The organism is Pandoraea sp. 64-18 (assembly GCF_001899225.1).
GTDB lineage: Bacteria > Pseudomonadota > Gammaproteobacteria > Burkholderiales > Burkholderiaceae > Pandoraea > Pandoraea cepalis.
Genome location: NZ_MKVU01000005.1, coordinates 45,798 through 253,266 on the forward strand (window position 1 = coordinate 45,798; position 207,469 = coordinate 253,266).

Consider the following 207,469-nt stretch of genomic DNA (forward strand, 5'->3'; position numbering starts at 1 on the left):
CGCCGTTTTGACGAAGATCGTCCGCGTCGTGCCGCCGAAGGTCGCGCCCGTGGCGAAGGCGCGCCCGGCGGCCGCTTCGCCCGCGACGATCGTGACGCGCGGACCGCACGGCCGGCACGCCCCGCGCGCGTCGCGCGCGATGCCGATGACGACATCAAGGTCCATCACGACGCCGCTGGGTCGCTGCGCCTGTCCAAGCGCATGTCTGAGCTCGGCCTGTGTTCGCGTCGCGAAGCCGACGAGTGGATCGCCAAGGGCTGGGTTCGCGTCGACGGCAAGGTCGTGACCGAACTCGGCACGAAGATCCTGCCGACCCAGGACATCACCGTCGTGCAGGCTGCGCACAAGGAGCAGGCCAACCGCATGACGATTCTGCTGCACAAGCCCGTGGGCTACGTCTCCGCACAGGCAGAAGACGGCTACGAGCCCGCTGTCGTGCTGGTCACGCGCGAGCATCACTGGGCCGAGGACGATGCCGGCGTGCGCTTCTCGCCGTCGCATCTACGCAGTCTCGCGCCCGCCGGACGCCTCGACATCGACTCGACCGGCCTGCTCGTTCTGACGCAAGACGGTCGCATTGCCAAGCAACTGATCGGGGAAGATTCGGATATCGAGAAGGAGTACCTCGTGCGCGTCTCGTATAACGAGCATGTCGAGAACGTTCAGGCGCATTTCCCGACAGACCGTCTGGCCCTGCTGCGTCACGGCCTGGAACTCGACGATCAACCGCTCAAACCCGCACAGGTCGAGTGGCAGAACCCGGAGCAACTGCGCTTCGTGCTCAAGGAAGGCAAGAAACGCCAGATCCGCCGGATGTGCGAACTGGTCGGCCTGCATGTGACCGGCCTCAAGCGCGTTCGCATGGGACGCATCACGCTGGGCAACCTGCCCGTTGGTGAGTGGCGCTATCTGCGCGCCGGCGAAGGCTTCTGAGTCGGCGACATCGCCCATGAAAAAGCCCGCCATCGAGGCGGGCTCAGCGTTCAGACGAACCCCATGTTTTTCGGAGCATGGGGTTTTGTCTTTCAGGCGAGGGCATTATCGGACTGGCCCGCGATCCGGTCCAGACGCTCGGCAAGATCAGCCAATTGCCGCGTATCAGGTTAACGCGGTGCGGCCTCGTCCCCACGTCAGTCGTCGCTATTGGGATCCAGTCCCGGAAAGAGAATCTCGGTAAATCCAAACTTGCTGAAGTCGGTAATGCGCATCGGGTAGAGCTTGCCGATCAGGTGGTCGCACTCGTGTTGAACGACCCGGGCGTGAAAGCCCTCAGCCACGCGGTCGATCGCTCGGCCATACTGGTCGACCCCCTCGTAGCGCAGCATCGAATAACGATTGACCATGCCGCGCAGCCCCGGCACCGACAAGCAGCCTTCCCAGCCCTCTTCCATGTCCTGCGTGAGCGGCGTGATGACGGGATTGATGAGCACGGTTTCAGGCACTTCGGGCGCGTCCGGGTAGCGCTCGTTATGCTCGAAGCCGAAGATCACCACCTGCAGATCAACGCCGATCTGCGGCGCCGCCAGTCCCGCGCCGTTTGCGTGCTTCATGGTGTCGAACATGTCGGCGACCAGCTCCCGCAACTCGGGCGTGTCGAAATGTTCCACGGGTTTGGCGATGCGCAGCAGGCGCGGATCGCCCATCTTCAGGATGTCGCGAATCATCGATTGGATCCTCCCATCAAAGCGCGGCCAACATCGCCCGCATAGCGTCTTCGTCCAGCACGGGCACACCCAGTGCCTCGGCCTTCGCCAACTTGCTGCCGGCTTCTGCGCCCGCGACCACGTAGTCGGTTTTCGCAGAAACCGAGCCGGCAACCTTTGCTCCCCGCTCCTCCAGCATGGCTTTCGCCTCGTCGCGCGAGAGCGTCGGCAGCGTGCCTGTGAGCACGAAGGTCTTGCCGGCCAGCGGCAGCGGTGCCGCAGCCGCCGGCTCAGATTCCACCCAGGTCACGCCCGCCGCCCGCAGTTGCTCAATCACTTCGACATTATGCGGTTCGCCAAAGAAATTGGCGATGGATTGGGCCACAATCGGTCCGACGTCGGGCACGGCCAGCAATTCCTCGGTGCTCGCCGCCATCACATTGTCGAGCTTGCCAAAATGACGCGCGAGATCCTTCGCCGTCGCCTCGCCCACATGGCGAATACCCAACGCGAAGATGAACCGCGCCAGCGTCGTGTGACGGGCCGTCTCCAGCGCCGCCACGAGATTGGACGCCGACTTGTCGGCCATCCGGTCAAGCGCGGCAAGCTTCGCCACGCCCAGTTTGAACAGATCCGCAGGCGTGCGAATGATGTGCTGGTCAACCAGCTGCTCCACGAGCTTGTCGCCAAGCCCCTCGATGTCGAGCGCCCGACGCTGGGCGAAGTGCAGCAACGCCTGCTTGCGCTGCGCCGCGCAAATCAAGCCGCCCGTGCATCGCGCGATCACCTCGTCGGGCAGTTTCTCGATGGCCGATCCGCACACCGGGCACGCCGTCGGCATGACGAACGCTCTTGCATCGTCCGGTCGACGCTCGAGCACCGATCCGACGACTTCCGGAATCACATCGCCCGCCCGGCGCACGATCACCGTATCGCCAATCATTACGTCCTTGCGGCGAATCTCGTCTTCGTTGTGCAGCGTAGCATTCGTGACGGTCGCCCCGCCGACAAAGACGGGCGAGAGCCGCGCCACCGGCGTAATTGCCCCGGTTCGCCCCACCTGCACTTCGATGTCGAGCAACGTCGTCAGCGCCTCCTGCGCCGGAAACTTGTGCGCCAGCGCGAAGCGCGGGGCGCGTGAGACAAATCCAAGCCGATCCTGCTCGTCGCGACGGTTGACCTTGTAGACGACGCCATCGATGTCGTAAGGCAGCGTCTCACGCGCCTCTCCCACCGCGCGGTAGAACGCCAGCAACCCCTGTGCGCCCCGCACGACTTCGCGCCGCCCGTTGACCGGAATTCCGAGCGTGACATACCAGTCGAGCAATGCCGAGTGCGTCTCCGGCATCGGGACACCCACCAGCTCCCCCACCCCGTAAGCAAAGAACGACAACGGGCGCTTCGCCGTAATCCTCGAATCGAGCTGTCGCAGACTGCCCGCCGCCGCGTTGCGCGGATTGACGAACACCTTCTCGTGCGCCGCTTCCTGCGCCCGATTGAGCTTGTCGAAGTCGGCCCGGAACATCAGCACTTCACCCCGCACCTCGAGCACTTCGGGCGGGTTATCGGTCTTCAGGCGCAGCGGAATCGTCTTGATCGTGCGGATGTTCGCGGTGACCTCCTCGCCCGTCGTGCCGTCGCCACGCGTGGCTGCCTGCACGAGCACCCCGCGCTCATAGCGTAAAGCGATCGCGAGCCCGTCAAACTTCAGCTCGGCCGCATATTCGACGGGGGCGCCGAACAGATCGCCGGTGGGTGCGCCACCATCGCGCAGTCCATCCGACACGCGACGATCGAACGCTTCAACATCCTCGTCGGCAAAGCCGTTGTTCAGCGAGAGCATCGGCACGCGATGCACGACCTGCGCGAACCCTTCCACCGGCTTGCCACCCACACGTTGCGTGGGCGAATCGGGACGCTTCAATTCGGGATGATTCGTCTCGAGCGCGACCAGTTCGGCAAACAGGCGGTCGTACTCGGCATCCGGAATCAGCGGCGCATCCTCTTCGTAGTACGCGCGGTTGTGACGCACCAACTCGGCACGCAACTCGGCCGCGCGGCGGGCGGCGGGCGATGCATCGGTAGCGGTAGGGGCGTTCGCGCCCTGACCCGGAACAGAAGTTTGGGACATGCAAGCAGACTCGGGAGACGGGAAGTCAGGACATTATGCCTTCGACGTACGCAACTGCGCGTTGTCGATCGCTTTCATCCATCGATTGGAACAAAAAACGCCGCTCACCCGACGGTGAACGGCGTGCGTCGAACGCGGCATCCGACGGGTCGTCGTCTGCCGCGCTTCGGTTCGAAATTACTGGCTGAACAGGCGGCGCGTGACGGGCGAGCCCGCCGGCAAACCGCGCGCCTCGAGACGTTCGTAGAGCTTGAGCAATTGCTTGTCGACGTTTTGCAGCGCAGCATCGGAGAGCGGTCGACGCTGATCGTCCACCACGCGGCCCCCAATGCGTTGTCCGATCGAACGTGCGTAATCGCACATCAGACGGAACGGCAGCAGGTCCTCGTCGGCCACCGGCACATCGAGCAGCATCGTGATCAGATCGCCGCCCTTGTAGGTCAGGTCGTCACGCAGAAAGTTGGTGTCGCCGAACTGCAGCATGAACACCGGATTCTGGCGTGCATCGAGCTTGACGAACCGCATGCCGTCGCGTGAGAGCAGCAGCCCGTCTTGCGTGGCGACCGCCTGCACGTAGTTGGCCGACCACGGCGCGCCGTCCGAAAGCACGTTCACCGACAGTTGGGCATCGCATTGCGCGGCAAAGCTGTCGAGTTCGCGGCCGCGGGCGACCGTCTCCACCATGTCGGGCAATTCGGGCAACGCGTCAGCCGCATCGGCGAGCGTCTGCACGAGATTCGAAAACTCGGAGAACTCGACCTCATTCAGGGCGCCCGCGCGGTTGGCCAACTGTACAGCCATGCGCAACTGGTGGTAGCGCCCGCCGGAGCGAATCAACTCCCACGGCGAATGCTCGTCGGCACGGCCCTCGATGTTGACGGGTTTGCTGCCCGCGCGGCGCATGCGTACCGTCAGCGGCATCAAACGCTCCGCCGCGATCACATTGGCCAACGGCAGCGCAACGACGCAGTCGATGCGCTCGTCGATGACCGGCGGCGGACCGCTCGGCGCAGCCGGCGGTGCCGCCACGGGCACCACGGTCGCAGCCGCTGCCTCGGGCGTGGCAGTCGCCGTCGCGACTGCCTCGGCGTTTGCAACGGGTTCGTGGGTGTCGACGTTGGCGAGCTCGGGCGCCCCGACCACCGTGGCGACCGAACCGGCTGCCGCAGCGTCCACGGTGTCATCGGCCGCCAGTTCCGCGTCAAAGCGTGCGACCGCGCTCGCGGCCGCCGCTTCCTGCGCGTCGCGGGCCTGCGCTTGCCTGTCGAGAGCGCCGTCGTCGGCCTCCACCGCCGTGTCGGCCGTGGCAGTCACGGGTTCCTCGGGGCGGGCGGCATGGGCGGCGGCGTCCTGCGCGGCGCGCTTGCGCGACGCCGGCGGCGCATCCCAGGCATCCTCGTTGATCGCGAAAGCATCCTGCACCGAACTGCCGGCCGCCACCGCTGGCCCCAGCGTGGGCTCACGGCGCTCGCTCGACTGTGCCGGCACCCGGGGCGGCGAAAGCGTCGGTTCGATGAACGGACGGTCGTCGTCGGCATCCGGCACGCCGGCGGTCGCATCGATGCCGGCACCGTCGACCGGCATGCGACGCGGTATTCGTGCGCGTGCCTTGCTGCCCTGCCAGGCGTTATAGGCCACGACTCCCAGCAGTACCACTACCCCTGCGCCAATCAAGCTGAGCTGCAGTTCATTCATGCGCGGCGTTCCTCTCTCTTCTCCATCGTGGGCGCGGGCTCAGACGATCTCGGCCAGATTGATCGCCGACTCCATGTCCACCGCGACGATCCGCGACACCCCTTGTTCCTGCATGGTGACGCCGATGAGCTGATTGGCCATTTCCATCGCGATTTTGTTATGCGAAATAAATACGAATTGGGTACGGTCCGACATGCGCGCCACCATCTTGGCGTAGCGCTCGGTGTTGGCATCGTCCAGCGGCGCGTCCACCTCGTCGAGCAAACAGAACGGCGCCGGATTGAGCTGGAACATGCCGAACACCAGTGCAATGGCCGTGAGCGCCTTCTCTCCCCCCGACAGCAGATGAATCGTGGAGTTCTTCTTGCCCGGCGGTTGCGCCATGACTTGTACGCCAGCGTCGAGGATTTCGTCACCGGTCATGATGAGCTTGGCTTGTCCGCCGCCGAACAGCAGCGGGAACAGTTCGCCGAAATGCTTGTTCACTTCGTCGAATGTGCCCTGGAGCATCACCCGCGTCTCTTCGTCGATTTTGCGAATCGCGCCTTCGAGGGTGTCGATGGCGTCGTTCAGGTCGGCCGACTGTGCGTCGAGGAAGACCTTGCGCTCACGCGCCGTCTCCAACTCTTCCAGCGCGGCCATGTTGACCGGACCCAACGCGTTGATCGCGTTGTTGATGCGGGTGACTTCGCCTTGCAGGTACGACGGCTTCATATCGGGCGTCAGCTTGACGGCGAGTGCCTCCTCGTCGACCTCGGCCGCCGTCAGTTGCTCGACGAACTGCTCGCGGTTCAGGCGTGCCGCCTGCTCCTTCAACTGGAATTCCGTGATCCGGTCACGCAGCGGTTGCAGCCCGCGCTCCGCCGCCAGCCGCTCTTCGTCGCTCTGACGCAACTTGTGCGTGAGCGCCTCAAGTTCAATGCGTGCGGCCCCGAGAATCTCTTCCTTCTGCGCGCGGAGTTCAAGCGCGTCCTGCAAACCGTTCTCGACCGTCTGTTCGGTGATCTGCGTGAGTTCGGCCTGTGCCTGCTCGATCGACACCACCAAACGTTCGGCCTGCTCGAGCGCCGTCTGGATACTGCGGCGGTGCTCGTCGATCTTGCTTGAAATCCCCTTTTGACCGAACGCCGCTTCCTGCGCCAGACGCTCCAACTCGCGCGCACGGTTGCGGGCATCCGAGAGCCGGCTGTCGAGCGATTCGAATTCGAGCTGCCCGTCTTCGAACGTCGCCTGCAATTCGGCCAGACGCGCGTCGCTCTGCTCGAAGTTCGCCTCCGATTCGGCGCGCAGCGCCAGTTGCTCCTCGATCTGCGCGGCGATTTCACGCAGCTCTTCGTCGATCTGCGTGCTGCGGGCGTTGAAGCGCTCATAGGCTTGCGTGAGCTTGAGCACGTCCATCTGCAGCGCATGCACACGCTGGGTGGCGCGCTCGGCACGCCCGCGCACCTCGCTGAGCGACTGGGCCGCCTGGCTGTAGGCAGCCTCCGCCCGCACGGCGGCGGCCTTGGCTTCGTCCGACAGCAACACCTGCGCGCGCAGTTGCTTGCCCAGGTTCTCGATTTCCTGCTGACGCGCGAGCAAGCCAGCCTGCTCGGAGTCGGCGGCATAAAGCTGCACACCCACGCGCGTGACCTGGTGCCCCGCCTTGACGACGAGCGACGCGCCCTCCGGCAGTTGCGCCCGGGCGACCATCGCCTGCGCGAGATCGTCGGCGACGAACACGTGACCGAGCCATTCCTGCAGCACGGCACGAAGGCCAGGATCGTCGATACGCAGCAACGAAAGCAGCGGGCGCAGCGACGCCGGGGCGTCGAGCGCACGCGCGGCCGGTGGCGGCGAATAGAACGCCAGCTTGGCCGGCGGCGCATCGCTCGCAAACGCCTTCACCCAATCGAGATTGCTGATTTCCAGGGCGGCCAGACGCTCGCGCAGCACCGATTCAAGGGCGTTTTCCCAGCCCGGCTCAATGTGCAGTTTCTTCCATAGACGCGGCAATTGCGCCAACTCGTGCTTGTCGAGCCACGGCTGCACCTTGCCCTCCGTCTGCACACTCTCCTGAAGTTGCTTGAGTGCGGTGAGACGCGCTTCGAGCTGCGCAATGGACGCGGCTTCGGACTGCACCCGCGCCTGCGCCTCGGCACGCTCGGCTTCGAGTCGCGGCAGCCGCTCCTGCGCATCGGCAAGTTCGGCCTGCGCGTCTTCGAGCATCGCCTGATGTTCGGCAAGATCGGCGCGCTGCATCTCCAGTTCGGCTTCGTCGGGCTTGTCGAGCCCGCGCGCCTCGCCTTGCAGACGCTCCTGACGCTGCTGCAACTGCTGCAACGCCTGATCGGCATTGCGCTGGTGCGCCGCTTCGAGTTTCAGACTCTGCTCGACCTGCGAAATCTCGCTGCGTTGCTCGTTGAGCAGCGTCTGCGCGTCGCGCCAGCCGGCTTCCAGCGCCGGCAACGCGTCGTTCTGATCGGCCGCCTGATCCTGCGCCGTGGCCGCGCGCTCTTCGGCGATGATGAGTTCTTCTTCCGCGAGCGCCAGGGCCTCTTCCGACTGCGCCGAGCGCGCCTGCCATTGCTCGCGCTGCGAAGTGAGCGCGGCCAGTTGCGCCTGCACGCGGTTGCGCGACTCGACGACGTAGCGGATCTCGGCTTCCAGCCGGCTGACCTCCGAATTCGCCTCGTACATGGCGCTTTGCGCGGCCTGAACGGCATCGGTGGCCGTGTAATGGGCGGCGCGCAGCGTTTCGAGATCCGATTCGGAGCCGCGCAGACGCGCCATCTGCGCTTCGAGATCGACCTGCGCCGATTCGATCGCGCGCTGTTGACGTTCTTGTTCGTTCTGGGCTTCGTTCTTGCGCAGCAGCCACAGCAACTGCTGCTTTTCTTCGCCGTCGCGATGCAAGTCCTTGTACCGATTGGCCACCACGGCCTGCGATTCCAGCTTTTCGAGATTACTGCCGAGTTCGCGCAGAATGTCTTCGACGCGCGTGAGGTTCTCGCGCGTGTCCTGCAGGCGGTTCTCGGTCTCGCGACGACGCTCCTTGTACTTGGAGACGCCCGCAGCTTCTTCGAGGAACACGCGCAACTCTTCCGGCTTGGCCTCGATGATGCGCGAGATCATCCCCTGTCCGATGATGGCGTAGGCGCGCGGCCCGAGGCCGGTACCGAGGAAGATGTCCTGGATGTCCCGCCGGCGGGCCGGCAGGTTGTTGATGTAGTAGCTGGAGGTGCCGTCGCGCGTGAGCACGCGCTTGACCGCGATGTCGGCGTACTGGCTCCACTGCCCGGCGGCGCGCCCGGCGCTGTTGTCGAACACGAGTTCGACGCTGGCGCGGCTCGCCTGCTTGCGGGCGGTCGATCCGTTGAAAATCACGTCCTGCATCGATTCGCCGCGCAGCTCCGAGGCGCGCGACTCACCGAGCACCCAGCGCACGGCGTCGATGATGTTGGATTTGCCGCACCCGTTGGGGCCAACGATCCCGACCAGTTGGCCAGGCACCGCGAAGTTCGTCGGATCGACGAAGGACTTGAAGCCGGCGAGTTTGATGGAGGTCAGACGCACGGCAGGTTCGCTTTATCGGTCATGGAATGATGGGAAAGACGCAGACGCGCTTAGCTGGTCCTGTCGGGCCTTGCGCGCACTGCTGCGCACTGGCCGCTGACATCGATATGACATCGGTTCGCATCATACCATCGCATCCCTCGCCGTCGCGCATTTACAACGCCCGGAATCCGGCAAAATGCCTGACAGCACGCCGGCGGCCACAATGCACAGTCCACCCGCGATGTCGCGCACGCCCAGCCCTTCGTTCGCCAGCCACCAGGACGACATCGCCGCCACCACGATCTCGAAGAGCATGATGAGCGCCGCCTGATTGGCGGGCACTTGGGCCAACCCGAACTGCACCACGACGTTGGTCAGCGCAATCGCGCAGCCCAAGGCGAGCGCCACGGCAGCGGCGGCCGTACCCGACGTGAGCGCCGAGACAGCAGCGCGCCCCGTGTCGGCCCCGCCATCGAACGGCAACACCAGCAACCCGCCGACCACGCAGCCGAGATACAGCGTCCAACTACGCATTTCGGCACGCACGTCAGGCATCGCCTGACTGACGCGCCGCAGCAGCACGTTGTTGAGCGCAAAGGCCGCCCCGGCAATGGCGCCCGCCCATTCGCCGGGGTTGTTGGGCAGCGGCCAGCCCAGCGCGGGCGACCAAAGCATCAGCCCCGCCCCACCGAGCGCCAGCGCGATCAGCCCCACGCCGCGCACACCGACGCGCTCGCCCAGCAGCCAGTGGGCGAACAGCGCCGTCCAGACCGGCGTCAGGTAAAACAGCAGCAGGACACGCATCACATGTCCGTGCGTCGTGCCCCAGACAAACGCGACGTTGGTCGCGCCGCCAGCGAACGCCACCCCCGCGAGCAGCCACGACCACCGCAGCGTGCCGAGCGAGCCGCGATATAAGAGCGTGAGCAACAGCAGCGCGACGCTTGCGGTGCCGATCTGGGCGGGGACCGCCGCCACGCCCCACTGGGCTAGCATGCGATAGGGAAACCAGGCCAGCCCCCACACCGACGACCCCATAAGAATGGCCAGGGCAGGTGCCGCCCGAGCGCGTCGCGACGCGTTCGCCGTCGACGCCGGGCCGTGCGCGCCGTTACCGGCTACGGTCATGCTGTTGACTCCTGAAAAATCTGAGTTATTCCTTGGGCTTGCCCCATCGGCGCCTCGGAATAGGCTGAATTACGCAGCGGTCGCGCTTTGTGCGCGCCATAACGGTATAATTTTCGCTTTGCCGATCTTGCCATTCTTTAGCGCGTTCGGGAACCGTCCTTGGCGCGTTGTTACGAACGATACCGCCGCCCTGTGTGGCCTGCGTCCCGCCAGTCCGGCCCTGGAAAGCGCTCGTCGTGCCGCGCGGTGGCGCGGCGCAACGCCCGGCCGGCCTGCACGGCACCGGATTGCCCTCGAAAGTTGCCTTGCTCGGCAGCGCGAACCCTAGCCCTGAGTCTGTTTGAATTCTCGTGAACCCATTACTCGACAAGCTCCAGCCCTACCCCTTTGAACGCCTGAAGTCGTTGGTGGCGGACGTCACGCCTGCCAGCGCGTACAAGGCCATCAGCTTCGGCATCGGGGAACCCAAGCACCCGACGCCGCAGTTCATCAAGGAAGCCCTGATCGACGGGCTGGGCGGCCTCTCGAACTATCCGGCCACCGCGGGCGGCGAGCCGCTGCGCGCGGCGATCGCCGAGTGGCTGGAGCGCCGGTACGCACTGCCCAACGTGAATCCGGCCACGGAAGTTCTGCCGGTCACGGGCTCGCGCGAGGCGCTCTTTTCGTTCGCCCAGGCGGTCGTCGACGGTAGCAAGCCCGGCGCGCGCGTGGTGTGTCCGAACCCGTTCTACCAGATCTACGAAGGCGCCACGTTGCTCGCCGGCGCGACGCCCTATTACGTCGACAGCGATCCCGCGCGTAATTTCGCGCCGGACTACGACGCCGTGCCGGCCGACGTCTGGCGCGACGTCCAACTTGTCTATCTCTGCTCGCCGGGCAATCCGACCGGCGCCGTGCTGAGCCTTGCCGACTGGAAACGCCTGTTCGACCTCTCCGACGAATTCGGCTTCGTGATTGCGTCCGACGAGTGTTATTCCGAGATCTACTTCGACGAAGAACATGCGCCACTGGGCGCCCTGGCGGCAGCGCATCGACTGGGTCGGGGCTTCGACCGTCTGGTCGTGTTCTCGAGCCTGTCGAAGCGCTCGAACGTGCCGGGCATGCGCTCGGGGTTCGTGGCGGGCGACGCCGCTGTCCTCAAGAAATTCCTGCTGTACCGCACGTACCACGGCTGCGCGATGAGTCCGGCCGTGCAAGCGGCGAGCGTTGCAGCGTGGAACGATGAAGCCCACGTGCGCCTGAACCGCAGCAAGTACCTGAAGAAGTTCCAGACCGTCACGCCAATGCTCGCCGACGTGCTCGACGTGCGTCTGCCAGACGCGGGCTTCTACCTGTGGGCTCGGGTCGACACGAAAACCGGCCTGTCCGACACGGAATTCACGCGCCAGTTGCTGGCGCAATACAATGTGGCCGTCCTGCCCGGGTCGTACCTGGGCCGCGCGGCGCACGGCACCAACCCGGGCGAGAACTATGTGCGCATCGCCCTTGTGGCCGATGTGGACGAATGCACCGAAGGCGCCCAGCGCATCGTGCAGTTCTGCCAATCCCTTTAATTCTCACTGCAACCGATTCTCGCCATGTCGCAACAACTGCAAACCACCATCGACCAAGCCTGGGACAACCGTGCCGAGATCTCGGCGAAGTCGGCACCTGCCGAGGTGCGTGAGGCCGTCGCCCACGTCATCGCCGAACTGGACAAGGGCGCCTTGCGCGTGGCCCAGAAGCAAGACGGCCATTGGATCGTGAACCAATGGGTCAAGAAGGCCGTGCTGCTGTCGTTCCGCCTCGAAGACAATGTCGTGATGCCGGCTGGCGGCTTCAGCCAGTTCTACGACAAGGTGCCGAGCAAGTTCGCCAACTACACCGCCGACGACTTCGCACGCGGCGGTTTCCGCGTCGTGCCGCCGGCCGTGGCGCGTCGTGGCTCGTTCATCGGCAAGAACGTGGTGCTGATGCCGTCGTACACGAACATCGGCGCCTACGTTGACGAAGGCACGATGGTCGACACGTGGGCCACCGTCGGTTCGTGCGCCCAGATCGGCAAGAACGTTCACCTCTCGGGCGGCGTCGGTATCGGCGGCGTGCTCGAACCGCTGCAGGCCAACCCGGTCATCATCGAAGACAACTGCTTCGTCGGCGCCCGCTCGGAAGTCGTGGAAGGCGTGATCGTCGAAGAGAACTCGGTGATCTCCATGGGCGTGTATCTGGGGCAGTCGACCAAGATCTACGATCGCGAAACCGGTGAAGTGCATTATGGCCGCGTGCCGGCCGGCTCGGTCGTGGTGCCGGGCAACCTGCCCTCGAAGGACGGAAAGTACAGCCTGTACTGCGCCGTGATCGTGAAGAAGGTCGATGCGCAAACGCGCGCCAAGACGGCCATCAACGACCTGCTGCGCGGCGAGTAAGGCAACGCGGTATCCGAGGCTTCGCCGCCAGTTGGGCGGCGAGGGCTTCGGCGCATCTTTGCAATCGCGACACCAGGAGTTTCGGCGATGACGGCAGTGCTGTATGGCATTCCCAACTGCGACACCGTGAAGAAGGCGCGCACCTGGCTCGACGAGCACGGCGTGGCGTACGACTTTCACGACTTCAAGAAAGCGGGCGTGAACGACGCGCTGCTGGACACCTGGCTCGCCCAGGTTCCGCTTGCCACGCTGCTCAATCGCAAGGGCACGACCTGGCGCAAACTCTCGCCGGAACAACAAGCGGCGGCGGCCGATACGTCGGTGGCCCGCACGCTGATGGTCGAAAATCCATCGCTCATCAAGCGCCCGGTGCTGGTGGCCGACGGCCAGGTTTCCGTGGGCTTCGCGCCCGACAGTTACGCCTCACGATTCTGAATTCATGACTTTCTCCCAAGGCGCCACACTGGCGCTCACCGAGCAACTGATCGCCCGTCACTCGGTGACGCCCGAAGACCGCGATTGCCAGGCCATCCTGGCGCGCCGCCTTGAGGCCATCGGCTTCGCGTGCGAGACCATCGCGTCGAACGGCGTGACCAACCTCTGGGCGATCAAGCGCGGCACGCGCGGCCCCGACGGCCGGCTGCTCGTCTTCGCAGGCCACACCGACGTCGTACCGACCGGCCCGCTGGAGCAATGGCATTCGGATCCGTTTGCCCCCACGCATCGTGACGGCATGCTCTACGGTCGTGGCGCCGCCGATATGAAAACGTCGCTGGCGGCGTTCGTGGTCGCCTCCGAGGAGTTCGTCGCCCAACATCCGGATCACACCGGCTCCGTGGGTTTCCTGCTGACCAGCGACGAGGAAGGCCCCGCCACCGACGGTACCGTGAAGGTCGTTGAAGCGCTCACGGCGCGGGGCGAGCGCCTGGACTACTGCGTGGTCGGTGAGCCGACCTCGAGCCAGCGCCTGGGCGACATGGTCAAGAACGGCCGTCGCGGATCGATGTCGGGCAAGCTGGTCATCAAGGGCGTGCAGGGGCACATTGCCTATCCGCACCTCGCCAAGAACCCAACGCACCTGTTCGCGCCGGCACTCGCCGAGCTGACGCAAACCGTGTGGGACAACGGCAACGAGTATTTCCCGCCCACCACGTGGCAAATCTCGAATATCCACGCAGGCACCGGCGCGACCAACGTCATTCCCGGCGAGTTGACGGTGATGTTCAACTTCCGCTTCTCGACCGCCAGCACGTCCGACGGCCTCCAGCAACGGGTGCATGCGTTGCTCGACCGTCACGGCCTGACCTATACGCTCGACTGGTCGATCAGCGGCCAACCGTTCCTCACGCCGCGCGGCGACCTGTCGGCAGCGCTCGCGAGCGCCATCCGCGAGGAAACGGGGCTCGAGACCGAACTCTCGACCACGGGCGGCACGTCCGACGGGCGTTTTATCGCGCGCATCTGCCCGCAGGTCATCGAATTCGGTCCGTGCAACGCCAGCATCCACAAGATCGACGAACACATCGCGGTGGCCGACATCGAACCGCTCAAGAACATCTATCGGGGCGTGTTGACGCGCCTGGTGGCCTGAGGCGCACGAGGCATTCCACCATGACGACACAGACCCATCCCTTCCAGACATTACGCGACCTATTGCGCTACGCCGTTTCGCGCTTCACCGAGGCCGAGCTGGCCTTCGGGCATGGCACGGCCACGGCGTACGACGAGGCCGCCTATCTGCTGCTGCATACGCTGCACCTCCCGATCGACACACTCGACCCGTTTCTCGACGCCCGTTTGCTGCCCGACGAAATCGAGCGCGTACTGTCGGTCGTCAACCGTCGTGCGGGCGAGCGAGTGCCGGCGTCTTACATCACGAATGAAGCGTGGATGCACGGTCACCGGTTCTACGTGGACGAGCGCGTCATCGTGCCGCGCTCGTTCATCGGCGAATTACTGGAAGACGCTTTGCAGCCGTGGGTCGATCACGCCGACGACGTGGCCGAGGTCCTCGAACTGTGCACCGGCTCCGGCTGCCTGGCGATTCTGGCCGCCGAGACCTTCCCGGCCGCGCAGATCGATGCCGTCGACATTTCACCCGACGCGCTCGCCGTGGCCAGGATCAACGTGGCCGACTACGGCCTCGACGACCGTGTCGCGCTGCATCTGGGCGACCTGTATGCACCGCTGCCCACGGGCAAGCGTTACGAAGTCATCCTCACCAATCCGCCGTATGTGAACGAAGGTTCGATGCAGGTGCTGCCGGCCGAGTATCGCCACGAGCCGCGTCTTGCCCTGGCGGGGGGTAACGACGGGATGGACGTGGTTCGACGCATCATTGCCGGTGCACGCGAGCACCTGACGGAGCATGGCGTCCTGGTCGTGGAAATCGGCAACGAACGTCACTTTGTCGAAGCCGCGTTCCCCGATCTGCCGATGACGTGGCTCGCCACGAGCGCCGGCGACGACATGGTGTTCCTGGTACAGGCCGCCGACCTGCCGTAATCGCCTCGGTGCTCGCCCATTGCAGCGAGTGCTCGCCTAAGGTCGTGCAGCCCGGTTACACTCGGGTTCCCGGGTCCGCGCGACTCACGGCATGGAGGAAGATTGTCCGTCATGGTGCTCAATTGGCTCGACGTCGGCTTTGCCGTCGCCTGTATCCATGCACTGGGGGCGATCGCCGCGATCCATGCCGTGCTGACGGTACGGACGTCGCAGGGCGCCGTGGCGTGGGCGGTATCGCTCGTCACGATGCCCTACCTCACGCTCATCCCCTACCTGTTCCTCGGCCGATCGAAGTTCATCGGCTACGTCGAAGCCCGGCGCGCCCGGAATCAAGCGTTGCAAACCCGCATCGGCGAAACACAATGGAGCGGTGAGCCGCCTGTCGCGATGGAAGCCCATCCCGAGTTTGCGGCGCTCACCGCCATGACGGGCATGTCGTTCGTTGCGGGCAATCGCGTGCGTCTACTGGTGAACGGCCACGCCACGTTCGACGCCATCTTTGCCGCGATCGACCGCGCGCGCGACTACATCGTCATTCAGTTCTTCATCGTCAAGGACGATGCCCTTGGACGCGCCCTGTCCGCCCGCCTGCTCGCGCGCGCCGCCACGGGCGTGAAGGTATTCTTTCTCTACGACCGGATCGGCAGCCACGACTTGCCCGGCAGTTACTGCGACACGCTGCGCCAAGGCGGTGTCCTCGTGCACGAGTTCGCCGCCGCCAAGCGCGGTATTTTCGTGAATCGCTTCCAGTTGAACTTTCGCAATCACCGCAAGATTGTCGTGATCGACGGCAACGAAGCGTTCATCGGCGGTCACAACGTCGGCGTGGAGTATCTTGGCGAGAAACCGCCGCTGGCCCCCTGGCGCGACACGCACATTGTCGTGCGCGGCCCGGCAGTGGTCGGCATTCAACGCGCGTTCGCCGAAGACTGGCACTGGAGTACGGGCACGGTACCGGAGCTGAATCGTCAACCGGTCGCCTCCGGCGAAGACATGCACTGCCAGGTGGTGCCCAGCGGCCCCGCCGACCGGCTGGAAACGTCGTCGCTCTTCTTTGTCACCGCCATCAACGCTGCGCAACAGCGGGTCTGGCTCACCACTCCCTACTTCGTGCCCGACGAAGCCGTGTTCTCCGCATTGCGCCTGGCGGTGCTGCGCGGCGTGGACGTGCGCATCCTGATCCCCGACCGGGCCGATCACCGCGTGGTGTTCGAAGCCACCACGTCGTACGCCTTCGAAGCCGCCCGCAGCGGCATCAACGTCTATCGGTATCAACACGGCTTCGTTCACCAGAAGGTCGTACTGATCGACGACAGCGCGGCCGCCGTCGGTAGCGCCAACCTCGACAACCGGTCGTTCCGCCTCAATTTCGAGATCATGCTGCTGACCGTCGACCGCGCCTTTGCCGATGACGTCGCGTTCATGCTCACGCACGACTTCGAGCATGCCACCCTGCTGAACAAGGACGAATTTCGGACGATTCCGAAATGGCGCCAGATTGTGATGCGCGTGGCGCGGCTTTTCGCCCCAATTCTGTAGCCAGTCGACGGCGCGCATCGCATTCGCCTGCGCAGACCGGTAAAATAGCGGTTTTGCCGTCCTCTGCGCGTGGGTTTGCCGGCATGGCACGTTCGGTCCTCATTGGATCGACGGCACATGCCCGCCGCGCAGGCCAAGGACGCACTGACCCGCTTACCCCTCGGCCCTTTTCGTGATCCGATTCGAACACCTTTCCCTCGCGCGCGGCACCAAGCCGCTCTTCGAGGACACCTCCGTCACGCTCAACCCGGGCGAGCGCGTCGGCCTCGTCGGCGCCAACGGCGCCGGCAAGTCCACGCTGTTCGCGCTGTTGCGCGGGCAGTTGCACGCGGATGGGGGCGATGTCTTCGTGCCCAGTAGCTGGCGCCTGGCGCATGTGATGCAGGAGACGCCAGCGGTCGAGCGTACTGCGCTCGACTACGTTCTCGACGGCGACACGCGGCTGCGTGAGATCGAAGCGAATATTGCGGCGGCGGAAGTCGCTCACGACGGCCATGCCCAGGCCGACGCCCACGCGGCCTTCGCCGACGCCGACGGGTACACCGCCCCGGCCCGCGGCGAGGCGCTGCTGCTCGGCCTCGGCTTTACGTTGGCGCAAACGCAGTTGCCGGTCGCCAGCTTCTCGGGCGGGTGGCGCATGCGCCTGAATCTGGCGCAGGCGCTCATGTGCCCGTCCGATCTGTTGCTGCTCGACGAGCCGACCAACCACCTGGATCTGGACGCCATCGTCTGGCTCGAAGACTGGCTCAAGCGTTACCCCGGTACGCTCATCGTGATTTCGCACGATCGCGAATTTCTCGACGAGGTCTGCAACGTCACGCTGCACATCGAGAATCAGCAGATCAAGCGTTACGGTGGCAACTACAGTCAGTTCGAAATCCTGCGCGGCCAGCAACTGACGCTGCAGCAAAGCGCCTTCGAGAAGCAGCAAAAGACGATTGCGCACCTGGAGTCGTTCATCACGCGCTTCAAGGCCAAGGCGACGAAGGCACGCCAGGCGCAGAGTCGCGTGAAGGCGCTCGAAAAGATGGAGCGCATCGCCCCCGCGCATATCGCGTCGCCGTTCACGTTTGAGTTCCGCCCGGCTGACAGCGCGCCGAACCCAATGCTCGTGCTCGAAGCCGTCCGTTGCGGCTACCCGCTCGAGGACGGCAGCGAGAAGGTCATCCTGCCGCACGTCACGATGTCGGTGCAGAACGAGCAACGTATCGGCCTGCTCGGCGCCAACGGTCAGGGCAAATCGACGCTGATCAAAACGCTCGCCGGCACGCTGGCGACCCTCACCGGCTCGGTGAAAACCGGCAAGGGCCTGCAGATCGGCTACTTCGCCCAGCATCAGGTCGAAACGCTGCGTCACGACGATTCGCCGTTGCAGCACTTGCAGCGGCTCGCCCCGGATACGCGCGAGCAGGAGCTACGGGATTTTCTGGGCGGGTTCAATTTCCGTGGTGACATGGCCACGTCGTCGATCGCCCCGTTCTCTGGCGGCGAGAAGGCGCGTCTGGCGCTCGCGCTCATCATCTGGCGCAAGCCGAACCTTCTGCTGCTCGACGAACCGACCAATCACCTGGACCTAGAAACGCGCCACGCGCTCACGATGGCCTTGGCGCAGTTCGACGGCACATTGATTCTCGTCTCGCACGATCGGCATTTGCTGCGCGCGACCACCGATCAGTTTCTGCTCGTGGCCGGCGGCGAAGTAAAGCCGTTCGACGGCGATCTCGACGACTATCGCGACTGGCTGCTGCAACACGCGGCCGACCAACGGGCCGCGGCACGTGATGCCAGCAACGGTAGCGGTGAGAGTGCAGAGGGTGGCGACGGCGTCAATCGCAAGGATCAGAAGCGCGCCGAAGCGCAGGAACGCCAGCGGCTGTCTCAACTGCGCAAACCGCTGCAACGCAAGATCGAGAAGCTGGAGCAATCGATGGCGAAACTCGCGGACGAAAAGGCGCGACTCGACGCCATCCTCGCCGACAGCGGCACCTATGAAGACGCGAAAAAAGCCTTGCTGACCGACAGCCTGAAGCAGCAGGTGGACGTCACGGCCAAACTGTCGGACATTGAAGCCGAATGGCTCGACGCACAGGAAGCGCTCGAGCAGATCGTCTGACAGGCGTCAGACCCTGGCTGCCGGGGCGGTGGCATGGCCTTGAGAAGGCCTGCCCCGGAGCGCCCCCAAGCGCCAGCGCGACTACAACCCCGCCACGACGGAAATCGCGTGCTCCAAACGGTCGACGGCATGCACTTCGAGGCCGTCGATGGGTTGCTTCGGCGCATTCGCCTTCGGGATGATCGCAATCGAAAAGCCCAGTTTGGCGGCTTCCTTGAGACGATCCTGACCGCGCGGGCTCGGCCGGATTTCGCCCGCCAGCCCGACCTCGCCGAATGCCACGATGCCGCGCGGCAACGGCTTGTTGCGCAGCGACGAATGAATTGCCAGCAATACGGCCAGATCGGCCGCCGGCTCCGAGATCTTCACGCCGCCGACGGCGTTCAGGAACACATCCTGATCGAAACAGGCGATGCCCGCATGACGATGCATCACGGCGAGCAACATGGCCAGCCGGTTCTGCTCCAGCCCCACGGCCAAACGCCGCGGATTGGGCACCTGCGCCGTGTCGACCAGCGCCTGCACCTCGACGAGCAGCGGGCGCGTGCCTTCCTGCGTGACGAGCACGCACGAGCCCGGCACGCTTTGCTCATGTTGCGAGAGGAACAAGGCCGACGGATTCGCCACGCCGCGCAGGCCTTTCTCCGTCATCGCAAACACGCCCAACTCGTTGACGGCACCGAAGCGATTTTTGAACGCCCGCACCAACCGGTACGACGAGTGCGTATCGCCCTCGAAATACAGCACCGTGTCGACGATGTGTTCGAGAACGCGCGGCCCGGCGAGACTGCCTTCCTTGGTTACGTGGCCAACCATGATCACCGTTACGCCGCTCTGCTTGGCGCTGCGCGTGAGTTGCGCCGCGCATTCGCGCACCTGCGCGACCGATCCCGGCGCCGAACTGAGCGCTTCTGAGTAGACCGTCTGGATCGAGTCGATCACGACCACGTCGGGCTTCTCCGACTCGATGGCGCCCAGAATCTTCTCGAGCTGGATTTCCGCCAGCAAATCCAATTCCCCGCCGCCCTCGCCCGCGGCGCCGAGGCCCAGGCGCTGCGCACGCAAGGCAATCTGCGCGCCCGATTCTTCGCCGCTCACATACAGCGCACGCCGTTCGCGCGCCAGATGTGCAAGCGACTGAAGCAGCAGCGTCGACTTGCCGATCCCGGGATCTCCCCCGATGAGCACCACGCCGCCGGCAACCAGACCGCCGCCCAGCACGCGGTCGAATTCGCTCACGCCGCTGGAGAAGCGCGGCACATCGGCCGCCTCGATCTGCGCGAGCTTGCGCACGGGCGTACTCTTGGCGAGCGATTGGTATCGATGACCTGTCGGCGCTTCCGCCACCGATTCGACAAGCGAATTCCAGCCGTTGCAGTGAGGACACTGCCCCGCCCACTTGGGCGTCTGCCCGCCGCATTCGGTACAAATATAGACAGTCTTGGCTTTGGCCATGCGTGGCGATCCTGTCCTGATGCTCAGTTCGCGTACACCGGCACGCGGCGCGCCACGGCACACATCAGCTCATAGCCGAGCGTGCCGGCCGACGCTGCGACCTCGTCGATGCAAAGGCCCCGCCCCCACAACGTGACAGGCGCACCCACGCGTGCCTGCGGCACCGGCGTGAGATCGACGGCCAGCATGTCCATCGACACGCGGCCCACGGTGCGCGTGCGCACACCGTCGACCAGTATCGGCGTGCCCGAGGGTGCAACACGCGGATAGCCGTCGGCATAGCCGCAGGCCACTGTGCCCACGCGCATCGGCGTCTCGGCGGTGAATACGCTACCGTAACCGACCGTACCGCCCGCCGGCACCTCCTGAATACCGATCAACTCGGCTTCGAGCGTCATGGTCGGTTGCAGATCAAGCGTGGCCGCCGGGACTTCGAGACCTTTCGGCGAGGAGCCATAGAGCATGATCCCCGGGCGCACCCATGCGCCGTGTGCTTCCGGATGGAACAGCGTGGCGGCCGAGTTGGCCAGGCTGCGCTCGCCCGGCACGTCGCATGCGCCACGCTCGAACGCTTCCATCTGATACGCAATGCCGCGCGGACCGTCGGCATCGGAAAAGTGAGTCATCAGCACGATCTGGCTCACGCCGGGAATCGCGCGAGCACGCTCCCATGCGGCGCGAAATCGCTCGGGGGCAAAGCCGAGACGGTTCATGCCCGAATTCATCTTGAGCTGCACGTTGAGCGGCTTGCTCAGGCGCGTGGTCTCCAGCATGCGCAGTTGTTCGTCGCTGTGCACGGTCGTCGTCAGACCATACTTGTCGACGACGGCCAGATCTTCGGGTTTGAAGAACCCTTCGAGCAGCAGAATCGGACCGGCCCAGCCGAGTTCGCGCAAACGCACGGCCTCGTCGAGATCGAGCAGGCCGAAGCCATCGGCGTCGCGCAATCCGGGATACGCGTTTTCAATGCCATGCCCGTAGGCATTGGCCTTGACCACGGCCCACACCTTGGCGCGGGGCGCACTGCGGCGGGCGACATCGAGATTGTGAGCGAGGGCTGCGGTGTGAATCGAGACTTTGATTGGACGAGGCATAAGCGGACACGGGATCGAAGGAGACGCTCGCCAGGACAGGCTGGCGGCATAACGCATCGGCATATTTTCGTGTTATAAAGCCGTGCGCACAACTTGTTTTGCCAAATTTTTCTCCCGATAACAAGACCGGTCTCAGACCGAGGGCGACCGGGCGCCCGACACGGGGAGCATCAAGGCCGAATATACGGCCGAATAACGACAGTTGATTGGCCGAAGCGCGCCGATACCCCGATGTTTAAGCCCGGTTTCTTCCGTGGGGAAGCCCGTTGCGGGCGCTGCGGATACCGACAACCGAGACACGCAAGTTTTACGCAGCACGGGATCGACTCAAGGAACGATGAAGAAAGGCTTTTATACCATCATGGCCGCGCAGTTTTTTTCGTCGCTGGCCGACAATGCATTGCTCATCGCCGCAATCGCGCTCCTGAAAGATCTGCACTCCCCGCAGTGGATGACGCCGCTGCTCAAGCTCTTCTTCGTGCTCTCCTACGTCATTCTCGCCGCCTACGTCGGGGCCTTCGCCGATTCGATGCCCAAGGGCAAGGTCATGTTCATCAGCAACTCGATCAAGGTCGCGGGCTGCCTGATGATGCTGTTCGGCTCGCATCCACTGATCGCGTATGGTGTAGTCGGCTTCGGCGCGGCGGCCTACTCTCCCGCGAAGTACGGCATTCTCACCGAATTGCTGCCTGCGGAGAAACTGGTCGCGGCCAACGGCTGGATCGAGGGGCTGACGGTCAGTTCGATCATTCTCGGCACCGTTCTCGGCGGCACACTCATCAGTCCACATATTTCCGAATGGGTGCTCCAACGCACGCCAGAGGTCATCAATACGCCGGCGATGGCCTCGATGGTGGTCATCATGGTCATCTACGTGATTGCCGCGCTGTTCAATTTGCGCATCCCCGACACGGGCGCGCGTTACGCGCGTCAGCAACGTAATCCAATCCGACTCGTCTCCGATTTTGCCGACTGCTTCACCACGCTGTGGCGCGACAAGCTGGGCCAGATCTCGCTCGCCGTCACGACCCTGTTCTGGGGCGCGGGAGCAACGCTCCAGTTCATCGTGCTGCGCTGGGCCGAAAAAGCGCTGGGCATGACGCTCTCGGAAGGCGCCATCCTGCAGGCGGTGTCCGCGGTGGGCGTGGCCATCGGCGCCATCGCCGCCGCCTCGCGCATCCCGCTCAAGCGTTCACTCTCAGTACTGCCGGTCGGCATCGCCATGGGCATCGCGGTGATGGCGATGGCCTTCTTCTCGAAGGACCTACTGCCGTGGGGCGCCGATTGGAAAGTGCCGCTGTACCTGATCGTTGCCTACATCTTCCTCATCATCGTCGGTGCGCTCGCGGGTTTCTTCGTGGTGCCGATGAACGCCCTGCTCCAACATCGCGGTCACGTCTTGCTCTCGGCGGGCCATTCCATCGCCGTGCAGAACTTCAACGAGAACCTTTCCGTGCTCATCATGCTGTGCCTCTACGCGCTGCTGATCTGGTTCAACGTGCCGGTGGGGGTCGTCATCATTCTGTTCGGCGTGTTTGTCTCGGGCACGATGTGGCTCGTCATGCGGCGTCACCAGGCCAATCAGCGCGAATTCGATTCGGTCGCGCTCATCGGCGAAATCAAGCATTGATATGTCTTCGCGTCAGTCGTCCGTTCCCATCGTTCTCACCATTGCCGGCTCGGATTCCAGCGGTGGCGCCGGCATCCAAGCCGATCTGAAGACGTTTTCCGCGCTCGGCGCCTACGGCGCCAGCGTGATCACCGCCCTCACCGCGCAGAACACGCAGGGGGTCACCGCCATCCACACGCCGCCGGCGAGTTTCGTCACTGCGCAAATGGATGCCGTTTTCCAGGATCTGACGGTCGATGCCGTCAAGCTGGGCATGCTTGGCAATGCCGAGGTCGTGCGCGCCGTTGCCGCCGGATTGCGGCAGTACAAGCCGCGCTTTGTCGTGCTCGATACCGTGATGATCTCGAAGAGCGGCCACGCGTTGCTGCAACCCGACGCCGTCGCCGCATTGCGCGATGAATTGCTGCCGCTGGCGGATCTGATCACCCCCAACCTGCCGGAAGCCGCGGCGCTGCTCGGCGTCGAGCCCGCGACCGACGAACGCGAGATGGAACAGCAAGCGCAAGCGCTGCGCGCGCTGGGCGCTCGCCATGTGCTGGTCAAGGGGGGCCATCTGGCCAGCGATCTCAGCCCGGACTGGCTCGTGAGCGCGACCGGGGTCGAGCGCTTCACCGCCCCGCGCATCGCCGTGCACAACACCCACGGTACCGGCTGCACGCTCTCCGCCGCGCTGGCCGCGTTGCGACCCCGCCGCCACGACTGGTCGGACACCGTGCGCGACGCCAAGGCGTATCTCAACGGCGCGCTTGCCGCCAGTGACACATTGCACATCGGCCACGGTGTCGGCCCCGTGCATCACTTCCACGCGGTCTGGTCCAAGGGGTGACGCAGTGAGGCGCTAACGGGCTGAATGCGCTGAATGCTCGCAGTACGCGCAATGCGCCGACTCAGATCGACGGCGCGCCGTCGTCGGCACTCTGCGCCAGCGCGCGACGCGCGGCCGCGTCGGCCCGTTCGCTCAATTCCTCGATGCGATGCCGGGCGCGCGGCGCCCAGAAATCAGGCACGATAAATCCGCGCTCTTCCTCGAACCAATCCCCCTCGCCCGCCCGCCGGTTCAGCGACACGACGAGCAACGGCTCGGCGCCGCGTTCTCGCCAGTGCGTCTCGATTCGGGTATGCATCGCCGCCAGCGATAGCGCCGAGGAATCGCTGACGCGCGCGGGGGCCAGCCAACGCGCGCGCGGCAGCAATGCCCACGTGCGTTCGCGTGCGGCGCTCGGCGCACGTTGTGTCGACTGCGCGTGCGCCCACCACTCGTCGAGCGTCGCCCACCAGCCTCGACCGTGCGCCTCGGACGCCACCGCCGGCAACTGCCCACCGTGCGCGAGTGGATGGAAAAGCCAGCCCTTCAGATAGACCTGCGGCAGCCACGGTCCGGCGATAGGCAATGCGCTAAGCGCTGCGTCCAGCGTGGTCAGGCGCAATTGATGATCGAGCAACCGCGCCACCTTGTCGGCCAGGCTGTCGGCCAGATTCGGTCCGAGCCAGTGAAACTGCACGGCACGTTCGTCGAGCCCCGACGACGGCGTCGCTGGCGGCACGAACAGATACAGCTTCACCGCCAGCTCCCAATGCAGCAATTGACGGTCGGCGCGCCGGGCCAACAGGAAATCGCACTCGCCGAGCGTCATATTGCCGCGCCGGGCGTCACGCACCTGCAAACCGGCGGCGAGCAGATCGAAGCGAGGACTGTGCAGCAGTGCGAAGTGCAGCAGTTGCTCCGCATAGCGCCCCAGGCGATGACTTTCGCCGCGCGCAAGAAAGTCGCGCAACGGCTCGACGTCGGCATCGCAGGCCAGTAGCCAGTCGCGCAGGATTCGGGAATGGGGGACGGGATCGGCGATGTCGGGCTGGCGCGCCACATCGTTCACCGCCTGCACGCCGTCGAACTGCGCCAGCGCCGCCGGAAAGCGGGCGGCACTGAGCAGATCGGCGGACAACAGCAGCCACGCGAGGTCGCGCACCGGCGCCTCGCGCAGCGTTTCGATCAGTTCGCCGTAGGCGTCTGGGAGGGAGTCGATTCGCACACAGCCTCGTAGGTAGCCCGTGCCAGGCACCAATCGGTCCAGGCCTTGGCCTTGTCGGGCAAACTGCGCAACAGGTAAGCCGGATGGTACGTCACGATCACCGGCACGCCTTCATATTCATGCACGCGCCCGCGCAGGCTGGCGATGCTCGCCTGCGTGCGCAAAATGCTCTGCGCGGCGAAACGCCCCATCACCACGATCACGCGCGGCTTGAGCAGTGCCACCTGACGCTTCAGGTAAGGCTCGCAGCTCGCCACTTCGGTCGCTTCGGGATCTCGGTTGTTCGGCGGACGGCACTTGAGGACGTTCGCGATATACACGTTCTCGCCGCGCTGCAATGTCACGGCGCGCAGCATGTTGTCGAGCAGCTTGCCCGCCTGCCCCACGAACGGCTCGCCCTGCAAATCCTCCTGCTGGCCCGGGGCTTCCCCCACGAGCAGCCAGTCGGCCTCGCGGTCGCCCACGCCGAAGACCGTCTGCGTACGCGTTTCGCACAGGCCGCACAGGCGGCAATTGGCGACGCGCTCCGTCAGCGCCTCCCAGTCCAGTGTCTCGACGCCCGGCAGCGCAGGACGCGACGGCGCCCCGGCCTCGCCCGCATCGCGCATGATCGACCACAGCGCAGCATCGGCGGCCGCGTCGCCGTCGCCGCTGCCATCGCTGTCGAGCCACATCGGCCTGTCGTCGGGCGGCAGGTCCTCCATGTGACGGCTGGCCCCACGCGGTGCGGATGTCGGTGCGGGCACCGGTGCCGACTCACGGCGGACAGGGGCCGCGGGTACTTCGCCCGATATCGCGGCGCGTCCGGCAGCACGCGCCATCGCCGGCGTGACGCTCGGCGTCACGTCCCACGGCGGCAGGTCGTCGGCATGGGCTTCGCCCCGAGGGGCGGCCGCATCGACGCGTGTCGCAACGTCGCCGCCCTCGTCAATCGCCGTTACCGTTGCCGTCGCCGCCGGGGCCACGGCCTCGTGCGACATCCACACCGGCCACAGCCCGAACTCTTCCAGAATCGCTTTAGGCCACGGCACGATCAGTCTCCCACGTCAGGCGCATCACAATGGCGTCTTCACGACGCCCGCTCGCCGGATAATATCCCTTGCGCCGGCCAATCTGCACGAATCCGAAACGCTCGTACACGCGCAGCGCCCTCACGTTCGACGGACGCACCTCCAGCAATACGCCGCTCATGCCCTGCGCACGCGAGACTCGCACGACCTCGTCAAGCAACTGCACGCCCAGCCCGTTGCCCTGCATTTCCGGCTCGACGCACACGTTGAGCAAATGTGACTCGTCGACGACCGGCATCATCAGAAAATAACCGAGCAGTGTGCCATCGACCGCGCGCAGGCAGACGCCCTGATGCCCGGCGTCGAGCGAATCGGCGAAGTTCTGGCGGGTCCAGGGATACGGATACGCGCGCACTTCGACGGCTACGACCTCGTCGAGATCGGCCAGCGTCATCGGCGAATAATGGTTCGGACCGGTCTGGCGCATCAGGGCACCTCCGGGGCATTTGCCTTCGCGGTCTGGGCCACGGCCTGCTTGATCGCTTCGCGCTCGGCGGTCGTTTGCGCCACCTTGTTGCGGATGTAGACCGGCATGGCCTGATCGGCGGGAATGGCGCCGCCCCGCGCGAAGGCGCGGGCCGCGAGCGCTGCGACGTAACGGGCACGCGGCATGGCGTTGGCCAGGACCGCCTGCGCCTGCACGCTTGCCTGCAATCGATCGCCGAACGCCAGCGCGGCATTGCCCGCGATGACGAAATCCACTTCGGGTGCGCGCACCCGTTCGGCAGCGTCGAGCGACGCAGGCAGAACTTCGCGCCAGTCGTTCGTGGCGCTGTCCCAGGCGTAATCGGCCCAATAGGCCTCATTCATGCGCGCATCGAGTGCGACAAGCACGCGTTGTGTGTCGACGCGCAATGCGCGCGCCGCTTCGGCACACGCGAGCAACGTGCCCACCGGCACCACGGGCAGTGCGGCGCCAAACGCCAACCCCTGCGCGACACCGCAGGCCGTGCGCAACCCGGTAAACGACCCCGGCCCCGCCCCGAAGGCGATCGCGTCGCATTCGGCGAGCGTGACGCCGGCCTCGCGCAGCACGTCGCGCGCGGCGGGCAGAATATGGGTGCTGGAGACCGGGCCGGTATCGAGGTGGCGCTCGACCACAAGGGCCGGGGCACCGCTGGCGGGATCGTGACGGTATACGGCAACCGAACAGAATTCGGTCGAGGTATCGAGGGCGAGAAGCGTAATCGAAGACATGGCGCTATTGTAATCGGGTGGGCGGCGAGCCACCTAGCGGCACCGACGGTCGCCCGCCCCTGGCCGGTGCCAGCTTGCCGCATTCCGCGTAGCCGAGCATCGCAACCGCCCCATCACTCCGTGCAAATCCGAACGTGCACTTCCCCGAAAACACTGCTATAATCCGCGCTTCGCTTCGCGGATCGTCATTGGACTTCCTGCGAGGCGACGAAAAACTGCGTTTTGCCCCAATCCTGTGATAAGCCGCTGTAGTTCTTGCCGGTACTGGCGCTCCTGATAAAGGAACGACCCGCCACCGTCCCTGGCTTACGATACGGATTTCGATCCGCTTTCTGCCCCATCCGCGATTTGCTTCCTGCTTGCGACGAATTGGGTTTGCCGATTGGCGCCAACGCCCCGACATCACCTTTTTGATCCGCAAGAGGCTTCATGGAACAAACTTCCAAGATGTCTGCGCTCGCGCAGACGTATTTCCCTTCGTCCGAAGAAAACGCTAACGCTATTGTTGTCGATGCTGCTCCGGCAGCCAGCGACGACGGCAAGCCCACGTTCGCCGAACTCGGCTTGAACGCGGCGATTCTGTCGACGCTCACCACCGCAGGCTATACCCATCCGACGCCGGTGCAGCAGCGCGCGATTCCCGCCGCGCTCGCCGGTCGCGATCTGCTCGTGTCGAGCCCGACGGGCTCCGGCAAGACGGCCGCCTTCATGCTGCCCGCCATCCACCGCTTCGCGGAAATGCAGGCCAGCGGCGAGCTGAACAGCCGCGCCCCGGCCGCGCATCCGCGCAACGTGCCGGCAGAGCCGGGCGAAAAGCCCCGCAAGGGCCAGCGCGTGCGTCGCGTGGCCGCCCAGCCGCTGCTGCTTGTGCTCACGCCGACGCGCGAACTGGCGCAACAGGTCTCGACCGCGGCCGACACGTACGGCAAGCAACTGCGCCGCCTGCGCACGGTGAGCATTCTCGGCGGTATGCCCTACCCCCGTCAGCTCGAAATGCTGGCGAAGCAGCCCGAGATCATCGTGGCGACGCCGGGCCGTCTGCTCGATCACATCTCCAGCGGCAAAATCGACCTGTCGCAATTGATGATGCTGGTGCTCGACGAAGCCGATCGCATGCTCGACATGGGCTTCATCGACGACATCCAGACCATCGTCGACGCCACGCCGGCATCGCGTCAGACGCTGCTGTTCTCGGCAACGATCGACGGCCGCATGGGCGAAATCACGCGTCGTCTGCTGCGCGATCCGGAAACCATCGAGATCACGCGCGGCTCCGACCAGCGCACCAACGCCAACATCGAGCAAACGCTCCATTACGTGGACGATCGCGCCCATAAGGATCGCCTGCTCGCACACCTGCTCGGCAACGATTCGCTCGACCAGGCCATCGTGTTCACGTCGACCAAGCGCGACGCCGACCTGATCGCCGACCAGCTCGAACAAGCCGGTTTCGATAGCGCTGCGCTGCACGGCGATATGCCGCAAGGCGTGCGTAACCGTACGCTGCGTGCCCTGCGCGAGCGTCGTGTGCGCGTGCTGGTCGCCACCGACGTGGCCGCACGCGGCATCGACGTGCCGGGCATCACGCACGTGTTCAACTACGATCTGCCGAAGTTTGCGGAAGACTACGTTCACCGTATCGGCCGTACAGGCCGTGCCGGTCGTCGTGGCGTGGCCGTGAGCCTGGCCGCACACGCCGAAATCGGCGCGGTGCGTCGCATCGAACGCTACACGCGTGAACTGCTGCCGGTGAATGTCGTGGCCGGTTTCGAACCGCGCCGTGCCGCACCGAAGGCCGGTGCCGGCGGCAAGCGTCCGGGCCCGAGCCGCAATGGTCCGCGTCACGGTCAAGGCAACGGCGGCGGCAGCCGCTGGAGCAACAACGGTCCGCGTCACGCCAGCAGCGCCGGTAACGGCGGCAGCGGTAGCGGCGGTTATCAGGGCGGTCAGCGTTTCGGCGGCAACAAGCCGGCCGGTGCCCCGTTCGAGCGTCGCGAGGGCAATGGCTTCCAAGGGGGTTACCCGCAGAACGGCGCGGGTAACGGCGGTAATGGTGGCAACGGCTTCTCGAACGGCAGCGCGACCGACCGCTTCGAGCGTCGCGCTCCGCGCCCCGCCGAAGGCGGCTATCGTCAGGATCGCGGCACGCGCAGCTTCGACGCCCCGCGTCAAGATCGTGGCTTCAGCAATCGCAACGGTGGCGGCTTCAACAAGCGTCGCGACGACTGAACGGCCTGAGGCCGTCAGGACCGATGCCACATCGGTCCTGCGCAAATACCTGAAAACCCCGGATGTTGACGTCAACGGTCAACGCCGGGGTTTTTTCTTACGCGCGCCGGATCGAAAGAGGCCGACGCGTAGGCGCAAGCACTGCCAATCCGCGCTCGACAAACGACGCCGTCGATCTCACCGCGTCGACACAAACTGATCGGTCGCTTCGATCAACCAGTGCAGAATGGTGGGCTCGTTGAAGGCATGTCCGGCGTCGGACGCCCAATAGAAATCCGCCTCCGGCCACGCCTTGTGCAAGTCCCAAGCCGTGCGGGCAGGGGTCGCTACGTCGTAACGGCCCTGGACGATCACACCCGGAATGTCGCGCAGGCCGCGCGCACCATCAATTAACTGGTTCGGCGCGAGAAAGCCATCGTTGACGAAGTAATGATTCTCGATGCGAGCGAACGCAATTGCGTAGCGCGGATCGCCGAACGCTTCGGCAAGACGGTCGTCAGGCAGCAGCGTGATGGTGCTGCCCTCCCACACACTCCATGCCCGCGCCGCCTCGATTCTCACGGCCTCATCGCGATGAGTCAGCCGCTTCTGGTAAGCACGCATCAGATCGCCTCGCTCTTCAAGCGGGATCGGCGCGAGGAAAGACTCCCAGCGATCCGGAAACAGCCACGATGCGCCCTTCTGGTAATACCACTGCAACTCGTCGCGGCGTACGGTGAAAATGCCGCGCACGATCAATTCGCTGACTCGGTCGACGTGCGCCTGCGCATAGGCCAGTGCCAAGGTGCTCCCCCACGAGCCCCCTAACACCAACCAACGGTCGTATCCGAACTTGACGCGCAAGCGCTCGATGTCATCCACCAGATCCCACGTCGTGTTGTGGTCCAGACTCGCATGCGGTAACGAGCGTCCGCAGCCACGCTGGTCGAACAGCGTGATGCAGTATTTGGCCGGATCGAACAACCGCCGATGCTCCGGCGAGCAACCGCCTCCGGGACCGCCGTGCAGAAACACCGCCGGCTTGCCACGCGGATTTCCGCACCGCTCCCAATACACTTGGTGCCCATTGCCCACATCGAGCACGCCGCACTCGAAAGGCTCGACCGGCGGGTACAGGCCACGCAGCGTCTCCGGGCGAATCTCTACGACCTTGCCAGGCCCCCGCGGTACAAGCGCCTGCGCGCGCGGACCGTTTGGCAGGCTGCGGGCGGCATCATCGGGAAAGTCGAGCGACATCGGCATCCTCACTTGAACACGGGGCTGGGCAGTGTCAACGTCACGCCCCAGCGCAACGCCGACCACGGAAACTCGGGCGAATAGCACGAGAATCCATCCGTCGACGTTCAGTGTAGCGCGGCACCCAAGACAAGACAAAGCGCGCGCTCAAAACGAAATGGAACGATGTTGCCATCGTCCCATTCGTACAGCGATGCGATCACCGAGTCACGATAAGGGCGTGATTTCGACTCAAGCCTAGTCAGACCGTTTCAGCCCCCCATCGGAGCCCTTCATCACGCTTCAAACCACTTCGTACAGCGGCAGCGTAAGGAACTCGACAAAGTCGTCGCTGGTGCTCATCTGTTCGAAGATGACGGCCGCGCGATCATACGTCGGCGCCACTTGCCCCACGAGTGCTTTCACATTGGCAAGCTCTTGCGCAATCAGCTCGCGCACCAGCTCGGCGGTGACCTTGCGGCCGTCGTCGAGCTTGCCCTTCGGCGAGCGGATCCACTGCCACACCTGCGAGCGAGAGATCTCGGCCGTTGCCGCATCTTCCATCAGGTTGTGAATCGGCACGCAGCCATTGCCCGCCAGCCAGGATCCCAGGTAGTGGATGCCGACATTGATGTTGTTGCGCAGCCCCGCCTCGGTAATCGGCGCTTCCGGCTGGAACGTCAGCAGGTCACGGCCCGAAACCGTCACATCGTCGCGTTGCTTGTCGATCTGGTTCGGACGCTCGCCCAGCACCTTCACGAACTCCTCCATCGCCACGGGCACGAGCCCTGGGTGTGCCACCCAGCCGCCGTCGTAACCGTCGGCGGCGTCGCGCGCCTTGTCGCCGCGAATGCCGGCCATCGCCCGCTCGTTCGCTTGCGGATCGTGCTTGATCGGAATCAACGCGCTCATGCCGCCAATGGCAGGCGCATTGCGGCGGTGACACGTCTTGAGCAGCAGCAGCGCGTAGGCCCGCATGAACGGCACCGTCATGGTGATGCGACTGCGATCGGCCAGGCAGAAGTCGGCATCGACCTTGAACTTCTTGATGCACGAGAAGATGTAATCCCAGCGGCCGGCGTTCAGGCCCGCGCTGTGCTCGCGCAGTTCATACAGAATCTCGTCCATTTCGAACGCGGCGAGAATCGTCTCGACGAGCACGGTCGCCTTGATCGTGCCCTGCGCCAGGCCCAGTTCGTTTTGGGCGAGCACGAACACGTCGTTCCACAGACGCGCCTCGAGGTGGCTCTCCAGCTTCGGCAGATAGTAGTAAGGCCCGAAGCCGCGCTCGAGCGACGCCTTCGCGTTATGGAACACATGCAGGCCGAAGTCGAACAGGCTGCCTGACATGCGCACACCGTCCACGCTCACGTGCTTCTCGTCGAGATGCCAGCCGCGCGGACGTACGATCAGCGTGGCGACCTTGTCGTTCAAGGCGTAACGCTTGCCGTTCTGTTCGAGACTGATGGTGCCGCGCACGGCGTCGCGCACGTTGATATGCCCTTGCAACTGGTTATGCCAGTTCGGCGTGTTCGAGTCCTCGAAGTCGGTCATGTAGCTGTCCGCCCCCGAGTTCAGCGCGTTGATGATCATCTTGCGCTCGACCGGCCCCGTGATTTCCACACGACGGCATTGCAACGCCGCCGGCAACGGTGCGATGCGCCAGTCGCCGTCGCGGATCGCTTGCGTCTCGGGCAGGAAATCGGGCACTTCGCCGGCGTCGAGTCGTGCGGCGCGGTCCGCGCGGGCCGCAAGTAGTGCCTGACGGCGCGGTTCAAAGGCGCGGTGCAGCTTGGCGATGAAAGCGAGTGCCTCGGGGGTCAGGATCGCTTCGTACTCAGAACGAATATCGGTGCTGGCATCAACATGCAATTGCATGCCGGGGGGCAGAATCAGGGACATCAGGGATCTCCAACGATCTTCATTTATATAAGGGAGTGCGCCGCAAGGAAGAACTTCAGGGGCTTTGCACCAGGCCTCACACCGCGTTGGGCGTCAGGCGCGCGCTCCCGTCACTACCTCGACGAACCGCTGCAAGTCGCGCATGTCGCGCCCCATCCCTTGCGGCGTGACGCCGAGCTGTTCGACCGGCAGCCCGGCCCGGTTGACCCAAAACGTCGGGTAACCGAACCAGGTGGCACCGGCCGCGTCCCAGCCGTTGCTGGAGACGAAAACGATGGCGTCGGCAGGCAAGCCGAACGCGTCGGGGCCGAGTTGATAGGCCTCCGGGGCGGTCTTGAATTTGCGTACCGCGTCGACCGACAGCACATGCTCGAACAGATCCTTGATCCCAGCGCTCTTCAGGCCGACGTCGAGCATGCGGGGATCGCCATTCGAAAGCACGCCGAGCCTGAGACCCATTGCACGCAACGCGCGCAGCACGGACGGGTTTTCGGGGAAGACCGACAGGCAGGTGTATTCGTCCATCAGGCGCTTCTCGGCGACAGGCGAGAGCGTGAGATTCAGACGCGCCGCAGCGTAGCGCAACGCGTCGACGGTGATGTCCCAGAACGGACGGTAGCGTTCGCCGCGCGGGCCCGAGAGCGAGCGCAGTTGCGTGTATTCGATCTGCTTGGCCCGCCACAGCTCAGCAAGCGCCGCCCCGCGTCCCGGGAACTGCTGCTCGGCGGCCGCCGCGACGGAGTACACGTCGAACAATGTGCCGTAAGCATCAAAAATCACTGCCTGAATACGCGAAGCCATAAGCTGGGTATCACTCAATATCACTTGTCATTGCCTGCCAATTGTATTATTGATAGCAATCGCCATAAAAGCGCACAAAAATCACTTTATCTTTGACTTTTTAGTACATAATCCGCCGCGTGGATCGCTTCAAACAAATCGAAACGTTCGTCGCCGTGGCCGCCAAGGGGAGTCTGTCGGCGGCCGCAGCGCTCGAAGGCGTGGCGCCGGCCGTGATCGGGCGGCGCATCGACGCGCTCGAGTCCCGCTTGGGCGTGAAGCTGCTCGTGCGCACGACGCGGCGGGTCACGCTCACGTTCGAGGGATCGGCGTTTCTCGAGGACTGCCAACGCATTCTCAACGAGATGCACAACGCCGAGGCCGCCGTATCGGCGGGCGGGGTCAAGGCCAGCGGCCATCTGCGGCTCTCGGCACCGGCCGGGTTCGGGCGACGGCACGTCGCCCCGCTGCTGCCGGTGTTCATCGAATCGCATCCAGACGTCACGGTCACGCTCGACCTCTCCGACCGTCTCGTCGATCTGGTCAACGAAGGCTTCGATTGCGCGATCCGGCTGGGCGAGTTGCCCGATTCGAGCCTCGTATCGCTGCGGCTGGGCGAGAACCGGCGCGTGTGCGTGGCGTCGCCGGGGTATCTCGCACGACACGGACGGCCCGAATCGCTCGACGCCCTCGCGCGTCACAATTGCCTCGCCTTCGGATCTACCGCCAACCAGCAGCGCGGCTGGACCTTCTCGCAGGACGGCAAGGTCGTGACCATCCGCGTGAACGGCACCATGGAATGCACCGACGGTGCGGTACTGCACGACTGGTGCCTGGACGGCTACGGCCTCGCATGGCGCTCGTGGTGGGAGGTGGGCGACGATATCCGCGCGGGCCGGCTCATGAGCGTGCTCGACGACTTTGCCGCGCCGCCCATCGGCATTCATGCCGTGTTCCCGCAACGCCGTCACCTGCCGCTGCGCGTACGCCTGTTCATCGACCATCTCAAGCACCACTACAGCAGTTCGGTCTACTGGCGAGATGACGCGGCGCCCATCGCGCCGCACGGCGCGGCCGTCTGAGCGGCGGCGCGTCGCGGTGCGAGGGGGCGTGAGGGGGCGTGAGGGGGCGTGAGGGGGCGTGAGGGGGCGTGAGGGGACCCGAGGGATCACCGCCCTATCGGGACTATCGGGTTTGCCCCCGTTGTTGCGTCGCGCCAAAGCCATAGAATCGAAACGAAGGGTCCGCTGGCAATGCGCAGGCTTGAGGGCGAGACATGGCCCTGACTGGCACCGGATGTCTCGGGACAGCGGACGGGGTGCAAGACCGTGATACCTGCGCGAGCCTGTGAACGCGTGTTCAGCAACGCCAACTGCGGGAGGTCATATGCTGTTTACCCACATCCTCATTCCGACCGACGGCTCGGAGCTTTCCGAAAAGGCGGTCACGGGCGGACTCGAACTGGCGCGCGCGCTCGGCGCGAAGGTGACGGGCTATTGCTGCCTCGCGGAGTATCCGTATTCGCCCTTCAGCGAGTATGTACTGGAAGCGCCGGCCACTTTCAGCGAGCGCATTGCCGAAGAGGCATGCGCACACCTCGACAAGCTGGCCGAAGCCGCCGCGGCGGCGGGCGTGCCGTTCGAGCGCGACAGCTCCACCTTCCCGGCGCCTTATCTCGGCATCATCGACGCGGCGCAACGTCACGGATGCGATGTCATCCTGATGGCCTCCCACGGACGGCGCGGGCTGACCAGCCTGCTGCTTGGCAGCGAGACGCAACGTGTTCTCGTGCACTCCAAGATTCCGGTGCTCGTCTACCGCTGATCCATTCGCGGCAACTCGATCGAACATGAAAAAAGGCCCGTGAGCGGGATACGCTCACGAGCCTCCTCTCGTTCAGGCGTGCATGGCACCCTCACCGCGACGGGACCGCAGTCAGGGCCGCCCCGGCCGGATAGGCCGGACGCGCGGTCATAGCGCGATGTCGCACCGCCGGCTGACGATGTGCCCCCACGCGCATCGTCGCTGGCGGGCGCACCGCGCCCTCCCTCAGCCCGGTCAGGCTGCCTTGACCTTTGCCTTCTTCTCGTCGAAGAACTGTTCGTCCTCCGTCGAACCCTTCAGGGCCGTGGTCGATGCGTCACGCTCAATCGTCTGCGTAACAGCATCGAAGTAGCCCGTACCCACCTCGCGCTGGTGCTTCACCGCGGTGAAGCCCTTGTCCGCCGCCGCGAATTCGGCTTCCTGCAACTCCACGAAGGCGCTCATCTGACGACGGGCATAGCCATGCGCCAGGTTGAACATCGAGTAGTTCAGGCTGTGGAAGCCGGCCAGCGTGATGAACTGGAACTTGTAGCCCATGGCGCCGAGTTCCTTCTGGAACTTGCCGATGGTCGCATCGTCGAGGTTCTTCTTCCAGTTGAACGACGGCGAGCAGTTATACGAAAGCATTTTGCCGGGGAAGTGCTTGTGAATCCCCTCGGCAAATTGCCTGGCGAATTCGAGATCGGGCTTGCCGGTCTCGCACCACACCAGATCGACGTACGGCGCGTAAGCCAGACCACGGGCAATCGCCTGATCGAGGCCATTGCGCGTGCGGTAGAAGCCTTCGACCGTGCGCTCGCCGGTGCAGAACGGCTGATCGATCGGATCGACGTCAGCGGTGATCAGGTCTGCTGCTTCGGCATCGGTCCGGGCGATCAGGACGGTCGGCACGCCGAGCACGTCGGCCGCCAGTCGCGCCGCCACCAGCTTGGCCACGGCTTCGCGCGTCGGCACGAGCACCTTGCCACCCATGTGACCGCACTTCTTGACCGACGCGAGCTGATCTTCGAAGTGCACACCGCCGGCGCCCGCTTCGATCATCGCCTTCATCAGTTCGAAGGCGTTGAGCACGCCGCCGAAGCCGGCTTCGGCGTCCGCCACGATCGGGGCGAAGTAATCGATATAGCCTTCGTCGCCCGGGTTCTTGCCTTCCGACCATTGGATCTGATCGGCCCGCGTGAAGGTGTTGTTGATGCGGCGCACGACTTGCGGCACCGAATTGGCCGGATACAGCGATTGGTCGGGGTACATTTCACCCGCCATGTTCGCGTCGCCGGCGACCTGCCAGCCTGACAGATAAATCGCCTTGAGACCGGCCTTGACCTGTTGCATGGCCTGATTGCCGGTCAGCGCGCCCAGGGCGTTCACAAACGGCTCGTCGTTGATCATTTGCCACAGGCGCTCTGCACCGCGGCGGGCGAGTGTTTGTTCAGGCTGGATCGATCCGCGCAGGCGCACCACGTCTTCGGCCGAGTAGCCACGCTTGATGCCCTGCCAGCGCGGATTGTTCGCCCAATCCTGCTCGAGTTGCTTCACCTGGTCTTGACGTGTCGTCATGATGATCTCTCCTGGTTTCTCGATACAAATAAAGCGGTGACGCCTGACTGCCTGTGCGGCTTGAAACCGGCATGTCTTGTATAAGAGTTTAGGGATTTTTCACGCAACGCAACAGAACGAACCACGGCATGGAGTAAAATTTTTTAACTATAAAAATCAATAGTATATGAACTTTATTTCTTGATGCGAAACGATATTTTCCGTTCTGAAATGGCATCGTTGTGCCGAGCAGCGCAAATTTTTACGCACCGCAAGATCATTCCACATCATGAAAAAAGCCGGTGACGGCGAGTCCCGGCTTTGCAACCTCGCGAACAGGCGCGGGCGCGGTGGTTACGATGCGGCCCGACGGGCTGCCGTCGCCGCCCTGGGCGGCTTGCATACGAACCACACGGCGAGCGCGATGAAACAGCCGCCGACAACGTGCGCCATCGTGACCGCTTCATTCAGGAACAAGGCGCCCCACAGCACACCGAACGGCGGAATGAGAAACGTCACGGTCAGCGAGCGCAACGGGCCCAGATCCGCGATCAGGCGGAAGAACATCATGTAGGCCACCGCGCTGCAAAGGAAGCCGAGTGCGGCCATTGCGGCCCAGACGCCGCCGGTCGCCGGGCCGGGAATGCCGGACGTTGCCGACACGTAGCCGAAGAACGGCAGCAGCACGACGGCCGCCCCCAGTTGGCTGCCGAAGGCGACCAGCTTCGCATCGAGGCCGCCCCGGTCGGAAATCCAGCGTTTGGTCAGATAGCCCGCCAGGCCATAGCAGGACGTGGCGACGAGACACGCCAACGCCCCAATGACCACCGGCCCCGACATCGTGACCGGTCCGGCCCGCGTCAATACGGCCACGCCGACAAGCCCGAGCAACACGCCCAACCCCTTGGCTCCCGTCAGGCGCTCACGGAAGAACAACGTGCCGATGATGACGCCCATCAACGGCGTGGTTGCGTTGAGAATCGCCGAGTAACCGGCCGGGAGCACGCGCGCGGCGAGGCAGTACATCGCGAACGGAATGCCGGAATTGATGACGCCGAGCAGCATCGACGCCCCGAGCCGCCCCTTGAACTCCCAGCGCACGCGCATGACCAGCAGGATGACCGCCAGACCGATGGCGCCCAGGGTCACGCGAAGGAACGCCGTGGGCAGCGGCCCGAGCACAGGGACGATGATGCGCATGAAAAGAAAGCTCGCGCCCCAGATGGCGGAGAGCGTCAGCAAACGGGCAATGTCGGACGAACGCATAGTCGGCATGACGGCACGGTTGGCCGCCGGGAAGAATGGGAACGCGTGAATCGTCCCACATCGACGCCAGGCCTGCTGGTCAAAATCGGACATGGCGGCAACGGCACAGTGGCGTTCATCGTCAACCCGTATCGCCCGCCATGGCGGGTCACGCACGGTCCATTTTCGGAATCGGCGCATTGAGCAAGCAAGTGGTCGCGCGCTATGGTGACTGACCGATCGATCGGAGATTTCATACTCATGACGTATCACGATTCACGCGCCGTCTCTCCTCGCGAGGTCCGCCCTCCGTCCGACGGGCGACCTCTCACTCACCAGACCGTCATTCATCCGATTCTCCGCACCCGCCCTCCCGCCCAGACGACCTCACTGCACGCATCGCCCGCCGTGGTGCCACGCGGTTACGACCTATGGAATCACTATGAGGTCGCTTGGCTCGACATGCATGAGCGCCCCCAGATCGCCGTGGCGGAAATCGTGATTCCGTGCGATTCCCCGTACACGCTGGAGATGTCGGACGCGCAACGCTATTTCCTGACGTTGCGCGAGCGATGCTTCGAATCTCCCGACGCGCTGGAAGCGCACGTGGCGGGCGAATTATCGCGCTGCCTGCAAGCGTATGTCCTGGTGCGCACGACACCGGTCAGGCAAGCCGTTCGCACCACGGCCGCCTGCGGGCCGGGCACGGAGAGTCTCGACCTCGCGCCGGTCAGCGTGATACGCGGTGGCGTGCAGGCTCATGCCCTTTGCCTCGCCAGCGACGCCGATGGCGCGCTGGCCTCGCCGATTCGCGAATGCCTGGTCTCCGACCTGTTGAGCGTGCGATGCCCGCTCACCGGCGGCGTCGACTACGGAACCGTCTGGTTCGACTATACCGGCGCGCCGATCTGTCGCCGCGCACTGCTCGCGTACGTCCTGTCGTTTCGCGATAGCGCGATGCTGATCGAGCACTGCGTAGATACGCTCTTCAGTGACGTGCTCACGCGATGCGCGCCAACGCGACTGGCAGTCGGCGCACGCTTCACGCGGCGTTACGGACTCGATATCAATCCCGTGCGCTCCACACATGCCATCGCCCTCACCAATCTGCGCACCATTCGCCAATGACCTCGACGATCTCCCCTGCCTCGCTGCCCTCAGCGCTCGCCGCACGCCAGGCCACGCGCATGACGCCCGCCGTCATCGTGCTTGCGATCGCCTTCGTGAGCTTCCTGCTGATCTCGAACGCATTGGGCGCTCGCGTATGCGAGGTCGCGCTGCCCTGGTCGGTCGGCGACGAGCCGTTGCGGCTGACATTCTCGGCCGCCCTCATCAGCTTCCCGTTTGCTTACCTCTTTGCGTCGGTGCTCACGGAGGTCTACGGCTATCGCATCAGCCGCATCGTGATCTGGAGCGGACTCGCGGCCAATCTGGTGATGATCGGATTTCTCTGGCTGATGCCCCGGCTGCCCACCGAAGCAGCCTGGGCGGCAGAAACCGGCTTCACGGACGAGGTGCAGCGTCACTGGTACGAGGCCATTGCGCATATGTTCCTGGCATCGGTGTCGTGACGTCGGCACCTCGCTCAATCCATTCCGCTTTCGAGCATCGATGCCGCGGCAATCCGTCGAGACTCAATAGCGCATGTCGCTCGCGCTGTCACAGCCGTGCCGCAGCGACACCACGGCTACACCAGGATTACGCCGCGTTGGCGTCGCGCGCGCGACGATACTTGACCCAGTCTCCATCGGCAATCTGCGGCAATGCGTGGACCGCCGATTCGCTCACCGGATAGACGATGCAAGCGTAGGTCGCGCCGTCACAGGCGACCTCGCGCATGTCTCGAACGAACAACCCCGCCTCGCCCGGATACACGGCTTCGATCTCGTCGAGCACGGGGACCAGTGCCGTTGCGATGCGATAGACGTCGCCAGTGACGCGGCCTGCGCTGTGGCCGTCGCACGCCGTGGCGTCGAGCACCATGCCCGGATAGTCCCCGAAATCGTACAGCCGCCCGCCGAGTGATGTGGTGCCGACATAGACCGGCGCCTCGATGCCGTGTCGCTCGGCGGCATACGACACGTCGTTGATTTCGCCGGCACGCAGCGTGCCATAGACAAAAACGTAGACCCCCTCGTCCTGCGAGTCATGGGCATCGTGGGCGTCGACCCGGTCACGCGTTGCAGTATTCATCACCAGCATCCAAATCGGAAAAAAGTGGGGAAGCAGGCAACGCGTCGGCCCTGAACTGCGCATGCCGTGCCCAACACGTCCTCTGTCCGAGCCAATCGTCGTCCTGATGACCGACGGCGGACACGATCGCGCGTACCCCTGAAGTAAAAAAATCCCCGCGCACATTGCAATACGCGGGGACGGATCATGCGGTCCAAGCGAGTTGCAGGAACCGCGTTCGCGCTTACTCGGCGGCCGGTGGCGTCGCTTCGGCCGCTTCTGTCACCGGCCCGGCGGCGTCGCCCTCGAACGTGAATCGCCCGTTGCGCCAGTCGACCGGGATGGTGTCCTTCGGCCCGAACTTGCCCGCCAGCACCAGCTTGGCGATCGGGTTCTCGATTTCCTGCTGGATCGCCCGCTTGAGCGGCCGCGCACCGAACACCGGGTCGAAGCCTTCCCGCGCCACATGCGTGAGTGCCGCCTTGGTCACGTCGAGCGTCATTTCAAGCTTGGCCAGACGTTGACGCAAGATCTCGATCTGGATCGTGGCAATCGACTCGATGTGCTTCTGGTCGAGACCGTGGAACACCACAACTTCGTCGATGCGGTTCAGGAACTCCGGACGGAAGTGATCCTTGATTTCCCCCCACACGGCATCCTTGATGCGGTCCTGCGGCTCGCCGACCATCGACTGAATCATCGACGATCCGAGATTCGACGTCATCACGATCACCGTGTTCTTGAAGTCCACCGTGCGGCCCTGGCCATCGGTCATGCGCCCGTCGTCGAGCACTTGCAGCAGCACATTGAACACATCCGGGTGCGCCTTTTCGACTTCGTCGAGCAGGATCACGCTGTACGGCTTGCGACGCACGGCTTCCGTCAGGTAGCCGCCCTCTTCATAACCGACATAGCCCGGAGGCGCGCCAATCAGCCGAGCGACGCTGTGCTTCTCCATGAACTCGCTCATGTCGATGCGGATGAGGTGATCGTCGGCATCGAACAGGAACATCGCCAGCGCCTTGCACAGCTCGGTCTTGCCCACACCGGTCGGCCCGAGGAACAGGAACGAACCATACGGACGGTTCGGATCCGACAGCCCGGCACGCGAACGCCGGATGGCGTCGGCCACGGCGGTAATCGCCTCGTCCTGCCCAATCACGCGCTCGTGCAGCTTGTCTTCCATGTGGAGCAGCTTTTCGCGCTCGCCCTGCATCATCTTCGAGACCGGGATGCCGGTCGCCCGCGAGACCACTTCGGCAATCTCTTCGGTGCCCACCTGCGTGCGCAACAGGCGTGGATGCGACTGCTGGCCCGCCGCTTCCGCCGCGTCGGCGTCCTTCAACTGGGCTTCGAGCTGCGGCAGCTTGCCATATTGCAGTTCAGCCACCTTGTCGAGCTTGCCTTCGCGTTGCAGCTTCGTAATGTCGGCACGCACGCGCTCGATCTCTTCCTTGACCTGGGCGCTGCCCTGTACCGCCGCCTTCTCCGCGGTCCACACTTCTTCGAGGTCGGCGTACTCGCGTTCCAGGCGCGAGATCTCTTCCTCGATCAGCGCAAGGCGCTTTTGCGAGGCTTCGTCGGTTTCCTTCTTGACGGCTTCGCGCTCGATCTTCAACTGGATCAGGCGACGGTCGAGCTTGTCCATCACTTCCGGCTTCGAGTCGATTTCCATCTTGATCTTCGACGCGGCCTCGTCGATCAAGTCGATGGCCTTGTCCGGCAGGAACCGGTCGGTGATGTAGCGCTGGCTGAGTTCCGCCGCCGCCACGATGGCCGGGTCGGTGATCTCCACCCCGTGGTGCAGCTCGTATTTCTCCTGCAAGCCACGCAGAATTGCGATCGTTGCCTCGACACTCGGCTCGTCGACGAGCACCTTCTGGAAACGACGCTCCAGCGCGGCGTCCTTCTCGATGTACTTGCGGTATTCGTCGAGTGTGGTCGCGCCGATGCAATGCAATTCGCCGCGCGCGAGCGCCGGCTTGAGCATGTTGCCCGCGTCCATGGCGCCTTCGGCCTTGCCGGCCCCCACCATCGTATGAATTTCGTCGATGAACAGGATCGTGCGCCCTTCATCCTTGGCAATGTCGCTCAGCACGCTCTTCAGCCGCTCTTCGAATTCGCCACGGAATTTCGCGCCGGCGAGCAGCCCCGCCATGTCCAGGGCAAGCACGCGCTTGTTCTTGAGCGACTCCGGCACTTCGCCATTGATGATGCGCTGCGCAAGTCCTTCCACAATGGCGGTCTTGCCCACCCCCGGCTCACCGATGAGCACCGGGTTGTTCTTCGTGCGGCGTTGCAGAATCTGGATCGTGCGACGAATTTCGTCGTCGCGGCCGATCACCGGATCGAGCTTGCCAAGCGACGCGCGCTCGGTCAGATCCAGCGTGTACTTCTTGAGGGCTTCGCGCTGATTCTCGGCATCCTGGCTGTTGACGGATTGTCCGCCGCGCACGCCTTCGATGGCGGCTTCGAGCGACTTGCGCGTCAGGCCACGCGCCCGCGCCAGTTTGCCCGTTTCGCCCTTGTCGTCGGCCAGCGCGAGCAGAAACATTTCGCTGGCGATATAGCTGTCGCCATGCTTCTGCGCTTCCTTGTCGGCCTGATTGAGCAGGCCCGCGAGTTCACGGCCGACCTGGACGTTGCCGTCGGTGCCTTGAACTTGCGGCAGCTTCGCGAGGGCCGTCTCGATGTCGTGCGCGAGCGGCTGCACCTGCACGCCGGCGCGCTGCAGCAACGAGCGCGCGGCGCCCTCGGGTTGAGCAAGCAGCGCTGCGAGAAGATGCAGCGGCTCGATGTATTGCTGGTCGCGACCGACTGCCATGCTTTGGGCATCAGCCAGCGCTTCCAGGAACTGCGTGGTGAATTTGTCTTGTCGCATCTAGGGCTCCGGTAAGAAATCTCTCTGGATCGGATGTGCGGACAAGCCCCTGCGGTTTCAAGGGGCATGGCAGCGCGACGATTGACATTGTCGTGCGAGGCCGGAACGGGTCAGCACCCGCCCCAGCATCGGGCGAGATGACGCCATACGGGGAGCGTGAAACGACCGCGGGACACGCCCGGCATTGAAGCTCATAATAGCGATTTTCAGCCTCCCGCACCACGCGTCGCGCTGACGGTAGAACGTCGAGAAGTGCCGGCGCGCCCGCCCGGGTGCCACTCGAAATGTCAGCACAAACCTCCCGCCAGCCGCCGGATCCGTGGCCCGCAACGCGCCTCGCCGAGATCGACGAAGACGCCGTGCGACTGCTCGTGAACACCTTCTACGGGCGCATCCGCGACGACGAGATGCTCGGCCCGGTGTTCCGGCAGGCGCTCGAAGGCCGCTGGGATATGCATCTGGAAAAAATGGTGGCGTTCTGGTCCAGCATCGTGCTCGGCGCCAAACGCTACCGCGGCAATGTGACGCAGGCGCATCAGCCGTTCGGCCACCTGAGCGGCGAGCATTTCAGCCGCTGGCTCGCCCTCTTCTTCGATACGCTGGACAGGCTCTTCGAACCGCAGGCCGCCTTCGCCTTCGCGGAACCGGCCATCCGGATCGCGGAAAGCCTTCAGTTGAATCTGTTCGGATGGGAATACACGCTGCCCCCGGCGCAACGGGCGCTACTCGACAGCGTGAAGCAGGCGAGGCCTGCACGGCCCCAAAAATGACACGATCGGCGATGATGGGAAATCTTCGCCGATGTTATTTGATAATCAAAGAAGAAATCAGCGGTTACCAGTCGACGCGGGCGCCCCTTCGGTCGCCCAGCGCTCGCGTGCTGCCGTGTCCGTCTCGCGCGCATCGACCCAGCGCTCGCCCTGCGGCGTCGCTTCCTTCTTCCAGAAGGGCGCCTCGGTCTTCAGATAGTCCATGATGAACTCGCAGGCAGCAAACGCATCCCCCCGATGGGCGGACGTGACGGCCACGAGCACAATCTGATCGCCGGGGCCCAGTTCGCCGTAGCGGTGAATCACCAGCGCGTCGAACAAGCGCCAACGCGCGCACGCCTGCTCGACAATCGCCGCGAGCGCCTTCTCCGTCATGCCCGGATAGTGCTCGAGCGTCATGCGCGAAACGTCGTTGCCGTCGTTCAAATCGCGCACCGTGCCCACGAAGCTCGCCACGGCCCCCACGCGCAGATCGCCTGCGCGCAGCCGTCGAATCTCCTCCGACAGGTCGAAATCCTCGGTCTGTACACGAATCGGCATGCTGGCGGTATCTCCTGTCCCGTGAATCGCTACGCTGGCGACGACATGCGGCTCAACCGCCCGTCACGGGCGGGAAGAACGCGACTTCACAGCCGTCGGTCAGCCGCGTGGCCGCCGGCACCATCGTATGGTCGAGCGCCATGCGCAGCGCGCGCTGTGCGCCGAGCGTCTCGGCCCACACCGGTCCACGGCCGCACAGCCACTGGCGCACGTCGCCCACCGTGGCAATCCCGGCGGGAACATCCACACGCTCCTCAGCGACATTGAGCGCCTCGCGGACGCTGGCGAAAAAACGAAGTTCGATCTGCATAGTCTGGCTGGCACGCCGCATCGGCGACGCACCTGTCTCTCAATATAGGAGGTCGGAGAACGGCAGGAACGCCACCGTCTGGCCGGCTTCGATACGATGCCCCGGCGGATTGTCGATGAGGCCGTCGCCCCACACGGTCGACGTCAGCACCGCCGAGCTCTGGTTGGGAAACGCGTCGAGGCCGCCCTGCTCGTTGATACGGGCGCGCACGAATTCATTGCGACGGTCCGCCTTCGTCTGCGTGAAGTCCGCGCGCATGGGAATGCGACGCGGCGTCACCGCCGTCGCGCCCAGCAAACGCAGAATGAACGGGCGCACGAACAGCAGGAACGTCACGAAGCTGGACACCGGATTGCCGGGCAGGCCGATGAAATGCGCCGTCTCGCCGCCGGCCCGATTGACCTCGCCATACGCCAGCGGCTTACCCGGCTTGAGCGCGATCTGCCACAGATTGAGGCGGCCTTCGGCTTGCACGGCGGGTTTGACGTGATCCTCCTCGCCCACCGACACGCCGCCGGACGTGATGATCAGGTCGTTGCCGCGCGCCGCGTCGCGCAGAATCGCGCGCGTGGCGGCCAGATTATCGGGCACGATGCCGTAATCGGTCATCTCGCAGCCCAGATTCTCCAGGAGCCCGCGCAGCACGAAACGGTTCGAGTTGTAAATGCTGCCTGCACGCAGCGCCTCGCCAGGCATGGTCAGCTCGTCACCGGTGAAGAAGACGGCCACACGCAAGCGACGTGCGACTTGCAGCTTCGCCATGCCTACGGACGCCGCGAGCCCCAGCGCCGGGGCCCTCAGCCGGGTTCCGGCGGCAAGCACGACGCTGTCACGGCGAATATCCGACCCTTGCCGATTGATGAACTCCTCGACCGCCGGCCTATGGCGAATCACGATGGTCCCGTCCTCGCGCGCGTCGCACTGCTCCTGCATGACGACGGCGTCGGCACCCGGTGGCACCGGCGCGCCGGTGAAGATGCGCGCCGCCGTGCCGCGGGCGAGCGGTTCAGGGGCGTGCCCCGCCGCAATGCGCTGCGAGACCGGCAGCACGGTCTCGTCCCCGACCAGGTCCGCGACCCGCACGGCGTAGCCGTCCATGGCACTCGTATCCATCGGCGGCACGTCCAGCGTGGCGATCACGTCGGCGGCCAGCACGCGAGCGTTGGCCGCAAGCGTGTCGACCGTCTCCTGCCGATCCAGCGGTCGGGCTGCTGCCAGCACGGCATCCAGGGCGTCTTGTGTACTCAGCATGGTGAAGGCGCGCAAGTCAAGGGAGACATCAGGGGGACAGGGCGAGCGCCGCCTTACAGGCCGGTGTGCTCGGCGATATAGGCCTTCACGCTCGCGACGTCGTTCGGCACCGTCTCGAAGCGCTGCGGCAGCGATTCGAGCTGCTCGAAGCCGGCCGGGCGCGGCGGCTCGCGATGCAACGCCTCGCGAATCGTCTCGGCGAACTTCGCCGGCTGGGCGGTCTCGAGCACCACCATCGGCACGCCGGGTTCGAGCGCTTCGCGCGCGACCTTCACACCGTCGGCCGTGTGGGTGTCGATGACCACGTCGTAACGCTTGGCGACGTCCTGGATCGTCGCCAAGCGATCGGCATGCGTACTTCGCCCCGAGACAAAACCAAACTGTGCCACGCGAGCGAAGGCTTCGGTGCCCGACAGGTCGAAGCCGCCTTCGCGCTCGACTTTCGAGAGCAGCTCGGCGGTCGCGTTCGCGTCGCGGCCGAGCAGGTCAAACAGGAAACGCTCGAAGTTCGACGCCTTCGAGATATCCATGCTCGGGCTGCTGGTGTGGAACGTTTCGGCGGACTTGCGCACGCGGTAGTGACCGGTGCGGAAGAATTCGTCGAGCACGTCGTTCTCGTTCGTGGCCACGACCAGCTTGCGGATCGGCAGGCCCATCATGCGGGCGATATGGCCAGCGCAAACGTTACCGAAGTTGCCCGACGGTACCGTGAACGACACCTCGCCGTCCTGGCCCGACCGACCGCCCGTCGCAGCGAAGTAGCCCTTGAAGTAGTAGACGACCTGCGCCACGACACGGGCCCAGTTGATCGAATTGACCGTGCCGATCTTGTAGCGCGCCTTGTAAGCGTGATCGTTCGACACCGCCTTGACGATGTCCTGTGCGTCGTCGAACACGCCTTCCACCGCGAGGTTGAAGATGTTCGGATCCTGCAGGCTGTACATCTGGGCCGTCTGGAACGCACTCATCTTGCCGGCCGGCGAGAGCATGAAGACGCGAATGCCTTCCTTGCCGCGCATGGCGTACTCGGCCGCGCTGCCGGTGTCGCCGGACGTCGCGCCGAGAATGTTGAGTGCATCGCCGTGCTGCGCCAGCGCATACTCGAACAGGTTGCCCAGCAACTGCATGGCCATGTCCTTGAACGCCAGCGTCGGGCCATTCGAGAGCGCCAGCAGCGAGAGCTGCGTGCCCCCTTCGTCGCCCAGCGGCAGCAGCGGCGTGATGTCGGCCGCGTCTTCGCCCGGACGCACATTGCGGTACACCTCGGCGGTGTACGTGCGCGCCGTCAGGTCGGCCAGGATCTCGGCCGGAATGTCGCCCGCGAATTTGGCCAACACCTTCGCGGCCAGCTCGGCGTACGACAACTGGCGCCAGGCGCGCAGCTCGTCCGCTGTCACCTGCGGGTATTGCGTCGGCAGATACAGACCGCCATCCGGGGCCAGGCCGCCCAGCAGAATGCTGGAGAACGATTGCGGCTCGCCCGAGGTCAGGCCCGCGCCGCGCGTGGAGATGTATTTCATGTGGGTCGTGTCCTGTCGTATCGGTTCGTGTGGCCGGCGCTCAGCTGAGCGCCTCCATACGGATGCGCGTGACCTTCGAGAGCACGGTGTCCATCGACTCGATCTTCGCGATGGCCGTGTTGATGTGCTTCTCCTGGGTCTGGTGCGTCAGGATGATGATGTCGGTCTGATGCTCACCCTCGCGCGATTCCTTCTGCAGCAAGGCGTCGATGGAGATGTCCAGATCGGCGAGGATGCGCGTGAGTTCCGCCATCACGCCCGCGCGATCGACCACGCGCAGACGCAGGTAGTAGCTGGTCGTGACCTCGTCGATGGGCAGCACCGGGGTGTTCGACAGCGCGTCGTGCTGGAACGCCAGGTGCGGCACGCGATGCTCCGGATCGGCCGTTTGCAGACGCGTCACGTCGACGATATCGGCCACCACGGCCGAGGCGGTCGGCTCGGCGCCCGCACCCTTGCCGTAATACAGCGTGGCGCCCACGGCGTCGCCCTGCACCAGCACGGCGTTCATGGCGCCTTCCACGTTGGCGATCAGGCGCTTGGACGGAATCAGCGTCGGATGCACGCGCAATTCGATACCGGCCTCGGTGCGACGCGTGATGCCCAGCAGTTTGATGCGGTAGCCGAACTCCTCCGCATACTTGATGTCCAGCGCCGAGAGCTTGGTGATGCCTTCGACATAGGCACGCTCGAACTGCACCGGCACGCCGAACGCGATGGCGCTCATGAGCGTGAGCTTGTGCGCGGCATCAACGCCTTCGATGTCGAACGTCGGGTCTGCTTCCGCGTAGCCCAGACGTTGGGCATCGGCAAGGGCCACGTCGAAGTCGATGCCCTTGTCGCGCATCTCTGAAAGAATGAAGTTCGTGGTGCCGTTGATGATGCCGGCGATCCACTCGATGCGGTTGGCGGTCAGGCCCTCGCGCAGCGCCTTGATGATGGGAATGCCCCCAGCGACGGCCGCTTCGAAGGCGACCATCACGTTGGCCTTGCGCGCGGCAGCGAAAATCTCGTTGCCGTACAGGGCCAGCAGCGCCTTGTTGGCCGTGACCACGTGCTTGCCGTTCTCGATCGCCTTGAGGACCAGTTCCTTCGTGAGGTCGTAGCCGCCGATGGTCTCGACCACGACATCGATGTCCGGATCGTTGACCACGTCGAACGGATCGCCCGTCACGACAGCGGCGCTGCCCACGAGGCCTCGGGCGCGTTCGACATTGCGCACTGCGACCTTCGTAATCTCGATCCCCCGGCCGGCGCGACGTTGAATTTCTTCCTGGTTGCGAGCCAGTACCTGGAAGGCACCGTAGCCTACCGTGCCAAGGCCGAGCAGGCCCACTTTGATCGGTTTCATGCGGTTTTACTCAAAAGTCGAAATCGGGTGGCGCGCATCACTTGCCGTGGCGACGGCGATAACCGTCAAGGAAGCGGGCAATGCGACTGATGGCGTCTTCCAGGTCGCCCTCGTGAGGCAGGAACACAACGCGGAAATGGTCGGGATGCATCCAGTTGAAGCCGCTGCCCTGCACCAGCAGGACCTTCTCTTCAAGCAGCAACTGGAGAATGAAGTCCTGATCGTTGGCGATGGGATACATCGCCGGATCGAGACGCGGGAACAGGTACAGCGCGGCCTTCGGCTTCACGCAGGTCACGCCGGGAATGTCGGTGAGCATGCGGTGCGCGATCTCGCGCTGCTCGTACAGGCGTCCGCCCGGCACGATCAGGTCCTTGATGCTCTGGTAGCCGCCGAGCGCCGTCTGGATGGCGTACTGGCCCGGCACGTTCGGGCACAGGCGCATCGAGGCCAGGATGTTCAGCCCTTCGATGTAGTCGCTCGCCGGACGCTTGTCGCCCGACACGACCATCCAGCCCGCGCGGTAACCGCACGCGCGATAGCTTTTGGACAGGCCGTTGAACGTGATGGTGAGCACGTCCTCGGACAGCGAACCGATCGAGGTGTGCTCCGCGCCGTCGTAGACGATCTTGTCGTAGATCTCGTCGGCGTAAATGATGAGCTTGTGCTCACGCGCGAGGGCGACGATGTCTTTGAGCAGTTCGTCCGAGTACAGCGCGCCGGTCGGGTTGTTCGGGTTGATGATGACGATCGCGCGCGTATTCGGCGTGATCTTCTTGCGGATGTCGGCGAGATCCGGCTGCCAGTCCGCCTGCTCGTCGCAGACGTAATGCACCGGCGTGCCGCCCGACAGGCTGACGGCGGCCGTCCAGAGCGGGTAGTCGGGCGCGGGCACCAGCACCTCGTCGCCATCGTTGAGCAGCGCCTGCATGGCCATCACGATCAGCTCGGAGGCCCCGTTGCCGAGGTAGATGTCGTCGAGCTGGACGTCCTTGATGCGCTTTTGCTGGCAGTAGTGCATGATCGCCTTGCGCGCCGCAAACACGCCCCGCGAGTCCGAATAACCGGCCGAATTCGGCAGATTTCGGATCATGTCCTGCACGATCTCGTCGGGCGGCTCGAAACCGAACGGCGCCAGATTGCCGATGTTCAGTTTGATGACGCGATGACCCTCGTCTTCCATGCGCTTGGCATGTTCGAGCACGGGTCCACGAATGTCGTAGCAGACATTCTGCAATTTCAGCGATTTGAGGATCGGTTTCACGGCGGTTGTGGTCTTGGCGGGCGGCGCAGGGGTCCGGACGAGCCGGCAGGCAGGCGGGACGCACGACGCACCGGCGATCGGACGGCGATGTGCGCGAAGCGCACAGGGCACCGCATTTCCCCGGTTTAGGCGTGGCAAATGCCGCACTGCAACGGTTTTGCCGTGCTGCGTACGGCAAAAAGCTATAATTTAGCCAATTATGACAGAGTTCGGCAATGCATCATTGACGGTTTGCGCCATGCGAGGCAAGATGCCCGCCCGTTGAACGATCTGCCGACGTGCATCCACCCCCGGGGCAAGCCCTGGGCAGGGAATCTTTCTAAAGTGAAACTGCATCAAGACCCGTCGCAAGCATTGAACACGGTCACCGGCTACGGCCGGGGCTATGTCGAGGTCAACAAGATTCGTCACGAGCACAGCGTGATCATTGCGCCCGAGGGCGAGATCCAGGCCTGGCCGGTGTCGCGCTTCGACGCGCTCGAATCCGCCCATTTCGACCAATTGCATGCCCTCGCCCCCGAAGTCGTGATCTTCGGCAGCGGTGAGCGCCTGCGCTTCGCGCATCCGCGCCTGACCACGTCGCTCACCAGCCGGCGCGTTGGCGTCGACTCCATGGACACCCAGGCCGCCTGCCGCACCTACAACATCCTGATGAGCGAAGGGCGCCGCGTCGTGCTCGCCCTGCTCATCGAGACCGAGGCGACTGCGTGAGCCGCCGCCCGCTCGCCTCCGGCCTGCAGGCTGCCGCCCCCCTCGCGTCCTCTCCCCTGCCCGCCCCCGCCTCGCCGCCCGCGGCCTACCCGCTCTCGCCGACCGCTTTCTGGCTACTGCTCGTGGCGTTCGCGCTCGTGTGGTTCGGCGTGCTCGACTACCGCCACCTGATCGCGAGCGACGAAGGCCGTTACGCGGAAATGGCGCGCGAGATGTGGGTCACGGGCGACTGGATCACGCCGCGCTACAACGGCTACAAGTATTTCGAGAAACCGCCGCTGCAAACGTGGATGAATGCGCTCACGTTCGCGGCATTCGGGCTTGGGGAATGGCAAGCCCGGCTGTGGACCGCGCTCACGGGGTTCGCGGGCGTGCTGATGGTCGGTTTTACCGGCCGGCGCGTGTTCAATGCCCGCGTGGGTCTGTTCGCGGCCGTCGCACTCGCCAGCGCGCCGCTGTGGTCGTTGCTCGGGCACTTCAACGTGCTGGACATGGGCCTGTCGTTTTTCATGGGGCTCTCGCTGTGCGCCCTGCTGCTGGCACAGCGCCCGGGGCTTGCGCGCCCCGCCGTGCGCGCCTGGATGTGGCTGTGCTGGGCGGCCATGGCGCTCGCCGTGCTGAGCAAGGGGCTCGTCGGCATCGTGCTGCCGGGCGCCGTGCTCGTGCTCTATACGCTCATTGCACGGGACTGGGCCTTGTGGCGACGCCTGTACCTGGGCAGCGGCCTGATCGTTTTTTTCGCGCTGGCGGCCCCGTGGTTCGTGCTGGTGCAAATGCGCAACCCCGAATTCTTCGACTTCTTCTTCATCAACGAGCACTTCCGACGCTTCGCGATGGAGGGCCATAACCGCGATGGCGCGCCGTGGTATTTCGTGCCCGTGTTCCTCGTCGGCTTCCTGCCCTGGCTGTCGGTCCTGCCGGGCACCGTACGCGCCACGCTGCGCATGCCCCGCCAGCCCAACGGTTTCGCCCCCGCGCTGATGCTGTGGGTGTGGTCGGCGTTCATCTTCGTGTTTTTCAGCGCCTCGCACTCGAAGCTGATCTCGTATCTGCTGCCCATCGCGCCGGCCATGGCGCTGCTCGTCGGCCTGTATCTGGCGCAATTGCGGCGCGACACCGTGCGCTTGCACCTGGCCGGTTATGCGATCCTGCTGATTGCCGCGCTCGTGATGGTGGCCATCTTCGCGGGACGCCCCGGGAGCGTGCGCAATCCGAACGAGTTGTACAAGGCGTTCCAGATCTGGCTGTATGTCGCGATCGGCCTCGGCCTGGCCGGCACGCTCGTGGCATGGCGACTGGCGCGCCATAGCGCGCGGCGCGCGCTGCTCACCTTTGCCGGCGGCATGCTGTTGCTCGTGAGCGTCGGCGGCATGGGACACGAAGTGTTCGGGCGCCAAAGCTCAGGCGTGTTGCTCGTGCCGGCCATCAAGGCCGAGATGCAGCGTCTCGGGCCGAATGTGCCGTTCTATTCGGTCAATGTGCTCGATCACACCCTGCCGTACTACCTCGGCCGCACGATGATCATGGTGCAGCACCCGGACGAACTGGAATTCGGTGTGAAGCAGGAGCCGCAGAAATGGCTGCCCACGCTCGACGACTTCTACGCCCGCTGGCGCACCGCCCCGAAAGCGCTCGCGCTGGTCGATCCGGACACGTTCGGCAAGCTCGAAACCGAGCACTTGCCCATGCGGATCGTCGCGCGTGACGCGCGCCGTATCGTAATCACCAAACCGCAGGCGGAAGACAACGTAAAATAGCGCATCTGGCCTTCGTTCGATCCGTTTGCCGTCGACGGCTTTGGCCGGAGACAGCGACGACAACAGGCTGATGCGCTTAGGGAAACTAAGCGCCAGCCCATTTGCGGTATCCATAATTATTCACAAACGTTCATCAACGTTCCATGAATCTCGCCACATTTTCACTTATTCTCACGGGCGTGCTGCTCAATGCGTGCGCCCAGTTGTTGCTCAAGGCGGGCGCCAGCTCGATCGGCGCGCTTGAGTTCACGCGTGCCAACATCGTGCCCATCGGCCTCAAGCTGGCCACGCAAGTGCCGATCATGGGCGGGCTCGTCTGTTATGCGATCAGCGTGGTCGTCTGGATTCTGGCACTCTCGCGCGTCGAGGTCTCGATCGCGTACCCGATGCTCTCGCTCGGCTACGTGGTGAATGCCTTTGCCGCGTGGTACCTGTTTGGCGAGGCGCTGTCCATGCAGCGTGTCGTGGCCATCGGCATCATCCTGGTCGGCGTTTATATTCTTGCGCGCAGCTAAGGCTGCTGACGGACCGAAATCACGGACGCGCCGCAACAAGCAAACACCGGCGCGTCTCCCCCTGTTTATCTGAGACTTGGTCTTAATCATGAGCGACTCGGCAACCGCCCAACCGAATCTTCCGTTTCTGCCGTTCACACGGCCGAGCATCGACGATGCCACCATCGCCGGCGTTACCGAGGTGCTGCGTTCTGGCTGGATCACCTCGGGCCCGCAAGTGCAGGCCTTCGAGAAGGCCTTGTCCGACTATTTTGGCGGACGCCCGGTGCGCGTCTTCAACTCGGGCACCGCGACGCTGGAAATCGGCCTGCGCCTCGCCGGCGTGCAAGACGGTGACGAAGTGATCACCACGTCGCTGTCGTGGGTCGCCACGGCCAACGTGATTCTGGAAGTCGGCGCGACGCCCGTATTCGTCGACGTCGACCCGGCGACCCGCAATCTCGATCTCGATCTGCTCGAAAAGGCGATCACGCCCAGGACGCGCGCGATCATCCCGGTCTATCTGGCCGGGCTGCCGCTCGACATGGACCGGCTGTACGACATCGCGCGCCGTCACAACCTGCGCGTGATCGAGGACGCCGCGCAAGCCATGGGCTCGACATGGGGCGGCAAGCGCATCGGTGCCTTCGGCGACCTCGTCTCGTTCAGCTTCCACGCCAACAAGAACCTGACCTCCATCGAAGGCGGTGCGCTCGTCTTCAACAATGAGGACGAAGCCCGCCTGGCCGAGAAGTACCGGCTGCAGGGCGTAACCCGCACCGGCTTCGATGGCATGGACGTTGACGTGCTCGGCGGCAAGTTCAACCTCACGGACGTCGCTGCACGCGTGGGCCTCGGCCAGATGCCGCATCTGGCGGAATTCAACCGCCGTCGCTCGGCGCTGGCGCGGCTGTATTTCGACACGTTCGCGGGCGGCGCGGCCGTGGCGCTTGGCCTCGGCCTGCCGCACGCCGACTTCACGAACTCGAACTGGCACATGTTCCAGGTCGAGCTGCCGCTGGCGCGCCTCACGATCGACCGCGCGGGTTTCATGGAAAAACTCAAGGCGCGCGGCATCGGCAGTGGCGTGCATTACCCGGCCATCCACCTGTTTACGCTCTACCGCGGGCTCGGCTTCCGGGAAGGGCAGTTCCCGCATACGGAGCGTCTGGGCCGTTCGATCCTGACGTTGCCTCTCTTCCCCGCCATGGCGGATGCCGACGTTGCGCGCGTCTGCGAAGCCGTCAACGCCCTCTGCGCCGACCATCAAAAATGACCTGCCCCCAACTCTCCATCGTCATCCCGGTATATAACGAAGAGGCCGGACTCGCCGCCCTCTTCGCCCGGCTGTATCCGGCGCTCGACAAGCTGGGCGTGGCTTATGAAGTGGTGTTCGTCAACGACGGCAGCCGCGACCGCTCGGCCGCCTTGCTTGCCGAGCAGTTCCGTGCGCGCCCGGACACGACGCGCGTGGTGCTGTTCAACGGCAACTACGGACAACACATGGCCATCCTGGCCGGCTTCGAACACACGCGTGGCGAATGGGTCGTCACGCTCGACGCCGACCTGCAGAACCCGCCCGAGGAAATCGGCAAGCTCGTCGAGAAACTGGCGGCCGGGCACGACTACGTGGGCACGGTGCGCATGAACCGTCAGGACACATGGTTCCGCCGCCATGCCTCGCGCGCGATGAACCGCTTGCGTGAGCGCATCACGCGCATTCGCATGACCGACCAGGGCTGCATGCTGCGCGGCTACAGCCGTCATATCGTCGACACGGTCAATCAGTGCCGTGAGATCAACACGTTCATTCCGGCGCTGGCCTACACGTTTGCGCAGAACCCCACCGAAGTCGACGTCGCCCACGAAGAACGCTTCGCCGGCGAGTCGAAGTATTCGCTCTATAGCCTGATTCGTCTGAATTTCGACCTCGTCACCGGCTTCTCGGTGGTGCCGTTGCAGTGGCTCTCGGGCGTCGGCATCACGCTGTCGGCGGCCTCCGGTCTGCTGTTCGTCGTGCTGATGGCCCGCCGCTTCCTCTTCGGCTCGGAAGTTCAGGGCGTGTTCACGCTGTTCGCCGTCACGTTCTGCCTGCTGGGCGTGATTCTGTTCGGCATGGGCCTGCTCGGCGAGTACATCGGCCGCATTTATCAGCAGGTTCGCCAGCGTCCGCGCTATCTGGTACAAGCGGTGCTGGAGGACCCGTCGTCCGGCCAATCAGACAAGGGCACCAGCGTGACGTCGAGCGTGCGTCAGACGACCGGCGCCACGGAACTGGGATCGCACGCCTCATGAGCGCCCCAGTGCCCCAAGCCGCCAAAGCTGTCGTCTTTGCGTATCACAACGTGGGCGTGCGCTGCCTGCAGGTGCTGCTCGCGCGCGGTGTCGACGTCGCACTCGTCGTCACCCATCAGGACAATCCGAACGAGAACATCTGGTTCGGCAGCGTGGCCCGTGTCGCCGCCGAGCACGGTATCCCAGTCGTCACCCCCGACGATCCGGCCGATCCCGCGCTCGCCGCACAACTGCGCGCCATCGCGCCGGATTTCATCTTTTCCTTTTACTATCGCCACATGATTCCCGTGGCGGTGCTCGAAATCGCCTCGCGCGGCGCGTTCAACATGCACGGGTCGCTGCTGCCGAAGTATCGCGGCCGCGTACCGGTGAACTGGGCCGTTTTGAAGGGCGAAACGGAAACGGGCGCGACGCTGCACGAGATGGCCGCCAAGCCGGATGCCGGCGCCATCATCGACCAGACCGCCGTGCCGATCCTGCCGGACGATACGGCGGGCGAGGTCTTCGAGAAAGTCACGGTCGCCGCCGAGCAGACGCTCTGGCGCTGCCTGCCAGGCCTGATCGCCGGCACGGCACCGCGACAGGTGAACGAACTGAGCGCAGGTAGCTACTTCGGCGGACGCAAGCCGGAAGACGGCCGCATCGACTGGTCGAAGCCCGCAAAAGACGTCTACAACCTCATTCGCGCGGTCGCGCCGCCCTATCCGGGGGCGTTTACCGATGTGGCGGACCGTCGCTGGGTTGTCACGCACGCCCGTTTGTCACGCGCGCCGGCGCCCGCCGGTTTGCCCTGCGGACTGCAAGTAGTGGATAATGCGCTCCTTGGCGTTTGTGGCGACGCAAATGCTGTCGTCATTCATGAACTAATGCTGGACGGCAAAGCAGTCACGCCGGCACAGTTTTCCCAGCTCAATCACTGACCGCAATATGAAAAAAGTCCTGATTCTCGGTGTCAACGGGTTCATCGGCCACCATCTGTCGAAGCGCATCCTGGAGACGACCGACTGGGAAGTTTATGGCATGGACATGCTCACCGATCGCCTCGGCGATCTGATCAACCACGAGCGCATGCACTTCTTCGAAGGCGACATCACGATCAACAAAGAGTGGGTCGAGTACCACATTCGCAAGTGCGACGTGATTCTGCCGCTCGTCGCCATCGCCACGCCGGCCACCTACGTGAAGGCTCCGCTGCGTGTGTTCGAACTCGACTTCGAGGCGAACCTGCCGATCGTGCGCTCGGCCGTGAAGTACGGCAAGCACCTGGTGTTCCCGTCGACCTCCGAGGTCTACGGCATGTGCACCGACGGCGAGTTCGATCCGGAAAACTCGCCGCTGATCTATGGCCCGATCAACAAGCCGCGCTGGATCTACGCGTGTTCGAAGCAGCTCATGGATCGTGTGATCTGGGGCTACGGCATGCAGGAAGGCCTGAATTTCTCGCTGTTCCGCCCGTTCAACTGGATCGGCGCCGGCCTCGACTCGATCTACACGCCGAAGGAAGGTTCGTCGCGCGTAGTCACGCAGTTCCTCGGCCACATTGCTCGCGGCGAGAATATCAGCCTGGTCGACGGCGGCAGCCAGAAACGCGCCTTTACCGACATTGACGACGGTATCGACGCCCTGGTGCGCATCATCGATAACAAGAACAACATTGCCAGCGGCAAGATTTACAACATCGGCAACCCGACGAATAACTTCTCGGTGCGCGAGCTGGCCAACATGATGCTCAAGCTGGCCGCCGAATATCCCGAGTACGCCGACACGGCCAAGAAGGTTCAACTCGTCGAGACCTCGTCGGGCGCCTACTACGGCAACGGCTATCAGGACGTGCAGAATCGCGTGCCGAAGATCGAGAACACCATGCAGGAACTCGGCTGGGCACCGACCACGTCGATGGACGACGCGTTGCGCAAGATTTTCGAAGCGTATCGTGGCCATGTCGCCGAAGCGCGCCGTCTGGTCGAGGCCGAGTAAGGAACAGTCAGGGACATCCGCGACACGGTCGGGCGGCCTGCGTCAGGCCTACCGCCTCGGGGTTACGGGCAGCGCATTGCCGCCCATTGCAGCCCTTCGCATTGCACGCCCGGTGCGCCCTCGGCGCATCGGGCGTTTTTGACTCGGTAGTTTGTTTCGCAGTTCAGGATATCGCTCGAGGTCATTGCGATATCTCACTCAAGGGCGGCTATGGCCAACATTGTCCTGAAGATCGACGTCGACACGCTGCGCGGCACACGCGAAGGCGTGCCCAATCTGCTCGCCGCACTGGCCGAGCACGAGGCGCAAGCGACGTTCCTGTTCAGCCTCGGGCCGGACCACACCGGTTGGGCACTCAAGCGTGTCTTCCGTCCTGGCTTTTTGAAGAAAGTTTCACGCACTTCGGTGGTCGAGCACTACGGCTTCAAAACGCTCATGTACGGCACGTTGCTCCCCGGCCCGGACATCGGGCGGCGTGCGGCCGACGTCATGCGCACTGTGCGAGACGCGGGCCACGAGACCGGCATCCACACGTGGGACCACACGTATTGGCAAGACAACGTGCGCACACGCGACGCCGCCTGGACGCAACATCAGATGTCGCAAGCCCATGCGCGCTTCCTCCAGGTTTTCGGTGCGCCGCCGCGCACGCATGGGGCAGCCGGCTGGCAGATGAATCCGCACGCGTTTCGGCAGATCGACGCCTGGGGCATGAAGTATGCGTCTGACGGACGCGGCATCGCCCCGCACTACCCCATCGTCGATGGCGTGCGTCTACAGCATGTGCAGATGCCGACGACCCTGCCGACGGTCGACGAGTTGCTGGGCATCGACGGTCGTGACCTCGACGGCGTGGCCGATCATCTGCTTGCCCTGACCCGCGATCCGGCGCAAGATCACGTGTTCACCCTTCACGCAGAACTCGAAGGGCAGAAACTGGCCCCGCTGTTCCGTCAATTGCTGGCTGGATGGCGCCGCCAGGGACACGCCCTGGTGACGATGGGCCAATACTACGAGACGCTCGATCTTGCCTCGCTACCGGCGCATCCCGTCGTGTGGGGCGAAATTCCGGGCCGCTCGGGCGATCTGATTCTCGAGGGCCAGGCCACTGCCTGAACCCGCTTTCGATCCACTTCCCCGTTCCGGCCTTGCAAGGCCACCCAAGGAGACCATAGTGACGGTAGCCATCGACACCCCCGTGCCCGATTTCACCGCACCGGCCACCGGCGGCGATTTTTCGCTCAAGGCGCATCGCGGCCAGAAGGTGGTGATCTATTTTTACCCGAAGGACAATACCCCCGGCTGCACGACGGAAGGCATGAACTTCCGCGACAACTACGATCAGTTTCAGGCAGCCGGGGCGCAAATCGTTGGCGTGTCGCGCGACAGCCTTCGCTCGCATGAAAACTTCCAGCGAAAACTCGAACTGCCCTTCCCGCTGATCTCGGACGGCGACGAAGCAGTTTGCCAATTGTTCGGTGTCATCAAGCTGAAAAAACTGTATGGCAAGGAACATCTGGGGATCGAACGCAGCACGTTCCTGATCGACGAAAAAGGCGTATTGCGCAACGAATGGCGCGGCGTACGTGTGCCCGATCACGTTACCGAAGTGCTGAGCGTCGTGCAGGCGCTCTGATCCGCTGGAGGGCTTGTCAGTGCCGCGGCGCATCGGGCGCCGGGCATCGTCGCCGGCCCCGCGCAAGCGCGCTTCTGTCGCGTGTTGCACGAGGACCGAAGGCGACCGCCAGTGCGGACATTCGGCGCTATACAAGCACGGCAAGAGACGTTATAGTCAGCCGTAATGATGAAGCGCATTGAACCAGACTATTGCAGGCGTTGCCACGGCGGCGCCTTCAGCCAAGCCGCCTCTCCGGTGCGTCCGGGCAGGCGGCTTTTTTGTTGCCGGGACGTGGGGTACCGCAGTCTGTCCCGGCCGAGTCGTGTTGTGTTTTCTTGAACGGGAAATCTATGCCATTGCCATCGGCGCCGACCAAACCGGGCTCGTTGCTCGCCCCGGAACAATTCCCCACTCGCCTCAAACCTTCGCGCACGGAGGCCAAGAAACCGATCCCCTCGTCTGAGCAACTCGCACTGGGCGAGACGTCCGGTGCCACGGGTGCCGGCGCGGCCGAATTGAAGGTCGTGCCTAAACCCTCGGCGGCACCGCAGACGACAGTACAACCGTCGCCTGTCGCACGCTCGCCCCAGTCGCCGCCGGCGGCCGAGTCGAACGGGGCAACACCGTCCCTCAAGGCCGTCAAGCCTACGTCAACGGGCACGGGTTCGAAACGGGCACGTCTGAAGGACCAGGAACCCGCCAAGCTCTTCGTGCTCGACACGAACGTGCTCATGCACGACCCAAGCAGCCTGTTCCGCTTCGAAGAGCACGACGTCTATCTGCCGATGATGACGTTGGAAGAGTTGGACAATCACAAGAAGGGCATGTCGGAAGTGGCGCGCAATGCGCGTCAGGTGAGCCGCACCCTTGACGGGCTGGTCGCCGAGAGCGGCACGAAGTCGATGGTCGAAGGCATCCTCCTCTCGCGGCTTGGCAACAAGGACGCCACGGGGCGCCTGTACTTCCAGACCGACCTGACCGACGTGCCGCCGCTCGACGGGTTGCCGCAAGGCAAGGCCGACAATCAGATTCTCGGCGTCGTGCGGGCATTGCAGGACAAGTTCCGCGATCGCCAGGTCGTGCTGGTGTCGAAGGACATCAACATGCGCGTCAAGGCGCATGCGCTTGGCCTGCCCGCGGAAGACTACTTCAACGACAAGGTGCTCGAGGACAGCGATCTGCTCTACTCGGGCGTGATGCCCCTGCCGACGGACTTCTGGACCAAGCACGGCAAGGGTATGGAGAGCTGGCAGGACAATCGCACCGGCACCACGTTCTATCGCATTACCGGGCCGCTCTGCGCGAGCTTCCTCATCAACCAGTTCGTCTATCTGGAGACGAACAACGGCGAGGCGCCGTTCTACGCGCAGGTTCGCGAGATCAACGGCAAGACGGCGCTGCTGCAAACGCTGCGCGACTATGGACACCACAAGAACAACGTGTGGGGCATCACGGCGCGCAACCGGGAGCAGAACTTCGCGCTGAACCTGCTGATGAATCCCGAAGTGGACTTCATCACGCTGCTCGGTCAGGCCGGTACCGGCAAGACGCTACTGGCGCTGGCCGCTGGTCTGGCGCAAACGCTTGACGAGAAGCGCTACAACGAAATCATCATCACGCGCGCGACCGTGCCCGTCGGTGAAGATATCGGCTTCCTGCCGGGCACCGAGGAAGAGAAGATGCAACCGTGGATGGGCGCGTTCGACGACAACCTGGAAGTGCTCCAAAAGACCGACGATTCCGCCGGCGAATGGGGCCGCGCGGCCACGCAGGAACTGATTCGCTCGCGACTCAAGGTCAAGAGCATGAACTTCATGCGCGGTCGTACGTTCGTGAACAAGTTCGTCATCATCGACGAGGCGCAGAACCTTACGCCGAAGCAGATGAAGACGCTCGTCACGCGTGCCGGCCCGGGGACCAAGCTGATCTGTCTGGGCAACATCGCGCAGATCGATACGCCGTACCTGACCGAAGGCAGTTCGGGCCTCACCTACGTGGTCGATCGATTCAAGGGATGGGGACACAGCGGGCACGTCACGCTGGCGCGCGGCGAACGTTCGCGTCTGGCCGACTACGCGGCGGAAATCCTCTGACGTCTGCCGACCGCGGACGGCGAGCCTCTTCGCTCTACGCGCTTCGCTCCATGCTCAACACGACGGCGCCTTCGGGCGCCGTTTTTTTTGACCGCCGGCGTCGCCAAGGCGGAGCGCACCGACGACAGCGTCATCCGGGAATCCGCTGATTTGTGACGTCGATGCCACAGAACGCCCGTCTTTCGGCGCTTTTACGGTGCATCGACCCGATAAGCGTCGTAAACTCGGCGCATGCGACTGTTCTCTCGCCTCCTCGCTCGCGACGTGACGCATCCGGCTATCCCGCCGAACGCGTGGGGCCGTTGCGTGGGCACGCTGGCGCTGACGTTGCTGGTCGCGGCTTGTTCGTCGGGCCCATCAATCCGACAAGGCGGCAGTGCGAACTATGGCAACCGAACGATGGGGCCGGAGCGCAGCGCGGGTCAGGAGGAGATTACGCTCGAAGCGATGAGCCTCGTTGGCATTCCTTACCGCTACGGCGGCAACACCCCGGATTCCGGTTTCGATTGCAGCGGCCTCGTGCGCTATGTCGTGGCGCGCGCCGCCGGCGTGAACCTGCCCCGCACGACGGCCGACATGAGTGGTGTGGGCACACCGTTGGCGCGCGACGACCTCGCCTCGGGCGATCTTATCTTCTTCAACACGACGGGACGCGCCCACTCGCACGTAGGCATCTACGTGGGTCAGGGGCAGTTCGTACACGCGCCGAACACCGGCGGCACAGTGCGCCTGGAGAGTCTCTTCATTCCATATTGGGCACGCCGGATCGATGGTGTTCGACGCGTCGCAGCGAACAAGGCACCCGCAGGTAATACGACTTACGTGAATCGGTCGGCGCCGGCCTCGCTCGCTCAGTCGCCCGCCGCGGCAACGCCACCGAGCGAGCCTGTGAACCCATCGAATACCGCACCGAACCACCCGCTTACCGGGGCGACTCCGTCTCCGATGGTAGCGCCGCAGGTCTTGGTGCCGAGTCGCACAGCCAACCTTGCCGCCCCAGCCCCGCAGGACGACGATCCCATCGCTCGCTTCGCCAACAGCTCGATGTAATCACTTCCGGCAGACGAGCATCGGTTGAGCGTGAATTGAAGGATCAGCGCAGGTGGGCAAGCAGCGTCGCCGCGCCGCCGACATTGATCGCGACGCCCACCAGTGTGGTGACCGGACGGCGATGCAAGCAACGATGGATCAATGCAGTCATGTTAGCCTCCCACGGGAATCGATTAAACACTATGACGGAATAGTAATTGATCGCTATTGGCTATAGAAATTGATTCTCTCGATGGCCTCGATGCGGCCTGCCAATGGCGCCATGCCGCCCGCGGGGGGCTAAAGCAGGACACAAAAAAAGCGGCCGAAGCCGCTTTTTTTGTTGCCCTGGCGGGTCACACCGTCATGAGACGGCAGCCCGCCGAACCGACATCACAGAATCTGCTTGCCGACCCACCACGCGATCGCGGCGATGAACGCCGAGGCCGGGATCGTCAGCACCCATGCCCAGACGATGTTGCCTGCCACCCCCCAGCGCACCGCAGAGAGCTTGCGCGTGGCGCCAACGCCCACGATGGCGCCGGTGATGGTGTGCGTGGTCGAGACCGGCACGCCGAGCCACGACGCGAAGAACAGCGTAAACGCCCCGCCGGTTTCGGCACAGAAGCCACCGACCGGCTTGAGCTTGGTGATCTTCTGCCCCATCGTGCGCACGATGCGCCAGCCACCGAACATGGTGCCCAGACCGATCGCCAGATAGCAGCCCACGATCACCCACAGCGGCGGTTCCGCAGCCTCCTGCGGCCACATGCCCGCGGCGATCAGCAACATCCAGATGATACCGATGGTCTTCTGGGCATCGTTACCGCCGTGTCCCAGGCTGTACATACCGGCCGAAATCAGCTGCAGGCGGCGGAACCAGCGGTCGACGCGCGCGGGTGGCGTTCGGAAGAACAACCAGGACACCAGCAGCATGAAGAACGAACCGAGCACGAAACCGAGCAGCGGCGAGATGAAAATGAACGCGACCGTTTGCAGCAGTCCACTCGTGACAAGCGAACCCGTGCCGGCCTTGGCCACCGCAGCGCCGACCAATCCACCGATCAGCGCGTGCGACGAACTCGACGGAATGCCGTAGTACCAAGTAATCACGTTCCACGCGATCGCCCCGACGAGGGCGCCGAAGATCACGTAGTGATCCACGATTTCGGGATGAACCGTCCCCTTGCCCACCGTCGCCGCGACTTTCAGATGAAAGACGAACAGCGCGATCACGTTGAACATGGCGGCAAAAGCCACCGCCTGATGCGGCTTGAGCACGCCCGTCGAGACCACCGTGGCGATCGAGTTGGCGGCGTCGTGGAAGCCATTCATGAAGTCGAACAGGAGCGCAAGTGCGACCAACAGTCCGATCAGCCAAAGGCTGATGTGCAGCGTTGCCATCGAAAGTCTCCGCTCAGGCGTTTTCCAGCACAATGCCTTCGATGATGTTGGCAACGTCCTCGCACTTATCGGTCACCGATTCGAGCAATTCGGACACGGCCTTTTGCTTGATCAGCTCCTTCACGTCGGATTCTTCGCGAAACAGCTTCGAGAGCGACGCACGCAACAGGCGGTCGGCGTCCGATTCGAGCCCGTCGATTTCCTCGCAGAGCTTCAGGATCTCGCGCGCGCGATCCATGTCATTGAGCAGCGCCACGGTGCTTTGCACCCGTTCGCAACACTTCACACAAATCTCACCCAGCGTGCGCGCCTCGGACGGCACGCTCTTGACGTCGTACATCCACACGGCTGTCGCCACGTCCTCCATCAGATCCAGGATGTCGTCCATCGTGCTGATCAACTTGTGGATTTCATCGCGATCGAACGGCGTGATGAACGTCTTGTGCATCAGGTCGATGGTCTCGTGCGTGATGCGATCCGCTTTCTTCTCGTTGTTCTGCACGGCAACGGTGCGTGCCTCGGCATTGGGCAGATCGTTGAGCATGGCAGACAGCTCGCGGCTGCCGGCAACCATACACGCCGCGTGCTGGTTGAACAGCTCAAAGAACTTGCCCTCGGTGGGCATGAAGCGACCGAACATTATTGGAAAACTCCGGATATTAATAGGGGACGGGTCGACACAAAAACGTCACATTCTACCTCGTTGCGGGCGCGCGTTACCGCACGCCCTTACGAATGGGCGGAAATCAATGCGTCAATATTGGGGACCGGCCAGATTGTCGAACTTGGTATACGCACCGATGAACGCCAGACGCACCTGACCGATAGGACCATTACGCTGTTTTGCGATGATGATCTCGGCAGTGCCCTTGTCGGGCGTATCGGGGTTGTACACTTCGTCGCGATAGATGAACAGGATGATGTCGGCATCCTGTTCGATAGCACCCGATTCACGCAAGTCCGACATGACCGGACGCTTGTTCGGGCGTTGTTCAAGACTGCGGTTGAGCTGTGAGAGCGCGATCACCGGCACGTTCAGCTCCTTGGCGAGCCCCTTGAGCGAACGCGAAATCTCGGAGATTTCGGTCGCGCGGTTCTCGCCGTTGCCCGAACCGCTCATGAGCTGGAGGTAATCGATGATGATCAGCCCCAGCTTGCCGCATTGACGTGCCAGACGCCGTGCGCGCGCGCGCAACTCCATCGGATTGAGCGCAGGCGTCTCGTCGACGAAAAGCTGCGTCTCGTTCATCTTCTGCATGGCGTGCGTGAGCTTCGGCCAGTCTTCGTCGACCAGCTTGCCGGTGCGAAGACGATGCTGATCGAGACGCCCCACCGACCCCAGCATACGCATGGCCAGCTGCGTGCCCGGCATTTCCATCGAGAACACGGCGACCGGCAGCCCCTCTTCCACGGCGATATGCTCGCCGATGTTCATCGAGAAGGTTGTCTTACCCATCGAAGGACGGCCCGCCACGATGATCAGATCGCCGCCGTTGAAACCCGACGTCATGCGATCCAGGTCGACGAAGCCCGTCGGAATACCGGTGATGTCGCTCCCGCCTTCGCGGTGGTACAACTCGTCGATGCGCTCGACCACCTGCGTGAGCAGCGGCTGCAGTTCAAGGAAGCCGTTCGTGCTGCGCGAGCCTTCTTCCGCGATGGCAAACACCTTCGCTTCCGCCTCGTCGAGCATCTGACGCACTTCCCTGCCCTGCGGATTGAAAGCATCTGACGCAATTTCGTCGGCGACTGTCACGAGCTTGCGCAACACCGCACGGTCGCGCACGATTTCCGCGTAACGACGAATGTTCGCGGCACTCGGCGTATTCTGCGCCAGGGCGTTCAGGTAGGCGAGCCCGCCCACGTCCTCGGCTTTGCCGGCCGAGGTGAGCGATTCGAAAACGGTGATCACGTCGGCAGGACGGTCGCTGGCGATCAACCGACCGATGTGCTGATAGATCAGCCGGTGGTCATAGCGGTAGAAGTCCGATTCAGCCAGAAAGTCGCCGATTCGATCCCACGCCCCGTTGTCGAGCAGCAGCCCACCGAGCACGGATTGCTCCGCCTCGATAGAGTGCGGCGGCACTTTGAGGGAATCGAGTTGGGGATCGGGAGCGTTCATGCCGGGCATTATACCGCCCCCGCGCTCACGATCCGATCCGGCGAAATCGCGCTTGCGCGGCGATTTTTCCGAACGTGTTTTGTTCAGCAGTTTCCCGGGAGGCAACATAAGGCAGCGCTATCGAACGTGAGGAACGTGGAAGGGAGTGCGCAACCGGGACGCGGTCGGCATAGACCTGCGCATGCGCGGCCATCGGAAAGCCCGGCAACCGACACCACAGAGGGGACAGACATAAAAAAACGGAAGCCGGCGGACCGACTTCCGTTTTTTGTTCGCGTCGGGAAGCTGACGCGGATACGGCTTACGCGTGCTCGCCCAGCACCGACACGTTCACGTCGACGACGACGTCCGTGTGCAGCGACACTTGGACCGGGAAGTCACCCACGGTCTTGAGCGGGCCATTCGGCAGGCGCACTTGCATCTTTTCAACCTTGAAACCTTGGGTGCCCAGGGCTTCGGCGATATCGAAGTTGGTGACCGAACCGAACAGACGACCGTCAACGCCGGCCTTCTGCGAGATTTGCACGGTCAGGCCCGACAGCTTTTCGCCTTCGGCTTGTGCGGCAGCCAGCTTCTCGGTGGCAGCCTTTTCCAGGTCGGCACGGCGAACTTCGAACTCGGCGATCGCGTCCTTGGTGGCGCGACGCGCCTTCTTGGTCGGGATCAGGAAGTTACGTGCGAAACCATCCTTGACCTTCACGATGTCGCCCAGGTTACCCAGGTTGACGACTTTTTCCAGCAGAATCACTTGCATTATCTATTCTCCTTCGTCGACTGGCGATTAAGCACCGTGCAGATCGGTGTACGGCATCAGCGCGAGGAAACGCGCGCGCTTGATAGCCGTGTCGAGCTGGCGCTGGTAGTGCGCCTTGGTGCCCGTCAGGCGAGCCGGGGTGATCTTGCCGTTGTCGCCGATGAAGTCCTTCAGCGTCTCGATATCCTTGTAATCGATCTGGTCAACACCAGCGACGGTGAAGCGGCAGAACTTCTTGCGCTTGAACAGCGGGTTTTGCTGTTGGCGGCGGCGATCAAACTTCTTGTTTTTACCGTTAGGACGCGGCATGTTCAACAATCCTTTTCAAATACTTGCAATGCTGTGATGTGAAACACCAGGGTGCGGCTATTGCGATGCTTCTTGGCCAGAAACCCTGCCCACTGGGCCGGTTTCTCCAGTCCCAACGCCATGACTTTGGCACTGAGGGGACCGATCGCAACGGCTGGCATCGAGAACTCGACTTGCCGGGCCACGCCCGACTCTTCGACGGTTCCCGCATAGGCCAGCGTGACCTCGATCACGGGAAGCCCGGCTGGGGTATAGCGCAGCGTGCCGATTTCGACGATGCTGGCTTCAAGCCGTAAGCGATTCACGCGGTCGACGTTTCCGTGGATTCCCTGATGCGTTCCGGTGCGCTAATTACGATGCGGCAGCTTCGGTCGCGGGCGTCGCGGCAGCCTTCTTGGCTTCTTCGCGGGCCACTTCCTTCATCATCGGCGACGGTGCGGTCTCGGCCTTCTTCATGCGAACCACGAGGTGGCGCAGCACGGCGTCGTTGAACTTGAATGCGTGTTCCAGCTCGTCCAGGGTTTCCTGGTCGCATTCGATGTTCATGCAGACGTAGTGAGCCTTGGCCAGCTTCTCGATCATGTACGCCAGTTGACGACGGCCCCAGTCTTCGATGCGATGGATCTGACCGGCCTTGGCCGTCACCATGCTCTTGTAGCGCTCGATCATCGCAGGCACTTGCTCGCTCTGATCGGGGTGAACGATAAATACGATTTCATAATGACGCATATATAAGCTCCTTATGGACAAAGCCGCCCGGGCGTCAAAACCAGTGCAGCAAGGTTGCAGAACCCGCGATTCTAGCGGATTTCACGTCGATCATCAACTGCCGTCTCATCAGGACCGGTCAAGTGTTTTCCAGCCAATAGTTCGGACGGGCATAGATTTGCCGCAGTTGCTCGATGAACAGGCGCACCCGCGCGGGCTGGAAGCGCTGTTGGGGGTACACGGCGAGGATGTCGTAGTCAGGTAACGCGTACTCGTCGAGCACGGTCTCCAGTTCGCCGGAGAGCAGTTCGCGCTGGATTTCCCACGTCGAGCGCCAGCCCAGCCCGATGCCCTCCAGTGACCAGCGGTGCAGCAACTCGCCGTCGTTGCAGTCCAGACTGCCCGCCACGCGAATCGTCACGAGCTTGCCCTGGCGCTTGAAGTACCAACCGCGCTGCTGGCCGCCTTGCAGGTTGAACGCGAGGCAGTTGTGCCTGGCCAGGTCTTCGAGCGTCTTCGGACGACCGTAGCGGGCGAAATATGCCGGGGTGCCGCACACCACGCGCCGGTTCTGGGCGAGTTTGACAGCCACGAAATTCGGATCGACCGAGCCGCCGATGCGAATGCCCATGTCGTACCCCTCGCGCACGAGGTCGACCACGCGGTCGGTCAGGTTGAACGAAATCTGCACCTCGGGGTGCAGGCGCAGGAACGCCGGCGCATGCGGCGCGACGTGCTTGCGCCCGAACGCCGCCGGCGCCGACACGATCAGGTGCCCCGAAACGGCATGACGCCCCGCGCTGATTTCGTTCTCGGCCATCTCCCAGTCGCCGAGCAACTGTTTGCACCGCTCTAGGAACGCGCCGCCCTCTTCCGACAACGCAAGCCGTCGTGTCGAGCGGTACATCAGCTTGATGCCCAGACGCTTTTCGAGCGCGTCGATGCGCCTTCCGAGGATCACCGGCGAGACCCCTTCCTTTAAGGCCGCGGCGGCCAGACTGCCCGCTTCGGCCACCTGCACGAAGGTTTCGATCTGTTTGAATCGGTCCATGCCCCCTCCATTCGATACTTTTTGTTCTTAAAAAAACGATCTTTTGTGATCTTATCAAACAAATCGTACCGGCTTAAAGTGGCTTCCAACACATTGACTCATTACCCATTGGAGACGTCACATGGCCAAGATGACCGCCGTAGAGGCCGCAATTCGAGTGCTCGAGAAAGAAGGTGTCACCACCGCATTCGGTGTGCCCGGTGCTGCCATCAACCCGTTCTATTCGGCAATGCGCAAGGCCGGCAGCGTGGAGCACGTGCTCGCACGCCACGTCGAGGGCGCGTCCCACATGGCCGAAGGTTACACCCGCGCCGAAGCCGGCAATATCGGCCTGTGCATCGGCACCTCGGGGCCTGCGGGCACCGACATGATTACCGGCCTGTACTCCGCCTGGGCCGATTCGATTCCCATCCTCTGCATCACGGGTCAGGCGCCGCGCGCCCGTCTGTACAAGGAAGATTTCCAGGCTGTCGACATCGAGACGATCGCCAAGCCGGTCACCAAGTGGGCCGTGACGGTGCGCGAGCCCGCGCTCGTGCCGCGCGTGTTCCAGCAGGCATTCCACCTGATGCGCTCGGGCCGTCCGGGTCCGGTGCTCATCGATCTGCCGTTCGACGTGCAGGTTGCCGAGATCGAATTCGATCCGGACACCTACGAACCGCTGCCGGTGTACAAGCCCGCGGCCACGCGCGCCCAGATCGAGAAGGCCATTCAGATGCTGGTCGCATCGGAGCGCCCGCTTATCGTCTCGGGCGGTGGTGTGATCAATGCCGACGCCGCCGACCTGCTCGTCGAGTTCGCCGAGACCGTGAACGTGCCGGTCGTGCCCACGCTCATGGGCTGGGGCACCATTGCCGACGACCATCCGCTCATGGCCGGCATGGTCGGACTGCAGACCTCGCATCGCTTCGGCAATGCGACGATGCTCGCGTCGGACTTCGTGATGGGCATCGGCAACCGCTGGGCCAATCGCCACACGGGCAGCGTCGACGTGTTCACCAAGGGCCGCAAGTTCGTGCACGTCGACATCGAGCCGACGCAAATCGGCCGCGTGTTCGGTCCGGACTACGGCATCGTCTCCGACGCCAAGGCCGCGCTCACGCTGTTCGTGGAAGTTGCCAAGGAACTGAAGGCCGCCGGCCGTCTGCCGGATCGTGCGCAATGGGTGGCCGATTGCCAGAAGCGCAAGCGCACCATGCTGCGCCGCACGGACTTCGATCAGGTGCCGATCAAGCCGCAGCGCGTGTATCAGGAAATGAACGCATTCTTCGGTCGCGATGTGCGCTATGTCTCGACCATCGGTCTGTCGCAGATCGCCGCCGCGCAGTTCCTGCACGTGAACAAGCCACGCCACTGGATCAACTGCGGCCAGGCAGGCCCGCTGGGCTGGACGGTGCCGGCCGCCATCGGGGCGAAGGTTGCCTCGCCGTCGTCGGACGTGGTGGCGATCTCGGGCGACTATGACTTCCAGTTCATGATCGAAGAACTGGCCGTGGCCGCGCAGTTCAAGGTGCCGTACATCCACGTGGTCGTGAACAACTCGTACCTGGGCCTGATCCGTCAGGCGCAGCGCAACTTCGACATGGACTACTGCGTGCAGCTCGCGTTCGAGAACGTGAACTCGCCGGAAGTCAACGGTTACGGCGTCGATCACGTGAAGGTGGCCGAAGGCCTCGGCGTGAAGGCGATCCGTGTGTTCCAGCCGAACGACATCCAGCCGGCGTTCGCCCAGGCCCGCAAGCTGATGGCCGAGTTCTCCGTGCCGGTGATCGTGGAAGTGATTCTCGAGCGTGTGACCAACATTGCGATGGGCACCGAGATCAACAACGTCAACGAGTTCGAAGACATCATCGACGTGGTGGAAGAAGACAACGCAGTGTCGGCGTAAGTCAACGCTGTAAAACGGTTTGCGGGGCGCGTGCGTCCCCTGCGCTCTCGGCTAGACCCCTTGAACGAAAAAAGCAGGCGCCCCGCAACCTTGCAACACCCTGGCATCGAAATCGTCGAAACCACCCCCTAAAAGAGAGAAAGAGGAGTCAGCGCAATGCCGAAATTTGCCGCCAATCTGACCATGCTGTTCAACGAGGTGCCGTTCCTCGACCGCTTCAAGGCGGCCGCCGCAGCGGGCTTTCGCGGCGTGGAGTTCCTGTTCCCGTACGCGTTTCATCGCGACCAGATCGCTGACAAGCTGAACCAGTACCAGCTCGATCTCGTGCTGCACAACCTGCCCGCCGGCAACTGGGATGCGGGCGAGCGCGGCATCGCGATCTTCCCCGAGCGCGTGGCCGAATTCCGCGACGGCGTGGGCGAAGCCATCACCTACGCCAAGGCGCTGGGTGTGAAGCAACTGAACTGCCTCGTGGGCAAGCAAGGCGCGGACCTGTCGACGCAAGTCGCGCAAGACACGCTCGTGGGTAACCTGCGCTTCGCCGCCGATGCCCTCAAGGCCGAAGGCATCCGACTGCTGGTCGAGCCGATCAACACGTACGACATTCCCGGCTTCTTCGTGAACCGCACGAAGCAGGCGTTGGAGATCTTCGACGCCGTGGGTTCGGACAACCTGTTCCTGCAGTACGACATCTATCACATGCAGCGCATGGAAGGCGAACTCGCCAAGACCATCGAGACGAATCTGGCGCGCATCGCTCACGTGCAACTGGCGGACAACCCGGGCCGCAACGAGCCGGGCACGGGCGAGATCAACTACGCCTACCTGTTCGCGTTCCTCGACCGCATTGGCTACCAAGGATGGATCGGTTGCGAGTACAAACCGGCCACCACCACGACCGAGGGCCTCGGCTGGTTCAAGGCAGCGGGGCTGCGCGAAGCGGCGTAATTCCTACGCGCCCCCATACCCACCGCGCGACACCTCCCCCGGTGGCACGCGGAAGAAACGAAGGCGTATCCGCCCGAGGCGGTGCGCCGGCTGACCGGGTTTCGACGAGGAAGGGCCCCGCCGGCCGCATGCAGGGGGCATGCGGCCGGAGCACGGGGGCGCCGCGATAAGGCGTCACCGCCCCGCTCGTCTGAGCGTCAGCGACACCACATCACACTTTGGCAACAAGGAGTTACGAAATGGCACAACTCGGTTTCATTGGTCTGGGCATCATGGGCGCGCCGATGGCGAAGCATCTGCAAAATGCCGGTCACAAGCTGTTCCTGTATGAGCGCCGCACGCCCCCGCAAGACCTGATCGACGGTCAGGCCACGGTTTGCACGTCGGCCAAGGAAGTCGCCAAACGCGCCGACATCGTCTTCGTGATGGTGCCGGATACCCCTGATGTGGGTGCCGTCCTGTTCGGTCAGGACGGTCTGGCCGAAGGCCTGTCGGCAGGCAAGATCGTCGTGGACATGAGCTCCATCTCGCCGATCGAAACGAAGGAATACGCCAAGAAGGTCAAGGCGCTGGGCTGCGAATACCTCGACGCCCCGGTCTCGGGCGGTGAAGTCGGCGCAAAAGGCGCCACGCTGTCGATCATGGTCGGCGGCTCGCAAGCGGCGTTCGACGATGTGAAGCCGTTCTTCGAACTGATGGGCAAGAACATCACGCTCGTGGGCGAGAGCGGTGCCGGCCAGACCTGCAAGGTCGCCAACCAGATCGTGGTCGCGCTGACGATCGAAGCCGTAGGTGAGGCTTTGCTGTTCGCGTCGAAGGCCGGTGCCGATCCCGCGAAGGTGCGTGAGGCGCTGATGGGCGGCTTCGCATCGTCGCGCATTCTCGAAGTGCACGGCGAGCGCATGGTCAAGCGCAACTTCGAACCGGGCTTCCGCATTGCCCTGCACCAGAAGGATCTGAATCTGGCGCTGCAGAGCGCCAAGGCCCTCGGCGTGTCGCTGCCGAACACGGCCACGTGCCAGGAGCTGTTCAACGCGTGTGCCGCAAACGGCGGCGCCGCGTGGGATCACTCGGGCATGGTGCGCGCGCTGGAAATGCTGGCTAACCATACCGTGGCGTAAAGCATTGACCGCGTAGGGAGCGTCAGGCCATCAGGGAGATGCGGTGGATGACGACGGGCGCCGGGCCGCAAGGTTCGGCGCCTTTTCGTTGAGGGTCGCTTTTTTATGCGCTGGCGCTTGGCTGGTTCAATACTCGTCAAACAAGCTCTGCATGCGCTCGCGCGGCACGCCCGCCTGCAACGCGAGCATCAGCAAGACACGCGCCTTGAACGGATGCAGGTTGCCTGCGCTCACGAAGCCATACTGATCGTCGGGTGCCGCGCCGTTGTGCATGACATGTCCGCTGCCCACCCGCGCGGCGCGCACGACCGTCACACCGCGCTGCACCGCTTCGGCCAGCGCCTGTTGCAGCAATGAATGCAGCGAGCCGTTGCCCGTGCCCGCCACCACGATGCCCTGCACGCCGGCTTCCACCAGGGCGTCGACGGCGATCCGCGACACCCCCGCATAACTCGAGACCACCTCGACAGCCGGCAACTCGCCCGACAGCCCGACGAACTCGCTTTCGACGGTGTGGTACTGCAACGCCGCACGTTGATACGCCACGCGCTCGTCCTGCACCCAGCCAAGCACGCCGATCTCCGGCGAGTGAAACGCATCGACCTTGTAGGTACTCGTCTTGATGACGTCGCGCGCGCAATGAATCTGGTTGTTGATGGCGACCATCACGCCGCGCCCGGCCGAAATCGGGTCGGTGGCCACGCGCACGGCGTTGAGCAGGTTGAGCGGGCCGTCAGCCGAGAGCGCCGTCGCGGGCCGCATCGCCGCGGTCAGCACCACCGGCTTGCGACTGTTGACCGTCAGATGCAGGTAGTACGCCGTTTCTTCGAGCGTATCGGTGCCATGGGTAATCACCGCACCGGCCACATCGGGCTGCGAGAGCAACGCATTCACGCGCGCGGCCAGCTTCTGCCAAAGCGCCACGCTCATGTCCTTGCTATCGATCTGCGCGACCTGCTCCGCGTGGATATGCGCAACGCTGCCCAGCGCCGGAACCGCCGCGAGCAAGTCCTGGACACCGAGCGCCCCGGCTTGATAAGCGGCGGTACGCGTGGCGTCGGACGCGCTGCCCGCGATCGTGCCACCCGTGGCGAGCAACGCAATGCGCGGCAGATCGCCCGATGACACCGTGTAGTGGGGAATCGGGTTGAATGAGGTCGAAGTCATGGCAGTAATTGTATCCAATACTGCCCGGCTTCCCAATCGCTGAAAATATGGAACCCGCCGCGTTGAACGGGATCGCGGCCGGGTCACGGCCGACGGGCAGCGGCGCGCCCGACAACGCGGGACGACATCAGGCAACGCCCGGCGCCGCTTGAGCAGGCCGCCCATGCGGCCCGGCGCGACGACGCATCAGGCCGCAAATTCAAGCGCTTCGCGCAGTTGCGTCGAGATGTCCTGCTCCTTGAGCGCCGGGGCGAGCATTTCGATGAAGCGGTAAGCATACGAGCGCAGAAACGCCCCGCGGCGAACGCCGATGCGCGTCGTGCTCGGCTCGAACGCGTTGTCGAGTTCCAGCACCACCAGATCCTGGTCCTTGCGCGGATCGACAGCCATCGCCGCCACGATCCCCACCCCCAATCCCAGCTCGACGTATGTCTTGATCACGTCCGTATCGAGCGCGGTGAGCACGATGTCCGGCACCAGACCCTGGTCCGAGAACGCCTTGTCCACGTGCGAGCGCCCCGTGAAGTCGCCGTCATAGGTGATGATTGGATAGTCGGCGATCTCCGCCAGCGTGACGCCCGCTCGCCCGACGAGCGGATGATCCTTCGGCACGACGGCGACGTGATGCCACGAGTAGCACGGGAACGTGACGATATCGGGAAAGCGATCGAGCGCCTCGGTCGTGATGCCGATGTCGGCCTCGCCGTCGATCACCATCTGTGCAATCTGACGCGGGCTGCCCTGCCTCAACGCCAGTTGCACCTTTGGGAACACGCTCGTGAATTGCTTGATGACCTGCGGCAGCGCATAGCGCGCCTGCGTGTGGGTCGTCGCCAGCACGAGATGGCCGCTGTCCTGATCCGCGAACTGACGCGCCACACGGCGCAAGTTCTCGGCGTCGAGCAACATGCGCTCGATCAGTTGCAGCACGGCCTTGCCTGGCTCGGTCAGCCCCGTGAGCCGCTTGCCGCGACGCACGAAAACATCCACGCCCAGTTCGTCTTCGAGATCCTTGATCTGCTTGCTCACGCCCGACTGCGACGTGTACAGCGCACTGGCGGCTTCCGTCAGGTTGAGATTCTGCCGAACGGCTTCGCGCACGTAGCGCAATTGCTGAAAATTCATGAGGGGACTCCACCCTGTGGCTTGCCGGTTCATGACGTCTTGTTCATGACGTCTTGTTCGTAAGGTCCTGTACGTGACGTCGTGTTTGCTACGTCGTGTTTGCTACGTCGTGTTTGCTACGTCGTATTTGCTACGTCGTATTTGCTAGGCCTTGTTCGCTACGTCTTGTCCGGTCGTTGGTTAGATCGTCTGTCAGGTCGTTAGGCGTGGCGCCCCCAGGTCGCGTGGACTAGCGCCGTCGTTTTGTCGTGCGGCTCACGCCGGCGCGGCAAACACCCGCAACTGACGCGGCACCGCCCGCATCGGCGCACCACTTTGCGCGCCGAGCGCCTGCCAGCCAGCGCGAGTCAGTTCCGCTTCCCACACCGCCCCTCCCGGCGCGGCAAGTTCCACGCGCACGGTGCCGCCCAGCGGAATGGCGCGGCGCACGGCCACGTCGATCCCCGGCCCACCGTCGTGCGCCGGCAGCAGCGCAAGATCGTGCGGACGCACATACGCCATCACGCGACCGTCCGGCGGCGCAGCGGGCAAATCGTCCTTGTGCACCGTCACGCGAAACGCGCCGGCACCGGCACCGACATCGGCAATGAAGTCGTGCGTGCGCAACTCGCCCGGCAGCCGGTTCACGGCGCCGAGAAACTCATAGACGAACGGGCTGTGCGGCGTGTCGTACACGTCCTGTGGCGCGCCGATCTGTTCGACGCTGCCGCGATTCATCAGCACTATACGGTCGGCCACTTCGAGCGCCTCTTCCTGGTCGTGCGTGACGAAGATCGTGGTGATGTGCAGCTCGTCGTGCAGACGGCGAAGCCAGCTACGCAATTCCTTGCGCACCTTGGCATCAAGCGCCCCGAACGGTTCGTCGAGCAGCAGCACCTTCGGCTCGACGGCCAGTGCACGCGCCAACGCAATGCGCTGACGCTGACCGCCCGAGAGTTCCGCCGGATAGTGATCGGCCAGCCAGTCGAGCTGCACCAGGCCAAGCAGTTCATGCACCTTGGCGCGGATCTGCGCGTCCGTGAGCCGCTCGCGGCGCGACTTCACGCGCAGCCCGAACGCCACATTCTCGAACACGGTCATGTGACGGAAGAGCGCATAGTGCTGAAACACGAAGCCGACCTGACGCTCGCGCGTGCCGACCGTCGCCACGTCCTCGCCGTTGAGCACGACGCGACCGGCGTCGGCGAACTCCAGGCCCGCGACGATACGCAGCAGTGTGGTCTTGCCGCAGCCGGACGGCCCCAGCAGCGCGACCAGTTCGCCTGTCGGGAATTCCAGCGTGACATCATCGAGCGCCGCAAAATCGCCGAAGCGTTTTGACACCCGTTGTACCTGAATGCTCATGGTCTTGCTCCTCGAATCAATATCGGCTCAGGCCGGCACGACGTCTTCGCGACGCGCTGCCTTGTCCTGCGCCAGCTTGCGCTCAGCCCACAGCTTCAGCGCCAGCGTGGCGAGCGCGAGCATCGCGAGAATCGACGCCGCCGCGAACGCGCCCACCGTGTGGTAGTCGTTGTATTCAATTTCCACGTGCAGCGGCAGCGTGTTCGTCTCGCCGCGAATATGGCCGGAGACGACCGACACGGCACCGAACTCACCCATCGCCCGGGCATTGCAAAGGATCACGCCATACAGCAGGCCCCATTTGATTTTCGGCAGCGTCACGCGCGTGAATATCTGCCACCCGCTGGCCCCCAGCACGCGCGCCGCCTCCTCCTCTTCGCTGCCCTGCGCCTGCATGAGCGGGATCAATTCGCGCGCGACGAATGGGAACGTGACGAACACCGTCGCGAGTATCAGTCCAGGCAGCGCGAACACGACCTTCAGGTTGTGCGCGTCGAGAAAGTCCCACAGCGGCCCCTGACGACCGAAGATCAGCAGGAACGTGATGCCCGCGATCACCGGCGAGACCGAGAACGGCAAGTCGATGAGCGTCGTCAACACGCTCTTGCCCTTGAAGTCGAAACGCGCAATCGCCCACGACGCCGCCACACCGAACACCAGGTTCAGCGGCACGGCAATGACGGCGACCAGCAGCGTGAGACGAAGCGCTGACAGCGCGTCGTCGTTCGTCAACCCGTCCCAATACGCGGGGAAGCCTTTGCCCAGCGCGGTGACGAAGACCGACGCGAGCGGCAAGAGCAGAAACAAAGCGAAGAACAACAGCGCCACGGCAATGAGTGCGCCCTTGACGAACGCCGGCTCGTCGGTCGGATTGACCTGGCGGGCCTGGATCGGTTGCAGCAAGGCGCGCGACAGCGCAAGTGAATCGGACATGAGCGAGACGTTCTCTTGAATCAAGCGCCACTGGCGCGTCGGCCCGCATGGCGGCGTTGCAGCCACCATTGCAGGGCATTGATCAGCAGCAGCAACACGAACGAGATCACCAGCATCACCACAGCCAGTGCCGCGGCGCCCGCATAGTCGTACTGCTCGAGCTTGGTGACGATCAGCAGTGACGTGATTTCCGAGACCATCGGAATGTTGCCGGCAATGAAGATGACCGAGCCGTACTCCCCCACCGCGCGCGCAAACGCCAGCGCAAAACCGGTCAGTAGCGCAGGCAGCACCGCGGGGAGAATGACGTGACGCAGTGTCTGCCAACGTGTTGCGCCCAGACACGCGGCGGCCTCTTCCTGTTCGCGTTCAAATTCCTCGAGCACCGGCTGGAGCGTGCGCACAACGAACGGCAATCCGATAAATGTCAGCGCCACGAAGATGCCCAACGGCGTAAACGCGATCTTGAGATCGAGCAGCGCGAACCAGCGTCCGATCCAGCCGTTCGGCGCGTAGATCGAGGCCAGCACGATCCCCGCGACCGACGTCGGCAAGGCAAATGGCAGGTCGATCAGCGCATCGACGAAACGCTTGCCGGGGAATGAGTAGCGCACGAGCACCCACGCCAGCACGACACCGAACACGGCGTTGAGCATGGCCGCCGCGAGCGACAGGCCGAACGTGAGGCGGTATGAGGCCAACACGCGCGGCGAACTCACGGCGGCGATAAAGCTCGCCCAATCGAGCGAGCTGGCCTTGATGAAAACCATCAGCAGCGGCACCAACACCACGAGGCTCAGATAGCCGACCGTGTAGCCCATCGTCAGGCCAAATCCTGGCAAAGCACTCGGCTTGCGCCAGAGCGGAAACAGTACGGTACTCACGCTTGCATCCCTTTGTCTTCTCGGGCCCTGGGGGTCACTTCTTCGTGTAGATCTGGTCGAAGATGCCACCGTCGGCAAAATGCTTGGCCTGCGTTTTCGTCCACCCGCCCAGATCGGCGTCGACCGTGTAGAGCTTGAGCTTCGGATACTGCGAGGCATACTTCCTGGCGATGTCCGGCGAGCGTGGACGATAGAAGTGCTTCGCGGCGATCTCCTGCCCTTGCGGCGAATACAGCCATTGCAGATAGGCTTCAGCGGCTTTGCGAGTTCCGTGCCTGTCGACGTTCTTGTCGACCACGGCGACCGGCGGCTCCGTGAGAATCGACGACGACGGCACGACGATGTCGAACTTGTCCGGACCGAGATCCTTCACCGAGAGCAGCGCCTCGTTTTCCCAGGCGATCAGCACGTCGCCGATGCCGCGCTCGACGAAGGTCGTGGTGGCGCCTCGCGCGCCGGAATCGAGTACCCCCACGTTGCGGTAGAGCGCCGCGACAAAGGCCTGGGCGGTCTGCTCGTTGCCGCCTGGCTGCTTTAGCGCGTAAAGCCATGCAGCGAGGTAATTCCAGCGGGCGCCGGCCGACGTCTTCGGGTTCGGCGTGACCACGCTGATGCCCGGCCTGGTGAGGTCGTTCCAGTCCTTGATGTGTTTGGGGTTGCCCTTGCGCACGAGCAACACGATGGTCGACGTGTATGGCGTGGCGTTATCGGGCAGACGCTTCTGCCAATCTTTGTTCACGAGTCCGGCCTGCGCCAGTTCGTCGATGTCGGCGGAGATGCCGAGCGTCACGACGTCGGCCGGTGCGCCGTCGAGTACCGTACGGGCCTGCTTGCCCGAGCCGCCATGCGAGGCCTTGAGCGTCACCGTGTCGCCCGTGGTCTGCCTGTAGTGCGCCTCGAATGCCTTGTTGTAGTCGGCATATAGCTCACGCGTCGGGTCATACGACACGTTGAGCAGGGAAAAACTCGCGGCGCGCGCCTGAAGCGACAGCCCGGCAGTCAGTGCCAGCCCTCCCAGTGCGATCGCCAGCGCCCTGGCTTTTCCCCCCCGTATCACTTGACCCATGACTTGCGCTCCCTCGTGTTCTTTCGTGTGTAGGAGGCCAGTCTATGGGGACAGCTAAATACTTAAAAATAATATTTATACGATTGTTTATATCAAATCATGGATTAGCCCGCTCATACCGACGCCGGTTTGATCCCGCGGGGGTCCCACGACGCGGGCGTGGGACAGACACATCCTGCAGGCGACGAAGTTTTCCCTTGCGTTTTTACAAACACTGTACAAAAATACAGCCACCTGTGCTTCCATACAGTGATGCCATGATCAAACTTACTGCTCGTCAACAGCAGGTCTACGAACTGGTCCGACAAGCGATCGAGCGCACCGGCTTTCCGCCGACGCGCGCCGAGATCGCCGCCGAACTCGGCTTCTCTTCCGCCAACGCCGCGGAGGAGCACCTGCGGGCGCTGGCGCGCAAAGGGGTGATCGAACTGGCCGCAGGCCAATCGCGCGGCATCCGCCTCAAGCGGCTCGACGAAGCGGGCGGCATGCATCAGTTCACCTTGCCGCATATGGGCCTGATGCAACTGTCGCTGCCGCTCGTCGGGCGCGTTGCCGCAGGTAGCCCGATCCTGGCGCAGGAACATATCGAACGCAACTTTCAGTGCGACCCGAACATGTTCGCGCGCCAGCCCGATTACCTGTTGAAGGTGCGCGGTATGTCCATGCGAGACGCGGGCATTCTCGACGGCGATCTGTTGGCGGTACAGAAAGCCGCCGACGCGCGAGAGGGCCAGATTGTCGTGGCACGCATTGGCGACGATGTGACCGTCAAACGTTTTCACCGTGTGCCCGGCGGCGTCGAGTTGATCGCCGAAAACCCCGACTTCGAGAACATCGATGTCAATGAAGGCAGCGGTGACTTTGCGCTGGAAGGGATTGCGGTCGGCCTGATCCGCAACAACGACCTCTAGACGCAGACCTGGGTACTGCGCCGCGTCTCGATCACGCAGCAGCCCACTCACTGAAGTTTCGCATTTCCGACTGCGCCGGGCTGGGTCCGGCGCCCGTGCCCTGCTGCGCCCGCGATTTGTGAAGGTCGTGGCAGGACGCGCCCCTCAGACCCACATTGGAGGAAGGATCGCATCATGGCTCGACTCTTTGGTTTGCTGCGTACGTCTTTTGGTCAACCGCGCGTCCGCGTGCCGTCGCAGGCGCGTCTGTCTGCGGTGTACGGGCTGTCGGCCCTGTCCGGCCCGTTTGCCGCCGCCCCGGCCATCGCACGCTCGTACACCGTGCCTGCGCGCTCGCGCTCCACGGCCCTGCCCCGTACACTCGCCGCTGCCATGGCGTCGGCCTCGCGTCGCGCGTGCCCGACCGGAAAAGCGGTCAAGGCGTCGCGCAGCGTGCGAGACGTTCAGCAACGCGACACGCAAGGTGGGCACGAGGTGCGCGTGTATCGCGACATGTCGCACATCGTGATGGTCGGCAGCATCGCCGACATCTGCCGCAAACTCGATCTGGCCGTTGGCGATCAGTTCTGTCAGGCTGCGGTATAAGCCCTCGGGCCACCGCGACCCTCCATGGCGCGACGGACTTATCGCCCGAGTTCGCGCAGTGGATGGTCCGCGCCATGCCGATCGCCATCGAAGAATCGCGCGATGTCGGCGGGCGTGACCGCTTCGATGCTGCCGTGCTGCCAGCGCGGCGCATGATCCTTGTCGACGACCATTGCGCGAATGCCTTCAACACCCTCCGCCCCGGTACGGCCGTCGAGATTGAAGACACAGCGCATCATCAGCCACTCGTCGCGCAACTCGTCCGCGAGTGACAGCTTGCGTGCGCGGCGCACCTGTTCCAGCGTGACGCAAACCATCAGCGGCGAGCGCTTGGCACGCAACAGATCTTCCGTCTCTTGCGCCCAGCCGGAGAACTCGCAGCGGGCTTCCCGCTTGAGCGACGCCAGGATGGCCGGCAGATCCGGCAGGCCGAAGTGATGGTCGATCACGTCGCGCAGCGGCGCAAGCTTGCCCGGGGCCAGTCCGGCAGGCGGCACGCTTTGCCGGGCGAACGCGCGCGCCGCGTCGAGTACCGCATCACTGTCCGGCCAATCGCCGCTCGCCAGCCGTTCACAGAGCACCGGTAATTCGGTACGCGGCACCACGGCGTCGGCCAGACCGATTTCGCATGCGTCAACGGCACCGAACACCACGCCCGTCGTGCCAAGGTACTCGCCAAGATGACCGGCAAGATTCGCGAGAAAGTGCCCGCCGCCCACATCGGGAAACAGTCCGATGGCCGTCTCGGGCATTGCCATGCGCGTGGCTTCCGTGACCAGGCGCAACGCCGCCCCCTGCGAGACGCCCATGCCGCCGCCCATCACCACGCCGTCCATCAGCGCGATATAGGGCTTCGGGTAGGTGGCGATCGTGTAGTTCAGCGTGTACTCGTCCGTGAAGAAATCCATGATGTCGGTGCGCCTCGCGCTCACCGCCTCGTGGAAATAGCGAATGTCGCCGCCCGCGCACAAACCCTTCTCCCCCTCGCCCCGCAGGACGACGGCGAGCACGCGCGGATCGTCGCGCCATGCATCGAGGGTCGAGGCCATCGCACGAATCATGTCGTGCGAGAGCGCATTGAGCGCCTTCGGGCGGGTCAGGGTGATAAAGCCGATGCGGCCGCGGATGTCGGTACTCACAAAGTCGGTCATGTCTGGCAATGGCTTCAGTGATGTCAACGAAAGGGATAACAAAAAAGCCGGTGCGAGGCACCGGCTTTCTTTCCAACAGACTGGCATCGGCGCGTAGCAGAAGTTTCTCCGCTACGCCACGACACCCTCGCCGGCTTTACTTCTCTTCACGCGATGCGCGCTTGCGCTCGTGTTCCTTGAGGTAGCGCTTGCGCAGGCGAATCGTCTGCGGCGTGACTTCGACCAGTTCGTCGTCGTCGATGAATTCCACGGCGTACTCGAGGCTCATCGAGATCGGCGGCACCAGGCGCACGGCTTCGTCGGTGCCCGACGCGCGCACGTTCGTGAGCTGCTTCCCCTTGATCGGGTTGACCACGAGGTCGTTGTCACGGCTATGGATACCGATGATCATGCCTTCGTACAGGGCGTCACCCGGCGACACGAACATGCGGCCGCGATCTTGCAGCTTCCACAGCGCGTAGGCCACGGCAGCGCCGTCGTCCTGCGAGATCAGAACGCCATTGCGACGCTCGCCCAGCGTGCCATCCTTGAGCGGTGCGTAAGCATCGAAAATGTGGCTCATCAGGCCCGTGCCGCGGGTCATCGACAGGAAGTCGCCCTGGAAGCCGATCAAGCCACGCGCCGGAATGCGGTATTCAAGACGCGTACGGCCGCGACCGTCCGACACCATGTCCAGCATTTCGCCCTTGCGGCGGCCGATTTCTTCCATGACCGCGCCCTGGTGATCGTCTTCCAGGTCGATGGTCAGCATTTCGTACGGCTCATGCTTCACGCCGTCGATTTCCTTGAGCACCACGCGCGGACGCGACACGGCCAGTTCGTAGCCTTCGCGACGCATGTTCTCGATGAGAATCGTCAGGTGCAGTTCGCCACGGCCGGACACTTCGAAGACGGAATCTTCGGCGGTGTCTTTCACGCGCAGCGCTACGTTGTGATTGAGTTCCTTGTGCAGACGGTCGCGAATTTGACGGCTCGTCACGAACTTGCCTTCACGGCCGGCCAGCGGCGACGTGTTCACGCAGAAGTTCATGGTCAGCGTCGGCTCGTCTACCGTCAGCAGCGGCAAGGCTTCCGGCGTGTCGACGTCGCAAATCGTTGCGCCGATACCCACGTCTTCAATCCCGTTGATCAGCACGATGTCGCCGGCTTCCGCGCCGTCCGACATCACACGCTCCAGACCGCGGAACGTCAGCACCTGATTGATCTTGCGCTTGAGCACTTCGCCTTCCGGACCAAAGCGCATCACCACTTGCTGACCCGGCTTGATGCGACCGCGCGTAATACGGCCAATACCGATACGGCCAACGAACGTCGAGTAGTCGAGCGAGCTGATCTGCAGTTGCAGCGGGGCGTCGACATCGGCTTCGCGGACCGGCACGTGTTCGAGAATCGCGTCGAACAGCGGGCGCATCGTGCCTTCGCGCACATCGGAGTCGAGGCTCGCGAAACCGTTCAGGGCCGACGCGTAGACGACCGGGAAGTCGAGCTGCTCGTCGGTGGCACCCAGCTTGTCCATCAGGTCGAACGTCTGGTTGATCACCCAATCCGGACGCGCGCCCGGACGGTCGATCTTGTTGACCACGACGATCGGCTTCAGACCGAGGCCGAGGGCCTTGCGGGTCACGAAGCGCGTTTGCGGCATCGGGCCTTCGACGGCGTCGACGAGCAACAGCACACTGTCGACCATCGAAAGCACACGCTCCACTTCACCGCCGAAGTCCGCGTGTCCCGGCGTGTCGACGATGTTGATGTGCGTGCCTTCGTATTCGACGGCGCAGTTTTTGGCGAGGATCGTGATGCCGCGCTCTTTTTCAATGTCGTTCGAGTCCATCACGCGTTCAGCAACTTGCTGGTTTTCGCGGAAGGTGCCCGACTGGCGCAGCAGTTGGTCGACGAGCGTGGTTTTGCCGTGGTCGACGTGCGCGATGATGGCGATATTACGGAGAGCGCGGGTCATGAAGAGGTGCTCGAAAAAAGCCTTTGGAGAATCCGCGATTCTACCACTTGCGCGTGTCTTACGTCATGGTCTTTCTGCAATGCAGCAACGGCCCCTGCGCGGGAACGTCGACGGCGTCGCATTCATCGAGATGCCACTCCCCTGCCATACCCCCTCGCCCCCCGCCACACATCCATTTAGAACGTTAGCTCCAATTTTGGTCGAAATATTTGCCTAGTCAACTATTGCATGGCCTTGAAATTTATTAAGTAACCGCTATAATCGTGACAAGTCAACTATTGCAGCAGCACGAAAATGATCGATCCGTCCGCTTCCTCTTCCGATGCCGCGCCGACGTCGCCGCCGGATGCCCCCCAGAGCGATCCTCCGCGCTGCGCCTACGACATCGACAACTCGCTGGGGTATCTTGTCTCCCGCGTGCGCCAGTTGATCCTGGCAGAGCTGACCAACGAAACGTCGCAATACGGCTTGACGAGCACCCAGGCGACCATGCTTTACAAGGTGGCCACGGGCAAGAGCAAGACGGCGGCCGATCTGGCTCGCGACTACTGTATCGACGCGAGTGCGGTGACGCGTCTTCTCGACCGGCTTGAAGCGCAAGGCTTGCTCGTGCGCGAGCGCAGCAAGATGGATCGCCGCACGGTGAACCTGAGTGCGACCGAAGCCGGATACGCCATGGCCGACCGGATGCCGGACATCTTCGTGCGTGCCGCCGATCATCTGATGCGCGGGTTCTCCGTAGAGGAAGTGGGTTTCCTGAAGAGCCTGCTGCGCCGCGTGATCGCCAACGGCGAAACCGGATGACAACGACGGCCCCCAGATTCCCCCAAAAAAGCATGTCGAGTCCACTACTCCTGGTACTCGCCATCACCCGGTTTCCGATTATTGTCGGTGCCTAACGTCACTCGTAAAGGCTTTGCGATGAAAGTGGCCTCACCGTTCCTCCCGCATCTGCGGGCCCGCTCCATCATTTCCGCCGTCTGTCTGGCGGCGATGACACTGGGGTTTGCCGGTTGCGCGAATTTTGCCGGCATCCACAGCGACAAGCAGATCAGTACCCCCGATCAGTATCAGACCCAGCGCAGCCTGCCCGCCGAGGGCGGCCAGTGGCCCGGCACGGATTGGGCACAGCGGTTCGGCGATCCGCAACTCGTCTCGCTGATCGACGAAGCGCTCGCCGGCAACCCCGATCTGGCCATGGCGGTCGCTCGTCTGAAGGGTGCGCAGGCGCAGACCGAAGGCGCCGCGGCCGCGCTGCTTCCGGCAGTCAATGCCTCGGGCAGCATCTATCGCGAGAAATTCACCGAAAACACGATCTACCCGCCGGGCTATGGTGGCACGTGGTTCACGCAGGGCGACTTGACGGCCTCGTTGTCGTGGGAACTCGACCTGTGGGGCAAGAACCGCTCGGCACGGGCACAAGCCACGTCGGCCGAACGCGCCGAAGAAGCCGAAGACCAGGAAGTGCGACTGGCGCTGGCCACCGCCGTGGCGCGTTCGTATAACCAGCTCGCCCAGCAATATGCACAGCATGACGTGCTCGATCGCATCGGCAAGCAACGCCAGCGCCTCGGGCAACTGACGTCAGACCGTGTGCGGGCCGGTCTCGACACGCAAGTCGAGCAGAAGCAGGCCGAGAGCAACACCGCCGACATTCAGACGCAAATCGCCCAACTCGACGGCCAGATCCTGCTCACCCGCCATCAACTTGGCGTGTTGCTCGGCAAGGGGCCGGATCGCGGTCTGGCCATTGCGCGTCCGACGCTCGCGCAACTGGCGACACCCGCCCTGCCCGACAACCTGCCGCTCACGCTGCTCGGCCGTCGCCCCGATATCGTCTCGGCCCGCTGGGGCGTGGAAGCGCAGCTCAAGGGGATCGACGTCGCGAAGGCTCGCTTCTATCCGGACGTGAACCTGAACGCCGCCTTTGGCTTTTCCACCTTCGGACTGGGCAAGCTGATCGATCCGACCAGCCAGAACATCCAGTACGGTCCGGTCATTTCGCTGCCGATCTTCGATGGCGGGCGCCTGCGCGCCAACTTGAAGGGGCAGTACGCGGCCTATGAAAGCGCGGTGGCGAACTACGACTCGACGCTGAACAAGGCGCTCGGCGACATCGCGGATCGAATGTCGTCGATCCGCTCGGCGGACAAGCAAATGGTCTCGCAACGTGTGGCGCAAGACGCCGCGCAACGCGCCTACGACCTGGCCATCGACCGTTACAAGGCCGGTCTCACGCCGCAGTTGACCGTGCTCGCCGCCGAGTCGTCGCTGCTGGCGCAGGAACAGGCGCGCGTGAATATCGAAAGTGCGCGCCGCGACCAGCAGATCGGCTTGATCAAGGCGCTCGGCGGTGGCTTCGACGCCCAGGCGGCGGGTCTCGTCGTGGGGCAGGAACGCCCCGCCAAGGCCGAAGGCGACGCGGTGCAGACGCACTGAGCGGGCGCCGCACATCACACAGAACAGACAAGACAACGTCAAAGCACATTAAGAGATTAGTACGGAGCGAATGATGAGCGAGAACCAACAACAAACGCCTGCCCAGCCGGCTCAGGCCAATGGCAAGCGCCGCCGCATGATGCTGACGCTAACGGCCGTGATCGCGATCGCGGCCATCGCCTACGGCGCCTATTACGGGCTGTATGCGCGCTTCTATGAAGACACCGACGACGCTTATGTCGCGGGCAATGTGGTGCAAATCACCCCGCAGGTGCCGGGGACCGTGACCGGCGTGAAGGTCGACGACACGCAAATGGTCAAGGCAGGCCAGCCGCTGGTCACGCTCGACCCGACCGATGCCCGCGTCGCCCTGCTGCAAGCCGAGGCCAATCTGGCGCAAACCGTGCGTCAGGTGCGCACGTACTTCGTGAACAACGACGCCTATGCCGCCACCGTGGCCATGCGCGAATCCGAATTGGCCAAGACGCAGGCCGACGTGAAGCGCCGTGAAATGGCGATTGCGACGGGTGCCGTGTCGCGCGAAGAACTCGCCCACGCCCAGGACGCCGTGAAGACCGCACAGGCGTCACTCGAGCAAGCCCGCGCGCAGTGGGTGTCGAACCGGGCGCTGACGGACAAGACGTCGGTGACCACCCATCCGAACGTGCAGCAAGCCGCCGCCAAGGTACGCGCCGCGTATCTCGACTACGCCCGCACGTCGATCCCGGCGCCGGTCGACGGCTACGTGGCCAAGCGTTCCGTGCAAGTGGGTCAGCGCGTGGCGACGGGCGCGCCGCTCATGGCGCTGGTGCCGCTCAATCAAGTCTGGGTCGATGCCAACTTCAAGGAAGTGCAGATCGCGCATATGCGCGTCGGCCAACCGGTGACGCTCACGGCGGACGTGTACGGCTCGTCGGTGGAATACAAGGGCACCGTGGCGGGCTTCTCGGCAGGCACGGGCAGCGCGTTCTCGCTGCTGCCGGCACAAAACGCGACAGGCAACTGGATCAAGGTCGTGCAGCGTTTGCCGGTGCGTATCGCACTCGACCCGAAGCAGTTGCAGCAACATCCGCTGCGTGTCGGCCTGTCGATGCAGGTCAAGGTGGACGTGCGCAATACGGACGGCAAGGAACTGGGTGAAGCGCCGGCGCTGCCGGTGTACGCCACCGATGTGTACGACAAGGTGGGTCATGACGCCGACGACATCGTCGCCAAGATCATCACCGAAAACGCCGGTGCCGCGGCTGCCTCAGGCGCAAACGGCGCCAGCGACACGCGCAACCAGCCGGCTCGCGCACGCCCCCTGTAAAGCGGAGGGGGGTGGCCCCCACCCCCTTTGACATCTCATGGCAACTCAAAACGCTCCTGGCCCCCTGACGGGGAGCCAGTTGGTATTCGGCACCATCGCGTTGTCGCTCGCCACGTTCATGAACGTGCTCGACACCTCGATTGCCAACGTATCGATTCCCGCCATCTCCGGCGACCTTGGCGTCTCGTCGAGTCAGGGGACGTGGGTGATTACGTCGTTCGCCGTGGCCAACGCCATCTCGGTGCCACTCACAGGCTGGCTGACCGAGCGCTTCGGCGCGGTGCGGCTGTTCATTTCGTCGATCCTGCTGTTCGTGCTGGCATCGTGGCTGTGCGGCATGGCGCCCACGCTCGAATTCCTGCTGGCGGCCCGTGTGTTGCAAGGTGCGGTGGCCGGTCCGATGATCCCGCTCTCGCAATCGCTGCTGCTCTCCAGCTATCCGAGCGCGAAGAGTTCGATGGCGCTCGCGCTATGGGGCATGACGACGCTGGTCGCCCCCGTGATGGGCCCGATTCTCGGCGGCTGGATCTCGGACAACTACCATTGGCCCTGGATCTTCTATATCAACATCCCGGTCGGCATTGGCGCCGCTTACGCCACTTGGCTGATCTATGCCAAGCGTGAAACGCCCACGCAACGCAAGCCGATCGATACCGTCGGGCTGGCCTTGCTCGTGTTGTGGGTCGGGTCGCTGCAAGTGATGCTGGACAAAGGCAAGGAACTCGACTGGTTCAATTCGTCGACGATTGTCGTGCTGGCGCTGGTGGCGTTGGTGTCGTTCTGTTTCTTCGTCATCTGGGAAATTACCGAGGAACATCCGGTGGTCGATCTGACACTCTTCAAGCGGATCAACTTTACGGGTGGCGTGGTGGCGATCTCGGTGGGTTACGGCCTGTTCTTCGGGAACCTGGTGATTCTGCCGCAGTGGCTGCAGATCCATCTCGGCTATACCGCGACGGAGGCCGGCCTGGTGCTGGCACCGGTGGGCCTGTTCGCCATCCTGCTCTCGCCAGTGATCGGTAAAACGCTGCCCAAGCTCGATGCCCGTTGGGTCGTGACCGTCTCGTTCCTGCTGTTCGCGCTGGTGTTCCTCATGCGTTCGCACTTCAATACGCTCGTCGATACGCGCACGCTGATGATTCCGACGTTCCTGCAGGGCGTGCCGATGTCGATGTTCTTCATCCCGCTCACTGCGATCATCCTGTCAGGGTTGCCGCCGAGTCGCATTCCGGCGGCGGCGGGGCTGTCCAACTTCGTGCGGATCACGTGCGGTGCGGTGGGCACATCGATTGCGACGACCATGTGGGAGAACCGGATCACGCTGCACCATGCGCAGTTGACGGAGCATTTGACGCCCTACAACCCGACGTACAACGCCTCCGTGCAGACCCTGAATCAACTCGGCATGAGCACACCCCAGGCCAACGGTTACATCGACCGGCTAGTCACGCAGCAATCGGCGATGCTCGGCGCGAACGATATTTTCTGGATCTCGGCGCTGCTGTTCGTGCTGATGATCTCGATGGTCTGGATCACGCGGCCGATGAAGGGGGGCGGCGGTGCCGACGCTGCGGCCGGCGCGCATTGAAGCGAAGTCTTCCCCAGTGTCTGGCCCTGCCCTGTGCAGCCGGACACCTCTCGAACCCCGCTGACGTTAGCGGGGTTTTTTTTGGCCACGCCGACGATGCGCGCAACGCATAACAGTGAGGTTGATTCGCGACCCGCGTCGGCAACGACCACGCAATCGAAGTATGATGGCGCACTGCCCGACGCGATACCGGAATACCGCACGACGCTCGGGAATGTCACGTCCCCCAGCCAAAACCAACATCATGACGACCCCGCAGAACCCGAACGAACGCTCAGAAGTCACTTTCCGCTTTCTGGCCGAGCCGGCCGCCGTCAATTTCGGCGGCAAGGTGCATGGGGGCTCGCTGATGAAATGGATCGACGAAGTGGCGTATGCCTGCGCAGCCACCTGGTCGGGTCGCTATTGCGTGACGGTCAGTGTCGGCAACATCCGCTTCCGCCGTCCGATTCTGGTGGGCAATCTGGTGGAACTGCGTGCGCGTATCGTGGCCACCGGGCGCACCAGCATGCACATCCATGTCTCGGTGCACGCAGGCGACCCCAAGTGGGGCGAGCTGCGTCAGACGACCGATTGCCTGATGGTGTTCGTCGCCGTCGATGAGAGCAATCACCCGGTCGGCATTCCGTCGTTCGAACCGAAAACGGACGAGCAGAAAGCGTTGGCCAAGTACGCGATGGACGTCAAGGCAGCGCTCGACGCCATCGTGGAACTCAAGCCGGAGAACGTCGCCCACTGATGTCGACGGCGGTCGCCCGACCGCTGAATGGCGCGAGGGGCGCCCCTCGGGAACCGACGAGGCGCGCGAGCATGCGCCTCATCGCAACATCGGCTGGCCGCGACTGAACGGCGCCGACTGCGCTTGCTGCGATGACGTCGCTTACTGGGTCTTCAACAGCCGTTGCGGTGTGAGCAGCGCCTCGCCATCGAGTCGCGCAACGCCGAGCAACCGCACGGCGGCGTCGCCATCGGCTTCGGCATACACCTTCACCTCGATCGCCTCGGACGCCCCGGCGCACGCGCGCAGCGCCTGAGGACAGCGCGCCTCGTCCAGACGCAGACGTTGTCCGTGGCTGAAGCGCCTGGCGAGCGTTTCGTCGAGCCAGATCGTCGGCAGCGTCTCGAGCAACGCATCGACCGGTGCCAGCCTCTGCACACGTTGCGCGTGATCGAGCGCCCCCAAATCTTCCAGCGTCACGGCGCCGTCAAGCGTGAGCGGACCGACGGCCGTGCGGCGCAGCGCGCGCAAATGCGCGCCGCAGCCCAGCGCCTCACCGATATCTTCGGCCAACGTCCGCACGTAGGTGCCTTTGCTACAAGTCACGCGAAACGAGAACTCGGCGACGGCCGGCAACGCGCACGCTGTCATCTCCAACGCGTGAATCGTGACCGCACGCGCTTCGCGCTCGAGGGTCTGCCCCGCGCGCGCATATTCGTACAACGGCTTGCCGTCTCGCTTGAGTGCCGAATACATCGGCGGCACCTGCGAGATCGGGCCCGTGAAGCGTGGCAGCACCGCGCGAATCGCCGCTTCGTCCACCGTCACAGGGCGCGTTTGCAACACCTCGCCCTCGGCGTCGCCGGTGGTCGTCGTCTCGCCCAGACGCACCAGCGCTTCATAGGTCTTGTCGGCTTCGAGCAAGTCCTGCGAGAACTTCGTCGCCTCGCCGAAACAAAGCGGCAACAGACCGGTCGCCAACGGATCGAGCGTGCCGGTATGCCCCGCCTTCAACGCCTGTAACAATCGCTTGGCCCGGATCAGCGCGTCGTTGGACGACAGGCCCAGCGGCTTGTCCAGGAGCAACACGCCATCGAGCGCGAAACGGGGAAGTTTTTGGCGGGGTGCCTGCGAACGCGGGTCCGTCATGATGCGCAGAGTGCTTGAGAGAGTCTTGTGGGATACAACCCCTGGCACTCATCGCAAGTGCAAAGGTCGTGCCATACCGCCGGGCCGGCCCATCGGGCAGCCCGGCAGGGGGCATCGTCAATCGACGGACTTGCCGTCGTCTTCCTTGTCGCTGTGCGCGTCGTCTTCGACGACGCCGTCGTTCGCTTCGTCTCTCGCTCGCGTCGCGTTAGCCGTATCGATCAGTCGCGACATTTCGATCGCACGTTCGATCGACTGGTCGAAGTGGAAATGCAACGTCGGCACCGTGTGGATGTGCAGCCGCTTGAACAGCAGATTGCGCAGGTAGCCCGCTGCCTCGTTGAGCGCCTCGCCGGTCGCCTTCGGCTCACCGGTCAGCGTCGTGAAAAATACCTTTGCATGCGCATAGTCGGGTGTCACTTCCACGCTTTGCAGCGTCACCAGACCAATACGCGGGTCCTTCACTTCGCGCTGTATCAACTCCGACAGATCGCGCTGGATCTGATCGTTGATGCGAAGGTTTCGACCCGGAACGCCACGTTTCTTTGCCATAACATACTCGCTAGTAATGCAATGGCCCACGCCACCGGTTTCCCGGCCTGGTGGGCCATTCCACATTCATTGTGCAAATCGCGTTACAGCGAGCGCGCAACTTCCGTGATTTCGAACGCTTCCAGTTGGTCGCCTTCCGTGATGTCGTTGAAATTCTTCACCGACAGACCGCACTCGAAGCCGGACTTGACTTCCTTTACGTCATCCTTGAAGCGCTTGAGCGAATCCAGCTCGCCCGTGAAGATGACAACATTGTCGCGCAACACACGCACATGCGACGAACGCTTGACGAAGCCGTCCAGGACCATACAGCCGGCCACCGTGCCGATCTTCGGCACACGGAACGTCTGACGCACTTCGACCGTACCGGTGATCTCTTCCTTCTTTTCCGGCGACAGCATGCCCGACATCGCCGCCTTCACTTCATCCACAGCATCATAGATGATGTTGTAGTAGCGAATATCGATACCGTTCGACTCGGCCAGCTTGCGTGCCAGCGCATCGGCGCGCGTGTTGAAGCCGATGATGACTGCCTTCGACGCCGTCGCCAGGTTGACGTCGCTTTCGCTGATGCCACCCACGGCAGCGTGCACGATCTGCACACGCACTTCCGGCGTCGAGAGCTTGTTGAGCGACTGCGCCAACGCTTCCTGCGAACCCTGCACGTCGGCCTTGATGATGAGCGGCAGCGACTTGACTTCGCCTTCGGCCATCTGCTCGAAAATGTTCTCGAGCTTCGCGGCCTGCTGCTTGGCCAACTTCACGTCGCGGAACTTGCCCTGACGGAACAGCGCGATTTCACGCGCCTTGCGTTCGTCCTGGACCACGAGCACTTCTTCACCCGCGCCCGGCACTTCCGACAGACCCTGAATTTCCACCGGGATCGACGGACCCGCTTCCTTCGCGTTCTTGCCGGTTTCGTCCAGCATCGCACGCACACGGCCATAGGCCTGACCGGCCAGCACCATGTCGCCACGACGCAGCGTGCCCGACTGCACCAGAATCGTCGCCACCGGACCCTTACCCTTGTCCAGCTTCGCTTCGATCACGATACCCTTGGCCGCGGCTTCCGCCGGCGCCTTCAGCTCCAGGACTTCGGCCTGCAGCAGCACGTTCTCGAGCAGATCGTCGATGCCCGCACCCGTCTTCGCCGACACCGGCACGAACGGCGATTCGCCGCCGTATTCTTCCGGCACCACGCCCTCGGCCACGAGTTCCTGCTTCACGCGGTCCAGGTTCGCATCCGGCTTGTCGATCTTGTTGATCGCGACCACGATCGGCACGCCGGCGGCCTTGGCGTGCGCAATGGCTTCCTTCGTCTGCGGCATCACGCCATCGTCCGCCGCGACCACGAGAATCACGATGTCCGTGGCCTGCGCACCGCGAGCCCGCATGGCCGTAAAGGCTTCGTGACCCGGCGTGTCGAGGAACGTCACCGTACCGCGCGGCGTATCGACGTGATAAGCACCGATGTGTTGCGTAATACCGCCGGCTTCGCCCGCCGCCACCTTGGCGCGACGGATGTAGTCCAGCAGCGAGGTCTTGCCGTGGTCGACGTGACCCATCACCGTCACCACCGGCGGACGCGGCAGCGCTTCGCCTTCCGTCGCATCGTTGCCCAGTGCCAGCAGCGTTTCCGGATCGTCCAGCTTTGCGGCGATCGCGCGGTGGCCAAGCTCCTCCACCACGATCATGGCCGTTTCCTGATCGAGCACCTGGTTGATGGTCACCATCTGGCCCATCTTCATCATCAGCTTGATGACTTCCGAGGCCTTCACCGACATCCGGTGCGCCAGATCGCCCACGCTGATCGTTTCCGGTACGTGAACATCACGCACGACCGGCTCGGTCGGGGCCTGGAACGACGAACGATCATCCTGCGAATGACGGTCGCCACGACGGCCGCCACGGCCACCGCCACGCCAACCATCCGAACCACCGCTCGTGTCGCCGCGCGTCTTCATGCCGCCGCGCTTGTTGCGGTTATCGGCATCCTTCTGCCAGGCGCCCGGCTTCTTGTCCTTCTTGTCGGCGGCACCCGCGGTCGTCGAGGCCGGGGCGGCTGCCGCCGGCTTCTTGTCCGCCGGCTTGGCCGACGCGGCACCTTCCGGCTTGGCCGGCTTGTGCAGGGTACCCTTCGCTTCCGGCTTGGCTGCAGCCGCCGGCGCGGCAGGTGCCGGCTCCGGCGCCTTGAGCACGCGACGCGGCGCGTTCAGCATTTCGCGAATGGCACGCGCTTCGGCTTCTGCCGCCGCACGGCGCTTGCGAATCGCTTCCTCTTCGGCACGAGCCTTGTCGGCCGCCGCGCTCGCCTTCTCGGCGGCCGCGCGCGCTTCCTCGCTGGCCTTGCGGGCCTGCTCGCGTTCGGCTTCGGCCTTGGCCGCTGCCGCCTTCTCGGCTTGCTCGGCCTTTTCGGCGTCGGCCTTGGACACCTTCTCGGCTTCGACGTCGACCTGGGCCTCCGCCTTCGCTTCGGCCTTCGCCTTCTGTTCGTCGGCCGCCTTGGCCGCCGCGGCGCGCTCCGCTTCCTCGCGCGCACGGCGCTCGGCGGCTTCCTTCTCTTCGCGCTCGCGACGCTCGGCTTCCTCGCGCTCCAGTTGTTCCTGGCGCAGCTTGAGCTCAGCCGCTTCCGCCGCCAGACGCTCCGCTTCGCGACGCGCGTCTTCTTCACGCTGGCGCAGGGCTTCGTCTTCGGCGGCAGCCGCCGCGCTCTCCGCGCCTTCCGCGACGTCGTCACGCTTGACGAAGGTGCGCTTCTTGCGCACTTCCACCTGAATCGTGCGCGCCTTACCGGTCGCGTCGGCTTGCTTGATTTCCGAGGTCTGGCGACGCGTCAGAGTAATCTTCTTTTTGTCGCCGTCGCCGGCGCCGTGCGAACGGCGCAGGTGCTCCAGCAGACGGGCCTTGTCGGCTTCCGTCAGGGAATCGTCGGCGCTGAGTTTTTCCACGCCGGCGGCTTTGAGTTGCTCCAGCAACACGCCGGCCGGCATTTTGAGTTCTGCAGCAAATTGGGCTACGTTGATGCTCGCCATTCAAACCTCTTCAAGCAAGGCCAGGCGCCTTGCGGTTAACTTCAAAGTTCACTGTTCCATATACATGCCAGGGCAGGTCATCATTGGAACCAGTGCTCTCGCGCTTTCATGATCAGGGCTTTCGCGGCTTCCTCGTCGACGCCGGTCATCTCGGTCAGTTCGTCGACGGCCAGCTCGGCCAGATCATCGCGCGTCTGAATTTCGTGCTCGGCCAGTTGGGCCAGCAACTCAGGCGACATACCGTCGAGGCTCTTGAGATCGAGCGCAACGCCCTCGACTTTCTCCTCGGTGGCAATCGCCTGTGTCAGCAGGGCGTCGCGCGCACGATTGCGCAGTTCATGCACCGTGTCCTCGTCGAACGCTTCGATCTCGAGCATTTCGTTCAAAGGCACGTAGGCGATCTCTTCCAGGCTCGAGAAACCTTCCTCGATCAGAATGTCCGCCATTTCTTCGTCCACATCGAGACGCTGCATGAACAGCGAGCGCAACGTGCCACGCTCCTCGTTCTGCTTCTCGGCCGACTCGTCCGGCGTCATGATGTTGATCTGCCAACCGGTCAGATCCGATGCGAGTCGCACGTTCTGACCGCTGCGACCGATCGCCACCGCCAGTTCGTTCTCGTCGACGACGACGTCCATGCTGTGCTTTTCTTCGTCCACGACGATCGACTGCACCGACGCCGGCGCAAGCGCGCCGATCACGAATTGCGCGGGGTCTTCCGACCACAGCACGATGTCGACGTTCTCGCCGCCAAGCTCGTTACGCACCGCCTGCACGCGCGTGCCGCGAATGCCCACGCAGGTGCCGATCGGATCGATACGCTTGTCATACGCCACCACGGCGATCTTGGCGCGCACACCCGGATCGCGAGCGGCCGACTTGATCTCCAGCAGACCTTGCTCGATTTCCGGCACTTCCATGCCGAACAGTTCGATCAGGAATTCCGGCGCCGTGCGCGAGAGCTCGATCTGCGGGCCGCGCGCCGTGCGGTCGACCTTCGCGATGTACGCGCGGACACGGTCGCCGATACGCAGATTTTCCTTCGGGATCAGTTGATCGCGACGCAGCAGCGCTTCGACACGGCCCGACTCGACGACCAGGTTGCCCTTGTCGAGACGCTTGACCGCACCGGTCATGATCTTCTCGCCGCGATCCAGGAAGTCCGTGAGGATCTGTTCGCGCTCGGCATCGCGGATGCGCTGCAGAATCACCTGCTTGGCCGCCTGCGCACCGATACGACCGAATTCGACCGACTCCACGGGTTCTTCCACGAACTCGCCGATCTCGATGGACGGGTCGTCTTCCTTGGCTTCGAACTCCAGAACCTGCTTGTCCGGCTCTTGCAGGCCCGCCTCGTCCGGCACCACGACCCAGCGACGGAAGCTCTCGTGCTCCCCCGACTCGCGGTCGATATGTACGCGAATGTCGACGTCCTCGGCATAGCGCTTCTTGGTGGCCGAGGCCAATGCTGCTTCAAGCGCGGCGAACACGACGTCCTTGTCGACGTTCTTTTCGCGCGCGAGCGCATCGACCAACAGCAATACTTCGCGACTCATCGTTTGCGACTCCTAAAATCAATCTGCGGCACTAGGCGCGCACGGTCAATATCCGCGAGGGTGAAGTCGAGCAGCGCCGGGCCGCCCTTGCCTTCGAACTCCAGGCTCAAGTTCTCACCTTGCGGCGCCTGCAGGATGCCGCGAAACTGCTTGCGACCTTCCAGCGGCACACGCAACGTAAGACTCACTTCCGCACCGGCAAAACGCTCGAAGTCACGCAGCTTGCGCAGCGGACGATCCAGCCCCGGTGACGACACTTCGAGTCGGTCGTAATTGACGTTCTCGACCATCAGGACATGCGAGAGCTGACGGCTCACCGTCTCGCAGTCATCGATCGCGATGCCTTCCGGCTTGTCGATGTACACGCGCAGCAAACCGCCGCCGGCGCGTTCAATATCGACCAGCTCGTAACCCAGGCCTTCGACCGTGGTCTCGATCAGTTCTGGCAATTGCAACTTTGCTCACCCTAGAAAAACTCGCGCGCATTAGCGGCGCCCGACAGGTCTGCGCGCCCCGCATGGGGCGCCGCACGATACCGGCCCTCGATCGTCCGGGCCGGCGTACCCGTGTCGGCACACCCACTCCCGAACGCGGCGGCATCGGCCGCGCGCAAAACGCTCGCGGCAAAAAAAAATGGGCGAAACGCCCATTTCTTACAGCCTCATTGCGCATGAGGTGCGTGCCGCAACAGGAGTTGCTGCACGCGGACCAGCTTATTGATTGATTTTATATGATTTTGGGCCGATTTGCAACGCTTGGCACCCCCAAAACCCGTCGGACAGGCGCCCTTGCCGCGTTGCCGCATGCAGGATGGACCCAACGAACGAATGTCCCCGTTATTTCGGACGCCAGGCCAGGGGCAACACACTGGCGCCCCTGCCTGCCGTCGTCCGCCCTGGGGGCGTTCCAACGAAATCAACGTGAACGGTTGCCGCCGCGATTGCCACGGTTGCCTTGATTGCCACCACCTGTATTGCCGCCGCCACTTCCACCCGCACGGTTGCCGCCACGACTGCGATTACCATTGACGTTACCGTTGCCGCCACCGTTACCGCCGCGCGACTGACCGCCAAAACCACCGCCGCCCGCCGACGAATTCCCACCGCCGAAACGTCGTCCCTCGCCTCGCGGCGAAGGCGTTTGCCCCGGGTAGCCGCCGCTCGGGCCAACGAAGGCCGTCAGCGGATTGGGCCGGGGACGACGCGACTGGCCCGGCTCGCGGCTGAACACGCCCAAGGCCGTCTGCATCGGGTCCGGTTGACGGCGCGGCTCTTTCGGCGCGCCGGCTTTGCCGCCACGACCACCCACACTGCCCTTGTCGTCCGAGCCGGTGCCCGGCATCTTCATGCCGACCGTCGCGAACAGGGAGCGCACCTGCGCCTCGTCCAGCTCTTCGTAACGGCCGCGCTTGAGACCGCGTGGCAGCGTCAGCGGGCCGTAACGCGTACGGATCAGACGACTCACCATCAGGCCCGCCGCATCGAACATGCGACGCACTTCGCGGTTGCGGCCTTCGGTCAACGCGACGTGATACCAGTGATTCGACCCTTCGCCACCGCCGTCCTGCAACCGCAGGAAATTGGCTTTGCCGTCGTCCAGCTCGATGCCGCGCAGCAGCTGCTGACGCGACGCCTCGCTCAATTGCCCCACGGTACGCACGGCATATTCACGCTCGATGCCATAACGCGGATGCATGAATCGGTTCGCCAGATCGCCCGACGTCGTGAGGATCAGCAAGCCTTCCGTGTTGAAGTCCAGGCGCCCAACGGCGAGCCACTTGGCCGTCTTCATCGGCGGCAAGCGATCGAATACCGACGCACGGCCTTCCGGATCGGAATGGCTGACGATCTCGCCCGACGGCTTGTGATAGAGCAGCACGCGCGGCGGTTTGCTCGTGATGCGACGCTTGACGAGCTTGCCGTTGATGCGGACCTGATCGGTCGGCAGAATGCGCTGACCGATGTGCGCGGGCTCGGCGTTGACCGACACGCGTCCGGCGAGAATCAGCTCTTCCATCTCGCGACGCGATCCCATGCCGGCCTCGGCCAGCACTTTGTGCAGCTTGGGCGCCTCATCGTCCGGCGACAGGACACGACGGTCGGCCGGGCGGCGGCCGCGCTTGGCAGCCGCCTTGGCATCGCCTTCGGACTCGTCGCTATCGAAGCCACCCGACGTCACGAACGCGAACAGATCGTCGTCACCGCCCTTAGGCGCCTTGCCACCCTTGCCGCCCTTGCCGCCACCGACGCCTGCGCCGCCCCGGGCACCGCCCGTCGACTCCTTGCGGCCACGGCCCTTGGCACCCTGCGGCGCCCTGCCTGTCGGCGTCGCACCATGACCGCTGGCTGCGCTGCCATCGCCTTGCGCCGACTGCGCCGGCGGCGAGGACTGTGCGGCACCGTCACGCTTGCCGCTACGCGGCTTACGGGGTGCGGCATTGCGGCCTCGCGCCTGAGCGGCCAACGGTGCACCGTCGGCGCCCAATGCTTGAGCTTGCGGCGCATCGCCGTGCGGTTCCCCGCGTGGGGCGTCCGACGCGGCAGATTCACCTGCGCCGCCGTCCTCGCCTTCACGCTTGGATTGCTGAGCCGCCCGACGGCGGGCAATCAGACTGCGCGGACCACGGCGCAAGCCGCGGCGCGATGCTTTTTCGTCGCCGCCCTCGCCTTCCGGCGCACGGGCTTCGGCACCAGCATCGCGTGCGTGCAGGTCCTGGGATTCTTCGATTTGTTTCAACACAACCTCATTGGAAAACGGGATCGTCGCGGGCAGGCGTAAATGGCTGCCCCGATCCGTGTTCGCACCATGAATGCGCGGCAAATGCTTGCCGCGACTTCGTTCTTATCGCTAACGGCCCTGCTGGTGCGCGCGACGCGATGCGCCGACGCCTCAGGTGCCCGTGACGAGACTCTTGTCGTCCCCGTCGCTCTCGTCGTCATCTCCCTCACCGGACAGGGGCTGCCCGGTGGCGGGTTCGTTCGCTGCCGAGTCGGCAGCGTGCGGGGAAACCTCTTGTGTTACCGACGCCGCGGGATCTGCCGCCGACGTCGCTACATCCTGCGCATCTTGCGGCGGATCGTCGCCGACCGACACCGCAGACTCCGATTCTTCGGAAAATTCCTTGTCCTGCGCGACCTCCACCGACATTGCGGCACTGGAGGACACCGGCCCTTGATCTGCCTCGCCGTCGCCAGACTTCGCTTGCGTCGCATCGTCATGCACCGCGTCGACCTGCTCACTGACGTGCGCCGCGCCCGCGAGTTCCGCGAGCGATGCCCGTTCAGCGTCTACCGGCTCAATCTCCGCCGGCGCCTCGACCGGGACTGTCACCCCATCGTCGCCTTCGCCTTCCGCCATCACGGCGTCGAGCAACGCGTCTTCCGTCGGCCCGTCGCCCTCGCCCGGCGGCGGGCGCTGATCTTCGGGCAGCCCTTGTGCAAGCGGCAGGTCATCGGCACGCGCTTGCGCCAGACGTGCCAGCGCTTGCGCATCGGCGACAGGCACGTCATCGGACATCGCGTCATCCCCCGCGCCGGCCTCGGCACGTTCGCCGAATTCGATGTTCTGCTGCGCGAGCAAGTCGATCTGCGCCTGTGCGGCCGGATCTTCGAGCGGCGGCAACGCATCGAGCGCCCGCAGCCCCAGATCGTCGAGAAAGTCCTTGGTCGTGGCGTACAGACCCGGGCGTCCCGGCACATCTCGATGCCCGATCACCTCGATCCAGCCTCGATCCTCGAGTTGCTTGATGATCTGTGTGTTGACCGTCACGCCGCGAATCTCCTCGATATCGCCGCGCGTGACCGGTTGACGGTACGCGATGATCGCCAGCGTCTCCATCACCGCTCGCGAATACTTCGGCGGCTTCTCTGGATTCAGGCGATCAAGGTATTCACGCATGCGCGGACGGCTCTGGAAACGCCAGCCGGTGGCCAACGCCACCAATTCCACACCTCGGCCATCCCATTGCACGCGGATTTCCTCGAGCAGCGCGCGCACCGTGTCGCCAGACACGGCGTCATTGAAAAGCTTGCGCAGATCGCCGACCTTGAGCGGCTCCTGCGCGCAAATCAACGCGGTCTCGAGGACGAGTTTCGCCTCTTGGGTATTCATGTGCGACTAAGCAGACCGGGGGCTTGGCGACCCGGTATCAGGAATAAATGGATGCTTGGAACACGAGAAACGGTCGTAACCGCTTCGCATAAGCGCGCGCCCGATTGTGTTCGGTCGTAGTGACGGCGGCGCGACCTGAATGCTTCGAAACGACCTGCCGGGAAAACGCCCAGGCCGATTGTGCGGCGAGACGGACGTCCGGTATGTGCGCAATTATTACTGAAACACCGACGCCCGTAAAGCCTCGTCGACATTCCGACGTGCGGAAAGGGAAAACGATAGGTCAACGCACCATGATAGACTCTCCAAAAAACTTCAGGGGCCCTCATGACCACAGAAAACGGTCGCACTCCCATCGCTCAGCCCCGCTGTTCCACATGTTCGCTCGGGCAATTCTGCTTGCCGGTCGGCATTCCGGAACCCGAGCTGGAACGACTCGACGCACTGGTAAGCGAGCGCCGCCGCCTCAAGAAAGGCGACGTGCTGTACCACGCGAACGACGATCTGCACGCTGTCTACGGCATTCGCTTCGGTTCGCTCAAAAGTTGCGTCACGGCCCCCGACGGCCGCGAGCAAGTCGTCGGCTTCCACCTCCAGGGCGAACTCATCGGCCTTGACGCCGTGGCCGACCACCATCACCCGAGCACCGCCATCGCGCTCGAAGACAGCGAGCTGTGCATCGCCCGCTTCGGCGAACTGGAGACGTTGTCGCGTCAAGTGCCATCGCTCCAACGCCAGTTGCACCGCCTGATGAGTCAGGAAATCCGCAACGAGCACCAGCAACTGCTCGCGCTCGGCACCATGCGTGCCGAGGAACGTCTGGCCGTCTTCCTGCTCAACCTGTCCGAGCGGCTGTCCGCGCGCGGTTACTCCGCCCATGAATTCGTGCTGCGCATGAGCCGCGAAGAAATCGGAAGTTTCCTCGGCCTCAAGCTTGAAACCGTCAGCCGCCTGTTTTCACGCTTTGCACAAAACGGCATGATCGAAATCCGGCAGCGCCACGTCAAGATCATCGACGCCGCCGCGCTGCACGAACTCGCCGGCGTTCCCTGCTGACACCCGCCAACGGGGACGCACGAGCGTCCCCGCAGCCGAAGCTCCCGCCAGTGCGCCGTCACCCGCCATCCCTGCCTCGGATGTTACCGATACGCTAACGGCCCCGCCCCCGCGTCGTGTTGCGCCAGATCAAGCGTCGCGCGCGATGGCGCGATTTTGCCCTCCCGACGTTCGACAAGCCCCGGCAAACGCTCCATAATCGGCGCGTTCTCCAGGCGCCCCCATTGCCTGGCGCTCCACCCCGTCGGAGGCTGCCGTTATGCCCGCTGCCATTTTTCTAAGTCCGGAAGACGCCGAGCACGCCTACTACGAAGCGCTGCGCGCCGGCGATACCGATACGCTGATGGACGTCTGGTCGGAAGACGAGGAAATCGTCTGCATTCACCCGGCAGGGCCCCGCCACGTCGGCCCGGCGGCGGTTCGCGAGAGTTGGCAGCAGATCCTTGCCAAGGACGGATTGCACGTCACGGCCAGTCATCTCCAGGTAGCGCGCAATCCGCTGTGCGCGGTCCATAACGTGCTGGAACAGGTACAGGTCGAGACCCGTCCCGAAGCCCGTTACGCCTTCGTGCTCGCCACGAACGTTTACATGAAGGAAGCCGATGGCTGGCGCCTTGTGCTTCACCACGCCAGCCCGGCGATCGGTCACGAGGACGCCGGCGCACAACTCACGCGGCCCCATCACCTTCACTGACGCTTCGTCGCGTTACGGCCTCGATAGGCCAGCCGATGGGTCGTCGCCGTCATCCCAATACGGCGCCGGCCCAAAGCGCGCCTGCAGGAATTCGATCAGCGCATGGGTTTTCGGCGGCACGAACGCCCGGCTCGGGTACACGGCCCAGATCGCCACCTCCTCCGCGAGCGGATAGGCGGGCAACACCGGCACCAGCGCCCCGCTGCGCAGATGCGCGCCGACGTCCCACGTGGACTTGAGCGCAATGCCCAGGCCCGCCAAAACCGCGTCGCGCAGCACTTCCCCGTTATCCGACGCCAGACGCCCGCCGACACGCACGCTCAGCGGACCACCGGGCGTCACGAACCGCCAATCGCGCTGCTCCCCCAGGATCAGGCAGTCGTGCGCGGCAAGCTCGCCTGGGTGCTTCGGCGCGCCGCGCGCCGCGAGGTACGCGGGCGACGCACACAATGTCCGGCGATTCGGGGCGAGCTTGCGAGCAACGAGCGTCGAGTCACGCAACGCCCCGACGCGAATCGCGAGATCCATGCCGGCCTCGATCAGGTCGACAACCCGATCCGTGAGCCGGAAGTCCAGCGAAATCCCCGGATAGCGCGCCAGGAAGGCCGACAAGGCGGGGGAAACATGCTGACGCCCGAACGACGAGGAGCATGACACCCGCAAACGCCCCTGAGGCGCTGCGTGCCCCTGCCCAACGCTTGCCATCGCTTGCGCCTCGGCCGCGAGCAAGGTCTGCGCGTCTCGCAGAAAGGCTTCCCCCTCTTGCGTGAGCGCCACCCTGCGTGTCGTCCGATGCAGCAACCGTGCCCCGAGCACACCTTCGAGTTGTGTCAGGCGCGTACTGGCCGTGGCCGGAGACAGCCCTTGCTCGCGCCCCGCGGCCGACACATTCCCGAGCGCCGCCACGCGCACGAACAACGCCACGGTATCGAGATCCAATGCCATTTGATGGAATCTCCAAAAGATCTTTTCCGCATTATGCGAATTATCAAAGCAATCGACTAGCCTTAGTCTCTCGTTATCGCATCGGGGGTGTCGCCGGCGCACTGCCGGCTGCGCCCCGCCTATTCAGGAGAAAACAGATGAAAGCCGTCGGATTGACCCATTACCTGCCGATTGACGACCCGAAGTCGCTCGAAGACATCGAGCTGCCGACGCCAACACCCGCGGGGCGCGACCTGCTGGTCAAGGTCGAAGCGATTTCCGTGAACCCGGTCGACACCAAGGTTCGCGCCCCGAAAGATAAGGTCGAAGCCACGCCGCGCGTATTGGGGTGGGATGCGGCGGGCACCGTCGCAGCCGTCGGCCCGGACGTCACCCTCTTCAAGGTTGGCGACCCGGTGTACTACGCGGGCAGCATCACGCGCCCAGGCGCGAACAGCGAGTTCCATCTTGTCGACGAACGCATCGTCGGCCACATGCCCACGTCGCTCGACTTCGCGGGCGCCGCTGCTTTGCCACTCACGACGATCACGGCGTGGGAAGCCCTTTTCGACCGCCTTGGCATCGCTCCCGACGGCGGCGATGAGGGCAAGTCGATCCTCATCGTCGGCGGTGCCGGCGGCGTCGGCTCGATTGCCATTCAGCTCGCGCGACGCCTTGCCCATCTGCACATCGTCGCTACCGCGTCGCGCCCGGCATCGGCCGACTGGTGTCGTCAACTCGGTGCGCAACACGTGATCGACCATACCCAGGACATTCCGGCGCAGCTGCAGTCGATCGGCATGCCACAGGTGGATTTCGTACTGTGCCTGAACGACACCGACGCGCATTTCCCCGCCATGGCGCAGGTCGTCGCCCCACAAGGCAAGATCTGCTCCATCGTGGAGAATGCGGGTCCGCTCGACATCGGTCTGCTCAAAAACAAGAGCGCCACGTTCGTCTGGGAGTTCATGTTCACGCGCGCCATGTTCGCAACGCCGGACATGATCGCGCAGCACACGCTGCTGACCGAAGTGGCACGCCGGGTCGATGCGGGTACGCTGCGCACGACGGTGGGCGAGGTCCTGGGCCCGATCAACGCGGTGAACCTGCGCCGCGCCCACGCGCAGCTCGAAGGCGGACGCACCATCGGCAAACTCGTGCTCGCCGGATTCTGACCGGCGCGCAGGGCGCGCATGGTTCCCGCCGTGCGCGCCGGCAACGAAAAACGGCGCTTGCCCTTCACAGGCAAGCGCCGTTTTTATGCGCTCTCGCGGCAGTACCGCCCGCCCGTCAATTGCCCGACGGCAGCGTGCCCTCGGGCAGCGCGAGCGCCTCGGTCGGATGCACGATCTCGCCGCCCAGCGCATTCACCCCGGCAATCAGTCGCTCGAACGCCGCGCCAACCAGTGCGGGGTCGCCCTTCACGCCCAGGTCGATATGTCGGCGCGCGTAGATCGCGCCACGTTGCGCGTCGCCCACGCTGGGCAGACTGAACACTTTCACGCCGCCATATTCGGCTTCGATGGCCTCCATGAGCGGCGTCAATGTCGACTCGGCCAACCCGAACACCAGCACCGATCGCTCGGCGTGCTTCGTCAGGTGATGCAACTCGGCGTAGTCCGTGTCGAGCACCCACGCCATCATCGGCCACGCCATGACCGGGAATCCCGGCATGAAGTGATGCCGCTCGACCGAGAACCCCGGAATCTTGTTGTAGGGATTCGGCAGCACGCGCGCGCCGACCGGAAACTCGCCCATCTTCAGACGATGCCGGTTATCGGGCTGGCTCATGTCCGCACGTCCGTCGGGACTGGTGTCGGCGATGCGCTCCATGATGAGCGCCTCGGCTTCCGGCGTGAGCACGAGCGGGACATTGAGTGCCGCCGCGGCGCACTGACGCGTGTGATCGTCGGGCGTCGCCCCGATGCCGCCGGTGACGAAAACGATATCCTCGCTCGCAAACGTGCGTCGCAGCGTGGCCGTGATGCGCTCAGGGTCGTCACCCACATATTCGGCCCAGCCGAGTTGCATGCCGCGCTCGGTGAGCAGTTCGACGATCTTGGGGAGATGTTTGTCTTGACGGCGCCCGGAGAGAATCTCGTCGCCGATGATGATGATGCCGACCGCCATGATGCTTCCTTTATCTTGTCGTCAGGGCCTGGGGGGAGCGCGCGGCGCCGCCCGGCGGCAGCGCGCAGTCACACGATTGTGCCACTTTCACGGCGAACCGTTCGACGACCCTCGTCCCGGCGGCAACGCAGGCGGCAGGTCCTCGCTCTCTCGCGACGGCGGGCTCGCCACAGGCAACAGCGTTGCCCCGAGCATCGGCTCGTGACGCGCCGCCTCGGCCGCGCGCAATCGCGACAATGCCCGCAGGCAATAGTGCGCGAACCACAACGCTGAAAATATGAAGATCACCACGTACAGCCAAATTGCCAGCAGCGCGATGACCGGGAACATCACGATCATGATGACCGACGACACCCACAGCAGCGTCGGCAATGAGCCGAGCAGCCCGGTTGCCACGCCGATCACCAGCAGTGGCAGACGCCGCTCGCGCACGATCCGGCGACGCTCCTCGGCGCTCGCGTGATACGCCAACGCGTCGTACGTCATTACGCGATACGTCAGCCAGCCCCATAACAACGGCGGCACGATGGCGAAGAACGGCGGCACGAGCCACAGCGGCAGCGTGAGCAGCGCGGCGACTAGAAAGACCACGGTGGCGCCCAGCGACTGACCGAGACTGCCCCAGAACGAGCCGCCCTGCCGCGCTTCCAGATGAATGTAGTGGCGACGCGAGAGGTGACGCAACACCGCGGGCATCGACCACCCCGCGATGAGCAGCAGCGCCGTGACCACGATCAGCGGGATGAGCAGCGCGACGAGAATGAACGGCGCGAGCGCCATGCGCACGCTATCGATGCCGAAATAGCCGAAGAAGCGGTAGATCCATTGCGTGAACTGCCACTGTTCGAGCCAGACGCGCAGAAAATCGGTGAACGGCACCCAGCCGAACCAGATCACGGCGCCCCAGATCAGGCCGGAGACCACAAAGGGCATGGCGGTGAGCCACAGCATGCGCGGATGCAACAGGCTCACGAGCGCGCGGCCCAGCGCGCGAAGAATGTCATTCATGCAGTATCAATACGGTCGGTGCCGTCAGGACGAGAATCGGAATCCATCGCGTTGAGGACCGTGCGCCCCGAGCGGGGACGCTCGGTCGGTGTGGCGCCCTCGTCGCGATGTCCCGATGTTACAGCACCGGGGCGCGGTCGAAGAAATAGATCCCGTGAGGGGATCGTCCGACCGGAATGGTGTTGATCAGCTTGCGCTGCGTCATATCGATGATGCCGACCTTGCGGGCCCAACGGAACGTCACCCACAGCGTCTTCCGGTCGGCCGAGAGTTCCATGTCGTCCGGTCCCGGCAGCAGGCCGGTGATGTTGCCGACGTTCGTGAGCGCCTCCTGATCGACGATGCTGATCGTGCTCGACACGCGATTCGAAATCAGTACGTGCCTGCCATCGGCGAGCGATCGGAAGTTGTGCGCCCCCTTGCCCGTCGGGATCGTCTTGATCACCTTCTGATTGCGCCAGTCGACCACGGCGGCATAGTCCGCGCCGGTCATTCCCACGAGCAGGTATTTGTCCCCCGGCGTGAGCCACACCCCTGCCGGACTGTCGCCCACCTTCATCGTCCAGAGCACTTTCTGAGTGGCCAGATCGATGGCGGCGATCTCGTTGGACTGCTGCAACGAGATAAAGACAAGTTTGCTGTCCTGCGTGAAGACCAGGTGGCTCGGCATCTTCTTGAGGGGAATGCGCTGCGCCACGCTCAGGTTCTTGCCGTCATAGCGATACACGTCCACGCGATCCAGTCGCAGGGCGTTGGCGACGAACCACTTCTTGTCCGGCGAGAAGCCAATCTGGTAGGGGTCCTCGACGTTCTCGATCTTGCGCTGGACCTGTCCCGTCTTCGGGTCGAGGAAGATGAGGTTGTTGCCGACCGAATTCGCCACGATGAGCGACTGATTGTCGGGCGTGGCCATGAGATGATGCGGCTCCTTGCCAACCGGGAACGTCTGGATGACCTTCTGCGTCGCCTTGTCGATCAGGCTGACGCTGGCGTCGGCCGAGTTGAGCACGACCACGACACTGTCGGGCGCCGGCGCCGCAGCCGTGGCCGGCGCAGCGAGCGCCGCCAGACCGAAGGAAGCCACCAGACCGGCAGCGATCAGCAGTTTGCGCATTGCAGCGTCTCTCGGGAGAAAATTAGGCAGGAAAAGTGGCGAAAACGGCGCGTGGACCGCCCGTTCTCGATACGTCGTAGCGACTCGCCATTGTAGGCCGGGAACACCCCGTCAACGCGCGTCCGGCGCACCTTTTTTTACGTATCGAAACATAATTTCGACACTTTCTGACGTAGCGCAAACCGGCAAGCGGATGTCCCATCGAAATGGTGTCGGGGGTTGGCGTCGGGGCCGAACGCCGTCATTGCACGCGTGGGTTGGCATCCCCCGAATCAGCTTGGTCGCCAAGTCCGCGACGCTCGCCGGGATCAACGAGATCGCAGCGCTCGCAGCCATCGTTGCGCACGACGGCCGCGCCCCCTGCACGTCAGCGCTGCAACGCCTCCCAAACCTTGTGCAAACGCTTGACCGACACCGGCATGGGCGTGCGCAACTCCTGCGCGAATAGCGAGACGCGCAACTCCTCGAGCAGCCAGCGGAACTCCTCGAGTCGCGCGTCGCCCTGATCGCGGCGTTGCGACGTCGCCCGCTGCCAGTTCTGCAGCAACGGCCCCAGTTCGCTCATGGCGCGGGCGTCGCGGGTCGGATCCGCCTTGAGCTTGTCGATACGTCCGGCCATCGCCTTCAGATAGCGCGGGAAATGCGCCAGTTGCGCGTACGGCGTGTCGATCAGGAACCGCTTGCCGATCAGCCGTTGCAACTGTGCCGTCAGATCCGCATACGCCTGCGCGAACGGCTTGGCCTGGGCCAGCTTCTTCTGCAAGGTCGCGTACTCGGTGAGAATCTGTCCGGCCAGCCGCGCGATCTCCTGCGCGAGCAGCGTGAGGCGTCCCCGCCCCTCGTCCTTGCGCGCGACGAACGACGCGTTATCGCTCGGCCAAGGCAACTGAAGGCACGCACGCTCCAGCGCCAGATCGACGATCTGCTCCCGCAGTGCTTCTTGCGTCCCCAGGTTCATGTACTGCATCGCCATCTGCTGCAGGCCCGGGATGTTCTTCTCCAGATACTTCACCTGCTCGCGCAGTTGAATCGCGAAGAGCCGACGCAGACCCGCGCGATGCTGCCGTTGCGCTTCGTGCGGATCGTCGAACACTTCGAGATCGCAGTGATCGCCGCGCTCGACCAAGGCCGGGTAGCCGAACAACGTCTGACCGCCGCGACGGATTTCCAGCATCTCGGGCAGTTCGCCGAAGCTCCACGTCGTGAGGTTGTCGTAGCGGCCGGGCTCGACAGCGGCCGCTGAAGGCGCTGCCTGCGTGCCCGCCCGTCCCGCACCACGCGCCTCGCCGCGCGCCGCCGGCGACGTCGTCGCCGATGCACCATGTGCGTCGGGCTCGACGGCGGAACCACGGGTCGGCGTCGCGCCACTCTTCGCCGCCAACTGCTGAAATGTGCGCTGCGCCTGCTGACCGAGTTCGGCACGCAGTTGCGGGAGATTGCGTCCCATGCCGAGTTGACGCCCGTGTTCGTCGATCACCTTGAAGTTCATCGACAGGTGCGCCGGAAGCATTTCGAACTTGAAGTCACTGGACTTGAGCATGACGCCGGTCTGTTCGCGCGCGTCGGCGATGAGGGCATCGAGCAGCGCGCCCTGTCCGAACGTCGCCCGGTCGACGAAGCCGGCCGCAAACTCGGGCAACGGTACGAAGTGACGCCGCAGCTTCTGCGGCAGCGACTTCATCAGCAGGTGTGCCTTCTCTTTGAGCATGCCCGGCACCAGCCATTCGCAGCGGCGCGCGTCGACCTGATTGAGCGCGTAGAGCGGCACGGCGAGCGTTACGCCATCGCGCGGCGAGCCCGGTTCGAAGTGATAGCTGAGCACCATGTCGATGCCCGCAATGGCCGTCTTCTTCGGGAACAAGTCGGTCGTGACGCCCGCTGCCTCGTGACGCATCAGATCGTCGCGCACGAGGTAGAGCAGCTTCGGCGAGCCCTTGGCCGTTTCGCGATACCAGTGCTCGAAGCTCGCGCCGTCGTAGAGATCGGCGGGGACATGGGCATCGTAATACGCGTAGATCAGTTCGTCGTCGACAAGCACGTCCTGGCGGCGCGACTTGTGTTCGAGCTGCTCGATGTCGGCGATCAGCTTGCGATTGTGGGCGTAGAACGGGAGCTTGGTCTCCCATTCGCCTTCCACGAGCGCACTGCGCAGGAAGATTTCTCGGGCGCGACGCGGATCGCGCGGGCCGAAGTTCATCCGACGGCGCGCATAGATCGTCAGGCCATAGAGCATGCCGCGTTCGTACGCCACGACTTGCGCGGCCTTCTTCTCCCAATGCGCGTCGGAGAGCGACGTCTTCACCAAGTGCTTGCCGACGCGTTCGATCCACTCCGGCTCGATCCGGGCGATGCATCGTGCGTAGAGCCGGCTCGTCTCGACGAGTTCGCCGGCCATCACCCAGCGCCCGGCCTTCTTCACGAGCGACGATCCCGGCCAGATGTGGAACTTGATGCCGTGCGCGCCGAGGAAATGCGGATCGTCGTCGGCCTTGCAGCCGATGTTGCCGAGCAGGCCCGCGAGCAAGGCAAGATGCACCTGCTCGTAAGTCGCCTCCGACGCGTTGATGCGCCATCCCTGTTCGCGCACGACGGTGAGCAACTGGCTATGCACGTCGCGCCATTCGCGCAGGCGCAATTGCGACAGGAAGTTGTCGCGGCAGGCTTGTCCGAGCAGCCGGTTCGACTTCTTGTGCGCGATCGCCTCTTCGAACCACTGCCAGATCTTGAGCCACGAGAGGAATTCGGAGCGTTCGTCGGCAAACTTGCGATGGGCGTTGTCGGCGGCGTCCTGCGCTTCGAGGGGGCGGTCACGCGGATCCTGCACGGCCAGCGCACTCGCGATGATGAGGACTTCGCGCAGCGACTGCTGGTCGCGCGCCGCCAGAATCATGCGGCCCACGCGGGGATCGAGCGGCAGACGCGCCAGTTCGCGCCCAAGCGGGGTGAGCTGGTTGGTGTCGTCGACCGCACCGAGTTCGCCCAACAGTTGATAGCCGTCGGCAACGGCCCGGCCGGGCGGCGGTTCGATGAACGGGAATTCCTCGACCTTGGCGAGCCGCAGCGACTGCATGCGCAGAATGACGGCGGCAAGCGACGAGCGCAGGATTTCCGGATCGGTGAAGCGCGCGCGCGCCTGGAAGTCGGCTTCGTCGTACAGACGAATACACACGCCGTCGGCCACGCGGCCGCAGCGCCCGGCGCGCTGGTTGGCGGCGGCCTGCGAGATCGGCTCGATCTGTAGTTGTTCGACCTTGTTGCGGTACGAGTATCGCTTGACGCGCGCGGTACCGGCATCGACCACGTAGCGAACACCCGGCACCGTGAGCGAGGTTTCCGCCACGTTGGTGGCCAGCACGATACGGCGCGCGTTGGACGGTTTGAACACGCGCTCCTGCTCGGGACCCGAGAGGCGCGCGAAGAGCGGCAGAATTTCGGTGTGCGGCGGATGATGCTTGCGCAACGACTCGGCCGCCTCGCGGATTTCGCGCTCGCCGGGCAGGAAGACGAGCACGTCGCCGGCGCCTTCGCGGCACAGTTCGTCGACGGCGTCGACGATCCCGTCCATCAGGTCCCGTTCGCGATCGCGCGCGCTGGCGCGGCTGCCTTCGCGCCCCAGCGCGTTCGCGATGCGCGCATCGTCCTGGATCGGGCGGTAGCGCACTTCCACGGGGTACAGGCGCCCGCTCACTTCGATGACCGGCGCTGGACGCAGGTGGTCGCCCTCGCCCGTGCCGAAATGGCGGGCGAAGCGATCGGCGTCGATGGTGGCCGACGTGATGATGACTTTCAGGTCGGGCCGACGCGGCAGCAACTGCTTGAGGTAGCCGAGCAGAAAGTCGATGTTCAGGCTGCGCTCGTGCGCCTCGTCAATGATGAGGGTGTCGTACGCGCGCAACAGCGGATCGGTCTGCGTCTCGGCAAGCAGAATGCCGTCGGTCATCAGTTTGACGGACGCGCCGTGGGACAAGGTGTCGTTGAAGCGCACCTTGAAGCCGACGATGTCGCCAAGCGGGGTGTTGAGTTCGTCGGCGATGCGGCGCGCGGTGGCCGACGCGGCGATCCGACGTGGTTGGGTGTGGCCGATCAGGCCGGTGCCGCCCGCGCCAAGCCCGCGGCCGAGCGCGAGGCAGATTTTGGGAAGCTGAGTGGTCTTGCCCGAGCCGGTCTCGCCGCTCACGATGACGACCTGATGGCCGGCGATGGCGCGCGCAATCTCGTCGCGCCGGCCGGAGACGGGCAGCGCCTCGGGAAAGACGATGTCGGGAAGCGGATTGGCGGCGGCCTGGCGCGCCGCGAGGCGTTCGGCGTCGCGCGCGGCGCGCTCGGCCGGCGTCGTGCGTCGCCCCGCTGCCGGGTTCGGGCCGCCGGCCTGCCCCGTGTTCGCGGGTTTGGGCAGCCTGGCGGGCTTTGGAGTCGACGCGGTGACCGTGGGTTGGGCGCGCGTATGCCCCGGAGCCATCACTTTCGGCTTCGGGGGCGGAGATTGTCGATTTCGTTCATCACTTGCCATGGGCGCGCATTATATAATCTGCGGATGTTTGCGCACGTACACTCATGCTGACCGAACCCGACCCCGCCCTACAAGACGAAGAGACCGCCCACCAAGCCCAGTTCGTGGACTGGCTGCGATCGGTCGCCCCTTATATCCATGCGTTCCGCGACAAGACCTTCGTGGTCGCCTTCGGTGGCGAACTCGTCGCGGCGGGCGGACTCGACACCCTGATTCAGGATGTCGCGCTGCTGTGCGCGATGGGCATGCATATCGTGCTGGTGCACGGTTCGCGACCGCAGGTCGAGGAGCAGATGCGCCTGCGACATATCGAGTCGCACTTCGCCCAGCAGTTGCGCATTACCGACGCGGCCGCGCTCGAAGCGGTGAAGGAAGCGGCCGGGGAACTGCGGCTGGACATCGAAGCGTCGATCAGCCAGGGGCTGCCGAACACGCCCATGGGCAATGCGCGCATCAGCGTCGTGTCGGGCAACTTCGTGACGGGGCGCCCGGTGGGCATCGTGGACGGCGTGGATTTCCAGCACACCGGCGTGGTTCGCAAGGTCGATGCCGAGTCGATTCGCCTGTCGCTGGCGAGCGGCAAGATCGTGCTGCTCTCCCCGCTGGGCTTCTCGCCGACCGGTCAGTCGTTCAATCTGACGATGGAAGATGTGGCGTCGTCGGCGGCCATCGCGCTGCGTGCCGACAAGTTGATTTTCATCACGGAAACGCCCGGCGTCATGAACGAGTACAACGAGTTGCAGCACGAACTCACCCTCGAAGACGCCCAGCGCCTGCAGTCGCAAGGTACGCTCGACCGCGATTCGGCGTTCTATCTTAAGTACGCGACGCGCGCCTGCCGGGCGGGTGTCGGCCGTGCCCACATCGTGCCCTTCGCGCTCGACGGCAGCATGCTGCTCGAACTGTTCTCGCACGACGGCGTGGGCACCATGATCTCGTACGAGAACCTGGAGAGCCTGCGCGAAGCGACGATCGACGACGTCGGCGGCATTCTGCAGCTCATCGAACCGCTGGAGGCAGACGGCACGCTGGTGCGACGCGGTCGCAACCAGCTGGAGCGCGACATCGATCACTTCTCGGTCATCGAGCACGATGGTCGCCTGTTCGGCTGCGCGGCACTCTATTCGTATCCGATGGAACGCATCGGGGAGATGGCCTGCCTGACCGTCGACCCGGAAGCGCAAGGCTCCGGGGACGGCGAACGCCTGCTCAAACACATCGAGCAACGCGCCCGTGCCCGCGGTCTGGATCGCCTGTTCGTTCTCACCACGCGCACCGAGCACTGGTTCCTCAAGCGCGGCTTCGTCAAGGCAGGCGTCGACGATCTGCCGGCCGACCGCCGACGCCTGTATAACTGGCAACGCCGCTCGCTGGTGCTCATCAAGAAGCTGTAACGAAGGGCAGGCAGGCGGCGCACGCCCAAGGCTCCCCCTTGTGTCTCGCGCCGTTGTCCCCATCTACCGCTCTCGGCCGCAGCGCGCTTTTTCGTCGCATGTCGATTCCCCTCTCCGGGACCGACTCATGCGCCCAACATTCATTCACGCCCCAACCAGATCACGAAGGAGTTCCCCATGGCTCGCATGATTCAATGCGTCAAACTCGGCAAAGAAGCCGAAGGTCTCGATTTCCCCCCCATGCCCGGCGAACTTGGCAAACGCCTCTGGGAAAGCGTCTCGAAAGAAGCCTGGGCCGGCTGGCTCAAGCAACAAACCATGCTGATCAACGAGAACCGCCTGAATATGGCCGATCCGCGCGCCCGCCAATATCTCGTCAAGCAAACCGAAAAGTATTTCTTCGGAGACGGCGCCGATGTCGCTCAAGGCTATGTGCCGCCGCCCTCTGAGTAAACACCTCCCCCCCGACGGATCGGGGCCCCTTTCCGCCGCTCAGACATAAACCCAACTCGCTGCAGAAAGGGGCCCCGATCCGTCCCCGCATACGCCCTATGGCACCATGCCACCGGCGTCGGGAAACAGGCAGGCGAATCGGCTCGTATGCTTTTTTTCTCGATTGAGATCTGCTGGATGTGCTGGTCAGGCGGGCGTCGTGCCACCCACGGCTGCCTTGCCAGCCGAAGCCGCTCCGCAGTGGTGGCAGAAATGCGCGAACGCGTTTTTGCGCGCATCGCACACACCGCAATGGTCAAACAGGCAAATGCCACAGTGCACGCAGTAATCGCGATTCGGATCGTCCAATTTCACCGGACGCTCACACCCCGGACACACCGACTTCGCCAACCGCGCCTGCGCCAAATCGTACGACAACGTCTTGCGACGCTCTTCGTCCGGTAACTGCTCCTCCGCCCTCTGCCTCGCCAGGTATCGCTGCAACGACACGATGGCGTAGCGTCCGATCATCACCGTGAGCACAATGCCCACGAGGTACCGCACATATCCACCGTAGTCCGGCAAGTACGGCACCAGCTCTACGAAGAACGCAAACAGCGCGAAGAAGATGAAGCCCCACACGAATGGCCACCACGTGCTTTTGCGCTGGCGCACAAAGAGCCATCCCGCCACCACCAGCAATGGCAGCGTAAGCGCAAGCCGAATGCCGAATACTTTCAAATCCTGCGCACGCTGGATCGCCGCAAGCTTTTCTCCCGCCGCCGTGTTCAGCGCATAGCGCGCCATGCGCGCCGACTGCACCGCGCGCTGGGCATCCAGCTGTTTTGCCTCGAGGGCATCGACTTGCGTCTGGACGTCGCGCTGCGCCGCCTTCAAGGCATCGAGCGCCTGCGTGCGCGCAACAAGCTCCGTATCCTGACTGGCCTGCGCCGTCGCCGTACGCGTGGCCACCCAATCGTTGAACGACTCTCGCGCACTGCGATACGCCGTACTCCGCGCCTTGAGCTGCAAACGCGCCGTCTCCAACCGGCTCTCGACATCTTCGAGCTGTGTCTGCGCCTGCTTGATGGCGGCGTCGGCACCGGCCGCCTGCCCGCGATCGACGAACGAGTCGAGCGTCGGCGCAGGCGCTACGCCCGGCAATTTGTCGACGACGAGCCCGCCCAGGCCAATGAGGAACGCCGCAAACAACACGGCGATCAGCCACAGGCCTCGGCGGAACCAGGTTTCGGGAAGACGACGCGATCCAGCCATCCTGCCCTCCCGGGATCAGTTGTGGTAGTCGAGCGTGCGCACGCCTTGCGGCGTACCCATGAGCGTGATGTCCGCGCCGCGCTGTGCGAAGAGCCCTACGGTCACGACGCCCGGGATCTGGTTGACCTGCGCCTCGAACGCCACCGGATCGAGGATCTGCAGCCCGTGGACGTCAAGAATCGCACACCCATTGTCGGTCATGTACGGGCTGCCGTCGGCACGCACCCGCGCCTGCGGCTTGCCACCCAGCGCCGTCAGCGCACGGGCGACGCTCGCCTGCGCCATCGGGATCACTTCGACCGGCAGCGGAAAGACGCCAAGCACGGCAACTTCCTTGGACGCGTCGACGACGCACACGAATTCCTTCGCCACCGAGGCGACGATCTTCTCGCGCGTGAGCGCCCCGCCGCCGCCCTTGATCATGTGGCCAAGCGCGTTGATCTCGTCGGCACCGTCGACGTAGACCGGCAGGCTGTCGATCTGGTTGAGGTCGAAGACTTCGATGCCATGTTTGCGCAGACGCTCGGTGCTGGCCTCGGAACTGGAGACGGCACCGCGATAGCGGCCCTTGTGGGCGGCGAGCGCGTCGATAAAGCAGTTCGCGGTGGACCCGGTGCCCACGCCGATCACGCTGCCCTCGGGCACGTGCTGGTTCACATAGTCGGCGGCGGCCTCGCCGACCAAGCGCTTGAGTTCGTCCTGGGTCATGGGGATTTCCGGCAAAGTTTGGTAAAGTCGGAAGTTTACCGGAGTCAGGCGGGCCGCGCCGTTTTTCATCGCCCGGTCGCATCCCGGACTTCATGTCACGCAGTGCATTTCTCGCAAGGCCGCTCTCATGAATCAGCTCGACCAGCTCAAACGCCACACGATCGTTGTTGCCGACACCGGCGACTTCCAGGCGATGGACGCCTACAAGCCGCAAGACGCCACGACCAACCCGTCGCTGATTCTCGGTGCCGTCCAGAAGGACGCCTACCGCCCGATGCTCACCCGCATCGTCAGTGAACACCGCGCGGAATCCACCGCGGAGATCATCGACCGTCTGCTGATTGCCTTCGGGCGGGAGATTCTGGACATCGTGCCGGGTCGCGTGTCGACGGAAGTGGACGCGCGACTGTCGTTCGATACGGCCGGCACGGTGGTCCGTGCGCGCAAGCTCATCGCCATGTATGAGGCGCAAGGCATCGAGCGCGACCGCGTGCTCATCAAGATTGCTTCGACGTGGGAAGGCATTCGCGCGGCCGAGATTCTCGAGCGCGACGGGATTCGCTGCAACATGACGCTGCTGTTTTCGCTGGTGCAAGCGGCGGCCTGCGCCGAGGCAGGCGCCCGGCTGATTTCACCGTTTGTCGGTCGAATCTACGATTGGTACAAGAAGTCGGCGGGTGCGAACTGGGTCGAGGCGGACAACGCGGGAGAGAACGATCCCGGCGTGCGCTCGGTGGCCGCCATCTATCGCTATTACAAGCACTTCGGCCATGACACGGAAGTCATGGGTGCGAGCTTCCGCTCGACCGGGCAGATCCTGGCATTGGCAGGCTGCGATCTGCTGACGATCAGCCCCGCCCTGCTCGAACAACTCCGCACGACACAGAGCGAAGTGCCTCGACGGCTCGACGCGAAGGACGCCCGCGCCGCGAGCATCGATCGCGTGAAAACGGATGAGCCGTCGTTCCGCTTTGCGCTCAACGACGATGCCATGGCGACCGAAAAACTCGCGGAAGGGATCCGCGCGTTTGCCGCCGATGCGATCAAGCTGGAAGCGCTGATCGACGCGGCACGCTAAACGCCCCCTGCGACGTGCCCGGCAATCTTGCGCCGGGCGTCGCTGGCTTGGCTTCGCACCGCTGACCTCACGTCCTTGACGTCATCCCCTCGGCGTGAAGTCGCTCACTTCACGTTTGTCACTTGGCGCCTTTGGCCGCCACTGCGCGCTGGCGTACCGCTTCGTACAGGCAGACGGCGCTCGCTACCGAAACGTTCAGGCTTTCGCAGCCGCCCGCCATCGGAATACTCATCAGCTCGTCGCAGTGCTCGCGCACCAGTCGGCGCATGCCCTCGCCTTCCGCCCCCATGACAATCGCCATCGGCCCGGTGAGCTTGGTGCGGTAGATGTCGGCAGGGGCGTCGTCGGAGGTGCCGACCACCCAGATACCACGCTCCTGCAATTCCCGAAGCGTGCGCGAGAGGTTCGTCACCATGATGTAAGGCACGGTTTCCGCCGCGCCGCTGGCCACCTTGGCGGCGGTCGCATTCAGACCGACGGCGCGGTCTTTCGGTGCGATGACCGCGTGCGCCCCGGCCCCGTCGGCCACACGCAGGCACGCACCGAGGTTGTGCGGATCGGTCACGCCGTCGAGCACGAGCAGCAGCGGCGGCCCGGAGATGCCATCGAGCAATTCGTCGAGGTTCAGCGCCAGCGACACTTCCTGAGCACGCGCAACCACGCCTTGATGGCGCGACGAACCGGCCATGCCGTCCAGGCGCTTGCCGTCGGCCTGAATGACCTTGACCTTTACGCCCGGGGCGCCCTTGAGCGACTCAACGTGCTTCAGGAAGTCCGTCATGCGGCGATCGCGCCGGCTCGGATCGTAGTAAATCTCTTCGACGCTACCGGCATCGTGGCGCAGACGCGCCGTCACGGCATGAAAGCCGAACAGCAGTTTCAATTGACTCATTTCACATCCTCAAATAGCGTGTGCCGGCACGGCCGCCGACAACGGGCGCCGCACAAAGCACGACGGCGGCGGAGCCCGCATGGGCCACCGCCGCCGCAATCCATCGCGGACCCCTGTTGCCGGTCACCGCCGGCACAAGGCGCCCATCTTACTGCAAACCCTCCGCCGCGCTGCGCGAATCAACGACGCGGCTTCTTCGCCGGACCTCCTGGACGCTTCACCGGCGCCTTGCCGCCTCCCGACTTCGCTGGCGAGGTGGCGCCTCGCTCAGCCCGCTCAGCCCGCGCGGCATTCACTTTTACGGACTTCGGCTTGGCGGCGTGCTTGCCCGCCGGGGCCAGTTGCACGCCGTTGAGCAGCGCACCGCCCTTGGGCATCTGGCGAATGCCCGGCCGGGCTGCGGCGGAACCCGCCGAACCGGCCAGTCCTGGCGCACCGGCGGCGGGGGCCGGCACCGGTGCGCCGCCGCGCTCGGTGCGACCCGACGTTTTCGCCAGCGTGCGCGCGTTGACTTCGCGCACAAGACGGAAGTCGATCTTGCGCGCGTCCAGGTCTACACGGCTCACCTGCACGCGCACGCGGTCGGTCAGTCGATAGCGGATGCCGGTGCGCTCGCCGCGCAGTTCGTGGCGGACTTCGTCGAACTGGAAGTAATCGCTGCCGAGCTCCGTGACGTGCACGAGGCCTTCGATAAAGAGATCGTCGAGCTGCACGAAGATGCCGAACGAGGTGACGGCGCTGACGGTGCCGCCGTACTCCTCGCCGAGCTTGTCGCGCATGAAGTAGCACTTGAGCCACGCTTCGACGTCGCGCGAGGCTTCGTCGGCACGACGCTCATTCGCCGAGCAATGCAGGCCCAGCTCGTCCCAGATGGCATCGTGCTTCTTGGTGCCTGCGGCCTTCTTGGCTTTCCCGGCGGCGGAGTCATCGGCCTTCTGGAGCTTGCGCGCGTGCGGCGAGAGGCCGGTCGTCATTTCCACACCCGCCGGGACTTCGGGCTCGTACTTCTTGCCCGCCAGAATCGCCTTGATGGCACGGTGCGTGAGCAGGTCCGGGTAGCGGCGAATCGGGCTGGTGAAGTGCGCGTAGGCGGGATACGCCAGCCCGAAGTGGCCGATGTTGTCCGGACTGTAGACGGCTTGCTGCATCGAGCGCAGGAGCATCGTCTGGAGCATGGGTGCGTCGGGGCGCGACTCGATCTGCGTCATCAGGTCCGCGTAATCGGACGTTGCAGGCTCGTCGCCACCGCCGAGCGACAGCCCGAGCGTCTTGAGGAACGTGCGCAGCACCTGGAGTCGTTCGCCCGACGGACCGGCGTGAATCCGGTACAGGCCCGCCTGCTTGTGACGCTTGAGGAGGTCGGCGGCGCACACGTTGGCCGTGAGCATGCATTCCTCGATGAGACGGTGAGCATCGTTGCGCGTGCGCGGCAGGATCTGTTCGATCTTGCCTTGCGCGTTGCAGACGATATACGTCTCGGTCGAATCGAATTCAATGGCCCCACGCGTCTTGCGCGCTTTCGCGAGCACTTTGTACAGCTCGTACAGGTTCTGCAGATGCGGCAGCAGCGCGGCGCGGCGTTGGGCTTCGGGGCCTTTGGTGTTGCCGAGAACGGCGGCCACTTCGGTGTAGGTCAGGCGCGCGGCCGAGTGGATCACGGCCGGATAGAACTGATAGGCCTTGACTTCGCCGTTCGGGGCGACGAGGGCGTCGCACACGAGGACACAGCGATCCACGTCGGGATTGAGCGAGCACAAGCCGTTCGAGAGCTTTTCCGGCAGCATCGGAATGACGCGTCGCGGGAAGTAGACCGATGTGCTGCGCGTCAGGGCGTCCGCGTCGAGGGGGCCGCCGGAAGTCACATAATGCGAGACGTCGGCGATGGCGACGATCAGGCGGAAGCCATCGCTGCGGCCGACCTTGGCCGGCTCGCAGTACACGGCATCGTCGAAGTCGCGCGCATCTTCTCCGTCGATGGTGACGAGCGGCACGTCGCGCAAATCGATGCGGTGACGCAGATCAGGCGCACGCACTTCATCGGGCAGCGCCCCGGCAGCGGCGAGCGCTTCGGCGGAGAACTGGTGGGGCACGCCGTACTTGCGCACGGCGATTTCGATTTCCATGCCGGGGTCGTCGATGTCGCCAAGGACTTCCGAGACGCGGCCGATGGGCTGGCTATAGCGGCTGGGGTAATCGGTAAGTTCGACGGACACGACCTGACCGACCTTGGCCTTGCCCTGGGCGCGCGGCGGGATCAGGATGTCATGGCCGATGCGCTTGTCTTCCGGGGCGACGACCATCACGCCGTTTTCGTTGAGCAGGCGACCGATGACGTGCGTGTTGGCACGGCTCACCACTTCAACGATATGCCCTTCCGGACGGCCTCGGCGATCGTAGCCGGCAACGCGCAGAAGGACGCGGTCGTTGTGCATGACCTTCTTCATCTCTTCGCTGGGAAGGAAGAGGTCGTCGCCGCCCTCGTCGCGCACGGCGAAACCGTAGCCGTCGCGGTGACCGATGACACGGCCGGCGATGAAGTTCGAGGGGTGGGTCAGTTGATAATAGCCGTGGCGGTCGAGGCGAATCTGGTCATCGCGCTCCATGGCGGCGAGGCGCTTGAAGAAGCCTTCGCGCTCCTGCTTTTTGATCGCCAGGGCTTCGGCGATATCGTTGGCGGACAGCGCGGCATCGGCGGTGCGCAGGACACCGAGGATTTCTTCGCGGCTCGGAATCGGATAGGGATATTTGCTCAAAGGTCGGTAGCGTTGCTGTGCCGGTTGAGTCCGGCCGAGGGGCACATCTGGCGCCCGACGGTCCGTGGTGTTGTGCGTCGCGCGAAAACGCGGGGTCGCACAGTCAGGGACAATCATACGGCAAACCTCGCGAAAACTGCCACCTATGCGGAATTTGAGCGTGGGCTTGCAGGCGGGTGAGAAAAAAGAAAAATTATTCCACCCAAGTGTTGACAGTGCCGCACGGCGTACGCATAATCTCACTTCTTCGCGGCGAGCAAGCAGTCAGCAAGTCGACGAGGCCCAGATGGCGGAATTGGTAGACGCACTAGTTTCAGGTACTAGCGGGTAACACCGTGGAGGTTCGAGTCCTCTTCTGGGCACCAAAAATTCAAGAAAGCCGATGATCGAAAGATCATCGGCTTTTTTCATGCGCGCTCGCCCACCGTCCGCCCCTCCCTTCCCGAGCGCCGACGCCGGTACAGCGCACTGCCAACCATCGATGCCGATCGATCGGAGACCGAGCACGATGTGCGTCACCGCGCGAGCGATTCGCAAAACATGTCGCGCGCGCGTCACGCCACACGCGCCCTCCGTCCAGACGTCGAGCGAAATCGGTAGAATTTGCCTCATAAAAAATTGAATATTGCTCAACGGCCATCCAAGGGGTTGGGCGTGCCGCGCGTGTAGCGCGTATTCGATTTCGGTTGCTTGATACTTGTTGGGAATGACATGCCTGCCTTCACTCGCGGTGAGCTTGCCGATTTGAACGTCTTTGTCACGATCTGCCGCCGGCAGAGTTTTCGGGAGGCCGCCACCGAACTGGGGGTAACGACCTCGGCCCTGAGTCACGCGATGCGCAATCTGGAAGCGCGCCTGGGCGTGAAGTTGCTGAACCGCACAAGTCGCTCCGTGTCGCCAACGGCCGCGGGCGCCGCACTGGCGAAGGAGCTGGAACAGGGCCTCGAGCAGATTGCCTCGGCCATTGGCGCATTGGACCGCTACCGTGCGTCGCCGGCCGGGCGTTTGCGACTGAATGTGCCGCGCGATGCGGCGCGTTTGCTGCTGGATCCGATTCTGCCGCGATTCGTGGCGTCGTATCCGGACATCGAATTGGATGTCACGGTGGACGATCGGATGCTCGACATCGTGGCGGAAGGTTTCGACGCCGGGATGCGGTATGGCGACACGGTGCCGGGCGACATGATCGCAACGCCGCTCACGCGCGCGCTGAAGTGGATCGTGGTCGGGTCGCCCGCGTACCTCGCGCGGCATGGCCGACCGAAGGTGCCGCAGGATCTGATGTCGCACAATTGCATCCGGATGCGCCTGGGCGACAACACGCTCTACAAGTGGGAGCTGGGCAATGGGCCAACGGCGATCGAACTGGATGTGCCGGGGGCGCTTAGCATCAACGAGAGCGACGGCGTGATTGCGGCGGCAACGGGCGGCCTGGGGTTGGCCTACGTGTTGGAGCGAAACGTGTCGCAGGCACTGTCCAGCGGCACGCTCGAAGCCGTGTTGACGGACTGGGCCGTCGACGGGCCGCCCCTGTCGATGTATTACCCGAGCCGACGTCAAACGCTTCCGGGATTGCGCCATTTGATCGACATGATTCGCTCGGAGCATATGGGCCACGCCGCCTAACGTGGCGGCGCCCCCGATCAGGTAGGTCGTCCCCCGATTTATCATTTTTTGCCGCAAATCGCTTGACAGTATGTAAGCCCCTCGGCATAATCTTGCTTCTTCGTAGCGAGCAAGCAGCAAGCGAGCTGACGAAGCCCAGATGGCGGAATTGGTAGACGCACTAGTTTCAGGTACTAGCGGGTAACACCGTGGAGGTTCGAGTCCTCTTCTGGGCACCAAAAATTTAAGAAAGCCGATGATCGAAAGATCATCGGCTTTTTTCATGCATGCCCGGACGGAGATCGCATCATCGAGCTAGATCGTTTACTGCAATCGCAGGGCTTCGGCAGTCGCAAGATGTGCCGCAAACTCATTGTCACCGGTGCCTTTGCCATCGACGGCGTGGTGCACGACAATCCGCGCGAGTCGTTGGACCCGCAAGGTCTGCAATTCACGCTCGACGGCGAGCCGTGGGAATATCGCGAACACGTCTACGTGCTGCTCAACAAGCCGCAAGGCTACGAGTGCTCCACGAGCCCGACGCATCACGAAGGCGTGCATTCGCTACTCCCGTTGCCGATGGCCGTGCGCGGCGTGCAGCCGGCCGGTCGCCTCGACCAGGATACAACCGGCATGCTGCTGCTCTCCGACGACGGTGCGTTCCTGCATGCCATGATGTCACCGCGTCGCCACGTGCCCAAGCGGTACGTGGCCACGACCAAGCATCCGGTCACCGACGACATGTTGCAGGCCTTGCGCGACGGCGTATTGCTGCGCGACGAGACGGAGCCGCTCGCCGCGACGGATGTCATGCGTGCCTCGTCTCACGAGATTGCCATGACGATCACGCAGGGCAAATACCATCAGGTCAAACGGATGGTCGCCGCCGCAGGCAATCGAGTGGAAGGGCTGGTCAGAATCGCGATCGGCGGTCTGCCGATGGGCAATCTCGCGTTGGGCGAATGGCGCTACCTGGCGCCGGACGAACTGTTGTCGCTACCGTACGAAGTGCCCGCCGCCGGCAAATGAGCGCCGCGGGTTGGCGTTGACGTTGAAGGCGACGTTGATGTTGACGTTGACGTTGAAGGCGACAATAGCGGTGATCCGACCCGCGCGGGTCGGATGTGTCAGCTCTGGCGGCCTTCGAGCGTGAATTGCGCGCCCTTGTCCTGGCCGAGCGTCTTGACGAGATACGGCAGCGTTGTCTTGAGGGTGTCCTGCAACATATACGGCGGGTTCACAATGAACATGCCGCTACCGTGCAGGCCCATACCGCCCGGCACCGGATTGCACACCGTCAGCGACGCATTCACCCAGTTCTTGATCGGCTGCCCGTTGATCGTGAGCCGCTTCATGCGCTCCGGCAACTGCGCCGCCTCACGACGCTGCACCAGCGGATACCACACGGCATACATCCCCGTCGGAAAGCGGTCGAGTCCCTCCTGCACGGTCTGCGTAGCACGCGTGTAATCGCGCTTGTCTTCGTACGACGGATCGATCAGCGTGAACGCCCGGCGCGATGCCGGCGGCAGAATCGTCTTGAGCCCCGCAAACCCGTCGGCACCAAAAATCATCGTACGACGCGCCACTTCCCGCCCTTGCGCCTCGAAGTTTTCGCGCAGCACGTCCTGTTCGGTCGGATGCATCTCGAACAACCGCAACCGATCGCGATCCCCAAGCAGTTGCAGCGCAAAGAACGGCGAGCCCGGGTAATAGCGCAGCTTGCCGTCCGGATTGAATTCGCGCACCAACGTCACGTAGTCTGCGAGCGGCGGCGGCAGATCGTCGCGCGTCCAGAGACGGCCGATACCGGTCTCGAACTCACCGGTCTTGTCGGCCCATTTGCCGTCGAGCGCGTAACCGCCTGCGCCCGCATGCGTGTCGATGTACCAGAACGCTACGTCCTTCTGGCGCATGTAATCGATGCATTCAACGGCGATAAAGTGTTTCAGCACGTCGGCGTGGTTGCCGGCGTGAAAGGCGTGGCGGTAGCTGAACATTAGGCAGATCCTGATTCGTCAGGCGCGATTGTAGCCGACGACGCGCCCACACGGCGTTTCCGGGCTTGCACGCTGCCGCTTTGACTCGCCGCCAACGCCTTCGCTTTCACCGCCTTGTGACGCGGACAGGCGACCAGATGATCGTTCACCAGACCCGCCGCCTGCATGAATGAATAGCAGATCGTCGAGCCCACGAAGGTAAAGCCCGCTTTCTTCAGCGCCTTGCTCATCGCATCGGAGACGGCGGTGCTCGCCGGCACCTCGCCAAGCGCTGTCCAGCGGTTCTGCAACGGTTCGCCGCCCACAAACTGCCAGACAAAGTCGCTGAATCGCGTGCCCGCGGCCTCCATCGCCAGGTAGGCCCTCGCCCCCTTGATCACGCCGGCGATCTTGAGACGGTTGCGCACGATCCCGGCATCCGCCAGCAAGCGAGCCTCGTCCTCCGGCCCGAACGCCGCAATGCGCACCGGATCGAAGTGATCGAACGCCAGCCGGTAGTTATCGCGCTTTTTAAGGATGGTGGACCATGAGAGCCCCGCCTGCGCGCCTTCGAGCATCAACAGCTCGAACAACGCGCGCGAATCGCGCAGCGGCACCCCCCACTCTTCGTCGTGATACTGACGATACTGCTCGAAGCCATCGCTCCACGGACATCGTTCCATTGGTCTCTCGATAGTTGCGTCCGCGCGCTAGTGGCGCGGACAGGTGCAGACGAATGGGACAAGTGTGCCAGCAAACGCACGCGAAGCGAACCGCGCAGCCCGTGCCACGCGTGACTTTGCGCCGACGGACTATGCCGAGACGGAATTTTCCGGGCCGAACGCCGGACATCCGTCGCCCTGAGCGATGGACAGGAAAGCCATCCGCTACACGCTCAGTCGAGCCAGCGCGTGTCGTAGGCGTGCACTTCCTGCGTCTGCTCGCCCAGGCCGTCGATACCCAGGTGCATCACGTCCCCCGGTTTGAGGAACACCGGCGGCTTCTGCCCCAGGCCGACGCCCGGCGGCGTGCCGGTGGTCACGAGATCACCCGGCTTGAGCGTGGCGAACTGGCTCATGTAATGCACGAGATACGCCACGCTGAAGATCATCTTCGACGTGTGGCCCGTCTGACGGCGTACACCGTTCACGTCGAGCCACAGGCCCAGTTGTTGCGGATCGCGAATCTCGTCGGTCGTCACGAGCCACGGGCCGACCGGACCGAACGTGTCGAAGCCCTTGCCCTTGTCCCACGTGCCGCCGCGCTCGATCTGGAACTCGCGCTCGGAGACGTCATTCACGAGGCAGTAGCCCGCCACGTAGTCGAGCGCGCTCTCGAGCGGTACATACCGTGCCGTCTTGCCGATCACGAAGCCCAGCTCGACCTCCCAATCGCCCTTGACGGCGTTCTTGGGCAGCACCACGGGGTCGTTCGGGCCGTTCAGGCAGTTCTCCCACTTGGTGAAGAGCACCGGCTCGGACGGCGCGTCCAAACCCGCTTCCGCCGCGTGGTCGCTGTAGTTCAGACCGACGGCCAGGAACTTGCCCACCCCCGAGAACGGCACGCCCAGACGCCCCGGCGACTTCACCACGGGCAACGTCGCTGGATCCAGCGCGCGCAATGTCGCCAGCCCCTGAGGACTCAACGTCTCGGGCGTAATGTCGGCCAGCACTCCGGAGAGGTCTCGCACATTGCCGTCGCCATCGAGCAGGCCCGGCTTTTCCTGCCCCTTCGGGCCGAAACGCAGCAGTTTCAAAACAGTTCTCCGTGTGCCGCGACAGAAGTGAGCAACAGCGTTACCCGTCGACAGCTTGGTGGTAAAAGGAATGCACGAGACACTACGCCGGTCGCCCCCAACGCGTCAATGGCGGCGCGGCGATCAAAGCGACGAAGCTCGGATGCGTTGTTCACGACCTCGACTTCCTCGACGGACTCGAACGCAGTATCAACGGCGTGGTCGAGGAAGATCGTTTGTCCGTGGGCCTCTCGACAGACCGGCATGGCCTGGCTCGCAACGTGGCGTGTCAATGGCGTCTGTTGTCGGGGTGTCACTTTTCTGAGACTATGGCTCGCCGCCTCGACATTCTCACCGAGGCAAGGTTCTCGCCGTTGCTGGATCTGCTGTCCCTCGCGCCCTGCCCGTTCCCCGAATTCTGGAGTCTCCGACGATGTCCTCCTCAAAGACCGCCATGCTGGGCCACTGGACCATGTACACGCCGATCGTGGCCCTTGTCGTGCTCGGCCTCGCCGGTTGGCTGCCCTATGGCGCCTCGCTGGCGGTGTGTGCCGCCGCTTTGGCCGGCGCCGTATTCTCCGCCGTGCATCACGCCGAAACGGTCGCCCATAAGGTTGGCGAGCCGTTCGGCACCTTGGTGCTGGCCGTGGCCGTGACCATCATCGAAGTGGCGCTGATCGTTTCGGTGATGCTCTCGGGAGGACCGGACAAGGCGGGATTGGCCCGCGACACGGTGTTCGCGGCCATCATGATCGTCTCGACCGGGATCGTCGGGCTGTGCCTGCTCTTCGGCGGGGTGCGTCATCACACGCAGGGCTTTCATGTCGAAGGCGCGAGTGCCGCGCTCGCGGTGCTGTGCGCCCTGTCGGTGCTCACACTGGTGCTGCCGAACTACACCAGCTCAGTACTCGGCCCGGGACTCACGGCGTCGCAACTGGCCTTCGAGGGCATGATTTCGCTCGTGCTGTATATGGTGTTCGTGTTCGTGCAGACAGTGCGTCATCGCGATTACTTCCTGTCCAAAGCGCCGAGTGAGGAAGTGCATGTGGCACCGCCGTCGGGCCGCACGGCCGTGCTGAGCCTGGGGCTGCTGGTCGTGGCGTTGCTGGCCGTGGTCGGCCTGGCGAAAAAGCTCTCTCCCGCCGTCGAACAAGCGGTCGCCGAGGCCGGCGCGCCGAAAGCGGTCGTCGGTATCGTGATTGCCGCGCTGGTATTGTTGCCGGAAGGGCTGGCCGCCTTGCGCGCCGCACGTGCGAACAAGCTGCAGACGAGCCTGAATCTGGCGCTCGGCTCAGCGCTGGCGAGTATCGGGCTGACGATTCCAACCGTGGCGGCCGTCTCGCTCGTGCTCGATCAGCACATCGAATTGGGGCTTGCGCCGAAGGAGACCGTGCTGCTTGCCGTGACGCTGCTCGTTGGCGTAATCACGCTCGGTACCGGACGCACAACCGTGCTGCACGGTGCCGTCCATCTGGTGCTGTTCGCCGCCTTCCTGTTTCTGGCGATCGTTCCCTGACCCGCGGGGTGAGCAGACGCGCTCAGGCCTTGTCGGCGCCCTGCTTTGTCGCGTCGTTGCCGGTCGTGCCGGCAGCGTCGACGGCCGTCGCGTCTTCCGAAGCGGTGCCGAGCAACGCGCCCAGCAGCTTGCTGCCGGCGGCATTGCGCTTGTTTTGCGAGCCGACCTGTTTGCCGCCTTGCGGGCCGCGGCGCACGCCGGCGCCGATCTTCAAGCCCTTGCGCTTCTGAATTTCAAATTTCGTCTGTGTCATGATGCTGTCCGTGGTGGGCTTGCCCTCAGGCAGGCCGTGTGAAATTCTGGGGGTTCAGAGATCGATGCCGAGGCTGCCGTCTTCGGCCAACGTCTTCGCCAGCGCGTGAGCGGCTTCGAGCGCGTCGTTCGCCCAGCGATAGGCCTCAGGCGTGGTGTGGGTCAGCGGCGGGTCCAGCGTTTCGATGACGTCGTCCACGTCGCGCCAGCCGGTGAAATGCACCACGCCGTGGTATTGCCCGTCCGGCGCGGGCGACGTCTCCGCCCAATAGTAAAAGTCCTCCGCCAGCAGGCAACCTTCGAAACTCATGTCGATCCCGTGAAAAGGCGGCATCGTAGCACGTCGCACGGCGTGCGGCATACCGGCGCTAGGCAGTAGAATACTGCGGCACGGCACCCCACGACTCTAGTTACCGACATCACGATGTTTACCGGAATTGTTCAAGGCACGGCCACGCTCTCGTCCATCGACGATCGCGACGGCATGCGCACCCTCGAGCTGGCGTTCCCCGAAGGCTTTTGCGAAGACCTGACGCTCGGGGCCAGCGTCTCGGTCGACGGCGTTTGCCTGACGGTCACGCAATTGCTCTCGCCCACCAGCGCGTCGTTCGACGTGATTCTGCAGAGCCTGAACGTCACGACGCTCGGCGGCTTCGGCGCGGGCGCACAGGTCAACGTCGAACGCGCCGCCAAGGACGGCGCCGAAATCGGTGGCCATCCGCTCTCGGGCCATATCGACTTCTCGACGGACATCCTCAGCGTGCGCACGTCGGACACCAACCGCGTGCTGCGCATCGCGATTCCCGAAGCGTTCCGCAAGTATGTCTTCGCGAAGGGATATATCGCGATCAACGGCGCGAGCCTGACGGTCTCGGAGGTCAATCGGCAGGAAGGCTGGTTCGAAGTGTGGCTGATTCCCGAGACACGCCGCATGACGACGTTCGAAGACAAGCTCGCCGGCACACGCGTCAACATCGAGATCGAGCGGAGCACGCAGGTGGTGGTCGACACGGTGCGCGAAGCCGTTCAGGAAAGTCTCGGCCGTCTGCAACCGGTGCTTGAGGCGCTGCTCAAGGAAAAGGGCCTCTCGCTCGACGATTTCGTGTCGGTGCCGCAGTTGCCCGCCGGCAATGCCAGCGACAAACCGGCTCCCAAAGACTGAGCCTGCCGAACATCACTGAAGGACATTCATGCAACTCGCCACCTGGAACGTCAATTCGCTCAAGGTTCGTCTCGGTCATGTGCAGGACTGGCTGCGCAGCAACCCGGTCGACGTTCTGTGTCTTCAGGAACTGAAGCTGACCGATGAGAACTTCCCGATTACCGAGATCGCCGCGCTCGGTTACACATCGCACTTCACCGGCCAGAAGACGTATAACGGCGTCGCAATGCTCGTCAACCACGCGAAAGTGGGAGAGGCGACCGATCTGGTCAAGAACCTGCCGAATTTTGCCGACGAGCAGCAGCGTCTGATTACCGCAACGATCGGCGGCGTACGCGTGGTCTGCGGTTACTTCCCGAATGGACAAGCCGTCGATTCGGACAAGTTCGTCTACAAGCTGAACTGGCTCGACGCACTCACGCACTGGCTCTCCGACGAATTGGAGCGTCATCCGCGACTCGCACTGCTCGGTGACTACAACATCGCCCCCGAAGACCGCGACGTACACGATCCCGCGAAATGGGAAGGTCAGAATTTGGTGTCGCCGCAGGAGCGCCAGGCGTTCGCACGTCTGCAAGGACTCGGGCTGCGCGATACGTTCCGCATGTTCGATCAGCCAGAGAAGACGTTCAGTTGGTGGGACTATCGCATGGGCGCGTTCCGACGCAACGCGGGGCTACGCATCGACCACATTCTCGTCTCATCCGCATTGGCCGAGCGCTGCACCGGATGTGAGATCGATCGCGTACCCCGAACGTGGGAACAGCCGTCGGATCACACGCCTGTCATTGCCACCTTCAAGGACTGACGCGCGTCCCGACACGTCCTGGGCACTGCGCTCCGCGCGCTACGCGCACGCCATGCGAACGGCACCCGATTCAGGTGCCGTTTTTTCTATCGAAGGCTTTTCGGATCATTGGCCGCTGCGCGGATCCGTCAGGCGCGACTCATAGACAAAACAGCGAATCGCCGCCTTGTTTCGCGTGTCCATCTGCGTGAACTCCAAACCATAGGCCCACGTCCCATCAACCCGCGGACCTTCCACGCTGCGAACCGCTGCCATACCGAGAATCGCCACCACATCGGCACCGATCGGCACACGGAACTGCAACGCGACGAGATGACAACCTTCCGGCAGCGGCGCCTTCACTACGATTCCCGCGCCATCCGCGCTGATATCGCGCACGAGTACGAGCCACTCAGGTGTGTCCTGCGGGTCGGCAAGCATGCGGGTGAACGAGACACGCGACGTCTCGTCCAGTGGCGACAGTCGCGCCACCAGCCGCGTATCGACGCGAGGTGTACGGCGCACGGGCGTCTCGCGCACCTGCGAAGGACGCGAAAGCACCACATAGTCAAACGGCCCCTGATGCACGCTGTGTACATCGCAATTGAATTCGTACAGGTTGTCGCCCGGGAATGTCCATAGCGCAAGCCGGTCACCCGCCGTCACCGGTCGACGCGTGTCGCCCGAAGCGGGCGGCGTGATGATCAGCATACCGTTGGGCGCACGACCGATCAGGCGAGCGCGTACGCGCGGGCGCTCGGCGTCCGGAGAGACACGCACCTGTATCCACGCGCCGACCGGCAACGGCACCGGCAACCCCTGCAGGTACACGGCCGACGCGCCCGTCCCCAGCGGCGATACGGAATTTGCGGCCTCCGGGCGCCCCGCCGCCTCGCCCGTTGTCGCCCCCTCGGGAAGCGGCCGGTGCGGCGCGAACGTGGTGAATAGCCAGTCGAGATCGGCCTCGGACGGCAAACGCTCGCCCGCCGCCAGCAGCGGTGTGCCATCGGCGTCGAACAATGGCCAGGAGAGCGGAACGTGGGCGTCAAGCTCGCGACGATTCACAGCCACGAACCCCGGATAGCCTGACGCGATACCAGTCGAGTCCATGATGCCTGGGAGAGTATGAAACCCTTGATTGCCTGAGAACAGGGCGTTGACCTTCCCGTATCCCAGCGCACAGGGCCGCCGCTTGGGCAGTCCCGCTTCGCAATGGCATCCGCAGCCAACACCCAACAAAAGTCGCCAACGGCCGGCGCATGACGCGTCCGGCCGTCCGAAAAGCGTCACCGCGAAGGGCGACGCTTGGCGTGCAAACACGTTTTACCACGAAAGACGACATGCCCTGACGGTGAAACATCGGGCAAAAACCGGCTCATTCCTGATTAATCCCCTTCGATTCCGACGGGCGCACCGACATTGCCCTCCCCCGAAAGCATCCACCGACGAATCGCCGCCGCCGGGAGCGGTAGACGGATCGCCCAGAACCAAGGCAGCGTTTGACGGCACGCCTGCGCCAGCCCCGGAAGCTGTGCGATCTCCGGGCATGTCAGCCAGTCGGCCAGCCGCTCTGCCAGTCGTTCCACCGAACTCGTTTCGCCGGCCAGACATTCGCGCAGCGCCAGCGCTTGCGGCAAGTTACGCGACGCGACGTCTCCTCGCAGGGTTTCGTTAAGGGCCGCGAGCGCGTAATCGCGATAGGCCCTCATCTCATCCGCCGGCACCCCCTCACTTGACGGCGCCACCGAGGCGCCTTTCGCGATCGACCACGGCCGGCGCCATTCCGGTTGGGTCGCCAGCCAACCCAGTCCGGCCACGACAGACACCCATCGAACGTGCCGCGCCATGACGACGCTCAACGGCGGCTCGCCAGCGGGCATGACGACGGGAATCTCGCGAAAAACATCGTCGATATCGGCATGTCCTGCCCGCCGCAACCGCACATGATTCGATGAGCGCGACGAACTGACCACGGCGTCGAGTCGGTCGGACGTACGCAATGGCGTCGGCACGGCCGGCCTTGTCGCCGTGCTGACGGCCGAGTGCCACGGATCCCACGCCCCGTGACATGCCGCCTCGGCGCGGCTCGCTCCGCCCGTGCCCAACCAACGCCCGACGAGCCGGACGAAGGGCTCGAGCGGATGCTCCACTGGCCAAAGCCCGGCAAGAAAGCCGAACTCCCTGAGCAGCCCCTGAAGTTGCGCCATGCTGCCCGGGACAAAATCGTCGGGCGACGCCGCATCGCGCACGACAACCCGCGTACCGAGCCATCGCCAGCCCGGCAGCGTCTCAAAAGCGAGGGACACGTCGCCATCCGTCGCCGGAAGACCCGCCCTCACCTCCAGCACACTCGCCAGAAGGTCCCTGGGCAGACGCGCGGCAACCCCGCCGTTTGCCCCGATCAGCACGACGTAAGCGGCATCAAATGCGTCGACCCCATCGGCTGAAAGCGCCACATGCACCTGCGGCGGCAACGCGTCGAACCACGCGGACCGCAGCGCCTGCGCACGGGCATCGCCAACCCCATCCACGCTGCCCCCGGCCCAGTAAAGGGTTTGGCACATCGCCCCGGCGAGCGGCCATACGGCCTGCGGAGATGCCGTGCCACAGTGCCGGTGCAACGCGATCATGAGCGACGCGGTACCCCATTGCGCACGCGCGCGTGACCAGCGCGTGTCTGTCAGATCGTGAAGGGTCCGCTCAAGCCATTGCGCACGCACTTCGGCAAAGCCCTCATGCTCCCCAATGCCGCCCGCCTCAATGCGCGACACGAGCAAACGGCCGAGCCAGTCGCTGCGCTGCACCGACTCGGGCAGGCGCTCGAGCCGCGGGGCCATCTCGCGCCCCTTGTCCATGAGGCCCGGCGGGCGCGCAAGTGCGACCAGCAGTTGCATGAAAACGCTTGCGCGCGCCGCGGGCTGATCGAGCGGGAACGTCATCAACGATTGCACGACACCTTCGAGTTCGGACGGCGTCAGGCGACGCAGCCACGCGGCGTCCAGACGAACCCGGGCGCCCTGCCACTGCGTGCCGGCCAGATGGCAGCCGGCCCCGATGCGCACGCCCTTCAGGCTTGCGCCGCAGAACCGGGCATGGCCCAAATCGCAGGCCTCGAACGACGCACCATTGAGCTTTGCCCCGCGCGCGTCCCACCCAAGGAGTTCGCATTGGCGGAATTCGGCGCTCCGCAGATCGGCGCCGATGGCTTGCCCGTTGCGCATGGCCACCGACGTCCATTGCGAGCGTTTGGCCTTGGCGCCAATCCATTTCGCGCCATGTGCGGTGCCCCCGGTAAAGCACGCGTGCTGCAGTTTGGCTCGATGGAACGAGGCGCCGTTCAGACGCCCCTGCGCAAAGTGCAACCCCTGGCACCGCGCTTCGCTCAGGTCGCTGCCGCACATCACCGTGTGCCGAAGGTCGGCGCAACGAAGATCGGCCGCCACGAACCGCGCGCCGCTCACATCCGCCGCATGAAAACAGGCACCGCGCAAATCGGCCCCGTCGAAGTCGGCATTGACCTGGTTCGAATACGCAAACCCCGCGTTCGCCAACGATGCCCCGGTCCACCATGTCCCACTGAACTGTCCGCCGCCAAACTGAGCGCCCGGCGCGATCACGCCGCGCAAGTCGCCGTTCGGCATCGACAGATCAGGCAGCACGGCATTGCGCAGATTCGACAGCGTTAGCGCGACATTCAGTACGGCAACCGGCCATTCATGCATGGGCAAACGCGCGCAGGCCTGCACATCGGAAGTCGCGTCATCGGTCGACGACAGCCAGTGCCATCGGGGGACGACCGCGGTCTGGCCATCGGGCGCCGCGCACCACTTCACCAGATCGCGCGCCACCGCGCCGACCCGCGCGCCGTCAAGCAGATGCGAGAAGCGGGTGCGCCATGCCTGCCGCAGCGCACTCTTGTCGAATAGCAAGTCGGCGCTCTCGGCGGACGACACGCCAAGCGGGGTCGTATCGCTCGCGAATCGAACCGCGGCATCGGCGCTCCCTGCGCTCCCGTCGAGCCTGTGCGCCAGCCAGGCCACTTGCAGTGAAATCACGCGACGCTCGTCCGCGTTCGCGCGCAGCACCGCGTGGCGCAGCCCGTCGGGCGGCGGCGCACTGCGTGCCGCCAGTTCGGACGACGTCAATGCGCGGTCGCTTGCAATACCGCCCTCGATCGGGCGGGCAGCGACGGATGTTTGGGCCCCACCCGATATCCCGCTCTGAACCGGCATCATGCGTCACTCCTTGGCGCGCGCTCATGGGCGCGCGCAAAAAGCCACCATGTTGCCGAAGGAATGCGGCCCTGCGCGCCGGGGAATTTCCGATTCGGTGCTCGAGCCCGTCAGGCGGGACGGTCGTGTCAGCCCAGGCAGAGTGCCAGCGCGGCCCGCCAGTCGGGCGCGCGAACGCCGAAAGTCCGTGCGAGCTTGTCGTTGTCGAGGACCGAATACGCCGGGCGCTTGGCCGGCAATGGATAGGCAGAAGTCGGAATCGCCACAACGTTCGGACGCTTCTGCGCTGCGCTCAGGTCGAGAATCGCTTCGGTGAACCCGTGCCAGGTCGTCTGCCCTGCGGCCGTCAGGTGGTACAAACCGCCATGTTCGCGCCAGAAGTCGGCGTCACCTCCGTTCCGTCCGAACCCCTGCACCAACACCTGCGACGTCAGTTCGGCGATCGTGCGGCACCACGTCGGCGCCCCGTGCTGGTCGGCCACGATCCGCAATTCGTCGCGCTCGCGGGCAAGTCGTTGAACGGTGAGCAGGAAGTTCGCGCCGCGCGCTCCATACACCCAGCTCGTGCGCAGCACCAGATGATTCGCACCGCTCGCCGCGATGGCCGCTTCGCCTGCCAGCTTGGTGCGGCCGTACGCGTTCTGTGGGTTCGTGGGTTCGTCCTCGCGATAGGGCGTGGACGACGTACCGTCGAAGACGTAGTCAGTGGAAAAGTGAACGACGAGTGCGCCGGTGCGCTTGGCCGCTTCGGCCATGATGCCGGGCACGACCGCGTTCACCTGATACGCGGCGGCCTCGTCCGTCTCGGCACGATCGACCGCCGTGTAGGCCGCCGGATTGACGATCAGATCCGGTGAGAAGTCGCGCAGGGTGCGCACCACGCTGTCGGTGTCGAGCAGGTCCATCTCGTCGCGCCCGGGAGCGTGAACGTCGCCCAAACCCTGCAGGCTGCGTGCCAGCTCCCAGCCCACCTGCCCGGTGGCACCCGTCAACAGGATGCGTCTTGCCATGGTAATGCTCCCTTGTGGCCGAATCGTCAAACCTGGGAGCCTACCGTGATTGGCGTTAGGTTTCCAGCCCGAGTTCCTGAATCTTGCGCGTGATGGTGTTCCGGCCGATGCCAAGGCGGCTTGCCGCCTCGACCTTGCGTCCGCGCGTGAAGTCGAGCGCCTCGTTGATCAACGCCGTCTCGAACCGGCGCGTCAATTGATCCATCACGTCGGGCGACGCAGAACGAAGCAGGCGCGCCACTTCGCGGCGCAAGAGCGGCTCCCAGCTGTCCGCTCCGGTGCCGTCTCCCGTCGCGCCGACATTGCCCGCGACCGCAGCGGCACCGCCAGCCCCCGCGATCCCGCCGACAGCCGACAGCCCCGCGTCTACGCCGCCATAACCCGCGATGGCCGGCACCGGGGCGGTGGTCCCGGTTGCCGCCTGGGGCGTCGCGGCGGGGTAGGCAGGCAAGCTAGCCGACGCCCCCACCCCGGTCCCTGGCGCCGCTGCCAGCGTCTGGAACTCCGGCGGCAGATCCTTGATCTCCACCGTCTGCGCCGGGGCCATGACCGTCAGCCAGTTGCTCAGGTTTTCCAGTTGACGCACGTTTCCCGGAAACGGGAAGCGCGTCAGATGCGCCAGCGCGGCCTCGCTGATGCGTTTCGTCTCGACGCCCAGATCGCGCGCACTCTTCTGCAGGAAGTGACGCACCAGCAGCGGGATATCCTCATTGCGCTCGCGCAGTGACGGCAAACGCAAGCGAATCACATTCAGTCGGTGATACAGATCTTCGCGAAACAGACCCTGCCGCACACGATCTTCCAGATTCTGGTGCGTGGCCGCGATCACGCGGACATTCGCCTTGATCGGACTATGGCCGCCGACGCGGTAGTAATTACCGTCCGACAGCACGCGCAGCAAACGCGTTTGCAGATCGAGTGGCATGTCGCCGATTTCGTCGAGGAACAGCGTGCCGCTCTCGGCCTGCTCGAAGCGCCCGCGCCGCGTGGCCTGCGCACCGGTGAACGCCCCGCGCTCATGGCCAAACAGTTCGGATTCCAGCAGATCCTTCGGAATTGCCGCCGTGTTGAGCGCGATGAATGGCCCGCCGGCGCGCGGCGAGTGGCGGTGCAGTGCCCGCGCGACCAGTTCCTTGCCGGAGCCCGATTCGCCGGTGATAAGCACCGTGGCGCTCGAATGCGAGAGACGACCGATCGCTCGGAACACGTCTTGCATGGCGCTCGCCTGCCCGAGAATTTCCGGCTCTTCGGTGATGCGTTCGTCGTCCGTCGCCTCGCGCAGGCTTTCCTCGACCGCGCGCAGAATCAGCTCGACCGCGCGATCAACGTCGAACGGCTTGGCGAGATATTCGAACGCACCGCCCTGAAAGGCCGCGACGGCGCTGTCCAGATCCGAGAACGCCGTCATGATGATGACCGGCAGTCCGGGATGTCGTTGTTTGACCGTCTGCAGCAGTTCGAGCCCGGAGCCGCCCGCCATGCGGATGTCCGAGACCAGCACCTGCGGCGAGTCGTGTTCGAGTGCCGCGCTGGCTTCGCGCGGACCGGTAAAGCTGCGCACCGGCAGATTGGCTCGCGAGAGCGCCTTTTCGAGCACCCATCGAATCGATTGGTCGTCGTCTACTATCCAGATCGGCTTCATTGTTCACCGTTTAACGTCTATGCCCGGCCGCAGGTGCTACGGCCGACGGCGTGAGGGCCGCTTCAGCCCAGGGGCAGCAGGATTCGGAAATCCGTCCGTCCGGGCCGGCTTTCGCATTCGATCAAACCCTCGTGGCGCTGCACGAACGACTGCGCCAGTGTGAGTCCCAGACCGCTCCCCCCTTCGCGCCCGGAGACGAGCGGATAGAAAATGCGGTCACGAATGTCGGCGGGAATGCCTGGCCCGTTGTCGATCACATGCAATTCCAATGCCAGCTTGTGCAAACGTTTGGCAATCGTGATCTTTCGCGCCACTCGCGTGCGCAGGACGATGCGCGCATCGCCGCGTGCAATCTGCCCGCGCAGCGCTTCGGCACCATTGCGCACGATGTTGAGCAGGGCTTGAATGAGTTGTTCCTTGTCGCCACGAAAGTCGGGCAGGCTCACATCGTAGTCGCGCTCGATCGACAGCCCCTGCGGAAACTCGGCGAGCACCACCGACCGCACGCGCTCGCACACCTCATGGATGTTGACGTCGGTGGCAATGAACGGATGACGGTGCGGCTCGAGCAGGCGGTCGACCAGCGTCTGAAGTCTGTCGGACTCCTTGATGATGACCTGCGTGTACTCGCGCAGCTCACGCTGATCCAGCTCGAATTCCAGCAACTGCGCCGCGCCGCGAATCCCGCCCAGCGGGTTCTTGATTTCGTGCGCCAGGTTGCGGATAAGCTGTTTGTTCATCAGCGCCTGATCGATGATGCGCTCTTCACGCTCGTTCTTGATCTTCTGTTCGTTCTCGATCAGCTCGACGATCACGAAATCGGGGGCGGCCTCGGGGGCGGCAACAATCGCATGCGTGTGCAGAGGCTCCTGCGCGGTGCGCTCGAGCACCAAATCGAGGCGCGTCGTCTGAAAGCGGTTGGCGATGAGATCGGCCATCGTCGACGCGAGCACCTCGCCGTTCGTGAAGACGTCGTTCCACGTCATTTGCGACAGCGAACGGCGCGAAAGCGCGAGCAGCGCCTCGGCGGCCGGGTTGGCAAACACGACACGCAGTGATTGCTTCTCAAGCACCAGCAAGACGGTCGGCAACGCTTCGAGACCGGGCAACACGCCCGTCGCCGCGAGCCTGGCTTCCCACGGATCGACGCCCGGCGGCAACGCAGTCGTATGGCCGGCGGCGTCGGGGGTCATCTCGGCGGCATGGGGATCTTCCGCGGCAGCGGCGTGCTCGGCGCGCTTCGTCTGCCCTTTCCCACCGGCACGGACACTGTTCATTAAGGATCGAGGCGAGAGGTTCATGGCTGGCTACGTGGCGAATGCGCGCTGCGGATAAAAAAGGGGGACGGCCGCGGCCATCCCCCTTGCCTGTCGAGCATGACGGTCGGCCGCTGGCGTTCCGTCATGCCGGCGCATTCCCTGCGCAGCGATTCAATTACAGCGAGTAGTACAGTTCGAACTCGAGCGGGTGCGTGGTCATGGCGATACGACGCGCTTCGTCCGTCTTCAACGCGATGTACGAATCGAGCATGCCATCCGTGAACACGCCACCACGGGTCAGGAACTCGCGGTCTTCGTTCAGGTATTCCAGCGCCTGTTCGAGGCTCGAGCACACGGTCGGGATCTTTGCGTCTTCTTCCGGCGGCAGGTCGTACAGGTTCTTGTCGGCAGCTTCGCCCGGGTGGATCTTGTTCTGCACGCCATCCAGACCCGCCATCAGCATGGCCGAGAAGGCCAGGTACGGGTTGGCCATCGGATCCGGGAAGCGCGCTTCGATGCGGCGACCCTTCGGGTTGGCAACGTACGGAATGCGGATCGAGGCCGAACGGTTACGGGCCGAGTAGGCCAGCTTCACCGGTGCTTCGAAGTGCGGCACCAGACGCTTGTACGAGTTGGTCGACGGGTTCGTGATCGCGTTCAGGGCACGTGCGTGCTTGATAATGCCGCCGATGTAATACAGCGCGAACTCCGACAGACCACCGTAGCCGTTACCGGCGAACAGGTTCTGACCATCCTTCCAGACCGACTGGTGGATGTGCATGCCCGAGCCGTTGTCGCCCACGATCGGCTTCGGCATGAACGTTGCCGTCTTGCCGTAGCTGTGTGCCACGTTGTGCACCACGTACTTCAGAATCTGCGTCCAGTCGGCGCGCTCGACCAGCGTCGAGAACTTCGTGCCGATTTCGTTCTGGCCCTGACCCGCCACTTCGTGGTGGTGCACTTCGACCGGCACGCCCAGTTGCTCGAGCAACAGGCACATTTCCGAGCGCATGTCCTGGAACGAATCGACCGGTGCGACCGGGAAGTAACCGCCCTTCACGCCCGGACGGTGGCCGGTGTTGCCGCCTTCGAAGTCCTTCGCCGACGACCACGGGGCTTCTTCAGAATTCACGCGGACGAACGAGCCGGACATGTCCGTGCTCCACTGCACCGAGTCGAAAATGAAGAATTCCGGCTCCGGACCGAAGAAGGCGGTGTCGCCCAGGCCCGTGCTCTTCAGGTAGGCTTCAGCGCGCTTGGCGATGGAACGCGGATCGCGGTCGTAGCCCTTGCCATCGGCCGGCTCGATCACGTCGCAGGTCAGCACCAGCGTGTTTTCTTCGTAGAACGGGTCGATATAGGCAGTGTTCGCGTCCGGCACGAGCAGCATGTCCGAGGCTTCGATGCCCTTCCAGCCAGCAATCGACGAACCGTCGAAAGCGTGGCCGCTCTCGAACTTGTCAGCGTCGAAGTGCGACACCGGCACCGAGACGTGTTGTTCCTTGCCGCGCGTATCGGTAAAGCGGAAGTCGACGAACTTGACGTCTTCTTCCTTAACCAGATTCATCACATCTGCCACAGATTTGCTCATGCTATCTCCCGAAAGATTCAATCTGGCGCTGCTGGCGCTTATCGCCCGCGTCGCCGTACCGTCTTAACGAACTCCGTGTTCGGATTCGCCAGTGATAAGCAGGAAGCGTGCCAACAACCCATCACCCTGCCCTCCCTGACCCTCGCCCTCTGATTTCTAAGCGAATATTCCATTCTGGTGCGTCCAGCCTGGAATCCCCGCTCACGGGCCACAATTCCCCGATTCGGTGCAACGCGCACCGAAACATCACTGCATTGGTGCATTTTGCGATTATGCACTTTTTTGGTGCCCGCCACCGATCGGCGCGAACCGAAATTGTGCGTCGGCCTGCACCGCCATCACGCGCGGCCAAACACTGGCTGCGCGCCGGCCAATCCCGATGCCACGCAACACGTAACGCGCCTCGCGCACGAAGGGCACGCTAGAATAAAGCACAATCATCGTTCAACGAGATCACAGCCCCATGACAAGCGCCAAAGCCATTCTCGAGCAAGCCTCCCAACGCCGCGCGAGCGCTCAGCTCGCCTACGCAGGCGCCGTGACGCCGGACGAAGCCCTGGCACTGCTTGGCGCCGATGCCAACGTTCGCCTGATCGACGTGCGCACGCGCGCTGAACTCGACTGGGTCGGCCGCCCGCAGGTACCCGATGGTCAATACGCCAACGTCGAATGGGTTCGATACCCAGGAGGCGTGCCCAACGAACACTTCCTCGAGCAACTCGCTTCCCAGACGCCGGACAAGACCACGCCGCTGTTGTTCCTGTGTCGCAGCGCCGCCCGCTCGAAGGCCGCGGCCAAGGTCGCCTATGAAGCCGGTTACACGCAGTCGTTCGACATTCTCGAAGGCTTCGAGGGCGACAAGGACAAGGCCGGCCATCGAAAGACGGTGAGCGGCTGGTGCTTTCGTGGACTGCCTTGGCTCGGCGCCTGAGTGGGCATTTCTGTGTGCAAATGAGCGCACAGGAGCCCCCGTCGAGGCGCGCGCGTCGGCACGTTTCCAGACAACGCTGAACGTCTCAATCGCGAGGAAACACTGAGATGGAGTGGACCCCTTTACTTACGTTCGCCCTCGCCCTGTTCGTCGGCGCCGGCACGCCCGGGCCGGGCATCGCGGCCATTGTGGCACGCGTGCTCGGACGCGGTACGCAGGGCGCCATCGCGTTCACAACAGGCGTGGCGATCGGCGATGTCGTGTGGCTAACGCTTGCCGTGCTGGGCGTCGCCGCACTGGCCCATACCTTCGCGGGCGTGTTTCTCGCGATCAAATACGCCGGCGCCGCCTACTTGCTCTACCTGGCCTGGAAGATGTGGCACGCACCGGTCACCGCGCCCGCGGAACCGATGGCCGCCGCGCCGCGCGAGCAATCGTGGCGTCTGTTTCTCGGAGGACTGTCGGTCACGATGGGCAACCCGAAGGTCGTCGTGTTCTACTTCGCCCTGCTGCCCAATCTGCTCGATCTGCAACGGGTGACAGCGCTCGGCTACCTCGAAATCGTGGGCGTTACGCTGAGCGTTCTCGCGCTCGTGTTCGGCAGCTACATCGCGCTCGCTGCCCGCGCGCGCCGACTGCTCAGTTCGGCGCGCGCCGTGCGACGTCTGAATCGCGCGACCGGCACGGTGATGGCCGGCGCCGCCGTCGTCATCGCGACGCGCTGAACGCAACACCCGCAGCCATCGCCGCTACGTCGTGATCGCCACCTGCGGGTGGCGTTTTTTTTGGGCGCACGTCGCGCATTGTTGCGATTCCCGGAAGTATTTATTCCCTCAATTGCCATTTTTCCGTGATAGCCAGACGCCTAGACTGTCTTCAACGGTCGCACACAACGCATACCGAAGCCTACGAAAGCGAACGCCGGTACCGATGCATTGCGCGCCCCCGCAACTGAGAAAGACAGGAGTCAACGTCATGAATCGCAAGCACATCGCCTCAGCCCTGATGTCGGTCTTGATGGTCACCGCCGCCGGAGCCGCCTTCGCACAGGCGGGTCGGAGCAGCGATGCCTATCCCGAGGGTTCACAATTCGCGTGGGTGTCGCAAACCTCGCAGGTCTCGCGCGAGCAGGTTCGCCAGGAATTGGTCGATGCCCGCGCGCAGGGCCTGATTCCGCAGAACGATTACGAGTATCCCGTGCTCGCCACGATGCAGCCCAATCAAGCGCCGGGCAAGACGCGCGCCCAGGTGTATGACGATCTCGTGCGCGCACGCCAGAACGGCGAAATGAAGTACTCGAATCCGTAAGCCTTGAGCCCTCGCTGAGCATCGCGGCACGCCGCAGCGCTCAATCGACAGCGTCGGTCGCCGCTCTCAGCCTCCCTCCGAGCCGCGCCGCACGCGCCGTCCCTCGTCGTGCTGCCGTACCCCGGCAGCACGACGTGACGCACACAGGCAGGACGGCATCGCCAGCCTGTGTTGCGTCACCTCGTATTGTCCCGCCGACAGGCACGCGCCTGAGCCTGACCGGGCAACCGGCACGCCCGCTCGTCCAGAACACTTCCCCTCTGGTTGGGCGGGCACCGACGGTTTCCCCACGGGCGCCTCTCCTGTCGCCATGCGCTCCCGCGAGCGCATGGGACCTTCGCCCGCGCCCAGCCCAAGGCGCGGGCTTTTTTCTTGAGTCGCGCAAGCTGCGTGCTACCATGCAGCCGTTTCATTTTGCATAGACAGGATCATCCGGTGAGTCAGATCGAATTCGATATCGAGTGGACCGAACGCGCAGCGAAGAAGGCCGAAAAACTCGTCCCCAAGGGCACCCCTCTCGCGCTGCCGCCGATCGAATGCATGCCAGCCGAAGGCGACGTGCTGTTCCTCGGCCAAGGCGACAAGAAGCAACCGTTTATCGTGGTGGAGCGTCAGTACCACCACGAGGGCGACGACGCATGGACGATCGTGCTGATTCTCGATCTGCCCGAATAACGTTGAGGATCGTTTGCTGCGCCTGGATCGAGTGAATCGAACGTTTCGGACAGATCGCATCGCAACAACGCGCGGCGCGGCCACTGGGGAAATCCCGGTTGCCGCGCCGCTTTGCTTGGACGGGGCCGTTTTCTATACTTGAAACATGATTTGACTCGCGCAATAGCGGCAGGGAGACCGGCGATGATCGTGCCCCACCTTTCCAACGCGGAACTCATGAGCATGTTTGCGATCGCCGCATTCGGCGCGATCGCTGTCGGCGCCATGCCCTGCAAAGGCGCCGTTCGAATGTGCTGGCGCTCGCTACTCGTTGTCGTCGGCGCGGTGCTTGCCGTGCTGGCGTTCGAGCTGGTACCCCTCCTGACATAAGTCGTTTTTGCGGATTTTCACCATTAAGGGTTGACCCCTTACGGAAGAGCCGATATTATCTCGGTCTCGTTGGGGCGTTAGCTCAGTTGGTAGAGCAGCGGACTCTTAATCCGTAGGTCGAGTGTTCGAGTCACTCACGCCCCACCAAACGAATTCTGAAAAAGGCTGCTTCGCCGTGCAGCCTTTTTTATTCCCGGTAGCATCGGGGCGTTAGCTCAGTTGGTAGAGCAGCGGACTCTTAATCCGTAGGTCGAGTGTTCGAGTCACTCACGCCCCACCAAAGTACGACAGCGAAGGCTGCGCCGCGTGCAGCCTTTTTTGTTCCCGGCAGCACCGGGGCGTTAGCTCAGTTGGTAGAGCAGCGGACTCTTAATCCGTAGGTCGAGTGTTCGAGTCACTCACGCCCCACCAGATGCATGACGAAGGCCGCACGCTGTGCGGCCTTCGTCGTTTCTGCCCGCCCATGCTCCGCATCCTGCCAGTCATCCCCTGTCGTCCGATTCCTACAGTCGATTCAGCCGCGACCGATAGTCTGCGAAACGCGTGCCATCTAAGCTGGATTCACGTCGTTGCGGGTCGCACGGCCACCTCATGCTTCAGGAGACGCATCATGAATACGACGAAGTCGATTCTCGTTGTCATCACGGCACTCGCGATGGGCTCGTCCCTCGTCGGCTGCACGCTGGGCGGCGCCGCCGCGGGCGGGGTCATCGGGCACGAAGCCACCGGCGGCAGCACCGCCGGCACCATCGGCGGCGCGGTCGTCGGCGGGGTCATCGGCCACGAGTTGGGCAAGTAACGTTGCCGCTCGGCCCGGCGCACGCCGTCATCGCCCCACGGCATAGAGTGGGGAGTTGGCGGCGTAGCCGTACATGATCAGCACCGCGCCCACCAAGGCATCTGCCGCCGCCCGGGCCTCCGCCACATTCGCATAGCGCTTGGCCTGCGCCGTGCAGGTCGCGTAATGACGCGCGCCATGCTTTAACGCGCCGTCGTGCCGACCGATAAACGCCGCCTGACGGCCGCTCCATACGAAGTAGCCTTCACACCTCGCCATCTCCGGCGGCCGCCTGACCGTCAAGTCCTCCTTCTGCGATGCCTCGCCCGCCTTGTGCAAGCGCCACTGACGCTTGATCGCCGCATCGGACCAGCGTCCCATGCCAATGTCTTTTCCTCGGTTCTTTGCCATTGCTCCCTCCTGGAGTTTGCCTGCGGCACTGCGCTCGCGGGCACTCCGATAATGGTGAACAATAACGCGGTGAAGTGGGATGGGGAGTGTCCGATATGCGATGCCACACCCTACGACGACGCCCCACGAGACTCGATACTCGCTGCTCGTCATGCAAAGGAAACCAAACCGCGCCCTCTCGCCTCATGATTGGCCGCAAGGGACGATGAGCCCGCTATCTTCCGGCAAACATAGCGCGGCGAACGCACAACAGTGCTGCACTGCACACCATGCAAGCGATCCGCATTGTCTACACTGAAGGTCTCGTTCTCTTCGGAAGATGGATCCGTTGGCCGCAACGGCATCCGCGAAACCAGGACATGGCGACCGTCACCTTCGCACCCGCAATTCAGCGCCACGTCTGCGTTGACGATCAATGCATCGATGGACCGACCGTCCATGCCGTGCTCGCGCAATGCGTGACGCTCACGCCCGAGTTGCGCGGCTACCTGTTCAACGATCAGGGACGATTGCGTGCGCACGTCGCGGTCTTTGTCGATGGCCGGCTGATCCGCGACCGACACACGCTGGGCGACACACTGAACGACGCCAGCCGCGTGTATGTCGCCCAGGCGCTCTCGGGCGGATAAGGGAGCACGGCGGGAGCGGCGGATGAATGCGCGAGCATCGAACAAGACTCGCGCGAGCCAAGGAGGCAGATCGTGAAACACGTCACCGGAGCCACGTTGCTGGTTGCCACCCGCAAGGGATTGTTCACATGGCAGCGTGAGGACGCCGTCTGGCGCCTGAAGTCGAGCGCGCCCGACTTTCCCGGCGAGCCCGTGAGCATGGTGCTGCGCGACCCGCGCGACGGCACCGATTACGCCGCGCTCAATCTGGGTCACTTCGGCGTGAAGCTCTGGTGCCGCGAACGCGACGCGAGCGAGTGGACCGAACTCTCACCGCCGGCCTTCGCCCCAGAAATAGAGCAGTCCGAAGCATCGGCGAACGATGCGCAGGCGTTGTCGGCACCGTCGGCACCATCGGTCTCCCTGCTCTGGTCGCTTGAAGCCGCGGGGCCCGACGCCCCCGGCGTTCTGTGGGCAGGCACGATTCCCGGTGGCCTCTTCCGCTCCCACGACCGAGGCCGCACCTGGACACTGGTGCAAAGCTTGTGGGATCGCCCCGAGCGCGCCGAATGGATGGGGGGCGGCTACGATCACCCCGGCATTCATTCGATCTGTATCGATCCGCGCGACAGCCGACAGGTGAGCGTCGCCATCTCGACCGGCGGCGTCTGGCGCACACGTGACGACGGACACACCTGGGCTTTGGCGGCCAGCGGCATGGAAGCCGATTACATGCCGCCCGAACGACGCCTCGATCCGAATGCGCAGGACGTCCACCGTCTCGTGCAATGCCGCGACGCCCCCAACGCCCTGTGGGCACAGCATCACAACGGCATCTTCCGCAGCCTCGACTACGGCGCCTCGTGGCGGCGGATTCAAGCGTCACCGTCGAGTTTTGGTTTTGCTGTCGCCGTCGATCCGCACGACCCCGATGTCGCGTGGTTCGTACCCGCCCAGCGCGATGCCTGTCGCATGCCGGTCGACGCCCGTCTCGTCGTCATTCGCACGCGCGATGGCGGCGAGTCGTTTACATCGCTCTCGCACGGACTGCCGGAGGTGCCGTCCTACGATCTGATCTATCGCCACGGCCTGGATATCGACGCCACCGGCCACTCGCTCGCCATGGGCTCGACCACCGGCGCGCTGTGGGTCAGCGACAACGCAGGCGAGCAGTGGCAATGCCTGTCCACGCACTTGCCCCCTATCTACGCCGTGCGCTTCGTGTAGCGGGCGTCTTGTCGTTCGACATGCCGAGCGTCTCGTCGGTACGCCCTCGCCCGTTTTGCTGAAGGAAACCTTCAGTTAGCGCGTTTCGCGTCGTAGATAGAGATAGGCGAACTGGCTTCATTGATCCCCCCCGTCACGCGTTGCTTGGCGTGTCGCGCGCGCCGATGTCGGTGCGTGTGACAAGGTCGCGTCGTGCTTCCTGCTGAACGTCGGCACGCACCGCGCAGCGATCGGCAACCCGGCCTCGCAACGCAAGTGGGCCACAACGTCACCCTTGTCGTCCAGGCATCCCATCCCTAAACGGAGTCACCCGAATGCGAATCGCCGACCTGAAAATCCGAACCCGACTGGCCATCGGTTTCGGCACGTTGCTAGCCCTGTTGTTGACCATGCTTGTCATCACCCTGATGCGCTTCGTCGCCATCGAGCGCGATAACGAAGAACTGCTCACCAGCGCGTGGGCCAAGGCCGATGCGGCACACAGCATCGATGCCATGGTGCGTGGCAACGGCCGCCGCATGCTGGAGATCTTCACGATCACCGACGCCGCGCAACGCAACACCATCAACCAGCGTATCGACGCCAATCTCAGCCGGATCGCCGAGGCGCAGGCCGTGCTCGACAAATACGTGGTGTCGGCGCAAGGCAAACAATTGATGACCTCGATCCGGCAACACAACGACGCGTTTGTGACGGCACGTCGTGCGATGCTCGCCGCATTGACCTCGGGCGAGCGAGACTTGGCGCTGGACCTCACCCATCGCGACGCCCTCCCCGCGCTCGACGCCATGCAGGCCGAAGCCGCCGAACTGGTCACGCTCCAGAAAAAGATCGTCGACGACACCGGCGCCACAACGCGCGCCGGCATCGTCTTCGCCAAATGGCTGCTCATCGCCATCGGTGCAGCGGCAACCCTCCTGGGCATCGGCGCCGCCTGGTCGGTCACGCGCAGCATCACGCGTCCGCTCGCGCGCGCCGTGGCCGTGGCCGAGCGCGTGGCACAGGGCGATCTCACGAGCCGCATCGATGTGACCAGCCGCGACGAGACGGGCCAATTGATGGGCGCGCTCAAACACATGAATGAAAGTCTGGAACACATTGTGCGACGCGTACGACACGGCACAACCGCCATCGCCTCGGCATCGGGGCAATTGCTTGCCGGCAACACCGATCTGTCGTCCCGCACCGAAGAGCAGGCCGCATCCCTGGAAGAGACCGCCTCGTCGATGGAAGAGTTGACGGCCACCGTGCGCCAGAACGCCGATAACGCGCGGCAAGCCAGCCAATTGGCCGCGAACGCGTCGGAAATCGCCGGTGAAGGCGGCCGGGTGGTCGAACGTGCGGTCGCCTCGATGCAGGGGATTGCGGCCAGCTCGACGAAGATCAACGACATCATTGGCGTGATCGACGGCATTGCCTTCCAGACCAATATCCTCGCCCTGAACGCCGCCGTCGAAGCGGCGCGTGCCGGCGAGCAGGGTCGCGGTTTCGCCGTCGTGGCGGGCGAAGTGCGCACGCTAGCCCAACGCAGCGCCGCCGCGGCCAAGGAGATCAAGACGCTCATCGAGACGTCCGTCGACAAGGTCGAAGACGGCTCGGCACAAGTGCGCGACGCCGGTCGCACGATGGCGGAAATCGTGCAGGCCGTGCAGCGCGTGACCGACATCATGGGCGAAATCTCGGCGGCATCGAGCGAGCAATCGGGCGGCATCGAGCAGGTCAACACCGCCGTCATGCAGATGGACCAGGTCACGCAGCAAAATGCCGCGCTCGTCGAGCAGGCCACGGCGGCCGCCGGGTCGTTGGAAGATCAGGCGCGCTATCTGCGCGACGCCGTCGCCGTGTTCCGGCTGACCGATGGCGACCTCGTCACGTCCATGCTCGACGCCCCCGCCCAGACGGCCGCCAACGGCCCGCGGGGCGACGTGCTGGCGTTCGCCCGGGCGCGCCATACCGCGTAATCGGCATCATCGGCATCATCGGCGCCTTCGCCGTTCCGGCCGTGCCGCTGGGGCGTGCCGGCGAGGCGCCGCGCCCGCCCGCAGGCGGTGCCGCCGGCCGGCGCAAACCCCCATGCCTGCTGGGCTTCCAGCCGATGTCACGCTCAGCGCGGCATGGAGACATTGGAGTATGATGGCTGCTGCTATGCTTTTTCCCACCGTCTGGAAAAGAGGTGTACCGTGGCCCGAAAGACCCCCATCGAGCGCTACCGAAACATCGGCATCAGTGCTCACATCGACGCTGGCAAGACAACGACGACCGAGCGCATCCTGTTCTACACAGGCGTCAACCACAAGCTGGGCGAAGTCCACGAAGGCGCTGCCACGATGGACTGGATGGAGCAGGAACAAGAGCGCGGCATCACGATCACGTCTGCCGCGACGACCTGCTTCTGGCGCGGCATGGCCGGCAACTATCCCGAACACCGCATCAACATCATCGACACGCCGGGCCACGTCGACTTCACGATTGAAGTCGAGCGCTCGATGCGCGTGCTCGACGGCGCCTGCATGGTCTACGATTCGGTCGGCGGTGTGCAACCGCAGTCCGAGACCGTCTGGCGGCAAGCCAACAAGTACAAGGTGCCGCGCATCGCGTTCGTCAACAAGATGGACCGCGTGGGTGCCGACTTCTTCCGCGTGCACAAGCAGATTCACGAGCGTCTGCGCGGCAATGCCGTGCCCATCCAGATTCCGATCGGCGCCGAGGACAATTTCCAGGGCGTGGTCGATCTCGTGAAGATGAAAGGCATCGTCTGGGATGAGGAATCGAAGGGCGTGAAGTTCGAATACGTCGACATTCCGGCCAATCTCAAGGACACGGCGCAGGAATGGCACGACAAGATGATCGAAGCCGCCGCCGAGGCCGATGAGGCGCTGCTCGAAAAGTATCTTGGCGGCGATACGCTGACCGAGGCCGAGATCCGGCAGGGGCTGCGCAAGCGTACCGTCGCGGGTGAAATCGTGCCGATGTTGTGCGGCACCGCGTTCAAGAACAAGGGCGTGCAGGCCATGCTCGACGCTGTGATCGATTACCTGCCGTCGCCCGTCGACGTGCCCGCCATCGCCGGTCACGACGAAGACGACAAGGAGATCGAACGCCACCCGTCGGACGACGAGCCCTTCTCCGCCCTCGCCTTCAAGATCATGACGGACCCGTTCGTCGGCCAGTTGATCTTCTTCCGCGTGTACTCGGGCGTGATCGACTCGGGCGCCACCGTCTTCAATCCGACCAAGGACAAGAAGGAACGCTTGGGGCGTATCTTGCAGATGCACGCCAATCAACGCATCGAGATCAAGGAAGTGCGGGCGGGAGATATCGCCGCGGCGGTCGGTCTGAAGGAAGCGACGACTGGCGACACGCTGTGCGATCCGAACGCCGTGATCATTCTGGAGAAGATGGAATTCCCCGAGCCCGTGATTTCGCAGGCGGTCGAGCCCAAGACCAAGGCAGACCAGGAGAAGATGGGCCTCGCCCTGAATCGGCTGGCGCAGGAAGACCCCTCGTTCCGCGTGAAGACCGACGAAGAATCGGGCCAGACGATCATCTCGGGCATGGGCGAGCTGCACCTCGAAATTCTGGTCGATCGCATGCGCCGCGAGTTCGGCGTGGAAGCGACCGTCGGCAAGCCGCAGGTCGCCTATCGCGAAACCGTGCGCAAGAAAATCGAAGACGTGCAGGGCAAGTTCGTCAAGCAGTCGGGCGGACGCGGCCAGTATGGCGACGTGGTCATCACGCTGGAGCCGGACAAGGAAAAGCCGTATGAATTCGTCGATGCGATCAAGGGCGGCGTGGTGCCACGCGAGTTTATCCCGGCCGTGGACAAGGGCATTCGCGAGACGCTGAACAACGGCGTGGTGGCCGGCTATCCGGTCGTCAACGTGAAGGTTACGCTCACGTTCGGGTCATACCATGACGTGGACTCGAACGAAAACGCGTTCCGCATGGCGGGCTCGATGGCGTTCAAGGAGGCGATGCGCCGCGCCGACCCGGTGCTGCTCGAGCCGATGATGGCGGTCGAAGTCGAGACGCCCGAAGAGTTCATGGGCAACGTGATGGGCGACCTGTCCGGTCGTCGCGGCATGTTGCAGGGTATGGATGACATCGTGGGCGGCGGCAAGATCGTACGCGCCGAGGTGCCGCTGTCAGAAATGTTCGGTTACTCGACCTCGTTGCGCTCGCTCACGCAAGGGCGCGCCACGTACACAATGGAATTCAAACACTACGCCGAAGCGCCGAGGAACGTGGCCGACGCGATTATTTCGACCAAGAAGTAATGCGTTATCGGATGTCGAGCGCGGCGGGTCAGGATTGACCGCCGCGCCCGATGTCGTTATCCGGCTGTCGCGCTCGCTAACGCGCTGACTGCCGCTCCGTCATAAGGCGTGATCGGCCCGAGAGAATCGGGCGTCGCGGGCACGGGCGCGGTCAGTAAGTGCGCAGATGCTCGGCGTGATGCGACAGATGATCCGCCATGAAGGTCTGAATGAAGTAGTAGCCGTGGTCGTAGCCGGGGTGGCGCCGCAGGTTCAGCGGCTGACCGGCATCCTGGCAGGCGCGCTCGAAGAGGTGCGGATGCAGTTGTGATTCGAGGAATTGATCGTTCAAGCCCTGATCGATCAGGATGCCGCCGGGAAACACCACCTGCCCGGCCTTCGCCAACAGTTCGCTGGCGTCATACTGACGCCATGTCTCGCGATCCGCGCCCAGATATCCCGCGAATGCCTTCTCGCCCCATGGGCAACGCGTTGGCGCCGCGATCGGCGCGAATGCCGACACCGAGCGGAATTTGTCAGGGTTGCGCAGTGCTAGCGTCAGGGCACCATGCCCGCCCATGGAGTGGCCGAAGATGCCGATCCGTCCCGCATCGATCGGCAGCGATTGCGTCACCACGCCGTAGAGTTCGTCGACGATATAGCTGTACATGCGATAGTGCGCCGACCAAGGTGCCTGTGTCGCATCGAGATAGAAGCCGGCGCCGACGCCGAAATCCCAGGCATCGGTCTCGCCCGGCACGCCAGCACCACGCGGGCTGGTGTCGGGCGCAATCAGCGCCACGCCGTGTTCTGCGGCGAGCCATTGCGCGCCGCCCTTGATCATGAACGTTTCTTCCGTGCAGGTAAGCCCCGCGAGATAGAACAGCGCCGGCACCGCCCGGCCGTCACGCGCCTGAGGCGGGATGAACACCGAGAAACGCATCGGCAGGCCGATGACAGTCGACGTGTGGCGATAGAAGCGTTGCGCACCACCGAAACAACGGTGTTCGGAAATGAGTTCGAGCATGACGAAATCCGGGAGGGTTCGGGAAGTCGGCCATGGCGCCGCGCCGCCGGGAGCGGGGCAACCATTGCGATGATGGCCGCTATCTTACCTCGCGAGGCGACAGGTGACATCGGCGAGGTGCGTGGGGTGCGCGATGTTCATTCTAGCGGGTTGCATGACGGTCGCAATGTCGCGCAGACGTTCGTTCAGGCGACCTGATGATACCGAAGCCAAAGTCCGTGTTAAGTTGCTGTGCCACCACGTTGCCAACGATTGTGGAACTGGGCTGAAGCTCAGGCGAAAATGCTGCCACCGTGGTACGTCGAATGTCGACGCTCCGGCCTGCTCCGGCCTGGCGACATCGATTGATCGGGCCAGCGAATTCGTCTCCAGCGGTAGAACAACTACTTCCACCGCCCCCGGGCCAATCACCGCCGCATGCAGGTGGCAGGTAGCTCCGGAGGCGCTTCGCTCCGCCGGCATCGCCATCGATCACGGCGCCTCGCCTGCCATTGCTTCCGCGCCTTCACGCCCCGCATGCCTGGCCGCCCGTTGCTCAGCCACGGCTCGCCTCGCCAGCGTGCCCAAAGTGTGTATCTCCTTTTCAACGTCCCGGGTCCACGGACGTCCATAGTTAATCCGGATGTGACGGCGAAATTCGCTATCGCATGAAAAAATTGCACCGGGTGCTATCGCGATTTCGTGCGCTTCGGCCATTTCGAACAACTGCACTGCCCCTACGCCTTCTGGAAGTTGCACCCAAAGGAAGAATCCGCCCGGCGGCCGGACCACCAGTGTCCCTTTGGGGAAGTACTTTACGACAGCGGCCACCATCCGTGTCTGAAGGGACGCCAGTTCGCGGCGCAGCTTACGCAGCAGCCGGTCGTAATCCCCATGTTCAAGGAGGCCCGCAATTGCGCATTGCACGGGCACAGACGCCGGGTCCATTGTCAGCCAACGCGCGTGCTCAATTCTCCTGGCGTAGCGCCCCGCGGCTACCCAACCGAGGTGCAGGCCCGGCGCAAGGCTCGTCGAGAACGACCCGCAGTGCAGCACGAGACCTTTGGCATCGAAGCGCTTCGCCGGATACGCCGGCGTCAAACCGAAATGCAGTTCGCGGAATACGTCGTCCTCGATCAGCGGCACGCCATATATGGCCAGTAGCCTCACAAGTGCCTGCTTCCGTTCATCGGAGAGCGTCGCGCCTGTTGGCTGATGCAGTGTCGTCATAAACCAGCAAGCCCGTACCGGACGCTGCCGCAACGCCTCCTCTAATACGCCGAGGTCGAGTCCATGGTGTGGATCGACAGGGATTTCCACGGCCTTAAGACGGAGGCGCTTAACCACATCTCGCACGGCGTGGAAAGCAGGCCGTTCAATTGCGATGGTGTCGCCAGGCCGAGTCAGAACCTGCAGACAAAGCATCGTTGCGTCGAGCGCGCCACTCGTCACAACAACCTCTTCGATTGGGACCGCAACACCTGTGACAACGTAGCGCAGGGCGATCTGGCGACGCAGATCCGCTTCTACCTCTCCCGCCGACAAGGCGTTCCGGGAACTCGCCATCCTCCGAATTGCTGCAGCCAAAGCGCGCGCAATCCGGCTAAACGGGAACAGCTTGGCACATGGCTCGGAAGAGCCAAGCCACGGATGCGCGCATCGACGTTGAGCCCTCATGAAGCGGATAGTCAGGCTGTCACCACCCGCGTCCTCAACACTGTGCTTCGAAACGAGGGTTAAGGCTTTCGTTGACGCGGGCCCGCTTGCGACGAAATAGCCCGAGCGAGGTCTTGCGACGATCAGGCCTCGTCGTTCGAGGGTGTAGTAAGCATGGAAAACGGTTGAAGGACTCACGCGATACGAACTGCTCGCCCGGCGCACCGACGGGAGTCGCACACCGGGTTCAAGCGTACCGTTCAGCATCAGACTTTCGAACTCCGCCGCCAATTGGAGATAGCGCTTCATTATTGTGTTATGCCAACCAAATGGAGCTATTCCGCTCTGCCCCGGTTGAGGGTGGAACGCGTCGTTCAGAAATTCCGACCCCGCCAACTGAGCGCGGTTGCGGCGCCAGCCGGCTTTTTGGACGCGGCGCTGGCGGTCTCGAAAAGTACCTTCAGCCGGCTGGCGCCGAGCGCACGGCTGTAGAAAAACCCTTGACCATACTCGACACGGTTCGCGCGTGCGACGTTGTGATGCGCCGAGTTCTCAATGCCTTCGACCACGACCACGGCGCCCATCTCATGGCCCATGCGCGTCAAAGTACCGATGTGTCGGGATCGCTCATCGGGATTCATTCCCAGCACGCGCCTGTCAATCTTTACCATCTCAAAGGTCATCGCTGCCGGCAGTTCAGGTTCAACGTCAGCAGGCCGCGCGACCGACAGGGCAAAACGCACGCCTATTTCACGCGCCCGCGCCATCATCGGGATGAGTCGGTTTTTGAACTTCCTCGCGCTGCCCGCCCCGATCTTTAGCATCAACGGGGGAAGACCGAGGGAACCAACGTCGCCAAGGTGCGCGAGGAACGCAGAACTTACCAAGTAAGACGCGGGCGCTGTAACGCCGAGGTAGAGCGATTTTGGAGCACCGATTTCCCGCAACTCCTGGGCGGCGCGCGACAGGACAAAACGTGTCACCGGTCCGATCAAACTACTCTTCTCGATGACGTCCATATAGTGAGCCGGGCCCAGCGCGCCGTACTTCTGGTTGTCCCAACGCAACAGGGCGTCGACGCCCACGCACCTGGCCCGCCTCACGCCAACGACCGGTTGGTACTCAAGGTGGAATTCGCCGCGACGTAGCCCTGCACGCGCAGCACGCAGGAGCGACTTGTCGTAGCGAAACCACCGCTTGAGGGCCCAGCCGACAACGACGACCAGCACCGCCACCAGGATCGGCCACAATACAAAGCCCGATAGGGTCCATGCTGAGGCGCGCTGTGTCGCTGCGCTTGCCGACGGCCGCGCCGGGGCGAGCGTGTCGGCCTCGATCCAAGGCGAGTTCGCCCGGGTTTCACAATCCGCACCCAATGAGCAGTCCGAGACCGGCATTGTCGGCGGTTCCGGCGATTGCTTCGCCAGGTCGGCCCGCGACGTGCTACCCACCAGCGCGTCAGAGGCTAGAAGGCCATTTCGTTCTGCCGCTGCCTGGCCGCTGATTTGCCACCGCACGTCGCTGAGCAGCGTCGCAAGGTTCGCCTCTGCATGGGCCCTTACAGCAGTAGTTCCAATGACAACTTCACGCGCATCCTTCAGCGAATCGCAGGTATTCGTTAGCACAGGCACCGGGCCGGCGACCGGGCCGACAAGGGCTGCGGGAACAACGGGCAACCGTACAATGGACGCGCAGGGTGCGCCAAAGCGAATCGGGGGCGCGGGTGGGTCGGCGAGCCTGTCCGTCAATGGTTGCCAGTCGTTATGTTCAAGCGTATGAATGCGACTAGAGCGGGTGTCGGCCGGATCTGCAAGAGCAAGTGTGGTGCCTGCGCAGATGACCAGGATGACTGTCAACCCTTGTTCCGAGGCACGACCGAGCGCGACGAACGCGCTGCGCCTGATTTTTGATACAGGGAACCCAAATGCCATTGGTCTATCACTAAAAGAATTCGGCTTGAAAAATCGTTATGGATCGGACCGCTTCGCGTCGGCGAAACTTCGAAGGCAGTGGAGCCTGTCTGGGCCGCACTTTGCCAGCGTGTGTGCGTCCGCAATAGAAGCAGATTGCGAAAGAATGGCCGTATCAGATTGAGAAGTGGCTATCTTCCGAGGTTAGGCGTGTGTGCTGGCGGGGCCGGTCCGATGCCCGAAATCGTGTTTTCCGTAAGGAGCACCCGTTGAAACGGTACGAGCGGTTAGCCGAACAAATCAGTGAGCTCATCAAGCGCGGTGATCTGCCACCCGGCGCGCGTATTCCTTCGGTTCGCTCGGCTTGCAAGGCATGGGACGTGAGCCCCGCGACGGTATTTCGCGCCTACTACCTGCTCGAAGACAGGGGCGTGATCAAGGCGCGCCCGCGCTCAGGCTATTTCGTGTCGCCGACTACCGGAGCATTACCGCGGCAAAGGCCCCGGACCTCGCCGGGTGCCGATCCGAAGACCGTCAATATCAGCGACCTTGTCTTTGAGGTACTCGAGACGATCAGGCAGCCCGAGACTGTCCCATTGGGTTCAGCGTTTCTGAGCCCTACGTTGCTTCCAATGGCACGTGTCGGAAAGTCATGCGCGACTGTCAATCGCTCAACGCACCTGGCCAGCATGGTTGACGGCCTGCCGCCGGGGTTTGAAGGATTGCGCCAGCAGATTTCGTTGCGTTACCTGATGTCGGGGATGACGGTGCCTGTCGATGAGATCGTCATTACGAGCGGTGCACTCGAAGCCCTGACGCTCAGCGCCCAGTTGCTGGCCGCGCCAGGCGATGTGATCGTGATCGAAAAGCCGACGTTTTACGCAGCGCTGCAGGCTATCGAGCGTTTGAGGCTGAACGTAGTGGAGATTCCCGTCGACCCGGTGAAGGGTCATGATCTGGATGCGCTAGCGCGGGCGCTGCAGCAGCATCCGGTTCGGGCCTGCTGGTTCATGACCTCGTTCCACAATCCGACCGGAGTGACGCTGGTCGATTCCAGAAAGCAGGCGCTGGTTGATCTGCTCGCCAAACACGACGTGCCGCTCATTGAGGATGACGTCTACCACGAACTGCATTTTGGCCCGGACCCGGTGCGTCCGGCCAAATTCTTTGACCGGAAAGGTCTTGTCATCCATTGTGGATCGTTTTCGAAGTGCCTTGCCCCCGGATATCGTATCGGCTGGGCGGCAGCCGGAAGGTTCGCGGGCAGGCTGGAACGTGCGAAATGGATGACCACGCTATCGGCCAGCATGCCGGCCCAGCGCGCAATCGCCGACTATCTGGAGCACGGCGGCTACGAACGATTTCTTAAAAAACTACGTCGCGAGTTGGCCCATCAGCAATCGCAGATGCTTGACGCGATCAGCCGGTACTTCCCGGCCGATACCCTAGCCACCAAGTCCGACGGCGGTTATTTCACCTGGGTAACGCTTCCGGACCACGTAGACTCGATACAGTTCTTCCAGGCTGCGCTCAGCAGTGGCATCAGCGTCGCGCCCGGACCTATCTTCTCAGCGGACGGCGCCTTCCGGCACCGTGTACGACTGAACTATGGATACCCATGGTCAGCGCGGCTCGAGAATGCGGTTGCGACACTAGGTGCCCTGTGCGCTGATGAATCGCGTTGCGGCGCCAGGCTTGCCGGTCCGGTTCGGCCGGCATGATACGGACGTCGATCTCAACCCGGCACGCCGGCCGGTGAATCGTGAATCTCATGCACGACAATACGCGCCTTGCCTGCGACTTTCGCACGATACATCGCGGCATCCGCCGCACGTAACAGGGCTTCGCCACTTAACGACGCTGCCTGGCCGCGCAGTAGCATGCCGATACTGGCTGATAACCTGACGACCTTCGCCCCAAACGTTATGGGCTGGCTCAGTGTCAGCAGGATCGCCCGTGCAATTCTCTCCAGTGCAGCGTGATCGATGGCAGGGCCGGCCAGCAGCACGGTGAACTCATCCCCGGCGTGCCGCGCAACCAGATCCCCGCCACGCACGCAGCGGCTTATCCGGCGCGCGGTTTCAACCAGGACTTCGTCGCCGCACTGATGCCCGTAGGTATCGTTGACAGCCTTGAAGCCGTCCAGGTCGATAAACATGATGGCCGCCACACCGTCGCTGCCTGCTGCGCACGCCTCATCGAGCCTCTCGAAGAACGAGCGTCTGTTCGGCAGGCCGGTCAGCGCGTCGTGGAATGCCTGGTGCCGCAGGCGATCGAGCAACGCCCTTCGCTCAGTCACATCCTGCACCAGCAGGCAGTACCCATCATCCGCCTGATCATGGACACGACGCGGCACCATCACACCACGCAGGACACGTTGGCTCCCGTTAAGCGTCGCTCCAACCTCGTACTCGACCCTTTCGCCGCTGAGCACGCGCTGGACGTACGGCTCGATGGCAGCAAAAAAATCAGCGTCGAGAACCTCGTGGGTGAGCCGTCCCACGATCTCCTCGGGGTCCAACCCCAGCCACTCGCGATAGGTTGAGTTGGCGAACCGATAACGTCGCTCACCGTCGACGTACGCGACCAGCGCCGGCAGATTGTCAGCGATAGCGCGCAAATCCACGCGCGTGGCTCCCAATTGTCGCTCGGCGCTCGTCAGTTGCTCATGCGCCTTGCGCAGACCTTCCGAGGCCTCATGGGCTCCCCGATGCAACGCAGCCTCCCGCGCATCGCGCGCGGCTTTTTCCTGTTGCTCCGCCTGGGTATCATGAATGACAAACAGCCAGCCGCCGTCGCGGGCCGACGTCGTCTGCCTCCGTGCCACCTGCACTCGCGCTGGCTTTCTTTGCTTGTTGCGCAACCTGAACGTTACGTCGAGTGTCAGGACCTCGCCCCCCCGGCTACGAATATCCAGGGACTGCACGGCCTGCTCAAACCTGGTCCGGTCGCTCGCATCCAGCAGATCGCGTATGTTCGTTTTCGTCAGCGGAGCGCGCGAGTGCGCGAAGAATTTCACGCAGGCATCATTCATGTGTCGCCACTCCCAGTCCCTTCCGATATGTGCGATAGCGACTGGAGTCCGATGGAACGTCTCGACGTAAAGCGTGTGCTGGGTCTGAAGCCGGTCGATCGCCCGAAGCACCTGCAAGCGATCAGCGCTGTCCAGCTTGCGCAGGCCAATTTCGTGCTCGAGCATTTGCCCCAGGTCTGCCAGCATCTGACGCTGTTGGCGCGTGAAACGCCGCGGCATCGAGTGCATCACACATAGCATACCGATGGGTTTACCGCACGGTAGACGCAGCGCAATGCCTGCGAAAAAACGGATTCCAAAGTGGTGGGTTGCCAGTGGCCCCTGCGCAAGCTCCGCATCGGACAATGTATCCCTGACGACAAACGGTTCCTCGCATTGGAGCGTCCGGCCATAGTAAGTCGCCACATGGAATACGACGTTCCGTTGCAGCGACCGACTTCAGAAACTGGATGCGCGCATCGCCACGCATGGCTAGAAAACGCCGGTCTACTTTCACGTAATCGAACCGGAAGTCCGCGAGCAAGTCAAAATTGGTGACGCCTGTACCGAAATCGTCGAGTGACAGGTGTACGGCGCGTTGCCTTAAGTGGCCAAGGGCCGTGACAACCCGCGGCGTACGCTCGACGCAACTGCGCTCGGTGAGTTCCAAAATGAGGCGCTCCAGCATCGGACCGGCGGACTCGCAGACATCCTCGACAAAGCCGTCCTTCATCAGATGCCGCGCGCAGACGTTGACCGATATATGCCAGTGCTGGGGGAACGGCGGCTGGCTCAGTGCGTTAGTCGCCTCGCGCAGCACGAAACGGGTCAACGCGCCGAGCAGCCGCGAGCCTTCGAGCTTCCCAATGAACTGCCCCGGCCCCGCGGCGCCGAACTTTGGATGGCCCCACCGGAGCAGCGCTTCCACGCCCACGCAATGTCGCATGCACATGTCCACAATGGGCTGATAAACGACATGGAACTCACCACGGCGAAGACCGATGCGCACCGCGCGCCGCAATCTCGCTTTTGGGTGAACGCAATAGCCAACGTACACAATCGCGTCGCAAGCAGATAGTGCGAAAAGCAGAACGACGGCGGCGTGAGCGGCGAACAGGCTGGCCGCGAGGAAGCCCGCCAGGCTCGACGCAACGACGACAGTCACCGCCGCGTTGGGATGCTCGTCGAATATATAGGTCGCAGCCAGCGTATTCGTGCTGTGTAGCGTTGCAAAAATCGCATGGCGTTCTTTTCGCACGGTTATCGTAGTTGCGAACTATGACCTGGCTGCGATCCCAAAACGAGTAGCAGTCACGTATCAAAACATGCGTATCAGATCCGATGTCGTACCCGGGCAAGCTGGCCGGCAACTCACCGGAGCAGGCTTGTCTGCTTACACGATGCCGCCCGGAAATCCCACCTGACCGGCCTTGGCCATCAGTTCGCTGGCGTCATACTGACGCCACGTCTCGCGATCCGCGCCCAGATATCCCGCGAACGCCTTCTCGCCCCACGGACAACGCGTTGGTGCGGCGATCGGCGCGAATGCCGACACCGGGCGGAATTCATCAGGTTTGCGCAGAGCGGGCGTCAGGGCACCATGCCGGCCCATCGAGTGGCCGAAGATGCCGATGCGTCCCGCGTCGATCGGCAACGATTGCGTCACCACGCCGTAGAGTTCGTCGACGATGTAGCTGTCGATGCGATAGTGCGACGATTGGCAATTTCGCGCATGTTGGCTTCGCCCGGGATTGATCCAAGTCATCACGCCTGGCTCGGTCTTTTATATCCTATTGAGATATATCCAAAGCGCGCATGGTATGTCGCGACGCGATGCGCTCATGCCGCTGCCAGGCCCATGCGCGCAGCAGTGCCGATGCATCAGCGATGCTGACGCAGAAAATGACGGGGGAGCCTCCATGACCGAGTTCAGAACATTCGACATCTTCCGCTACGATCCGGACGGCGATTCTGCGCCACGCATGCAGACGTTCACGATCGACATCGCGCCAACCGACCGGATGCTGCTCGATGTGTTGATGCGACTGAAGGCTCTTGACGAAACGTTGAGTTTCAGGCGCTCGTGCCGAGAGGGCGTATGCGGGTCGGACGCGATGAACATCAACGGCAAGAACGGTCTTGCCTGTACGACGAATCTTCACGATTTGCCACGTCATACGGTGTTGCGCCCGCTCCCCGGCTTGCCGGTCGTGCGCGACCTGATCGTGGACATGACGGCATTCTTCGAGCAATACCATTCGATCATGCCGTACCTGATCAACGATACGCCTCCCCCCGAACGCGAGCGCCTCCAGTCACCGGACGAACGCGATGCGCTCGACGGACTCTACGAATGCATCCTGTGCGCCTGTTGCTCGAGCGCCTGTCCGTCGTTCTGGTGGAATCCCGACAAATATGTTGGCCCCGCGGGGCTGCTGCAGGCCTACCGGTTCCTCGTTGATTCACGCGATGAAGGCACGAACGCACGGCTCGACAATCTCGAAGATCCGTATCGGCTATTTCGCTGCCGATCGATATTGAACTGCACCGACGTTTGCCCTAAGGGATTGAACCCAGCGAAGGCCATCGGCGAGATCAAATCCATGCTGGTGCGCCGGACCCTTTAAACCGAACGCCACGCGAACCCTCGGAAAACTGATCCACGCGCGACCGGCCAGCCGGCCCAAGCGTGAACGGTGCCAAGTCGGTGACGCTCATGCAATCCGACCCGCTTGAGGTCGTGCAGCCTTCGACTAGAAACACCCCCCGTCTCAAAAAATTTGTCACAATTTCTAAACTTTGCGCCGCACACGTCGCTATACGGTAAAGGACGTGGGAGACGTGCGGTGATCTGTTGCACCGCGATCGACGCGAGATGTTCCCCGCTGGGAGATTTGTCACATTTGCCGGTTATGATGCGTCGCGCCATGTAAGACGCGAATGGCGATCAGGCCGCGTCAGGCACACCGAGCCCCGTCCCGCCAGGCAGTCGCAGCAACGTAGTCCATCAGCAGTGCACAAAGCAGCATCGCGCCACCACCGCCGGCACGGTCCCCCTTCAAGGACTGGTCAGGACAAGGACGACGATGCATGACACCGACCAGATCATCAGAGATTTACCGGGGCCCCAATGAAGCTGATCCTGCTGGCGCTTGCCGCCTCGCTGTTTACGCTCGTCATGATGGTACAGGCGCGCAGCGAAGCCGACGACGTAGGTATCTCCGCTGCCCGCGCGCAACCGCCGGGCGTCATCGTCAGTGACCGCGTACGTACGCGCAAGGACATGGCGATGTGGAATGCTCGCCGCAAGATGCACGCGGTGCGTCAGGAAGACTGACGCGGCCAGGGCATCGTTTCCCGTGCAGCAACATGCTGCAACGCACCAAACTTGGGCATCCTCCGCAACCGTCCTATAGTGGAAGGGAAATTCAGGCGAGGAGACAAGAACGATGCCCGCACTTCACTTCAACCTTTACGACCTGACCCTGTTCCTGCCGATGGCCGTGGCCGGTGCATTGCTCGTTGGCGGCATTCCCGTCACCACACGGGCCACGCGCTACAGTCTGCGCGCGGTCGGTGCCGTGGTCGGCGCCCTCGTCGCGTTGCTGGTCATGGAGGCGTTGCCCGTATTGGTGTAGCCACCGGGCGCCCCGAGCAGGCAAGTCGCGATCCGGCTTCGGATAGCGACTTGCGGAGCTATCCCTGTCGGCCCCGTCGCCCGCAGCCCGTTGGCACGTTGGCCCTGCCGTGCTAGTCGCGACGTCGGTCACGTCGCTGTCATCACGGCCACCTATGCTGGTTTCCGGCAACTTCGGTTGCGCTGTCACCCTCTCTGTTGCGCCGCCGACCCGCTCGGCGGCTTTTTTTATGTCGAGGCCGATGCCCGCATCCCCGCGTTTGCACCGGCATCGTTTTCTCCCGACGCGCACACCGCCATGGCCTACAATCACCGGAAGTGCAACGCTTCGCGCCAAGTCTCCAGCGCTCGACATCCGGGACACCGCGCTACGCCGACAGAGGAGGTTTCCGTATGTCCGACGCGTTCTCCCGCGCCTTCGCCGTGGTCATCAATCAGTACCGCTCGCCCCGTCAGTACACCGTTTCGGTCGAACGCACGAGTGAGATGATCGCCAAAAATATCGGGCTGTTCTCCGACGGCTTCGCCGCGGAACCGCATCTGATCGTCGGCTTGTTCGAACGCGAAGCCGACGCCTGGGCCCTCGCCCGACGTCTGCAGCGCACCCGCACCACCATGCAGGCCCTGCTCCAGACGCCCGCCCGCGCCACCTCCGTCTCGCCCCCCGAACTCGATCCGAGCGACTGATACCCCTCACGTCTTTCGCCGCCCCCCTCGGCATCGCCGCTTGACTGCGTCACCGGATCCTCGCTCGCCCCTTCCCGTCCCGCGTCCGCCGCATGCCACGTCCTCTTCCTCTTATTCCTCGCGCCAGCACACGTTAACCGGTGATCGAAAAAACGTCCCCCGGCGTTCGCTTGCAAGCGTAGAATTCTGAATTCCATATATCACCGATACCGGCAAGCACCGGAATCCCATGTCGAACCCCGCTGCCAGCGCCGACTTTCCGGCGTCCTATCCGACGTCCGCGCCCCAAGCGGCGCTTGCGCCGCTTGGCCCACTGACCAGCACGCCGGTACTGATCGATCTGGTGTATTCGCGTCTGCGCGACGCCATCGCCGATCTCACATTGCCGCCGGGCGAGCGCATCCGGCAGGCCGAGTTGGCCGATGCCTTGGGCGTGTCGCGTCAGCCTGTCAGCCATGCGTTGCAGTTGCTCAAGCGAGACGGTCTGGTCTGCGACAGTGGGCGCCAAGGGCTCGAGGTCGCGCCGATCGACGCCGACCATCTTCGCCAGCTCTATCAGGTGCGCACCGCGCTGGACGGGCTCGCCGCCCGGTTGGCGGCCACGCGCATGGCACAGGGCACGCTGACCGACGCCGAATTGCGCCGCCTGCAGGACGCCGTCGCCGCCGGCATGGCGATGACACGAGGCACGCCGGTGGCGCGTCAAGTCCGCGTGGAGGTTGCCTTCCACACGGCGCTGCACGACGCGTCGGGCAACCCATTGATCGCGCAAACGGTGGCGCCGCAATGGCCGCACATCATGCGGGCGATGGCGGCAACGCTCGGCGCGATGCCGATGCAGGAAGTCGTCTGGCATGAGCACGGGGAGATCGCCGCGCGCATCGCCGCGGGCGACGCCATCGGCGCCGAAGCCGCCGCCCGCGAACACACCGAAGCCGACGGCGGCCAGTCGCGACGCGAGTGGCTTGCCCGACTGGCGGGGACCCACTGACGATGCAAGCCGTTATCTCTGCTGCCCTGCCCGTCTTCGGGCTGATCTTCGTGGGCTATCTCTGCGCCCGCCGGGCCTGGCTCGGCGAGGGCGCCCTCGACGCCCTCAACCGTTTCGTCGTCTATCTCGCCCTGCCCGCCGTGCTGTTCCAGTCGATGGCGCAGATTACGTGGGCGGAGCTGGTCAATCCGGGGTTTCTGGGGGCGTTCGGCGGCGGCATGGCGGCGACCTTCGCGCTGTCGTTCCTGCTCGATCGCACGGTACGAGGACGGCTGACCGACGCGAGCATCGAAGGCATGGGCGCCGCCTATCCGAACGCCGGGTTCATGGGACTGCCGCTGTGCCTCGTGGTCTTCGGTCCGGCCAGCGTGCCGGCGGTCGTCGTCGCGATGCTGCTTACCGCCACCGTGCTCTTCGCAATCTCCATCGCGATCATCGAGACGGATTTGCAAGTCACGCCGAACTGGCGTCGCACGGCAGGCTTCGTAGTCCGCGCGCTGGTGCGCAATCCGCTTGTCGTCTCACCGTTCGCCGGCATGGCATTTGCGGGCGCCGGTATCGCGTTGCCCGCCCCCGTGCTGCACCTCACGACATTGCTCGGCGGTGCCGCGAGTCCCTGCGCATTGGTCGCGATCGGCCTGTTTCTCGCGCAGCGATCGGGCGCGGCGCGAGCGCCGCGCATGGCGCGGGCGGTCGGGCGTCTCGTCGGACTCAAGCTGGTGTTTCAACCGGCCATCACGGCGTTCCTGGCGTTCCGCGTCTTCGATCTTCCCGCGATCTGGGCACACAGTGCCCTGCTGCTCTCGGCGCTGCCCATCGGCACCGGCCCGTTCATGCTCGCGCAACTGTACGGACGCGAAGCCACCGTCGCTTCGCGCGCGATTCTGATGTCGACGGTGCTCTCCGTGGTAACGGTGTCGCTGCTGATTGGGTGGTTCAGCGTGCGTTAAGCGCGCGGAAAGCAACGCCCCGAGACGGCAGGCGCGAACGGCGATCCCTTCAGCCCAGGCTCGCCGCGGGTGCCACGACCACGCGGTCGCGTCCCCCGCGCTTGGCCGCGTAGAGCGCCGCATCGGCGGCGCCGAGCAGGCGCATCGGCAGCGTGTCCCGGTCGGAGACATCGCGCGGATCCACGCTGGCAAGCCCGATGGAAATCGTGAGCGGTACGCGCGCGCCATCGTCGTCGGGCACGTCCAGCCCTGCCACGGCCCGACGCACTCGCTCGGCGACCGTGCCCGCCCAGTTCTGCTCGGTCTGCACGAGCAACGCGGCAAACTCTTCCCCGCCATAACGCGCGAGCGTGTCCGTCACCCGAAGTTGCGCACGCATGCACGCGCTGGCCGCCCGCAAGGCCCGGTCGCCTGTGGCATGACCATGACTGTCGTTGACGCGCTTGAAATGGTCGATGTCGATGAGCAGGCACGCGAGCGGCGCGCCATAACGCGCCCCCCGGATCACTTCTTCCCGCAAGCGCTGATCGAAGTAGCGTCGGTTCGACAAGCCCGTGAGCGGATCGGTCAGGCCGATACGCTTCAAACGCTCGCGATTCCACATGTTCTCGAGACACACCGCGACGACCGCGCCGAAACGTTCGATGAAATCGGTGGCCATCTCCGGCGCGAAGCGGCGCGCGTCGCGGCTACCCAGCGCGATCACGCCGAAATACCGGCCGTTGCGCGCCAGGGGCATCACCACGGCGCTGGCCGGCGGACGTGCCCCGAAGAGCGGCGCGTGGCGCTCGCGCGGCGCACCGATCCAAAGCTGCCCGTCGCCACAGACGGCCGCGAACGTGCCGGCATCCTGCGCAATGCACAGACCGGCGTCGAGTGCGCGAATGCCCTCGGCCGTATCGATGAGATCGCGCAGGGTGTCGTCGACCTCGGCGAGCATCAGCCGTACGCCCGACAGGTCGAAATCGTGACGCAGGCGATTGAGCACCACTTCCAGAAACTCGCCGAAGTCCGGGGCGCCCATGAGCGCCAACTCGATATCCTGGAATCGCTTTAGCGAACGCTCATTGCGCTGGACCGTCGCCAGCAGCGATTGCAAGGAGTCGAGCGTCGGTGCCTGGTTGGTTGCCACGTAAGGTCTCGAAAGACACGCGGCACTTCGCGGCCGCCTAGCGTGATCGCCCGGCATCGTGCCGTAGCGCCCCGGTATCGCGCTCGCACTGCGCGCCGAGAAACAAGGTCCGGGCAGAGACGCACACGTTGAACGCATTCGCCGAACCCGATGGTGAGGCCATGACGACGCCGGTTATCCGACTGTCATTAATTAGCCGTTAACGGCACGCCCCCCACCGGAGTGAAGGGTAGCAGAATCGAATCTTGCCAGACGTGAAATCGAGCCGTCACGCGGCCCTCCCACACCCTAGGGAAAATACTTAGTTCACCCCAACGTCATGCGGCAGCGCATCAAAACACTCGCTGCGGCTCAGGACGTCGTCCGGGCGATCGGCCGGCCATCGCGCCAAGTCGCAGTCGACGGCAACCCATCGCCTTCATGGTGCATCAGCAAAATCGTTGACAGTCGGTGTCGCGAGCCCGCAACGCGCCCGCCACCGCTCGCGTTGCGCCCGCGCCACATGACATTGGCCCGCATTCGGCTTGTGCGCGTGTCTTTGCGTCGTCGACGCGTGGCTGCCGACGGGGCCGATACGCCGGACGCACTGTCCGGATATGAGATTCCGATATTGGGAAACCGGTCGTCCGGAACGCATGCATACCTATCGCAACGCAGCGAAAAATCTTCGAAAACTGGCGTAGATCAACAATCCCAATGTTTCCCTGCTTGACACCTTCCCACCTTTCCCGTAAAAAAACGAATGCATGAACGTTGTATGGCGAGTCTTGTGTTCATCTAATGTCGCCCTAGCGTCGCCTCGGTTGTACCTGATCAGCTTTAATGTCATGCGCTCACTGAGCTTCTGGCTCGCTCATTTGAAAACTTTAAGGATTTAAGAAATGGCAACTGGTACCGTCAAGTGGTTCAACGACGCCAAGGGTTTTGGTTTTATTACGCCGGACGAAGGTGGTGAAGATCTCTTCGCTCACTTCTCGGAAATCCAGTCGAAGGGCTTCAAGTCGTTGCAAGAAAACCAGAAGGTCACCTTCGAAGTGAAGATGGGACCGAAGGGCCGTCAAGCCAGCAACATCCAGCCGGTCTAAGCGACGGATGTTTCGCTGCTGATCGCTTAACGCGATCGACGCGTCTCGGGCAGGGTTAAACTAGCCCGCCCGAACTGAAAACCCCGCTCTCGCGGGGTTTTTTCGTTTCGCTCGACCGGCGCGTCAGCGCCGCGTAATCACGCCGCGCGTGGCTTCACCCGACTCGCGGCTTCGAGCGCGTGACGACGGGCCACCTCCAGATCGTTGTCGTACGCCAGCGCCACCCCCATACGACGCTTCACGAAGCTCTCCGGCTTGCCGAACAGACGAATATCGGTGTGCGGCACCTGGAGCGCCTGATCGACGCCGTCGAACACAATGCCCGCCGCATCCACGCCACCATAGATGACCGCGCTCGCCCCTGGCGTCTTCAGCGTGGTGTCGACCGGCAAGCCGAGAATCGCCCGCGCATGCAGTTCGAACTCGTTCTGCCATTGGGTAATCATCGTGACCATGCCCGTATCGTGCGGACGCGGACTGACTTCGCTGAACCACACCTCATCCCCTTTGACGAACAGTTCGACACCGAAGATGCCCTGCCCCCCAAGGTTGTTCGTCACCTCGCGCGCCACCACGCGCGCACGCTCGAGCGCCACCGACGACATCGGATGCGGCTGCCAGCTCTCGACATAATCGCCGCTCACCTGCTTGTGGCCGATCGGCGCGCAGAAGTGCGTTTCGACCTGGCCGTCGGCGCCACGTGCGCGCACGGTCAACAGCGTTATTTCGTAGTCGAAATCGATGAAGCCTTCGACGATGATGCGGCCGTGACTCACGCGGCCACCGGCCATGGCGTAGTCCCACGCCGCCTTCACGTCGTCGGGGCCGTCGATCTTGCTCTGTCCCTTGCCCGAACTGCTCATCACCGGCTTGACAATGCAGGGGTAGCCGATCCCGCTATCGATGGCCGCTTGCAGTTGTGCCAGCGAATCGCAGAATTGATACGGGCTCGTCGGCAAACCAAGCGTCTCGGCCGCCAGACGGCGAATGCCTTCGCGATCCATCGTCAGACGCGCGGCACGGGCCGTGGGAATGACGCGAACGACACCGTCGGCCTCCAGCGCTTCGAGCATCGGCGTGGCGATGGCTTCGATTTCGGGCACGACGAGATCCGGCTTCTCGGCTTCGATCAGCGCCTTGAGCTGCTCGGGATCGGTCATCGCAATGGTGCGCGCGTGATGCGCCACCTGCTGCCCCGGCGCATTTTCATAACGATCGACGGCAATCGTCTCGACGCCAAGACGCTGCAGTGCGATCAGCACTTCACGGCCGAGTTCGCCGGCGCCCAACAGCATGACCTTCGTCGCGCTCGGCGACAGCGGTGTTCCGATAGTGGTCATGGGTGACCTTTGGAGAGTGAGAAATCTGGCGCGTCGACGCCCTTTGGCGTCATACGCGAAAGTCGTATTGTAGCGAGCATGAACGGCAACGCGGCATCAAACCAGCGCGCCACGCAGCACGCGACGGCAGCTTGCGACCATGCACGCATCGGTCTCCTGGTAGCCCATGAGCACCCAGGCGGTGCCGGCGTGGGTCATGGCGCCCACTAGCGCCAGGCCCACGATTCTTGCTTGGGCTTGCGCGTCCTCACCGAGGGGCGGCGGCGCGTCGGCCATTCCCAGGATCAGCCTCGCGAATTCGAAGATGTAGCGCTGATAGATCTGGTCCGTCTCCGGACTCACGCCCATCACTTCGAGCAGCAAGACGCGCGCCGCTGGCGGATGGCGCAAGAACGCGAAAAAGGTATGCAGACCTGCATCGAGCCGGGCATCGAGGGTCGGTGCGCTCGCGGCAATGGCGGCCTGCAACCGGTCGACCAGCGTTTGCGCGTGATGGGCATACGTCGCGCGCAACAATTGCTCCAGGTTCTCGAACGCCGCGTAAAAGTACCGGTCGTTGAGCTTGGCCAGACGGCAGACCGAGCGCACCGTGGCGCGGCGAAAACCCACCGTGCCGAAGACTTCCGTGGCGGCGTCGAGCAGCGCCGCACGGCGCGCCTGCTCTCGCTGCGCCTGCCCCACGCCACCGTAGCGCCGTCCGGGCGTCGCCCCGGGCGGTGTCGCGTCCGTGCCGACCGGTGCCGATGCCGATGCTGTCGACGCGGTATCCCTCGATTCGAGTCCTTGTTCCATTTCGCTATTTGACATCACTCGGACGCAAAACTAAAGTGGTGACACGTATCACCACATTATAGGCAGCGCGATGCCCGTAGCCAAACGGCCTATCGACGCGGCGCCGATGGGAGACAGCACCATGAAGACATTCACGGACAAGGTGGCGGCCATCACCGGCGCAGGCTCCGGCATGGGCCGTTCGTTGGCGCTTGAGTTGGCGCGGCGAGGGGCGCATCTCGCGTTGTCCGATATCGACGAAGCGGGCGTGACGGACACTGCCATCGCCTGCCGCGCCTTCGGCGTGCGCGTCACATCGCAACGGCTCGATGTGGCCGACCGAGAGGCCGTCTTCGACTGGGCCCGCGAGGCCGCCGCCGCGCACGGCAAGGTCAATCTCATCTTCAACAATGCCGGTGTCTCTCTATCGGTGCCGGTCGCGACCGCACGCCACGAAGATTTCACATGGCTGATGGACATCAACTTCTGGGGCGTCGTGCACGGCACGCAGGCATTCCTGCCCTACCTGAGCGCGTCCGGCGACGGCCACGTCGTCAATACGTCCAGCCTGTTCGGCCTCATTGCGATGCCAACGCAATCCGCCTATAACGCGAGCAAGTTCGCGGTACGCGGGTTCACCGAAGCGCTGCGCATGGAGCTCGATCTGGCGAATGCCCCAGTGTCCTGTACCTGCGTGCATCCGGGCGGCGTGGCGACGAAAATCGTGCAGGCCTCGCGCATCGATGACAGCATTGCCGCGCTCACCGGCGTCGATGCACTCACACACCGGCAACGTGCGAACCAACTCATCGACGTGACGAGTGCCGACGACGCCGCGCGGCAAATGCTCGCAGGCGTCGAGCGCAATGCGCGGCGCGTGCTCGTGGGCCCCGATGCGCGCCGCGTCGACAAGCTGGCCCGCCTGCTGGGTGCGCGCTATCAAGGCATGGTCGTGTGGTTCTACCGGCGCACGGCCATGTCGCGCAGACCTTCGTCGAACAAAGGCCGCGCGACAACGCGCCCCACCACGCCCCAATAACGGACGACGGCCGAAGGACATCGCGATGAACACCCACACCACAGCCACCGATATCGCCAGCGCCGCCACGGATCTCGACGTCATCGTGGTTGGCGCCGGGCTCTCCGGCATTGCCGCCGCGCATTACCTGAGCGAGCGCTGCCCGGGCACGCACTTTGCCATGCTCGAAGCGCGCCAGTCGCTGGGCGGCACATGGGACCTCTTCCGTTACCCTGGCGTACGCTCGGACTCCGACATGTTCACGCTGGGCTTCAGCTTTCGCCCCTGGCCAAGCGACCAGGCGATTGCCGAGGGCGGCAAGATCCTCGACTACCTCAACGACACCGCCCGCGCAGAGGGCCTGGACGCTCGGATCCGCTACGGCCACAAGGTGCTTGAAGCCCGCTGGGATTCGAGCATCGCCCGCTGGACGCTGCACATCGAACGCACGCACGCCGACGGCGCTCAGGATACGCAATCGCTCACGTGTCGCTTTCTCTTCATGTGCAGCGGGTACTACGCCTACGACGCCGGACACACGCCGACGTGGCCGGGCACGGACACCTTCACCGGCACCGTCGTCCATCCGCAGCATTGGCCGGCCGATCTCGACTATCGCGACAAGCGCATCGTCGTCGTCGGCAGCGGCGCCACCGCCGTGACACTGCTGCCGAGCCTGGCGGCAACGGCGGCACACGTCACGATGCTGCAACGCTCGCCAAGCTATATCCTGTCGATGCCGCAGCGCGACGGCGTTGCCGAACGGCTGCGCGCGTGGCTGCCGGCGCGCGTTGCACATCGCATCGTCCGCATGAAGAACGTGCTCATTGCGCTCGGCTTCTATCAGGCGGCGCGACGCTGGCCGCATGCCATCCGCCGCGTGCTGATCCGGCGCGCGGCGCAACAGGTGCAGGGTCATGCCGACGTCGCACGCGATCTCACGCCGCGCTATCAGCCTTGGGATCAACGGCTTTGTCTCGCGCCGGGCGGCGATATCTTCAAAGCACTGCGCGGTGGACGAGCGGCCATCGTGACCGACGAGATCGCGTCGTTCACACCACGCGGGCTGGCACTCAAGAGCGGCAAGACGCTCGACGCCGACATCGTCGTGACGGCCACCGGCCTGCGCGTACAACTGATGGGGGGCGCGCGCCTGCGGGTCGACGGCAAACCGGTGGATCTCTGCGACGCGGTCGCCTACAAGGGCATGATGTACAGCGACGTGCCCAATCTCGCGTCGATCTTCGGTTACACCAACGCATCGTGGACGCTCAAGGCCGAGCTGATTGCGCAATACGTCTGCCGCCTCATCAATCATATGAACGCACACGATGTCGACACCTGTGTGCCGCGCCTGCGCGAAGGCGAGCATGGCGAGTTGCCGGCCATTGGCCTGACGTCGGGCTATATTCAGCGCGCCGCGGGCGTGCTACCGAAGCAAGGGCGGCGCAAGCCGTGGGTGTTCTATCAGAGCTACCTGCGCGATCTTCGACTGATGCGCTGGGGCAGCGTCGACGACGGCGCCATGCGCTTCGAGCGTCGCGCCACGCGCTCGGTCGCCCAGGCCACAACGACGCGCGCTTCCGATACGTCGAGTGCAGTGGCCACCGCAGCGCGTTAGTGCGCGTCCTTCGACGACGTCTCCCAAGACATGCGGCGCCCGATAGCCACCCCATGCCGCGCGTTGCTACGATGCGGCCTAACTTAACTTGCCTGCGGATCCACTCGACACTATGCTCATCGTCTACTTGCTGGGTTGCCTGGCCATTGCGATTGCCGCCGTGGTGTTCGTGCTGAGACGCTTCACGTGCCGCGTCGAGCGTCGCGCCGAGGCGGCCGTGCCACCGGACGGCCAATATCTCGACATCGATGGCGACCGCCTGCACTACGTCGACATCGGGCGTGGACCGGCCATCGTGTTCATCCACGGCCTTTGCGGCCAGTTGCGCAACTTTGCCTATCTGCCGCTGGAGACGCTGGCCCGAACCCATCGCATCGTACTGATCGACCGTCCAGGGTCTGGCTACTCGACGCGCAACGCGCTGCGCGACGGCGGCCTCACGTCACAGGCGAACGCGGTCGCGCGCTTGATCGACGCGCTCGCGCTCGACCGGCCGCTGGTCGTGGGGCACTCACTGGGCGGCGCAATAGCGCTCACGCTGGCGCTCGACCATCCGCAGCGAGTGGGGGCGCTCGCGTTGATCGCCCCGTTGACGCAACCGGTGTCCGACGTGCCGGCACCGTTTCGGTCGCTTGCGATTCGCAGTGCCGGGTGGCGTCGCTGGATCGCGCGCACGCTCGCAGTGCCTGTCGGCATGATGACGGGCCGCACGACGCTCGCCTATGTCTTCGGCCCGGAAGACGCGCCAAAGGACTTCCTCATTCGCGGTGGTGGCGTGCTCGGCTTTCGTCCCGGCAACTTCGAGGCCGGCTGCGCCGACGTGCTCGCCGCCGAACGCGACATGCCGGGCCTCGCCGCACGTTACGCCGCGTTGACCGTGCCCGTCGACATTCTCTACGGGCGCCGCGACCGCATCCTCGACGTCCGCGTGCATGGCGAAGCGATGCCGCCGCTCAGCGAACGCGTTCGCCTGACGCTCGTCGATGGCGGGCACATGTTGCCCGTGACACAACCGGAAGCGACTCTGCAATGGTTACACGACGTCGTTGCACGAATGCCCGCGCAGCAAGCACCGCAATACGGCGTCGCCCAACCGATGGCACACTAGGGACTTTCCGATTTCGCGCGGCGGGTGCGCGCACGTCTCATGTCCGATCGTCCTGAAGTCCCCCGCGGACCGTCCAGCTTGCGCATGGCCGCCAGTCTCGTCACGCTGCGCGAGCGCGCAAGCGGCATGGAAGTCTTGTTGCTCCGCCGCGCCGTTCGGGCGAACGACCATAGCTCCGATGCGTACGTCTTCCCGGGCGGCGTCGTCGATGCGGCCGATGCGTTCGGCCACGCCGCCTGCGACGGACTCGACGACGCCACTGCCAGCCAACGCCTGTCCCTCACGCACGGCGGCCTCAATTACTACGTGGCCGCCATACGTGAATGCTTCGAGGAAACCGGCGTGTTGTTTGCCGACGATGTCTCGGGCATGCCGGTCGACGCAGCTCGCCTCGTCGCCATGCGCGCGCAACGCGATGCGCTGCATGAGGGGCGGATCGATCTCGTGTCGCTGTGCCGATCGTTCGGCGTCAGGCTCACACCGGAACGTCTGCACTATCTGAGCCACTGGGTCACGCCTTTGGGTCTACCGAAGCGCTTCGATACGCGATTCTTTCTGGCGATGCTGCCCGCGGGTCAGCAGGTGGAAGTCGACCAGGTCGAGACGGCGGCGCACCGCTGGATGCGCCCCCAATATGCGCTCAAGCATGCCGATCAACTTCGGCTGTTGCCTCCCACACGCAAGCTGCTGCAATGGCTGGACGGTCTCGGCACGGCGGATGCTGCCATGGCGGCCGCCGGGGCGCTGGCGGCGGTGCCACGCATTCAACTGCGACTGGCCACCGGCAAGCGCGGCCGCTGGCCGGTCACGCCCGACGAGCCCGCGTGGGCCGAACTGACACTGACCGATCCCCATGAACTTGGCACCGGCAGCTACGACATCGTGCCTGGGCGTAGCGTGACGCTGATGCCGGGCGTGCTGCGTCTCACCGCCCCGAATCCCGGCATGATGACTGGCCCCGGCACGAACACGTACCTCCTGGGCGGTGGGCCCGACAATGCGTGGGCCGTCATCGATCCGGGCCCGGATGATCCGGCGCACGTCGACGCGATTCTGGCCGCGGCGCCCGGCACCATCCGGCAGATCTTCGTGACGCACACTCACCGCGATCATTCGCCGGGGGCGCGCCGACTAAAGGCGACGACGGGCGCAACGACCTACGGCATGCGCGCGCGTCACGACGAGGGGCAGGACGCGGCGTTCATCCCTGACGTGGCGCTCGCCGATGGCGATGGGGTGCCCTTGCCGGATGGCCGAATCTTGCGGGTCATTCATACGCCGGGGCATGCGGCCAATCATCTGTGCTTCGGACTGGACGACGCGTCGCTTGTCTTCACTGGCGATCACGTCATGCAGGGTTCGACGGTCGTCATCAACCCGCCTGACGGGCATATGGCGACCTATCTGGCGTCGCTCGAGAAGCTTGCGGCACTTGCGCCTGCGTGGCTCGCGCCGGGACACGGCTTCGTGATGGATCGGCCGGCGCAGCGGATTGCGCGGCTCATGGCGCATCGACTCGCGCGCGAATCGCGCACGCTCGAGGCGCTTGCGCAAATCGGCCCGGCCACGCTCGACATGCTCATTCCGGTGGTCTACGCCGACGTGCCCCTGGCACGTCACGCAGTGGCGCGACGCTCGCTGCAGGCGCATCTGGAGAAGCTGGCGGAGGATGGCCTCGCGGCGGTGTCGCCAGACGCGCGGTGGCGGCGTGTCGGAACGATGGCGGCAGGGTGACGCCTACTGGCGTGGGTCGACGTCAGTCCTAGGCGTCGCCGAGCAACTCGTCTACGATGCGTTCCCCCGCCTTGCGCCCGGCCATTTCGGCGTCGAGGCGATTGTCGCGATGCCCGTCGGGGGATCGCACCTCCGGCCCCTCCGGTTTGCCGTGCCGGATGACCTGGACCAGGGAGTCCCACGGTCCCGCGTACTCATTCTGAAAGGCCCGCACGCGAATCTGATAACCCGCGCGATAGTCGTAGACCTGCTCGTGCGATGCATAGCTCATGACGGACTCCGCTTGTCTTGAAAACGCCCTGCTCTGCTAAAAAGCGTAGCATCTTCACGATTCGTCGGCCACATAGAGGTTTGGCTCCAAACGAGAGAACAATGCCGTGAACCGGCGAAAAAAAACCCACCTGAGCGAGGTGGGTTTCGAAGCCGGGACGCATGGGGCACCATGACACGCCCGGGAAGACAGGGTCATGCGAACATGACGAGCCCATTATGGACGGACGTGCTCCCTCAGAGTGCGTGTGCCGTGAGTGGAATTAGACATAGATCAAATGTTGCGATATTGAGAGCGTCGTGAGGGATGCGTCGGCGGATTGCGCAGGCAAAATGCGGGCTGCGCTGACGGCAGACATCGTCGATCGACCGGCGCCCGCTGTGCGCGACATTCGCCCAGGGGACGCAACTTCCGCCGGGCGGCGCATCGGCCACGGATCAATGAGATCGTGGCGCCTTCATCGAATTCGGCTATGCTGACGACAAAACACGCCGAGACGCTGGCAAAACGACACGACATGGGGATGTCGCCCGAGGGAACGGGGTCGTATTGTCGGGCAACTGCGTCAGTAGGCGAAACATCATAATCAGTCACGCGGCCATGCCCATTTCGGCAGTTTTTATCAGCATTGCGGTTCTGTCTTGCGTCATGAGCGTAGCCGTTCTGGGTTCGTTGTTCGGAACGAAAGTCCCGGGGGTGCGCCTGTGGTGCTTGGCGAGCGCACTTCTGGCGATCGTGGCGGCGCTGCTCCTGACGGGAACCTCGGACATTGTCGTCGCGGTATCGAGCAGCGGGCTGCTCATCGCCTCGCTTATCGGCTTGCACGGCTTCCGGCAATTCCTCAACGCCCGAGCCTCGTACGCCTGGGAGTATGTCGCGCTTGGCGTCATCCTCGTCATGCTGATCTATTGGACCTATATTTCGCCCCACGTCGACGCTCGCAGCACCATGATCTCGGGGTGTATTGCGTACGTCCGCTTCAGTATCGGCGGGGCGGTGCTGAAATACCGACCGCGGGAACGCCCTAAATACGCGTATTACTTTGTGGCCATTGCTGCGATTCTCGGTGCCGTTGTGCATGCCGTTCGTGCCATTGCGTATGGACTGGGTCTGGCGCATGAATCCACGTTCCTTCAACCGACGCCGTTGAACGTCATGTTCCTGGGCATGGCGACGCTGACGCTGCCGTGTCTGTCGGTCGGCATGGTGCTGTTGGCGCACGACCGGCTGGCCGACCGCATGGAACGCCTGGCGACGTTCGACGACCTGACCGGCCTGCTCGCGCGGCGAGCGTTCATCTCGCGTGCGGAGGCCATCGCCAGGGAGTGCGCCCACAAGCAGTCGACCTTTTCGATCGCGATTCTGGACATCGATAACTTCAAGAGCATCAATGACCGTTATGGGCACGCCGCGGGAGACCTTGCGCTTGCGCATGTGGCGTCGTTGATCGCCGGGGCGGTGCGCGCCACCGACATTGTCGGACGCATTGGCGGCGAAGAGTTTGCGTTGTTGCTGCCGGGCGAAACCCGGGAGCACGCGGGACATCTCATCAATCGGTTGCGCGACATCGTGGCCTCCTCGGGCTCCTGTGTCCCCGGCAGGGACGTGATGTCCACGCTTAGCGCGGGCGTCGATGCGTTTCGCGAGGGCGACACGTTGGCCTCCGTGATGGCGAGAGCCGACGCGGCGCTTTATGCCGCAAAGGCCAAGGGCAGGAATTGTGTCGTGGTCGCGCCCGCGATGGAGCCGCTGCCTATCGTTGTCGAGCACGGGAATGGCGCCGGCTTCGGCGGCAAGACCGCGAATGGCTGATGCTGGAGTAAAACTTTTGGAGAATTCCCGAATCGGGAGAGAAATGACGCGCGAAACGCTTTGAACTACAAGGGAATTTTGGGGTGACCGATGGGACTCGAACCCACGACGACTGGAATCACAATCCAGGACTCTACCAACTGAGCTACGGCCACCGCCGTGATCAGCAACATCACTTGCTTGCTGAACAGAAGCAAGATTATAGCGACGTTTTTATCGCGCTGCCAAGCACTATTTTCACTCAATCGAAATATTACTTCGCTGGCATGCACGATCGATGCGCGAGATCGTCATCTCACGCGGCGAGCGCTCTCAACGCAACGCCGCGATTCGATGCCGGACGTCACGCCGTCGCGAGAGCCGCTACGCCATCGCGCTCCGAAAACGCCCCCGCACGCAACTGAGCACGCGCCTCTTCGAACGCGCCAATCCCCGCTTTGAGGCGCTTCGGATCCGACAACACCCGACGCCATCCCCGCGCGCCCGGTACACCGCGATACAGACCCAGCGCATGACGCGTGATCGCGCCGAGGTATTGGCCCTTCTCCACCTGCGCCGCCGCGTATTCGATCAACGCGTCTTCCACCGCCTCGCGCGATTTGACCGCAGATGTGTCGCCGTAGAACCGCGCATCCACCTCCGCAAGCACATAAGGATTGTGATACGCCTCGCGACCCAGCATCACGCCATCGACGTGCCGCAAATGCAGCTCGACTTCATCGAGCGTCTTCACGCCGCCGTTAATCAGAATCTCGAGTTGCGGGAAGCTTTGCTTCAGACGATACGCATAGTCGTACTTGAGCGGCGGAATCTCGCGATTCTCTTTCGGGCTCAGCCCCTTGAGGATGGCATTACGCGCATGCACGATGAAGGTCGTGCAACCGGCTTGCGCAATGCTGCCAACGAAGTCCTCGACGAAGGAGAACGATTCGACGTCGTCGATCCCGATGCGATGCTTGACCGTCACCGGCACCTGCACCACGTCGCGCATCGCCTTGACGCAATCGGCCACCAGCGCCGGCTCCGCCATCAGACATGCACCGAACGCGCCACGCTGTACACGCTCCGACGGGCAACCGCAGTTCAGGTTGATCTCGTCATACCCCCATTGCTCGCCGAGCTTCGCGGCCCGCGCAAGGTCCTGCGGCTCGCTTCCGCCCAATTGCAGCGCGACGGGATGCTCGACGGCATCGAAATCGAGATGGCGCGCAACGTCGCCATGCAACAGCGCACCGGTCGTGACCATCTCGGTATAGAGCCACGTGTGACGCGACAACTGACGATGAAAAACCCGGCAGTTCGAATCCGTCCAATCCATCATCGGCGCCACGCTGACGCGGCGGGCAGGCAAGTTCATGCAAATTCCTCGGCTACGGCAAACGTCGTCTCACTCCAGCAAGACGACGTCTCTTGATACGCAAAACACGAAGTATACGTCATGCCCCCATCGAGCACCGGCGCGAGCGCGCCCCCTCGGCCCCGCGCCACATCAGTCCACGAGGGCATTCGCGCGAGGACTTCCCCACCACACGTCGACGCCCCAGGAGTACACTTTCGCCTTCCCGAACGTCACACCAATGCCGCACAAGGAGACGCCAGCATGGCACCGAAGGACTTGTTACGGGCACTCATCGTCGTACTCGCCTGGGGCGTGAACTTCGTCGTCATCAAGGTCGGGTTGCACGGCGTGCCGCCCATGCTGCTGGGTGCGCTGCGATTCCTGCTCGCGGCCTTCCCCGCGATCTTCTTTGTCAAACGCCCGCAAGTGGCATTGCGCTGGCTAATCGTCTACGGTGCGACGATCTCGTTCGGGCAATTCGCGCTCTTGTTCACTGCGATGTACGTTGGCATGCCCGCCGGCCTTGCCTCGCTCGTCCTTCAGGCACAGGCGTTCTTCACCTTGGGGCTCGCCGTGGCGTGTCTGGGCGAACGCTTCCGCGCGCAAAATGTGGCCGGTCTGCTGATCGCGGCGGCAGGCCTCGCCGTCATCGGCATGCAAGGCGGCGGCGCCATGACGCTGCTCGGCTTCGCGCTCACCCTCTGTGCCTCGCTTGCCTGGGCAACGGGCAACATCGTCACCAAAAAGATCGGCAATGTCGATCTCGTCGGCCTTGTGGTCTGGGCAAGCCTGATCCCGCCGATTCCGTTCGCGCTGCTGTCGTATTGGTTCGAAGGCCCGCAGCAAATCGCGAACTCACTCGCACATCTCTCGGCGGCGTCGATCTTCGCGGTCGCCTACCTGTCTTTCGTCGCGACGCTTGTCGGCTATTCGCTGTGGGGTCGTTTGATGACGCGCTATCCGGCCAGTCAGGTCGCGCCGTTCTCGCTGCTTGTGCCGATCATCGGGCTCGCATCGGCGGCACTGCTGCTCGACGAGCAACTCACTGCGCCGCAAATCGCGGGCGCGGCGCTGGTCATGGCGGGCCTCGTGGTGAATGTATTCGGCGCAAAGCTCAAACAACGCCTGCTGCCGACGTCGCAATAGCGCTCTTCGGTGCGGAAGCGGGCGCGCCCGCTTCCGACCGGGACACGACGCGCGCACGACACCGGCGGACACAGGCGCGATGCCGCCGACACCCGCCGAGCCGAAACGCAAAAAGCCTGATTTCGTGAAGAAATCAGGCTTTCGAATTTGGTTGCGGGGACAGGATTTGAACCTGTGACCTTCGGGTTATGAGCCCGACGAGCTGCCAGACTGCTCCACCCCGCGTCTGAAGAATTGAAGTATATGACAATTGCCACTGCAGTGCAACATAACTCGTCGATTATTTTCCTCGTGACCACGCGGCCGCTAACGCCGGTTCGCCGCACGCGGCGGCAACCCGGGATATCCCGGCCCACCACGTGCGCCACCGCACAGCGTGCGTTGCCGATGATACACTCGCAGCAACCATGAACCGACGCCCTCCCATCCAATTCTGTTCCGCCTGCGGCCACTCGGTCGAGTCGCGCATTCCGCCCGGTGATAATCGCGAGCGGCACGTGTGCACCCATTGCGGCACCATTCACTACGAGAACCCGCGCAACGTGCTTGGCACGGTGCCCGTGTGGGGCGATCAGGTGCTGCTGTGCAAGCGCGCAATCGAGCCGCGCCTGGGCTACTGGACACTGCCCGCCGGCTTCATGGAAATCGGAGAGACAACGGCACAGGCCGCCGCACGCGAAACGCTGGAAGAAGCCGGCGCAAATGTCGAGGTCGGCGCCCTGTTCTCGCTGCTCAACGTGCCGCATGTGAATCAGGTCCATATTTTCTATCTGGCGCAGATGCGCGAGCCGCAGTTCGCCGCCGGAGAAGAGAGCCTCGAAGTCGCCTTGTTCTCGGAGCACGAAATTCCCTGGGATGACATCGCCTTCCCGACGGTAGCGAAGACGCTGCGCTTCTTCTTCGAAGACCGTCGCGCAGGGGCCTTCGGCGTGCACCTCGAGGCCTCCCGCAACGGCGCTGCGGCGCCCGGCGTGCCGGTGCCGTCGCTGCCCGTCAATACGGCGCACACCGAGGATATCCTCACGCCGATGCTGCGTGTCTGAGCCGGCCTGCGCGGCCCATCGCACCACGCCACCCGACACGCCGGAACGCTGACATCGACATGGTCGTCTGGCTCGAAGCAAACGATTCCTTTCCCCCGGTGAACGAAGCGCTCGACGCATCGAGCGAGGCGCCGGGTTTGCTGGCGGCCGGTCTCGACCTCTCGCCGCAACGTCTGCTTGCCGCCTACCGGCAAGGCATCTTCCCGTGGTACTCGCAGGGTCAACCCGTGCTCTGGTGGAGCCCGGACCCGCGCATGGTGCTGCGTCCCGAGAATTTCGTCGTCAGCCACAACTTCCGCAAACTGTTGCGTCGCGTGCTGCGCGACGACGCCTGGGAAATCCGTCTCGACGCCGACTTTGCCACCGTCATGCAAGCCTGCGCACAGGCCCCCCGGCGCGCGCAGGACGGCACATGGATCACACCTGCGATCATTGCCGCCTATCGCGCACTGCATGACGCCGGGCTCGCCCACAGCGTGGAAACCTTCTACGAGGGTGAGCGCGTCGGCGGTCTTTACGGCGTGGCGCTCGGACGCATGTTCTATGGCGAATCGATGTTCGCCCGCCGCACCGATGCGTCGAAAATCGCCCTCGCCGCGCTCGTCGCGTTTGCACGCGCACACGCAATAGAGGTGATAGACTGCCAGCAAAGTACCGCTCATCTGGCGTCGCTCGGTGGCAGCGAAATTCCCCGTCAGGCATTTCTGACGCATGTGCAGAAGGCGGTCGTGGCGCCCGCCCCGGTCTGGCGTCTGGATAAGCAAATGCTCAGCACGCTGGCCTACGGTAACGCAGCAGACAAGGCTCACGAGGTTTCCCAGTGACCCATCCGAACGAACTGCCGCTCTCCCCGCTGTCTGCCCTTCAGTTCTACGCAACGGCGCCCTACCCCTGCAGCTACCTCGATAATCACACGGCACGCTCGCAGGTCGCCACGCCCAGCCATCTGATCAACTCGGACGTCTACAGCGAACTCGTTCGCGCCGGGTTTCGCCGCAGCGGCGTGTTCACGTACCGCCCGTATTGCGACGGCTGCCGCGCGTGTGTGCCCGTGCGCGTACCGATCGCGCGCTTCGCGCCGAACCGCACACAACGTCGCATCTGGCGCCGCCACGCCGGCCTCGCGGTCAACGTCTCCGGGTTGCATTACACGGAAGAGCATTACCAGCTCTACATGCGCTACCAGTCGCAACGTCATGCAGGCGGCGGCATGGACCACGACAGCCGCGAGCAGTACGAGCAGTTTCTGCTGCAAAGCCGCGTGAACTCCCGACTGGTGGAATTTCGCGAGCCGCCCGGCCATCAGGGCGCAGGCACGTTGCGCATGATCAGCATGGTCGACATCCTGAGCGACGGCCTGTCGTCGGTCTACACGTTCTTCGATCCCGACATTGAAGGCGCGTCGTACGGCACGTACAACATTCTTTGGCAGATCGAGCAGGCGCGCGCGCTCGGACTGCCGCACGTGTATCTCGGCTACTGGATTCAGGCAAGCCGCAAGATGGTCTACAAGGCGAACTTCCGCCCCCTGCAAGGCCTGCTCGACGGCCAATGGCAAGACATGCCGGAAGCCATGCTCGACGCCGCCGGCGAGTAACGTCGACACTGTGCTCCGTGTTGCTGTCAGGCGTGCAATTCGCGGGGCGGCCACCCGTGCGCACCGCGCTCATTCCCTTGCCACCGCGCCGCCATTCAGGAGTACGCAGAGCGTAGAAAATTGACGCGCTCGGCGACCGGGATACCGGTAAAATGGCGACTTTCCGATTCTGCCGAACCCGACATCGTGCTTGCGCCCCTCTACCCTCTGGCCCGTCGCGCCCTGTTCTGTCTTGATGCCGAACAAGCCCACCATTTGACGCTGGCCACGCTGCGCAGTGCTGCCTCGCTCGGCCTGGCCGGTCTCATCGGTCAGACGCTGCCCGAAGATCCACGCACGGTCATGGGCATCCGCTTCCCGAATCCCGTGGGCCTCGCCGCAGGCCTCGACAAGGACGGGAGCTGCATCGACGGCCTCGCCGCACTGGGCTTCGGCTTCGTGGAAGTCGGCACGGTCACGCCGCGTCCGCAGCCGGGTAATCCGAAGCCGCGCATCTTCCGCCTGCCGCAAGCCGAAGCGATCATCAACCGCATGGGCTTCAACAACGGCGGTGTCGAGCAGTTTCTTCAGAACGTGCAGTCGGCGCGCTACAAGGGGCCGCTGGGCCTGAACATCGGCAAGAACGCCGACACGCCGATCGAGCGCGCAGTCGACGACTACCTCATCTGCCTCGAGAAGGTGTACCCGTACGCCACCTATGTGACGGTCAACATCTCGTCGCCCAATACGAAAAACCTGCGCCAGCTGCAAGGCGGCGACGAACTCGACGCCCTGCTCGGCAAGCTCAAGGACAAGCAACGCGCGCTGTCCGACCGCCACGGCAAATACGTGCCGATCGCCCTCAAGATTGCGCCGGATCTCGACGACGAGCAGATCAAGGTCATCGCGGGCACACTCACGCGTCATGGTTTCGACGGCGTGATCGCCACCAATACAACGCTCTCGCGCGAGGCGGTAGCGGGCCTGCCCTACGCCAACGAAACCGGCGGCCTGTCGGGGCGGCCCGTGTTCGAAGCCTCGAATCGCGTGATCCGCGCACTGGCCGCCGAGCTGGGCGGCGCCCTGCCGATCATCGGCGTGGGCGGCATCCTGTCAGGCGCCGACGCGCAGGCCAAGCTCGATGCCGGGGCCAGTCTGGTACAAATCTACAGCGGGCTGATTTACCGCGGCCCCGAGCTGGTGCGAGAATGCGTGCAAGCGCTGCGTACGGCCTGATCGGCCGCACGTCGCGCCCCCTTTATTTGACACAGGGAGACCTCAACATCATGAAAAACTGGCTCAAGTCGCTGTGCCTCGTACCGCTGACCGCCGTTGCGCTGCTGGGCACCGCGCCCGCGCGCGCCGCCGATCTGCTCGACACCGTGAAATCGGCGGGCGTACTGAAAATCGGGATCGAAGGGACTTATCCGCCGTTCAACTATCGCGCGGCCGATGGCCAGCTCGAAGGCTTCGATGTCGACGTCGCCAAGGCCGTTGCCGAACGTCTCGGCGTAAAGCCGGTGTTCGTGACGACGGAATGGAGCGGCATTATCGGCGGTCTCGTGGCCGGTAAATTCGACGTCATCGTCAATCAAGTGGCCATCACCGACGAACGCAAGCGCTCGCTCGACTTCAGCCAGCCGTACACCTTCTCGGCCGCGCAGCTCATTCAGCGCAAGGACGACAAACGCGAGTTCAATTCGCTCGACGCCCTCAAGGGCCACAAGCTCGGCGTGAGTCTCGGCAGCAACTACGACAAGCTCGCGAAGGCGGTGCCGGGCATCGACGTGCGCACCTATCCGGGCGCGCCGGAGTACCTGCGCGATCTCGCCGCCGGGCGCATCGACGCGGCGCTCAACGATCGCCTGATGCTCGCCTATTTGATCAAGACGTCGAACCTGCCGCTGCGTGCGGGGGCCGTGTTGCAAGGCGCCAGCGAGTCGGTGGGCATTCCGTTCCGCAAGGGCAACCCCAAGTTCGCGAAGGCCATCGACGATGCCCTCACGGCCATGAAGCAGGACGGCTCGCTCGGCAAGCTCGCGCTGAAGTGGTTCGGCGAGGACACGTCCAAGCCGGCGAAGTAACCCGCAAGCCGCGCGCGACACACTTCGGTCGCATCACGGCCGGCACCACGCAAACCACGCGGGTGCCGGCCGTCGTCGTTCCGGCCCACGTTCCCCCCAGACACCCCCCTCATGAATCCATTCGAACTCGCCGCCCAATCCATGCCAGTGCTGCTGCAAGGCACGGTGCTCACGATCAAGTTCGCCTTGATGTCGATGGTGTTCGGCCTGGCGATCGGCGTGATCGTGGCGATCATGGGTATCGGCAACGTCCGCGTGCTGCGCGGCATCGCCCGCACCTATGTCAGCATCATGCGCGGCACGCCGCTGCTGGTGCAGATCTTCGTGATCTACTACGGCCTGCCGGGCGTTGGCATCGCGCTCGATCCGACGCCCGCCGGCGTGCTCACGCTCAGCCTGAACGTCGGCGCCTATCTGTCGGAGAGCATGCGCGGCGCCCTCGAAGGCATGCCGCGCGGACAATGGCTCGCGGCCTACAGCCTCGGCCTGTCCTATTGGCAGACGCTGCGTTACGTCATCGCCCCGCAAGCCCTGCGCATCGCTGTGCCGAGCCTCGGCAACAGCCTCATCAGCCTGATCAAGGACACATCGCTGGTCTCGGTCATTACCGTGACCGAGTTGCTGCGCTCCGCGCAGGAGGTCATTGCAACGACCTACCAGCCGCTGCCGCTCTATCTCGCCTGCGCCGCCATTTACTGGGTGCTGTCGACCGGGTTGTCGGCACTGCAGCGACGCATCGAGAAACGTCTGGCGTTGCCCGCCAGAACCTGACGGGGCGCCAACAAAAAAGCCGGGCCCCGGATGCCAATGGCAGACATTCGGGGCCCGGCTTTTGCTTTGAACGCCGGTACGTCAAGGCCACCGGTCGTTCCACATCGCTGAACGCTTAACCGCTTACCGCGGCGCGCGACGCTCGCGATACATCGTGCGGAACGTCTTGCCACTCGGGGCAGGCATTTCCCGCGTGTCGCTCCATCCTGCGGCGAGCGGCAGCTTCGAGAGGCTGCCACGCTCGCGCCCCATCCAATGGAGTACACGCGCACCCAGGCCGGCAAGCGCCGCATACAGACGAGGGCGACGCGCCGCAAACGCCCACGCGGCGAGCGCCGTGCGCTCCTGCCACGGCCGCAGGCCGCGATCGACCTGGCGCTCGCGCAGCTTGCGAAGCAGATCGGAGATCGGAATGCCCACGGGGCAGACGCGATTGCACTCCCCGCACAGCGTGGCGGCCTGCGGCAGATCGAGCGTCTTCTCCAGGCCGACATAGCTCGGCGTGAGCACCGACCCCATCGGCCCCGGATACACCCAACCGTAGGCGTGCCCGCCGATCTTCTGATAGACGGGACAATGATTCATGCAAGCGCCGCAACGGATGCAACGCAGCATGTCCTGAAACGCGCCGCCGATCAATCCCGAGCGGCCACCGTCGACCAGCACGAAGTACATATGGTCGGGGCCATCGAGCTCACCCTCGACGCGCGTACCGGTCAGCAGCGAGAAGTAGTTCGACGTGCCCTGCCCGGTCGCGGAGCGCGGCAACAGACGCATGGCCGTCGCCAGATCCTCGAGCGTGGGCAACACCTTCTCGATACCGGTCACGGCCACATGCACGCGCGGCATGATCGTGCACATGCCCTCGTTGCCTTCGTTCGTCACCACGGCCACGGAGCCGGTTTCGGCGACGAGAAAATTGCCGCCGGTCACGCCCATGTCCGCCGAGAGAAACTGCGGACGCAGCATCTCGCGCGCTTCGCGTGTCATCGCCGGAATGTCGGTCAGACGCGGCTTATGGTGAACGCGAGCGAACAGGTCGGCAACCTCGTCCTTGTCCTTGTGCACGACCGGCGCAATGATGTGCGACGGCGGTTCGTTGTCGTTGATCTGCAGGATGTATTCGCCCAGATCGGTCTCGACCGATTGCACACCCATGTCGGCGAGCACCTTGTTGAGCTGCAATTCCTCCGTGACCATCGATTTCGACTTGATCACCTTCTTGACGTCGTGCTTGCGGGCGATTTCGGCAATCAGGCGGGCAGCGTCCTGCGTCGATTCGGCGAACAACACCGTGGCGCCACGTCGCGTGGCCTCGCGCTCGAAAATCTCCAGCCAGACATCGAGCGTCTCGAGCCCGCGATTACGACGTGCCTTGAGCGCCTCGCGCGTGGCCTCGAAGTCGATTTCCTCGATGGCCGTGGCGCGCGCCGTCACGAACTTGGTCGAGAGTTTCCGGAGGTTGGCCTGCAGACGCTGGTCCGCGAGCTTTTGCCCGGCGCGCGCCTTGAATTGCATCGATTGAACTTGCATCGCGACTCACTGGAGGTGATGGCCGCCGGTGTGCGTCATCGCACACACGGGCGTGAAGGTCGGGAGGGTCGGGAGGACAGCGGCGAGCTCACACATCGCCCGCGAGCACCTGGGCAATGTGGAGCACGCGCGTCTTCGTGTCGCCGGTGCGGCGCAGACGTCCTTCGATGTTGAGCATGCATCCGAGGTCGCCCAGCACGACCGCTGGCGCCCCGCTCGCGGCGATGTTCGCGCACTTCTCGTCGACGATGGCCGTCGAGATGTTGCCGTACTTGAGCGCGAAGGTGCCTCCGAAACCGCAACAAGCCTGGCAGTCCTTCATTTCCGTCATCTTGACGCCCGGCATTTTCGCGAGCAATGCGCGCGGCTGCGTCTTGACGCCCAGCTCACGCAACCCCGAGCATGAATCGTGATAGGTCACTTCGCCGTTGTAATCGCCGGGCACGGTATCGATGTGCAGCACATTGACGAGGAAATCGGTCAGCTCGAACACGCGCGGGCGCAGTCGCTCGTAGCGGCCCATGAGTTCGGGGTCGTCGGCGAAGAGGTCGCCGTAGTGCGCCTTGACCATGCCACCGCACGATCCCGACGGCACGACGACGTAGTCGAACGATTCGAACTCCTCGAGGAACTTCTGAGCGAGATCGCGGGCAATGGCCCGTTCGCCCGAGTTATAGCCGGGCTGACCACAGCAGGTCTGGGAATCGGGAATCACGACCTCGCAGCCCGCCGTCTCCAGCAGCTTGAGCGTCGAGAAGCCGATCTCCGGACGCATCAGGTCGATCAGACACGTGACAAAGAGTCCGACGCGCATTGGGGGAATCCTCTTTCCGGGAATAATGCGCCATTATAAGTCGCTGGGCCGGTCTGGCCCAGCGTGGATTCCCGCATATCGCGCAGACGATTACGCCATTCGGGGCGTGATGTCGCTCAACGCGTTCAACGAGTTCGTCCGCGTAAGTCCCCGCCGCTCGGCGGGTGGCGCCGCCGGAGGATAGGGCATGAGTGCCAGGCGCGCCGCCATCATCTCCTGCACCCGCGACAACCGCTGCAAATCGCGCCTGAAGCTTTCAAATTTGGCGTCAGTGTTCGCGAACCCTGCCGCGACTTCCGACGCCAGGGAGTCCACTCGATTCGTGAGGGTGCCGAATTGATCGGTGAGGCTGGCGACTTGATCGGTGAAACCGTCGAACCGATTGGTGAGGGTGTCCACTTGATCGGAGACCGCATACATTTGATCATCCAGTCGGTTCGCCACGGTTTCCATTTGATTCGAAAGGGTCCCAGCCCGAGTATCCAGCGACTCCACCTGATGATTGACTTGGCCAAGCCCACTCTTGATGCCATTCAACAGATTCCACACCATATCTTCACGCTCGAGCGCGGCACGCCGATCGGCCACGTCCAAGTACGTTCTCATCATAGTCCCCTCCGTTTCAATGAATTGCCCGGTGCTTGCCAACAGACTTTCGACAGACTTCCATCCTCGCTCACGATCGAACCCACGAATGCTTCCCAGGCTGACCCCGCGGATCACCAGCGTCATCACCGTCGCCACAATGGCGAGAATGCCGCCCGACACAAACAGTCCTGCCACCGCAACGGCCGCCGCCGCGGCGTAAAGGGAAGTCGTAATGCCAACGCGCTTGCCATAGTGCTTCCGTTCCGGCCACACCTCCTTTGAGGCCAGTGCGATCGACTCGCGCACGCCCGTCAGGCATCGCTCGATCTCGGCGATGCCATCGGCACGCTCGACCGACAGGCGCTGGCTCGCCGTCTTTTGGATATCGGGTTCGCCAAAGGTCGCCCCGCCAAACCCCACCGAGCGCTGCGCCATTGCGAAACATTTCGTCAGGATTTCCTGCTCCTTGCGCAGTGCTTCCGTCAGATGTCCCAGAATCGCCGAGAACCGCCTGGCCGACGGCGTGAGACTGTCGACGTCGTGATCGTTCAACTGCTCGCCAACCCGGCAGTACGGACCCGATCGGCTCGCGTTACCGGCATATCGATAAACCCCGTCCCAGAGTCCGCCCCCCCAGTACCCTGATGTCGCTTTCCTGTAAGTCGAGTAGAACGTGTTTTCCAATCGGGAAAGCGAGCCGCAGTCCAATCCCAGTTGCGCCTTCGCGTTGGCGATCTGCCGAAACTGACCGACGATGTCCGCATGCTTGTCGGCAATCGACTTTTCGTAAGTGACTGCCCCCCGACTACGCGTGCACCTTGGCGGCGACCAACTCCCTGCCGCCGGCGAAAACCCATACCTGTACATTCCCCGAACCTCCTTGAGCGTGCCGATCTCGTCTTTCAACCCAGCCGGACACTGAATGAAATGACAAGGCCATGGTAGTCGTCTGGACGAGAGACCACTTTCGGTTTCAGTCAGCCGAGACTGCGGCAACGACGCTCTCCTGTGGCACGCCCACTTTTCGCAGAAGTCCTCTACAGGAAGGGTGCGAATTTTTCACAATATGATATAGAATCACCCCTATACGAAACTCGGCCCTCCCCCATGAAAGACGAAGGTAGTCAAAGTACGGAGTCGCGCACGTCCATCCAGGTCATCGAGCGCATGATGCGTCTGCTCGATGCCCTTGCCGCCCATGCCGACCCCGTCAGCCTCAAGGAATTGGCGCAGTCGACGGAACTGCATCCGTCCACGGCGCACCGTATCCTGAACGACATGGTCGCCTGCCGCTTTGTCGACCGCTGTGATCCGGGCACGTACCGTCTGGGCATGCGCCTGCTCGAACTCGGCAATCTGGTCAAGGCACGGTTGTCGGTGCGCGATGCCGCCCTCGCGCCCATGCGCGGCCTGCACCGGATGACCGGCCAGACTGTCAACCTGTCGGTGCGCCAGGGCGATGAAATCGTCTATATCGAGCGGGCCTACAGCGAGCGTTCGGGGATGCAGGTGGTGCGCGCCATCGGTGGTCATGCGCCCTTGCACCTGACATCGGTCGGCAAGCTCTTCCTCGCGGCGGACGAAGCCGCGCGCGTGCGCGCGTATGCCACGCGCACCGGCCTGTCGGGACACACCCGCAACAGCATCACCGATCTGCAAAAACTCGAGCGCGAGCTGAGCCACGTGCGCCAGTCCGGCTATGCCCGCGACAACGAGGAACTCGAACTGGGGGTTCGCTGCATTGCGGCGGGCATCTACGACGACAGCGGAAAGCTCGTGGCCGGACTCTCGCTGTCGGCACCCGCCGACCGTTTGCAGGACGCGTGGCTCGCAAATCTGAACGAGACGGCGCTGCAGATTTCCGCGTCGCTCGGCTTTCACGCGCCGCCCCCCGCCGTCGGCAGCAACGTGTCGCATGTGGCGACAGCCGAATAGCCCGAACCGACATCGCGCTTCGCGAATCCGGTCGCGGAATGCAAAAGGCGCTCCCGAGGGAGCGCCTTTTGTTTGGCAACGGTTTGGGCGACTTACAGCGCGTGTTCGCTGTTGGTCGCGACTTGTGCCGTCGGTGCCGTACCCGCCGTGCGTTGCGGCGTAGCGCCGCCCCCTTCGAGCAGCCACTTGCGAACGCGCGTGGCGTCGGCGAAGCGCGAGTACTTGCCGGTCGAATCGAGCAGAATCATGATCACCGGACGGCCATCGACGTTGGCTTGCATCACGAGGCATTGCCCCGCTTCGTTGATGTAGCCCGTCTTCTGCAGACCGATTTCCCAGCCCGGGTGTCCGATCAGGTGATTCGTGCTGACATAGTGCAACTCGCGACGGCCGGTATTGACGTCGTAATTGCTGTCCGTCGAGAAACGGCGAATCATCGGGTACTGATAAGCGGCCTTGACCATCTTCACCAGATCACGTGCGCTCGACACATTCTGGCTCGACAGGCCCGTTGGATCGTTGAAGTGCGTGTCGTTCATACCGAGCTGCTTCGCCTTGCGGTTCATCGCCGCGAGGAACGCCGGACGACCGCCCGGGAAGTAACGCGACAGCGCAGCGGCCGCGCGATTCTCCGACGACATCAGCGCAATGTGCAGCATGTCTTCACGCGACAGACGCGACCCCACCGACAGACGCGAGCCCGTACCCTTCTCGTAATCGCGATCTTCGTCCGTCACTTCCATCATGTCCGTCATCGGCACGCCCGCGTCGAGCGACACCATCGCGGTCATCAGCTTCGAGATCGACGCGATGGGCAACACGGCTTGCGAGTTCTTGTCGAACAGCGATTCGCCGGTGCGCTCATCGACAACATAGGCCACCGAGGAACGCAGCGCCAGCGCGTCAGGGGATTCATGCAGACCGAATGCGCGCCCGGCGGACAGTCGATCCTGCGCCTGCGGCGTAAAGTTGACCGTGCGATACGACGTCACGACACGACGTTTGCCGTGCTTGTAGACGACGTGTTTGATGGCAACACGCTTGGTGGCCGCGTCTTCTTCGACGGTAGCCAGTTTGCGCGCCTTGGCGCCCGCCTTCTCGCGCGAGGCGGTCTTGGCAACGGCACGTTTGGCACCGGAATGGGAGGTGGCGACAGATTTCGTCGCCTTGGAATTGGCACACGCGCGCTTCTGGGCGGCCGTCTTGGCTGCCTTGGACGAGCATACGCTCGTCTTACCGGCAGCTTGAACGACGGCTGGGGCACCGGCGGCGAGCGAGATCGCCACGACGGCAGCACCCCAGAGGCGGGAGCGGCACAGACGCGCAAGGGTGGTGATCGCGTACATAGATTGGGGGTAGCGTAAGGTTGACAGGCAACGAGTTTGGAAGAAGTTTAGTAACTTCCCAAAAAATAAGCAATATGAATGACTTAGCTGAAATACTTAAACCGGCATCTGGCAGTTTTGTGCGGCGCAATCCGCCAAACTGCACATTCGCAACAAATTGCCAAATAACGCAAACATCCAGAGATGATTCAGCTAAGGAAATGCGCCCACTCAGCCAGCGGCGCACGGTCGGTGACAAGCTGGTTTTCGATGGCATCCGGATCCGCATACCCCAATGCCATGCCGCACACCACCATTCGGGTCTCGGGCAGGCGCAGTTCCGCCGCAATTACCTGGTGAAACGTGGCGAACGCGGCCTGCGGGCAAGTGTCGAGGCCTCGCGCCCGCGCCGCGACCATCACGCTCTGCAGGAACATGCCGTAGTCCAGCCAACTTCCCTGCTCCAGGTGTCGATCGATCGTGAAGATCAGTCCGACCGGCGCATCGAAGAAACAGAAGTTGCGCGCGTGCTGCCCCTGCATGCGGTCTTTGTCGGCGCGGCCAATACCCAGCAGTCCATACAAATCCCAACCGACCTTGCGCCGCCGCGCCTGGTAAGGTTCCGTCCACTCGCGCGGGTAGTAGGCGTATTCCTCCTGATGCATCAGGCGCTGCGCCGGGTCGTTGAACGCCTCCAGAAGGCGCGACGTCAACGATGTCAGCGCCTGGCCGGTCAATACATACGTTTGCCAAGGCTGAATGTTGCTGCCCGACGGCGCACGCGAGGCCACGCCAAGAATGTCCGCCACCGTTGCCTGCGGCACCGGCGTGGGCAAGTACGCCCGAATCGATCGCCGGCTGCGAATGGCCTCGTCGACATAGGCCACACGCTGCTCGGCGTCATTGCCGATCGTCGGGCGACGCGCCCCCTCCCCCGTGCCCGGCTGCGCATGCAAGTCGGCTGCCTCGGCGGCGTTCTGCGCCGAGGACTGTGTGGCGTCCTGGTGCGGGTGTTGGTGTAGGTGTTTCATAAGTCAGGCTCACGGCAAACGAAGGGAGAAATGCGTCGCCCGGCTGCTCATGGCGACGACGCGGCCGGCACCGCCCGCCGCTCGATGACAAGCGCAACGCCAAGCGCCGCGACGACCATCCCGGCGGCACTCAGCGGGGACAACGTCTCGCCGAATAGCAACCAGGCCATGACCGCGGTCGTCGGAGGCGTCAGATACATCAGGCTGGATACCTTGGTCGCGGCACCCTGTCGAATCAGCAGAAACAGCAAGGAGATGGCACCGATCGACAACGCCAGCACCGACCATACCAGCGCGCCGATCATTGGCGCGTTCCAGCGCACTTGCATCGTCTCGAGCATCCACGCGGCGGGCAGCGTTACCGCAAACGCCGCACCGAACTGCACGAGCGTGCCGACACGCAAATCGAAATGGGCGCAAAACCGTTTTTGATAGAGCGTGCCCGCCGTGATCGCGAGCAGGCTCAACACGCACAAGGCCACCGGACCCGCACCGATGCCGCGAACGCCAACCTTGTTGGCCACCACCAGCCCGACGCCGGCGAATCCGCACAACAGCCCCAACCATTGCCGGCGCGAGACCGGCTCACCGACCACACGTGCGAAGAGCGCCGTCAACAACGGCTGGATGCCGACGACCAGCGCGGCCAGCCCGGCGGGCGCACCGTGCTTGATCGCTGCCCAGACGCCGCCGAGGTACACCGCCTGGATCAGCGTGCCGGACACGGCAAGATGCGCAATGAGCGGCCAGTCGATGGGCCCGATCGTGCCGGCCGGTACCGTCCGGCCCTCCACCGCGCGCCGCCTCGGCCATGACATGCCCGTCAACCAGGCGATGGGAAGCATGACCAGCAGCGTGCCGCCGAAGCGCAGCGCTAGAAAGGTCAGCGGCTCGGCATTCGGCATGCCGTATTTGGCGACAATAAAACCGGTGCTCCAGATCAACACGAACCACCACGGCATGGCCGCGCGCCAGATCGCCGCACGTTCGGTGCCGGCCATCTCGCGACCATGTGGTGCATTCGCGGGCGAAGGTGACACGGTGCGATGCTCGCTCATACGAGAGCACCTTCTGCCGGCGCAGGGTGCCGACGGCGGACCGCCAGTTGGAACTGATCGGCGAGGCGGATCGTCGCAAAATGCGCGGCGACCGTCTGTTCGATGTCGCGGCCGTAGCCGCCTGCCATTGCGATAGCCACCGGCAGCCCGCGCTCTGCGCAGGCCGTCAGCACCCGACGGTCGCGCGCGAGCAATCCGTCATGCGTCAATGCCAGCCGGCCAAGCCGGTCATTCGCCAGCGGATCGGCGCCCGCGAGATAAATCGCAAGGGTCGGGGTGAATTGCGCGAAGAGATCGGTCAGTGCGTGGCCGAGCGCGACCAGGTAATCGTCGTCGCCGCAGCCGTCGGGCAATGCCACGTCGAGGTCACCGCGCGCCTTGTGAAACGGGTAGTTGTGCTCACCGTGCAGCGACAGCGTGAACACGCTCGGGTCGTGCTCGAAAATGGCCGCTGTGCCGTTGCCCTGATGCACGTCGAGATCGATGATCGCCACACGCGTGCCCGGACCGAGTTCGGCCTGCATCGTGCGCGCCGCGACCGCTGCGTCGTTGAACACGCAGAAGCCTTCGCCGCGGTCGGCATACGCGTGATGTGTTCCCCCAGCGAGATTAGCAGCCACGCCATCGGTCAGCGCGGCCCGACAGGCGGCCACCGTCGCCCCCGCCGACCGGCGCGAGCGCTCGACCATTTGCGGTGACCATGGGAATCCGATCGTACGCTGCTCTTTGGGATCCAACTGACCGGCGCTCACTCGCGCCACGTACGCCGGCGAGTGGACGCGACCGAGCATCACGTCGTCCGCGGACAATGCCTCGGCAAGCGCAACGTGCGGCAACTCCCCCGCCACGCGCTCGCGCAGACGGGCATACTTTTCCATCGGAAACCGATGCCCGGGTGGCAACGGCAGCACGAAATGATCGCTGTAGAACGCTTGCATCGACGCGAATGGCCGGCAGTGGCGGCACGCAAAAAGGCGTTGAACGACATCGGCACAGGCGCATCGACCACGCTCGGTAAGGCAGCGAGCCGTTGACCGCGAAGATGTTTCGCCAGTGCCGGAACTCGACGATAGTAACATCGGCGCACGGGGTGCGCCGGGTGCCAAAACGGTGCGGAGCCGCACCAATGAAGCGTTTCCGGACGGTGCCCGCCATTCGCCGCAACGCGGTGTCATACGTTAGTCACGGGATCCCAACCGGTTGATTTTGTAAGCTTTTATTGAATTGTTGCAGCGCACAAAAAAAACTTGACAGCGACAAAAATATCTCTACACTTGCAATTGTGCGATGCACAAAAGAAATCGCACCCCCATTTAGAGGCCCCAACCGTGTTTTCACCAGGATAAGGTGAGAACTCATTTGCGAACACGGAGTGGGTCGATACGTTGTGTATGACACCATCATAGGAGAACGCCATGTCGTTTCTGACCCCCGAGCAATTCGCCGCCGCCCACAAAGCCAATCTCGAAACCCTTTTTGGCCTGACCAACAAGGCGTTCGAAGGCATGGAAAAGCTCGTCGAGCTGAACCTGCAAGCCGTCAAGGCATCGCTGGCCGAGTCCGCCTCGACCGCGCAGAAGGCCTTCGCAGTGAAAGACGCGCAAGAGTTGCTCGCCCTGCAAGCCAACCTCGTCCAGCCCGCCGCCGAAAAGGCGATTGCGTATGGCCGTCACCTGTACGAAATCGCTTCGTCGACGCAAGCCGAAGTGACGAAGGTGGCCGAAGCCCAACTGGCGGAAAGCTCGCAGAACATGCAAGCCCTGTTCGACAATCTGGCCAAGAACGCCCCGGCCGGTTCGGAGTCTGCCGTTGCACTGGCCAAGTCGGCCATGTCGGCAGCCAACAGCGCGTTCGACAGCGTGCAGAAGGCCACCAAGCAAGCCGTTGAAATCGCCGAGACGAACTTCGCTGCCGCGACCAGCGTCGCGACGAAGGCTGCTGCTCAGGCTTCGCGTGCTGCCTCCAGCGCCAAGAAGTAATCGATAGCGTTTCGCGACGCTAGCGTTCGAACCCGGCCTCGTGCCGGGTTTTTCTTTTTTGGGGCGAACGGCGACGTCGCCGCCATAAAAAAACCGCCATCTCGGAGCGAAATGGCGGTTTTTTTGGCATCCGACCTCGCCCCGAATGCGGCGCGGCGGACATCGGTCACGTCATGCATGCCCGGCGCGCGCCCCCCCCCCCGGAATCATCCGAGGCGCGCACCAGACACCGACGCGCTTTACTTCTTGCGGGCCGGCGGAACGTCGGTGCAAACACCTTCGTAAATCTCCGCCGCCATACCGACCGATTCGGCCAGCGTCGGGTGCGGGTGAATCGTCTTCCCGATATCGACGGCATCCGCGCCCATCTCGACGGCCAGGCAAAGTTCGCCGATCAGATCGCCGGCGTGCGTGCCGACGATGGCACCGCCAACGATGCGATGCGTTTCTTCATCGAACAGCACCTTGGTGAAGCCTTCGTCACGGCCGTTCGCGATCGCGCGACCCGATGCCGCCCACGGGAACACGGCCTTGCCGTACTTCACCCCTTCGGCCTTCAACTGGTCTTCCGTCTTGCCGGCCCAAGCCACTTCCGGATCGGTGTAGGCGACCGACGGAATCTGGATGGCGTCGAAATAAGCCTTCTCGCCTGCCGCCGCTTCCGCCGCGACGTGGGCTTCATGCACGGCCTTGTGGGCCAGCATCGGCTGACCGACGATATCGCCAATCGCGAAGATGTGCGGCACGTTGGTCCGCATCTGCCTGTCGACATCGATGAACCCGCGATCGCCCACGGCGACGCCCGCGTTCTCGGCGCCGATCTTCTTGCCGTTCGGGCTGCGGCCTACGGCGACCAGCACGAGGTCGTAACGCTGGGGCTCCGCCGGTGCCGCCTCGCCCTCGAACTGCACGTAGATGCCATCGGCCTTGGCCTCGGCACCCACGGTCTTGGTCTTGAGCATGACGCGGCCGAAGCGCTTCGCGTTCATCTTCTCCCAGACCTTGACCAGATCGCGGTCGGCGCCTTGCATCAGGCCGTCGAGCATTTCCACGACATCGATCTCGGTGCCCAGGGCGCTATACACCGTCGCCATTTCCAGACCGATGATGCCGCCACCGATCACGAGCATCTTCTTCGGCAGTTGACGCAACTCGAGGGCGCCGGTCGAATCGACGATGCGCGGGTCCTCCGGCAGGAACGGCAACTTCACCGCCTGCGAACCCGCGGCGACGATGGCCTGCGCGAACTTCACGGTGCGCTTGCTGCCGTCTTCAGCGACGACTTCGATGTGATTCGGGTCGAGGAACGTGCCGACGCCGCGCACGACTTCCACCTTGCGCATCTTGGCCATGCCGGCCAGACCGCCCGTGAGCTTGCCGACCACGCTTTCCTTGTAGGCGCGCAGTTTGTCGAGATCGATCTCGGGTTTCGCGAACGAAATGCCGTGATGACCGAGCGTCTGGGCCTCTTCGAGAACGGCCGCCGTATGGAGCAGCGCCTTCGACGGGATGCAACCGACGTTCAGGCACACGCCGCCGAGGGTCGCATAGCGCTCGACGAGCACAGTCTTGCGGCCCAGGTCGGCACTGCGGAACGCCGCCGAGTATCCGCCCGGACCGGCGCCCAACACGAGCACGTCGCACTCGGTGTCGGCACCGCCGCTGTGCTTGGCCGCAGCCGGGGCCGGGGCGCTCGGCTTTGCCGCAGGCACGGCGGCGGCAGGCGCTGCCGGCGCGGAGGCGGCCACCGGGGCTTCGGCCTTGGCGGCACCGGCACCGTCCACTTCGACAAGCGCGATCAGCGTGCCTTGACTGGCCTTGTCGCCCACCTTGATCTTCACTTCCTTGACCGTGCCCGACACTTCCGACGGCACTTCCATGGACGCCTTGTCAGACTCAAGCGTAATGAGCGATGCATCCTTGGCGATCTTGTCGCCCGGCTTGATCATCACTTCGATGACATCCACGCCCTCTGCGCCGATGTCCGGTACTTTGACTTCGATGAGACTCATGCGGGGTCTCCCTGTCGCATTTATGACTTGATGGTGGTATCGATCGGAAACGTGTGCACCTGAAACGGGGCGGCGGAACTCTTGTCGAACTCCGCCCCCGCCTTCACGCCCGCTTCGGCGATGGCGCTGGCACTCAGATCCTGGTCATAGAGGGCGTACATGGCGCCGAGCGCGAAATTGCGCCCTGAGCCAATCCCCCAGAACCGATCGAAAACAAACACTTCCCGGTAGGAATAAATCCCGTAGATGCCGGTCGGATTCGCGATCACGCAGGTGATCTGCGACGACTCGTACGGATCGTCTTCCTCTTCCTTGGTGTTGAGGAAATACTCTTCCTTGAGCTTCTGGTGGACGCGGCAGAACGTGCGGAACACCTCGTCACGCGAGTGCAGACGGCATTCGTCCGCCATACCGGAGAGAATGGCGCGCATGACCGGAAAGTGTGCGGTCGTGCCCGCCAGGCCAACATAGGAATCGCCTACGAGAAAAACCTTGCGATTTTCCTCGTACGATTGCGAGAGCCGCGTATCGCCGAACGTCACAAGCGAATCGGCGGCAATCGCGATCTCACCGGCCTTCTTGACGACTACCACGGTGGTCATGATGCCCTCCCCGTCCAGATCCTGAAGCGTTCGCGCGAGCGCCGCCGGACTTGCGCTTGCGCGCAACCGGCGGCGCCTGCCATTACAGCATCGCGCGACGGAAATCCTGCAACAGTTGCCCCAGGTAGGCGTTGAAGCGTGCCGCCTCGGCACCGTCGATCACACGGTGATCGTAAGACAGCGACAGCGGCAGCGTCAGTTGCGGCAGGAATTGCTGCTTGCGCTCATCCCACACCGGCTTCTGATACGAACGCGACAGGCCCAGAATGGCCACTTCCGGTGCGTTGATGATCGGCGTGAAGGTTGTGCCGCCGATACCGCCGAGCGACGAGATCGAGAAACACCCGCCTTGCATCTGGTCAGGCTTGAGCTTGCCTTCGCGGGCGAGCTTCGCCAGTTCCGAGGTCTCGCGAGCGATTTCGAACACGCCCTTCTTGTCGGCGTCGCGAACAACTGGCACCACCAGACCGTTCGGCGTGTCGGCGGCGAAACCGATGTGGAAGTACTGCTTGAAGACGAGGTTGTCGCCGTCCAGACTTGCGTTGAACGTGGGGAACTTCTTCAGAGCCATCACACAGGCCTTGACGACGAAGGCGAGCATCGTGACCTTGACGCCAGCCTTCTCGTTTTCCTTGTTCAACTGCACGCGGAACGCTTCGAGTTCGCCAATATCCGCTTCGTCGTTGTTCGTGACGTGCGGAATCATGACCCAGTTGCGGTGCAGGTTTGCACCCGAGATCTTCTTGATGCGCGAGAGCGCCTTGGGCTCGATCGGACCGAACTTCGAGAAGTCGATCTTCGGCCACGGCAACAGGTTCAGCTCACCACCACCGGCAGGCGCGGCGCCCGACACAGCAGGGCGATTGCCCGCAAGCGCGCTCTTGATGAAGTTACGCACATCGTCAACGACCACGCGGCCCTTCGGACCGGTCCCCTTCACTTGCGTCACATCCACCCCCAGTTCGCGGGCGAACTTGCGCACCGACGGACTGGCGTGGCTGATCGGCGGATGGTCCGACGCGGCAGCGGGGGTCGCTGGCGCGGCGGTCGGGGCCGGCGCCGGAGCCGGGGCTGCGGGGGCAGCGCTCGGTGCCGCCGGGGCCGGCGCGCTCGCTGCGGCAGCGGCAGCGGCCTTCGCCGGTGCGGCGGCAACAGCGCCTTCGAGCACAACGATCAACGTGCCTTCCGACACCTTGTCGCCCACTTTGATCTTCAATTCCTTGACCACACCCGCAGCCGGGCTCGGCACATCCATCGACGCCTTGTCGGACTCCAGCGTGACGAGCGATTGCTCGGCCGTCACGGTATCGCCCACCTTGACCAGCACATCGATCACGGGCACGTCGTCATACCCACCAATGTCCGGCACCTTGACGTCGATCTTGCTCGTACCGCCGCTGGCGGCCGGGGTTGCCGATGCGGCCGGTGCAGCGGGTGCCGCGGCTGGCGCAGCCGCAGGCGTCGGCGCGGGGGCTGCCGCCGCACTGGCTTGCGCGCCCGAACCGTTGGCGGTCTCGAGCGTCAGAATAAGAGAACCCTCAGATACTTCATCGCCGACTTTCAGGCTCAGCGCCTTGATGATGCCAGCGGCCGGGCTCGGCACATCCATCGTCGCCTTGTCCGATTCCAGCGTGATCAGGGCCTGCTCGGCATCGATCTTGTCGCCCGCCTTGACCAGCACGTCGATGACGGGCAAGTCCTTGAAGTCACCGATATCGGGGACTTTCACTTCGATCACTTGACTCATTTTCCACAGTCTCCTCGAGGCTGCGCTTGACGCGCGGCGCGCCCCGCCTGCCGCTTGAGGCGGCTGGCGGTCGCACGCGCCGCGCGAAGCGGCCTTTAGACGGTCATCGGGTTGGGTTTGTTCGGATCCAGGTTGTACTTGGCAATCGCTTCGGCAACCTTGGTCGCCGGCAGCGTGCCTTCGTCGGCCAATGCCTTGAGGGCAGCGACCGTGACCCAGTTACGATCCACCTCGAAGAAGTGACGCAGCTTCTCGCGCGTATCCGAACGGCCGTAGCCGTCGGTGCCGAGCGCCACATAACGACCCCGCACGAAGGGGCGAATCTGATCGGCGTACGTGCGGATGTAGTCGGTCGATGCGATGACCGGACCACGGGTGTCGTTCAGGCACGACTCGACATGCGACAAACGCGCCGGCTCGGTCGGGTGCAGCAGATTGTGGCGCGCCGCGTCGTTACCTTCGCGGGCCAGCTCCGTGAAGCTCGGGCAGCTCCACAGATCCGATTCGACGCCCCAATCGTTCTTGAGCATTTCGGCGGCGGCGATCACTTCGTTGAAGATCGTACCCGAACCCAGCAGTTGCACGCGCGGTGCCTTGCTGTCGTCCGCCCCGCGACGGAACGCGTACATCCCCTTCAGGATGTCCTGCTCAACGCCTTCCGGCATGGCCGGATGCGGGTAGTTCTCGTTCATCACGGTCAGGTAGTAATAGACATCTTCCTGATCCTGCACCATGCGACGCAGGCCGTCCTGAACGATCACGGCGAGTTCGTAAGCGAACGTCGGATCGTACGGCAAACAGTTCGGAATCGACGACGCCCACAGCAGCGAGTGACCGTCTTCGTGCTGGAGACCTTCGCCGTTCAGGGTCGTACGACCGGCCGTGCCGCCCACGAGGAAACCGCGAGCGCGCATGTCGCCGGCCGCCCAGGCCAGGTCGCCCACGCGCTGGAAGCCGAACATCGAGTAGAAGATGTAGAAGGGGATCATCGTCTCGCCGTGCGTCGAGTACGACGTGGCGGCCGCGATCCAGTCGCACATGCCACCGGCTTCATTGATGCCTTCCTGCAGAATCTGACCGCTCTCCGATTCCTTGTAGAACATCAATTGATCCTGATCCTGCGGGATGTAGCGCTGGCCGACCTGGCTCCAGATACCAATCTGGCGGAACAGACCTTCCATACCGAAGGTGCGGGATTCGTCCGGCACGATCGGCACGATACGCTGGCCCAGCGCCTTGTCCTTGAGCAGCACGTTGAGAATCCGCACGAACGCCATCGTCGTCGAGATCTCGCGGCCTTCGGCGGTCGCCTTGAGCAGGGCATCGAATGCGGACAGCGCAGGCACCGGCAACGATGCGGCCTTGGTGCGACGCTGCGGCAGATAGCCGCCCAGCTCCATGCGGCGCGCGCGCATGTATTCGAGTTCCTTCGAGCCTTCCTCGAACTTCAGGTACGGCACGTCGGCGATCTGGTCATCCGCGATCGGCAGCTTGAACTGGTCGCGGAATTTCTTGAGCGACTCCACCGGCATCTTCTTCTGCTGGTGGGTGATGTTCATGGCCTGACCGGCCTCACCCATGCCGTAGCCCTTGATGGTCTTGGCCAGAATGACCGTCGGCTGCCCCTTGTGCTGGGTGGCCGCCTGGTATGCGGCGAAAATCTTGTGCGGATCGTGGCCGCCGCGGTTAAGCGCCCAAATGTCTTCGTCTGACCAGTCGGCGACCATCGCCTTGAGTTCCGGCGTATTGAAGAAGTTCTCGCGCACGTACGCGCCGTCCTTCGACTTGTAGGTCTGATACTCGCCGTCAACACACTCCATCATGCGCGTCATCAGCAGACCCTTCTTGTCGCGGGCGAGCAAGGTGTCCCAGCGGCTGCCCCAGATCACCTTGATGACGTTCCAGCCGGCACCGCGGAACTCCGATTCGAGTTCCTGGATGATCTTGCCGTTACCGCGCACCGGGCCGTCCAGGCGCTGCAGGTTGCAGTTGATCACGAACACGAGGTTGTCGAGATGCTCGCGACCGGCCATGCCGATGGCGCCGAGCGATTCCGGCTCGTCCGTCTCGCCGTCGCCGAGGAAGGCCCAGACCTTGCGGCCCTCGGTCTTCACGATGTTGCGCGACTCGATGTACTTCATGAAGCGCGCCTGGTAGATCGCCATGATCGGGCCCAGGCCCATCGACACCGTCGGGAACTGCCAGAAGTCAGGCATCAGCCACGGGTGCGGATACGACGACAGACCGCCGCCGTCCACTTCCTGGCGGAAGTTCTCGAGCTGGGGCATTTCCAGACGGCCCAACAGGAAGGCGCGGCTGTACACACCCGGCGACGAGTGGCCCTGCACAAAGACCAGGTCGCCACCGTGCTTGTCGGACGGCGCATGCCAGAAATGGTTGAAACCAACGTCATAGAGCGTTGCGGCCGAGGCGAACGACGCGATGTGACCGCCGACGTTCGTGTCCTTGCCGGCGCGCAGCACCATCGCGATCGCATTCCAGCGCGTGTACGAGCGAATCTTGTGCTCGACATCCTGATCGCCGGGGATACGGGCCTGCTGGTCGAGCGGGATGGTGTTGATGTACGGGGTATTCGCCGAGAACGGGTGATGTTCGCCGTTGATGCGGGCGAACTCGATCAGCTTCTCGAGCAGGTAGTGGGCACGCTCTGGGCCCTCGGCCGCCAGCACGCCTTCGAGCGAGGCCAGCCATTCTTGCGTTTCTTGGGGATCGGCGTCCGCGGGGGACACGATCTTGAGGGCTTCTTCAGGTACGGCGGACATGGTGTCTCCTTGTCTGTCGTTAGCGGGTTGGCGTGACGGTCGAATCCCGCTTTATGGACGGGCCCACCGGCTTTTTTACCGGGGCATTGTACGAAGGTTACTCCCGCCTTCGCAAGCGAAATTTCAGATTACGATAGTAAATTTTATAATGCGGAATTCTGCTGCGGTGCACATAAAATCAATAGGTTGCTGGTGCCATCACACCACGATTTTCCAGCGTACCGATCGGTCTCAAGAGCAAATTGCGCGGCCGTCTTACGCAAAAGCTCGGAGGCTTCCGAAAAGCAAGCGGTCGCCGTTGATGGCAGCGGGAAACCGCCCGGCCTGCGCTACAATCTCGCCATGCTTTCGCCCCGCCTTGCCAATTCCGCTCCGCCGTCCCGGTCCGCCGCTACGTCTGCCCGCTCCAACCGTTGGTTGCAGGGGTTCGCGGAGTCGCATTACTACTTGCTGGTCCCGCTCGTCTCCATTGTGATCTTTCTCGTGGTGATGAGTCTGATCCTGTGGAGCCTGAACCGCCGGGAGACGGAGCAACAGCAGGACACGCTGTATCGGAATGTGGCATGGGCGCAGCAACAGATTCGCCTCAACATGCTGGCCATTCAAGATCAGATCAGCTCGCTTGCGCGCGACACGGCAGCCAAGCCGCAGGACGTTGCGCACTTCCAGAATACGGCGAACGAAGTGATGCAAAATCATGCGGACATCGTCTTCATGAATTGGCTGGACGCGTCGCAGCGTCCGAAGTGGGCGGCGCCGGCGGATTCCCCGTTCGCGTCGCGGTTGCAGGGCTCGGCGCAGCATCCAATGGAAGACGAATTATTGGTCGCGTTCCGCGCCGCCCGCGATTCGCGCCGCTCGGCCTATTCCACCCTGATTTATGACGCCTCGGGCGCAAGCTACATCGTTGTACAGGTGCCCGTGCTGCGCGAGCGCGAGTTCCTCGGCACGATCAGTGCGGTGTATTCGGTGGAAGGCTTGCTGATCCACGAGTTGCCGCAGGAGCTTGGCGACAAGTTCAAGGTGTCGTTCATCGACACTCACAACAACGAGCTGGCAACGACATCGACACGCCCGCCGTTACCGCGCGATGTCTCCTACGAGTTGCTCCTCGATCCCCCCGGGCACAGTCTCGCGGTGCGCATCTACTCGTATCCTGCCGTCGGCAATTTCGTCAACAACACGCTGGTGTGGCTGATCGCCGGCTTGTCGTGCTTCGTGCTCTGGAGCCTCTGGAGCCTGTGGCGGCATACGCGCCAGCGCTTCGAGGCACAGCAGGCGTTGTTCAACGAGACGTCGTTCCGGCGGGCCATGGAGAACTCCATCGTCATCGGCATGCGTGTGCTCGACCTGCAGGGCCACATTACTTACGTGAACCCCGCGTTCTGCCGGATGACAGGCTGGGACGAGCAGGACCTCATGTACCGGGCGCCGCCCTACCCTTACTGGCCCAAAGACGACATCCACGAAATGCAGCGTCGCATCGACATGACGCTGCGCGGCAAGGCGCCCTCGCACGGCTTCGAAATTCGCGTGCAGCGCAAAGACGGCACGATTTTCTACGCGCGCATGTTCGTCTCGCCGCTCGTGGACGCGCATGGCCGTCAGACCGGCTGGATGTCGTCGCTGACCGATATCAGCGAACCCAAGCGGGCGCGCGAGGAACTCGCCGCCGCCCATGAGCGGTTCACGACCGTGCTGGAGAGCCTCGACGCGTCGGTATCGGTACTCGCCGTCGACAAGGCGGAATTGCTGTTCGCGAATCGCTATTACCGTCAGTTGTTCGGTACGCGCCCGGAAGGCCACCTGGAGTTGTCCGGTGGCGGCGAACTCTCCCCTACGTCGCTCGATCACATCGATCTGGTCGATGCCTTTGCCGGACTGCCTGCCGCGTCGCTCACCGACACGGCTGCGCAGACACAGGAAATTTATCTGCCGGCGCACCAGAAATGGTTCGAAGTCCGGCGTCAATATATTCAGTGGGTGGACGGCCACTTGGCACAGTTGCAGGTGGCAACGGACATTACGGCCCGCCGTCATGCGGAGGAGCTGGCCCGTCAGGAAGAAGAACGCCTACAGTTCACGGGGCGTCTGACGACCATGGGCGAGATGGCTTCGTCGCTGGCCCACGAACTGAACCAGCCGCTCGCGGCCATCAACAACTACTGCATGGGCACGGCGGCCCTAGTGCGCGCCGGGCGCACCTCGCCGGAAACGTTGCTGCCCGCGCTGGAAAAAACGTCACAGCAGGCGGTGCGTGCGGGCATGATCATCAAGCGGATTCGCGCGTTCGTGAAACGTAGCGAACCGAAGCGTCAACCCTCGTCGATCTATGAGATCGTCGCGGATGCCGTGGGGCTCGCCGAGATTGAAGCGCGCAAGCGCCGCATTCGCATTGTGACCGAGCTGCCGGCAGGACTGCCACAGATCAACGTCGACCCGGTGCTGATCGAACAGGTGCTCGTGAATCTGCTCAAGAACGCCGCCGAGGCCATGCACGGCTATACGCCGCCGCCCGGCCAGCGTCGCGACCTGAGCGTGCGTCTGCACGTGGAACGGCGAGATAAATCGGTCGAATTCCAAGTCTCGGATCATGGACCTGGGGTGGACGAGGCCACCATCGAACGATTGTTTGAACCTTTCTTTAGCACTAAATCGGACGGCATGGGCATGGGCCTGAATATCTGCCGTTCGATCATCGAATCACACCACGGCCGTCTGTGGGTAGAAAACAATGACGTCGACGGCGTGCGGAATGGTTGTACTTTTTGTATTCTGTTACCGTTAGAAGGCGATACGACATCCGGATCCGGGGGAGGACTATGACGACACCCAACACCACTATCGAACAAGAAACCGTCTTCGTCGTTGATGACGACGAGGCGGTCCGCGACTCGCTTCGCTGGCTACTCGAGGCCAATGGCTACCACGTACGAGGCTTTGCCAGTGCCGAAGAATTCCTTTCGCACTACAACGGGCATCAGCTTGGCTGCCTGATTCTGGATGTCCGCATGCCGGGCATGAGCGGCCTGGAACTTCAGGAAAAGCTGGTCGAGAACCGGTTCAACATTCCCATCATCTTCGTGACGGGCCATGGCGACGTGCCGATGGCCGTCGACACGATGAAGAAGGGCGCGATGGACTTCATCGAAAAGCCGTTCGACGAAGCGGAATTGCGTGCTCAAGTCGAGCGGATGCTCGCAAAAGCACGGCAAGACGCCAGCAGCCAACGCGAGTTGCAAGCCGCCGAGGATCTGCTGTCCAAGCTTACAAGTCGTGAACATCAGGTGCTCGAGCGCATCATTGCCGGCCGCCTGAACAAGCAGATCGCAGACGATCTTGGCATCAGCATCAAGACGGTCGAGGCGCACCGCGCCAACATCATGGAGAAGCTCAACGTCAACACCGTTGCCGACCTGCTCCGCCTGGCACTCTCGAAACGTTCCGGCGGATCGCCTCGCCCCTGAACCCGGTCGCCGCCCGCCGTCCGCTCGCCATCGCGCCGGCTGACTGACGGGCGGCCGAAGTGCCGGACCCATGACCGGTAGCATCTCGACCGGTTGCGGTGGCATGATGCTGCTCGCCAAGGAGACGCGGCGAGCAGCGTCAGCCGTGCAGCGCCGTAGCTCGCTCGAAGCCGCCGCCGCGCCCCCTCCCGCGCGTTGCGGCGCGCCGCTATAATACGGTCTTTGCGCCTGTCACCTGCCTGACCGGCGCGGCCGTATCCGGCCCCTCGGGCCAGCCCCCATCCTTCCTACGATATCCACGCATCATGACCGCCACCCTCATCGACGGCAACGCCCTCGCCAAACGTATTCGCGCCGAAGTTGCCACCCGTGCCGCCGTTCTGACCGCCCGCGGCCACCAACCCGGGCTTGCCGTGGTGCTGGTCGGCGAGGATTCGGCCAGTCAGGTCTACGTGCGCAACAAGGTCAAGGCCTGCGAAGACAACGGCCTGTATTCCTCGCTCGACCGCTATCCGGCCGATCTGACGGAAAGCGCCCTGCTTGCCCGCATCGATGAACTCAACCGCGATCCTAAGATCAACGGCATCCTCGTTCAACTGCCCCTGCCTAAGCACATCGACAGCCACAAGGTGCTCGAAGCCATTGCGCCGGAAAAGGACGTCGACGGTTTTCACGTGTCGAATGCGGGCGCCCTGATGACGGGGGCACCGCTGTTCCGCCCGTGCACGCCCTATGGCTGCATGAAGATGCTCGAGTCCGTCGATTTCCCGCTGCGCGGGGCGGTGGCCGTGGTAATCGGCGCGTCGAACATCGTTGGCAAGCCGATGGCGATGATGCTGCTCCAGGCAGGCGCCACCGTCACGATCTGCAACAGCAAGACGCGAGATCTGGCCGCGCACACCCGCAACGCTGACGTCATTGTCGCGGCCGTGGGCAAGCGCAATATCGTCACGGCCGATATGGTCAAACCGGGTGCGGCAGTCATCGACGTCGGCATGAACCGTGACGACGCGGGCAAGTTGTGCGGCGACGTCGATTTCAACGGCGTCAAGGATGTGGCCGGCTATATCACGCCGGTACCGGGCGGCGTGGGACCGATGACGATCACCATGCTCCTCGTCAACACGCTTGAGGCCGCCGAGCGCGCCCTCGACGCCTGATCGTCAGCACCGCGCGTCACGCCGGGCGTGCTCGACCTCTCGGTCGCGCGCGCCCTTGTTGCTTTTGGGCCCGTGGTCGAATCGCCGGCGTAAGCCGTTGAATGCCGGCCGGGCGTCGCACTCCAGGGATTCCGCCGCCAACACGCCCAATCGGACCGGTTGAAAAAAACGACTGGAAAATTGCCCGGGATGCCCCCACACTCTTCGTAAGCCCCTCCCCGTGGACAACGAACGCATGAATACGCCACAAACCAACCCTCTGCTCGATATCCAGGGACTTCCCCGTTTTGCCGAGATCCGCCCCGAACACGTAACGCCCGCCGTCGACGTGCTCCTGGCACAAGCGCGTGCGGCTGTGGACAAGGCTGCAGATCCCTCCACGCCGCCGACGTGGGCCAACATTCTCGACGCCGTAGAAGACGGCACCGAAGGTTTGGGCCGGGCCTGGGAAATCGTTGGACACCTGAACGCCGTCGCCGACACCCCGGCGCTTCGCGCGGCATACGGCGATAACCTGCCGCGCGTCACCGAATTCTCCGCCAGCGTCGGCCAGAATCTGGCGCTGTTCGAAAAGTACAAGGCCATTGCAGCCGGCCAGGAATTCGCAGACCTCTCTCCGGCTCGCAAGAAAATTCTCGACAACGAGATGCGCGGCTTCCGATTGGGCGGCGCCGAACTTCCTGAAGACCAGAAACCGCGATTCGCCGACATTCAGGAAGCACAGGCGGACCTCGCCAAGCGCTTCTCGGATCACGTGCTCGACGCGACCAACAAATTCTCGCTTGTCGTGACCGACGAGCAGGACCTCGCCGGCCTGCCCGACGACGACAAGGCCGCGGCACGTGCCGCCGCACAGCGAGACGGCCTGGACGGCTGGAAATTCACGCTACATTTCCCCTCGTACTTCCCGGTGCTGCAATACGCCGACAATCGCGCGCTTCGCGAAACGCTGTACCGGGCCAATGTGACCCGGGCTTCCGAACTCGGCCCGCAATTCGGCAACGGCGAGGCGGACTGGGACAACACCGAGATCGTTGTCGAGCAACTCGCGCTGCGCCGCGAGGAAGCACACATGCTCGGCTTCAAGAACTACGCCGAGGTATCTCTCGAGCCCAAAATGGCGGAATCGCCCGCGCAAGTCCTCGAGTTCCTCGAAGACCTCGCCCGCCGCGCGCGTCCGTACGCCGAGCAAGACTGGGCCGAACTGCAAGCGTTTGCCGCCGAGTCGCTGGGCATCGAGAAGCTGCAACCCTGGGACACGACCTACGCATCGGAGAAGCTGCGCCAGCAACGCTACGATTTCTCGGAGTCGGAAGTCCGTCAGTATTTTCCGTTGCCCAAGGTGCTCGACGGTCTGTTTCGCGTGGCCGGCACGTTGTTCGGCGTGACGATTCGCCCGCAGGATGCCGAAACGTGGCATCCGGATGTTCGCTTCTTCCGCATCGAGCGCGATGGCGAACTCGTGGCGCAGTTCTACATCGATCTGTTCGCCCGCGAAGGCAAGCGCGGCGGTGCCTGGATGGACAGTGCCCGCACACGCAAGCGCCTGCGCAACGGCACGCTGCAAACGCCGGTGGCGTACCTCGTGTGCAACTTCCCTGCCCCCGTCGGCGACAAGCCGGCGTTGCTGCCGCATGACGACGTCATCACGCTGTTCCACGAGTTCGGGCACGGCCTGCATCACATGCTCACGCAAGTGGAAGATGCCGGCGTGGCGGGCATCAATGGCGTCGAGTGGGATGCTGTCGAGTTGCCGTCCCAGTTCATGGAGAACTTCTGTTGGGAGTGGGATGTGCTTGAGCACATGACCGCTCATGTGGAGACGGGTGCCCCGCTGCCGCGAGCCCTGTTCGACAAGATGCTGGCCGCCCGCAACTTCCAAAGCGGTTTGATGATGCTGCGTCAGTTGGTCTTCTCCGACTTCGACATGCACCTGCATTACGATTTCGATCCGCACGGCAACGAGTCGGTGCTGTCGCTTTCGCAACGCATCAACGATCGATTGCACGTTACGCCTCAGGCGGATTTTTCGCGTTGGCCGAATACTTTCAGCCACATCTTTGCAGGCGGCTACGCGGCCGGATATTACAGCTACAAGTGGGCGGAGGTGCTGTCGGCGGATGTGTATGCGGCGTTTGAAGAGGCGGCGAAGGTCAGCGGCTCAGTCCTCGATACCGCCACCGGCGCCCGCTACCGCGATGAAATTCTCGCGGTGGGCGGCAGTCGCGAAGCAATGGCGTCGTTCATTGCGTTCCGGGGTCGCGCACCGGAAGTCGATGCCTTGCTGCGCCACAGTGGCATGTCGGCAAGCTGACGCACCGCATCAAGTCAGCGAGGAATGAACAACGGGCGCCTCTGTGCGCCCGTTGTTTATCGTGATACAGGATGCACACCATCATTCATCTTCGTCACAGCCGTTCGGTCGCCAAACATATTGGCTCGTTCCCTTATCGAGACAGTGAGCCGCCTGGAAGCGAATGATGCATCCGTTTTCATACGTTCGCACGCATGCACCTTCGACGCATCGCGTCTGCATGCGAACCACTGACCTGTCCGGGAAATTTCGTACCAAAGGAATCTAGAGATAATGGCTCCTCAGCTCAGACGAGGAGTTGG

Annotated in this window: 175 protein-coding genes, 7 tRNA genes and 1 pseudogene; 90 read left to right on the plus strand and 93 right to left on the minus strand. The window is 63.8% G+C overall.

Going from position 1 to position 207,469, the window contains the following annotated elements; genetic code table 11:
- A partial coding sequence (locus BGP02_RS01795) for a pseudouridine synthase (RefSeq protein WP_286797485.1) occupies positions 1–933 on the plus strand: 933 nt, incomplete at its 5' end.
- Between the two features lie 197 nt (positions 934–1,130).
- Here BGP02_RS01795 and def read toward each other — a convergent pair.
- The 5 genes from def to BGP02_RS01820 form a co-directional block, all read right to left on the minus strand.
- Positions 1,131–1,664 carry a peptide deformylase gene (gene def / locus BGP02_RS01800; RefSeq protein ID WP_286797487.1) on the minus strand — a complete coding sequence of 178 codons (534 nt, stop codon included), beginning with the start codon at positions 1,662–1,664 and terminating at the stop codon, positions 1,131–1,133.
- A gap of 16 nt (positions 1,665–1,680) precedes the next feature.
- Positions 1,681–3,774, minus strand: a complete 2,094-nt coding sequence (gene ligA, locus BGP02_RS01805; RefSeq protein ID WP_261938687.1) for an NAD-dependent DNA ligase LigA — start codon at positions 3,772–3,774, stop codon at positions 1,681–1,683.
- Positions 3,775–3,951: 177 nt separating this feature from the next.
- Positions 3,952–5,469, minus strand: a complete 1,518-nt coding sequence (locus tag BGP02_RS01810; protein ID WP_286797491.1) for a cell division protein ZipA C-terminal FtsZ-binding domain-containing protein — start codon at positions 5,467–5,469, stop codon at positions 3,952–3,954.
- 39 nt (positions 5,470–5,508) lie between these two features.
- Positions 5,509–9,024, minus strand: a complete 3,516-nt coding sequence (smc, locus tag BGP02_RS01815) for a chromosome segregation protein SMC (RefSeq protein WP_286797493.1) — start codon at positions 9,022–9,024, stop codon at positions 5,509–5,511.
- 123 nt (positions 9,025–9,147) lie between these two features.
- On the minus strand, positions 9,148–10,134 hold the full coding sequence (locus BGP02_RS01820; protein WP_286797494.1) for a DMT family transporter: 987 nt from the start codon (positions 10,132–10,134) through the stop codon (positions 9,148–9,150).
- Between the two features lie 350 nt (positions 10,135–10,484).
- Between BGP02_RS01820 and dapC the strand changes: the two genes are divergently transcribed.
- From dapC to BGP02_RS01855, 7 genes are all read left to right on the plus strand, one after another.
- Entirely contained in the window at positions 10,485–11,687 is a 1,203-nt protein-coding gene (gene dapC, locus BGP02_RS01825) for a succinyldiaminopimelate transaminase (RefSeq protein WP_286797497.1), read from the plus strand.
- Positions 11,688–11,711: 24 nt separating this feature from the next.
- A complete protein-coding gene (gene dapD, locus BGP02_RS01830; RefSeq protein ID WP_017234110.1) occupies positions 11,712–12,539 on the plus strand; it encodes a 2,3,4,5-tetrahydropyridine-2,6-dicarboxylate N-succinyltransferase in 828 nt (275 codons plus the stop codon).
- Positions 12,540–12,626: 87 nt separating this feature from the next.
- A complete protein-coding gene (locus BGP02_RS01835) occupies positions 12,627–12,974 on the plus strand; it encodes an ArsC family reductase (protein WP_017234109.1) in 348 nt (115 codons plus the stop codon).
- A gap of 4 nt (positions 12,975–12,978) precedes the next feature.
- Complete coding sequence (gene dapE / locus BGP02_RS01840; RefSeq protein ID WP_017234108.1) at positions 12,979–14,130, plus strand: succinyl-diaminopimelate desuccinylase; 1,152 nt, start codon at positions 12,979–12,981, stop codon at positions 14,128–14,130.
- 20 nt (positions 14,131–14,150) lie between these two features.
- Positions 14,151–15,044 (plus strand): 50S ribosomal protein L3 N(5)-glutamine methyltransferase, encoded by an 894-nt coding sequence (gene prmB, locus BGP02_RS01845; protein ID WP_017234107.1) that lies wholly within the window; start codon positions 14,151–14,153, stop codon positions 15,042–15,044.
- Between the two features lie 111 nt (positions 15,045–15,155).
- Positions 15,156–16,583 (plus strand): cardiolipin synthase, encoded by a 1,428-nt coding sequence (gene cls, locus BGP02_RS01850; RefSeq protein WP_286797502.1) that lies wholly within the window; start codon positions 15,156–15,158, stop codon positions 16,581–16,583.
- Positions 16,584–16,755: 172 nt separating this feature from the next.
- Complete coding sequence (locus BGP02_RS01855) at positions 16,756–18,696, plus strand: ATP-binding cassette domain-containing protein (RefSeq protein WP_130025793.1); 1,941 nt, start codon at positions 16,756–16,758, stop codon at positions 18,694–18,696.
- Between the two features lie 81 nt (positions 18,697–18,777).
- Here BGP02_RS01855 and radA read toward each other — a convergent pair whose 3' ends face one another.
- Positions 18,778–20,151, minus strand: coding sequence for a DNA repair protein RadA (radA, locus tag BGP02_RS01860; protein WP_017234104.1), 1,374 nt, complete (start codon positions 20,149–20,151; stop codon positions 18,778–18,780).
- Positions 20,152–20,174: 23 nt separating this feature from the next.
- Positions 20,175–21,245: an alanine racemase gene (alr, locus tag BGP02_RS01865; RefSeq protein ID WP_286797504.1), complete on the minus strand. Its 1,071-nt coding sequence runs from the start codon at positions 21,243–21,245 to the stop codon at positions 20,175–20,177.
- Between the two features lie 337 nt (positions 21,246–21,582).
- Here alr and lplT point away from each other — a divergent pair, with 337 nt between their 5' ends.
- Both lplT and thiD read left to right on the plus strand, forming a co-directional pair.
- Positions 21,583–22,875 (plus strand): lysophospholipid transporter LplT, encoded by a 1,293-nt coding sequence (gene lplT / locus BGP02_RS01870; protein ID WP_017234102.1) that lies wholly within the window; start codon positions 21,583–21,585, stop codon positions 22,873–22,875.
- Position 22,876: 1 nt separating this feature from the next.
- Positions 22,877–23,701 carry a bifunctional hydroxymethylpyrimidine kinase/phosphomethylpyrimidine kinase gene (thiD, locus tag BGP02_RS01875; protein ID WP_261938693.1) on the plus strand — a complete coding sequence of 275 codons (825 nt, stop codon included), beginning with the start codon at positions 22,877–22,879 and terminating at the stop codon, positions 23,699–23,701.
- 61 nt (positions 23,702–23,762) lie between these two features.
- On the opposite strand, the gene BGP02_RS01880 is transcribed toward thiD, so the two are convergent.
- The 5 genes from BGP02_RS01880 to BGP02_RS01900 form a co-directional block, all read right to left on the minus strand.
- The gene (locus BGP02_RS01880; RefSeq protein ID WP_286797507.1) at positions 23,763–24,905 is read right to left on the minus strand and encodes a DUF1853 family protein; all 1,143 of its coding nucleotides are present in this window, start codon (positions 24,903–24,905) and stop codon (positions 23,763–23,765) included.
- Positions 24,866–25,936 (minus strand): uracil-DNA glycosylase, encoded by a 1,071-nt coding sequence (locus tag BGP02_RS01885; protein WP_268567652.1) that lies wholly within the window; start codon positions 25,934–25,936, stop codon positions 24,866–24,868. Before BGP02_RS01885 ends, BGP02_RS01880 begins: the two co-directional genes overlap by 40 nt.
- Positions 25,923–26,402, minus strand: coding sequence for a ribosomal protein S18-alanine N-acetyltransferase (rimI, locus tag BGP02_RS01890; protein ID WP_017232251.1), 480 nt, complete (start codon positions 26,400–26,402; stop codon positions 25,923–25,925). Before rimI ends, BGP02_RS01885 begins: the two co-directional genes overlap by 14 nt.
- Positions 26,402–27,172 (minus strand): tRNA (adenosine(37)-N6)-threonylcarbamoyltransferase complex dimerization subunit type 1 TsaB, encoded by a 771-nt coding sequence (tsaB, locus tag BGP02_RS01895; protein ID WP_017232252.1) that lies wholly within the window; start codon positions 27,170–27,172, stop codon positions 26,402–26,404. The genes rimI and tsaB overlap by 1 nt, the downstream gene beginning before the upstream one ends.
- A gap of 185 nt (positions 27,173–27,357) precedes the next feature.
- Positions 27,358–27,603 carry a hypothetical protein gene (locus BGP02_RS01900; RefSeq protein WP_150563536.1) on the minus strand — a complete coding sequence of 82 codons (246 nt, stop codon included), beginning with the start codon at positions 27,601–27,603 and terminating at the stop codon, positions 27,358–27,360.
- Here BGP02_RS01900 and BGP02_RS01905 point away from each other — a divergent pair.
- A complete protein-coding gene (locus BGP02_RS01905; protein ID WP_261938696.1) occupies positions 27,602–29,401 on the plus strand; it encodes a DEAD/DEAH box helicase in 1,800 nt (599 codons plus the stop codon). The two genes, BGP02_RS01900 and BGP02_RS01905, sit on opposite strands and share 2 nt — an antisense overlap.
- A 177-nt stretch (positions 29,402–29,578) precedes the next feature.
- On the opposite strand, the gene pip is transcribed toward BGP02_RS01905, so the two are convergent.
- From pip to BGP02_RS01920, 3 genes are all read right to left on the minus strand, one after another.
- Positions 29,579–30,517 (minus strand): prolyl aminopeptidase, encoded by a 939-nt coding sequence (pip, locus tag BGP02_RS01910; protein ID WP_261939879.1) that lies wholly within the window; start codon positions 30,515–30,517, stop codon positions 29,579–29,581.
- A 402-nt stretch (positions 30,518–30,919) separates the two neighbouring features.
- Complete coding sequence (gene aceB / locus BGP02_RS01915; RefSeq protein ID WP_268567650.1) at positions 30,920–32,518, minus strand: malate synthase A; 1,599 nt, start codon at positions 32,516–32,518, stop codon at positions 30,920–30,922.
- 93 nt (positions 32,519–32,611) lie between these two features.
- Complete coding sequence (locus tag BGP02_RS01920) at positions 32,612–33,319, minus strand: haloacid dehalogenase type II (RefSeq protein ID WP_017232256.1); 708 nt, start codon at positions 33,317–33,319, stop codon at positions 32,612–32,614.
- A gap of 119 nt (positions 33,320–33,438) precedes the next feature.
- Between BGP02_RS01920 and BGP02_RS01925 the strand changes: the two genes are divergently transcribed.
- Entirely contained in the window at positions 33,439–34,380 is a 942-nt protein-coding gene (locus BGP02_RS01925) for a LysR family transcriptional regulator (protein ID WP_150563538.1), read from the plus strand.
- A gap of 307 nt (positions 34,381–34,687) precedes the next feature.
- Complete coding sequence (locus BGP02_RS01930) at positions 34,688–35,122, plus strand: universal stress protein (protein WP_026131659.1); 435 nt, start codon at positions 34,688–34,690, stop codon at positions 35,120–35,122.
- Positions 35,123–35,356: 234 nt separating this feature from the next.
- On the opposite strand, the gene aceA is transcribed toward BGP02_RS01930, so the two are convergent.
- Both aceA and BGP02_RS01940 read right to left on the minus strand, forming a co-directional pair.
- On the minus strand, positions 35,357–36,679 hold the full coding sequence (aceA, locus tag BGP02_RS01935) for an isocitrate lyase (protein WP_017232259.1): 1,323 nt from the start codon (positions 36,677–36,679) through the stop codon (positions 35,357–35,359).
- Between the two features lie 333 nt (positions 36,680–37,012).
- The gene (locus tag BGP02_RS01940) at positions 37,013–37,924 is read right to left on the minus strand and encodes a DMT family transporter (protein WP_039829890.1); all 912 of its coding nucleotides are present in this window, start codon (positions 37,922–37,924) and stop codon (positions 37,013–37,015) included.
- Positions 37,925–38,164: 240 nt separating this feature from the next.
- On the opposite strand from BGP02_RS01940, the gene BGP02_RS01945 reads away from it, so the two are divergent.
- The gene (locus BGP02_RS01945; protein ID WP_261938699.1) at positions 38,165–39,031 is read left to right on the plus strand and encodes an NADPH-dependent 7-cyano-7-deazaguanine reductase QueF; all 867 of its coding nucleotides are present in this window, start codon (positions 38,165–38,167) and stop codon (positions 39,029–39,031) included.
- Complete coding sequence (locus BGP02_RS01950) at positions 39,028–39,474, plus strand: VUT family protein (protein WP_286797517.1); 447 nt, start codon at positions 39,028–39,030, stop codon at positions 39,472–39,474. Before BGP02_RS01945 ends, BGP02_RS01950 begins: the two co-directional genes overlap by 4 nt.
- Positions 39,475–39,601: 127 nt before the next feature.
- Here BGP02_RS01950 and BGP02_RS01955 read toward each other — a convergent pair whose 3' ends face one another.
- Together BGP02_RS01955 and clpB are read right to left on the minus strand one after the other, a co-directional pair.
- Positions 39,602–40,096: a gamma-glutamylcyclotransferase family protein gene (locus tag BGP02_RS01955; RefSeq protein ID WP_083902197.1), complete on the minus strand. Its 495-nt coding sequence runs from the start codon at positions 40,094–40,096 to the stop codon at positions 39,602–39,604.
- A gap of 223 nt (positions 40,097–40,319) precedes the next feature.
- On the minus strand, positions 40,320–42,956 hold the full coding sequence (gene clpB / locus BGP02_RS01960) for an ATP-dependent chaperone ClpB (protein ID WP_017232264.1): 2,637 nt from the start codon (positions 42,954–42,956) through the stop codon (positions 40,320–40,322).
- Positions 42,957–43,327: 371 nt separating this feature from the next.
- Here clpB and BGP02_RS01965 point away from each other — a divergent pair, with 371 nt between their 5' ends.
- The gene (locus BGP02_RS01965) at positions 43,328–43,726 is read left to right on the plus strand and encodes a group III truncated hemoglobin (RefSeq protein WP_286797520.1); all 399 of its coding nucleotides are present in this window, start codon (positions 43,328–43,330) and stop codon (positions 43,724–43,726) included.
- 57 nt (positions 43,727–43,783) lie between these two features.
- Here BGP02_RS01965 and moaE read toward each other — a convergent pair whose 3' ends face one another.
- The 6 genes from moaE to BGP02_RS01995 are packed head-to-tail and all read right to left on the minus strand — an operon-like array spanning position 43,784 to position 49,962.
- Positions 43,784–44,266: a molybdopterin synthase catalytic subunit MoaE gene (gene moaE, locus BGP02_RS01970; protein ID WP_286797522.1), complete on the minus strand. Its 483-nt coding sequence runs from the start codon at positions 44,264–44,266 to the stop codon at positions 43,784–43,786.
- Between the two features lie 52 nt (positions 44,267–44,318).
- The gene (gene moaD, locus BGP02_RS01975; RefSeq protein WP_017232267.1) at positions 44,319–44,576 is read right to left on the minus strand and encodes a molybdopterin converting factor subunit 1; all 258 of its coding nucleotides are present in this window, start codon (positions 44,574–44,576) and stop codon (positions 44,319–44,321) included.
- Between the two features lie 39 nt (positions 44,577–44,615).
- On the minus strand, positions 44,616–45,827 hold the full coding sequence (locus tag BGP02_RS01980) for a molybdopterin molybdotransferase MoeA (RefSeq protein ID WP_286797524.1): 1,212 nt from the start codon (positions 45,825–45,827) through the stop codon (positions 44,616–44,618).
- Positions 45,828–45,880: 53 nt separating this feature from the next.
- Positions 45,881–47,347: a threonine synthase gene (gene thrC, locus BGP02_RS01985; RefSeq protein ID WP_286797526.1), complete on the minus strand. Its 1,467-nt coding sequence runs from the start codon at positions 47,345–47,347 to the stop codon at positions 45,881–45,883.
- Positions 47,348–47,387: 40 nt separating this feature from the next.
- On the minus strand, positions 47,388–48,698 hold the full coding sequence (locus BGP02_RS01990) for a homoserine dehydrogenase (RefSeq protein WP_017232270.1): 1,311 nt from the start codon (positions 48,696–48,698) through the stop codon (positions 47,388–47,390).
- Positions 48,699–48,735: 37 nt separating this feature from the next.
- The gene (locus tag BGP02_RS01995; RefSeq protein WP_017232271.1) at positions 48,736–49,962 is read right to left on the minus strand and encodes a pyridoxal phosphate-dependent aminotransferase; all 1,227 of its coding nucleotides are present in this window, start codon (positions 49,960–49,962) and stop codon (positions 48,736–48,738) included.
- 324 nt (positions 49,963–50,286) lie between these two features.
- On the opposite strand from BGP02_RS01995, the gene BGP02_RS02000 reads away from it, so the two are divergent.
- The 11 genes from BGP02_RS02000 to BGP02_RS02050 all read left to right on the plus strand — a co-directional run bounded on the left by BGP02_RS02000 (position 50,287) and on the right by BGP02_RS02050 (position 61,957).
- A complete protein-coding gene (locus tag BGP02_RS02000; protein WP_017232272.1) occupies positions 50,287–50,673 on the plus strand; it encodes an Mth938-like domain-containing protein in 387 nt (128 codons plus the stop codon).
- Positions 50,670–52,430, plus strand: a complete 1,761-nt coding sequence (locus tag BGP02_RS02005) for a glycosyltransferase family 39 protein (protein WP_502688459.1) — start codon at positions 50,670–50,672, stop codon at positions 52,428–52,430. Before BGP02_RS02000 ends, BGP02_RS02005 begins: the two co-directional genes overlap by 4 nt.
- 143 nt (positions 52,431–52,573) lie before the next feature.
- Positions 52,574–52,945 carry an SMR family transporter gene (locus tag BGP02_RS02010; RefSeq protein WP_017232274.1) on the plus strand — a complete coding sequence of 124 codons (372 nt, stop codon included), beginning with the start codon at positions 52,574–52,576 and terminating at the stop codon, positions 52,943–52,945.
- 88 nt (positions 52,946–53,033) lie between these two features.
- Positions 53,034–54,200: a DegT/DnrJ/EryC1/StrS family aminotransferase gene (locus BGP02_RS02015; RefSeq protein ID WP_261938703.1), complete on the plus strand. Its 1,167-nt coding sequence runs from the start codon at positions 53,034–53,036 to the stop codon at positions 54,198–54,200.
- Positions 54,197–55,219, plus strand: a complete 1,023-nt coding sequence (locus tag BGP02_RS02020) for a glycosyltransferase (RefSeq protein WP_017232276.1) — start codon at positions 54,197–54,199, stop codon at positions 55,217–55,219. The genes BGP02_RS02015 and BGP02_RS02020 overlap by 4 nt, the downstream gene beginning before the upstream one ends.
- Positions 55,216–56,139 carry a formyltransferase gene (locus BGP02_RS02025; RefSeq protein WP_039829885.1) on the plus strand — a complete coding sequence of 308 codons (924 nt, stop codon included), beginning with the start codon at positions 55,216–55,218 and terminating at the stop codon, positions 56,137–56,139. The genes BGP02_RS02020 and BGP02_RS02025 overlap by 4 nt, the downstream gene beginning before the upstream one ends.
- 7 nt (positions 56,140–56,146) lie before the next feature.
- Positions 56,147–57,196 (plus strand): bifunctional UDP-4-keto-pentose/UDP-xylose synthase, encoded by a 1,050-nt coding sequence (locus BGP02_RS02030; protein WP_017232278.1) that lies wholly within the window; start codon positions 56,147–56,149, stop codon positions 57,194–57,196.
- A gap of 210 nt (positions 57,197–57,406) precedes the next feature.
- Positions 57,407–58,312, plus strand: a complete 906-nt coding sequence (locus BGP02_RS02035) for a polysaccharide deacetylase family protein (RefSeq protein ID WP_286797532.1) — start codon at positions 57,407–57,409, stop codon at positions 58,310–58,312.
- Positions 58,313–58,370: 58 nt separating this feature from the next.
- Positions 58,371–58,832, plus strand: a complete 462-nt coding sequence (locus BGP02_RS02040) for a peroxiredoxin (protein ID WP_150563550.1) — start codon at positions 58,371–58,373, stop codon at positions 58,830–58,832.
- Between the two features lie 332 nt (positions 58,833–59,164).
- A complete protein-coding gene (locus BGP02_RS02045) occupies positions 59,165–60,907 on the plus strand; it encodes a PhoH family protein (protein WP_017232281.1) in 1,743 nt (580 codons plus the stop codon).
- 231 nt (positions 60,908–61,138) lie between these two features.
- A complete protein-coding gene (locus BGP02_RS02050) occupies positions 61,139–61,957 on the plus strand; it encodes a C40 family peptidase (RefSeq protein WP_150563552.1) in 819 nt (272 codons plus the stop codon).
- A gap of 372 nt (positions 61,958–62,329) precedes the next feature.
- Here the strand turns inward: BGP02_RS02050 and BGP02_RS02055 are convergent, their stop codons facing one another.
- From BGP02_RS02055 to BGP02_RS02090, 8 genes are all read right to left on the minus strand, one after another.
- Entirely contained in the window at positions 62,330–63,340 is a 1,011-nt protein-coding gene (locus BGP02_RS02055; RefSeq protein ID WP_017232284.1) for an inorganic phosphate transporter, read from the minus strand.
- Between the two features lie 13 nt (positions 63,341–63,353).
- Positions 63,354–63,980 carry a DUF47 domain-containing protein gene (locus tag BGP02_RS02060; protein WP_017232285.1) on the minus strand — a complete coding sequence of 209 codons (627 nt, stop codon included), beginning with the start codon at positions 63,978–63,980 and terminating at the stop codon, positions 63,354–63,356.
- Positions 63,981–64,094: 114 nt separating this feature from the next.
- Positions 64,095–65,462 (minus strand): replicative DNA helicase, encoded by a 1,368-nt coding sequence (locus BGP02_RS02065; RefSeq protein WP_026131664.1) that lies wholly within the window; start codon positions 65,460–65,462, stop codon positions 64,095–64,097.
- A gap of 301 nt (positions 65,463–65,763) precedes the next feature.
- A complete protein-coding gene (rplI, locus tag BGP02_RS02070; protein ID WP_017232287.1) occupies positions 65,764–66,216 on the minus strand; it encodes a 50S ribosomal protein L9 in 453 nt (150 codons plus the stop codon).
- A 27-nt stretch (positions 66,217–66,243) separates the two neighbouring features.
- Positions 66,244–66,525, minus strand: coding sequence for a 30S ribosomal protein S18 (rpsR, locus tag BGP02_RS02075; protein ID WP_017232288.1), 282 nt, complete (start codon positions 66,523–66,525; stop codon positions 66,244–66,246).
- Positions 66,526–66,527: 2 nt separating this feature from the next.
- Complete coding sequence (gene priB, locus BGP02_RS02080; protein WP_017232289.1) at positions 66,528–66,830, minus strand: primosomal replication protein N; 303 nt, start codon at positions 66,828–66,830, stop codon at positions 66,528–66,530.
- Between the two features lie 46 nt (positions 66,831–66,876).
- Positions 66,877–67,254 carry a 30S ribosomal protein S6 gene (gene rpsF / locus BGP02_RS02085; protein WP_017232290.1) on the minus strand — a complete coding sequence of 126 codons (378 nt, stop codon included), beginning with the start codon at positions 67,252–67,254 and terminating at the stop codon, positions 66,877–66,879.
- 118 nt (positions 67,255–67,372) lie between these two features.
- On the minus strand, positions 67,373–68,284 hold the full coding sequence (locus tag BGP02_RS02090) for a LysR family transcriptional regulator (protein WP_017232291.1): 912 nt from the start codon (positions 68,282–68,284) through the stop codon (positions 67,373–67,375).
- Positions 68,285–68,405: 121 nt separating this feature from the next.
- Between BGP02_RS02090 and gcl the strand changes: the two genes are divergently transcribed.
- From gcl to glxR, 3 genes are all read left to right on the plus strand, one after another.
- Positions 68,406–70,172 (plus strand): glyoxylate carboligase, encoded by a 1,767-nt coding sequence (gene gcl / locus BGP02_RS02095; RefSeq protein WP_017232292.1) that lies wholly within the window; start codon positions 68,406–68,408, stop codon positions 70,170–70,172.
- Positions 70,173–70,328: 156 nt separating this feature from the next.
- Positions 70,329–71,120: a hydroxypyruvate isomerase gene (hyi, locus tag BGP02_RS02100; protein WP_017232293.1), complete on the plus strand. Its 792-nt coding sequence runs from the start codon at positions 70,329–70,331 to the stop codon at positions 71,118–71,120.
- Positions 71,121–71,338: 218 nt separating this feature from the next.
- Positions 71,339–72,241, plus strand: coding sequence for a 2-hydroxy-3-oxopropionate reductase (glxR, locus tag BGP02_RS02105; RefSeq protein ID WP_255349092.1), 903 nt, complete (start codon positions 71,339–71,341; stop codon positions 72,239–72,241).
- A gap of 126 nt (positions 72,242–72,367) precedes the next feature.
- On the opposite strand, the gene BGP02_RS02110 is transcribed toward glxR, so the two are convergent.
- The 6 genes from BGP02_RS02110 to BGP02_RS02135 form a co-directional block, all read right to left on the minus strand.
- The gene (locus BGP02_RS02110) at positions 72,368–73,408 is read right to left on the minus strand and encodes an asparaginase (protein ID WP_017232295.1); all 1,041 of its coding nucleotides are present in this window, start codon (positions 73,406–73,408) and stop codon (positions 72,368–72,370) included.
- Positions 73,409–73,594: 186 nt separating this feature from the next.
- Positions 73,595–74,533, minus strand: coding sequence for a CysB family HTH-type transcriptional regulator (locus BGP02_RS02115; RefSeq protein WP_017232296.1), 939 nt, complete (start codon positions 74,531–74,533; stop codon positions 73,595–73,597).
- A gap of 255 nt (positions 74,534–74,788) precedes the next feature.
- A complete protein-coding gene (locus BGP02_RS02120; protein ID WP_286797543.1) occupies positions 74,789–75,877 on the minus strand; it encodes a sulfate/molybdate ABC transporter ATP-binding protein in 1,089 nt (362 codons plus the stop codon).
- Between the two features lie 27 nt (positions 75,878–75,904).
- A complete protein-coding gene (gene cysW / locus BGP02_RS02125) occupies positions 75,905–76,810 on the minus strand; it encodes a sulfate ABC transporter permease subunit CysW (protein ID WP_261938706.1) in 906 nt (301 codons plus the stop codon).
- 20 nt (positions 76,811–76,830) lie between these two features.
- Complete coding sequence (gene cysT, locus BGP02_RS02130; protein ID WP_502688460.1) at positions 76,831–77,631, minus strand: sulfate ABC transporter permease subunit CysT; 801 nt, start codon at positions 77,629–77,631, stop codon at positions 76,831–76,833.
- Between the two features lie 97 nt (positions 77,632–77,728).
- Positions 77,729–78,760: a sulfate ABC transporter substrate-binding protein gene (locus tag BGP02_RS02135; protein WP_268567640.1), complete on the minus strand. Its 1,032-nt coding sequence runs from the start codon at positions 78,758–78,760 to the stop codon at positions 77,729–77,731.
- A 257-nt stretch (positions 78,761–79,017) separates the two neighbouring features.
- Between BGP02_RS02135 and lexA the strand changes: the two genes are divergently transcribed.
- Together lexA and BGP02_RS02145 are read left to right on the plus strand one after the other, a co-directional pair.
- Positions 79,018–79,671 (plus strand): transcriptional repressor LexA, encoded by a 654-nt coding sequence (gene lexA / locus BGP02_RS02140; protein ID WP_017232301.1) that lies wholly within the window; start codon positions 79,018–79,020, stop codon positions 79,669–79,671.
- Positions 79,672–79,845: 174 nt separating this feature from the next.
- Positions 79,846–80,256 carry a hypothetical protein gene (locus tag BGP02_RS02145; protein ID WP_017232302.1) on the plus strand — a complete coding sequence of 137 codons (411 nt, stop codon included), beginning with the start codon at positions 79,846–79,848 and terminating at the stop codon, positions 80,254–80,256.
- Positions 80,257–80,294: 38 nt separating this feature from the next.
- Here BGP02_RS02145 and BGP02_RS02150 read toward each other — a convergent pair whose 3' ends face one another.
- Both BGP02_RS02150 and typA read right to left on the minus strand, forming a co-directional pair.
- Positions 80,295–81,407 carry an enoyl-CoA hydratase/isomerase family protein gene (locus tag BGP02_RS02150; RefSeq protein ID WP_017232303.1) on the minus strand — a complete coding sequence of 371 codons (1,113 nt, stop codon included), beginning with the start codon at positions 81,405–81,407 and terminating at the stop codon, positions 80,295–80,297.
- 136 nt (positions 81,408–81,543) lie between these two features.
- The gene (typA, locus tag BGP02_RS02155; RefSeq protein ID WP_017232304.1) at positions 81,544–83,364 is read right to left on the minus strand and encodes a translational GTPase TypA; all 1,821 of its coding nucleotides are present in this window, start codon (positions 83,362–83,364) and stop codon (positions 81,544–81,546) included.
- Between the two features lie 294 nt (positions 83,365–83,658).
- Here typA and BGP02_RS02160 point away from each other — a divergent pair, with 294 nt between their 5' ends.
- From BGP02_RS02160 to BGP02_RS02180, 5 genes are all read left to right on the plus strand, one after another.
- Positions 83,659–84,168 (plus strand): MarR family winged helix-turn-helix transcriptional regulator, encoded by a 510-nt coding sequence (locus BGP02_RS02160; protein WP_261938710.1) that lies wholly within the window; start codon positions 83,659–83,661, stop codon positions 84,166–84,168.
- A gap of 117 nt (positions 84,169–84,285) precedes the next feature.
- Positions 84,286–85,803: an efflux transporter outer membrane subunit gene (locus BGP02_RS02165; protein ID WP_017232306.1), complete on the plus strand. Its 1,518-nt coding sequence runs from the start codon at positions 84,286–84,288 to the stop codon at positions 85,801–85,803.
- Between the two features lie 73 nt (positions 85,804–85,876).
- Positions 85,877–87,112 (plus strand): HlyD family secretion protein, encoded by a 1,236-nt coding sequence (locus tag BGP02_RS02170; RefSeq protein WP_130025737.1) that lies wholly within the window; start codon positions 85,877–85,879, stop codon positions 87,110–87,112.
- Positions 87,113–87,149: 37 nt separating this feature from the next.
- Positions 87,150–88,700 (plus strand): DHA2 family efflux MFS transporter permease subunit, encoded by a 1,551-nt coding sequence (locus BGP02_RS02175; protein ID WP_026131667.1) that lies wholly within the window; start codon positions 87,150–87,152, stop codon positions 88,698–88,700.
- A 244-nt stretch (positions 88,701–88,944) separates the two neighbouring features.
- The gene (locus BGP02_RS02180; protein ID WP_130025735.1) at positions 88,945–89,439 is read left to right on the plus strand and encodes an acyl-CoA thioesterase; all 495 of its coding nucleotides are present in this window, start codon (positions 88,945–88,947) and stop codon (positions 89,437–89,439) included.
- A gap of 141 nt (positions 89,440–89,580) precedes the next feature.
- Here BGP02_RS02180 and truB read toward each other — a convergent pair whose 3' ends face one another.
- From truB to scpB, 7 genes are all read right to left on the minus strand, one after another.
- Positions 89,581–90,567: a tRNA pseudouridine(55) synthase TruB gene (gene truB / locus BGP02_RS02185; RefSeq protein WP_286797552.1), complete on the minus strand. Its 987-nt coding sequence runs from the start codon at positions 90,565–90,567 to the stop codon at positions 89,581–89,583.
- Positions 90,568–90,684: 117 nt separating this feature from the next.
- Positions 90,685–91,119: a 30S ribosome-binding factor RbfA gene (gene rbfA / locus BGP02_RS02190; protein ID WP_261938712.1), complete on the minus strand. Its 435-nt coding sequence runs from the start codon at positions 91,117–91,119 to the stop codon at positions 90,685–90,687.
- Positions 91,120–91,202: 83 nt separating this feature from the next.
- Entirely contained in the window at positions 91,203–94,151 is a 2,949-nt protein-coding gene (gene infB, locus BGP02_RS02195; protein ID WP_150563587.1) for a translation initiation factor IF-2, read from the minus strand.
- Between the two features lie 80 nt (positions 94,152–94,231).
- Positions 94,232–95,707: a transcription termination factor NusA gene (nusA, locus tag BGP02_RS02200; RefSeq protein WP_017231556.1), complete on the minus strand. Its 1,476-nt coding sequence runs from the start codon at positions 95,705–95,707 to the stop codon at positions 94,232–94,234.
- Positions 95,704–96,162 carry a ribosome maturation factor RimP gene (gene rimP / locus BGP02_RS02205; protein ID WP_017231557.1) on the minus strand — a complete coding sequence of 153 codons (459 nt, stop codon included), beginning with the start codon at positions 96,160–96,162 and terminating at the stop codon, positions 95,704–95,706. Before rimP ends, nusA begins: the two co-directional genes overlap by 4 nt.
- Positions 96,163–96,622: 460 nt before the next feature.
- Complete coding sequence (locus tag BGP02_RS02210; protein WP_442796468.1) at positions 96,623–98,443, minus strand: pseudouridine synthase; 1,821 nt, start codon at positions 98,441–98,443, stop codon at positions 96,623–96,625.
- 153 nt (positions 98,444–98,596) lie between these two features.
- Positions 98,597–99,817, minus strand: a complete 1,221-nt coding sequence (gene scpB, locus BGP02_RS02215; protein ID WP_286797553.1) for an SMC-Scp complex subunit ScpB — start codon at positions 99,815–99,817, stop codon at positions 98,597–98,599.
- A gap of 327 nt (positions 99,818–100,144) precedes the next feature.
- Here scpB and fnr point away from each other — a divergent pair, with 327 nt between their 5' ends.
- Both fnr and BGP02_RS02225 read left to right on the plus strand, forming a co-directional pair.
- Positions 100,145–100,873 carry a fumarate/nitrate reduction transcriptional regulator Fnr gene (gene fnr / locus BGP02_RS02220; protein WP_150563590.1) on the plus strand — a complete coding sequence of 243 codons (729 nt, stop codon included), beginning with the start codon at positions 100,145–100,147 and terminating at the stop codon, positions 100,871–100,873.
- Positions 100,874–101,144: 271 nt separating this feature from the next.
- A complete protein-coding gene (locus tag BGP02_RS02225) occupies positions 101,145–101,567 on the plus strand; it encodes a YybH family protein (protein ID WP_051060029.1) in 423 nt (140 codons plus the stop codon).
- 12 nt (positions 101,568–101,579) lie between these two features.
- Here BGP02_RS02225 and BGP02_RS02230 read toward each other — a convergent pair whose 3' ends face one another.
- Positions 101,580–102,512 (minus strand): LysR family transcriptional regulator, encoded by a 933-nt coding sequence (locus BGP02_RS02230; protein WP_150563591.1) that lies wholly within the window; start codon positions 102,510–102,512, stop codon positions 101,580–101,582.
- A 137-nt stretch (positions 102,513–102,649) separates the two neighbouring features.
- On the opposite strand from BGP02_RS02230, the gene BGP02_RS02235 reads away from it, so the two are divergent.
- On the plus strand, positions 102,650–103,666 hold the full coding sequence (locus tag BGP02_RS02235) for a zinc-binding alcohol dehydrogenase family protein (RefSeq protein WP_017231388.1): 1,017 nt from the start codon (positions 102,650–102,652) through the stop codon (positions 103,664–103,666).
- Between the two features lie 115 nt (positions 103,667–103,781).
- Here the strand turns inward: BGP02_RS02235 and BGP02_RS02240 are convergent, their stop codons facing one another.
- The 4 genes from BGP02_RS02240 to hrpA all read right to left on the minus strand — a co-directional run bounded on the left by BGP02_RS02240 (position 103,782) and on the right by hrpA (position 111,202).
- A complete protein-coding gene (locus BGP02_RS02240; RefSeq protein ID WP_017231389.1) occupies positions 103,782–104,621 on the minus strand; it encodes a competence/damage-inducible protein A in 840 nt (279 codons plus the stop codon).
- An 87-nt stretch (positions 104,622–104,708) separates the two neighbouring features.
- Positions 104,709–105,629, minus strand: coding sequence for an EI24 domain-containing protein (locus BGP02_RS02245; RefSeq protein WP_017231390.1), 921 nt, complete (start codon positions 105,627–105,629; stop codon positions 104,709–104,711).
- 118 nt (positions 105,630–105,747) lie between these two features.
- Positions 105,748–106,743 carry a YVTN family beta-propeller repeat protein gene (locus BGP02_RS02250; RefSeq protein WP_017231391.1) on the minus strand — a complete coding sequence of 332 codons (996 nt, stop codon included), beginning with the start codon at positions 106,741–106,743 and terminating at the stop codon, positions 105,748–105,750.
- A gap of 367 nt (positions 106,744–107,110) precedes the next feature.
- Positions 107,111–111,202 carry an ATP-dependent RNA helicase HrpA gene (gene hrpA / locus BGP02_RS02255; protein WP_286797558.1) on the minus strand — a complete coding sequence of 1,364 codons (4,092 nt, stop codon included), beginning with the start codon at positions 111,200–111,202 and terminating at the stop codon, positions 107,111–107,113.
- A gap of 95 nt (positions 111,203–111,297) precedes the next feature.
- Between hrpA and argA the strand changes: the two genes are divergently transcribed.
- Together argA and BGP02_RS02265 are read left to right on the plus strand one after the other, a co-directional pair.
- Positions 111,298–112,647, plus strand: a complete 1,350-nt coding sequence (gene argA, locus BGP02_RS02260; RefSeq protein WP_130025723.1) for an amino-acid N-acetyltransferase — start codon at positions 111,298–111,300, stop codon at positions 112,645–112,647.
- 177 nt (positions 112,648–112,824) lie between these two features.
- On the plus strand, positions 112,825–113,100 hold the full coding sequence (locus BGP02_RS02265) for an oxidative damage protection protein (protein WP_017235753.1): 276 nt from the start codon (positions 112,825–112,827) through the stop codon (positions 113,098–113,100).
- A gap of 186 nt (positions 113,101–113,286) precedes the next feature.
- On the opposite strand, the gene BGP02_RS02270 is transcribed toward BGP02_RS02265, so the two are convergent.
- Together BGP02_RS02270 and rpiA are read right to left on the minus strand one after the other, a co-directional pair.
- Positions 113,287–114,354: a hypothetical protein gene (locus BGP02_RS02270; RefSeq protein ID WP_017235752.1), complete on the minus strand. Its 1,068-nt coding sequence runs from the start codon at positions 114,352–114,354 to the stop codon at positions 113,287–113,289.
- 15 nt (positions 114,355–114,369) lie between these two features.
- Positions 114,370–115,062: a ribose-5-phosphate isomerase RpiA gene (rpiA, locus tag BGP02_RS02275; RefSeq protein ID WP_017235751.1), complete on the minus strand. Its 693-nt coding sequence runs from the start codon at positions 115,060–115,062 to the stop codon at positions 114,370–114,372.
- Positions 115,063–115,189: 127 nt separating this feature from the next.
- Between rpiA and tal the strand changes: the two genes are divergently transcribed.
- Complete coding sequence (tal, locus tag BGP02_RS02280) at positions 115,190–116,140, plus strand: transaldolase (protein ID WP_017235750.1); 951 nt, start codon at positions 115,190–115,192, stop codon at positions 116,138–116,140.
- 118 nt (positions 116,141–116,258) lie between these two features.
- Here the strand turns inward: tal and rlmB are convergent, their stop codons facing one another.
- Complete coding sequence (gene rlmB, locus BGP02_RS02285) at positions 116,259–117,032, minus strand: 23S rRNA (guanosine(2251)-2'-O)-methyltransferase RlmB (protein WP_017235749.1); 774 nt, start codon at positions 117,030–117,032, stop codon at positions 116,259–116,261.
- 179 nt (positions 117,033–117,211) lie between these two features.
- On the minus strand, positions 117,212–119,785 hold the full coding sequence (gene rnr, locus BGP02_RS02290) for a ribonuclease R (protein ID WP_261938715.1): 2,574 nt from the start codon (positions 119,783–119,785) through the stop codon (positions 117,212–117,214).
- Positions 119,786–120,065: 280 nt separating this feature from the next.
- Between rnr and BGP02_RS02295 the strand changes: the two genes are divergently transcribed.
- The 4 genes from BGP02_RS02295 (at position 120,066) to BGP02_RS02310 (ending at position 122,419) form a co-directional block, all read left to right on the plus strand.
- Positions 120,066–120,150, plus strand: a tRNA-Leu gene (locus tag BGP02_RS02295).
- 346 nt (positions 120,151–120,496) lie between these two features.
- On the plus strand, positions 120,497–121,411 hold the full coding sequence (locus BGP02_RS02300; protein WP_017232019.1) for a LysR family transcriptional regulator: 915 nt from the start codon (positions 120,497–120,499) through the stop codon (positions 121,409–121,411).
- 133 nt (positions 121,412–121,544) lie between these two features.
- Positions 121,545–121,629: transfer RNA gene (locus tag BGP02_RS02305), tRNA-Leu, on the plus strand.
- Positions 121,630–121,699: 70 nt separating this feature from the next.
- Positions 121,700–122,419 carry a pseudouridine synthase gene (locus BGP02_RS02310; protein WP_026131869.1) on the plus strand — a complete coding sequence of 240 codons (720 nt, stop codon included), beginning with the start codon at positions 121,700–121,702 and terminating at the stop codon, positions 122,417–122,419.
- A 98-nt stretch (positions 122,420–122,517) separates the two neighbouring features.
- On the opposite strand, the gene BGP02_RS02315 is transcribed toward BGP02_RS02310, so the two are convergent.
- The 3 genes from BGP02_RS02315 to BGP02_RS02325 form a co-directional block, all read right to left on the minus strand.
- Positions 122,518–123,390, minus strand: coding sequence for a 23S rRNA (adenine(2030)-N(6))-methyltransferase RlmJ (locus BGP02_RS02315; protein WP_017233530.1), 873 nt, complete (start codon positions 123,388–123,390; stop codon positions 122,518–122,520).
- Positions 123,390–124,052 (minus strand): DNA-3-methyladenine glycosylase I, encoded by a 663-nt coding sequence (locus tag BGP02_RS02320; protein ID WP_017233529.1) that lies wholly within the window; start codon positions 124,050–124,052, stop codon positions 123,390–123,392. The genes BGP02_RS02315 and BGP02_RS02320 overlap by 1 nt, the downstream gene beginning before the upstream one ends.
- 212 nt (positions 124,053–124,264) lie before the next feature.
- Positions 124,265–125,125 (minus strand): fumarylacetoacetate hydrolase family protein, encoded by an 861-nt coding sequence (locus BGP02_RS02325; RefSeq protein WP_150563601.1) that lies wholly within the window; start codon positions 125,123–125,125, stop codon positions 124,265–124,267.
- 412 nt (positions 125,126–125,537) lie between these two features.
- Here BGP02_RS02325 and BGP02_RS02330 point away from each other — a divergent pair, with 412 nt between their 5' ends.
- Positions 125,538–126,620, plus strand: a complete 1,083-nt coding sequence (locus tag BGP02_RS02330) for a calcium:cation antiporter (protein ID WP_026131867.1) — start codon at positions 125,538–125,540, stop codon at positions 126,618–126,620.
- A 22-nt stretch (positions 126,621–126,642) separates the two neighbouring features.
- Here the strand turns inward: BGP02_RS02330 and BGP02_RS02335 are convergent, their stop codons facing one another.
- Both BGP02_RS02335 and BGP02_RS02340 read right to left on the minus strand, forming a co-directional pair.
- A complete protein-coding gene (locus BGP02_RS02335) occupies positions 126,643–126,873 on the minus strand; it encodes a hypothetical protein (protein WP_017233526.1) in 231 nt (76 codons plus the stop codon).
- Between the two features lie 54 nt (positions 126,874–126,927).
- On the minus strand, positions 126,928–127,182 hold the full coding sequence (locus tag BGP02_RS02340) for a hypothetical protein (protein WP_150563603.1): 255 nt from the start codon (positions 127,180–127,182) through the stop codon (positions 126,928–126,930).
- A gap of 114 nt (positions 127,183–127,296) precedes the next feature.
- On the opposite strand from BGP02_RS02340, the gene BGP02_RS02345 reads away from it, so the two are divergent.
- Positions 127,297–128,034: a riboflavin synthase subunit alpha gene (locus BGP02_RS02345; RefSeq protein ID WP_261938716.1), complete on the plus strand. Its 738-nt coding sequence runs from the start codon at positions 127,297–127,299 to the stop codon at positions 128,032–128,034.
- A gap of 28 nt (positions 128,035–128,062) precedes the next feature.
- Positions 128,063–128,842, plus strand: a complete 780-nt coding sequence (xth, locus tag BGP02_RS02350; protein ID WP_017233523.1) for an exodeoxyribonuclease III — start codon at positions 128,063–128,065, stop codon at positions 128,840–128,842.
- Between the two features lie 105 nt (positions 128,843–128,947).
- Here xth and BGP02_RS02355 read toward each other — a convergent pair whose 3' ends face one another.
- From BGP02_RS02355 to glnA, 6 genes are all read right to left on the minus strand, one after another.
- Positions 128,948–129,931 (minus strand): flagellar brake protein, encoded by a 984-nt coding sequence (locus BGP02_RS02355; RefSeq protein ID WP_261938717.1) that lies wholly within the window; start codon positions 129,929–129,931, stop codon positions 128,948–128,950.
- 275 nt (positions 129,932–130,206) lie between these two features.
- Positions 130,207–133,056 carry a pentapeptide repeat-containing protein gene (locus BGP02_RS02360; protein WP_017233521.1) on the minus strand — a complete coding sequence of 950 codons (2,850 nt, stop codon included), beginning with the start codon at positions 133,054–133,056 and terminating at the stop codon, positions 130,207–130,209.
- Positions 133,057–133,181: 125 nt separating this feature from the next.
- Positions 133,182–134,063: a dTDP-4-dehydrorhamnose reductase gene (gene rfbD, locus BGP02_RS02365; RefSeq protein ID WP_017233520.1), complete on the minus strand. Its 882-nt coding sequence runs from the start codon at positions 134,061–134,063 to the stop codon at positions 133,182–133,184.
- Between the two features lie 55 nt (positions 134,064–134,118).
- Positions 134,119–135,705, minus strand: a complete 1,587-nt coding sequence (gene ntrC / locus BGP02_RS02370) for a nitrogen regulation protein NR(I) (protein WP_261938719.1) — start codon at positions 135,703–135,705, stop codon at positions 134,119–134,121.
- Between the two features lie 62 nt (positions 135,706–135,767).
- Entirely contained in the window at positions 135,768–136,898 is a 1,131-nt protein-coding gene (glnL, locus tag BGP02_RS02375) for a nitrogen regulation protein NR(II) (protein WP_157211433.1), read from the minus strand.
- A gap of 241 nt (positions 136,899–137,139) precedes the next feature.
- Positions 137,140–138,555, minus strand: a complete 1,416-nt coding sequence (glnA, locus tag BGP02_RS02380; RefSeq protein WP_017233517.1) for a type I glutamate--ammonia ligase — start codon at positions 138,553–138,555, stop codon at positions 137,140–137,142.
- A gap of 463 nt (positions 138,556–139,018) precedes the next feature.
- Here glnA and BGP02_RS02385 point away from each other — a divergent pair, with 463 nt between their 5' ends.
- The 9 genes from BGP02_RS02385 (at position 139,019) to BGP02_RS02425 (ending at position 142,637) form a co-directional block, all read left to right on the plus strand.
- Positions 139,019–139,486: a rhodanese-like domain-containing protein gene (locus BGP02_RS02385; protein ID WP_150563608.1), complete on the plus strand. Its 468-nt coding sequence runs from the start codon at positions 139,019–139,021 to the stop codon at positions 139,484–139,486.
- A 107-nt stretch (positions 139,487–139,593) separates the two neighbouring features.
- On the plus strand, positions 139,594–140,211 hold the full coding sequence (locus BGP02_RS02390) for a LysE family translocator (RefSeq protein ID WP_017233514.1): 618 nt from the start codon (positions 139,594–139,596) through the stop codon (positions 140,209–140,211).
- Between the two features lie 250 nt (positions 140,212–140,461).
- Positions 140,462–140,794 carry a DUF4148 domain-containing protein gene (locus BGP02_RS02395; RefSeq protein WP_017233513.1) on the plus strand — a complete coding sequence of 111 codons (333 nt, stop codon included), beginning with the start codon at positions 140,462–140,464 and terminating at the stop codon, positions 140,792–140,794.
- Positions 140,795–141,229: 435 nt separating this feature from the next.
- Complete coding sequence (locus BGP02_RS02400; protein ID WP_017233512.1) at positions 141,230–141,469, plus strand: hypothetical protein; 240 nt, start codon at positions 141,230–141,232, stop codon at positions 141,467–141,469.
- Between the two features lie 183 nt (positions 141,470–141,652).
- Positions 141,653–141,838: a hypothetical protein gene (locus tag BGP02_RS02405; RefSeq protein ID WP_017233511.1), complete on the plus strand. Its 186-nt coding sequence runs from the start codon at positions 141,653–141,655 to the stop codon at positions 141,836–141,838.
- Between the two features lie 71 nt (positions 141,839–141,909).
- Positions 141,910–141,985: transfer RNA gene (locus tag BGP02_RS02410), tRNA-Lys, on the plus strand.
- 57 nt (positions 141,986–142,042) lie between these two features.
- Positions 142,043–142,118, plus strand: a tRNA-Lys gene (locus tag BGP02_RS02415).
- Between the two features lie 55 nt (positions 142,119–142,173).
- Positions 142,174–142,249 (plus strand) — tRNA-Lys (locus tag BGP02_RS02420).
- 199 nt (positions 142,250–142,448) lie between these two features.
- A complete protein-coding gene (locus BGP02_RS02425; RefSeq protein ID WP_150564494.1) occupies positions 142,449–142,637 on the plus strand; it encodes a glycine zipper 2TM domain-containing protein in 189 nt (62 codons plus the stop codon).
- Between the two features lie 27 nt (positions 142,638–142,664).
- Here BGP02_RS02425 and BGP02_RS02430 read toward each other — a convergent pair whose 3' ends face one another.
- The gene (locus BGP02_RS02430) at positions 142,665–143,027 is read right to left on the minus strand and encodes a hypothetical protein (protein ID WP_150564495.1); all 363 of its coding nucleotides are present in this window, start codon (positions 143,025–143,027) and stop codon (positions 142,665–142,667) included.
- A 359-nt stretch (positions 143,028–143,386) separates the two neighbouring features.
- Between BGP02_RS02430 and BGP02_RS02435 the strand changes: the two genes are divergently transcribed.
- The 4 genes from BGP02_RS02435 to fusA all read left to right on the plus strand — a co-directional run bounded on the left by BGP02_RS02435 (position 143,387) and on the right by fusA (position 149,139).
- On the plus strand, positions 143,387–143,656 hold the full coding sequence (locus tag BGP02_RS02435; RefSeq protein WP_026131863.1) for a MoaD/ThiS family protein: 270 nt from the start codon (positions 143,387–143,389) through the stop codon (positions 143,654–143,656).
- 72 nt (positions 143,657–143,728) lie between these two features.
- Positions 143,729–144,862, plus strand: a complete 1,134-nt coding sequence (locus BGP02_RS02440) for a beta propeller repeat protein (protein WP_286797580.1) — start codon at positions 143,729–143,731, stop codon at positions 144,860–144,862.
- Positions 144,863–145,176: 314 nt separating this feature from the next.
- Positions 145,177–146,823 (plus strand): methyl-accepting chemotaxis protein, encoded by a 1,647-nt coding sequence (locus BGP02_RS02445; RefSeq protein ID WP_286797582.1) that lies wholly within the window; start codon positions 145,177–145,179, stop codon positions 146,821–146,823.
- Positions 146,824–147,042: 219 nt separating this feature from the next.
- Positions 147,043–149,139 (plus strand): elongation factor G, encoded by a 2,097-nt coding sequence (fusA, locus tag BGP02_RS02450; protein WP_017232355.1) that lies wholly within the window; start codon positions 147,043–147,045, stop codon positions 149,137–149,139.
- A gap of 151 nt (positions 149,140–149,290) precedes the next feature.
- Here fusA and fghA read toward each other — a convergent pair whose 3' ends face one another.
- The 3 genes from fghA to BGP02_RS02465 form a co-directional block, all read right to left on the minus strand.
- The gene (gene fghA, locus BGP02_RS02455) at positions 149,291–150,145 is read right to left on the minus strand and encodes an S-formylglutathione hydrolase (RefSeq protein ID WP_286797584.1); all 855 of its coding nucleotides are present in this window, start codon (positions 150,143–150,145) and stop codon (positions 149,291–149,293) included.
- A gap of 471 nt (positions 150,146–150,616) precedes the next feature.
- Positions 150,617–152,089: an aminotransferase-like domain-containing protein gene (locus tag BGP02_RS02460; RefSeq protein ID WP_039829903.1), complete on the minus strand. Its 1,473-nt coding sequence runs from the start codon at positions 152,087–152,089 to the stop codon at positions 150,617–150,619.
- A gap of 65 nt (positions 152,090–152,154) precedes the next feature.
- Positions 152,155–153,711, minus strand: a complete 1,557-nt coding sequence (locus BGP02_RS02465; protein WP_261938724.1) for an EAL domain-containing protein — start codon at positions 153,709–153,711, stop codon at positions 152,155–152,157.
- Positions 153,712–153,959: 248 nt separating this feature from the next.
- Between BGP02_RS02465 and BGP02_RS02470 the strand changes: the two genes are divergently transcribed.
- Positions 153,960–155,411, plus strand: a complete 1,452-nt coding sequence (locus BGP02_RS02470; RefSeq protein WP_017232351.1) for an aminotransferase-like domain-containing protein — start codon at positions 153,960–153,962, stop codon at positions 155,409–155,411.
- A gap of 14 nt (positions 155,412–155,425) precedes the next feature.
- On the opposite strand, the gene BGP02_RS02475 is transcribed toward BGP02_RS02470, so the two are convergent.
- The 3 genes and pseudogenes from BGP02_RS02475 to BGP02_RS02485 all read right to left on the minus strand — a co-directional run.
- On the minus strand, positions 155,426–157,069 hold the full coding sequence (locus tag BGP02_RS02475; RefSeq protein ID WP_261938726.1) for a diguanylate cyclase domain-containing protein: 1,644 nt from the start codon (positions 157,067–157,069) through the stop codon (positions 155,426–155,428).
- Positions 156,975–157,961, minus strand: coding sequence for an EAL domain-containing protein (locus tag BGP02_RS02480; protein WP_286797589.1), 987 nt, complete (start codon positions 157,959–157,961; stop codon positions 156,975–156,977). The genes BGP02_RS02475 and BGP02_RS02480 overlap by 95 nt, the downstream gene beginning before the upstream one ends.
- Before the next feature lie 138 nt (positions 157,962–158,099).
- A pseudogene (locus BGP02_RS02485) lies at positions 158,100–158,468 on the minus strand (alpha/beta hydrolase-fold protein); the annotation flags it as partial.
- Positions 158,469–158,622: 154 nt separating this feature from the next.
- Here BGP02_RS02485 and BGP02_RS02490 point away from each other — a divergent pair.
- The 6 genes from BGP02_RS02490 (at position 158,623) to BGP02_RS02515 (ending at position 162,968) form a co-directional block, all read left to right on the plus strand.
- Positions 158,623–159,330: a succinate dehydrogenase iron-sulfur subunit gene (locus tag BGP02_RS02490; protein WP_268567870.1), complete on the plus strand. Its 708-nt coding sequence runs from the start codon at positions 158,623–158,625 to the stop codon at positions 159,328–159,330.
- 503 nt (positions 159,331–159,833) lie between these two features.
- Positions 159,834–160,040: a hypothetical protein gene (locus tag BGP02_RS02495; protein WP_017232346.1), complete on the plus strand. Its 207-nt coding sequence runs from the start codon at positions 159,834–159,836 to the stop codon at positions 160,038–160,040.
- 112 nt (positions 160,041–160,152) lie between these two features.
- Positions 160,153–160,341, plus strand: coding sequence for a hypothetical protein (locus tag BGP02_RS02500; protein WP_017232345.1), 189 nt, complete (start codon positions 160,153–160,155; stop codon positions 160,339–160,341).
- Between the two features lie 392 nt (positions 160,342–160,733).
- Complete coding sequence (locus tag BGP02_RS02505) at positions 160,734–161,027, plus strand: hypothetical protein (protein ID WP_017232344.1); 294 nt, start codon at positions 160,734–160,736, stop codon at positions 161,025–161,027.
- Between the two features lie 229 nt (positions 161,028–161,256).
- Entirely contained in the window at positions 161,257–162,018 is a 762-nt protein-coding gene (locus BGP02_RS02510) for a GntR family transcriptional regulator (RefSeq protein WP_286797593.1), read from the plus strand.
- A gap of 2 nt (positions 162,019–162,020) precedes the next feature.
- Positions 162,021–162,968 carry an AEC family transporter gene (locus BGP02_RS02515; protein WP_017232342.1) on the plus strand — a complete coding sequence of 316 codons (948 nt, stop codon included), beginning with the start codon at positions 162,021–162,023 and terminating at the stop codon, positions 162,966–162,968.
- A 49-nt stretch (positions 162,969–163,017) separates the two neighbouring features.
- Here the strand turns inward: BGP02_RS02515 and BGP02_RS02520 are convergent, their stop codons facing one another.
- Entirely contained in the window at positions 163,018–164,100 is a 1,083-nt protein-coding gene (locus BGP02_RS02520; protein ID WP_261938730.1) for a DUF484 family protein, read from the minus strand.
- 881 nt (positions 164,101–164,981) lie between these two features.
- Here BGP02_RS02520 and BGP02_RS02525 point away from each other — a divergent pair.
- Positions 164,982–165,185: a cold-shock protein gene (locus BGP02_RS02525; protein WP_017232339.1), complete on the plus strand. Its 204-nt coding sequence runs from the start codon at positions 164,982–164,984 to the stop codon at positions 165,183–165,185.
- Between the two features lie 137 nt (positions 165,186–165,322).
- On the opposite strand, the gene purT is transcribed toward BGP02_RS02525, so the two are convergent.
- Both purT and BGP02_RS02535 read right to left on the minus strand, forming a co-directional pair.
- Positions 165,323–166,525 (minus strand): formate-dependent phosphoribosylglycinamide formyltransferase, encoded by a 1,203-nt coding sequence (gene purT, locus BGP02_RS02530; protein ID WP_017232338.1) that lies wholly within the window; start codon positions 166,523–166,525, stop codon positions 165,323–165,325.
- A gap of 96 nt (positions 166,526–166,621) precedes the next feature.
- On the minus strand, positions 166,622–167,332 hold the full coding sequence (locus tag BGP02_RS02535) for a TetR/AcrR family transcriptional regulator (protein ID WP_083902198.1): 711 nt from the start codon (positions 167,330–167,332) through the stop codon (positions 166,622–166,624).
- Between the two features lie 106 nt (positions 167,333–167,438).
- On the opposite strand from BGP02_RS02535, the gene BGP02_RS02540 reads away from it, so the two are divergent.
- From BGP02_RS02540 to BGP02_RS02555, 4 genes are all read left to right on the plus strand, one after another.
- The gene (locus tag BGP02_RS02540) at positions 167,439–168,335 is read left to right on the plus strand and encodes an SDR family NAD(P)-dependent oxidoreductase (RefSeq protein ID WP_017232336.1); all 897 of its coding nucleotides are present in this window, start codon (positions 167,439–167,441) and stop codon (positions 168,333–168,335) included.
- Between the two features lie 25 nt (positions 168,336–168,360).
- Positions 168,361–169,935 (plus strand): flavin-containing monooxygenase, encoded by a 1,575-nt coding sequence (locus BGP02_RS02545; RefSeq protein WP_261938731.1) that lies wholly within the window; start codon positions 168,361–168,363, stop codon positions 169,933–169,935.
- A 112-nt stretch (positions 169,936–170,047) separates the two neighbouring features.
- The gene (locus BGP02_RS02550; protein WP_017232334.1) at positions 170,048–171,043 is read left to right on the plus strand and encodes an alpha/beta fold hydrolase; all 996 of its coding nucleotides are present in this window, start codon (positions 170,048–170,050) and stop codon (positions 171,041–171,043) included.
- Between the two features lie 39 nt (positions 171,044–171,082).
- Positions 171,083–172,777 carry an MBL fold metallo-hydrolase gene (locus tag BGP02_RS02555; RefSeq protein WP_026131671.1) on the plus strand — a complete coding sequence of 565 codons (1,695 nt, stop codon included), beginning with the start codon at positions 171,083–171,085 and terminating at the stop codon, positions 172,775–172,777.
- Positions 172,778–172,805: 28 nt separating this feature from the next.
- Here the strand turns inward: BGP02_RS02555 and BGP02_RS02560 are convergent, their stop codons facing one another.
- Positions 172,806–173,048, minus strand: coding sequence for a hypothetical protein (locus BGP02_RS02560; RefSeq protein WP_286797602.1), 243 nt, complete (start codon positions 173,046–173,048; stop codon positions 172,806–172,808).
- 648 nt (positions 173,049–173,696) lie between these two features.
- On the opposite strand from BGP02_RS02560, the gene BGP02_RS02565 reads away from it, so the two are divergent.
- Positions 173,697–174,860 (plus strand): GGDEF domain-containing protein, encoded by a 1,164-nt coding sequence (locus tag BGP02_RS02565; RefSeq protein WP_232424524.1) that lies wholly within the window; start codon positions 173,697–173,699, stop codon positions 174,858–174,860.
- Positions 174,861–174,939: 79 nt separating this feature from the next.
- Here the strand turns inward: BGP02_RS02565 and BGP02_RS02570 are convergent.
- Positions 174,940–175,015, minus strand: a tRNA-His gene (locus BGP02_RS02570).
- Positions 175,016–175,203: 188 nt separating this feature from the next.
- Positions 175,204–176,217 carry a tRNA dihydrouridine(20/20a) synthase DusA gene (gene dusA / locus BGP02_RS02575; RefSeq protein ID WP_286797603.1) on the minus strand — a complete coding sequence of 338 codons (1,014 nt, stop codon included), beginning with the start codon at positions 176,215–176,217 and terminating at the stop codon, positions 175,204–175,206.
- A gap of 243 nt (positions 176,218–176,460) precedes the next feature.
- Here dusA and BGP02_RS02580 point away from each other — a divergent pair, with 243 nt between their 5' ends.
- Complete coding sequence (locus tag BGP02_RS02580; RefSeq protein ID WP_286797604.1) at positions 176,461–177,345, plus strand: EamA family transporter; 885 nt, start codon at positions 176,461–176,463, stop codon at positions 177,343–177,345.
- A gap of 148 nt (positions 177,346–177,493) precedes the next feature.
- Here the strand turns inward: BGP02_RS02580 and BGP02_RS02585 are convergent.
- A tRNA-Met gene (locus tag BGP02_RS02585) sits at positions 177,494–177,570 on the minus strand.
- Between the two features lie 200 nt (positions 177,571–177,770).
- Between BGP02_RS02585 and BGP02_RS02590 the strand changes: the two genes are divergently transcribed.
- The 6 genes from BGP02_RS02590 (at position 177,771) to BGP02_RS02615 (ending at position 182,819) form a co-directional block, all read left to right on the plus strand.
- Positions 177,771–178,388: an NUDIX hydrolase gene (locus BGP02_RS02590; RefSeq protein WP_083902200.1), complete on the plus strand. Its 618-nt coding sequence runs from the start codon at positions 177,771–177,773 to the stop codon at positions 178,386–178,388.
- Positions 178,389–178,447: 59 nt separating this feature from the next.
- A complete protein-coding gene (gene aat / locus BGP02_RS02595) occupies positions 178,448–179,212 on the plus strand; it encodes a leucyl/phenylalanyl-tRNA--protein transferase (protein WP_017232327.1) in 765 nt (254 codons plus the stop codon).
- The gene (locus BGP02_RS02600) at positions 179,209–179,985 is read left to right on the plus strand and encodes an arginyltransferase (protein ID WP_017232326.1); all 777 of its coding nucleotides are present in this window, start codon (positions 179,209–179,211) and stop codon (positions 179,983–179,985) included. Before aat ends, BGP02_RS02600 begins: the two co-directional genes overlap by 4 nt.
- A 186-nt stretch (positions 179,986–180,171) precedes the next feature.
- Positions 180,172–181,200, plus strand: a complete 1,029-nt coding sequence (locus tag BGP02_RS02605; protein WP_026131670.1) for a quinone-dependent dihydroorotate dehydrogenase — start codon at positions 180,172–180,174, stop codon at positions 181,198–181,200.
- Between the two features lie 50 nt (positions 181,201–181,250).
- Positions 181,251–182,048: a transporter substrate-binding domain-containing protein gene (locus BGP02_RS02610; RefSeq protein WP_026131669.1), complete on the plus strand. Its 798-nt coding sequence runs from the start codon at positions 181,251–181,253 to the stop codon at positions 182,046–182,048.
- A gap of 111 nt (positions 182,049–182,159) precedes the next feature.
- On the plus strand, positions 182,160–182,819 hold the full coding sequence (locus BGP02_RS02615; protein WP_017232323.1) for an amino acid ABC transporter permease: 660 nt from the start codon (positions 182,160–182,162) through the stop codon (positions 182,817–182,819).
- Positions 182,820–182,942: 123 nt separating this feature from the next.
- On the opposite strand, the gene BGP02_RS02620 is transcribed toward BGP02_RS02615, so the two are convergent.
- The 3 genes from BGP02_RS02620 to BGP02_RS02630 form a co-directional block, all read right to left on the minus strand.
- The gene (locus BGP02_RS02620) at positions 182,943–184,352 is read right to left on the minus strand and encodes a lactate utilization protein B (RefSeq protein WP_017232322.1); all 1,410 of its coding nucleotides are present in this window, start codon (positions 184,350–184,352) and stop codon (positions 182,943–182,945) included.
- A gap of 88 nt (positions 184,353–184,440) precedes the next feature.
- On the minus strand, positions 184,441–185,166 hold the full coding sequence (locus BGP02_RS02625) for a (Fe-S)-binding protein (protein WP_017232321.1): 726 nt from the start codon (positions 185,164–185,166) through the stop codon (positions 184,441–184,443).
- Positions 185,167–185,256: 90 nt separating this feature from the next.
- Complete coding sequence (locus BGP02_RS02630) at positions 185,257–186,306, minus strand: hypothetical protein (protein ID WP_261938735.1); 1,050 nt, start codon at positions 186,304–186,306, stop codon at positions 185,257–185,259.
- A gap of 555 nt (positions 186,307–186,861) precedes the next feature.
- Between BGP02_RS02630 and BGP02_RS02635 the strand changes: the two genes are divergently transcribed.
- On the plus strand, positions 186,862–187,689 hold the full coding sequence (locus BGP02_RS02635) for an IclR family transcriptional regulator (protein WP_017232319.1): 828 nt from the start codon (positions 186,862–186,864) through the stop codon (positions 187,687–187,689).
- Between the two features lie 92 nt (positions 187,690–187,781).
- Here BGP02_RS02635 and pbpG read toward each other — a convergent pair whose 3' ends face one another.
- From pbpG to BGP02_RS02655, 4 genes are all read right to left on the minus strand, one after another.
- Positions 187,782–189,035 carry a D-alanyl-D-alanine endopeptidase gene (gene pbpG / locus BGP02_RS02640; protein WP_017232318.1) on the minus strand — a complete coding sequence of 418 codons (1,254 nt, stop codon included), beginning with the start codon at positions 189,033–189,035 and terminating at the stop codon, positions 187,782–187,784.
- Positions 189,036–189,223: 188 nt separating this feature from the next.
- On the minus strand, positions 189,224–190,045 hold the full coding sequence (locus BGP02_RS02645) for a nitroreductase (RefSeq protein WP_017232317.1): 822 nt from the start codon (positions 190,043–190,045) through the stop codon (positions 189,224–189,226).
- A gap of 47 nt (positions 190,046–190,092) precedes the next feature.
- Positions 190,093–191,046, minus strand: a complete 954-nt coding sequence (locus tag BGP02_RS02650; protein ID WP_286797630.1) for a DMT family transporter — start codon at positions 191,044–191,046, stop codon at positions 190,093–190,095.
- A 53-nt stretch (positions 191,047–191,099) separates the two neighbouring features.
- The gene (locus BGP02_RS02655) at positions 191,100–192,041 is read right to left on the minus strand and encodes a histone deacetylase family protein (RefSeq protein WP_261938736.1); all 942 of its coding nucleotides are present in this window, start codon (positions 192,039–192,041) and stop codon (positions 191,100–191,102) included.
- A 477-nt stretch (positions 192,042–192,518) separates the two neighbouring features.
- On the opposite strand from BGP02_RS02655, the gene BGP02_RS02660 reads away from it, so the two are divergent.
- The gene (locus BGP02_RS02660; protein WP_017232314.1) at positions 192,519–193,082 is read left to right on the plus strand and encodes a phasin family protein; all 564 of its coding nucleotides are present in this window, start codon (positions 192,519–192,521) and stop codon (positions 193,080–193,082) included.
- A gap of 239 nt (positions 193,083–193,321) precedes the next feature.
- Here BGP02_RS02660 and lpdA read toward each other — a convergent pair whose 3' ends face one another.
- From lpdA to aceE, 4 genes are all read right to left on the minus strand, one after another.
- Positions 193,322–195,094, minus strand: a complete 1,773-nt coding sequence (lpdA, locus tag BGP02_RS02665; RefSeq protein ID WP_268567616.1) for a dihydrolipoyl dehydrogenase — start codon at positions 195,092–195,094, stop codon at positions 193,322–193,324.
- 20 nt (positions 195,095–195,114) lie between these two features.
- The gene (locus BGP02_RS02670) at positions 195,115–195,696 is read right to left on the minus strand and encodes an Ntn hydrolase family protein (protein WP_026131554.1); all 582 of its coding nucleotides are present in this window, start codon (positions 195,694–195,696) and stop codon (positions 195,115–195,117) included.
- 82 nt (positions 195,697–195,778) lie between these two features.
- A complete protein-coding gene (aceF, locus tag BGP02_RS02675; RefSeq protein ID WP_286797612.1) occupies positions 195,779–197,443 on the minus strand; it encodes a dihydrolipoyllysine-residue acetyltransferase in 1,665 nt (554 codons plus the stop codon).
- A gap of 95 nt (positions 197,444–197,538) precedes the next feature.
- Positions 197,539–200,226 (minus strand): pyruvate dehydrogenase (acetyl-transferring), homodimeric type, encoded by a 2,688-nt coding sequence (aceE, locus tag BGP02_RS02680; RefSeq protein WP_017231577.1) that lies wholly within the window; start codon positions 200,224–200,226, stop codon positions 197,539–197,541.
- Between the two features lie 342 nt (positions 200,227–200,568).
- Between aceE and BGP02_RS02685 the strand changes: the two genes are divergently transcribed.
- From BGP02_RS02685 to BGP02_RS02705, 5 genes are all read left to right on the plus strand, one after another.
- Complete coding sequence (locus BGP02_RS02685) at positions 200,569–203,052, plus strand: PAS domain-containing sensor histidine kinase (protein WP_039829656.1); 2,484 nt, start codon at positions 200,569–200,571, stop codon at positions 203,050–203,052.
- Positions 203,049–203,693 carry a response regulator transcription factor gene (locus tag BGP02_RS02690; protein ID WP_017231575.1) on the plus strand — a complete coding sequence of 215 codons (645 nt, stop codon included), beginning with the start codon at positions 203,049–203,051 and terminating at the stop codon, positions 203,691–203,693. The genes BGP02_RS02685 and BGP02_RS02690 overlap by 4 nt, the downstream gene beginning before the upstream one ends.
- 70 nt (positions 203,694–203,763) lie before the next feature.
- On the plus strand, positions 203,764–203,907 hold the full coding sequence (locus BGP02_RS02695; protein WP_157211311.1) for a hypothetical protein: 144 nt from the start codon (positions 203,764–203,766) through the stop codon (positions 203,905–203,907).
- Between the two features lie 91 nt (positions 203,908–203,998).
- Positions 203,999–204,853 carry a bifunctional methylenetetrahydrofolate dehydrogenase/methenyltetrahydrofolate cyclohydrolase FolD gene (folD, locus tag BGP02_RS02700; protein ID WP_017231574.1) on the plus strand — a complete coding sequence of 285 codons (855 nt, stop codon included), beginning with the start codon at positions 203,999–204,001 and terminating at the stop codon, positions 204,851–204,853.
- A gap of 235 nt (positions 204,854–205,088) precedes the next feature.
- Positions 205,089–207,167, plus strand: a complete 2,079-nt coding sequence (locus BGP02_RS02705; protein WP_268567614.1) for a M3 family metallopeptidase — start codon at positions 205,089–205,091, stop codon at positions 207,165–207,167.
- The last annotated feature ends 302 nt before the right edge of the window (positions 207,168–207,469 follow it).

Excerpts from the sequence above, each read along its gene's own strand:
- fnr (WP_150563590.1), top strand. The coding sequence starts at position 100,145 with ATGACCACAGAAAACGGTCGCACTCCCATCGCTCAGCCCCGCTGTTCC.
- ligA (WP_261938687.1), bottom strand. The coding sequence starts at position 3,774 with ATGTCCCAAACTTCTGTTCCGGGTCAGGGCGCGAACGCCCCTACCGCT.
- hyi (WP_017232293.1), top strand. The coding sequence starts at position 70,329 with ATGCCGAAATTTGCCGCCAATCTGACCATGCTGTTCAACGAGGTGCCG.
- BGP02_RS02360 (WP_017233521.1), bottom strand. The coding sequence starts at position 133,056 with ATGATGCCGGTTCAGAGCGGGATATCGGGTGGGGCCCAAACATCCGTC.
- BGP02_RS02165 (WP_017232306.1), top strand. The coding sequence starts at position 84,286 with ATGAAAGTGGCCTCACCGTTCCTCCCGCATCTGCGGGCCCGCTCCATC.
- BGP02_RS02645 (WP_017232317.1), bottom strand. The coding sequence starts at position 190,045 with ATGAAACACCTACACCAACACCCGCACCAGGACGCCACACAGTCCTCG.
- gcl (WP_017232292.1), top strand. The coding sequence starts at position 68,406 with ATGGCCAAGATGACCGCCGTAGAGGCCGCAATTCGAGTGCTCGAGAAA.
- rplI (WP_017232287.1), bottom strand. The coding sequence starts at position 66,216 with ATGCAAGTGATTCTGCTGGAAAAAGTCGTCAACCTGGGTAACCTGGGC.
- typA (WP_017232304.1), bottom strand. The coding sequence starts at position 83,364 with ATGACCCGCGCTCTCCGTAATATCGCCATCATCGCGCACGTCGACCAC.
- glnA (WP_017233517.1), bottom strand. The coding sequence starts at position 138,555 with ATGAGCAAATCTGTGGCAGATGTGATGAATCTGGTTAAGGAAGAAGAC.
- BGP02_RS02250 (WP_017231391.1), bottom strand. The coding sequence starts at position 106,743 with ATGCGCAAACTGCTGATCGCTGCCGGTCTGGTGGCTTCCTTCGGTCTG.
- BGP02_RS02065 (WP_026131664.1), bottom strand. The coding sequence starts at position 65,462 with ATGAACGCTCCCGATCCCCAACTCGATTCCCTCAAAGTGCCGCCGCAC.
- BGP02_RS02340 (WP_150563603.1), bottom strand. The coding sequence starts at position 127,182 with ATGAGTTTCGAAGGTTGCCTGCTGGCGGAGGACTTTTACTATTGGGCG.
- BGP02_RS02135 (WP_268567640.1), bottom strand. The coding sequence starts at position 78,760 with ATGGGTCAAGTGATACGGGGGGGAAAAGCCAGGGCGCTGGCGATCGCA.
- cls (WP_286797502.1), top strand. The coding sequence starts at position 15,156 with ATGGTGCTCAATTGGCTCGACGTCGGCTTTGCCGTCGCCTGTATCCAT.
- BGP02_RS02695 (WP_157211311.1), top strand. The coding sequence starts at position 203,764 with ATGACCGGTAGCATCTCGACCGGTTGCGGTGGCATGATGCTGCTCGCC.
- BGP02_RS02550 (WP_017232334.1), top strand. The coding sequence starts at position 170,048 with ATGCTCATCGTCTACTTGCTGGGTTGCCTGGCCATTGCGATTGCCGCC.
- BGP02_RS02445 (WP_286797582.1), top strand. The coding sequence starts at position 145,177 with ATGCGAATCGCCGACCTGAAAATCCGAACCCGACTGGCCATCGGTTTC.
- BGP02_RS02580 (WP_286797604.1), top strand. The coding sequence starts at position 176,461 with ATGGCACCGAAGGACTTGTTACGGGCACTCATCGTCGTACTCGCCTGG.
- ntrC (WP_261938719.1), bottom strand. The coding sequence starts at position 135,705 with ATGAAGCCGATCTGGATAGTAGACGACGACCAATCGATTCGATGGGTG.
- BGP02_RS02110 (WP_017232295.1), bottom strand. The coding sequence starts at position 73,408 with ATGACTTCGACCTCATTCAACCCGATTCCCCACTACACGGTGTCATCG.
- BGP02_RS02655 (WP_261938736.1), bottom strand. The coding sequence starts at position 192,041 with ATGCAAGCGTTCTACAGCGATCATTTCGTGCTGCCGTTGCCACCCGGG.
- BGP02_RS02405 (WP_017233511.1), top strand. The coding sequence starts at position 141,653 with ATGATCGTGCCCCACCTTTCCAACGCGGAACTCATGAGCATGTTTGCG.
- BGP02_RS02055 (WP_017232284.1), bottom strand. The coding sequence starts at position 63,340 with ATGGCAACGCTGCACATCAGCCTTTGGCTGATCGGACTGTTGGTCGCA.
- infB (WP_150563587.1), bottom strand. The coding sequence starts at position 94,151 with ATGGCGAGCATCAACGTAGCCCAATTTGCTGCAGAACTCAAAATGCCG.
- BGP02_RS02025 (WP_039829885.1), top strand. The coding sequence starts at position 55,216 with ATGAGCGCCCCAGTGCCCCAAGCCGCCAAAGCTGTCGTCTTTGCGTAT.
- rpsF (WP_017232290.1), bottom strand. The coding sequence starts at position 67,254 with ATGCGTCATTATGAAATCGTATTTATCGTTCACCCCGATCAGAGCGAG.
- lpdA (WP_268567616.1), bottom strand. The coding sequence starts at position 195,094 with ATGAGTCTCATCGAAGTCAAAGTACCGGACATCGGCGCAGAGGGCGTG.
- BGP02_RS02175 (WP_026131667.1), top strand. The coding sequence starts at position 87,150 with ATGGCAACTCAAAACGCTCCTGGCCCCCTGACGGGGAGCCAGTTGGTA.
- BGP02_RS02355 (WP_261938717.1), bottom strand. The coding sequence starts at position 129,931 with ATGGACTCGACTGGTATCGCGTCAGGCTATCCGGGGTTCGTGGCTGTG.
- thrC (WP_286797526.1), bottom strand. The coding sequence starts at position 47,347 with ATGAAATACATCTCCACGCGCGGCGCGGGCCTGACCTCGGGCGAGCCG.
- rlmB (WP_017235749.1), bottom strand. The coding sequence starts at position 117,032 with ATGAGTCAATTGAAACTGCTGTTCGGCTTTCATGCCGTGACGGCGCGT.
- aat (WP_017232327.1), top strand. The coding sequence starts at position 178,448 with ATGGTCGTCTGGCTCGAAGCAAACGATTCCTTTCCCCCGGTGAACGAA.
- aceF (WP_286797612.1), bottom strand. The coding sequence starts at position 197,443 with ATGAGTCAAGTGATCGAAGTGAAAGTCCCCGATATCGGTGACTTCAAG.
- thiD (WP_261938693.1), top strand. The coding sequence starts at position 22,877 with ATGTCTTCGCGTCAGTCGTCCGTTCCCATCGTTCTCACCATTGCCGGC.
- fghA (WP_286797584.1), bottom strand. The coding sequence starts at position 150,145 with ATGCTCGAACTCATTTCCGAACACCGTTGTTTCGGTGGTGCGCAACGC.
- BGP02_RS02345 (WP_261938716.1), top strand. The coding sequence starts at position 127,297 with ATGTTTACCGGAATTGTTCAAGGCACGGCCACGCTCTCGTCCATCGAC.
- scpB (WP_286797553.1), bottom strand. The coding sequence starts at position 99,817 with ATGAATACCCAAGAGGCGAAACTCGTCCTCGAGACCGCGTTGATTTGC.
- pbpG (WP_017232318.1), bottom strand. The coding sequence starts at position 189,035 with ATGTACGCGATCACCACCCTTGCGCGTCTGTGCCGCTCCCGCCTCTGG.
- BGP02_RS01980 (WP_286797524.1), bottom strand. The coding sequence starts at position 45,827 with ATGCTGAGTACACAAGACGCCCTGGATGCCGTGCTGGCAGCAGCCCGA.
- BGP02_RS01920 (WP_017232256.1), bottom strand. The coding sequence starts at position 33,319 with ATGGCTTCGCGTATTCAGGCAGTGATTTTTGATGCTTACGGCACATTG.
- BGP02_RS02330 (WP_026131867.1), top strand. The coding sequence starts at position 125,538 with ATGTCCTCCTCAAAGACCGCCATGCTGGGCCACTGGACCATGTACACG.
- BGP02_RS02145 (WP_017232302.1), top strand. The coding sequence starts at position 79,846 with ATGGCTCGACTCTTTGGTTTGCTGCGTACGTCTTTTGGTCAACCGCGC.
- alr (WP_286797504.1), bottom strand. The coding sequence starts at position 21,245 with ATGCCTCGTCCAATCAAAGTCTCGATTCACACCGCAGCCCTCGCTCAC.
- BGP02_RS02010 (WP_017232274.1), top strand. The coding sequence starts at position 52,574 with ATGAATCTCGCCACATTTTCACTTATTCTCACGGGCGTGCTGCTCAAT.
- BGP02_RS02510 (WP_286797593.1), top strand. The coding sequence starts at position 161,257 with ATGTCGAACCCCGCTGCCAGCGCCGACTTTCCGGCGTCCTATCCGACG.
- BGP02_RS02115 (WP_017232296.1), bottom strand. The coding sequence starts at position 74,533 with ATGAATTTTCAGCAATTGCGCTACGTGCGCGAAGCCGTTCGGCAGAAT.
- BGP02_RS02035 (WP_286797532.1), top strand. The coding sequence starts at position 57,407 with ATGGCCAACATTGTCCTGAAGATCGACGTCGACACGCTGCGCGGCACA.
- hrpA (WP_286797558.1), bottom strand. The coding sequence starts at position 111,202 with ATGGCTCCGGGGCATACGCGCGCCCAACCCACGGTCACCGCGTCGACT.
- BGP02_RS02385 (WP_150563608.1), top strand. The coding sequence starts at position 139,019 with ATGACAAGCGCCAAAGCCATTCTCGAGCAAGCCTCCCAACGCCGCGCG.
- purT (WP_017232338.1), bottom strand. The coding sequence starts at position 166,525 with ATGACCACTATCGGAACACCGCTGTCGCCGAGCGCGACGAAGGTCATG.
- nusA (WP_017231556.1), bottom strand. The coding sequence starts at position 95,707 with ATGAGTCGCGAAGTATTGCTGTTGGTCGATGCGCTCGCGCGCGAAAAG.
- BGP02_RS02620 (WP_017232322.1), bottom strand. The coding sequence starts at position 184,352 with ATGCAAGTTCAATCGATGCAATTCAAGGCGCGCGCCGGGCAAAAGCTC.
- rimI (WP_017232251.1), bottom strand. The coding sequence starts at position 26,402 with ATGCGCCAGACCGGTCCGAACCATTATTCGCCGATGACGCTGGCCGAT.
- prmB (WP_017234107.1), top strand. The coding sequence starts at position 14,151 with ATGACGACACAGACCCATCCCTTCCAGACATTACGCGACCTATTGCGC.
- BGP02_RS01945 (WP_261938699.1), top strand. The coding sequence starts at position 38,165 with ATGACGTATCACGATTCACGCGCCGTCTCTCCTCGCGAGGTCCGCCCT.
- BGP02_RS02245 (WP_017231390.1), bottom strand. The coding sequence starts at position 105,629 with ATGAATGACATTCTTCGCGCGCTGGGCCGCGCGCTCGTGAGCCTGTTG.
- BGP02_RS02270 (WP_017235752.1), bottom strand. The coding sequence starts at position 114,354 with ATGGCTGGATCGCGTCGTCTTCCCGAAACCTGGTTCCGCCGAGGCCTG.
- BGP02_RS02180 (WP_130025735.1), top strand. The coding sequence starts at position 88,945 with ATGACGACCCCGCAGAACCCGAACGAACGCTCAGAAGTCACTTTCCGC.
- BGP02_RS01990 (WP_017232270.1), bottom strand. The coding sequence starts at position 48,698 with ATGAAACCGATCAAAGTGGGCCTGCTCGGCCTTGGCACGGTAGGCTAC.
- BGP02_RS02090 (WP_017232291.1), bottom strand. The coding sequence starts at position 68,284 with ATGGACCGATTCAAACAGATCGAAACCTTCGTGCAGGTGGCCGAAGCG.
- aceB (WP_268567650.1), bottom strand. The coding sequence starts at position 32,518 with ATGTCCCTGATTCTGCCCCCCGGCATGCAATTGCATGTTGATGCCAGC.
- BGP02_RS02150 (WP_017232303.1), bottom strand. The coding sequence starts at position 81,407 with ATGACCGACTTTGTGAGTACCGACATCCGCGGCCGCATCGGCTTTATC.
- BGP02_RS02670 (WP_026131554.1), bottom strand. The coding sequence starts at position 195,696 with ATGACCACCGTGGTAGTCGTCAAGAAGGCCGGTGAGATCGCGATTGCC.
- folD (WP_017231574.1), top strand. The coding sequence starts at position 203,999 with ATGACCGCCACCCTCATCGACGGCAACGCCCTCGCCAAACGTATTCGC.
- BGP02_RS02615 (WP_017232323.1), top strand. The coding sequence starts at position 182,160 with ATGAATCCATTCGAACTCGCCGCCCAATCCATGCCAGTGCTGCTGCAA.
- xth (WP_017233523.1), top strand. The coding sequence starts at position 128,063 with ATGCAACTCGCCACCTGGAACGTCAATTCGCTCAAGGTTCGTCTCGGT.
- BGP02_RS01900 (WP_150563536.1), bottom strand. The coding sequence starts at position 27,603 with ATGAAGCCTCTTGCGGATCAAAAAGGTGATGTCGGGGCGTTGGCGCCA.
- lplT (WP_017234102.1), top strand. The coding sequence starts at position 21,583 with ATGAAGAAAGGCTTTTATACCATCATGGCCGCGCAGTTTTTTTCGTCG.
- BGP02_RS02465 (WP_261938724.1), bottom strand. The coding sequence starts at position 153,711 with ATGGCATTTGGGTTCCCTGTATCAAAAATCAGGCGCAGCGCGTTCGTC.
- BGP02_RS02610 (WP_026131669.1), top strand. The coding sequence starts at position 181,251 with ATGAAAAACTGGCTCAAGTCGCTGTGCCTCGTACCGCTGACCGCCGTT.
- BGP02_RS02505 (WP_017232344.1), top strand. The coding sequence starts at position 160,734 with ATGTCCGACGCGTTCTCCCGCGCCTTCGCCGTGGTCATCAATCAGTAC.
- BGP02_RS02705 (WP_268567614.1), top strand. The coding sequence starts at position 205,089 with ATGAATACGCCACAAACCAACCCTCTGCTCGATATCCAGGGACTTCCC.
- dapD (WP_017234110.1), top strand. The coding sequence starts at position 11,712 with ATGTCGCAACAACTGCAAACCACCATCGACCAAGCCTGGGACAACCGT.
- BGP02_RS01820 (WP_286797494.1), bottom strand. The coding sequence starts at position 10,134 with ATGACCGTAGCCGGTAACGGCGCGCACGGCCCGGCGTCGACGGCGAAC.
- rpsR (WP_017232288.1), bottom strand. The coding sequence starts at position 66,525 with ATGCCGCGTCCTAACGGTAAAAACAAGAAGTTTGATCGCCGCCGCCAA.
- BGP02_RS02635 (WP_017232319.1), top strand. The coding sequence starts at position 186,862 with ATGAAAGACGAAGGTAGTCAAAGTACGGAGTCGCGCACGTCCATCCAG.
- moaD (WP_017232267.1), bottom strand. The coding sequence starts at position 44,576 with ATGCAGATCGAACTTCGTTTTTTCGCCAGCGTCCGCGAGGCGCTCAAT.
- BGP02_RS02525 (WP_017232339.1), top strand. The coding sequence starts at position 164,982 with ATGGCAACTGGTACCGTCAAGTGGTTCAACGACGCCAAGGGTTTTGGT.
- BGP02_RS02045 (WP_017232281.1), top strand. The coding sequence starts at position 59,165 with ATGCCATTGCCATCGGCGCCGACCAAACCGGGCTCGTTGCTCGCCCCG.
- BGP02_RS01905 (WP_261938696.1), top strand. The coding sequence starts at position 27,602 with ATGGAACAAACTTCCAAGATGTCTGCGCTCGCGCAGACGTATTTCCCT.
- rpiA (WP_017235751.1), bottom strand. The coding sequence starts at position 115,062 with ATGACCCAGGACGAACTCAAGCGCTTGGTCGGCGAGGCCGCCGCCGAC.
- BGP02_RS02565 (WP_232424524.1), top strand. The coding sequence starts at position 173,697 with ATGAGCGTAGCCGTTCTGGGTTCGTTGTTCGGAACGAAAGTCCCGGGG.
- BGP02_RS02650 (WP_286797630.1), bottom strand. The coding sequence starts at position 191,046 with ATGGCCGGCACCGAACGTGCGGCGATCTGGCGCGCGGCCATGCCGTGG.
- radA (WP_017234104.1), bottom strand. The coding sequence starts at position 20,151 with ATGGCCAAAGCCAAGACTGTCTATATTTGTACCGAATGCGGCGGGCAG.
- BGP02_RS02430 (WP_150564495.1), bottom strand. The coding sequence starts at position 143,027 with ATGGCAAAGAACCGAGGAAAAGACATTGGCATGGGACGCTGGTCCGAT.
- aceA (WP_017232259.1), bottom strand. The coding sequence starts at position 36,679 with ATGACGACACGTCAAGACCAGGTGAAGCAACTCGAGCAGGATTGGGCG.
- rbfA (WP_261938712.1), bottom strand. The coding sequence starts at position 91,119 with ATGGCAAAGAAACGTGGCGTTCCGGGTCGAAACCTTCGCATCAACGAT.
- BGP02_RS02490 (WP_268567870.1), top strand. The coding sequence starts at position 158,623 with ATGACCGAGTTCAGAACATTCGACATCTTCCGCTACGATCCGGACGGC.
- BGP02_RS02535 (WP_083902198.1), bottom strand. The coding sequence starts at position 167,332 with ATGTCAAATAGCGAAATGGAACAAGGACTCGAATCGAGGGATACCGCG.
- aceE (WP_017231577.1), bottom strand. The coding sequence starts at position 200,226 with ATGTCCGCCGTACCTGAAGAAGCCCTCAAGATCGTGTCCCCCGCGGAC.
- BGP02_RS02050 (WP_150563552.1), top strand. The coding sequence starts at position 61,139 with ATGCGACTGTTCTCTCGCCTCCTCGCTCGCGACGTGACGCATCCGGCT.
- BGP02_RS02120 (WP_286797543.1), bottom strand. The coding sequence starts at position 75,877 with ATGAGCATTCAGGTACAACGGGTGTCAAAACGCTTCGGCGATTTTGCG.
- BGP02_RS02170 (WP_130025737.1), top strand. The coding sequence starts at position 85,877 with ATGAGCGAGAACCAACAACAAACGCCTGCCCAGCCGGCTCAGGCCAAT.
- def (WP_286797487.1), bottom strand. The coding sequence starts at position 1,664 with ATGATTCGCGACATCCTGAAGATGGGCGATCCGCGCCTGCTGCGCATC.
- clpB (WP_017232264.1), bottom strand. The coding sequence starts at position 42,956 with ATGCGACAAGACAAATTCACCACGCAGTTCCTGGAAGCGCTGGCTGAT.
- BGP02_RS01835 (WP_017234109.1), top strand. The coding sequence starts at position 12,627 with ATGACGGCAGTGCTGTATGGCATTCCCAACTGCGACACCGTGAAGAAG.
- BGP02_RS02060 (WP_017232285.1), bottom strand. The coding sequence starts at position 63,980 with ATGTTCGGTCGCTTCATGCCCACCGAGGGCAAGTTCTTTGAGCTGTTC.
- BGP02_RS02435 (WP_026131863.1), top strand. The coding sequence starts at position 143,387 with ATGGCGACCGTCACCTTCGCACCCGCAATTCAGCGCCACGTCTGCGTT.
- BGP02_RS02390 (WP_017233514.1), top strand. The coding sequence starts at position 139,594 with ATGGAGTGGACCCCTTTACTTACGTTCGCCCTCGCCCTGTTCGTCGGC.
- cysT (WP_502688460.1), bottom strand. The coding sequence starts at position 77,631 with ATGGGCTACACGGTCGGCTATCTGAGCCTCGTGGTGTTGGTGCCGCTG.
- BGP02_RS01955 (WP_083902197.1), bottom strand. The coding sequence starts at position 40,096 with ATGAATACTGCAACGCGTGACCGGGTCGACGCCCACGATGCCCATGAC.
- BGP02_RS02395 (WP_017233513.1), top strand. The coding sequence starts at position 140,462 with ATGAATCGCAAGCACATCGCCTCAGCCCTGATGTCGGTCTTGATGGTC.
- cysW (WP_261938706.1), bottom strand. The coding sequence starts at position 76,810 with ATGTCCGATTCACTTGCGCTGTCGCGCGCCTTGCTGCAACCGATCCAG.
- dusA (WP_286797603.1), bottom strand. The coding sequence starts at position 176,217 with ATGAACTTGCCTGCCCGCCGCGTCAGCGTGGCGCCGATGATGGATTGG.
- BGP02_RS02300 (WP_017232019.1), top strand. The coding sequence starts at position 120,497 with ATGCCTGCCTTCACTCGCGGTGAGCTTGCCGATTTGAACGTCTTTGTC.
- dapE (WP_017234108.1), top strand. The coding sequence starts at position 12,979 with ATGACTTTCTCCCAAGGCGCCACACTGGCGCTCACCGAGCAACTGATC.
- rfbD (WP_017233520.1), bottom strand. The coding sequence starts at position 134,063 with ATGGCAAGACGCATCCTGTTGACGGGTGCCACCGGGCAGGTGGGCTGG.
- BGP02_RS02685 (WP_039829656.1), top strand. The coding sequence starts at position 200,569 with ATGCTTTCGCCCCGCCTTGCCAATTCCGCTCCGCCGTCCCGGTCCGCC.
- BGP02_RS02625 (WP_017232321.1), bottom strand. The coding sequence starts at position 185,166 with ATGCGCGTCGGACTCTTTGTCACGTGTCTGATCGACCTGATGCGTCCG.
- argA (WP_130025723.1), top strand. The coding sequence starts at position 111,298 with ATGCTGACCGAACCCGACCCCGCCCTACAAGACGAAGAGACCGCCCAC.
- glnL (WP_157211433.1), bottom strand. The coding sequence starts at position 136,898 with ATGACCCCCGACGCCGCCGGCCATACGACTGCGTTGCCGCCGGGCGTC.
- BGP02_RS01810 (WP_286797491.1), bottom strand. The coding sequence starts at position 5,469 with ATGAATGAACTGCAGCTCAGCTTGATTGGCGCAGGGGTAGTGGTACTG.
- BGP02_RS02030 (WP_017232278.1), top strand. The coding sequence starts at position 56,147 with ATGAAAAAAGTCCTGATTCTCGGTGTCAACGGGTTCATCGGCCACCAT.
- BGP02_RS02315 (WP_017233530.1), bottom strand. The coding sequence starts at position 123,390 with ATGTTCAGCTACCGCCACGCCTTTCACGCCGGCAACCACGCCGACGTG.
- BGP02_RS02515 (WP_017232342.1), top strand. The coding sequence starts at position 162,021 with ATGCAAGCCGTTATCTCTGCTGCCCTGCCCGTCTTCGGGCTGATCTTC.
- BGP02_RS02560 (WP_286797602.1), bottom strand. The coding sequence starts at position 173,048 with ATGAGCTATGCATCGCACGAGCAGGTCTACGACTATCGCGCGGGTTAT.
- BGP02_RS02690 (WP_017231575.1), top strand. The coding sequence starts at position 203,049 with ATGACGACACCCAACACCACTATCGAACAAGAAACCGTCTTCGTCGTT.
- BGP02_RS02500 (WP_017232345.1), top strand. The coding sequence starts at position 160,153 with ATGCCCGCACTTCACTTCAACCTTTACGACCTGACCCTGTTCCTGCCG.
- tsaB (WP_017232252.1), bottom strand. The coding sequence starts at position 27,172 with ATGTCTTCGATTACGCTTCTCGCCCTCGATACCTCGACCGAATTCTGT.
- tal (WP_017235750.1), top strand. The coding sequence starts at position 115,190 with ATGAATCAGCTCGACCAGCTCAAACGCCACACGATCGTTGTTGCCGAC.
- BGP02_RS02320 (WP_017233529.1), bottom strand. The coding sequence starts at position 124,052 with ATGGAACGATGTCCGTGGAGCGATGGCTTCGAGCAGTATCGTCAGTAT.
- BGP02_RS02460 (WP_039829903.1), bottom strand. The coding sequence starts at position 152,089 with ATGAAGCGCTATCTCCAATTGGCGGCGGAGTTCGAAAGTCTGATGCTG.
- truB (WP_286797552.1), bottom strand. The coding sequence starts at position 90,567 with ATGACGGACCCGCGTTCGCAGGCACCCCGCCAAAAACTTCCCCGTTTC.
- BGP02_RS02545 (WP_261938731.1), top strand. The coding sequence starts at position 168,361 with ATGAACACCCACACCACAGCCACCGATATCGCCAGCGCCGCCACGGAT.
- BGP02_RS02235 (WP_017231388.1), top strand. The coding sequence starts at position 102,650 with ATGAAAGCCGTCGGATTGACCCATTACCTGCCGATTGACGACCCGAAG.
- BGP02_RS02425 (WP_150564494.1), top strand. The coding sequence starts at position 142,449 with ATGAATACGACGAAGTCGATTCTCGTTGTCATCACGGCACTCGCGATG.
- BGP02_RS02555 (WP_026131671.1), top strand. The coding sequence starts at position 171,083 with ATGTCCGATCGTCCTGAAGTCCCCCGCGGACCGTCCAGCTTGCGCATG.
- BGP02_RS02020 (WP_017232276.1), top strand. The coding sequence starts at position 54,197 with ATGACCTGCCCCCAACTCTCCATCGTCATCCCGGTATATAACGAAGAG.
- BGP02_RS02230 (WP_150563591.1), bottom strand. The coding sequence starts at position 102,512 with ATGGCATTGGATCTCGATACCGTGGCGTTGTTCGTGCGCGTGGCGGCG.
- moaE (WP_286797522.1), bottom strand. The coding sequence starts at position 44,266 with ATGCCGATTCGTGTACAGACCGAGGATTTCGACCTGTCGGAGGAGATT.
- BGP02_RS02495 (WP_017232346.1), top strand. The coding sequence starts at position 159,834 with ATGAAGCTGATCCTGCTGGCGCTTGCCGCCTCGCTGTTTACGCTCGTC.
- BGP02_RS02015 (WP_261938703.1), top strand. The coding sequence starts at position 53,034 with ATGAGCGACTCGGCAACCGCCCAACCGAATCTTCCGTTTCTGCCGTTC.
- lexA (WP_017232301.1), top strand. The coding sequence starts at position 79,018 with ATGATCAAACTTACTGCTCGTCAACAGCAGGTCTACGAACTGGTCCGA.
- BGP02_RS01940 (WP_039829890.1), bottom strand. The coding sequence starts at position 37,924 with ATGCGTTCGTCCGACATTGCCCGTTTGCTGACGCTCTCCGCCATCTGG.
- BGP02_RS02660 (WP_017232314.1), top strand. The coding sequence starts at position 192,519 with ATGTCGTTTCTGACCCCCGAGCAATTCGCCGCCGCCCACAAAGCCAAT.
- BGP02_RS02160 (WP_261938710.1), top strand. The coding sequence starts at position 83,659 with ATGATCGATCCGTCCGCTTCCTCTTCCGATGCCGCGCCGACGTCGCCG.
- BGP02_RS02335 (WP_017233526.1), bottom strand. The coding sequence starts at position 126,873 with ATGACACAGACGAAATTTGAAATTCAGAAGCGCAAGGGCTTGAAGATC.
- BGP02_RS02265 (WP_017235753.1), top strand. The coding sequence starts at position 112,825 with ATGGCTCGCATGATTCAATGCGTCAAACTCGGCAAAGAAGCCGAAGGT.
- BGP02_RS02540 (WP_017232336.1), top strand. The coding sequence starts at position 167,439 with ATGAAGACATTCACGGACAAGGTGGCGGCCATCACCGGCGCAGGCTCC.
- BGP02_RS02240 (WP_017231389.1), bottom strand. The coding sequence starts at position 104,621 with ATGGCGGTCGGCATCATCATCATCGGCGACGAGATTCTCTCCGGGCGC.
- BGP02_RS01950 (WP_286797517.1), top strand. The coding sequence starts at position 39,028 with ATGACCTCGACGATCTCCCCTGCCTCGCTGCCCTCAGCGCTCGCCGCA.